Annotated in this window: 210 protein-coding genes, 3 tRNA genes and 1 other RNA gene (1 of these 214 running past the window's edge); 112 read left to right on the top strand and 102 right to left on the bottom strand. The window is 61.3% G+C overall.

Features of this window, described 5'->3' with window-relative positions:
* Positions 1–1,697, bottom strand: partial view of a chloride channel protein gene (locus EZV60_RS06560; protein ID WP_135503525.1) — the 5' portion only. The gene continues 1 nt to the left of window position 1, outside the view; only the first 1,697 of its 1,698 coding nucleotides appear in the window; it begins with the start codon at positions 1,695–1,697; only part of the stop codon is in view: it crosses the left edge, with 2 bases visible at positions 1–2.
* A gap of 87 nt (positions 1,698–1,784) precedes the next feature.
* Between EZV60_RS06560 and EZV60_RS06555 the strand changes: the two genes are divergently transcribed.
* The gene (locus EZV60_RS06555; RefSeq protein WP_135503523.1) at positions 1,785–3,158 is read left to right on the top strand and encodes an FAD-binding oxidoreductase; all 1,374 of its coding nucleotides are present in this window, start codon (positions 1,785–1,787) and stop codon (positions 3,156–3,158) included.
* A 3-nt stretch (positions 3,159–3,161) separates the two neighbouring features.
* Here the strand turns inward: EZV60_RS06555 and EZV60_RS06550 are convergent, their stop codons facing one another.
* The 6 genes from EZV60_RS06550 to cobS form a co-directional block, all read right to left on the bottom strand.
* A complete protein-coding gene (locus EZV60_RS06550) occupies positions 3,162–3,875 on the bottom strand; it encodes a hypothetical protein (protein WP_135503522.1) in 714 nt (237 codons plus the stop codon).
* A 17-nt stretch (positions 3,876–3,892) separates the two neighbouring features.
* Complete coding sequence (locus tag EZV60_RS06545; protein ID WP_135503520.1) at positions 3,893–4,234, bottom strand: DUF427 domain-containing protein; 342 nt, start codon at positions 4,232–4,234, stop codon at positions 3,893–3,895.
* 61 nt (positions 4,235–4,295) lie between these two features.
* Positions 4,296–6,119 carry an aminopeptidase P family protein gene (locus EZV60_RS06540; protein WP_135503518.1) on the bottom strand — a complete coding sequence of 608 codons (1,824 nt, stop codon included), beginning with the start codon at positions 6,117–6,119 and terminating at the stop codon, positions 4,296–4,298.
* A gap of 208 nt (positions 6,120–6,327) precedes the next feature.
* Positions 6,328–8,202: a cobaltochelatase subunit CobT gene (gene cobT / locus EZV60_RS06535; RefSeq protein WP_135503516.1), complete on the bottom strand. Its 1,875-nt coding sequence runs from the start codon at positions 8,200–8,202 to the stop codon at positions 6,328–6,330.
* A 107-nt stretch (positions 8,203–8,309) separates the two neighbouring features.
* Positions 8,310–8,693 (bottom strand): hypothetical protein, encoded by a 384-nt coding sequence (locus tag EZV60_RS06530; RefSeq protein ID WP_135503514.1) that lies wholly within the window; start codon positions 8,691–8,693, stop codon positions 8,310–8,312.
* Between the two features lie 166 nt (positions 8,694–8,859).
* Positions 8,860–9,846, bottom strand: coding sequence for a cobaltochelatase subunit CobS (gene cobS, locus EZV60_RS06525; protein WP_135503512.1), 987 nt, complete (start codon positions 9,844–9,846; stop codon positions 8,860–8,862).
* Positions 9,847–10,004: 158 nt separating this feature from the next.
* On the opposite strand from cobS, the gene EZV60_RS06520 reads away from it, so the two are divergent.
* From EZV60_RS06520 to msrB, 3 genes are all read left to right on the top strand, one after another.
* Positions 10,005–10,544: a sigma-70 family RNA polymerase sigma factor gene (locus EZV60_RS06520; RefSeq protein WP_135503511.1), complete on the top strand. Its 540-nt coding sequence runs from the start codon at positions 10,005–10,007 to the stop codon at positions 10,542–10,544.
* Positions 10,541–11,245 carry an anti-sigma factor gene (locus tag EZV60_RS06515; RefSeq protein ID WP_135503509.1) on the top strand — a complete coding sequence of 235 codons (705 nt, stop codon included), beginning with the start codon at positions 10,541–10,543 and terminating at the stop codon, positions 11,243–11,245. The genes EZV60_RS06520 and EZV60_RS06515 overlap by 4 nt, the downstream gene beginning before the upstream one ends.
* A gap of 131 nt (positions 11,246–11,376) precedes the next feature.
* Positions 11,377–11,856 carry a peptide-methionine (R)-S-oxide reductase MsrB gene (gene msrB / locus EZV60_RS06510; protein ID WP_135503507.1) on the top strand — a complete coding sequence of 160 codons (480 nt, stop codon included), beginning with the start codon at positions 11,377–11,379 and terminating at the stop codon, positions 11,854–11,856.
* A 198-nt stretch (positions 11,857–12,054) separates the two neighbouring features.
* Here the strand turns inward: msrB and EZV60_RS06505 are convergent, their stop codons facing one another.
* From EZV60_RS06505 to moaA, 7 genes are all read right to left on the bottom strand, one after another.
* Entirely contained in the window at positions 12,055–12,552 is a 498-nt protein-coding gene (locus EZV60_RS06505) for a MarR family winged helix-turn-helix transcriptional regulator (protein WP_135503505.1), read from the bottom strand.
* 113 nt (positions 12,553–12,665) lie between these two features.
* A complete protein-coding gene (locus EZV60_RS06500) occupies positions 12,666–13,289 on the bottom strand; it encodes a J domain-containing protein (RefSeq protein ID WP_135503503.1) in 624 nt (207 codons plus the stop codon).
* A gap of 118 nt (positions 13,290–13,407) precedes the next feature.
* Positions 13,408–13,836 (bottom strand): DUF4177 domain-containing protein, encoded by a 429-nt coding sequence (locus EZV60_RS19245; protein ID WP_210115063.1) that lies wholly within the window; start codon positions 13,834–13,836, stop codon positions 13,408–13,410.
* Between the two features lie 75 nt (positions 13,837–13,911).
* On the bottom strand, positions 13,912–14,964 hold the full coding sequence (locus EZV60_RS06490; protein WP_135503501.1) for a YeeE/YedE family protein: 1,053 nt from the start codon (positions 14,962–14,964) through the stop codon (positions 13,912–13,914).
* Between the two features lie 221 nt (positions 14,965–15,185).
* A complete protein-coding gene (locus EZV60_RS06485; RefSeq protein ID WP_135503499.1) occupies positions 15,186–16,229 on the bottom strand; it encodes a glycosyltransferase family 4 protein in 1,044 nt (347 codons plus the stop codon).
* A 32-nt stretch (positions 16,230–16,261) separates the two neighbouring features.
* Entirely contained in the window at positions 16,262–17,548 is a 1,287-nt protein-coding gene (locus tag EZV60_RS06480) for a 3-deoxy-D-manno-octulosonic acid transferase (protein ID WP_135503497.1), read from the bottom strand.
* Positions 17,548–18,555, bottom strand: a complete 1,008-nt coding sequence (gene moaA, locus EZV60_RS06475) for a GTP 3',8-cyclase MoaA (protein ID WP_135503495.1) — start codon at positions 18,553–18,555, stop codon at positions 17,548–17,550. Before moaA ends, EZV60_RS06480 begins: the two co-directional genes overlap by 1 nt.
* Positions 18,556–18,643: 88 nt before the next feature.
* Here moaA and EZV60_RS06470 point away from each other — a divergent pair, with 88 nt between their 5' ends.
* Positions 18,644–19,153 carry a hypothetical protein gene (locus EZV60_RS06470; protein ID WP_245306240.1) on the top strand — a complete coding sequence of 170 codons (510 nt, stop codon included), beginning with the start codon at positions 18,644–18,646 and terminating at the stop codon, positions 19,151–19,153.
* 2 nt (positions 19,154–19,155) lie between these two features.
* Here the strand turns inward: EZV60_RS06470 and EZV60_RS06465 are convergent, their stop codons facing one another.
* The 3 genes from EZV60_RS06465 to glmU are packed head-to-tail and all read right to left on the bottom strand — an operon-like array spanning position 19,156 to position 23,005.
* Positions 19,156–19,830, bottom strand: coding sequence for a DNA alkylation repair protein (locus EZV60_RS06465; RefSeq protein ID WP_135503493.1), 675 nt, complete (start codon positions 19,828–19,830; stop codon positions 19,156–19,158).
* Positions 19,827–21,650 carry a glutamine--fructose-6-phosphate transaminase (isomerizing) gene (glmS, locus tag EZV60_RS06460; RefSeq protein ID WP_135503491.1) on the bottom strand — a complete coding sequence of 608 codons (1,824 nt, stop codon included), beginning with the start codon at positions 21,648–21,650 and terminating at the stop codon, positions 19,827–19,829. The genes EZV60_RS06465 and glmS overlap by 4 nt, the downstream gene beginning before the upstream one ends.
* Positions 21,650–23,005: a bifunctional UDP-N-acetylglucosamine diphosphorylase/glucosamine-1-phosphate N-acetyltransferase GlmU gene (gene glmU, locus EZV60_RS06455; RefSeq protein ID WP_135503489.1), complete on the bottom strand. Its 1,356-nt coding sequence runs from the start codon at positions 23,003–23,005 to the stop codon at positions 21,650–21,652. Before glmU ends, glmS begins: the two co-directional genes overlap by 1 nt.
* A gap of 135 nt (positions 23,006–23,140) precedes the next feature.
* On the opposite strand from glmU, the gene EZV60_RS06450 reads away from it, so the two are divergent.
* The gene (locus EZV60_RS06450; protein ID WP_135503487.1) at positions 23,141–23,806 is read left to right on the top strand and encodes an HAD-IA family hydrolase; all 666 of its coding nucleotides are present in this window, start codon (positions 23,141–23,143) and stop codon (positions 23,804–23,806) included.
* 104 nt (positions 23,807–23,910) lie between these two features.
* Positions 23,911–25,104 (top strand): DegT/DnrJ/EryC1/StrS family aminotransferase, encoded by a 1,194-nt coding sequence (locus tag EZV60_RS06445; protein ID WP_135503485.1) that lies wholly within the window; start codon positions 23,911–23,913, stop codon positions 25,102–25,104.
* Between the two features lie 59 nt (positions 25,105–25,163).
* On the opposite strand, the gene EZV60_RS06440 is transcribed toward EZV60_RS06445, so the two are convergent.
* On the bottom strand, positions 25,164–25,634 hold the full coding sequence (locus EZV60_RS06440) for a pyridoxamine 5'-phosphate oxidase family protein (RefSeq protein WP_167853475.1): 471 nt from the start codon (positions 25,632–25,634) through the stop codon (positions 25,164–25,166).
* A 209-nt stretch (positions 25,635–25,843) separates the two neighbouring features.
* Here EZV60_RS06440 and EZV60_RS06435 point away from each other — a divergent pair, with 209 nt between their 5' ends.
* Together EZV60_RS06435 and EZV60_RS06430 are read left to right on the top strand one after the other, a co-directional pair.
* Positions 25,844–27,007: an isovaleryl-CoA dehydrogenase gene (locus tag EZV60_RS06435; RefSeq protein WP_135503481.1), complete on the top strand. Its 1,164-nt coding sequence runs from the start codon at positions 25,844–25,846 to the stop codon at positions 27,005–27,007.
* Positions 27,007–27,306, top strand: a complete 300-nt coding sequence (locus EZV60_RS06430; protein ID WP_135503479.1) for a hypothetical protein — start codon at positions 27,007–27,009, stop codon at positions 27,304–27,306. The genes EZV60_RS06435 and EZV60_RS06430 overlap by 1 nt, the downstream gene beginning before the upstream one ends.
* 97 nt (positions 27,307–27,403) lie before the next feature.
* Here EZV60_RS06430 and EZV60_RS06425 read toward each other — a convergent pair whose 3' ends face one another.
* Positions 27,404–28,018, bottom strand: a complete 615-nt coding sequence (locus tag EZV60_RS06425; protein WP_135503477.1) for an OmpW/AlkL family protein — start codon at positions 28,016–28,018, stop codon at positions 27,404–27,406.
* Between the two features lie 158 nt (positions 28,019–28,176).
* On the opposite strand from EZV60_RS06425, the gene EZV60_RS06420 reads away from it, so the two are divergent.
* The 36 genes from EZV60_RS06420 (at position 28,177) to EZV60_RS06250 (ending at position 58,619) form a co-directional block, all read left to right on the top strand.
* The gene (locus tag EZV60_RS06420; RefSeq protein WP_135503475.1) at positions 28,177–29,781 is read left to right on the top strand and encodes a carboxyl transferase domain-containing protein; all 1,605 of its coding nucleotides are present in this window, start codon (positions 28,177–28,179) and stop codon (positions 29,779–29,781) included.
* Between the two features lie 34 nt (positions 29,782–29,815).
* Positions 29,816–30,388 carry a thermonuclease family protein gene (locus EZV60_RS06415; protein WP_135503473.1) on the top strand — a complete coding sequence of 191 codons (573 nt, stop codon included), beginning with the start codon at positions 29,816–29,818 and terminating at the stop codon, positions 30,386–30,388.
* Positions 30,389–30,406: 18 nt separating this feature from the next.
* The gene (locus tag EZV60_RS06410; protein WP_135503471.1) at positions 30,407–32,356 is read left to right on the top strand and encodes an acetyl/propionyl/methylcrotonyl-CoA carboxylase subunit alpha; all 1,950 of its coding nucleotides are present in this window, start codon (positions 30,407–30,409) and stop codon (positions 32,354–32,356) included.
* Positions 32,353–33,021 carry a glutathione S-transferase family protein gene (locus EZV60_RS06405; protein ID WP_135503469.1) on the top strand — a complete coding sequence of 223 codons (669 nt, stop codon included), beginning with the start codon at positions 32,353–32,355 and terminating at the stop codon, positions 33,019–33,021. Before EZV60_RS06410 ends, EZV60_RS06405 begins: the two co-directional genes overlap by 4 nt.
* Positions 33,014–33,886: a hydroxymethylglutaryl-CoA lyase gene (locus tag EZV60_RS06400; protein ID WP_135503467.1), complete on the top strand. Its 873-nt coding sequence runs from the start codon at positions 33,014–33,016 to the stop codon at positions 33,884–33,886. Before EZV60_RS06405 ends, EZV60_RS06400 begins: the two co-directional genes overlap by 8 nt.
* Positions 33,879–34,670, top strand: a complete 792-nt coding sequence (locus EZV60_RS06395; RefSeq protein WP_135503466.1) for a crotonase/enoyl-CoA hydratase family protein — start codon at positions 33,879–33,881, stop codon at positions 34,668–34,670. Before EZV60_RS06400 ends, EZV60_RS06395 begins: the two co-directional genes overlap by 8 nt.
* Before the next feature lie 455 nt (positions 34,671–35,125).
* Positions 35,126–35,491: an NADH-quinone oxidoreductase subunit A gene (locus EZV60_RS06390; protein WP_135503464.1), complete on the top strand. Its 366-nt coding sequence runs from the start codon at positions 35,126–35,128 to the stop codon at positions 35,489–35,491.
* Positions 35,482–36,105, top strand: a complete 624-nt coding sequence (locus EZV60_RS06385) for a NuoB/complex I 20 kDa subunit family protein (RefSeq protein ID WP_245306239.1) — start codon at positions 35,482–35,484, stop codon at positions 36,103–36,105. Before EZV60_RS06390 ends, EZV60_RS06385 begins: the two co-directional genes overlap by 10 nt.
* Positions 36,106–36,133: 28 nt before the next feature.
* A complete protein-coding gene (locus EZV60_RS06380; protein ID WP_135503462.1) occupies positions 36,134–36,736 on the top strand; it encodes an NADH-quinone oxidoreductase subunit C in 603 nt (200 codons plus the stop codon).
* 2 nt (positions 36,737–36,738) lie between these two features.
* Positions 36,739–37,125 carry a nuclear transport factor 2 family protein gene (locus tag EZV60_RS06375; RefSeq protein WP_135503460.1) on the top strand — a complete coding sequence of 129 codons (387 nt, stop codon included), beginning with the start codon at positions 36,739–36,741 and terminating at the stop codon, positions 37,123–37,125.
* A gap of 4 nt (positions 37,126–37,129) precedes the next feature.
* Positions 37,130–37,300, top strand: coding sequence for a hypothetical protein (locus EZV60_RS19045; RefSeq protein ID WP_167853474.1), 171 nt, complete (start codon positions 37,130–37,132; stop codon positions 37,298–37,300).
* Positions 37,297–37,497, top strand: a complete 201-nt coding sequence (locus tag EZV60_RS06370; RefSeq protein WP_135503458.1) for a hypothetical protein — start codon at positions 37,297–37,299, stop codon at positions 37,495–37,497. The genes EZV60_RS19045 and EZV60_RS06370 overlap by 4 nt, the downstream gene beginning before the upstream one ends.
* On the top strand, positions 37,494–37,697 hold the full coding sequence (locus tag EZV60_RS06365) for a hypothetical protein (RefSeq protein ID WP_245306238.1): 204 nt from the start codon (positions 37,494–37,496) through the stop codon (positions 37,695–37,697). Before EZV60_RS06370 ends, EZV60_RS06365 begins: the two co-directional genes overlap by 4 nt.
* Entirely contained in the window at positions 37,694–38,917 is a 1,224-nt protein-coding gene (locus tag EZV60_RS06360) for an NADH-quinone oxidoreductase subunit D (protein ID WP_135503456.1), read from the top strand. Before EZV60_RS06365 ends, EZV60_RS06360 begins: the two co-directional genes overlap by 4 nt.
* The gene (locus EZV60_RS06355) at positions 38,917–39,291 is read left to right on the top strand and encodes a hypothetical protein (protein WP_135503454.1); all 375 of its coding nucleotides are present in this window, start codon (positions 38,917–38,919) and stop codon (positions 39,289–39,291) included. Before EZV60_RS06360 ends, EZV60_RS06355 begins: the two co-directional genes overlap by 1 nt.
* Positions 39,288–39,581, top strand: a complete 294-nt coding sequence (locus EZV60_RS06350; RefSeq protein ID WP_135503452.1) for a hypothetical protein — start codon at positions 39,288–39,290, stop codon at positions 39,579–39,581. The genes EZV60_RS06355 and EZV60_RS06350 overlap by 4 nt, the downstream gene beginning before the upstream one ends.
* Complete coding sequence (locus tag EZV60_RS06345; protein WP_135503450.1) at positions 39,582–40,784, top strand: NADH-quinone oxidoreductase subunit E; 1,203 nt, start codon at positions 39,582–39,584, stop codon at positions 40,782–40,784.
* Positions 40,785–40,819: 35 nt separating this feature from the next.
* Complete coding sequence (locus EZV60_RS06340) at positions 40,820–41,638, top strand: NADH-quinone oxidoreductase subunit E (protein WP_135503448.1); 819 nt, start codon at positions 40,820–40,822, stop codon at positions 41,636–41,638.
* 13 nt (positions 41,639–41,651) lie between these two features.
* Positions 41,652–41,870 (top strand): DUF5337 domain-containing protein, encoded by a 219-nt coding sequence (locus EZV60_RS06335; RefSeq protein ID WP_135503446.1) that lies wholly within the window; start codon positions 41,652–41,654, stop codon positions 41,868–41,870.
* A 4-nt stretch (positions 41,871–41,874) separates the two neighbouring features.
* Complete coding sequence (nuoF, locus tag EZV60_RS06330; RefSeq protein ID WP_135503444.1) at positions 41,875–43,170, top strand: NADH-quinone oxidoreductase subunit NuoF; 1,296 nt, start codon at positions 41,875–41,877, stop codon at positions 43,168–43,170.
* A gap of 54 nt (positions 43,171–43,224) precedes the next feature.
* Positions 43,225–43,590 carry a hypothetical protein gene (locus EZV60_RS06325; RefSeq protein ID WP_245306237.1) on the top strand — a complete coding sequence of 122 codons (366 nt, stop codon included), beginning with the start codon at positions 43,225–43,227 and terminating at the stop codon, positions 43,588–43,590.
* 127 nt (positions 43,591–43,717) lie between these two features.
* Positions 43,718–44,125, top strand: coding sequence for a DUF5333 domain-containing protein (locus EZV60_RS06320; RefSeq protein WP_135503442.1), 408 nt, complete (start codon positions 43,718–43,720; stop codon positions 44,123–44,125).
* A gap of 6 nt (positions 44,126–44,131) precedes the next feature.
* Entirely contained in the window at positions 44,132–46,141 is a 2,010-nt protein-coding gene (nuoG, locus tag EZV60_RS06315) for an NADH-quinone oxidoreductase subunit NuoG (RefSeq protein ID WP_135503440.1), read from the top strand.
* Entirely contained in the window at positions 46,141–46,545 is a 405-nt protein-coding gene (locus EZV60_RS06310; protein WP_135503438.1) for a hypothetical protein, read from the top strand. The genes nuoG and EZV60_RS06310 overlap by 1 nt, the downstream gene beginning before the upstream one ends.
* Positions 46,546–46,557: 12 nt before the next feature.
* Positions 46,558–47,595, top strand: coding sequence for an NADH-quinone oxidoreductase subunit NuoH (gene nuoH, locus EZV60_RS06305; protein WP_135503436.1), 1,038 nt, complete (start codon positions 46,558–46,560; stop codon positions 47,593–47,595).
* 4 nt (positions 47,596–47,599) lie between these two features.
* On the top strand, positions 47,600–48,367 hold the full coding sequence (locus tag EZV60_RS06300; RefSeq protein ID WP_135503434.1) for a class I SAM-dependent methyltransferase: 768 nt from the start codon (positions 47,600–47,602) through the stop codon (positions 48,365–48,367).
* Between the two features lie 7 nt (positions 48,368–48,374).
* Positions 48,375–48,869 carry an NADH-quinone oxidoreductase subunit NuoI gene (nuoI, locus tag EZV60_RS06295; protein ID WP_135503432.1) on the top strand — a complete coding sequence of 165 codons (495 nt, stop codon included), beginning with the start codon at positions 48,375–48,377 and terminating at the stop codon, positions 48,867–48,869.
* Complete coding sequence (locus EZV60_RS06290) at positions 48,866–49,279, top strand: carboxymuconolactone decarboxylase family protein (RefSeq protein ID WP_135503430.1); 414 nt, start codon at positions 48,866–48,868, stop codon at positions 49,277–49,279. Before nuoI ends, EZV60_RS06290 begins: the two co-directional genes overlap by 4 nt.
* Entirely contained in the window at positions 49,276–49,884 is a 609-nt protein-coding gene (locus EZV60_RS06285) for an NADH-quinone oxidoreductase subunit J (RefSeq protein WP_135503428.1), read from the top strand. Before EZV60_RS06290 ends, EZV60_RS06285 begins: the two co-directional genes overlap by 4 nt.
* A 57-nt stretch (positions 49,885–49,941) precedes the next feature.
* Positions 49,942–50,247, top strand: a complete 306-nt coding sequence (gene nuoK / locus EZV60_RS06280; protein ID WP_135503426.1) for an NADH-quinone oxidoreductase subunit NuoK — start codon at positions 49,942–49,944, stop codon at positions 50,245–50,247.
* Between the two features lie 4 nt (positions 50,248–50,251).
* The gene (gene nuoL, locus EZV60_RS06275) at positions 50,252–52,324 is read left to right on the top strand and encodes an NADH-quinone oxidoreductase subunit L (RefSeq protein WP_135503424.1); all 2,073 of its coding nucleotides are present in this window, start codon (positions 50,252–50,254) and stop codon (positions 52,322–52,324) included.
* Positions 52,324–53,871 (top strand): NADH-quinone oxidoreductase subunit M, encoded by a 1,548-nt coding sequence (locus tag EZV60_RS06270; protein ID WP_135503422.1) that lies wholly within the window; start codon positions 52,324–52,326, stop codon positions 53,869–53,871. The genes nuoL and EZV60_RS06270 overlap by 1 nt, the downstream gene beginning before the upstream one ends.
* Positions 53,872–53,883: 12 nt before the next feature.
* On the top strand, positions 53,884–55,317 hold the full coding sequence (gene nuoN, locus EZV60_RS06265; protein ID WP_135503420.1) for an NADH-quinone oxidoreductase subunit NuoN: 1,434 nt from the start codon (positions 53,884–53,886) through the stop codon (positions 55,315–55,317).
* A gap of 87 nt (positions 55,318–55,404) precedes the next feature.
* A complete protein-coding gene (locus EZV60_RS06260) occupies positions 55,405–56,157 on the top strand; it encodes a biotin--[acetyl-CoA-carboxylase] ligase (protein WP_135503418.1) in 753 nt (250 codons plus the stop codon).
* Between the two features lie 18 nt (positions 56,158–56,175).
* Positions 56,176–56,955 carry a type III pantothenate kinase gene (locus tag EZV60_RS06255; protein WP_135503416.1) on the top strand — a complete coding sequence of 260 codons (780 nt, stop codon included), beginning with the start codon at positions 56,176–56,178 and terminating at the stop codon, positions 56,953–56,955.
* Complete coding sequence (locus tag EZV60_RS06250; RefSeq protein ID WP_135503414.1) at positions 56,952–58,619, top strand: ribonuclease J; 1,668 nt, start codon at positions 56,952–56,954, stop codon at positions 58,617–58,619. The genes EZV60_RS06255 and EZV60_RS06250 overlap by 4 nt, the downstream gene beginning before the upstream one ends.
* Before the next feature lie 62 nt (positions 58,620–58,681).
* Here the strand turns inward: EZV60_RS06250 and EZV60_RS06245 are convergent, their stop codons facing one another.
* The 5 genes from EZV60_RS06245 to EZV60_RS06225 all read right to left on the bottom strand — a co-directional run bounded on the left by EZV60_RS06245 (position 58,682) and on the right by EZV60_RS06225 (position 64,720).
* The gene (locus EZV60_RS06245; protein WP_135503412.1) at positions 58,682–60,136 is read right to left on the bottom strand and encodes a DEAD/DEAH box helicase; all 1,455 of its coding nucleotides are present in this window, start codon (positions 60,134–60,136) and stop codon (positions 58,682–58,684) included.
* Positions 60,137–60,311: 175 nt separating this feature from the next.
* Complete coding sequence (locus tag EZV60_RS06240; protein WP_135503410.1) at positions 60,312–61,283, bottom strand: glycosyltransferase family 2 protein; 972 nt, start codon at positions 61,281–61,283, stop codon at positions 60,312–60,314.
* Positions 61,284–61,399: 116 nt separating this feature from the next.
* Positions 61,400–61,975, bottom strand: a complete 576-nt coding sequence (locus EZV60_RS06235) for a hypothetical protein (protein ID WP_245306236.1) — start codon at positions 61,973–61,975, stop codon at positions 61,400–61,402.
* A gap of 35 nt (positions 61,976–62,010) precedes the next feature.
* Positions 62,011–63,618 (bottom strand): peptide chain release factor 3, encoded by a 1,608-nt coding sequence (locus EZV60_RS06230; protein WP_135503406.1) that lies wholly within the window; start codon positions 63,616–63,618, stop codon positions 62,011–62,013.
* 88 nt (positions 63,619–63,706) lie between these two features.
* On the bottom strand, positions 63,707–64,720 hold the full coding sequence (locus tag EZV60_RS06225) for a Hint domain-containing protein (protein WP_135503404.1): 1,014 nt from the start codon (positions 64,718–64,720) through the stop codon (positions 63,707–63,709).
* A 171-nt stretch (positions 64,721–64,891) separates the two neighbouring features.
* Here EZV60_RS06225 and EZV60_RS06220 point away from each other — a divergent pair, with 171 nt between their 5' ends.
* The 7 genes from EZV60_RS06220 (at position 64,892) to EZV60_RS06190 (ending at position 70,929) form a co-directional block, all read left to right on the top strand.
* Complete coding sequence (locus EZV60_RS06220; protein WP_135503403.1) at positions 64,892–65,671, top strand: SDR family oxidoreductase; 780 nt, start codon at positions 64,892–64,894, stop codon at positions 65,669–65,671.
* 134 nt (positions 65,672–65,805) lie between these two features.
* Complete coding sequence (locus EZV60_RS06215; RefSeq protein WP_135503401.1) at positions 65,806–67,173, top strand: SLC5/6 family protein; 1,368 nt, start codon at positions 65,806–65,808, stop codon at positions 67,171–67,173.
* A gap of 67 nt (positions 67,174–67,240) precedes the next feature.
* Positions 67,241–68,335, top strand: a complete 1,095-nt coding sequence (locus tag EZV60_RS06210; RefSeq protein ID WP_135503399.1) for a hypothetical protein — start codon at positions 67,241–67,243, stop codon at positions 68,333–68,335.
* A 139-nt stretch (positions 68,336–68,474) separates the two neighbouring features.
* Positions 68,475–68,690 carry a twin-arginine translocase TatA/TatE family subunit gene (locus EZV60_RS06205; protein ID WP_135503397.1) on the top strand — a complete coding sequence of 72 codons (216 nt, stop codon included), beginning with the start codon at positions 68,475–68,477 and terminating at the stop codon, positions 68,688–68,690.
* A gap of 9 nt (positions 68,691–68,699) precedes the next feature.
* Positions 68,700–69,155 carry a Sec-independent protein translocase protein TatB gene (tatB, locus tag EZV60_RS06200; protein WP_135503395.1) on the top strand — a complete coding sequence of 152 codons (456 nt, stop codon included), beginning with the start codon at positions 68,700–68,702 and terminating at the stop codon, positions 69,153–69,155.
* Positions 69,152–70,093, top strand: coding sequence for a twin-arginine translocase subunit TatC (tatC, locus tag EZV60_RS06195; RefSeq protein WP_135503393.1), 942 nt, complete (start codon positions 69,152–69,154; stop codon positions 70,091–70,093). Before tatB ends, tatC begins: the two co-directional genes overlap by 4 nt.
* 41 nt (positions 70,094–70,134) lie before the next feature.
* Positions 70,135–70,929: an ATP-binding protein gene (locus EZV60_RS06190; RefSeq protein WP_425353558.1), complete on the top strand. Its 795-nt coding sequence runs from the start codon at positions 70,135–70,137 to the stop codon at positions 70,927–70,929.
* A gap of 99 nt (positions 70,930–71,028) precedes the next feature.
* On the opposite strand, the gene EZV60_RS06185 is transcribed toward EZV60_RS06190, so the two are convergent.
* From EZV60_RS06185 to EZV60_RS06170, 4 genes are all read right to left on the bottom strand, one after another.
* Positions 71,029–72,216 carry a LysM peptidoglycan-binding domain-containing M23 family metallopeptidase gene (locus EZV60_RS06185; RefSeq protein ID WP_135503389.1) on the bottom strand — a complete coding sequence of 396 codons (1,188 nt, stop codon included), beginning with the start codon at positions 72,214–72,216 and terminating at the stop codon, positions 71,029–71,031.
* Between the two features lie 72 nt (positions 72,217–72,288).
* A complete protein-coding gene (locus tag EZV60_RS06180) occupies positions 72,289–72,951 on the bottom strand; it encodes a protein-L-isoaspartate(D-aspartate) O-methyltransferase (RefSeq protein ID WP_135503888.1) in 663 nt (220 codons plus the stop codon).
* Between the two features lie 11 nt (positions 72,952–72,962).
* Positions 72,963–73,745, bottom strand: a complete 783-nt coding sequence (gene surE / locus EZV60_RS06175; RefSeq protein ID WP_135503387.1) for a 5'/3'-nucleotidase SurE — start codon at positions 73,743–73,745, stop codon at positions 72,963–72,965.
* A gap of 137 nt (positions 73,746–73,882) precedes the next feature.
* The gene (locus EZV60_RS06170; RefSeq protein WP_135503385.1) at positions 73,883–74,533 is read right to left on the bottom strand and encodes an SDR family NAD(P)-dependent oxidoreductase; all 651 of its coding nucleotides are present in this window, start codon (positions 74,531–74,533) and stop codon (positions 73,883–73,885) included.
* Between the two features lie 118 nt (positions 74,534–74,651).
* Here EZV60_RS06170 and EZV60_RS06165 point away from each other — a divergent pair, with 118 nt between their 5' ends.
* The 6 genes from EZV60_RS06165 to EZV60_RS06140 all read left to right on the top strand — a co-directional run bounded on the left by EZV60_RS06165 (position 74,652) and on the right by EZV60_RS06140 (position 81,124).
* Complete coding sequence (locus EZV60_RS06165; RefSeq protein ID WP_135503383.1) at positions 74,652–75,218, top strand: biotin transporter BioY; 567 nt, start codon at positions 74,652–74,654, stop codon at positions 75,216–75,218.
* Positions 75,219–75,364: 146 nt separating this feature from the next.
* Positions 75,365–76,330, top strand: a complete 966-nt coding sequence (locus EZV60_RS06160) for an XdhC family protein (protein ID WP_135503381.1) — start codon at positions 75,365–75,367, stop codon at positions 76,328–76,330.
* On the top strand, positions 76,327–77,322 hold the full coding sequence (locus tag EZV60_RS06155) for a molybdopterin-binding protein (RefSeq protein ID WP_135503379.1): 996 nt from the start codon (positions 76,327–76,329) through the stop codon (positions 77,320–77,322). The genes EZV60_RS06160 and EZV60_RS06155 overlap by 4 nt, the downstream gene beginning before the upstream one ends.
* A gap of 100 nt (positions 77,323–77,422) precedes the next feature.
* Positions 77,423–77,908, top strand: coding sequence for a (2Fe-2S)-binding protein (locus tag EZV60_RS06150; protein WP_135503377.1), 486 nt, complete (start codon positions 77,423–77,425; stop codon positions 77,906–77,908).
* A gap of 46 nt (positions 77,909–77,954) precedes the next feature.
* Positions 77,955–80,318 (top strand): xanthine dehydrogenase family protein molybdopterin-binding subunit, encoded by a 2,364-nt coding sequence (locus tag EZV60_RS06145; protein WP_135503376.1) that lies wholly within the window; start codon positions 77,955–77,957, stop codon positions 80,316–80,318.
* Between the two features lie 14 nt (positions 80,319–80,332).
* Positions 80,333–81,124, top strand: a complete 792-nt coding sequence (locus EZV60_RS06140) for an FAD binding domain-containing protein (protein ID WP_135503374.1) — start codon at positions 80,333–80,335, stop codon at positions 81,122–81,124.
* Between the two features lie 68 nt (positions 81,125–81,192).
* On the opposite strand, the gene EZV60_RS06135 is transcribed toward EZV60_RS06140, so the two are convergent.
* Entirely contained in the window at positions 81,193–81,627 is a 435-nt protein-coding gene (locus EZV60_RS06135) for a VOC family protein (RefSeq protein WP_135503372.1), read from the bottom strand.
* A gap of 221 nt (positions 81,628–81,848) precedes the next feature.
* Between EZV60_RS06135 and EZV60_RS06130 the strand changes: the two genes are divergently transcribed.
* Complete coding sequence (locus tag EZV60_RS06130; protein WP_135503370.1) at positions 81,849–82,433, top strand: HNH endonuclease; 585 nt, start codon at positions 81,849–81,851, stop codon at positions 82,431–82,433.
* A gap of 80 nt (positions 82,434–82,513) precedes the next feature.
* On the opposite strand, the gene EZV60_RS06125 is transcribed toward EZV60_RS06130, so the two are convergent.
* The 4 genes from EZV60_RS06125 to EZV60_RS06110 form a co-directional block, all read right to left on the bottom strand.
* The gene (locus EZV60_RS06125; RefSeq protein WP_135503367.1) at positions 82,514–83,077 is read right to left on the bottom strand and encodes a bactofilin family protein; all 564 of its coding nucleotides are present in this window, start codon (positions 83,075–83,077) and stop codon (positions 82,514–82,516) included.
* Positions 83,067–84,389: a M23 family metallopeptidase gene (locus EZV60_RS06120; RefSeq protein WP_210115062.1), complete on the bottom strand. Its 1,323-nt coding sequence runs from the start codon at positions 84,387–84,389 to the stop codon at positions 83,067–83,069. Before EZV60_RS06120 ends, EZV60_RS06125 begins: the two co-directional genes overlap by 11 nt.
* Positions 84,390–84,633: 244 nt before the next feature.
* A complete protein-coding gene (locus tag EZV60_RS06115) occupies positions 84,634–85,434 on the bottom strand; it encodes a ferritin-like domain-containing protein (RefSeq protein WP_135503886.1) in 801 nt (266 codons plus the stop codon).
* A gap of 20 nt (positions 85,435–85,454) precedes the next feature.
* Positions 85,455–85,916 carry a peroxiredoxin gene (locus EZV60_RS06110; protein ID WP_135503363.1) on the bottom strand — a complete coding sequence of 154 codons (462 nt, stop codon included), beginning with the start codon at positions 85,914–85,916 and terminating at the stop codon, positions 85,455–85,457.
* Between the two features lie 178 nt (positions 85,917–86,094).
* Here EZV60_RS06110 and EZV60_RS06105 point away from each other — a divergent pair, with 178 nt between their 5' ends.
* The 8 genes from EZV60_RS06105 to EZV60_RS06070 all read left to right on the top strand — a co-directional run bounded on the left by EZV60_RS06105 (position 86,095) and on the right by EZV60_RS06070 (position 97,936).
* Positions 86,095–89,400 (top strand): AsmA-like C-terminal region-containing protein, encoded by a 3,306-nt coding sequence (locus tag EZV60_RS06105; RefSeq protein WP_167853473.1) that lies wholly within the window; start codon positions 86,095–86,097, stop codon positions 89,398–89,400.
* Positions 89,397–90,473 (top strand): tRNA preQ1(34) S-adenosylmethionine ribosyltransferase-isomerase QueA, encoded by a 1,077-nt coding sequence (gene queA / locus EZV60_RS06100; RefSeq protein WP_135503358.1) that lies wholly within the window; start codon positions 89,397–89,399, stop codon positions 90,471–90,473. Before EZV60_RS06105 ends, queA begins: the two co-directional genes overlap by 4 nt.
* A complete protein-coding gene (locus EZV60_RS06095) occupies positions 90,470–90,751 on the top strand; it encodes a hypothetical protein (protein ID WP_135503356.1) in 282 nt (93 codons plus the stop codon). The genes queA and EZV60_RS06095 overlap by 4 nt, the downstream gene beginning before the upstream one ends.
* Before the next feature lie 192 nt (positions 90,752–90,943).
* The gene (locus EZV60_RS06090; RefSeq protein WP_135503354.1) at positions 90,944–92,212 is read left to right on the top strand and encodes an MFS transporter; all 1,269 of its coding nucleotides are present in this window, start codon (positions 90,944–90,946) and stop codon (positions 92,210–92,212) included.
* 103 nt (positions 92,213–92,315) lie between these two features.
* The gene (locus EZV60_RS06085; protein WP_135503351.1) at positions 92,316–92,900 is read left to right on the top strand and encodes a DUF924 family protein; all 585 of its coding nucleotides are present in this window, start codon (positions 92,316–92,318) and stop codon (positions 92,898–92,900) included.
* 130 nt (positions 92,901–93,030) lie between these two features.
* Positions 93,031–94,428 (top strand): dihydrolipoyl dehydrogenase, encoded by a 1,398-nt coding sequence (gene lpdA, locus EZV60_RS06080; protein ID WP_135503349.1) that lies wholly within the window; start codon positions 93,031–93,033, stop codon positions 94,426–94,428.
* A 201-nt stretch (positions 94,429–94,629) separates the two neighbouring features.
* Positions 94,630–97,488 carry an excinuclease ABC subunit UvrA gene (gene uvrA / locus EZV60_RS06075; RefSeq protein WP_135503347.1) on the top strand — a complete coding sequence of 953 codons (2,859 nt, stop codon included), beginning with the start codon at positions 94,630–94,632 and terminating at the stop codon, positions 97,486–97,488.
* Positions 97,489–97,555: 67 nt separating this feature from the next.
* Entirely contained in the window at positions 97,556–97,936 is a 381-nt protein-coding gene (locus EZV60_RS06070; protein WP_135503345.1) for a hypothetical protein, read from the top strand.
* Between the two features lie 5 nt (positions 97,937–97,941).
* Here EZV60_RS06070 and EZV60_RS06065 read toward each other — a convergent pair whose 3' ends face one another.
* The 8 genes from EZV60_RS06065 to EZV60_RS06030 all read right to left on the bottom strand — a co-directional run bounded on the left by EZV60_RS06065 (position 97,942) and on the right by EZV60_RS06030 (position 104,834).
* The gene (locus EZV60_RS06065; RefSeq protein ID WP_135503343.1) at positions 97,942–98,808 is read right to left on the bottom strand and encodes an EAL domain-containing protein; all 867 of its coding nucleotides are present in this window, start codon (positions 98,806–98,808) and stop codon (positions 97,942–97,944) included.
* A gap of 3 nt (positions 98,809–98,811) precedes the next feature.
* The gene (locus tag EZV60_RS06060) at positions 98,812–99,192 is read right to left on the bottom strand and encodes a GAF domain-containing protein (protein WP_135503340.1); all 381 of its coding nucleotides are present in this window, start codon (positions 99,190–99,192) and stop codon (positions 98,812–98,814) included.
* 155 nt (positions 99,193–99,347) lie between these two features.
* Positions 99,348–99,701, bottom strand: coding sequence for an excinuclease ABC subunit A (locus EZV60_RS19330; protein ID WP_245306235.1), 354 nt, complete (start codon positions 99,699–99,701; stop codon positions 99,348–99,350).
* A 103-nt stretch (positions 99,702–99,804) separates the two neighbouring features.
* Positions 99,805–100,677 (bottom strand): 3-hydroxyisobutyrate dehydrogenase, encoded by an 873-nt coding sequence (mmsB, locus tag EZV60_RS06050; RefSeq protein ID WP_135503338.1) that lies wholly within the window; start codon positions 100,675–100,677, stop codon positions 99,805–99,807.
* A complete protein-coding gene (locus EZV60_RS06045) occupies positions 100,674–101,726 on the bottom strand; it encodes an enoyl-CoA hydratase/isomerase family protein (RefSeq protein WP_135503336.1) in 1,053 nt (350 codons plus the stop codon). Before EZV60_RS06045 ends, mmsB begins: the two co-directional genes overlap by 4 nt.
* Positions 101,723–102,865 (bottom strand): acyl-CoA dehydrogenase family protein, encoded by a 1,143-nt coding sequence (locus tag EZV60_RS06040; RefSeq protein WP_135503334.1) that lies wholly within the window; start codon positions 102,863–102,865, stop codon positions 101,723–101,725. The genes EZV60_RS06045 and EZV60_RS06040 overlap by 4 nt, the downstream gene beginning before the upstream one ends.
* A gap of 99 nt (positions 102,866–102,964) precedes the next feature.
* Positions 102,965–103,531 carry a L,D-transpeptidase gene (locus EZV60_RS06035; RefSeq protein WP_135503332.1) on the bottom strand — a complete coding sequence of 189 codons (567 nt, stop codon included), beginning with the start codon at positions 103,529–103,531 and terminating at the stop codon, positions 102,965–102,967.
* A 175-nt stretch (positions 103,532–103,706) separates the two neighbouring features.
* On the bottom strand, positions 103,707–104,834 hold the full coding sequence (locus tag EZV60_RS06030) for a carboxylate-amine ligase (protein WP_135503330.1): 1,128 nt from the start codon (positions 104,832–104,834) through the stop codon (positions 103,707–103,709).
* A gap of 710 nt (positions 104,835–105,544) precedes the next feature.
* Here EZV60_RS06030 and EZV60_RS06025 point away from each other — a divergent pair.
* Positions 105,545–105,889, top strand: a complete 345-nt coding sequence (locus EZV60_RS06025; protein WP_135503328.1) for a VPLPA-CTERM sorting domain-containing protein — start codon at positions 105,545–105,547, stop codon at positions 105,887–105,889.
* 72 nt (positions 105,890–105,961) lie between these two features.
* On the opposite strand, the gene EZV60_RS06020 is transcribed toward EZV60_RS06025, so the two are convergent.
* Positions 105,962–107,461, bottom strand: a complete 1,500-nt coding sequence (locus tag EZV60_RS06020; RefSeq protein ID WP_135503326.1) for a CoA-acylating methylmalonate-semialdehyde dehydrogenase — start codon at positions 107,459–107,461, stop codon at positions 105,962–105,964.
* Positions 107,462–107,561: 100 nt separating this feature from the next.
* On the opposite strand from EZV60_RS06020, the gene EZV60_RS06015 reads away from it, so the two are divergent.
* The 3 genes from EZV60_RS06015 to coaD all read left to right on the top strand — a co-directional run bounded on the left by EZV60_RS06015 (position 107,562) and on the right by coaD (position 109,551).
* Entirely contained in the window at positions 107,562–108,458 is an 897-nt protein-coding gene (locus tag EZV60_RS06015; RefSeq protein ID WP_135503324.1) for a LysR family transcriptional regulator, read from the top strand.
* Positions 108,459–108,522: 64 nt separating this feature from the next.
* Complete coding sequence (locus EZV60_RS06010) at positions 108,523–108,957, top strand: CBS domain-containing protein (RefSeq protein WP_135503322.1); 435 nt, start codon at positions 108,523–108,525, stop codon at positions 108,955–108,957.
* A gap of 96 nt (positions 108,958–109,053) precedes the next feature.
* On the top strand, positions 109,054–109,551 hold the full coding sequence (gene coaD, locus EZV60_RS06005) for a pantetheine-phosphate adenylyltransferase (RefSeq protein ID WP_135503319.1): 498 nt from the start codon (positions 109,054–109,056) through the stop codon (positions 109,549–109,551).
* A gap of 3 nt (positions 109,552–109,554) precedes the next feature.
* Here coaD and EZV60_RS19040 read toward each other — a convergent pair whose 3' ends face one another.
* The 5 genes from EZV60_RS19040 to gap form a co-directional block, all read right to left on the bottom strand.
* Positions 109,555–109,698, bottom strand: a complete 144-nt coding sequence (locus EZV60_RS19040) for a hypothetical protein (RefSeq protein ID WP_167853472.1) — start codon at positions 109,696–109,698, stop codon at positions 109,555–109,557.
* A 66-nt stretch (positions 109,699–109,764) separates the two neighbouring features.
* A complete protein-coding gene (locus EZV60_RS06000; protein ID WP_135503316.1) occupies positions 109,765–110,289 on the bottom strand; it encodes a helix-turn-helix transcriptional regulator in 525 nt (174 codons plus the stop codon).
* A complete protein-coding gene (locus tag EZV60_RS05995) occupies positions 110,286–110,825 on the bottom strand; it encodes a cytochrome b/b6 domain-containing protein (RefSeq protein ID WP_135503314.1) in 540 nt (179 codons plus the stop codon). Before EZV60_RS05995 ends, EZV60_RS06000 begins: the two co-directional genes overlap by 4 nt.
* A gap of 56 nt (positions 110,826–110,881) precedes the next feature.
* Positions 110,882–111,133 carry a PepSY domain-containing protein gene (locus tag EZV60_RS05990; RefSeq protein ID WP_135503312.1) on the bottom strand — a complete coding sequence of 84 codons (252 nt, stop codon included), beginning with the start codon at positions 111,131–111,133 and terminating at the stop codon, positions 110,882–110,884.
* A gap of 214 nt (positions 111,134–111,347) precedes the next feature.
* Entirely contained in the window at positions 111,348–112,349 is a 1,002-nt protein-coding gene (gap, locus tag EZV60_RS05985; RefSeq protein WP_135503309.1) for a type I glyceraldehyde-3-phosphate dehydrogenase, read from the bottom strand.
* A gap of 172 nt (positions 112,350–112,521) precedes the next feature.
* Between gap and EZV60_RS05980 the strand changes: the two genes are divergently transcribed.
* Positions 112,522–113,481 (top strand): DUF808 domain-containing protein, encoded by a 960-nt coding sequence (locus tag EZV60_RS05980; RefSeq protein WP_135503307.1) that lies wholly within the window; start codon positions 112,522–112,524, stop codon positions 113,479–113,481.
* A 68-nt stretch (positions 113,482–113,549) separates the two neighbouring features.
* On the opposite strand, the gene EZV60_RS05975 is transcribed toward EZV60_RS05980, so the two are convergent.
* Positions 113,550–114,761 carry a PQQ-dependent sugar dehydrogenase gene (locus tag EZV60_RS05975; protein WP_135503305.1) on the bottom strand — a complete coding sequence of 404 codons (1,212 nt, stop codon included), beginning with the start codon at positions 114,759–114,761 and terminating at the stop codon, positions 113,550–113,552.
* A 79-nt stretch (positions 114,762–114,840) separates the two neighbouring features.
* Positions 114,841–116,859, bottom strand: coding sequence for a transketolase (tkt, locus tag EZV60_RS05970; RefSeq protein ID WP_135503302.1), 2,019 nt, complete (start codon positions 116,857–116,859; stop codon positions 114,841–114,843).
* A 224-nt stretch (positions 116,860–117,083) separates the two neighbouring features.
* Between tkt and EZV60_RS05965 the strand changes: the two genes are divergently transcribed.
* Both EZV60_RS05965 and EZV60_RS05960 read left to right on the top strand, forming a co-directional pair.
* Complete coding sequence (locus EZV60_RS05965) at positions 117,084–117,590, top strand: hypothetical protein (protein ID WP_135503300.1); 507 nt, start codon at positions 117,084–117,086, stop codon at positions 117,588–117,590.
* Complete coding sequence (locus EZV60_RS05960) at positions 117,590–118,006, top strand: cell division protein ZapA (RefSeq protein ID WP_135503297.1); 417 nt, start codon at positions 117,590–117,592, stop codon at positions 118,004–118,006. Before EZV60_RS05965 ends, EZV60_RS05960 begins: the two co-directional genes overlap by 1 nt.
* A gap of 129 nt (positions 118,007–118,135) precedes the next feature.
* Here EZV60_RS05960 and sucD read toward each other — a convergent pair whose 3' ends face one another.
* The 5 genes from sucD to EZV60_RS05935 form a co-directional block, all read right to left on the bottom strand.
* A complete protein-coding gene (sucD, locus tag EZV60_RS05955; RefSeq protein WP_135503294.1) occupies positions 118,136–119,017 on the bottom strand; it encodes a succinate--CoA ligase subunit alpha in 882 nt (293 codons plus the stop codon).
* Positions 119,017–120,207 carry a malate--CoA ligase subunit beta gene (locus EZV60_RS05950; RefSeq protein ID WP_135503291.1) on the bottom strand — a complete coding sequence of 397 codons (1,191 nt, stop codon included), beginning with the start codon at positions 120,205–120,207 and terminating at the stop codon, positions 119,017–119,019. Before EZV60_RS05950 ends, sucD begins: the two co-directional genes overlap by 1 nt.
* 13 nt (positions 120,208–120,220) lie before the next feature.
* Complete coding sequence (locus EZV60_RS05945) at positions 120,221–121,162, bottom strand: HpcH/HpaI aldolase/citrate lyase family protein (RefSeq protein WP_135503288.1); 942 nt, start codon at positions 121,160–121,162, stop codon at positions 120,221–120,223.
* A 327-nt stretch (positions 121,163–121,489) separates the two neighbouring features.
* Positions 121,490–122,476 (bottom strand): 2-hydroxyacid dehydrogenase, encoded by a 987-nt coding sequence (locus EZV60_RS05940; protein WP_135503285.1) that lies wholly within the window; start codon positions 122,474–122,476, stop codon positions 121,490–121,492.
* A gap of 7 nt (positions 122,477–122,483) precedes the next feature.
* On the bottom strand, positions 122,484–123,695 hold the full coding sequence (locus tag EZV60_RS05935) for an aminotransferase class V-fold PLP-dependent enzyme (protein WP_135503282.1): 1,212 nt from the start codon (positions 123,693–123,695) through the stop codon (positions 122,484–122,486).
* Between the two features lie 302 nt (positions 123,696–123,997).
* Between EZV60_RS05935 and EZV60_RS05930 the strand changes: the two genes are divergently transcribed.
* Positions 123,998–124,645: a helix-turn-helix transcriptional regulator gene (locus tag EZV60_RS05930; protein WP_135503882.1), complete on the top strand. Its 648-nt coding sequence runs from the start codon at positions 123,998–124,000 to the stop codon at positions 124,643–124,645.
* Positions 124,646–124,930: 285 nt separating this feature from the next.
* Here the strand turns inward: EZV60_RS05930 and EZV60_RS05925 are convergent, their stop codons facing one another.
* The 4 genes from EZV60_RS05925 to EZV60_RS05910 all read right to left on the bottom strand — a co-directional run bounded on the left by EZV60_RS05925 (position 124,931) and on the right by EZV60_RS05910 (position 128,003).
* Complete coding sequence (locus EZV60_RS05925; protein WP_135503278.1) at positions 124,931–125,512, bottom strand: c-type cytochrome; 582 nt, start codon at positions 125,510–125,512, stop codon at positions 124,931–124,933.
* Positions 125,509–126,762 (bottom strand): PQQ-dependent sugar dehydrogenase, encoded by a 1,254-nt coding sequence (locus tag EZV60_RS05920; RefSeq protein WP_135503275.1) that lies wholly within the window; start codon positions 126,760–126,762, stop codon positions 125,509–125,511. The genes EZV60_RS05925 and EZV60_RS05920 overlap by 4 nt, the downstream gene beginning before the upstream one ends.
* Positions 126,763–126,944: 182 nt before the next feature.
* A tRNA-Asn gene (locus tag EZV60_RS05915) sits at positions 126,945–127,019 on the bottom strand.
* Between the two features lie 81 nt (positions 127,020–127,100).
* Positions 127,101–128,003, bottom strand: coding sequence for an MBL fold metallo-hydrolase (locus tag EZV60_RS05910; protein WP_135503272.1), 903 nt, complete (start codon positions 128,001–128,003; stop codon positions 127,101–127,103).
* A 46-nt stretch (positions 128,004–128,049) separates the two neighbouring features.
* Between EZV60_RS05910 and EZV60_RS05905 the strand changes: the two genes are divergently transcribed.
* A complete protein-coding gene (locus tag EZV60_RS05905) occupies positions 128,050–129,354 on the top strand; it encodes an ATP-binding protein (RefSeq protein ID WP_135503269.1) in 1,305 nt (434 codons plus the stop codon).
* Positions 129,355–129,743: 389 nt separating this feature from the next.
* On the opposite strand, the gene EZV60_RS05900 is transcribed toward EZV60_RS05905, so the two are convergent.
* The 8 genes from EZV60_RS05900 to EZV60_RS05865 form a co-directional block, all read right to left on the bottom strand.
* A complete protein-coding gene (locus tag EZV60_RS05900) occupies positions 129,744–130,190 on the bottom strand; it encodes a universal stress protein (RefSeq protein ID WP_135503265.1) in 447 nt (148 codons plus the stop codon).
* Between the two features lie 12 nt (positions 130,191–130,202).
* Positions 130,203–131,489 (bottom strand): TRAP transporter large permease, encoded by a 1,287-nt coding sequence (locus EZV60_RS05895; protein WP_135503261.1) that lies wholly within the window; start codon positions 131,487–131,489, stop codon positions 130,203–130,205.
* Positions 131,490–131,492: 3 nt separating this feature from the next.
* Positions 131,493–132,143 carry a TRAP transporter small permease gene (locus EZV60_RS05890; protein WP_135503258.1) on the bottom strand — a complete coding sequence of 217 codons (651 nt, stop codon included), beginning with the start codon at positions 132,141–132,143 and terminating at the stop codon, positions 131,493–131,495.
* A 100-nt stretch (positions 132,144–132,243) separates the two neighbouring features.
* The gene (locus tag EZV60_RS05885) at positions 132,244–133,254 is read right to left on the bottom strand and encodes a TRAP transporter substrate-binding protein (RefSeq protein WP_135503255.1); all 1,011 of its coding nucleotides are present in this window, start codon (positions 133,252–133,254) and stop codon (positions 132,244–132,246) included.
* A 367-nt stretch (positions 133,255–133,621) separates the two neighbouring features.
* Positions 133,622–135,637: a CocE/NonD family hydrolase gene (locus EZV60_RS05880; protein ID WP_135503252.1), complete on the bottom strand. Its 2,016-nt coding sequence runs from the start codon at positions 135,635–135,637 to the stop codon at positions 133,622–133,624.
* A gap of 67 nt (positions 135,638–135,704) precedes the next feature.
* Positions 135,705–137,003: an ATP-grasp domain-containing protein gene (locus EZV60_RS05875; RefSeq protein WP_135503249.1), complete on the bottom strand. Its 1,299-nt coding sequence runs from the start codon at positions 137,001–137,003 to the stop codon at positions 135,705–135,707.
* 82 nt (positions 137,004–137,085) lie between these two features.
* Positions 137,086–139,734 carry a cyanophycin synthetase gene (gene cphA / locus EZV60_RS05870; RefSeq protein ID WP_135503246.1) on the bottom strand — a complete coding sequence of 883 codons (2,649 nt, stop codon included), beginning with the start codon at positions 139,732–139,734 and terminating at the stop codon, positions 137,086–137,088.
* Entirely contained in the window at positions 139,721–140,581 is an 861-nt protein-coding gene (locus EZV60_RS05865) for a cyanophycinase (RefSeq protein ID WP_135503243.1), read from the bottom strand. Before EZV60_RS05865 ends, cphA begins: the two co-directional genes overlap by 14 nt.
* Positions 140,582–140,774: 193 nt before the next feature.
* Between EZV60_RS05865 and EZV60_RS05860 the strand changes: the two genes are divergently transcribed.
* Positions 140,775–141,731: an isoaspartyl peptidase/L-asparaginase family protein gene (locus EZV60_RS05860; protein WP_135503240.1), complete on the top strand. Its 957-nt coding sequence runs from the start codon at positions 140,775–140,777 to the stop codon at positions 141,729–141,731.
* A gap of 280 nt (positions 141,732–142,011) precedes the next feature.
* Here EZV60_RS05860 and EZV60_RS19035 read toward each other — a convergent pair whose 3' ends face one another.
* Both EZV60_RS19035 and EZV60_RS05855 read right to left on the bottom strand, forming a co-directional pair.
* A complete protein-coding gene (locus EZV60_RS19035; protein ID WP_167853471.1) occupies positions 142,012–142,158 on the bottom strand; it encodes a hypothetical protein in 147 nt (48 codons plus the stop codon).
* A 386-nt stretch (positions 142,159–142,544) separates the two neighbouring features.
* A tRNA-Ile gene (locus EZV60_RS05855) sits at positions 142,545–142,621 on the bottom strand.
* Positions 142,622–142,730: 109 nt separating this feature from the next.
* On the opposite strand from EZV60_RS05855, the gene purM reads away from it, so the two are divergent.
* The 3 genes from purM to rnd all read left to right on the top strand — a co-directional run bounded on the left by purM (position 142,731) and on the right by rnd (position 145,606).
* Positions 142,731–143,780 (top strand): phosphoribosylformylglycinamidine cyclo-ligase, encoded by a 1,050-nt coding sequence (gene purM / locus EZV60_RS05850; RefSeq protein ID WP_135503237.1) that lies wholly within the window; start codon positions 142,731–142,733, stop codon positions 143,778–143,780.
* Positions 143,777–144,370, top strand: a complete 594-nt coding sequence (purN, locus tag EZV60_RS05845) for a phosphoribosylglycinamide formyltransferase (RefSeq protein ID WP_135503234.1) — start codon at positions 143,777–143,779, stop codon at positions 144,368–144,370. The genes purM and purN overlap by 4 nt, the downstream gene beginning before the upstream one ends.
* 78 nt (positions 144,371–144,448) lie before the next feature.
* Positions 144,449–145,606 (top strand): ribonuclease D, encoded by a 1,158-nt coding sequence (gene rnd / locus EZV60_RS05840; protein ID WP_135503230.1) that lies wholly within the window; start codon positions 144,449–144,451, stop codon positions 145,604–145,606.
* A gap of 9 nt (positions 145,607–145,615) precedes the next feature.
* On the opposite strand, the gene EZV60_RS05835 is transcribed toward rnd, so the two are convergent.
* Positions 145,616–146,200: a hypothetical protein gene (locus EZV60_RS05835; RefSeq protein ID WP_135503227.1), complete on the bottom strand. Its 585-nt coding sequence runs from the start codon at positions 146,198–146,200 to the stop codon at positions 145,616–145,618.
* Positions 146,201–146,334: 134 nt separating this feature from the next.
* On the opposite strand from EZV60_RS05835, the gene EZV60_RS05830 reads away from it, so the two are divergent.
* Positions 146,335–146,745 carry a SufE family protein gene (locus EZV60_RS05830; RefSeq protein WP_135503224.1) on the top strand — a complete coding sequence of 137 codons (411 nt, stop codon included), beginning with the start codon at positions 146,335–146,337 and terminating at the stop codon, positions 146,743–146,745.
* A 98-nt stretch (positions 146,746–146,843) separates the two neighbouring features.
* Here the strand turns inward: EZV60_RS05830 and EZV60_RS05825 are convergent, their stop codons facing one another.
* The 3 genes from EZV60_RS05825 to EZV60_RS05815 form a co-directional block, all read right to left on the bottom strand.
* Positions 146,844–147,497, bottom strand: coding sequence for a DUF1638 domain-containing protein (locus EZV60_RS05825; protein ID WP_135503221.1), 654 nt, complete (start codon positions 147,495–147,497; stop codon positions 146,844–146,846).
* A gap of 135 nt (positions 147,498–147,632) precedes the next feature.
* On the bottom strand, positions 147,633–147,848 hold the full coding sequence (locus tag EZV60_RS05820; protein WP_135503218.1) for a hypothetical protein: 216 nt from the start codon (positions 147,846–147,848) through the stop codon (positions 147,633–147,635).
* Positions 147,849–147,982: 134 nt separating this feature from the next.
* Positions 147,983–148,687 (bottom strand): corrinoid protein, encoded by a 705-nt coding sequence (locus EZV60_RS05815; RefSeq protein WP_135503214.1) that lies wholly within the window; start codon positions 148,685–148,687, stop codon positions 147,983–147,985.
* Positions 148,688–148,896: 209 nt separating this feature from the next.
* Here EZV60_RS05815 and EZV60_RS05810 point away from each other — a divergent pair, with 209 nt between their 5' ends.
* On the top strand, positions 148,897–149,985 hold the full coding sequence (locus EZV60_RS05810) for a PA0069 family radical SAM protein (protein WP_135503211.1): 1,089 nt from the start codon (positions 148,897–148,899) through the stop codon (positions 149,983–149,985).
* Positions 149,986–149,992: 7 nt separating this feature from the next.
* Here the strand turns inward: EZV60_RS05810 and bmt are convergent, their stop codons facing one another.
* Together bmt and EZV60_RS05800 are read right to left on the bottom strand one after the other, a co-directional pair.
* Positions 149,993–151,021: a betaine--homocysteine S-methyltransferase gene (bmt, locus tag EZV60_RS05805; protein WP_135503206.1), complete on the bottom strand. Its 1,029-nt coding sequence runs from the start codon at positions 151,019–151,021 to the stop codon at positions 149,993–149,995.
* 309 nt (positions 151,022–151,330) lie between these two features.
* The gene (locus EZV60_RS05800; RefSeq protein ID WP_135503202.1) at positions 151,331–151,645 is read right to left on the bottom strand and encodes a DUF1476 domain-containing protein; all 315 of its coding nucleotides are present in this window, start codon (positions 151,643–151,645) and stop codon (positions 151,331–151,333) included.
* Between the two features lie 160 nt (positions 151,646–151,805).
* On the opposite strand from EZV60_RS05800, the gene purC reads away from it, so the two are divergent.
* From purC to EZV60_RS05770, 6 genes are all read left to right on the top strand, one after another.
* On the top strand, positions 151,806–152,567 hold the full coding sequence (purC, locus tag EZV60_RS05795) for a phosphoribosylaminoimidazolesuccinocarboxamide synthase (RefSeq protein WP_135503199.1): 762 nt from the start codon (positions 151,806–151,808) through the stop codon (positions 152,565–152,567).
* 32 nt (positions 152,568–152,599) lie between these two features.
* The gene (purS, locus tag EZV60_RS05790) at positions 152,600–152,839 is read left to right on the top strand and encodes a phosphoribosylformylglycinamidine synthase subunit PurS (protein WP_135503196.1); all 240 of its coding nucleotides are present in this window, start codon (positions 152,600–152,602) and stop codon (positions 152,837–152,839) included.
* Complete coding sequence (gene purQ, locus EZV60_RS05785; RefSeq protein ID WP_135503192.1) at positions 152,839–153,507, top strand: phosphoribosylformylglycinamidine synthase subunit PurQ; 669 nt, start codon at positions 152,839–152,841, stop codon at positions 153,505–153,507. Before purS ends, purQ begins: the two co-directional genes overlap by 1 nt.
* 56 nt (positions 153,508–153,563) lie before the next feature.
* A complete protein-coding gene (locus EZV60_RS05780) occupies positions 153,564–155,327 on the top strand; it encodes a sensor histidine kinase (protein WP_135503189.1) in 1,764 nt (587 codons plus the stop codon).
* A gap of 5 nt (positions 155,328–155,332) precedes the next feature.
* The gene (locus EZV60_RS05775; protein WP_135503186.1) at positions 155,333–156,667 is read left to right on the top strand and encodes a sigma-54-dependent transcriptional regulator; all 1,335 of its coding nucleotides are present in this window, start codon (positions 155,333–155,335) and stop codon (positions 156,665–156,667) included.
* Between the two features lie 996 nt (positions 156,668–157,663).
* Positions 157,664–160,327, top strand: a complete 2,664-nt coding sequence (locus EZV60_RS05770) for a ribonuclease E/G (protein ID WP_135503183.1) — start codon at positions 157,664–157,666, stop codon at positions 160,325–160,327.
* A 73-nt stretch (positions 160,328–160,400) separates the two neighbouring features.
* Here the strand turns inward: EZV60_RS05770 and EZV60_RS05765 are convergent, their stop codons facing one another.
* A complete protein-coding gene (locus EZV60_RS05765) occupies positions 160,401–160,634 on the bottom strand; it encodes a sulfurtransferase TusA family protein (protein WP_135503180.1) in 234 nt (77 codons plus the stop codon).
* 94 nt (positions 160,635–160,728) lie between these two features.
* Between EZV60_RS05765 and EZV60_RS05760 the strand changes: the two genes are divergently transcribed.
* From EZV60_RS05760 to EZV60_RS05750, 3 genes are read left to right on the top strand one after another with little or no spacing between them, the layout of a single operon-like run.
* On the top strand, positions 160,729–161,481 hold the full coding sequence (locus EZV60_RS05760) for a cytochrome c biogenesis CcdA family protein (protein WP_135503177.1): 753 nt from the start codon (positions 160,729–160,731) through the stop codon (positions 161,479–161,481).
* 52 nt (positions 161,482–161,533) lie between these two features.
* A complete protein-coding gene (locus EZV60_RS05755; RefSeq protein WP_135503173.1) occupies positions 161,534–162,742 on the top strand; it encodes a hypothetical protein in 1,209 nt (402 codons plus the stop codon).
* Entirely contained in the window at positions 162,739–164,109 is a 1,371-nt protein-coding gene (locus tag EZV60_RS05750) for a cytochrome P450 (protein WP_135503170.1), read from the top strand. Before EZV60_RS05755 ends, EZV60_RS05750 begins: the two co-directional genes overlap by 4 nt.
* Before the next feature lie 130 nt (positions 164,110–164,239).
* Here the strand turns inward: EZV60_RS05750 and EZV60_RS05745 are convergent, their stop codons facing one another.
* The 11 genes from EZV60_RS05745 to EZV60_RS05695 form a co-directional block, all read right to left on the bottom strand.
* Complete coding sequence (locus EZV60_RS05745; RefSeq protein ID WP_135503167.1) at positions 164,240–164,461, bottom strand: ribbon-helix-helix domain-containing protein; 222 nt, start codon at positions 164,459–164,461, stop codon at positions 164,240–164,242.
* The gene (locus tag EZV60_RS05740; RefSeq protein WP_135503164.1) at positions 164,458–164,634 is read right to left on the bottom strand and encodes a DUF4169 family protein; all 177 of its coding nucleotides are present in this window, start codon (positions 164,632–164,634) and stop codon (positions 164,458–164,460) included. Before EZV60_RS05740 ends, EZV60_RS05745 begins: the two co-directional genes overlap by 4 nt.
* The gene (fumC, locus tag EZV60_RS05735) at positions 164,631–166,028 is read right to left on the bottom strand and encodes a class II fumarate hydratase (RefSeq protein WP_135503161.1); all 1,398 of its coding nucleotides are present in this window, start codon (positions 166,026–166,028) and stop codon (positions 164,631–164,633) included. The genes EZV60_RS05740 and fumC overlap by 4 nt, the downstream gene beginning before the upstream one ends.
* A gap of 105 nt (positions 166,029–166,133) precedes the next feature.
* A complete protein-coding gene (locus EZV60_RS05730; RefSeq protein ID WP_135503158.1) occupies positions 166,134–166,610 on the bottom strand; it encodes an SspB family protein in 477 nt (158 codons plus the stop codon).
* Positions 166,611–166,681: 71 nt separating this feature from the next.
* Positions 166,682–167,926, bottom strand: a complete 1,245-nt coding sequence (chrA, locus tag EZV60_RS05725; RefSeq protein WP_135503155.1) for a chromate efflux transporter — start codon at positions 167,924–167,926, stop codon at positions 166,682–166,684.
* A 4-nt stretch (positions 167,927–167,930) separates the two neighbouring features.
* The gene (locus EZV60_RS05720) at positions 167,931–168,743 is read right to left on the bottom strand and encodes a chromate resistance protein ChrB domain-containing protein (RefSeq protein WP_135503152.1); all 813 of its coding nucleotides are present in this window, start codon (positions 168,741–168,743) and stop codon (positions 167,931–167,933) included.
* A 156-nt stretch (positions 168,744–168,899) separates the two neighbouring features.
* Positions 168,900–169,254, bottom strand: a transfer-messenger RNA (tmRNA) gene (gene ssrA / locus EZV60_RS05715).
* A 23-nt stretch (positions 169,255–169,277) separates the two neighbouring features.
* Positions 169,278–171,236, bottom strand: coding sequence for a DNA/RNA non-specific endonuclease (locus EZV60_RS05710; RefSeq protein ID WP_135503148.1), 1,959 nt, complete (start codon positions 171,234–171,236; stop codon positions 169,278–169,280).
* A gap of 23 nt (positions 171,237–171,259) precedes the next feature.
* Positions 171,260–174,493, bottom strand: a complete 3,234-nt coding sequence (locus EZV60_RS05705) for an ATP-binding protein (protein WP_135503145.1) — start codon at positions 174,491–174,493, stop codon at positions 171,260–171,262.
* A complete protein-coding gene (locus EZV60_RS05700; RefSeq protein ID WP_135503142.1) occupies positions 174,490–176,310 on the bottom strand; it encodes a trypsin-like serine peptidase in 1,821 nt (606 codons plus the stop codon). Before EZV60_RS05700 ends, EZV60_RS05705 begins: the two co-directional genes overlap by 4 nt.
* A 13-nt stretch (positions 176,311–176,323) precedes the next feature.
* A complete protein-coding gene (locus EZV60_RS05695) occupies positions 176,324–177,955 on the bottom strand; it encodes a S8 family serine peptidase (RefSeq protein ID WP_167853470.1) in 1,632 nt (543 codons plus the stop codon).
* 435 nt (positions 177,956–178,390) lie between these two features.
* Between EZV60_RS05695 and EZV60_RS05690 the strand changes: the two genes are divergently transcribed.
* The 11 genes from EZV60_RS05690 to EZV60_RS05640 all read left to right on the top strand — a co-directional run bounded on the left by EZV60_RS05690 (position 178,391) and on the right by EZV60_RS05640 (position 191,225).
* The gene (locus tag EZV60_RS05690; RefSeq protein ID WP_135503137.1) at positions 178,391–180,043 is read left to right on the top strand and encodes a BCCT family transporter; all 1,653 of its coding nucleotides are present in this window, start codon (positions 178,391–178,393) and stop codon (positions 180,041–180,043) included.
* A gap of 94 nt (positions 180,044–180,137) precedes the next feature.
* Complete coding sequence (locus tag EZV60_RS05685; protein ID WP_135503133.1) at positions 180,138–181,361, top strand: aminotransferase class V-fold PLP-dependent enzyme; 1,224 nt, start codon at positions 180,138–180,140, stop codon at positions 181,359–181,361.
* Positions 181,362–181,415: 54 nt separating this feature from the next.
* Positions 181,416–182,840 carry a cryptochrome/photolyase family protein gene (locus EZV60_RS05680; RefSeq protein WP_135503130.1) on the top strand — a complete coding sequence of 475 codons (1,425 nt, stop codon included), beginning with the start codon at positions 181,416–181,418 and terminating at the stop codon, positions 182,838–182,840.
* Positions 182,841–182,917: 77 nt separating this feature from the next.
* On the top strand, positions 182,918–184,126 hold the full coding sequence (locus EZV60_RS05675) for an SAM-dependent methyltransferase (RefSeq protein ID WP_135503880.1): 1,209 nt from the start codon (positions 182,918–182,920) through the stop codon (positions 184,124–184,126).
* On the top strand, positions 184,126–184,584 hold the full coding sequence (locus EZV60_RS05670; RefSeq protein ID WP_135503127.1) for a TrgA family protein: 459 nt from the start codon (positions 184,126–184,128) through the stop codon (positions 184,582–184,584). Before EZV60_RS05675 ends, EZV60_RS05670 begins: the two co-directional genes overlap by 1 nt.
* Before the next feature lies 1 nt (position 184,585).
* Positions 184,586–185,515: an NUDIX domain-containing protein gene (locus EZV60_RS05665; RefSeq protein WP_135503124.1), complete on the top strand. Its 930-nt coding sequence runs from the start codon at positions 184,586–184,588 to the stop codon at positions 185,513–185,515.
* Positions 185,516–185,572: 57 nt separating this feature from the next.
* Complete coding sequence (locus EZV60_RS05660; RefSeq protein ID WP_135503121.1) at positions 185,573–186,604, top strand: cysteine synthase A; 1,032 nt, start codon at positions 185,573–185,575, stop codon at positions 186,602–186,604.
* Positions 186,601–189,063, top strand: a complete 2,463-nt coding sequence (locus tag EZV60_RS05655; protein WP_135503118.1) for a DUF3772 domain-containing protein — start codon at positions 186,601–186,603, stop codon at positions 189,061–189,063. Before EZV60_RS05660 ends, EZV60_RS05655 begins: the two co-directional genes overlap by 4 nt.
* Positions 189,060–189,779: an alanyl-tRNA editing protein gene (locus EZV60_RS05650; RefSeq protein ID WP_135503115.1), complete on the top strand. Its 720-nt coding sequence runs from the start codon at positions 189,060–189,062 to the stop codon at positions 189,777–189,779. Before EZV60_RS05655 ends, EZV60_RS05650 begins: the two co-directional genes overlap by 4 nt.
* A 69-nt stretch (positions 189,780–189,848) precedes the next feature.
* Positions 189,849–189,938 (top strand) — tRNA-Ser (locus EZV60_RS05645).
* A 444-nt stretch (positions 189,939–190,382) separates the two neighbouring features.
* Positions 190,383–191,225, top strand: coding sequence for a hypothetical protein (locus tag EZV60_RS05640; protein ID WP_245306234.1), 843 nt, complete (start codon positions 190,383–190,385; stop codon positions 191,223–191,225).
* Here the strand turns inward: EZV60_RS05640 and EZV60_RS05635 are convergent.
* From EZV60_RS05635 to EZV60_RS05590, 10 genes are all read right to left on the bottom strand, one after another.
* Positions 191,175–192,488, bottom strand: coding sequence for a DNA cytosine methyltransferase (locus tag EZV60_RS05635; RefSeq protein WP_167853469.1), 1,314 nt, complete (start codon positions 192,486–192,488; stop codon positions 191,175–191,177). The genes EZV60_RS05640 and EZV60_RS05635 overlap by 51 nt on opposite strands.
* A 61-nt stretch (positions 192,489–192,549) precedes the next feature.
* Complete coding sequence (locus tag EZV60_RS05630) at positions 192,550–192,957, bottom strand: very short patch repair endonuclease (RefSeq protein WP_135503107.1); 408 nt, start codon at positions 192,955–192,957, stop codon at positions 192,550–192,552.
* Between the two features lie 62 nt (positions 192,958–193,019).
* Positions 193,020–193,967: an O-methyltransferase gene (locus EZV60_RS05625; RefSeq protein WP_245306232.1), complete on the bottom strand. Its 948-nt coding sequence runs from the start codon at positions 193,965–193,967 to the stop codon at positions 193,020–193,022.
* Positions 193,967–195,331 carry an ATP-binding protein gene (locus EZV60_RS05620; protein WP_135503100.1) on the bottom strand — a complete coding sequence of 455 codons (1,365 nt, stop codon included), beginning with the start codon at positions 195,329–195,331 and terminating at the stop codon, positions 193,967–193,969. The genes EZV60_RS05625 and EZV60_RS05620 overlap by 1 nt, the downstream gene beginning before the upstream one ends.
* A gap of 160 nt (positions 195,332–195,491) precedes the next feature.
* Positions 195,492–195,794, bottom strand: coding sequence for a hypothetical protein (locus EZV60_RS05615; RefSeq protein ID WP_425353556.1), 303 nt, complete (start codon positions 195,792–195,794; stop codon positions 195,492–195,494).
* A gap of 77 nt (positions 195,795–195,871) precedes the next feature.
* Positions 195,872–197,179 (bottom strand): recombinase family protein, encoded by a 1,308-nt coding sequence (locus EZV60_RS05610; protein ID WP_135503094.1) that lies wholly within the window; start codon positions 197,177–197,179, stop codon positions 195,872–195,874.
* Positions 197,176–197,628 (bottom strand): DUF2924 domain-containing protein, encoded by a 453-nt coding sequence (locus EZV60_RS05605; RefSeq protein WP_135503092.1) that lies wholly within the window; start codon positions 197,626–197,628, stop codon positions 197,176–197,178. Before EZV60_RS05605 ends, EZV60_RS05610 begins: the two co-directional genes overlap by 4 nt.
* Positions 197,629–197,839: 211 nt before the next feature.
* A complete protein-coding gene (locus tag EZV60_RS05600) occupies positions 197,840–200,698 on the bottom strand; it encodes a hypothetical protein (RefSeq protein ID WP_135503088.1) in 2,859 nt (952 codons plus the stop codon).
* Positions 200,695–200,925: a helix-turn-helix transcriptional regulator gene (locus EZV60_RS05595; RefSeq protein ID WP_135503085.1), complete on the bottom strand. Its 231-nt coding sequence runs from the start codon at positions 200,923–200,925 to the stop codon at positions 200,695–200,697. The genes EZV60_RS05600 and EZV60_RS05595 overlap by 4 nt, the downstream gene beginning before the upstream one ends.
* 76 nt (positions 200,926–201,001) lie before the next feature.
* Positions 201,002–201,691, bottom strand: coding sequence for a hypothetical protein (locus EZV60_RS05590; RefSeq protein ID WP_135503083.1), 690 nt, complete (start codon positions 201,689–201,691; stop codon positions 201,002–201,004).
* Between the two features lie 232 nt (positions 201,692–201,923).
* Here EZV60_RS05590 and EZV60_RS05585 point away from each other — a divergent pair, with 232 nt between their 5' ends.
* The 3 genes from EZV60_RS05585 to EZV60_RS05575 all read left to right on the top strand — a co-directional run bounded on the left by EZV60_RS05585 (position 201,924) and on the right by EZV60_RS05575 (position 206,519).
* A complete protein-coding gene (locus EZV60_RS05585; protein WP_135503080.1) occupies positions 201,924–203,207 on the top strand; it encodes a site-specific DNA-methyltransferase in 1,284 nt (427 codons plus the stop codon).
* Positions 203,204–203,680, top strand: a complete 477-nt coding sequence (locus EZV60_RS05580; RefSeq protein WP_135503076.1) for a phage terminase small subunit P27 family — start codon at positions 203,204–203,206, stop codon at positions 203,678–203,680. The genes EZV60_RS05585 and EZV60_RS05580 overlap by 4 nt, the downstream gene beginning before the upstream one ends.
* A 745-nt stretch (positions 203,681–204,425) precedes the next feature.
* Positions 204,426–206,519, top strand: a complete 2,094-nt coding sequence (locus EZV60_RS05575; RefSeq protein WP_245306231.1) for an ATP-dependent helicase — start codon at positions 204,426–204,428, stop codon at positions 206,517–206,519.
* Positions 206,520–206,582: 63 nt separating this feature from the next.
* Here the strand turns inward: EZV60_RS05575 and EZV60_RS05570 are convergent, their stop codons facing one another.
* Positions 206,583–206,846: an HIT family protein gene (locus tag EZV60_RS05570; protein ID WP_280952571.1), complete on the bottom strand. Its 264-nt coding sequence runs from the start codon at positions 206,844–206,846 to the stop codon at positions 206,583–206,585.
* A gap of 438 nt (positions 206,847–207,284) precedes the next feature.
* Here EZV60_RS05570 and EZV60_RS05565 point away from each other — a divergent pair, with 438 nt between their 5' ends.
* Positions 207,285–207,737 (top strand): thermonuclease family protein, encoded by a 453-nt coding sequence (locus EZV60_RS05565; protein ID WP_342588775.1) that lies wholly within the window; start codon positions 207,285–207,287, stop codon positions 207,735–207,737.
* Positions 207,738–207,778: 41 nt separating this feature from the next.
* On the opposite strand, the gene EZV60_RS05560 is transcribed toward EZV60_RS05565, so the two are convergent.
* Positions 207,779–208,018 (bottom strand): hypothetical protein, encoded by a 240-nt coding sequence (locus tag EZV60_RS05560; protein WP_135503070.1) that lies wholly within the window; start codon positions 208,016–208,018, stop codon positions 207,779–207,781.
* Between the two features lie 426 nt (positions 208,019–208,444).
* Here EZV60_RS05560 and EZV60_RS05555 point away from each other — a divergent pair, with 426 nt between their 5' ends.
* Both EZV60_RS05555 and EZV60_RS05550 read left to right on the top strand, forming a co-directional pair.
* Positions 208,445–209,251: a hypothetical protein gene (locus EZV60_RS05555; RefSeq protein WP_167853468.1), complete on the top strand. Its 807-nt coding sequence runs from the start codon at positions 208,445–208,447 to the stop codon at positions 209,249–209,251.
* Positions 209,252–209,270: 19 nt separating this feature from the next.
* Positions 209,271–209,858 (top strand): hypothetical protein, encoded by a 588-nt coding sequence (locus EZV60_RS05550; RefSeq protein ID WP_135503065.1) that lies wholly within the window; start codon positions 209,271–209,273, stop codon positions 209,856–209,858.
* Here the strand turns inward: EZV60_RS05550 and EZV60_RS05545 are convergent.
* From EZV60_RS05545 to EZV60_RS05535, 3 genes are all read right to left on the bottom strand, one after another.
* Positions 209,824–210,528 carry an HhH-GDP family DNA glycosylase gene (locus tag EZV60_RS05545; protein WP_135503063.1) on the bottom strand — a complete coding sequence of 235 codons (705 nt, stop codon included), beginning with the start codon at positions 210,526–210,528 and terminating at the stop codon, positions 209,824–209,826. The two genes, EZV60_RS05550 and EZV60_RS05545, sit on opposite strands and share 35 nt — an antisense overlap.
* Complete coding sequence (locus tag EZV60_RS05540; RefSeq protein ID WP_210115061.1) at positions 210,515–211,645, bottom strand: MvaI/BcnI family restriction endonuclease; 1,131 nt, start codon at positions 211,643–211,645, stop codon at positions 210,515–210,517. The genes EZV60_RS05545 and EZV60_RS05540 overlap by 14 nt, the downstream gene beginning before the upstream one ends.
* Before the next feature lie 92 nt (positions 211,646–211,737).
* Entirely contained in the window at positions 211,738–213,159 is a 1,422-nt protein-coding gene (locus EZV60_RS05535; RefSeq protein WP_135503055.1) for a DNA cytosine methyltransferase, read from the bottom strand.
* A 355-nt stretch (positions 213,160–213,514) separates the two neighbouring features.
* Between EZV60_RS05535 and EZV60_RS05530 the strand changes: the two genes are divergently transcribed.
* The 3 genes from EZV60_RS05530 to EZV60_RS05520 are packed head-to-tail and all read left to right on the top strand — an operon-like array spanning position 213,515 to position 224,003.
* Complete coding sequence (locus EZV60_RS05530; RefSeq protein ID WP_135503052.1) at positions 213,515–216,532, top strand: hypothetical protein; 3,018 nt, start codon at positions 213,515–213,517, stop codon at positions 216,530–216,532.
* Positions 216,529–222,033, top strand: coding sequence for a DEAD/DEAH box helicase (locus EZV60_RS05525; protein ID WP_135503049.1), 5,505 nt, complete (start codon positions 216,529–216,531; stop codon positions 222,031–222,033). Before EZV60_RS05530 ends, EZV60_RS05525 begins: the two co-directional genes overlap by 4 nt.
* Positions 222,030–224,003: a DEAD/DEAH box helicase gene (locus EZV60_RS05520; protein WP_135503046.1), complete on the top strand. Its 1,974-nt coding sequence runs from the start codon at positions 222,030–222,032 to the stop codon at positions 224,001–224,003. The genes EZV60_RS05525 and EZV60_RS05520 overlap by 4 nt, the downstream gene beginning before the upstream one ends.
* A gap of 934 nt (positions 224,004–224,937) precedes the next feature.
* Here the strand turns inward: EZV60_RS05520 and EZV60_RS05515 are convergent.
* Positions 224,938–225,693 carry a hypothetical protein gene (locus EZV60_RS05515; RefSeq protein ID WP_135503043.1) on the bottom strand — a complete coding sequence of 252 codons (756 nt, stop codon included), beginning with the start codon at positions 225,691–225,693 and terminating at the stop codon, positions 224,938–224,940.
* A gap of 350 nt (positions 225,694–226,043) precedes the next feature.
* Here EZV60_RS05515 and EZV60_RS05510 point away from each other — a divergent pair.
* The coding region (locus EZV60_RS05510) for a M10 family metallopeptidase C-terminal domain-containing protein (protein WP_245306229.1) at positions 226,044–227,321 on the top strand (1,278 nt) is incomplete at its 3' end.

Genomic DNA, 227,321 nt, shown 5'->3' with positions numbered 1-227,321 from the left:
CAGCCGTGTTCTTCCGCAGAGACCGCTGCCAGCGCGCGGTTATAGGCCTTGAGCGCGTCGACGTGGAACAGCGCGCCTTGCAGGTCGGGGCCCTCGCCCTCGGCGGCGAGGCGCACGACCGGGATGAAGGGGACGCCGGAGCGCTCGAACACCGGCATGGCGGCCTCTAGCGTGGCGTTCGCGTCGATATAGATGCCGTCCTCGATCAGCTCCCACAGCCGGTCCTTGTTGGGCGCGCGCGTGTCGCTGATGTCGCGCATCACACGGCTGACCCGGTACATGGACAGAAGATAGGCATGCGGCCCCGCGGCGAGGCGCACCCCGCGCCGTTCGAGCTGTGTCAGGAAGAAGGAGCGGCGCACCAGGCGTGAGCCGAGCGCGGTCGACATGGAGACCGCGACCATCACGGCGAGGCCCGTCTGCCAGTCGCCGGTCAGTTCGAACACGATGAGGGTCGTCGAGATGGGGGCGCCAAGCACGGCGGCGGCGACCGCGCCCATGCCCGCAAGCGCATAAAGCGTGGCGGCGCCCGAAATTTCCGGGAAGATGCCGGTGGCGATGAGACCGAAGGCGAGCCCTGTCAGCGCGCCCACCATGAGCGAGGGCGAGAACACCCCGCCGCCCATGCGCCCGCCAAGGGTGATGGCCACCGCGACGACCTTGAGCACGGCAAAGACGATGGCCTCGTGCAGCAAAAGCTGACCAGTAAGCGCCGCCGACGTGGTCTCGTATCCCACGCCGATGATATGCGGAAAGCCCACCGCCAGCCCGCCCAGAAGTGCCCCGGCGAAGGCCGGGCGCAGCCAGCGCGGCAGGCGGAGCAGCGCGCGCATGCGGCTGGCCCAGTCCTCGGCGAAGAGGATGGCGTGCATGAGCACAGTGGCCACCACGCCGCAGACGAGACCGAGGATCAGGAAGGCGGGCAGTTCCACGTAGAATTCCAGCGCCGAGGCAGTGGGCAGGGTGAATTCGGTCACGTCGCCGAATTCCAGCCGGTTGATCACCGTGCCCGCGGCGCTGGCGATGACGATGGGCGCGAAGGCGTGCAGGGCGAAGTGGCGCAGCACCACTTCGAGCGCGAAGAGCGCGCCCGCGATGGGCGCGTTGAACGAGGCCGAGACCGCGGCGGCCACCGCGCAGCCCAGAAGATCGCGCCCGGTGATGCCATCCGCGTTGATCCGTTTGCTGATCCAGGTCGAGATGACCCCCGCCAGATGCACCACCGGCCCCTCGCGGCCCGAGGAGCCGCCGGTGCCCAACGTGATCACCGAGGCGGCCGCCGAGGCGAGACCGGCGCGGATCTCGACCCGGCCCTCGCGCAGGGCGGCGCCCTCGATCACGTCGGCGACCGAGCGGGCGCGGGCGTCGGGCGTGAAGCGGTCGAGGATGACGCCGACCACAAGCCCGCCCAGCACCGGCACCGCGACTAGCCAGTACCACGGCAGCCCGGCGGCGTAGCTGTGGATCGAGGAGATATCGTCGCTGCCATAGACCAGCCCCTGAAGCAGGCTGATTCCCTTGCGGAAAAAGAGCGCCGCGAAGCCTGCGGCGATACCGATGAACAGCGCGATAAGCCAGAACTGGAACTGGCTGGGACCCTTAGCGCGCAGCACGCGCAGCCCGCGCGACCAGGCCTCGCGCAGCCGCGCCAGCCCGTGCCGGACCGAGCCCGCGTCGGGATCGGGTGCCGCGCTCATGCCCGGGCCTTCGGGGCCCATCCCGGCGCTTCCCACGACGCGGCGGGTATCCTAGGGTGTGCGACAGGGGAAGCGGGGGGCGAGACCATGGGGATCCAGGACGCAATCGAAGAGGTGTCTTCTTTACTAGGCCAACGGCTCAGCCGGTCCAAGTCCGATCTGGTGACTCACGGCGCGAGCGAGACCTATTTCGCCAATATGCCGCCCGACGCCGTGGCCTATCCGGAAACCGCCGAGGAGGTGGCCGCGCTTGTGCGCATCTGCGCCGCGCGGGACTGTCCGGTGGTGGGCTGGGGCACGGGCACGTCGCTGGAAGGTCAGGCGCAGGCGATGCGCGGTGGGATCTGCGTGGATTTCAGCCGGATGAACCGGGTCGTTGACGTGGCGCAGGCGGACATGACCGTGCGGGTCCAGCCCGGGGTCACGCGCGAGGCGCTGAACGAGGACCTGCGCGCGACGGGTCTATTCTTTCCAGTCGATCCGGGTGCCAACGCGTCGCTTGGGGGCATGGCCTCGACCCGGGCCAGCGGCACCACGGCGGTCCGCTATGGCACGATGCGCGACAACGTGCTGGGGCTGGAGGTGGTCACGGCCGGCGGCGCAGTGATCCGCACCGGTACGGGCGCGCGCAAATCGGCCTCGGGCTATGACCTGACGGGGCTGTTCGTGGGCTCGGAAGGCACGCTGGGACTGATCACGGAACTGACTCTGCGGCTGCATGGCATTCCCGAGGCGGTCTCGGCGGCGGTCTGCGCCTTCGAGGAGGTCGGCCCGGCGGTGGATCTGGTGATCGCCACGGTGCAGATGGGGCTGCCGGTGGCGCGGATCGAACTGATGGATGCGCTGTGTGTCTCGGCGGTTAACGCCTATGCCGGGGCGGGGCTGCGCGAGACGCCGCATCTGCTTTTGGAATTCCACGGCTCGGAGGCGGGCGTGGCGGAACAGGCGGCCAGCTTTGGCGAACTGGCCACGGAGTTCGGCGGCGCGGATTTTCGGTGGGCCACCCGCGAGGAAGACCGCCGCGCGCTTTGGTTCATGCGCCACAACGCCTTTCACGCGGTCAAGGCGCAGTACCCTGGCAAGCGGTCGCTGGTCACGGATATCTGCGTGCCGATCTCGCGGCTGGCCGAGGCGATCCGGGCCTGCGAGCGGGAACTGGCGGCGGCGCGGATCCCGGGCCCCGTGGTGGGCCATGTGGGCGACGGGAATTTCCACGCCGCGCTGATGTTCGATCCTGAGAACGAAGCCGAGATGGCCCGCGCCAAGGCGGTGTCGGAGCGGCTGGTGGAGCTGGCGCTTGATCTGGGCGGCACCGCCACCGGCGAGCACGGGATCGGCGTCGGCAAGCTTGGCTATATGGCGCGCGAACACGGCGGCGGATGGGAGATGATGGGCGCGATCAAGCACGCTCTTGACCCGGGCAATATCATGAACCCCGGCAAGCTGGTGCCGGAGCGCTAAGGCTTAGCTGCCCGACGTTCCGTCAGGCGTGTCCTCCAGCGGCTCCGCGGCCTGCTCGATCGGCCAGAGGGCGGGATAATGCCCGGCCTGCCAGCCCGCGACATAGCCGCCGATGGCCAGCGCTATTGTCAGCAGATAGAGCCAGATCGTGTGCAGTTCCCGGGCGGTTTTCAGTTTGGGCGTGCGCCCGTCGATGGCGTCGCCGCCCGCATTCCAGCCCTTGAAGTACTGGTCGTAGAGCGGGAAGGTTTCGGTGCGCAAGATGTCGGCCTGTTCTTCGGGGCCGCGCGCGGCGGTGACGCGCCGCAGCAGGGCGGAGATGACCTCGGTGCGGTGGATGAAATTGGCCTGGAAGCACTTAAACATCACATCGATGCCGTAGAAGATAGCCAGCATCGGCACGGCTGAAAGCAGGATCCATCCATTCTGTTCGCGCAGCGAAAAGACGATGCAGCCGCCGAAGATCGTCACCGCCCATGTGCGGATGCGCATGGTGACGGTATCGAGTCCGCGGATACCGGATTGGCAATGATCCCATTCCTGCCGCAGGATATCGAGGCTTTGCGCGACAAAGATGGCTTGCGCCTCGCGGTCGGGTTCAGCAGTGGTGGCAGATGGCGTCGTGGTCTCAGAGCGAGTTTCGGCCGGAGGCGTGGCCCCTTGTTGTTTGGGGCTCCGCCCGTGCGGCGCGGTGCCAAAAAGTCGTCCGAAGGCCATGTCGCAGTCGCTTCGGCTCAGACCCGCTCGACCGTTACGGTGTCGCTGGAATAAAAGGCGATATAGTCTTTGATGCGGGCGACATCCTCATTGGGATCTTCATAGCTCCAGGCGGCGTTTTCCAGCGTCTTGCTTTTGGTCACGATGGAGAAGTAGCGCGCGGTGCCCTTGTGCGGGCAGGTGGTGGTGTGATCGCTGTCGTCCAGAAACGCCATGGCGATGTCCTTGCGCGGGAAATAGATCACGTCGGGCAGATCGCCCTCGCTGAGGACGAGCGCCTTGCGGCTTTCCACCAGAACCGCGCCCCCGGCGCGCACCGTCCATGTGCCTTCGGCCTTGCGGATGTTGATCTTGGTCATGCTGTCCCTTCCCGTTGTGGTCTGTGTCGCGGTTTGGCCCGCGTCGTGTCGGTGTCTTATGTCAGAGCGGCGCGGTGGCCGCGTCAAGCCAAGCCTGCGCCTCGGGGCTGAGGCGCGCGGCGATTTTCGTGCGGCAGGCCGCGTGATAGGCGTCGATCCAGGCGCGCTCGGGGTCGTCCAGGAGATCGGTGTCGATCAGGCGGCGGTCGATGGGCACGAAATTGAGCGTCTCAAAGGCGAGCATATCACGCCCGTCGCCGCCCGCCACCGGGTCGGCGGGCGTCACCACGAGGATATTCTCGATGCGGATGCCGAACGCGCCTTCGCGGTAGTAGCCGGGTTCGTCCGACAGGATCATGCCGGGGTCGAGCGGCACCTCGGAGGCCCGCGAAATGCGCTGCGGGCCCTCGTGGACGCACAGATGCACGCCGATGCCGTGGCCGGTGCCGTGGGCGTAGTCCTGATCGGCCAGCCACAGGTGATAGCGCGCGATGGCGTCGAGATCGCGCCCCGCAAGGCCGCGGGGCCAGCGCAGGCGGGAGATGGCGATCATGCCCTTGAGCACCCGGGTGAAGGCGGCGCGTTCCGCCGGGCCGGTGACATCGCCCACGGGCAGGGTGCGGGTGATGTCGGTGGTGCCGTCCTCGTATTGGCCGCCGCTGTCGAGCACGAGAAGCTCTCCGGGGTGCAGCACCCGATTGCTGTCCTCGCTGACGCGGTAATGCGGCAGGGCGCCGTTGGGGCCGGAGCCGGCGATGGTGTCGAAGCTGATATCCAAGAGCTTGCCCGTGGCGCGGCGGCAGGATTCGAGCTTTTTGACCACGTCGATCTCGGTGAGGGATCCGGGGCTTTGCGCGTCGTACCAGGCGAGAAATTCGCACATCGCCGCGCCGTCGCGCAGATGCGCCTCGCGGGTTGCGGAAATCTCGGCCGGGGTTTTGCGCGCCTTTGGCAACTCGCAGGGATCCTCGCCCCATTGCCGGTCGACGCCTGCCTCGTCCAGACGGTCGGCCACCCATTGCGGTACCGAGCCCCGGTCGAGCCGCACCGGGCCGGTCAGCGCGGCCAGCGCCTCGCCGAAGAGGTCGGGGGCGTGCAGGTGGACGGCGTCGCCCAGATGGGCGCGGACCGTGTCGGACAGCTTTGCCTCGGCCATGAAAAGATCGACCGCGCCGTCGGCGTGCAGGATCGCAAAGCCGTGGGGGACCGGGTTACGGGGAATGTCGCTGCCGCGGATGTTCAGAAGCCAGGCGATGCTGTCGGGCAGGGTGATGACCGCGGCGGTCTGGCCGGCGGCGACGAGCGTTTCGGCGAGACGGGCGCGTTTGTCGTCATGGGATTGCCCGGCCAGGGCGTCGGGATAGACGCGCACTGCGCCTTGCGGCGGATCCGGGCGGTCGGGCCAGATACGGTCGATCAGGTTTTCGACCGGGCGCAGGGTGATGCCGGTGCTCGCAAGGCCGGCTTCGTAGGCGGCCAGCTGATCCGGCGTGTAGAGCCAAGGGTCGTAGCCAAGCTCGCCGCCCTCGGGCAGCGCGGATTGCAGCCAGGCCGCGGGGCGCGTCGCGGGCCAGTCGACGACGGTGAAGCTGTCGCCATCGCATTGCGCGCGGGCCTGGGCCGTGTAGCGGCCATCGACGAACAGCCCCGCCCGGTCGTTCAGCGCGATGCAGAAGCCCGCCGAGCCGGTAAAGCCCGTGAGCCAGGCAAGGCGATCGTCGCAGGGGGCCACATATTCGCCCTGATGCGCATCGGCGCGGGGCACGAGAAAACCATCGAGGCCCGCGCGCGCCAATTCATCGCGCAGGGCGGCCAGACGTGGCGGCCCGGTTTCGGGCCGGGTGGTGGCGGTGAAGGATTGGAACCGGGTGTCTTCGAGCTGCATAGAGGTAGTGCTAGAGAAGGGCGGCAGGGAAGTCCATGCATCCGGTGGTGGGGGTCTGGCGGCAGACGCCGGGGGCTCTGCCCCCGGACCCCCGAGGTATTTCGGGCCAGATGAAGACGGGGAGGGGTGCTGTGCGCTGTGCCCCGTGACGCGGCGCCACGGCGTGACGAGGGCGAGGCGCCTTTCGGGGGCGGGCCAGGTGTTGGCGCTATCCGGCCTTGCGCATGCCCATGACCCGGGCGCGGGCGCGGGGGTCGCTGTCGAAAAGGGCTGCGAGTTGTTCGGTCATGGCCCCGGCCAGCTGATCGGCGTCGGTGATCGTGACCGCGCGGTTGTAGTAGCGGGTGACATCGTGGCCGATGCCGATGGCCAGAAGCTCCACCTGTTTGCGCCGCTCGACCATGGCGATGACGTCGCGCAGGTGCTTTTCGAGGTAGTTGGCGGGGTTCACCGAGAGCGTGGAATCATCCACCGGCGCACCGTCGGAGATGACCATCAGGATCTTGCGCTGTTCGCGGCGGGCCACCGTGCGGCGATGCGCCCATTCCAGCGCTTCGCCGTCGATATTTTCCTTCAGGAGGCCCTCTTTCATCATCAGGCCCAGATTGGTGCGGGTCCGGCGCATCGGCGCGTCGGCGGATTTGTAGATGATGTGGCGCAGGTCGTTGAGACGCCCGGGAAGCTGCGGGCGGCCCTCGTTGAGCCAGGCCTCGCGGCTGAGACCGCCCTTCCACGCGCGGGTGGTGAAGCCAAGGATCTCGACCTTGACCGAGCAGCGTTCCAGGGTGCGGGCGAGCACGTCGGCGCAAATGGCGGCGATAGAGATGGGCCGACCGCGCATCGAGCCGGAATTGTCGAGAAGCAGAGTCACCACGGTGTCGCGAAACTCCGTGTCCTTCTCGATCTTGAAGCTGAGCGGGGTGGTGGGGTTGGCCACCACGCGCGCGAGGCGGCCCGCGTCGAGAATGCCTTCCTCGCGGTCAAACTCCCAGGAGCGGCTTTGCTGCGCCTGAAGCCGGCGCTGCAGCTTGTTGGCCAGCCGGCCCACCGCGCCTTTCAGCGGATCGAGCTGCTGGTCGAGATAGGCCCGCAGGCGTTCCAGCTCCACCGGGTCGGCGAGATCCTCGGCGTGGACCTCTTCGTCATACTCGGTCTTGTAGACGGTGTAGCCCGGATCGGCCTCGGACACCGGCGCGGCCTGGGGGGGCTCAAGCGGGGCCTCGCCTTCGGGGAGTTCGGTCTCGTCGCCCAGCTCCTGGTCGGCAAGATCGTCCATGCTGACCTGGGCCTGTTGTTCGTCCTGCTGCTCGTCCTGGGCCTGTTCGGGGTCGGCGTCGGTTTCGGTCTCGTCGCTGTCGTCCTCGCCGGTGCTGTCGGGCTCTTCCTGCTCTTCGGTGTCGCTGTCGGCCTCGTCCTCGCTCTCGTCCTCCATGGCGTCGGGATCGTCGCCGAGCTGATCGCCGTAGCCGAGGTCGTCGATGATCTGGCGGGCGAAGCGGGCGAAGGCGCTTTGGTCTGAGAGCTTGGTTTGCAGGTCTTCGAGCGTGCCGCCGGCCTGTTCCTCGATAAAGCCCTGCCAGAGCTCCATCACGTTGCGCGCACCCTCGGGCAGCTTGCGGCCCGTGGCGAGGTGGCGGATCAGGTAGCCTGCAGCGACGGGCAGCGGCGCGTCGGCGGTGTCGGAGATCTGGTCGTAGCCCTTGCGCAGGGCCTCGGCGCCGATCTTGGCGTCGATATTGCCCGCAGTTCCGGGCATTTCGCGCGCGCCCATCGCCTCGCACCGGGCGGTTTCCATCGCCTCGTAAAGCTCACGCGCCATCTCTCCGGGCGGGGCATAGCGGCTATGGGTGCCTTCGTCGTGAAACTTGTGGCGCAACGCCAGCGCGTCGGCGGTGCCGCGGGCCTGCAGCACCTCGTCGCGGGTCATGCGGCGGCTGATCTGGGGCAGACGCATGGCGTCGCCCGAAAGCCCGGCGGGATCGACCGAGTAAGTGACCGACAGTTCGGGATTGTCGGCCAAGACCTTGGTCGCCTCGGCCAGCGCCTTCTTGAACGGATCTGCGGGGTTGTCGGACTGGGCCATGGCGCGCGCTTTGTGTCGGGTGTGGGTCTGACCGGCAACCTAATGCGATGTCGGGGGATTGACCAGTGGGGCGGGGCGTTTTCCAAACCCTGACCTGCGCGCCCCGGTCAGCCCAGTACGAGCGTTTCGCAGGCCCGCAGGTGACGGCGCACCAACCGGGCGGCGCGCGCGGCGCGCTGCGGATCGGTGTGAAACTCGGCGATCCGCAAGAGGTCGGCGAAACGCATCTTGGCGTCAATCCGGTGCGCCATGATCGTGGCGGGTGGCAGCGGTGTGGCCGGCACCGCGTCGAGCAGCGCAGCGAAGGTGCGCAGGCGGCGTTCGTCGTCCTGAGCGTCGCGGCGCATCAGATGGTCATGCGCCACCTGCGCCGCATAGCGCCCAAGGCAGCCGGAGAATTGCAGAGCGATGTCCGAATTGTCCCGCTGGCCCGCCTGAAGCGACAGGGGCCAGAGCACGAGACATACGACGATTGTTTTTAAACTGCTCATTTATTGAACAGTAAATCATACAAGTTTCCCAAAAATAAAGCAGATTAAAAACTTTTGGCCGGAGTGTTTTCTGTCCGCCACAGGTGTCACACCCCGGATTTTCGACAAATCCGGGGCGAAACCTGTTGGGATTTCGGGCTGTTATGGGCGACGAAAAGCCGGCGCTTCAGCCGAGGCTGAGGCTGGCCGCGCTTTCAGGCAGTTCCTCGTCAAAGCAGCGCTGGTAGAACTCTGCTACTGTCTGACGCTCAAGCTCGTCGCATTTGTTGAGGAAGGTGAGCCGGAAGGCATAGCCGACATCCTTGAAGATGCGGCTGTTCTGGGCCCAGTTGATCACCGTACGCGGGCTCATGACTGTCGACAGATCGCCGTTCATGAAGGCCGTGCGGGTGAGATCGGCGACGGTGACCATCTGGCTGATCGTCTTGCGCCCGGCCTCGGTGTTCATCTGCGGCGTCTTGGCGATGACGATGGCGGTTTCGGCGTCGTGGCTGAGGTAGTTCAGCGTGGCCACAAGGCTCCAGCGGTCCATCTGCGCCTGGTTGATCTGCTGCACGCCGTGGTAGAGCCCGGTCGTGTCGCCCAGGCCCACGGTGTTGGCCGTGGCGAAAAGGCGGAAGCAGGGGTGCGGCGTGATGATCTCGTTCTGATCGAGCAGCGTCAATTTGCCGTCATGTTCCAGCACGCGCTGGATGACGAACATCACGTCGGCGCGGCCGGCGTCGTATTCGTCGAAGACGATGGCCACCGGGTTGCGCAGCGCCCAGGGCAGGATGCCCTCGTGAAATTCGGTCACCTGCACGCCTTCGCGCAGCTTGATCGCGTCCTTGCCGATCAGGTCGATCCGGCTGATGTGGCTGTCGAGGTTGACGCGCACGGCAGGCCAGTTTAGGCGCGCGGCCACCTGTTCGATATGGGTGGACTTACCGGTGCCGTGATACCCCTGCACCATCACGCGGCGATTGTGGGAAAAGCCCGCAAGGATGGCCAGCGTGGTGTCGGGATCGAACTTGTAGGTGCTGTCGATTTCCGGCGTGCGTTCGGTCGGCTCGGCAAAGCCTTTGACGACCATGTCGGTGTCGATCCCGAAGACATCGCGGACCGAGACTTCCTCGGTCGGTTTCACGTCGCGGTCCATGTTCCCGTCGGCCATCCTGCCTATCCTTCGTTTCCGATCTTTCAGCTTTGCTGTTCCCCTGCAACATATCGCGGTGAAGGGCAAGGGAAAGGGCACAGAAGTTTTGGCTGGTCGCGCCGGGATGCCCACGCTAGCCTGCCCAGTGCGAAGGGGTTGGGGTATGTTCAGGGCCGATGGCGGACCGGGCTGATATCGAGACATTGATTGCGCGGACCGCGTCGGGCGACCGCGTGGCGTTCTCGGCGCTTTACGCCGCGACCTCGGCGAAGCTTTTCGGGGTGATCCTGCGCATCGTGAGCACCCGCAGCGAGGCCGAGGAGACCTTGCAGGAGGTCTATGTCCGGGTCTGGCACACCGCCGGGCGGTATGATGCCGATTGCCTGAGCCCGATGACATGGCTGATCACCAGCGCGCGCAATGCCGCGATCGACAGGCGTCGCCGGACGATCCATGGCATCGAGGCCCCGCTGCCCGATCCGCTGTCCGACACGGCGCCGGGCCCCGAAGCGCAGGCGATTGACGCCTCGGACCGGCCCCGGCTGACCGCGTGTTTCGACGAGTTGGCGCCTGATCGCGCGGGCGCGATGCGGCGCGCCTATCTGGAGGGCAAGACCTATGCCGAGCTGGCCGCGCAATATGGCGTGCCGCTCAACACGATGCGCACGTGGCTGCGGCAAAGCCTGTTGCGGCTGCGGGAGTGTCTTGCGCGATGAGCGGTCGGCCATACTGGGACGAGGACCGCGATGAGGACAAGGTTCTTGCGGGCGAATACGCCCTTGGGCTGCTGCCGCCCGACGAGGCGGCGGGCTTTGCCGCGCGTCTTGGGGAGAATGCCGCGTTGCGGGCGCTTGTCCGGCAGTGGACCGAGGATTTCACCGGCCTGTCGGATCTTGTCGAGCCGCAAGTGCCGCCTGTGCGCGTGCATCAGGCGATCGAGGCGCGGATTTTTTCCGGGCCGGCACGAGGACCGCTGGGCCTGTTCCGACGCGTGGGTGTTCCGATGCTGACGGCGGCGGCGTTGATCCTGGCGCTGTTTCTGGGCATCGATCATGGGCCTTCAGGCGTGCATCCGCCTGTGGCACCCGTCTATCGCGCCGAGATCGAAGCGACGGATGGCGGTCTTTATGTGGCGGCGGCCTACGACGCCGGTGCAGGTGAGTTTTACGTCGAGCGCCGCGCGGGCGCGGCCCGTCCGGGCCGGGTGCTGGAGCTGTGGCTGATCGAAGGCGATGGTCCGCCGGTTTCGCTTGGTGTGCTGCCCGAGGCGGCGCGGGCGCGTCTGCCCGTGGCCGAGCCACTGCGGGCGCGGCTGGAAGGCGGGATCCTGGCACTGTCAGACGAGCCGTCGGGCGGGTCGCCGGACCGGTCGCCGACGGGCGACGTGCTGGCCGTGGGGCCGCTGGGTACGCCATAAGCCGTGACAAAAGCGCATTGCGCGCGCCTTGCGACAGGGCAGAGCCCGAACACGTCTGAGTGATCGAGGTTGTGGACGCGTCCCGCGCCGCCCATCCTTCTTATCAAGACGAACGACACGGAGGACGCATCATGGACCGCCGCCATTTCATCGCAACGGTGCTCGCCGCAGGCTCGGCGCTCGCGTTTGGACGCGCGCGGCTGGCCTCGGCCGCGCAGGGTAATTTCGAGGTCACGCGCAGCGATGCCGAATGGCGCGCCATGCTGAGCGATCTGGAATACCGGGTGATGCGCGAGGAGGGCACCGAGCGGGCTGGCACGTCGCCGCTCGACAAGCTTGACGCACCGGGCATGTACCATTGCAGGGGGTGTGATCTCGCACTTTATTCGTCAAAGCACAAATACGATAGCGGTACCGGCTGGCCGAGCTTCTGGCAGGCGCAGAGTGGGGCCATCGGTACCAAGCCCGACCGCAAGCTCTTTTACACGCGCACCGAATGCCATTGCGCGCGGTGCGGTAGCCATCTTGGTCATATCTTCGACGACGGCCCGCAGCCCACCGGCAAGCGGCACTGCATCAATGGCGTCAGCCTGGTCTTCCGGGCCGCCTGACGTGTCCGGATCGGAGAAAAAGAGAAAGGCCGGGCTCTCCTCCCTGGCCCGGCCTTTCGTTGGGGAATGGTGCCCGCTGCATGAACAGGCTGCGCAAAGCATTCATGCGCTGACCAATTCCCCGTATCCCTATAGCGTTTCACCGCCCTTTGGTGGTCGCCCGTCCGCGATTTGACATGCCGCGACGGGTCTGTGGCTTTATCCTCCGTCAGCCAGATCGGGCGCAGGATGTGCCGGCGCATGGGCGATATCGGCATGGCCCGTTTCGGTCTTCATCCGGTCGACCAGCGCGAAGAGCGTGCTGCGCAAGGCGGCCAGTTCGGCCTCGTCCAGCAGCGTTTCGCATTTTACTTCGTGCTGGGCGCGCGCCGCCCCGTCATGGAGCGACTCGCCGGTTTCGGTGAGGGCGATGGTGATCACGCGCCGGTCCGCGGGATCACGCGTGCGCGTGACAAGGCCGGCCTTTTCCAGCCGGTCGACAAGTGGCGTGATCGCGTTTTGGGCGAGACAAAGCCGCCGCGCGATGGCCCCCAAGGTGCGCGGGCCGTCCTGCCAGAGAACAAGCATGATCAGGTATTGCGGATAGGTCAGGCCGATCTCGGCCAGCCTGGGGCGATATGCGCGCGTGACGGCGTTTGTTGCAGCGTAAAGCGCAAAGCACAGCTGGTCGTCCAGCTTCAGTCTGTCCGCACGCATGTCAGCTCCCGTTGTGATATGGCGCGTTATGAATCCTCACGCATGAAGTAATCACAGGCGGGTTCGAGACGTCAAGGTTCAAAGTGACGCGACGTCCATTCGTTCCCGCGGCGTTACTTGAAGTGGCGGCTTTGCTTGATCTGGTCCCAGGCCCAGACGACCTGTTGCAGCTGTTCTTCCTGGCTGCGGTCGCCGCCGTTGATGTCGGGATGCAGCACCTTGATCAGCGCCTTGTAGGCCTTACGGATCTCGGCCTTGGTCCAGTCATCCTTGGCGTCGAGGATCTCGATCGCGCGGCGCTCGGTCGGGGGCAGCTTGCGCTGTTGCGCGCGGCCCTTGCCGGGGTTCTGCGTGGCGTTCACGCCAAGAACCTGATGCGGGTCTTCGATACCCAGCCGCGCCCAGGCGCGCTGTTCGGGGTCGGTGAAGGGCTTTGTGTGGCGTTCCCAGACCTTGTCGGACGACATCTGGGCGTTCAGTTCGGCCTCGGTCGTGCCGTCGAAGAAGTTCCAGCGCGTGTTGTATTCGCGCACGTGCTCCTTGCAGAACCAGTAGTAGTCGTCCAGCACATCCGGCGCCTTGGGCGCGCGGTATTTGCCCGGCTCTTCGCAGCCGTCGTGTTCGCAGACACGGGTCGACGTTTCGGACGCACCGGACATGCCGCGCCGACCGCGCGGGTTTTTCTTCTTGGCCGATGACACGGACATGTCGAACCCAAAGGGGTCTTGTTTTGGCATCACGTTCACCTCAACGACTCGGAGCGAAGAGTGTATGGCATTACGCGCCGATGAGAAGGGGGCGAGGGCAAAAAAGTGGCCCCGGCCACCGCGCCTTTCGGGCGCAGGCAGGCCCCGGTCAAGACCGGTCGCGTTCGGGCGGTTGCGGCCAGTCGGGATCGGGATCGGAGGGATCCGAACGCGGCTCGCCATCGGGCACTTCAACTGCGGGATCAATGTCTTCCGCGGCGGACTTCGCGTCCTCGATCACCTCTGTCGCGGCGACGGCCTCGGGGCTGTCGCCATCGACCGGACCACGATCCAAGATGCCCGGATCAATGGGACGGCGAAAGACCAGCACCGAGCGGTAGACCGTCTGGGTCGAGGTCAGGCCCTGACGCTCTTCGCTGGGCAGGATGTCGGCGCGCAGGTATTCCCAACCGCTTGCCGCCAGTTCGTTGATCGCTGTTTCCAGAGCGTGGGCGAAGCGCGCATCGGCACCCTTGACGCCGGGTGCCTTGCGCCCCTTGGCGGGGGCCGGAATGACCTTGTACTCATAGTGCTGCATTGCAGGCTCCCTCATGACAAGCGCCGCATCCTATGGGGGACGCGGCGCAGGTTCAAGGGATGATCCGGTGTGGTGTTATTCCGCAGGATGCAGCGCCGCCGGACCGGTCTGGCGGGCCGGAAGGCCGCGCAGCACGCGGTCGGCGATCAGGCCGCCCGCGACAATGGCGGCGATGGCGAGAAGCGCTGCGATCGAAAGCGTCGGCACCCCGGACAGGCCCGCGCCCACGGTGCAGCCGCCGGCCAGCACGCCGCCCACGCCCATCAGAACGGCACCGGCGAAGTAGCGGCCGGTCTCGCGCGGGGTGGAGAAGCTTTGCCACGCAAAGCCGCCGCTCAGAAGGGCCGCGGCCAGCGCGCCCAGAACGACACCTCCAACAAGGCCGGTGCCGAAGCCAGGTGACACCGCCGTCGAGGCCACCGCGTAGAAGATCGTGTCGGCGGCAGGCGAGGTGAAGGACAGCGATTCCATCGCGATGGGATCGAAATCATCATAAAGCAGGAAGCCCGTGCCGACCCAGGCGAGCGGCACCAAGAGGCCGATCAGGGCGGCAAAGACCAGCGTGCTGGCGCGGTTCCCGGACCGCACGGCGAAGAGCAGTGCGAGCCCGGCGATGAGAGCCGCCCAGAGAAGCGGATTACCGGGCAGGGCCGCGCTTTCCAGCGGCAGAGTGACCGATCCGAGCGAGGTGCGCACCGGGGCCAGCACCCCTTTGAGCGTGGCATGGGCCGTGACGGCGAAAACGATCAGCACGGTAAGCGCACGCAGGTTGCCCGCGCCTGTGAGTACGGTCAGGCGCGACACGCAGCCGCGTGTCAGGACCATCCCGATGCCAAACAGAAGCCCGCCTGCAACGATGGCCAAAACGGGCAGGTCGGCGGCCATGAAGCGATGGTCGGCAAAATCGATCAGGCCCGCGTAGACAGCCGCCTGCGTGCCCAGAACCGCCACGGCCAGCGCCGTCAGCCACACGCCGGCGGCCTGTTTGCGATCGTCGCCGACAACCGCGCGGCGCAGGCAGAAGCGCGTGATCTGGGCCAGCGCGCCAAAGGCGACGCCGACGATCAGCGCGAACCAGACGGCGGCCTGCGGTGCGGTCAGTGACTCAAATCCAAACGACTCGAACATGGGATATCCCCCGGTGTGACGGAATTTTGTTCCAAATGGCGCGGAAACGATGCGCAATCAAGCGCCGCTGATCTACATGTTAACCGGATTTGCGGAACTTTGTTCCAATTGATGCGCTGCAGCGAGACGGAATTCCCGGTCCGGCCCGCCCTGCGCAACAGAGGTTCGTCCGCGCCTGTCGCGGCGATGACTCTGGTCTTATTTTACCTTTCGCCGCCCTGTCACCCTTCGGCCCAAAGCGCGGCGTAGACGCCGGCGATGGCGTCGGCCTCGGCACTTGCGCTGAAGCTTGTTTCGGCGAGATGCCGGGCAGCGCGGGCCATGTCGGCGTGGCGTTCCGGCGCGTCCAGCAGGTCGCGCAGGGCCAATGCGGTTTGCGCGGCGTCGTCGCCGGGCACGATCACGCCGCAGCGTCCGCCATCGGCAAAGCGGCGATAATAGCCCTGATCGGTGGCCACGAAAGGCACACCGCTGGCCATGCCTTCGAGCGGGGCCATGCCGTAGCCTTCGTAGCGGGGGAGCTGCACCACCGCCGAAAGCCCGCGCATCAGGCCCGGCAGGTCTTCTGCGGGGATTTCCCCGGGAAAGAAGATGCGGGCGGCGAGACCGGCGCGCGCGATCTGGTCCCTGAGACCTTGCAGGAAGGCCGCGTCGCCCTTGGCGGCGCGCCCAAGAACGAGAGCGGTGGTGTCGGGGTGATCGGGAAGCAGGCGCAGCATCGCCTCGACGAAGCGGTCGGTGCCTTTCTCGGGCCGGATGCGGCCGATGGTGGCGATGCCTCGTTTGCCGGGATAGCCCGTTGCCGCCCAGGCGGCGGCGCGGTCGGGCGCGGGGCTAAAGCGGGCGCAGTCCACGCCGTGCGGGGCGATGGCGCGCACATGCGGAACGAAGGTGGCGGCCTTGTCCGTGGTGGCGATGACCGCGTCCATGCGTGAGATAAGCCAGCGCGGGACGGCCGAATGCCGCCGGATCGCGGCAGAGGTAAAGACAAGCCGGATGGGCAGGCGCAGGACATCCCGCGCCCAAAGCCCGGCCCGCATTTCGGGGTTGCGGCGCACATGCCAGATCGTGAACGGTCGCTCTATCGGCGGCGTGCGCGACAGGCGGCGGGCCTCGGCATAGCTGATCGGCGCGGGGCAGCCGGGCAGGGGATGACCCACGAGGGCCATGTCGTAGCGCGTGGCCTGACAGCGCACGACATTGGCCGCGGTCGCCGACACGCCGGTGAAGTTCCGATTGAAATTCGTGACGAAGAGCTCGGGCACGGGCGGCGTCCTTCTTGGCCTCGGCGCCTTGGTTATCCCAGGTCCAGCGCCTTGGAAAGCGTGCCGGCGAAGGCGTCAAGCACGTCGTCCTGCGCGGTGGCAAACGCGCGGGCCCGCGCGCGCAGCGCGTCGAGCGCGGCGGGATCGTCGAGAAATCGGTGCAGCACCTTTGCCAGTGCGGCGGCGTCCGCCACTTCAAGCGCGGCCTCGTGCGCCGCGAGATCGGCGTAGGTCTGCGCGAAATTGGCGTAGAGCGGGCCGTGCACGATGGCCGATCCGGCATGCGCGGGCTCGTAGGGGTTGTGTCCGCCGACATCGGTGAACGAGCCGCAGAGGCACGTCAGCGGGCTGAGCGCGTACCACAGCCCCATCTCGCCCAGTGTGTCGGCGAGATAGACCCGGGTCTGGCCGGTGACGGCCATGCCCGTGGAGCGGCGCGCGGCCTCGAACCCGGCCTCTGCGATCTGGACCTCGAGCGCATCGGCGCGTTCGGGGTGGCGGGGCACGAGGATCAAAAGCGCGTGCGGGTTGCGGCCCAGCATGGCGCGGTGCGCGTCGAGCATGATGGCGTCCTCGCCCGGGTGGGTCGAGGCGGCAAGCCATATGGGGCGGTCCTGCACCTGGGTTTTCATCCGCTCAAGCTCTGCCGTGTCGAAGGGCAGGGGCCCGGACAGGGATTTGAGGTTCACGCCACGTGCGGCGTGGGGCAGGCCAAGCGCGTGCAGGTGGTCTGCCGTGCGCTGATCCTGACAGTGGAGCAGCCGGAAATGGCCCATGAGGTGCCGGGCGGTGGCCGGTGCGCGCGACCAGTTGCGCGCGGAGCCGTCGGAAATACGCGCGTTGATCAGCGCGAGGGGGATATCGCGCGCAGCGGTGCACGAGAGCATCTGCGGCCAGATCTCGCTTTCGACGAACACGGCCGCTGCGGGGCGCCAGTGGTCCAGAAAACACTCGACCGCGCGGCTGCTGTCGAGCGGGGCGAATTGATGCGTGGTGCGCGGGGGCAGTCGCCGGGCCACGATACTGGCCGAGGTGGCCGTGCCGGAGGTAAGCAGAAAGGACAGATCAGCGTGCCGCTCGCCCAGATGGGCGATGAGGCGCAGGACAGACAGGCTTTCCCCGACCGAGGCGGCGTGAAACCACAGAAGTGGCCCGTCGGGCCGCGCCGCGGTGGCCTGGCCCAAGCGTTCTGGCAGGCGGGCGGGGTCTGTACCCTGTGCCGACAGTTTGCGCGCGACACGAGCGTAGGCCAGAGGCGTAATGAGGTTTGCCGCCTTGCCGTAAAGGCGGACGGGCCAAGGCGCCCTTGGGCCGGGCATCAGCCGCCGGTGTGGCTCATGTGGCGCGACACGCGCCCGTCGACGGTCTGGCGGGAATAGTCGAAATCGTGCCCCTTCGGCTTGAGCGCGATGGCGCGGCGAATGGCATCTTCGAGGGGCGCATCGCTTTGCGGGTTGTTGCGCAGGGGCGCGCGCAGATCCGCCATATCCTCTTGCCCGAGGCACATGTACAGCTCTCCGGTGCAGGTCAGGCGCACGCGGTTGCAGCTTTCGCAGAAATTATGAGACAGCGGCGTGATGAAGCCAATCTTCTGACCGGTTTCTTCCAGACGCACATAGCGCGCGGGGCCGCCGGTGCGCTCGGGCAGGTCGGTCAGCGTGAAGTGCTGCGCCAGTTGGGCGCGCAGGTCGGTCAGTTTCCAGTACTGGTCCAGCCGGTCTTCGTTGCCGATATCACCCATCGGCATGACCTCGATGAAGGTGAGGTCCATGTCGCGGGATTTGCACCAGTCGACGAGCGTAAATAGCTCGTCTTCGTTGAAGCCCTTGAGCGCGACCGTGTTGATCTTAATCCTCAGACCGGCCTTCTGGGCGGCGTCGATCCCCTTGATCACCTGCGGCAGGCGGCCCCAGCGGGTGATATCGGCGAATTTCGCCTCGTCCAGCGTATCGAGCGACACGTTCACCCGGCGTACGCCAGCGGCGTAGAGGTCGTCGGCAAAGCGCGCGAGCTGTGAGCCGTTGGTCGTGAGTGTGAGTTCCTTGAGTGCGCCGCTCTCAAGATGCCGCGTCATGTCGTTGAAAAAGTGCATGATGTTGCGCCGCACGAGCGGCTCGCCGCCGGTGATGCGGAGCTTTTCCACGCCCAGCCTCACGAAGGTCGAGCAGAGGCGATCCAGTTCTTCGAGCGTCAGGAGTTCTTTCTTGGGCAGAAAGGTCATGTTTTCCGACATGCAGTAAACGCAGCGGAAATCGCAGCGGTCCGTGACGGACACGCGCAGATATGAGATGGCGCGATGGAACGGGTCTATCAGTGGTGCAGTCATGGCGGGGAACTTAGGCAATCGGCCGCGCGGCGGCAAGCCTTTGATCTTCTGGATTGATGCGGGGGACAGAGCGGCCTAATGTTCCGGCATGAAACGTGCCGCGTGGGTCTTTTTGTCTGTTTTCGCCGTCACCGGATGCGACGCGATGCCTGATCGGTGGCGCATGGGCCAGGCGGAGACGCCCGCGCCCACGGGCACGGAAGGCCCGCTCGACGCGACCGAGGTGGCACAACCCGCGCTGGCCCTGCCGCCACCGGAAAACGCGCAGACCGCCGAGGAGTTCGACACCACCAGCGCAGCCGAACGCGCCGAGGCTGTGGCCGAGGCGGGACCCGCGGGCGGCGAGCGTGATCTGGGCACCACGCTCGCGTCGCTGGGCGCGGTCGGGGAGCCGGGGATCTGGCTCAAGACGCCTTTGGTGTCCGAGCCCGGACGCGGCCGGGTGGAATATCCCGAGAAGGGCACGAAGGTGGCGGTAGAGCTGATCCCCATCCAGGGCGAGCCGGGGTCGGGCAGCCGCATCTCTCTGGCCGCGATGCGGCTTCTGGAGGCGGACCTGACCTCTTTGCCGGAACTGCGCGTCTTTTCAACCGACTGATACTACAAGAACTTCTCGGCCTCTTTGCGCGCAAACGGCTTCATCTGCGGGGCATTCTCGGCCATAAAGGCGCGGACGCGATCCGGGTCGTGTTTCGACAGGTCGCGCAGCCACCACGCCACCGATTTCTGGATGAACCAATCCGGGTCGCGCACATAGCCTGCGGCCCAGTTGAGGACGCGCTCGCGCGCGGCGGCCTCAGGCGGTTTGGGATGATTCTGCTTGGTGAGCGGCAGCGTGACGACCATGGCGGCGCGGCGGATCCAGTGACTGTCGGACGTGGTCCAAGTCTCGATCTCGTCGAGCCGTGCAAGATCGGCCATGAGCCGTTTCTGACCGGCCATCATGGCGTGATCGGCGATGGCCCAGCTGTCGAGATCGGGCAGCCACGAGGTGATGAGCGCCCAGACGCCGTCATCTGGCCTTATCCGGGCCTGAGTCAGCAGTTTGGCTGCGGCAAGACGTGCCTCGAAAATGTTGGTTTCCCAAAGGCTTCTGGCCAATTCCACGCGGGCCGGCACGTCGAGTGTCTGCCTCCACTCCTTGGTCAGATCGTTGAGCGCCGGGTTCGGCACGCCGAGATAGGGGCGGGGCACCTTGTGATAGCCGGCCATGCCCTCGGCGCGGCCCGGTACGGCGCGGGCGCGCAAGTGGGCCAACGCGTCGTCAGGCGTCACTCGACCGTCACGGACTTGGCGAGGTTGCGGGGCTGGTCGACATCGGTGCCCTTGGCGACGGCGGTGTGATAGGCCAGAAGCTGGGCCGGAATGGCGTAGAGGATGGGAGAAAGCACCGGGTCGATCTGCGGCAGGGTGAGGGTGATCCAGGCGTCGCCGCCGGCCGCCTCGGCGCCCGGGCGGTCGGTGATGAGAAGCACCTTGCCGCCGCGCGCCATGACCTCCTGCATGTTCGACACGGTCTTGTCGAAGAGGGCGTCCTTGGGGGCCATGACGACCACCGGCATTTTCTTGTCGATGAGCGCGATGGGGCCGTGCTTCAATTCACCCGATGCGTAAGCTTCAGCATGTATGTAGCTGATTTCCTTTAGTTTCAACGCACCTTCGAGCGCAAGTGGAAACATCAGGCCGCGCCCCAGGAACAGCGCGTTGTCGGCCTCTGCCAGGCGGCGGGCGGTCTTTTTGAAATCGCCGTCAAGCTCCAGCGCGTTGTTAATCGTCGCCGGCAGGCCGCGCAGGGCCGACAAAAGATCGGCCATCCGTTCGGTCGTGATCATGCCCCGGTCGCCCGCAGCCTTCAAAGCGAGCAGCAGAAGCACGGTGAGTTGGCAGGTGAAGGCCTTGGTCGAGGCGACGCCAATCTCGGCCCCGGCGTGGATCGGCAGCGCGAGGTCGCTTTCCCGCGCGATGGAGCTTTCCGACACGTTGACTACCGACAGGATGCGCGCCGCGCGCCCGTCGCAATAGCGCAGCGCCGCCAGCGTGTCGGCGGTTTCGCCCGACTGGCTGACGAAAAGCGCGGCGGTGTTCTGCGGGATCGGCGGCTCGCGGTAGCGGAATTCCGAGGCGATATCCACGTCGACAGGCAGGCCGGCCAGTTGCTCGAACCAGTATTTCGCGGTCAGGCAGGCGTAATAGGCCGTGCCGCAGGCCACGAGACTCAAACGGTCGTAGGCGGCGAAATTGAGCGCCTCCTGCGGCAGGTCGACCCGCGTGCCGTCGTCGCTCAGGTAATTCTGCAGCGCCTCGCCGATCACGGTGGGCTGTTCGGCGATTTCCTTGGCCATGAAATGCTTGTGCCCGGCCTTGTCGACCATGGCCTTGGCGGTCTGGATCTTGCGCACCTCACGATTGGCGGCGTTGCCGTACCGGTCGGTGATCACGACCGAGGTCCGCGTGACCACGGCGATGTCGCCTTCCTCCAGATAGGTGATCCGGTCGGTCAGGGGCGCCAGCGCGATGGCGTCGGAGCCCACGAACATTTCGCCGTCGCCGTGGCCGATGGCCAGTGGGCTGCCCTTGCGCGCGGCGATCATGAGGTCTTCCTCACCGTCGAACAGAAAGCAAAGCGCGTAGGCGCCGTCGAGCTTGTCAATCACCGAGCGGGCGGCCTCTTCGGCGCTTTCGCCCTTTTCCATATGCATGCGCACCAGCAGCGCAACGGTTTCGGTATCGGTGTCGGTTTCATGCGCGATGCCCGCCTCGGCCAGTTCGGCGCGCAGATCGCGGTAATTCTCGATGATGCCGTTATGCACCACGGCGACGGGGCCGGCCTGATGCGGGTGCGCGTTCGTGACGCTGGGGGCGCCATGGGTGGCCCAGCGGGTGTGGCCGATCCCGGCCTTTCCGGGAAGGGGTTCGTGCACCAGCAGGTCCGACAGGTTCACCAGCTTGCCCACCGCGCGGCGGCGGTCGAGCCGGCCGTCGTTCAGCGTGGCGATGCCGGCGCTGTCATAGCCGCGATATTCCAGCCGCCGCAGCGCTTCGACCAGAGTGGGGGCAACCTCGTGCTTGCCCAGAACGCCAACGATTCCACACATTATGCTGCCCCTTGATCCTTCTTGGTTTTCTTGGCTTTTAGCATCTCGAAGAGCTTGCGGGCCAGTCCCGGTTTGTTGACCTGGATGCCGCGCGCCACGGCCAGCGCGCCGTCGGGCACGTCCTTCGTGATGACCGAGCCCGACGCGGTCATCGCCTCGTCGCCGACCGTGACCGGGGCGACCAGCATCGTGTTCGATCCGATGAAGGCGCGCGCGCCGACGGTCGTATGATGTTTCATCACCCCGTCGTAGTTGCAGGTGATCGTGCCGGCGCCAACATTTGTGCCCTCGCCAAGCGTGGCGTCGCCGATATAGCTGAGATGATTGACCTTGGCGCCCTCGGCGATGGCCGCGTTCTTGACCTCGACAAAGTTGCCGATGCGGGCGTTCTCGGCCAGTTCCGCGCCGGGCCGGAGGCGCGCGTAGGGCCCGACCACCGCGCCGCGAGAGACATGGCAGCCTTCGAGATGGGAAAACGCGCGCACATGCGCGCCGGATTCGAGGGTGACGTCGGGGCCGAAGACCACGTTCTGTTCGATCACCGCATCGCGGCCCACAACCGTGTCGAAGGCGAAATGCACGGTCTCCGGCGCGGGCAAGGTTACCCCGGTCTCAAGCATCTCAAGGCGCTTGCGGTCCTGGAACGCCGCCTCGGCCCGGGCCAGCTCGGGTCGGGAATTGATGCCCATCGTCTCGGCTTCGTCACAGGCGATGGCGGTGGCCGACAGGCCTTTGGCGCGGGCGATCTCGACAATGTCGGTGAGGTAGTATTCGCCCGAAGCGTTGTCGTTGCCCAGTTCGCCGATCAGGTCGAACAAGGTCTCGGACGCGGCAGCCACGACCCCGGAATTGCAAAAGGTGATGGCGCGGGTGGCCGCATCCGCATCTTTGAATTCCACAATTCGTTCAAGGGTTTCACCCGTCATCTTCAGGCGGCCGTACCGACCCGGATCGGTGGCCTCGAAGCCCAGCACGACAAGGTCATGGTGCCGGCGCGCCTCGGCCATGCGGGTGAGCGTCTCTTCGGAGATGAAGGGCGTGTCGCCATAAAGCACGAGGGCGTCGCCGGTGTAGCCTTTGAGCAGTGGCGCGGCCTGAGCCACGGCGTGACCGGTGCCTTTCTGCTCGGCCTGATGGGCGATCTGCACCGTATCGTCATAGGCGCGCGCGGCCGCTTCCACGGCGTCGGCCCCATGGCCGGTCACCACGATGGTGTGATCCGGCGTCAGCGCCGCACCTGCGCGCATCGCATGGATCAGCATCGGCGCCCCGGCGATCGGGTGCAGCACCTTGGGCAGGTCGGACTTCATCCGGGTGCCTTGGCCCGCGGCGAGGATGATCAGGCTGGTGGGCATGCAGTTTCGCTTTCCTTCTGTGCGTGCCCGTTTTATCCGGTTGCCACTGCCGCGCAAGGGCGCGGCGGATCAAAGATGATTGCGGCACGTGACAAGGGCAGGCGAAAACCTGCTGAACGCGGCGAAAGGGCAGGCATGGCAACGGTTGTTTTCGATCTCGACGGGACGCTTGCGGATACGAGTGGTGATCTGATCGCCGCGGCGAATTCGTGTTTCCGGGCGATGGGCGTGGGCGACATGCTGGACCCGGTGACCGATGCCGGTACGGCGCTTCGCGGCGGGCGGGCGATGCTGGGCCTCGGGATGGAGCGGCTGGGCCGCGGCGGGGATCTGGACGAGATCGACCGGCAATATCCCCGGCTGCTCGAAGCCTATGCCGACGCGATCGACACGCACACCCGGTTTTACCCAAGCGCGATGGAAACGGTGGAGGCGTTGCGAGACGACGGATTCAAGGTCGCCATCTGCACCAACAAGCCCGAAGCGCTGGCGCGTCTTCTGATGACACGGCTGGGGGTGCTCGACCGGTTCGGGTCGCTGATCGGGGCCGATACGTTGCCCGTGCGCAAGCCCGATCCCGAACCCCTGCGCGAAGCGGTGCGGCGGGCGGGTGGCGATCCGGCGCAATGCGTTCTGGTGGGCGACACGGTGACGGACCGCGAGACGTCGCGCGCGGCGGGCGTGCCGTCGATCCTTGTCACCTTCGGCCCCGGGGCGCATGCGGTCGACGCGCTTGGCCCCGAAGCGACCATCGGTCATTTCGACGAGTTGCCGGACGTGGTGCGGCGGTTCCTGCGCTAGGGCCTTTTCGATCCGCTGCATGCCTTTTTCGGGTTTGCCGAACTCGCGGCGGCGAAGGCGCACGGCCCATTGACGAGGCCGCCAGCGCACCGCATTACAGGATCATGAGCGAGAATTTCAACGGCAATTTCACCCAGCAGGCGCCGATCCCGGAGGACGGGATCGACGCGGCGCTGGACGTGCTGCGCAGCGGGCGTCTGCATCGCTATAATCTTGGTCCGGACGAGGTGGGCGAGGTGGGGCTGCTGGAGCGCGAATTCGCAGCTTTCACCGGGGCGCGTTACGCGCTGGCCGTCGCGTCTGGCGGGTATGCCATGGCCACGGCGCTGCGCGCGCTGGGGGTCGCGCCGGGCGAACCGGTGCTGACCAATGCCTTCACTCTGGCGCCGGTGCCCGGCGCCATCGCGAGCGTGAACGCGGTGCCGGTCTTCGTCGGCGTGACCGAGGATCTGACCATCGACCTTGACGATCTGGCGGCCAAGGCCGGCGCGGCGCGGGTGCTGATGCTGAGCCACATGCGCGGGCACATGTGCGATATGGATCGGCTGATGGAGATCTGCGACGGGGCCGGGATCACCGTGATCGAGGATTGCGCGCATACGATGGGCGCGGCGTGGAACGGTGTGCCGTCGGGACGCTTTGGCAAGATCGGCTGTTACTCGACGCAGACCTACAAGCATATGAATTCCGGTGAGGGCGGGTTTCTCGTCACCGATGACGACGCGGTGATGGCTCGCGCGATCCTTCTGTCGGGCTCGTATATGCTTTATGGCCGGCATGGCACGGTGCCGCCCGACGCGGCCTTTGCCGAGATCAAGTACACGACGCCGAATGTTTCAGGCCGCATGGACCATTTGCGCGCGGCCATCCTGCGCCCGCAATTGCGCAATCTCGCGCAAAGCTGCGCGGACTGGACCGCGCGCTATCGCGTGATCGAGACCGGGCTGCGCGGCACGCCCGGCCTCAGGATCATCGAGCGGCCCGAAGCAGAGCGGTTCGTCGGATCGTCTTTCCAGTTCCTGCTGCTCGATTGGGCGGCGGAAAAGGTGGAGGAGGTGATCGCGCGCTGCGCCCGGCGCGGTGTCGAGCTGAAATGGTTCGGCGGGGCCGAACCGGAAGGCTTTACCAGCCGGTACGACAGCTGGCGCTATGCGCCGAGCGCGCCTATGCCCGCCTCGGACAGGGTTTTGCGCGGCATTCTCGACATGCGCCTGCCGCTGACGTTCAGCCTGGAGGATTGCGCGATGATCGCCCGGATCATTCGTTCCGAGGTCGGAAGCGTGTTCCAGGCCAGATAAAATGCAGCGCGAGGCGGTCGACTATCCCGCCGCGCTAAGGCGGCGGGATACGGTTTTGCTCAGAATGTCAGCTTGCCGTGGTCACCCACGTCCGGCGTTTTGCCGGTAATCGCGGCCCGTCCGAATTCGAACAGCGATTTGGCATTGCCGTCGGTGACCCAGACCTCGGCCTCGGATGGCGTGAGGCACACGAGACGAATGTCGCTGTCGTCGCGCCCCTCGTCGAACCAGACCGCCGCGAAGGGCGACCAGATCTGATCGAGCTTTTCCGGATCCGAGACGAGGGACAGCGTGCCGTCGATCGCGGCATAGAGCTGGGTTTGAGGGCAGGCTGCGATGAACTGACCCGGCTCCCCCTTGGCGGCGGCCTCGGCGATGTCGGTGCCTTCGGCGGTGATGAACCACAGGTTGGTGTCGTCATCGAGGACGGTTTGCGCCATCGGACGGGGTGGGGCGCTGGGCGCGGACAGCATGCCGGCGTGTAGATCGTCGAGGCGTGTCCAGAGCATTTTTCTCAGCTGGTCGGACATTGGGGGACCTCCTTGGTCAGTATTGGTGTTTGACCAAGGCAACCCGCGTCCCCGGGGGAACGTTCCACACCCGGGCCGCGTGGCCGTGCGGTGCAGGTCGTCTGTCATCGGCCGCCTCTGGGCCCGAGGCCGCCATGCGCGCAATTGACAGCGCCGGCGGGCTGCGGTCAAATGAACAAACGTTCAATAACGCGAAGGAGCCCGCGCCGATGTTCGATGCCGTGATGAAATTCGACCTGGGCGAGGATGTGCATGCGCTGCGGGACATGGTGCATCGCTGGGCGCAGGAGCGGGTCAAGCCCATTGCCGCCGAGGTGGACGCGAAGAACGCATTTCCCAATGAGCTTTGGCGCGAAATGGGGGAGCTGGGCCTTTTGGGCATCACCGTGGCGGAAGAGATGGGCGGCGCGGGCATGGGCTATCTCGCGCATGTGGTGGCGGTCGAGGAGGTCGCGCGGGCGTCGGCCAGCGTGTCGTTGAGCTATGGCGCGCATTCCAATTTATGTGTGAACCAGATCAAGCTGAACGGCACGGACGCGCAGCGTGCGAAGTTCCTGCCCGGTCTGATCAGCGGAGACCATGTTGGGGCGCTGGCCATGTCCGAGGCCGGGGCGGGCAGCGACGTGGTGTCGATGAGCCTGCGCGCCGAGAAGCGCAACGACCACTATCGCCTGAACGGCAACAAGTACTGGATCACCAATGGGCCGGACGCCGACACGCTGGTGGTCTACGCCAAGACGGATCCGGAAGCCGGCGCAAAAGGCATCACCGCTTTTCTGATCGAAAAGGCGATGACCGGCTTTTCCACCAGCCCGCATTTCGACAAGCTTGGGATGCGCGGCAGCAATACCGCCGAGCTGATTTTCGAGGACGTGGAAGTGCCTTTTGAGAACGTGCTGGGCGAAGAAGGTAAGGGCGTGGCCGTGCTGATGTCGGGGCTGGATTACGAGCGCGTCGTGCTGGCGGGGATCGGGTTGGGCATCATGGCCTCCTGCATGGACGAGGTCATGCCCTATCTGGCCGAACGCAAGCAATTCGGACAGCCCATCGGATCTTTCCAGCTGATGCAGGGCAAGATCGCGGATATGTACACGGCGATGAATTCCGCGCGGGCCTATGTCTACGAGGTCGCCAAGGCCTGCGACCGGGGCGAGGTAACGCGCCAGGATGCCGCCGCGTGCTGTCTTTACGCCTCCGAACAGGCGATGGTGCAGGCGCATCAGGCGGTACAGGCCATGGGCGGGGCGGGTTTTCTGAACGATGCCGCCGTCGCGCGGATCTTCCGCGATGCCAAGCTGATGGAGATCGGGGCCGGCACGAGCGAGATCCGGCGCATGCTGATCGGGCGCGAATTGATGGGGGCGATGGGCTGATGCCGCGCCGGATGCTCTTTCTGCCGGTGCTGGCGGTGGGGCTGGGCGCCATGGCGATCGCGCTTTTGCTGGGCGGGCGCGCGGTGACCACGACCGAAACCGAGGTGATCGAACGGGTCGCGGCGCAGTACCTATCGGAGGGCGGCGTCGAGCGGTCGGATTGCGAGGCGCGCCCGGCGCAGTCCGAGGGGCTTTGGCTGGTGATCATCTGCGAGGCACGCAGCGGGGCAGGCGCGGAATACTTCATAGACCGGTTCGGGCGCGTGACGGACAGCCGGACGCTTGGCGAAAGGAGCTAGGGCCATGGCCGCACCAGCCCGCGTCGTGTCGCCCAAAGGCAAAAGAAAAAGGGTCGGCTATCCGGCCGGCCCCGTTTGGTCATGTAAAAGTTCTGACTTAAAACTTCAGAACGTAGGACACGCCGAGAACCCAAGGGTCGATCTTCGCTTTGCCGATATTCACGCCATTGAGCTTCACATCGCTTTCGATGTTGATCCAACGCACATCCGCACGCAGCGCGCGATTTGCGGAGAGTTCGTAGTCGAGTCCGGCATGCAGGGCGAGGCCCCACGAATCGTCGAGATCCAGCGCGTTACCGGCCAACGGGCCGACGGCCTTGTGCTCGGTGAAGGTCGTGTAGTTGATACCCGCACCGACGAACGGCGTGATCTGGGAATTGTTGGTGAAGTGGTATTGCAGCGACAGCGTGGGCGGCAGGTGTTTGACTTCGGCTATCTTGACGCCGCCGGAGTCGATATCATGCGAAAAAGGCCAGGCCGCCAGCAACTCGATGCCGACGTTGTCGGCAATGAAATATTCACCGGTGATCGTGAGGCTATAGCCGTTGTCCACGTCAATCGGTGTCGGACCGGCAAGAACGCCGTTGTTATCTTTGGGAATGACGGCACCCAAGCCGAAACCCACCGTGATGTCGCCCTGAGATTGGGCCAAGGCAGGCGCGGCGGCAGAAGCCAGCGCGGTGGCAAGTGTAAGCGCGGTGATCGTTTTCATGGTCTTTTCCATCGTTGTCAGATGCCGCGTAGTTTGCGCCGCGCCGCAGAACCCCGCTTTGACGCAGGTCAAGAAACGGAGCTTTGGGCGCGCTGTTGCGAAAATGCGACATTGTGCAGGATGGGGCTGACCAGCGGCCTTCTTGAAGGGAGTGGGCGATGAAACTCCGGTCGAACATCATTGTGGGCTCGGCCGAATTCGAGGCCAATCGGTCGGCACATCTGGCGGCGCTTGCGCAGGTCGCTGAAGCGGCCGAAGCGGCGGCACGCGGTGGTGGCGCCTCAGCGCGGGAGCGGCACCTGTCGCGGGGCAAGATGCTGCCGCGCGACCGGGTGGCGGGCCTTCTCGATCCGGGCTCGCCCTTTCTGGAGGTTGGCGCCTTGGCCGCTCATGCGCTTTACGACGGGGCCGCGCCGGCGGCCGGCATGATCGCGGGCGTGGGCCGGGTCGCAAGGCGCGAGGTGATGGTGGTGTGCAACGACGCCACGGTGAAGGGCGGCACCTATTATCCGATGAGCGTGAAAAAGCACTTGCGCGCGCAGGAGATCGCCGAGGAAAACCACCTCCCTTGCGTTTATCTTGTGGATTCGGGCGGGGCGAACCTGCCCAATCAGGACGAGGTTTTTCCCGACCGTGACCATTTCGGACGGATTTTCTACAACCAGGCGCGGATGAGCGCCAAGGGCATCGCCCAGATCGCGGTGGTCATGGGATCCTGCACCGCCGGGGGCGCCTATGTGCCCGCGATGAGCGACGTGACGATCATCGTGAAAGAGCAGGGGACGATCTTTCTTGCGGGTCCGCCGCTGGTCAAGGCCGCAACGGGCGAGGAGGTCACGGCCGAGGATCTGGGCGGCGGTGACGTGCACACGCGGCTGTCGGGTGTGGCGGACTATCTGGCCGAGGATGACGCGCACGCGCTGGCGCTGGCGCGGCGGGCGGTCGGCAATCTGGGGGGTGCGCCGAAGCACGCCCTACGGATGGAGAGCCCGGAGGCGCCGGCCTATGATCCCGAGGAGATCCTGGGCGCGGTGCCCGCCGATCTGCGCACGCCCTACGACATCCGCGAGGTGATCGCCCGGCTGGTCGACGGCAGCCAGTTCGACGAATTCAAGGCGCGGTTCGGCGAGACGCTGGTCACCGGTTTTGCCCATGTGGAGGGCTGCCCGGTGGGGATCGTCGCCAATAATGGCGTGCTCTTCAGCGAAGCCGCGCAGAAAGGCGCGCATTTCATCGAGCTGTGCAGTCAGCGCAAGGTGCCGCTGGTGTTTCTGCAGAATATCACCGGCTTCATGGTCGGGCGCAGATACGAGAACGAGGGGATCGCCCGGCACGGCGCCAAGATGGTGACGGCGGTGGCGACGACCTCTGTGCCGAAGATCACGCTGCTGGTGGGCGGCTCGTTCGGGGCGGGGAATTACGGCATGGCGGGACGGGCCTATCAGCCGCGCTTTTTGTGGACCTGGCCCAATAGCCGGATTTCGGTGATGGGCGGAGAGCAGGCGGCGGGCGTGCTGGCGACCGTCAAGCGCGACGGGATCGAACGGCAGGGCGGTACGTGGAGCGCCGAGGAAGAGGCGGAGTTCAAACGCCCGACCATCGAGATGTTCGAGCGCCAGTCTCATCCGCTTTATGCCACGGCCCGGCTTTGGGACGACGGGATCATCGATCCGAGAAAGAGCCGTCAGGTGCTGTCGCTCAGCTTGCGCGCGGCGCTTAACGCGCCGGTGGAAGAGACGCGGTTCGGCGTTTTCCGGATGTGAGGGGCGGGCATGCATCATAGGAGTCTTTTGAAGCATGGTGAAACGGCCCAAGGTCATTCCCTTTCGTCGCGGGGCGAGACGGCATCGCACGTGGGATCTCGGCACCCCGCCACGGCATACGCGAAAGCCGCAGCGCCCGTCGCTGCGCGATCCGAGGGGCTATCTTCGGCTTGTGATCGTCCTGGCCGGTCTCGCGCTTATCGCGCTGCCATTCGGCTCTGCGGCGCTGACGACGGTTTTTGCGCCGAAGGAGCGGGACGGCTGTCGCGTGCTAAGCGTGACAGATGGCGATACGATCCGAATGTATTGCCCGGGACGCGGTATGGAAAAGGCGCGGCTCATAGGGTTCGATACGCCCGAGATTTTCAGCCCGCGCTGCGCCAGCGAGCTTTACCGTGGTCTGCGCGCCAAATGGGCATTGCGCGCGATGCTCTGGCAGGCGGATCGGATCAGCATCGTGCGCCAGGGCGAGGACCGCTATGGCAGGGCGCTTGTCTTCGTTGCGCTGGACGATGTGCCCGTGGCGCGGCGGATGATCGATGCAGACCATGCGCGCGCCTATGCCGGGGGTCAGCGCGCAGGCTGGTGCGAGGCGAAAGACATGTGACCGCAAAGGAACAGGGCGATGTTTGACACAATCCTGATCGCCAACCGGGGCGAGATCGCCTGTCGCGTGATCGAGACAGCGCGGGCCATGGGCGTGCGTTCGGTGGCGGTCTTTTCCGACGCGGACCGCGCGGCGCGGCATGTGGCTCTGGCCGATGAGGCGGTGCATATCGGCGGAGCGGCGCCCGCCGACAGTTATCTGCGCGGCGAGGCGATCATCGAGGCGGCGAAGGCTACGGGCGCGCAGGCGATCCATCCAGGCTATGGGTTTCTCAGCGAGAATCCGGATTTCGTGGAGGCCGTCGAGGCCGCGGGCCTGATCTTTATCGGCCCATCGGCCAAGGCCATCCGCGCGATGGGGCTGAAGGATGCGGCCAAGGCGCTGATGGAGAAGGCCGGTGTGCCGGTCGTGCCCGGCTATCACGGGGAAAATCAGGAGCCGTCGCATCTTGCAAAGCAGGCCGACGTGATCGGGTATCCGGTTCTGATCAAGGCCGTGGCGGGTGGCGGCGGCAAGGGCATGCGGTTGGTCGAGCGGGCGGATGATTTTGCCGACGCGCTGGACAGCGCCCGGGGCGAAGCGCGCACCGCTTTCGGTAATGACGCCGTGCTGATCGAGAAATACATCCAGCAGCCCCGCCACATCGAGGTTCAGGTATTCGGGGACGGGACGCGTGCGGTGCATCTCTTTGAGCGGGACTGTTCGCTGCAACGCCGTCATCAGAAGGTGATCGAGGAGGCGCCCGCGCCGGGCATGACCGACGAGATGCGTGCGGCCATGGGGGCGGCGGCAGTGCGCGCGTCGGAGGCCATCGGATATGCCGGTGCAGGTACGGTCGAATTCATCGTCGACGGCGCGGGCGGGCTGCGGACGGACGGGTTCTGGTTCATGGAGATGAACACACGCCTGCAGGTGGAACACCCGGTCACCGAGGCCATCACCGGCGTCGATCTGGTGGATTGGCAGCTGCGCGTGGCCTCTGGTGAAGGACTGTCTGCGGTCCAGGAGGATCTGACAATCACCGGGCATGCCTTCGAGGCGCGGCTTTATGCCGAGGATGTGGCCAGCGGATTTCTACCCGCAACGGGACGGCTGGCCCATCTGTCGTTCCCCGGTGGCGTGCGGTGTGACACAGGCGTGCGCGCAGGCGACGAGATCAGCCCGCAATACGACCCGATGATTGCCAAGATCATCACGCATGGTCCGACCCGGGCCGTGGCGCTGCGGCGGCTGTCGGACGCTTTGGCGCGGACAGAGGTGGCGGGCACGGTTACGAACCTGTCCTTTCTGGGCGCGTTGGCGGCGCATGACGGCTTTGCGCGCGGAGAGGTCGATACCGGACTTATCGCGCGAGACCTCACGTCGCTGGTGCACGACGTCGTGCCGCGCGCCGAGGACATGGCGCTTGCTGCGCTTGCGGCGTGCGGACTTCTGCAGCGCGAGGCGCCAGAGACGGGCTTCACGCTCTGGTCGCCGCTGGAATGGCAGATCGTGCTGCGCCGGCAGGACGAGGACCGCATTCTGCGCGTCCGGTCTTTGGGCGCCGGGGCGCATGATGTCCTTTGCGACGGATCCACCGTGGCGGCGCGACGCGTCGGCGGGCGCTGGCAGCTCAATGGCCGGACCGCGCCGCCCGTGTGCGTCACCGACGGCCTTGTGACGGTGTTCACGCAGTATGGGATAAGTTTCGAGATCGTCGATCCGCTGGACCGGCAGGCCGCGGCCGGGCAGGACGCCGGCGTGATCGAGGCGCCGATGCCGGGCACGGTCAAATGGCTTGCCGCGCAACCGGGTCAAAACGTGAAGAAGGGCGACCGGTTGGCGATTCTCGAAGCGATGAAGATGGAACACAGTCTGCTGGCCCCGCGCGACGGGATCGTGGCCGAGGTGCTGGTCGGGCAGGGTGCACAGGTGGAGGCCGGGGCGGCGCTGATCCGGCTCGAAGAGACCGAGGAGGCCGCCGCATGATCGTGTTGCATCACGTGCCGCAAAGCCGGTCCATGCGCGTGCTGTGGCTGCTCAACGAGTTGGGCGTCGCGCATCAGGTCGTCGTGCACCCGTTCGACAAATCCCTGCGCCAGCCGGATTTTCTGGCCCTGTCGCCGGCGGGCCGGGTGCCCGCGCTTGAGATCGAGGGCGAGCGGATGTTCGAGAGCGGCGCGATGATGGAATACCTCTGCGAACAGTTTCCGGAGCGGGGGCTTGGCCGCACGCCGGATGACATGGACCGCATGCCTTTTCTGGTCTGGCTGCATTTCGCCGAGACGATTACGCAGCACGTGGCAATCCTGACGCAACAGCACATCATGCTGCGCGAGGACCATATGCGCAGCCCCACCGTGATGCGGCTGGAGGCCGCCCGGCTGCGCAAATGCTACGCCGCGATCGAGGAACGCCTGAGCCCGCCGGTGGAAAATCGCGACCACCTGCTGACCAGCGGTTTTTCGGCCTGCGATATCGCGGTTGGTCAGGCCGTGTATATGGCGCTTCATTACGCGCGGCTTGACGGTTTCCCCGAAACGCAAAAGTGGTATGCGCGGATCACGGATCGGGCGGGCTTCCGGGCCGCGTTGCCGGCCGATAACGAGGCCCGGCTGTACCAGCAAGAATTCTACGAGCCGCCCGATGGCTGAGCGTGTCGAGATCTTCGAGGTCGGACCGCGCGACGGGCTGCAGAACGAACCGGGCGAGATCGCGGTCGCCGACAAGGTCGCGCTGATCGATCGGTTGAGCGCGGCGGGTTTTGCGCGGATCGAGGTGGCGAGTTTCGTCAGTCCGAAATGGGTGCCGCAGATGGCCGGATCGGCCGAGGTTATGGCGCGGATCCACCGTGTGCCGGGTGTGTCCTATGCCGCGTTGACCCCGAATATGCGCGGTTTTGACGACGCCATGGCTGCAGGCGCGGACGAAGTGGCCATCTTCGGCTCAGCGTCAGAGGGGTTCTCGCGCGCCAATATCAACGCGACGATCGCGGAAAGCCTGGAGCGGTTCGCGCCGGTGGCTGAGGCCGCGCGGGCGCGCGACGTGCCGGTGCGAGGCTATGTCTCTTGCGTGACGGATTGCCCCTATGACGGACCGGTTGCGCCGGCGCAGGTGGCCGATGTGGCGGCGAGACTGCTGGCGCTCGGGTGTTACGAAGTCTCGCTGGGTGACACGCTGGGGCGGGCAACGCCCGAGCGGGTCGAGGCGATGCTGGGCGCCGTGGTGCAGGCGGTGCCTGCCGCACAGCTGGCGGGGCATTTTCACGACACTGCAGGACGCGCGCTGGAGAATATCGAGGTTGCGCTGGATCACGGTCTGCGGGTCTTCGACGCCGCCGTTGGTGGATTGGGCGGTTGTCCATATGCGCCCGGGGCGAAGGGCAACGTGGCGACCGAAGCGGTACATGACAGGCTGATCGCGCTGGGCTACGACACCGGGCTGGACCGGGGCGCGGTCGCAGAGGCTGCCGACATGGCGCGCAGGATGCGGCGAGAGGAGGGCCGGGCCGATGTATGAGACGCTCCATATCGAGCGGGACGACCGGGGCGTGGCAACGCTCTGGCTGGACCGCGAGGAAAAGCACAACGCCCTGTCGGGGCGGATGATCACGGAATTGCACGACGCGGCCCGCGCGCTGGGCGCGGACGACGCGGTGCGCGTCGTGGTGCTGGCCGCGCGGGGCAGAAGCTTTTGCGCAGGCGGTGATCTGGGATGGATGCGAGACCAGTTCGAGGCCGCGCCCGAGGCGCGTGCGCAAGAGGCGGGGAAGCTGGCGTATATGCTTCAGGCGCTCAACACCCTGCCCAAGCCGCTGATCGGTCGGATACAGGGCAACGCTTTCGGCGGTGGTGTCGGGCTTCTGAGCGTGTGTGACGTGGCCATCGGCGCGGACACGGTGCAGATGGCGCTGACCGAAACGCGGCTAGGGCTGATCCCGGCCACCATCGGGCCGTATGTCTGCGCCCGGATGGGCGAGGCGAAGGCGCGGCGTGTGTTCCTGTCGGGGCGGCGGTTCGAGGCCGCCGAGGCTGTCGACCTTGGGCTGCTGGCGCGCGCGGTGTCGATGGATGCGCTTGACGCGGCGGTCGAGGCAGAGGTCACGCCCTATCTGTCCTGCGCGCCAAGTGCGGTGGCGCGGGCCAAGGCGCTGTTGCGAGATCTCGGCCCGCCCATCGACGAGGCGGTGATCGCGAAGACCATCGCGGCGCTGTCGGACTGCTGGGCCGGGGCGGAGGCGCAGGCCGGTATTGCCGCGTTCTTCGACAAGCGAACGCCGGACTGGGTGGCAAAAACGCCCTAGCCGTCGGCTGACGATATTTCCGTCGCAGTGCATGGATTTGTGAGCTGGGGGAAAATTCGAGCGAAGTCGCGACAGACCAATATATTTTTCAGTGCCTTATGCGCAGCCTGTCCGGCGAGTAATTTGCCGATTGAGGTTCGCGCGGAGGAAGGTTTCGCCGTGCGGCAAGCTGCCGGGTAGCAAGCTTTCGTTCGGCGGGCGCGCGGTCAAAGCGCACACGCGGGCCGCCGGGGTCCGACCGATCTTCTGACAGCTGCGGAAGGGGTAAGACTGCGCGACTTTGCCGCCTCGCAAATCCGGGGACGGTATCCCATTGTATATAATGCAACGCGGCGCCTGTCCGGGCTCCGTTTTGTCACCACGCTTGGTTGACCCCATCAAGGGGCAGGGGTAAACCCGAGTGAGTGAACCTGCCAGCAAGCGCGCATGCGGGTGCGCGCGAAAGGAGCCACACCTTGGAAGAGATGTTGAGGGAGTATCTTCCCGTTCTCGTTCTTCTGGGCATTGCCATCGGTCTTGGTCTTGTCCTGATCCTCGCGGCGGTGGTGCTTGCCGTCCGCAACCCGGACCCCGAAAAGGTCAGCGCCTATGAATGCGGCTTCAACGCCTTCGACGATGCGCGGATGAAGTTCGATGTCCGGTTCTACCTCGTCTCGATCCTGTTCATCATTTTCGACCTCGAAATCGCGATGCTGTTCCCCTGGGCCGTGGCCTTTGCCGATCTGAGCATGGCGGCCTTCTGGTCTATGATGGTGTTCCTCGCCGTTCTGACGGCCGGATTTGCGTATGAGTGGCGGAAAGGGGCGATGGAATGGCAGTAGAGAACAAATCCGATGACGCCATGGTCACCGAGGTTCAAAGCGAGGGCCCCCAGACGCCACGCGTGAAGAGCGGCCCGTCGAGCCAGGTGCCCTTGGAGGCCTATGCCGAGGATTATCAGCGCGATGCCGCGACGCAGGCACTGAACCGAGAGCTGCAGGACAAGGGATTTCTTGTCACGTCGACGGAGGACATCATCAACTGGGCCCGCACAGGGTCGCTGCACTGGATGACCTTCGGGCTTGCGTGCTGTGCGGTCGAGATGATGCACAGCTCGATGCCGCGCTACGATCTGGAGCGGTTCGGTACGGCCCCGCGGGCCAGCCCGCGCCAGTCGGATCTGATGATCGTGGCCGGGACGCTGACCAACAAGATGGCCCCGGCGCTGCGCAAGGTCTACGATCAGATGCCAGAGCCGCGCTATGTGATCTCGATGGGCAGCTGCGCCAATGGCGGCGGATACTACCACTACAGCTATTCCGTTGTGCGCGGCTGCGACCGGATCGTGCCTGTCGACATTTACGTGCCGGGCTGCCCGCCGACCGCCGAGGCGCTGGTCTATGGCATCATGCAACTGCAACGCAAGATCCGCCGGACCGGCACGATCGCGCGCTGATCGGGTCGGAAGCTCGGGGAAGGGTGACATGAGCGAAGTATTGAAAGAGCTTGGCGAGCACATCACGATGAAGCGGCCCGATTGCGTCCTTTCGTTCGAGGTGGCGCATGGCGAGCTGACGGTCGAGGTGGCGCTGGCCAATATCGTCGGGTTGGTGGAGTTTCTGAAGACCGACGCGACCTGCCGTTTTTCGACCCTCGTGGACATCACCGCCGTCGACTACCCAGAGCGGGCCAAACGCTTCGACGTGGTCTACCACTTTCTGAGCATGTACCAAAACCAGCGGATCCGTCTGCGGTTGGCGGCGCGGGAGGAAGATCTGGTGCCGTCGATCACCGGGATCCACCCTTCGGCCAATTGGTTCGAGCGCGAGGTCTTCGACATGTTCGGCATCCTCTTCTCGGGGCACCCGGATCTTCGCCGGATCCTGACCGATTACGGGTTTCGCGGGTTCCCGCTGCGCAAGGATTTCCCGACCACGGGCTATACCGAGGTGCGTTACGACGAGGAACAGAAGCGCGTGATCTATGAGCCCGTGAAGCTGGTGCAGGAGTACCGGCAGTTCGACTTCATGAGCCCGTGGGAAGGCGCCGACTACATCCTTCCCGGCGACGAAAAGAAAGAGGCCTGAGCATGAGCGCGTCGCCCGACGACCTGCATGCGGTTGCCGATCTGGCGAAAGCTTATGGCGAGGCGGTATATTACGCGCGGGCGGATGTGTTCGAGGACCTGTGCCATGATCGCTTCCAGATGACCCATGTCGAGGATGGCAAGACAGTCTTCTGGGACAAGAGTGCTTATCTGGAGCGTGTGCGGGGCCGCGAGCCCTTTGCCGGCGCTGCGTCCTTTGGCGTAAGCGGCATTGATGTGGCCGGTGGCGAAATCGCGCGAGTCCATCTTTGGGTCGATGTGCCGCCGCTGCGCTACGAGGATCATCTGGGGTTCGTCAAGGTGGACGGCGCGTGGAAGCTTCTGACCAAGGTTTTCCGGACTGCCGGTCACGCGAGCGGGGGATCGTGACGCAATGTGGTGGCTGATCCTTCTTTCCTTGGCCTTCATTCCGCCGTTCTGGAAGCTGCTGCCGCGCTACGGCATGGCGAGCGCCTGGGCGCTTCTGGCGATCCTTCCGGTGGGGGCGCTGATCCTGCTATACCTGATGGCCTTCATGGCCACCCCGAAGGGAGACCAAGTATGATGTGGTTTGAGTTTTCGGCAGAATTTTGGGCTTTCGTTTCGGGTTTGACTGCGTGTGCAACAACCTGTGCAGTACTTGAGAGCAAGAAGCGCGACAAACAAAGAAAAGCCTTTGCGGTAAGGGTGGCCCGGATTTCGTTGAATTTCAGCGATTTGAGAGGCGGCACACCCACCCCGACGCGTGGAGTTAAACAATGATGGGCGGATATGGCATGGGCGGCGGCGGCTTTCTTTGGCTGCTGATCCTGGCGGCGCTGATGGTGGTTCCGTTCTGGCGGCTTCTGCCCAAGTTCGGCATCCCGAGCTGGGTCTCGCTGGTCGCAATTATTCCGCTCGGTGCGCTCATCCTTCTGTGGGTGATGGCGTTTCGGGACAAGCTCGATGGAGGCAACGTATGATGGACGGCTCCAAAGGTTTCGCTGACGCCCAGACGGGCGAACAGAAGATCCGTAATTTCAACATTAACTTCGGCCCGCAACACCCTGCAGCACATGGGGTTTTGCGCCTGGTGCTTGAGCTTGACGGCGAGATCGTGGAACGCTGCGATCCGCATATCGGCCTATTGCATCGCGGCACCGAAAAGCTGATGGAAAGCCGGACGTATCTGCAGAACCTGCCCTATTTCGACCGGCTGGATTACGTGGCGCCGATGAACCAGGAACATGCCTGGTGCCTCGCGATCGAACGGCTTTGCGAGATCGAGGTGCCGCGCCGCGCCAGCCTGATCCGCGTGCTTTATTCCGAGATCGGGCGGATCCTGAGCCATCTGCTCAACGTGACGACGCAGGCGATGGATGTCGGCGCGCTGACCCCGCCTCTTTGGGGGTTTGAAGAGCGCGAGAAGCTGATGATCTTCTACGAGCGAGCCTGCGGTGCACGGCTTCACGCCGCTTATTTCCGCCCCGGCGGCGTACATCAGGATCTGCCGCCCGAGTTGCTCGACGATATCGAGACCTGGGCGCATGAATTCCCCGATGTGCTCGACGACCTGAACGGCTTGCTGACCGAAAACAGGATCTTCAAGCAGCGCAATGCCGATATCGGCATCATTTCCGAAAAGGAGGCGCTTGATTGGGGCTTTTCGGGGGTAATGGTGCGCGGGTCGGGCATGGCGTGGGATCTGCGCCGCGCGCAGCCCTATGAGTGCTACGACGAGTTCGACTTCCAGATTCCGGTCGGCAAGAACGGTGACTGCTATGACCGGTACCTGTGCCGGATGGAGGAGATGCGCCAGTCGCTCAAGATCATCCTGCAAGCCATCGAGAAGCTGCGCGCGCCAGAAGGACAGGGCGATATTCTGGCGCGGGGCAAGATCACGCCGCCCAAGCGTAGCGAGATGAAGACCTCGATGGAGGCGCTAATCCACCACTTCAAGCTTTACACCGAGGGGTTTCACGTGCCCGAAGGCGAAGTTTACGCCGCCGTGGAGGCGCCCAAGGGCGAGTTTGGCGTCTACCTTGTGGCCGATGGCACTAACAAGCCTTACCGCGCCAAGCTGCGCGCGCCGGGCTACCTGCATCTGCAGGCGATGGATCACGTGGCGAGCGGTCACCAGCTGGCTGACGTCGCGGCGATTATCGGCACGCTGGACGTGGTGTTCGGGGAGATCGACCGGTAATGACGCTGGCGGATGCCACCATAGCCCTGGCCGGGATCGGCGCGCTGAGTTTTGCTGTGCTGGCCGTGCTTTACATGCGCGATGCAGCTGAGGGGCTAAGCTTTTCCGGGCATCGGATGGAAAAGCTGCCGGAGGTGATGACCGATCGTTACGTGGCTTTTGCGCTGCTGACGCTTTTCGCGGCACTTTACGGGGATCTTGCCGTGATTGCCGCGCTTTTCGGCGTTTTCGCTTTCATGGGGCTCGCGGATGCATGGATCTACGCGCGCGGCGGTTTCGGATACGCCAAGCATCTGGCCGCAGGCGCGTCGGCGATCTTCGTGATGGGGCTGGCCGTGCTGGCATTGATTGTTTCTGGAGAAAATTTGACATGAAGACCTCACTTCACCTCGGATTCGGGAGCGCGGCCGCGCTCTGTCTTGTGCTGGCCGGGTGCGATGTGCCCCCGGAGGGCACGACGGTCGAGGATGTTTCGAAATTCGAAAGCGCCGTCGCCAGCGTAGGCTGCGACCTGGTCGGCGAATCCGATTACCTGCCGGTCGAGCTTCAGGCCGGTCTGACCCGCGAACAATCCACCGCCATGGCAGGATACATGGTCTCGACCGGTAAGGCCGTGCGCCTGTCGAACGGCGGTGTCCGACTGACGACAGGAGCCTGCGCCTAAATGCTACGCCGCCTTCACCCCGAGCAGCCCGAGAGCTTTGCCTTCACGCCCGAGAACAAGGCGTGGGCCGAGGCCCAGATCGCCAAGTATCCCGAGGGGCGCCAGGCGAGCGCGATCATTCCGCTTCTGTGGCGTGCGCAGGAACAGGAAGGCTGGTTGACGAAACCCGCGATCGAGGCCGTGGCGGACATGCTTGGCATGGCCTATATGCGCGCGCTGGAGGTGGCGAGCTTCTACTTCATGTTTCAGCTGCAGCCGGTCGGGCAGGTGGCCCATATCCAGATCTGCGGCACCACGTCCTGCATGATTTGCGGGGCCGAGGACCTTATCGGGGTCTGCAAAGAGAAGATCGCGCCCAACCCGTTCGAGCTTTCGTCGGACGGCAAGCTGAGCTGGGAAGAGGTGGAATGTCTTGGCGCCTGCGCGAACGCGCCGATGGCTCAGATCGGCAAGGATTACTATGAGGACCTGACCGCCGCGCGTTTCGCGGAGATTCTCGACGAGCTGGCGGCGGGCAAGGTACCGGTCCCGGGGCCGCAGAACGGGCGCTTTGCGTCGGAACCCGAGGGCGGGCTGACGACGCTCAAAGAGTTCGAGTCCGGCCATACGAAATACAACGCGTCGGTGCAGCTGGCCACCGACCTGGGCGATACGGTCAAGCGCATCGACGGCACCGAGGTGCCCTTGCTGGCGCCGTGGCGCGACAAAGGCGCCAACCACAAACCGACCAAGCCCAACGCGGCGGCGGGCGATGATCCGGTCACCTCGGCCGCCAAGACCGCCCCGAAACCCAAGGCCGAAGACACCCCGGACAAGACCGGTGGATCGAAATCCGAGGCGAAGGCCGAAGAAAAGGCGCGTCCGAAGCGCGAGCCTGCTGCCGAGACAGACGAAACGACGGCGGCGGTGCCCACGGGAACCAAGCCGGAGTCGCTCTCGGCCCCGCGCGATGGCGCGGCGGACGATCTGAAAATGATCAAGGGCGTCGGTCCGAAGCTTGAAGAGCTGCTGCATTCGCTGGGCTTCTTCCACTTCGATCAGATCGCCGGATGGACCGCCGAAGAGGTGGCTTGGGTCGATGAGAACCTCAAGGGTTTCAAGGGCCGGGTCAGCCGCGACAACTGGGTCGATCAGGCACAGACGCTTGCCGAAGGTGGCAGCACGGAATTTTCTGATAAGGTCAAAAAAGGGGACGTCTACTAGGGCGATCCCAAAGCCGCTTCAGGGGGATATGACAAATGTTTGGAAATGATTTCGTGGCGCAGTGCCGGATGGGCTGCTGGGGCTTGTCCGCCGGGGCGGGCCTTCTGGCCGTGATCCTGATGAGCATGCAGGGCAGTTTCATCGTGGCGCTTCTTGTCGGCCTCGCGCTGGCGATCTTCATGGCGCTGGTTCTGATCCAGCTCTTTTGCTGGGACGACGAGGATGAGGACGGCGATGAGGATGCGAGCGTGACCTCCGCCCCGATGCCGACGAGCGGGGCAGTCAGCAACGTGGCCCAAAGCGTTGTGGACATGGCGGCCAGCGCGGCAGCGGTCGTGAAGCCCAGCAAGAAACTGAAAGGTGAGGAAGAGATCGCCAGTTCCAAGGGAAGCTGGAAATACGGCGGTGACAGCGACGCCGGGGAAGGCGCGACCAAAGCGCCCGAGGATCTCGACAGCAAGGCGGACTCCTCCCAACTGTTCGTGTCAGAGAGCGCCGATTCCGAGGCTGGCGCGCAGGTGTCGCACGACTATGACGCGGACGGGGTTCATGAGGGAGAAAACGAGGGCACGCGCCCCGAGTCGCTTGATGAACCGCGCGGCGGAAAGGCCGATAACCTGAAGGAAATCAAGGGCGTGGGGCCGAAACTTGAGACGATGCTGAACGACATGGGCTTTTATCATTTCGACCAGATCGCAGGATGGAGCCCGGAAGAGGTGGCGTGGGTCAATGCCAATCTCAAAGGGTTCAAGGGCCGGGTGACGCGCGATGACTGGATCGCGCAAGCCAAGATCCTTGCCGCGGGAGGGGATACGGAGTTTTCCAAGCGCGTCGACAAGGGTGATGTTTATTGAATGAGTGGGTTGCATGAGCCAGAGCGGGACAGAGGACAAACGGGGGCGCCGGGCTGCGATGGTGATCGCGGGCACGGGCGTGTTCTGGGTGCTCATCACGCTTATCGGAGAAAAGGAGGGGTTCAGCCAATCGCTGCGCCTGACCTTCGATCTGGTGGCGCTCGGCGGGTTCGCCGTGGCGATCTGGCTCATCTACCAAATCTGGCGCGACCGCCGGAAGGATCAGGGATAACGCTATGCTGAAAGACGAAGATCGCATCTTTACCAATCTCTACGGCATGCACGACCGTAGCCTGAAGGGCGCAAAGGCGCGTGGCCATTGGGACGGGACTGCGAAAATCCTGGCCAACGGACGGGACTGGATCGTCGAGCAGGTGAAGGCCAGCGGACTGCGCGGGCGTGGCGGTGCGGGGTTCCCGACGGGCCTCAAGTGGTCTTTCATGCCCAAGGAGAGCGATGGGCGTCCCAGCTATTTGGTGGTCAATGCCGACGAATCCGAGCCGGGCACCTGCAAGGACCGCGAGATTATGCGCCACGATCCGCATACGCTGGTCGAGGGCTGCCTGATCGCAAGCTTCGGCATGGGCGCGCATGCCTGCTATATCTATATTCGCGGGGAATATATCCGCGAGAAAGAAGCGCTGCAGCACGCGATAGACGAGGCATACGAGGACGGGCTGATCGGCAAGAATGCCTGCGGGTCGGGCTGGGATTTCGACCTCTACCTCGTTCACGGGGCCGGGGCCTATATCTGTGGCGAGGAAACCGCGCTTCTGGAAAGCCTTGAAGGCAAGAAAGGCATGCCGCGGATGAAACCGCCGTTCCCGGCGGGTGCGGGGCTTTATGGCTGTCCGACGACCGTGAACAACGTGGAATCCATCGCCGTCGTCCCGACGATCCTGCGGCGCGGGCCCGAATGGTTTGCGGGCTTTGGACGCCCCAACAACGCCGGGACCAAGATCTTTGCGATCTCGGGTCACGTGAACAACCGCTGCGTGGTGGAAGAATCCATGTCGATCTCCTTCGAGGAGTTGATCGAGAAGCATTGCGGCGGCATTCGCGGCGGCTGGAAGAACCTCAAGGCGGTCATTCCGGGTGGCTCATCGGTGCCGTGCGTGCGCGGCGAAAAGATGAAAGACGCCACGATGGATTTCGACGCGCTGCGCGAAGTCGGGTCGAGCCTTGGCACGGCGGCGGTTATCGTGATGGACAACGACACCGACATCATCAAGGCGATCTGGCGGTTGTCGAAGTTCTACAAGCACGAAAGCTGTGGCCAGTGCACGCCCTGCCGCGAAGGCACGGGCTGGATGATGCGGGTCATGGACCGGCTGGTGCGCGGCGAGGCCGAGGTGGAAGAGATCGACATGCTGTTCGATGTCACAAAGCAGGTCGAGGGTCACACGATCTGTGCGCTTGGCGATGCGGCGGCATGGCCCATTCAGGGTCTGATCCGCAATTTCCGGGACGAGATCGAGGATCGGATCAAGGCGCAGAAAACCGGACGCGTCAGCGCGGTTGCGGCGGAATAAAAGACGCGGAGGGGCCAAGGGCCCGCTTTGCACGGATTTGGAAGGTAGATGCACGTGGGTGATCGCAACTTGGCAGCCAAACGGGTCGGGCGCCGGATCGGAGTTCTGGCGCTTTGTGCCGTCGTCGCCGTCGCGGCCTGCACCCGCACAAGCGAGCGGGTCTATTTCAACGGCGTCTATTTCAAGACCAAGGCAAAGTCGGCGTCGGACGACCGACGCAGCTTTGTCGTGCGGGTTCCGAAGGTCGACCGGTCATTAGATGGCGCGCGCGCGGCAGGAGACTACGAGGGCACGCGCTATTGCATCGAGAATTTCGGGACGTCCGAGATTGATTGGGTGCGTGGACCCGACGGGCAGGGCGGAACACTGGCGATCGACGGCAACACGCTGACGCTGACAGGACGGTGCCAGCTTTGGTAGGTAATCTCGGCATATCAATGGTTTGGCGTGCCTGTTATTGCATATCAGGCGGTGCAAGCTTCATCTGCGGGGCAGAGAGGGGCGCAGATGGTCTGCGCGCCGATTTGCCTGCTGCAGGAGTGTTCCCATGCGATTGATACAAGCCCTGATACTCGGCGCGGCCGTGGCCGCCAGTGGTGTCCATGCCCGCGCCAATGACGGTCTGGCCAGCGAAAGAGACATCAACGACGGTCTTCTGGTCATCGCGGCGGCAGACAAAATCCGCCGTGCCTGTGACAGCATCGGAGGGCGGTTGATCACCGCGCGCTCTTATGCGACCCAACTGAAAAACCTGGCCATGGAGCGCGGATACAGTGAGCGCGAGATCGAGGCCTATATCAACGACAAGGCCGAGAAGGCCAAGATGCGCGAGAAGCGCAACGCGTATTTCGCTTCGAAAGGCGCAAGCAACCTGGATCCTGAAAGCCTGTGCGTTCTGGGACGCGACGAGATCGCCCGCGGTACCCGGATCGGACAGCTCTTGAGAGCAAAGTGAGAACGAATGGCTGACCTTCGCAAGATCATCATCGACGATCAGGAAGTGGAAGTGGATGGGGCAATGACCCTGATTCAGGCCTGCGAACAGGCCGGGATCGAAATTCCGCGATTCTGCTATCACGAAAGGCTGTCCATCGCGGGCAACTGCCGGATGTGTCTGGTGGAGGTCGTGGGTGGCCCGCCTAAACCGGCGGCATCGTGCGCGATGCAGGTCCGCGACCTGCGGCCGGGGCCCGAGGGGCAACCGCCCCGCGTGCGCACCAACTCGCCGATGGTCAAGAAAGCCCGCGAGGGCGTCATGGAATTTCTGCTGATCAACCATCCCCTCGATTGCCCGATCTGCGATCAGGGCGGCGAGTGCGACCTGCAGGATCAGGCGATGGCCTATGGCGTGGATTTCTCGCGCTACCGCGAGCCGAAGCGCGCGGTGGAGGATCTCGACCTCGGACCGTTGGTGGAAACCCACATGACGCGCTGCATTTCCTGCACGCGCTGCGTGCGGTTCACCACCGAAGTGGCGGGCATCAGCCAGATGGGCCAGACCGGCCGGGGCGAGGATGCCGAGATCACCAGCTACCTGGGCGAAACGCTCGACAGCAACATGCAGGGCAACATCATCGACCTGTGCCCGGTGGGTGCGCTGGTGTCGAAGCCTTACGCCTTTACCGCACGTCCGTGGGAGTTGACCAAGACGGAAACCATCGACGTGATGGACGCGCTGGGGTCTTCCATTCGCGTGGACACCAAGGGCCGTGAGGTGATGCGTATTCTGCCACGCAACCATGATGGCACGAATGAAGAATGGATTTCCGACAAGACCCGTTTTGTCTGGGACGGCCTGCGGCGCCAAAGACTGGACCGGCCCTATATCCGTGAAAATGGCAAATTGCGGCCCGCCTCTTGGGGCGAAGCGCTGTCCAAGGCCGCGGAGGCGATCAAAGGCAAGAAGGTGGCCGGGCTTGTGGGCGATCTGGCCCCGGTCGAGGCGGCCTTTGCGCTTAAAGAGCTGATCGAAGGTCAAGGCGGCCAGGTGGAGTGCCGCACCGATGGCGCGTATCTGCCCGAGGGCAATCGATCGGGCTATGTCGGGACCGCGCGGGTCGAGGACATCGATACGGCCAAGGCGGTCTATCTCATCGGCACGGACCCGTCCATCGAGGCGCCTGTGCTCAACGCACGGATCCGCAAGGCCTGGCTTAAGGGGGCGCAGGTGACCCATGCGGGTGCGCCGGCCGATTTGACCTATGACGCCAATCAGGTCGGATCGCGGCACAAGTTCCTGCTGCGTTTGGTGACCGATGCCAAGCCGACCGAGAATGCGGTGGTCATCGTGGGGCAGGGTGCGTTGATGGGGGATCAGGGACAGGCCGTGCTGACGCAGGCCATGGCCCTGACCGAGAAGCTCGGCGGCAAGATGCTTGTGCTGCATACCGCCGCGTCGCGCGTCGGCGCGATGGATGCTGGGTGCACGACCGAGGGCGGTGTCTCGGCGGCGCTGGACGGGGCCGAGGTGATCTACAACCTCGGCGCCGATGAGATCACGCTCGCTGACGGGCCCCTTGTCATCTACCAAGGCAGCCATGGCGACCGCGGTGCGCATCGCGCCGACATCATCCTGCCGGCCGCGGCTTATACCGAGGAACAGGGGCTGTTCGTCAACACCGAGGGTCGTCCGCAACTGGCGCTGCGCGCCGGTCATCCCCCGGGCGAGGCCAAGGAAAACTGGGCGATCCTGCGGGCCCTGTCGGGAGAGATGGGCGCCACCTTGTCCTACGACAGCCTGCCGCAGCTGCGCCGCGCGCTGATCGAGGCTGTGCCGCACCTGGCCCAGATCGATCAGGTGCCGGAGAACGAGTGGACGCCGGTCGAAAGCGCGGAACTTGGCGCGGGCGCGCTCTCCGAGGCTTTGGGCGATTTCTACCTGACCAATCCGATTGCGCGGGCCAGCGAACTGATGGCAGAGCTTTCTGCCAACGCCAAGGCGCGCCGGGACCGGCCGGTGGCTGCCGAGTGATGCAAAGCGCCACGCCCATAACGGCGCTGGCGTTTGCCGGTCTGACGGGGCTTGCGGCCTGCGCCGAACCGGTGGCGTCGGACGATATCGCGTTTGCGCCCGAATACCGGGGAATCGAGACGCGCCTTCTGGACGGCGATCTTGTGAATTTCCAGGTCACGATGGTCGGCGCGCGCTCGGCTCAGGACGTCGCGCGCTACGCAGATTGCGCGGCATCGCAGTACACGCTGATCCGCGGCTACGGATTTGCGCGCCATGTGCGGACGAATGTGGCCGAAGAGGGTGGCATCTGGACCGGGGATGCGGTTTATACGATCTCGGCGGCGCTGCCTGACGGGATCAGGACGCTCGACGCGGAAATCATCGCCGCAGACTGTGCGGAAAACGACATACCGATGGTGTGAGGGGCTAAAGCCATGGCAGAATTCTTGACGACACCGCTGGGAACGCTGGTGATCATCGTGGCGCAATGCCTTGCGGTGGTCGGCTTCGTCATGGTGTCGCTGCTGTTCCTCGTTTACGGCGACCGCAAGATCTGGGCGGCGGTTCAGATGCGGCGCGGCCCCAATGTCGTCGGAGTTTACGGTCTTCTGCAGACGGTGGCGGACGCGTTGAAATACGTTGTGAAAGAGGTCGTGGTGCCGGCGGGTGCGGACCGGGCCGTGTTCATGCTTGCCCCTTTGACGTCGTTCGTGCTGGCCGTTCTGGCCTGGGCCGTGATCCCGATGAACGAGGGCTGGGTGCTTTCGGATATCAATGTGGCCGTGCTGTTCGTCTTCGCGGTCTCCTCGCTCGAGGTCTATGGCGTGATCATGGGCGGCTGGGCGTCGAACTCGAAATACCCGTTCCTCGGGTCGCTGCGGTCGGCGGCGCAGATGATTTCCTACGAGGTCTCCATTGGCCTCATCATCATCGGCGTGATCATCTCGACCGGATCGCTGAATTTCGGGTCCATCGTGGCGGCTCAGGACACCGCTTACGGCTTTTTCGGCTGGTACTGGCTGCCGCATCTGCCGATGGTCTTCCTGTTCTTCATCTCGGCGCTCGCGGAAACCAACCGCCCGCCCTTCGACCTGCCCGAAGCGGAATCCGAACTGGTGGCGGGATATCAGGTGGAATATTCCTCGACCCCGTTCCTGCTGTTCATGGCAGGTGAGTATATCGCGATCTTCCTGATGTGCGCGTTGACGTCGCTGCTGTTCTTCGGCGGCTGGCTGTCGCCGATCCCGGGCCTGCCGGACGGCGTGCTTTGGATGATTGCCAAGATGGCCTTCTTCTTCTTCCTCTTCGCGATGGTGAAGGCCGTGACCCCGCGCTACCGCTATGACCAGCTGATGCGGATCGGCTGGAAGGTGTTCCTGCCGCTGTCGCTGGCTTGGGTCGTGATCGTCTCGTTCCTTGCGAAATTCGAAGTTTTCGGCGCCTTCTGGGCTCGTTACGCGATGGGGGGCTGAGCGGATGGCGGTCGACTACGTCGTCTTCGAGAGGCTCGTGGAATTATCCTCGCGCTTCAAGCCGGAGGGGCGAAAGGTGATGCTGGGTCGGCAGGGCTTTCAGTACCAGACCCGCTATCGCAAGCTTTATCGCAAGGCTTTGCGCGCCTATGGCTACGAGGAAAAGCGTCCCGACCTTCTGCAGGATGACGGCTTTTCCGAAACGCTGTTCGAGACGCTGGGCTTTCACGGGATGGAGTCGATGGATTTCTCCGCCTACGAAGGCGCCACGCTGATCCATGACCTCAACAAGCTGCCGGACGCGGATCTGGAAAACCAGTTCGACCTGATTTTCGACGGAGGCACGATCGAGCATGTGTTCAATGTGCCTGTCGCCTTGGAAGGCGTGTTCCGGATGCTCAAGCCCGGCGGGCGGTTCATTTCGGTCAACGGGCTGAACGGGTGGTACGGGCATGGCATGTACCAGTTCAATCCCGAGCTTGTCTGGACCTTCTGGGGCCGGGCGTGCAATTGCAACGTGATCGATTGCCGTGCGATCCCGGTCGAACCGGATGCGGGATTCAAGCACGTCAATTTCGAAGATCCCGCCGAGACAGGTCACAGGCTGCGCCTGAAGAACAAGATCGGGCCGGGCCGGACGTATCTGTATTACGAAGTGGAAAAGACACCCGAGTCTCATCTGCCCGATTTCGCCCTGCAGAGCGATTACGAGGCGACCTGGCAAGGGTACGAAAAGGCGGGTGTGACCCGCTTTGATGACGCAAGGAGCTGACAGTCCGATGGCGAATATAGATTACAATCGCGCCGCGGGGTATTTCCTGCTCAAGGATGTATTCCACGGTCTCAAACTGGGTCTGAAGTACTTCTTTGCGCCCAAGGCCACCTTGAACTACCCGCACGAAAAAGGCCCGCTGAGCCCGCGGTTTCGCGGCGAGCATGCGCTGCGCCGCTATCCAAACGGCGAAGAGCGCTGCATCGCCTGCAAGCTGTGCGAGGCGATTTGCCCCGCTCAGGCGATCACCATCGACGCCGAGCCGCGCGATGACGGCAGCCGCCGCACGACGCGCTATGACATCGACATGACCAAGTGCATTTATTGCGGGTTCTGCCAGGAGGCCTGCCCGGTCGATGCCATCGTCGAAGGCCCCAATTTCGAGTTTGCCACCGAAACCCGCGAAGAACTGTTCTACGACAAGCAGAAACTGCTGGAGAACGGTGAGCGGTGGGAAGCCGAGATCGCCCGTAACCTTGAAATGGATGCGCCCTACAGATGAGCGATATCAGCAACCCCTTCGAGCTTTGGATGAAGCAAGCGCAGGAGATGGCCAAGTCCATGAACCCGGCGTTGGAATCCTTTTCGCCCAAGGGGTTCGAGCAGCTTTGGCCGACCATGCCCAAGGAATTCATGGAAATGTCCTTTGGCAAGGGGTTGAACAAGGACGGGCTGGATGCCAAGACGCGGCTGCTGATCACGCTGGCGGGTCTGACGATGTTGGGGGCGCAGAGCGATACGCAGATGCGCCTGACGGTGCGCCATGCGCTCGAGGCCGGGGCCACAAAGGACGAGATCGCCGAGACCATCGCGATGATGTCGGTCTTTGCGGGCATCCCGTCGATGAACCGGGCGATGGAATTCGCCCGCGAGGTTCTGGACGAAGAACAGGACAAGGATGAAACGTCATGACCGTTGCCGCGATTTCCTTTTACCTTTTCGCGATCTCCTTGCTGACCGGCGGTCTTCTGACGGTGATCAGCCGTAATCCTGTGCACTCGGTGCTGTGGCTCATCCTTTCCTTCATCAGCGCGGCCGGCCTCTTCGTGCTGTTGGGGGCCGAGTTCGTGGCGATGCTATTGATCATCGTCTATGTGGGCGCGGTGGCGGTGCTGTTTCTTTTCGTCGTCATGATGCTGGACGTCGATTTTGCCGAGTTGAAGGCAGAGATGGCGAAATACATGCCGCTGGCGCTGCTGATCGGGATCATTCTGCTGATGCAGTTTGGCCTTGCTTTCGGCAACTGGCACATGGCCGACGGGGCAGAGGGCGCGCGCGCGGCGGTGACACCCGAGGGCGTGGAAAACACCAAGGCGCTCGGGATGCTGCTCTACGACAAGTATTTCATCCTTTTCCAGTTGGCGGGTTTGATCCTGCTGGTGGCGATGATCGGGGCAATCGTCCTGACCCTGCGCCACCGCTCGGACGTGAAACGGCAGGACGTGCTGGCGCAAATGTACCGCGACCCGGCCAAGGCGATGGAACTCAAGGATGTACGCCCGGGACAGGGGCTCTGATCCCGGGACTTTGAAACACCCGGCGATACAAAACGACACGGGGATGTGAGGGACGACATGATTGGATTGGAACATTACCTGACGGTGGCGGCGGTGCTTTTCGTCATTGGTATTTTCGGACTCTTCCTGAACCGAAAGAACGTCATCATCCTGCTGATGTCGATCGAACTGATGCTCTTGTCGGTCAATATCAATCTTGTCGCGTTTTCGGCCCATCTGGGCGACATGGTCGGACAGGTCTTCACGCTTTTCGTGCTGACCGTGGCCGCCGCCGAGGCCGCGATCGGCCTTGCGATCCTCGTCTGCTTCTTCCGGAACCGCGGCACGATCGCCGTGGAAGACGTCAACGTGATGAAAGGCTGAGCCGATGGAGCAGATCATTCTCTTTGCCCCGCTGGTGGGCGCCCTGATCGCGGGCTTCGGGTGGCGCATCATCGGCGATACCGGGGCACAGTGGGTTACAACGGGCCTTCTGTTCCTGTCGGCCCTGCTGAGCTGGATTGTCTTTCTGGGCTTTGACGGCACGACAGAGCAGATCCACGTCCTCGACTGGATCCGGTCCGGCACGCTCGACACTGCGTGGTCGATCCGGCTCGACCGGCTGACCGCGATCATGCTGATCGTGATCACCACCGTCTCCGCATTGGTTCATCTCTATTCCATGGGCTACATGGCCCATGACGAGAATTTCCGTGAGGACGAGAGCTATCGCCCGCGGTTCTTTGCATACCTGTCGTTCTTCACCTTCGCGATGCTGATGCTGGTGACCGCAGACAACCTTGCGCAGATGTTCTTCGGCTGGGAGGGCGTGGGCCTCGCCTCGTACCTGCTGATCGGGTTCTATTTCCGCAAACCGTCGGCCAATGGCGCGGCGATCAAGGCATTCGTCGTCAACCGCGTGGGTGATTTCGGCTTCGCGCTGGGGATTTTTGCGCTCTATTTCCTCGTCGACTCCATCAAGTTCGACGATGTGTTCGCCGCCGCCCCCGAACTGGCTCAGACCCAGCTGACCTTTCTGTGGACGGAGTGGAACGCCGCCAACCTGATCGCCTTCCTTCTTTTCGTCGGCGCGATGGGCAAGTCGGCGCAGCTATTCCTGCACACCTGGTTGCCGGACGCGATGGAAGGTCCGACGCCGGTGTCGGCGCTGATCCACGCCGCGACCATGGTGACGGCAGGCGTGTTCCTTGTCTGCCGGATGTCGCCCATCATGGAATTCGCACCCGAAGCGATGGCCTTCGTGACTTTCCTTGGCGCGGCGACCGCTTTTTTCGCGGCGACCGTGGGCCTTGTGCAGAATGACATCAAGCGCGTTATCGCCTATTCGACCTGCTCGCAGCTCGGCTACATGTTCGTGGCGGCCGGTGTCGGCGTTTACTCGGTCGCGATGTTCCATCTTTTCACGCATGCCTTCTTCAAGGCGATGCTCTTTCTCGGCGCAGGCTCGGTCATTCACGGCATGCACCACGAGCAGGACATGCGTAATTATGGCGGCCTTCGCAAGAAGATGCCCTACACGTTCTATGCCATGCTGATCGGCACGCTGGCCATTACCGGTGTGGGTATCCCGCTTACCGGCTGGATTGGTTTCGCGGGCTTTGCCTCGAAAGACGCCGTGATCGAGAGCGCCTATGCGGCCACGTCGGGCGGCTTTGCCTTCTGGGCGCTGGTCATCGCCGCGCTGTTCACCAGCTTTTACAGCTGGCGATTGATGTTCCTGACATTCTGGGGCGACCCGCGCGGCGACAAGCACACGCATGAACACGCGCATGAAAGCCCCAAGGTGATGTTGATACCCTTGGGCGTTCTGGCCCTGGGTGCGGTCTTTGCCGGGGCGATCTGGTATGGCAGCTTCTTCGGCAAGACCAACGAGGTGGTGAAGTTCTTTGGCGGTAAATACGGTGAGCCGCCGGCCGAGCTGGTCGAGGCGGTGGCCGAGCGTAGCCCCAAGGCGTCGGAACTACATTACGTCATGGAAAGCGCGCCGGGCGATGCGGCGATTTATATCGCGCCCGAGAACACGATCCTGCACGAGGCGCATTACGTGCCGACATGGGTCAAGCTTTCGCCCTTTATCGCCATGGTCATCGGCCTGATCACCGCGATCTGGTTCTATATCCTCGATCCGACCGTCCCGCGGCGCCTGGCAGAGAACCAGCGGCCTCTTTATCTCTTCCTGCTCAACAAGTGGTATTTCGATGAGATCTACGACTTCCTGTTCGTGCGCCCGGCGAAGGCGCTTGGCGGCCTGCTTTGGAAGAAAGGCGACGGCAACGTGATCGACGGGTCGATCAACGGACTGGCGATGGGGATCATTCCCTTCTTCACGCGCCTCGCGGGCCGCGCGCAGTCGGGCTACATCTTTACCTATGCTTTCGCCATGGTGATCGGGATCGCGGTTCTGGTAACATGGATGACGTTTATCGGGGGGGCTGAATAATGGATAACCTGCTTTCCATTACCACGTTCATCCCCGCCATTGCGGCGGCCATTCTGGCCATCTTCCTGCGCGGTGAGGACGAGACGGCGCAGCGCAATGCCAAGTGGGTGGCCCTGATCGCCACGTCACTCACGTTCCTCGTGTCGCTGTTCATCCTTTGGGATTTCAACCCCAAGGACACGGGCTTTCAATTCGTCGAAGAGCGTGATTGGCTTCTGGGGCTGCAGTACAAAGTCGGCGTCGACGGGATCAGCGTTCTCTTTGTCATGCTGACCACCTTTATCATGCCTTTGACCATCGCTGCGTCCTGGAACGTGACGGTGCGCGTCAAGGAATACATGATCGCCTTCCTGATCCTCGAAACATTGATGATCGGGGTCTTCGTGGCGCTCGACCTCGTGCTCTTCTACCTGTTCTTCGAGGCGGGGCTGATCCCGATGTTCCTGATCATCGGGATCTGGGGCGGCAAGGCGCGGATCTATGCGTCGTTCAAGTTTTTCCTCTACACCTTCCTCGGCTCGGTCCTGATGCTGGTCGCGATGGTGGCGATGTTCGCCGAGGCGGGCACCACCGATATTCCCACGCTCATGCGGCACGAGTTCGGGTCCGAGACTTTCTCGCTGCTGGGCATCCAGATCGTGGGCGGCATGCAGACGCTCATGTTCATCGCCTTCTTCGCCAGCTTCGCGGTGAAGATGCCGATGTGGCCGGTGCATACCTGGCTGCCCGACGCCCACGTTCAGGCGCCGACGGCAGGCTCGGTGGTTCTGGCGGCGATCCTCTTGAAAATGGGCGGCTACGGGTTCCTGCGCTTCAGCCTGCCGATGTTCCCGGTGGGCGCGGACGTGCTGACGCCGCTGGTCCTTTGGATGTCGGCCATCGCCATTGTCTACACCTCGCTCGTGGCGCTGGCGCAGGAGGACATGAAGAAGCTTATCGCCTATTCGTCCGTCGCGCATATGGGCTACGTGACGATGGGGATTTTCGCGGCCAATCAGCAGGGGATCGACGGCGCGATCTTCCAGATGCTGAGCCACGGCTTCATCTCGGGTGCGCTCTTCCTCTGTGTAGGCGTGATCTATGACCGCATGCACACGCGCGAGATCGATGCCTATGGTGGATTGGTGAACCGGATGCCGGCCTATGCGCTCATCTTCATGCTCTTCACGATGGCTAATGTGGGCTTGCCGGGCACCTCCGGCTTCGTCGGCGAATTTCTGACGCTGATGGGCGTGTTCCAGGTGAACACCTGGGTTGCGGTCGTGGCCACAACGGGGGTCATCCTGTCGGCGGCTTATGCGCTTTGGCTCTATCGCCGGGTGGTGATGGGCGACCTGATCAAGGAAAGCCTGAAATCGATCACGGACATGACGCAGCGGGAAAAGGCCATCTTTGCCCCTCTCGTGGCGATGACCCTGCTTCTGGGCGTCTATCCCAGCCTTGTGACTGACATAATCGGCCCTTCGGTCGAGGCGCTGATTGCCAATTACGACACGGCCCTGGCCGAAGCGGCGACCGCGTCCAAATTCGCCGCGGCATCGCAATGACGGAGACTTATCATGCAGGCTGATCTGACTGTAATCCTGCCGGAGATCGTGCTGTCGTTCTATGCGCTCGCGGCGCTTCTTGGGGCGGCCTATACCGGGCAGGACCGAATGGCGGGCATGCTGGTGTGGCTGACGGCGGGTCTTATGACCGCGCTCGCCCTTTGGATCGGCACGACGGGCGAGGGCACCCGTACGGCCTTTGACGGCATGTTCAACGATGACGGCTTTGCGCGCTTTGCCAAGGTGACCATCCTTCTATCGGCTGCGGCCGTGCTGGTCATGGGGCAGGAATACATGGCGCGGCGGGACTTGCTGCGGTTCGAATACCCATTGCTGATCGCGCTCTCTGCCGTGGGCATGATGATGATGGTCAGCGCAGGCGATCTCATGGCGCTTTACATGGGCCTCGAGCTTCAGTCGCTGGCGCTTTACGTCGTGGCCTCACTACGGCGGGACAGCGTGAAATCGACCGAGGCGGGCCTGAAGTATTTCGTGCTTGGCGCGCTGAGTTCAGGGCTTTTGCTTTATGGTGCCTCGCTGACCTATGGCTACGCGGGCACGACCCTCTTTTCCGGGATCATCGAGGCTGCGGACGGCCGCGCGCCGCTTGGCCTGCTGATTGGTCTTGTCTTCGTTCTGGCCGGTCTGGCCTTCAAAGTGTCCGCCGTACCATTCCACATGTGGACGCCGGATGTCTACGAGGGCGCCCCGACGCCGATTACCGCCTTTTTCGCCACCGCGCCCAAGGTCGCCGCGATGGGGCTTTTCGCCCGCGTGGTGCATGATGCCTATGGCGGCATCGTCACGGACTGGCAGCAGGTGATTGCCGTGCTGTCGCTTCTGTCGATGTTCCTTGGTGCCATTGCGGCCATCGGACAGACCGATATCAAACGGCTGATGGCGTATTCTTCCATCGCCCATATGGGCTATGCGCTGATGGGCCTTGCGTCCGGTACGGTCTTCGGTGTGCAGGCGATGCTGATCTATATGGCGATTTACGTCACCATGAACGTCGGCACGTTTGCCTTTATTCTCTCAATGGAACGCGACAACCGGCCTGTGACGGACATCATGAGCCTCAACATGTATTCACGTGCGCATCCGGGCCGGGCGCTGGCCATGCTGATCCTGCTGTTCAGCCTGGCGGGCGTGCCGCCGCTTCTGGGCTTTTTCGGCAAGCTTTACGTCTTGCGCGCAGCCTATGAGGGCGGGTTGGCCTGGCTGGCCGTGGCCGGCGTCATCGCCTCGGTCATCGGCGCCTTTTACTATCTGCGCATCGTCTACTACATGTATTTCGGCGAAGAGCGCGAACCGCTGGAAACTGGCCGGTCGCCGGTACAATGGGGCTTTCTGATGGCCTCGGCCGCGATCATGCTTCTTGGCATCATCAACATGTTCGGTGTCGAGGGGATGGCACAGGCCGCGGCGGCAACGCTTGTCAACTGACCTGATATCCCTGGAAACGAGAACGGACGCGCCTTCGGGCGCGTCGCTTTGTTTTGGAATGGCCCGGGCGGGCGCGTTAAAGGTCTCATGAAGGACCCGTGGCCAGAAGGGTACGGGCGGCGCGTGCTGGAAAAGGTGGACAGCACCAATGCCGAAGCCGCGCGTCTTGCACCGACGCTGTCCGGCCCGGAATGGGTTCTTGCGCTGCATCAGACCGCGGCGCGCGGACGGCGCGGACGTGCCTGGGCAAGCCCTGTGGGCAATTTTGCGGCAAGCCTTGTGATGCGTCCCGGCGGGGGACCGCAAGACTGGGCGCTGCGTTCCTTCGTGGCGTCGCTGGCGCTCTTCGACGCGTTTGAGGCGGCCACGGGGCAGGCGGATGCCTTCACGCTCAAATGGCCGAACGACGTGCTGCTGAACGGGGCGAAGGTTGCGGGCATTCTTCTGGAAAGCGGTGCGTCTATCCAGGGTGCCGGCTTTGTTACGATCGGGATCGGTGTCAACCTGCGGGACACCCCGGATCAGACAAGCCTCGAAGACGACGCTGTGCCGCCGGCCTCGCTTCTGTCGGGAACCGGCACTCGGATCGACCCGATGGCCTTTCTCGAGCTGCTGGCGCCCGCTTATGCGCGCCGTGAGCACCGGTTCGTGCACTACGGATTTGGACCCATTCGGGCGGCCTGGCTTGCCCGGGCCACGAAGCTGGGTCAGGAAATCACTGCCCGGACCACGCGGGAGAGTTTGACCGGGGTCTTCGAGACGGTGGACGAAGCCGGTAATCTTGTTCTAAGAACCGCGCAAATGCGGCATGCGATCCCCGCCGCCGATATTTTCTTCTGACTTGAAAGGGCAGGGCTCATGCTGTTGGCGATCGACTGCGGCAATACCAATACGGTCTTCTCGATCTGGGACGGAAAGACCTTCCTGTGCACGCTGCGCACGTCGACCCACCATGCCCGCACGGCAGATGCCTATTTCACGTGGTTTTCCACCCTCATCAAGCACTACGGGATCGACGCGAATATCACCGACGTCATCATCTCCTCGACCGTGCCACGCGTCGTATTCAATCTTCGCGTCTTTGCGGACAGGTTTTTCGGCTGCCGTCCGATGGTGGTTGGCAGGCCGGATTGTGCGCTTCCTGTTGCGCCGCGGGTGGATGCCGGTACGCAGGTGGGGCCGGACCGGCTTGTGAATACGGCCGGGGCGTTTGACCTTTTCGGGGGTAATCTGATCGTTGTGGATTTCGGCACCGCGACCACATTCGACGTTGTGGCCGAGGACGGCGCTTATGTCGGTGGCGTGATCGCGCCCGGCGTGAACCTGTCGCTGGAGGCCTTGCACATGGCGGCAGCGGCCCTGCCGCATGTGGACGTGACAAAGCCGCAAAAGGTGATCGGCACGAATACGGTGGCCTGCATGCAATCGGGCGTGTTCTGGGGCTATGTGGGACTTGTGAACGGGATCTGCCAGAAGATCCGCACGGAATACGAAACCCCGATGAAAATTATCGGAACGGGCGGGCTTGCCCCGCTTTTCGCGCAGGGGGACCTGCTCTTCGATGTGATCGAGGATGACCTGACAATGCATGGGCTGACAGTGATCCATGCGCATAACCAGAAAGTGTTACCACTATGAGCGGTGAACGATTGATCTACATGCCTCTGGGCGGGGCTGGTGAAGTAGGCATGAACGCCTATGTCTACGGCTACGGTCCGAAGGGAAAGGAAAGGCTGATCCTCGTCGACCTGGGTGTGACGTTTCCGGACATGGATACGACACCGGGCGTGGACCTGATTTTTCCGGATATCCAATGGCTTGCGGAGCGATCTTCACAGCTTGAGGCGATCTTTGTCACCCATGCCCACGAAGATCACGTCGGCGCGGTGGCGCATTTCTACGATCAGCTCAAGGCGCCCATCTACGCGCGGGCCTTTACCGCCAATATCGCGCGGCGCAAAATGGAAGAGCACGGGCATCCGGAAAAGGCAGTCACGACCGTGTCCGCCTGGCCCGAGATCACCGAGGCCGGGCCGTTCAAGGTGGGCTTCGTGCCGATTTCGCACTCGATTCCGGAAAGCTCGGGTCTTGTGATCGACACGCCGAAAGGCCGGCTCGTGCATTCCGGCGACTTCAAGCTCGACACCGGCCCGGTGGTGGGCGAGCCCTGGGACGAGGCCCTCTGGCAGTCGATCGGCGATGCGGGCGTGCAGGCGTTGGTGTGCGATTCCACCAATGTGTTCAACACGCATGAAGGGCGTTCTGAAAGCGGGCTTGGTGCCGAGATCGAAAAACTGATCAGCAGCGCCAAGGGCATGGTGGTGGCGACGACATTTGCCAGCAACGTTGCGCGGGTCAAGACGCTGGCCGAGGCCGGACAGAAAACCGGGCGCTCTATCTGCCTTCTCGGACGGGCGATGCGACGGATGATCGAGGCGTCGGTTGAAACCGGCGTCCTGACCGACTTTCCAAGTACGATCAGCCCCGAGGACGCGCGGGAGATCCCACGCGAGAACGTGATGCTTATCGTGACGGGCAGCCAGGGCGAGCGACGAGCGGCCAGTGCGCAGTTGGCACAGGGGAAGTACAACGGGATCGAGCTGAAAGAGGGCGACCTGTTTCTTTTCTCCTCGAAGACGATTCCCGGGAATGAACGCGGCGTGATCCGGATCATGAACCAGTTCAGTGAGATGGGTGTCGATGTCGTGGACGATTCCGACGGACGCTACCATGTGTCCGGACATGCCAACCGGCCCGATCTGGAGCGGCTGCACAAGGTGCTTCGCCCACAGATCATTATCCCCATGCACGGCGAACACCGGCATTTGCGTGAGCACGTGAAACTGTGCAAATCCAATGGCATGCAGGGTGTTCTTGCCACCAATGGCACGATGCTGGATCTGAGCGGCAACCGGCCGGAGATCGTCGAGTATGTCGAAACCGGCCGGACCTATCTGGACGGCAGCCGCAAAATCGGCGCGCTGGACGGGATCGTGCGCGACCGGATCCGCATGGCGCTTAACGGGCATGTGACCGTAAACGTTATTCTGGACGAAGAAGACGAACCGCTTGGCGAACCGTGGTGCGAGATCATGGGCCTGACAGAGGAGGGCGCAAGCCGGGCACCGTTGGTCGATGTTCTGGAAGAGGACCTGAGCCAGTTCCTCGGCCGGGCCAAGGGCAAGACCCTGCGGGAGGATGACGTGCTGGAGGACGGTCTGCGCAAGGTCGTGCGCAACTCTGCCCAGCAGGAAATCGGGAAAAAACCCGAGGTGACGGTGATCATCAGCCGGCTAAGCTGATTCACTCCAACAAAAAAGGGGCCGATTGGCCCCTTTCTTCTTACGATCCGAAACGCGTGTGATCAGGACGCCAGACGCTCGTCGAAACTCAAGGCGATAAAGCTGGGCAGATGATCGCCCATGCCGACCGGAGTCTTTCCATTGTCACTTTGATCGCGGCGAGAGCCACCCCGGCGCGGTCCACCGCTGCTTTGATCACGATCCTGAGACTCTTTCGGGGACGCGTCGGCCGTCTCGGGAGTCGCCTCCTCCGGTATCGATCCGGTTTCGGCGGCTTTCTCCTTGGATTTGCCGCGCGTGCGGGACCGGCTGGCTTTCTTGGGAGTATCTTCGGCTTTTGCCTCGTCCTGCGTATCAGGGCCGGCATTGCCCAGAGGATTTTCTAGGCGGGGGATTTCCTTTTGGATCAGCTTTTCCACGGCATCGAGCTGTTTATCGTCGCGCGGGCCGCAAAGCGTGATCGCCTTGCCGTCACGACCGGCGCGGCCGGTGCGGCCAATGCGGTGCACGTAATCCTCGGCATGGCCGGGTACATCGTAGTTGAAGACATGGCTGACGGCGGGCACGTCAAGGCCGCGCGCGGCCACGTCAGAAGCCACGAGAAAACGCAGTTCGCCCTTGCGGAATCCGTCCAGCGTGCGGGTGCGCTGCGACTGGTCGAGGTCGCCGTGGATCGGCGCGGCATCGTAATTGTATTTCTTGAGGCTTTTCGCGACGATATCCACATCCGTCTTACGGTTGCAGAAGATGATCGCGTTGGTGCATTTCTCGCCTTCGCCGTCGATCATCGCGCGCAGAAGCTTGCGCTTTTCGCTGTCGGCGCGGTCGCGGCGGGACGGTTTGAACATCACCACACCTTGCTCGATCGTCTCGGACGCCGTTGCCTGACGGGCAACCTCGATCCGTTCGGGGCCTTGCAGGAACGTGTTGGTGATGCGCTCGATCTCGGGCGCCATGGTGGCGGAGAAAAAGAGCGTCTGCCGCGTGAATGGCGTCAGAGAGAAGATCCGTTCGATATCCGGGATGAAGCCCATATCGAGCATACGGTCGGCTTCGTCCACCACCATGATCTGCACACCGGTCAGCAAAAGCTTGCCGCGTTCGAAATGGTCGAGCAGACGCCCCGGCGTGGCGATAAGCACATCGACACCCTTGTCGATCAGCTTGTCCTGCTCGCCAAAAGAGACGCCGCCGATAAGCAGAGCCTTGGTCAGCTTCAGATGTTTGGAATAGGTGTCGAAATTCTCGGCCACCTGCGCGGCCAGTTCCCGTGTCGGACAAAGAACGAGACTGCGCGGCATCCGGGCGCGGGCGCGGCCGCGGGCCAGAAGGGACAGCATCGGAAGTGTGAAGGAGGCGGTCTTGCCGGTACCGGTCTGAGCGATACCAAGCACGTCTCTGCCTTCGAGGGCGGGCGGAATGGCGCCAGCCTGGATCGGCGTGGGCGTCTCATAGCCGGCTTCTTCGATGGCTTTTAAGACCTTTGGGTTCAGGTTGAGATCAGCGAATTTCGTCATGTATGTCCACTTTTTGCGGACACTTACCTTGGCCCGCCGTCACGTCTTTAGGCGCGCGGGATCGCGGCCTTGCAGGATTGGGCCTTAGCGTAGTGCAAGGGTTTGGTCAATGCGACAGGCACGAGCCGAGACGATCTGGCGCTTTTGAGCGGATCGTCCCCATTTTGGAAACAATTCAGGCGTGATTTGGGAAGTGCCGGGCGCGTTTCGTGTCGAGATCAAGGGTAACGGCATGCAGACGTCCGAAACGCGCCAGCCGGTCGCGGAGTGCCGGGCTGGCGGTGCAAACCTCGTCATAGAAAGCGCGCAGCGCGGTTTCGCCGCCCTCGGCCTCGAGCATCGAAAACAGATGGTGCATGTTGAGCGCGGCGCCGTCGGGCATCGGCGCGGGCTTCAGTCCGACACGGTAAGAGCCGTGTTGCAAGCGATAGCGATAGAGATTTTGCCAATGCTCCCAGCTATGGGCGTGAAGATGCACCAGCCGCACCGTGGCCAACTCTGGCGGGTCCGCATCGATCTGCTTGTTTCGAAATGCGTTATGAATCCGCAGGCTTATCCCCGTTTCCTCGGTGCGGACGAAAACCTTGCCCGCGACGTGGCTCAGAAAACCACCGTTCAGGTGATCGCCATATGTGGGGTAGATCGCATTCGTTTCCTCGCGCCGCTTGGCCTGCAGTCGGGCAAAGCCCTTGCACCAGATCTGCCCGGCAGGGGGCGGATCGGACGGATCCGGGGCCAACGCTTCGATAGGGCGCACGCGCGCGCTCAGCGTCTCTGCCGGCAACGCATCGAGTTGTTCGGTCAGCGGCGCGGAAGGGAGCAGGAACTCATCCACATCCGCATGCAGTAGCCAGGTGACTTCCGGACGGCGATTATAGCAATGGGTTGCGTTGAGGGTCTGCCGGAACTGGTGCCCGCCGGGCCGGCCCTTGTGTTTGCGACGTCGTCGCCAGTAGCCCTCGTCGGTGTGAATGACGCGGCATTTCGGGTGCCGCTTGAGCGCCGAGCGGGCGGTGGCATCGTCCTCATCAAGATAGATATGCACGCGGTGCGCCCCCAGATCGAGGTGATAGGCGGCGAAGTTCAGGATCTGGGTCGTTGGGGCCTTAATCGTCGCGACAACGCCCCAGGTCGTGTCACTGCTCATGGCCGAAGAATGCGCAGGCGCGGGTCGTGCACGCAAGAGACAAGTGGCGGCGTGAGGCAGAAGATGCGGAAACCTCCGGCGGGAGTATTTTTGCCCAGAAGTCGCCGGGTGACCGCCTAGATGAGACCGGCCGCACTGGGATGCAGGGCCGGTATGTAGCCCTGCGCGAGCGCGGCAACGGCCGGGGCCGGGGTAAGGACGGTCACGGGCCCGGCGGGTCGGGCGCGGGCAGAGGTATAGCCCCTGGTCGTGTATCGCAAAGCGTTGGACCCCCAGAGCACATGGGCCGCTTTTTCGATCAGAATGAAGGTTCCGTCTGGCAAGGCCCCGGCGCTGGCGTTGTGTCGGATTTGCGCGCGCTGGCGCGTGACCCGTGCGCGGTGCAGGCAGCGGTCGAGTTCTTTGAGCGTATCGGTGCCATTGGCCGCGTGAAAGAACCTGGTGAATTGCCGAAATGCATCGCGGCGACATTCGCCACAGGGGCGGTGCCCGGCGGCCAGGGCCGTGACCTCGTCGAGAAAGAAAAGCTCCGTGTACCGGCTCGGGGCCATCAGAGACCGCTTTCGGCCCTTATACTCCAGCAGGCACGTCACCCAATGCGGATGTTTCCAGCGCGACGTACCGAGCCGTTGGCCGTCGTCGTGCAGGATCCCGCGATTGCCCATCAGGGTGCCGCGCGCCGGATCGGCCACGATCTCTCCGGTGGGCAGGACGCGGTTTTGAAGGGTCAGACCATCATTTCCTTGGTGGAGGAGAGGGTGATCTCAGGCCAGTCACGCTCAACCCGGTCAATGTCCCATTGCAGGCGAGTGAGGTAAACCACGTCGCCGTCATTGTCGGTGGCGATATGCTGCTTGTTGGCGGCGGCGAATTTCTCGACCGTCTCCTTCGGGCCATGCACCCAGCGGGCAGATGTGAATTGGGAGCTCTCGAACCGCACCGGAAGCCCATATTCCAGTTCGATCCGGGAACCCAGCACCTCGAACTGAAGCTGGCCCACGACGCCGACGATAAAGCCCGAGCCAAAGGTGGGCTTGAACACTTTTGCCGCGCCTTCCTCGGCGAATTGCATCAGCGCCTTTTCAAGATGCTTGGCCTTCATCGGATCGCCCGCGCGCGCCTGTTGCAGAAGTTCCGGCGCGAAGGACGGGATTCCCGTGACCCGCAGGGACTCGCCCTCGGTCAGCGTGTCGCCGATACGCAGCTGGCCATGATTTGGAATGCCGATGATGTCACCGGCCCAAGCTTCTTCCGCAAGCTCACGGTCAGAGGCGAGAAACAGCACCGGGTTCGAGACCGCCATCGGCTTCTTGGAGCGCACATGCGTGAGCTTCATGCCGCGCTTGAAATGCCCCGAGGCCATGCGCAGGAAGGCCACGCGGTCGCGGTGCTTGGGGTCCATATTGGCCTGCACCTTGAAGACAAAGCCGGTGACCTTGTCCTCTTCCGGGGCGATCTGGCGCGGTTCGGCCGACTGCGGCTGTGGCTCGGGCCCATAGGTGCCGATGCCCTCCATCAGTTCCTTGACGCCGAAGGAGTTGATCGCGGAGCCGAACCAGATCGGGGTCATGTGTCCTTCGAGCACCGATTGAGGATTGAGCGCGGGCAAAAGCTCGCGTGCCATTTCGACGTCCTCGCGCAGCTTGTCGATCAGGTGCGCCGGCACGTGCTCGGCCAGCTTGGGGTCGTCGAGCCCCTTGATTTCGATGGTTTCGGCCACTTTGTTGCGGTCGGCGCGATCCATCAGTTCAAGCCGGTCGTTCAGCATATCGTAACAGCCGATGAAATCGCGCCCGACCCCGATGGGCCAGGACGCTGGCGTGACATCGATGGCCAGCATCTCCTGGATCTCGTCAATGATCTCGAACGTGTCGCGGCTTTCGCGGTCCATCTTGTTGCAGAAGGTCAGGATCGGCAGGTCGCGCAGCCGGCAGACCTCGAAGAGTTTTTGCGTCTGGCTTTCCACGCCCTTGGCGCCGTCGATCACCATCACGGCGGCATCGACGGCGGTCAGTGTGCGATAGGTGTCCTCGGAGAAATCCGAGTGCCCGGGGGTGTCGACAAGATTAAACCGGAAGTCCTTGAAATCAAAGGACATGGCCGAGGCGGAAACGGAAATGCCCCGATCCTTTTCCATCTGCATGAAGTCCGAGCGCGTGCGCCGCGCCTCGCCCTTGGCACGGACCTGCCCGGCCATCTGGATCGCGCCGCCATAAAGCAGAAACTTCTCCGTCAGCGTGGTTTTGCCCGCATCCGGATGGCTGATGATGGCAAAGGTGCGCCGGCGCGCGATTTCGGCGGGAAGATCGGGGCGGTTATGGGGGGTGTCCAGCATGGGCGGGGATATAGAGGCTGGGGCAGGGCCGTGCAATGGCGATCAGAGTGCCGTTGCCCGAGGCTTCCGGCTGCCAAAGGCAGCCGCCCTAGCGGGTCGAGGCGGCCTTGAGCAGTTTCGCGGCGTCGGGATGCTTGAGCAACGCCTCGGAGACCTCGAAGCCCAGATGGGCCCGGTCGGAGTGGCCGGGAAGCGCCTGGGCGAGCTTCTCTCCCAGTTCGCGCGGCAGGGCGGCGCGGGTGCGGGTGTCGAGCAAAAGCGTTTCGGCGGCAATGCCTTCGGCATAGATGATCTGGTGCGTATCGAAGAGCAGCTGAAAGTAATCGACGAAACCGCCATCTTCCTGCACGACGGTATCTCCGTTCACAAGATGACGGGCGCGCACCAGAAGTTCTGGCCGTCCCGCCCCCAGAGCGTCCGAGCGTTGATAGATGAAAAGCCGGTGATCGGGGCTGACCAGCAGGTCGTTGGCGTTGTGAAGCGTACCGGCGCGAATGCGGATCGGGGCGAATTCGCCGACCGCACGGACGGTTGATTGACCGATCCAGCGCACTTTTTGCACGCCATCGTCCCGGGTCAGCACCGCATCGCCCACGTTAAGCTCTTCAATCGGGCGTTGCGCGCCGGACGCCAAGGTGATGTGCGTACCGCGCGTGAACGAGACGCAGGCCACTTCGGCGAATTTCTGACGCGCGGTTTCGGTATCGATACCCACCAGCGAATATCCGGTTCGGGCCGAGATCTGCGCCAGTGGCAGGGCATAGACCTGATCCACATCGCCGGTATCGTCGACTTCGACCAGGATCAGCATTTCGGTGGTCTGCCCCGTGGCCGACATCAGGGTGAGACAGGCATCGAGATGCACCGTGGCGCCCGGCGTGCCAAGCCGCGTGCCGGCTGCGATACGCAGCGTTTCACCGTCGCCGGGACCGACCGAAAGACGGTGTAGCCGTGCGCCTAGTCGCAATTCATAGGTGTCGTCCAGATCCAGTTCCGCCGCAAAGGAAATGGGATCTCCGAGATTTGCGCCATTGACCACGGTCAGGTCCGCCGCCGCATAGACGGGTACGGAATAGGCCGGACCTTCGGTGGGGTGGCGCATGGCGTCGTCCTGTCGTCGTTGATCGGCCGGAGCAAGGCCCGGCCGCAATACAGCCGTGATCAGACGGTCTAAGGTAGGATTATGGCGCCATCTGGTCAACGGCTTGGTGTTTTGCTGGCAATGGGTCATGGCCTTTGGTTAGATGCCGGAAAAGTATGGGAGCAGGGTAGAATGGATCTTGGAATAAAGGGTAAACGCGCTTTGGTCTGCGCGTCGTCCAAGGGATTGGGACTTGGCTGTGCCCGCGCCCTCGCCGAGGCCGGCGTCGATCTTGTGATGAACGCCCGAGGGGAAGATGCGCTTGAGGCGGAGGCGGATCGCATTCGGCAGGATTACGGCGTCGATGTCACAACGGTGGCGGCGGATGTCACCACGCAGGCGGGTCAGGCGAAGGTTATCGCCGCCGCCGCAGGTGTGGATATCCTGGTGACGAATGCAGGCGGCCCGCCGCCTGGCCTGTGGACCGACTGGGATCGGGACGATTTCCTGGCCGCGGTGGACGCCAATATGCTTACGCCCATCGCCTTTATCACGGCACTTGTCCCGGGGATGACGGAACGCGGCTGGGGACGGGTGGTCAACATCACGTCGCAAAGTGTCAAGGCGCCGATCCCGGTACTTGGTCTGTCCAACACGGCGCGCGCCGGCCTCACGGGCTTCGTTGCCGGAACGTCCCGGCAGATCGCGGGCAAGGGCGTCATCATGAACAACCTGTTGCCCGGCATCCACGCGACCGACCGGGCCGTGTCGCTTGATACCGGCGTCGCCGAGAAGGAGGGCATTTCGATGGAAGAGGCCAAGGCGCGGCGGTGCGCCTCGATCCCCGCGGGACGTTACGGTACGCCCGAAGAATTCGGCGCGACATGCGCGTTCCTGTGCAGCCAGCATGCCGGGTTCATGATCGGGCAGAACATCCTTCTCGATGGCGGTGCCATAAACTCGACCATGTAGCCAAGGCTTTGTGACCCAGACCTTGGGCGCGTGTTCCTCACTTTCGCGTGCAGGCCTCTACAGGGTGCTGGTCGGCGTGTGCGTCGAATGCTAGGGCGGGCTGTCCTGGAACGGCACATTGGGGGGTAGGCGGCGTGCAGGCTATCGTCATCATCAGCGCTTTCGGTCTGGTCGTACTGGCCAGCCTTCTGGCGGCCCCGCGCCGCGCAAGTGTCGAGGGGTTTTTCGGTGGCGCCGATGTGCAAGGCCGCGCGCCGGGCCTCTGGATGCTGGTCCTGAGCCAGGTCACCACATGGATCTTCGCGCGTTCCCTGATGAATTCAGCCATCCTTGGATATTTCTACGGAATCTGGGGCGTTCTGGCTTATGCCGCCTACTACGGATCATTCCTGACCGGCGGTCTTGTCGTGGACAGGCTTCGTGCGCAGGATGCAGGTTCGGTCCAGGATTGGCTGCGCGGCCGGTTCGGTGGGGCAGGGGTCACCTGCTATAACCTCGTGGTCGCGCTGCGTCTGTTATCCGAAGTCTTTGCAAATTTGCTGGTGGTCGGGTTGATCTTCGCGGCCGCGTTGCCGGAAGTCAGCGTCGCACGGGAGGCGTCCATCATCATCGTAGCCGCCCTGGGCCTTGGCTACAGCGCCTGGGGCGGGCTGAGCGCGGCGCTACGCACGGATGTCGTGCAAATGATTGTTTTTATAATTGTTTTTGCAGCCGCCCTTGTGGCGCTCTTCACCGCGCCGGGCTTCAGTTTCGGGGCCGTGCTGATGGCGGAAGGCGTCAGCGGGGCGTGGAACGGCAAAGTCCTACTGCTGGTGGCGGCTTTGCAGGTTTTCTCCTACCCGGTGCATGATCCGGTCATGATGGATCGTGGGTTTCTGGCCGATCGGCGCACGACCCGGGCGTCTTTCGTGCATGCTTTCTGGATCTCCACGCTGTGCATCATCGGGTTCGGGTTCTTCGGGATCGAAGCGGCATTGCGCGGCGCGGCTTACGAGGGCGAGTTACTGGGAACATGGTCGCAAATGTTTCCGCCTTGGGTCTACATCGCCTTGCTTTTGTCGCTTCTGGTCAGCGCGCTCAGCACGCTCGATTCCGCGCTGGCCAGCGCGGCGCGCCTGGCCGTCGACGAACTGGGTGTGGTGCCGCGCACCCTGGCAGGTGGTCGTACCGCGATGATCTGTTTCATGGGGCTGGGCGCTGCGCTCACGCTTTGGGGCAATCAAAGCCTTTTTGATGCAGTTGCGGTCAGCGGAACCGCGAGCCTGTTTCTGACGCCGGTGCTGGTTTCGGCGCTTATCCTCGGGCGTAAAGTTGCGCTTTGGGCTTTCGTCGTGGCGTTCGCGGCGGCGATGACCGGTGCGTTCGCCTATTTCGCCCGCGGATGGGGATGGATCGCAGAGATCCTTCCGGAAGGGCACAAGTATGAACAGCTTCTGGTCATCTGCATCGTGGTTCTCGGTGTTGGTTTCGCCGCCGTTCTCGCCGGATCGCGTCGCGCCTGAGGTTATTTGGGCCAGCGGTCTTTCGTGCTAGGATCGCACCCAAGCTGTTGCAGTGGGAGGCCGCGGCGTGACCCATTTTCCCATCGGGCCCCGCGCGGTGCCGCGGGCCTGTTTCGCTATCCTGATCCTGCCGGTGGCGGTCTATCTGCTGCATGAATTCGTTATGATCCCGCAATTCGGCGTGCCTGTTCTGAACGTCACCGCCGATGACCTTCTCCAGCCCGTGAAAGAAGGTGTTTCGCTCGCCTTCACCGAGGCGGCGGGCCGTAGCCGCTTTATCGGTGCGTTTCTGTTTTTCTGCATGGTTGTCGTGATCGCCCTTGTCTGCTTCGCGGCCGAGCTGCTTCGCGATCTCGATGCGGCCACGCGACGCAACGCGCTTCTGGTTTTCGTGGCGGTACAGATTCCCGTTGTCGCCTCGGTCTTTTCCGAGGGGCAGTGGCGGGCGCACGATCAGCTTGGCGAGGGCGTGCTGCGCGCCGTGATGGCGCAAGGGGACATGCCGTTCTGCGACACTTGGGGGCAGCGATATGCGCTGTGTGGGCCGGATGCGGGGGTTGAGGTTTTCGGGATCGCGATGCATGTCGTCACGATCATGTCCGGTCTCGGCGTCTCGGCGCTCATCCTTGGGATGATCCTGTCCCTCGCGCGGCCCAAGGCCGCGGTCGACCTGACGCTGCGCGCCTTCGATCATGGGCGTAACCAGCGGATCGCGCGCCGCTTCCTCTATCTTGCCGGCCTGATGATGAGCGCGGGGCTCTATCTCACCATGAGTTGGATGCACTGGCCCTTCCCCATGCTCGGAGAGGCGGTCGCCGCCTCTTACAAGGACGTCATCAATGCGCAGCTGTTCTACTACGGGATCTTCTACACCTTGCTGATCATCACCGGCTTCGGCCCGGTTATCTTTCTTGCGGCGCGCCGGTCGGATGCCTTGGCGATGGAAAGCGTTCTGTCCGACCTTCGGCATCCACCGCAGGATGACAAGGCCAAGACGGGAGGCGCGGCGAGAATGCCGCGCGACGTGCCGTCTCTGTCCCGGATGGACGCCTGGAAAGAGGCGCACGGCCTACGGATTTCGTTCACCGAGGCAATCCAGGCCCTTGTCGCCACGGGATCGCCGCTTCTGACAGCATTCGCGGGCAGTTTTTCCCCGCTGTGACGCGCCTGCCCGGTTTTTTTTCCGACAAATCGGTCCAAGCGCCGCTTTGGTTCTTCCAACCCGGGGCGCAACCGCATAGATACGGTTGACGAAAATCCAACGGGGCCGCAGAACAGGCCCGGGATACGGGAGAAGAAACATGCTCAACAATATCGGCCTGCCCGGCCTTCTGCTTATCGCGGTCGTGGTGCTCGTGCTTTTCGGGCGCGGCAAGATTTCCTCGCTGATGGGCGAAGTGGGCAAAGGCATCACCAGCTTCAAGAAGGGCGTTGCCGAAGGCAACAAGGAAATCGAGGACGCCAGCAACGAGGCCGAGGCGACCACGAAGACCGAAGACGAAAAAGACAAGGCCTAAGGCCGGTCCATGTTCGATCTTGGCTGGACCGAGCTTCTGCTCATCGGGATCGTCGCGCTGATCGTGGTGGGGCCCAAGGACCTGCCTGGCATGTTCCGGGCGGTGGGCAATTTCGTTGGCAAGGCCAAGAAGATGGGGCGCGAATTCAGCCGTGCGATGAACGACGCCGCGGACGACGCGGGCGTCAAGGATATCTCCGACAGCCTGCGCAAGGCCACCAATCCCGTGGGCAGCGCGATGGACGAGGTCAAGAAGGCTTCAAAGGATTTCACGCAGACCACGATGTCCGGCCCCAAGAAGAAAGAGCTTGATCCAAAGCGCAAGGAACAGGCCGACAAGATCCGCGAACATTCCGCCAAGGTTGCCCAAGAACGGCTGGACCGCGAGAAGGCCGAAGCGGAGGCCGCAAAAGAGGCCGGCTCCGAAAGCGCAAGCCAGACCGAAACGACCGGTGACAAGGCATGAGCAAGACCGACGCCGACGAGATCGAAGACAGCTCCGCCCCGCTGATCGAACATCTGGCCGAGCTGCGCAACCGGCTGATCCATTCGGTGGTGGCGTTTCTCATCGGCATGATCATCTGCTTTACCGTCGCCACGCCGATCTTCAATTTCCTGACAGCCCCCCTCTGCCAGGTACTCGCACAGCGCGGACAGGATTGCGACCTGATCTTCATCAGCCCGCAAGAGGGCTTCTTCGTCGCAATCAAGGTCTCGCTTCTGGGCGGGTTCATCCTGGCGTTCCCCTATATCGCCAACCAGATGTGGCGCTTCGTGGCGCCGGGCCTTTACAAGTCCGAGCGCGGCGCGTTCCTGCCCTTCCTCGTGGCCTCGCCCTTCATGTTCTTTCTCGGGGCCTCGTTCGCCTTCTACGTGGTCACGCCGCTGGCCTATGATTTCTTCCTGGGCTTCCAGCAATTCGGCACCGGCGGCGAGGCGATCCCGGACGGCGATCCGCAGAATGCCGCGCCTCTGTCTGTGGTCTTCCAGGGTTCGGCGCAGGAATATCTCAACCTCACGATCAAGTTCATCGTGGCCTTTGGCCTGTGTTTCCAATTGCCGGTTCTGCTCACATTGATGGGAAAGGCCGGGCTCGTGGGGGCCGTGGGCCTGCGCCAGGTCCGCAAGTACGCCGTCGTGGGCATTCTTGTCCTCGCCGCGCTTGTCACACCGCCCGATGTCATCACGCAGGTCATTCTTTTTGTCGTGGTCTACGGCCTTTACGAAGTGTCCATCTTTCTCGTGGCAAGAGTGGAAAAAAAGCGCGAGGAACAGCTGCGTGCGGAAGGCGTTTGGTTTGAAGACGACGATGACATGGATCTCGAGGATGATCCCATACTTGCAGAGTTCGAAGACGAAGAAGACGATCCCGGCATGGTCGACAGGAGCGGAGACAAACCGTGAGCGATGATCCGCTCGAACGGATCGCGGCCGCGCTGGAGCGTATGGCGCCAACGCCGGTCGCGTCGCCGGATTTCGAAGCTGCGGATGCGTTTGTCTGGCATGTAAATCCCGATCGGCTCGAGCCGGTGGAGACCGTCAATCGTGTCGATATGAAGTTGCTCGTGGGCATCGACCGCGCCCGTGACACGCTTTTGCAGAATACGCTTCAGTTCGCAAAGGGCCTGCCTGCAAACAACGCACTGCTCTGGGGTGCGCGGGGCATGGGCAAGTCGAGCCTTGTCAAAGCGGTGCATGCTGAGGTGCGCGCGCAAGGCGGCGCGGTGAAGATCGTCGAATTGCACCGAGAGGACCTGCCGTCTGTCGGCCGGCTGCTCAACATCCTGCGTGCAAGCGACGCGTGGTTCATCCTCTTCTGCGACGACCTCAGCTTTTCCCACGATGACGAGCACTACAAGTCGCTCAAGGCGGTGCTCGATGGCGGGATCGAGGGGCGTCCGGCCAACGTGATCTTCTACGCCACGTCCAATCGCCGCCACCTGATGCCGCGCGACATGATCGAAAATGAACGCTCCTCGGCCATCAGCCCCTCTGAGGCGACCGAAGAAAAGGTCTCGCTCAGCGACCGGTTCGGCCTCTGGCTGGGCTTCCATCCCTGCGGCCAGGATGAATACCTCGCAATGATCCGTGGCTATTGCGACGCGGTTGGCCTGCAGATCGACAACGCCACCTTACGCGCCGAAGCCATAGAATGGCAGGCCACGCGCGGCGCACGCTCGGGTCGCGTCGCCTGGCAGTTCTTCACCGATCTGGCCGGCCGTCACGGAATCCGGCTCTGATCTTCATCTGGCGAAAAATACCTCGGGGAGTTTGAGGGGTGGAACCCCTCATTCCCCAAAATCTGTGCGGCGCAGCCGCGCCTTTGGTCCCGTGACGGGCTACCGCAGATAGGGCATCGGATCGACGCTGTCGAAACCTTCACGTACCTCGAAATGCACCGCCGCCGTCCCGTCACGGCGGATCTCCGCCAATTTACCACCCCGGTCGATCCGGTCGCCTTTCTCTACCGCCAGGTTGGCCACGTTCGAATAGACCGTCAGCAGGTTGGCCTCGTGCTTGACCACGATGATCGGCACGCCGTTGGTGTCCTCGGTAATCGCGGCAACGGTGCCGGCTGCCGCTGCGCGCACCGGCGTTCCGGGCGACGCTGCAATGTCGATTCCGTCATTCTTGCCCTTGGCGTATTCGCGGATGATGTCGCCTCGTACGGGGAAGTCCATCCGGGCCTGCGTGTTCGTCGCGGGTTTGGTCCCCCCGAGATCCGGCGCGGCCGTAGCCTTGACCGGCTCCGCCGCGGGAACGGTTTCTTCGTTCGGCAATGGTTGCGAGGCAGAGGGCGGGGTAGGTGTCGGTGTGCCGGCGCCCGGAGGCTCGGTTTCAAGGGCGGTAGTCTGGACCGCCGCCGGCGATGCCCGTCGCGCGGGCTCGGCCAGAACCACCGGAATCAGCAGGTACTGCCCCTCACGCACGGCGAAATCCGGGCCGAGACCGTTCCAGTCTGCAAGGCTGCGCACCGATACGTCGTAAAGTCGCGCGATGGTGAATGCTGTTTCGCCACGCTCGACCCTGTGGCGCACAGGCTCTACGCCGGATTGGCCGGGATTCAGACGAGGTGCAGCGCCGCGCCCTGCACGTTCTGCGTCGGCAGCGTCGATCGCCTGTCCTGCAATGCTGCTGATATCGACCGCGCCGGGCCGGATTGGCCCGCCGGCGGGTTCCGCCACGCGGCCCGGCAGGGCAATGACCTCACCCGGGCGCAACGGGTCGCCCGGTTGCATGCCGTTGTAGCGCGCAAGCGCCGTTACATCCGCGCCGATGCGCGCCGCGAGGGTGGACAGGGTGTCACCGCGCCGTGCCACGGCGACCTGATAGTTCGGGTAGGAAATGATGCCCCGGCTGTCCGGGTCGGGCCGCGCGGCGGCGGCATTCCGGGCGGCTTCGGCGGTAGACGGCGCGTTGCCGAATGCGCCGCGCATATCGAAATCCATATCGTCCGAACAGCCCTGCAGGAGCACTGCGCCTGCCACGACCACCAATCCACGCCCCATCCGTCTCGAAAAGCTCATCTCGATCTGGTCCTCATTTGCGCGCTCCTTGTTGACCGGAGCGTCGGATACAATTTGCCTCACGCACTTAGCTCAGCCGTCCCGCCCAAGGCCTTCGAGCAGCGGAACGAACCGCACAGGCCGCAATTCGTCGTAGTCAAACCCCGTTTCGGTCCTCGTGACGCGGATCAGGCTTTGCACTGCGTCGGACTGACCGACCGGCAATACCATGATACCCCCGATCTTGAGCTGCGCCAAGAGCGGCCCCGGCGGGTCTTCGGCGGCGGCGGTCACGAGAATGCGATCGAAGGGCGCCTGCTCCGGCAGGCCGAACGACCCGTCCGCGGTAAAAGCGGTGATGTTGGTCAGGTCAAGCTGCTGAAAGATCGCGTTGGCCTCGACCACAAGCCGCTTGTGACGGTCCACGGTATAGACCCTCCGGGCCAGTTGGCTGAGGATCGCGGCCTGGTACCCCGAGCCGGTTCCGACCTCAAGCACCTTGTCGCGCGGGCTGATCCGCAACGCCTGGGTCATAAGTCCCACCACGGACGGTTGAGAGATCGTCTGCCCACAGGCGATGGGCAGCGGCATATCCTCGTAGGCGCGCGCCGCGAAATGACCTCGGACAAAAGGACCACGGTCGATCTTTTCCATCGCCGTGAGCACCCGCGCATCCGTCACACCGCGCGACCGCAACGCGAATAGAAACTGCATCTTGCGTTGGGCGATATCGTCGTGATCGGGCGCGTCGCTCATGGTGAGGGCTGTCACTCTATGGCCTTCAGGGCGTCCAGCGCGTCATGGGCCGTCAGATCACAACGCATCGGCGTCACCGAGATATATCCTTTAAGGTTCCAGTCCGCATCGGACCCTTCCGAAGTGGGCTGCTGCTGCGGTGCGCCGGTTACCCACAAGAAACGCCGCCCCGAGGGCGAGGTCGTGGGCTGTACCCCGAAGCCCATGTCGCGGCGAAAGCCCTGGCGCGCGGCACGCAGGCCCTCGACCTCATTGGCCGGAACGGGCGGAAAATTGATATTGTAGAAGATACCGTAATCGTCCTTTTCCCACACCCCTTTATCCAGAAGCGTGCGCAAGGTGCTCAGCCCGTGCTGCCGGGCGGCTTCGAACTTGTCGTCAAGATCCTTGTTGCGTGGGCCGTAATACTGGCTAAGCGCCACCGCCGGCACGCCTTGAAGCGCGGCCTCCATCGCGGCGCCCACCGTGCCGGAATAAACCGCGTTTTCCGCCGAATTATTGCCCCGGTTGACACCTGACAACACCAGGTCGGGTGGCGCGTCCTTCATCACGTCGTGGATGGCGGCCAGCACGCAATCCGCGGGGCTGCCCTGCGCGGCGTAGCGGCGGTCTTCCATCTGCGTGATCATCATCGGGGTCGTGAACGAGATGCAATGTCCGACGCCCGACTGCTCAAAGGCCGGGGCCACGACCCAAACTTCGCCGTCCGCGCCGGCCAGCGATGTCGCTATCTCTTCGAGCACGGCCAGCCCGGGCGCGTTGATGCCGTCGTCATTGGTGATGAGAATGCGCAAAATTCCGCTCCTGCCCGGTGCTTTCGCCTTGTGTAGCGGCGCGCCGCGCGCGGGGCAAGCGGGGCGGCGGTCAGTTGCGTGGACGCCTGGTCATGACCGCTTCGCGGGCTGGTACCAAAACGCAAGCCATGACGTGTTCAAAGCTCGGCGAGCAGGCGACGCGCTTCGTCCCTTGCATGGGCCAGCACCTCGCGGTTCTCGCCGGGGTAAAATCGGGCGCGGGTCGCCGTGTTCATCGGCGCGGGCGACAGGATGTGCACTTGGGGGCCAATCTTGGCGTTCTCCGCCTGCCAGCTGCGCGCGAGGGCGATTTGCGCCGCCTTCGTGGCCCCATAGCTGCCGAAGAATTTTTCGCCCGCACGCGGATCGTCGAAAAAGACCGCACGCGCGTCTTCCCGCAAAAGCGGCGCGACGAAAGGGATCAGCCGTGCGACGGCATTTACATTCACGTCGACCGATTTCTGCCAATCCTTGGCATCGATATGTCCGGCCGGCGAGAGAGGCGCCGCATGGATCGCGGCATGCACCCAGATATCGACCGTGCCCCACCGGTCGAAAACCGAGCGGCACAGCTGGGCCATCGCGCCTTCGTTGGTGATGTCCATCGGCGCAAGCGTCGCCTGTCCGCCATCTGCCTGAATGCGATCGTCAAGCTCTTCCAGCGCGCCGGTGGTGCGCGCGACGGCAAGAACATGATGGCTCGCGGCCAGTTCAAGCGCCATGGCGGCGCCCAACCCGCGCGAGGCGCCTGTGATAAGGGCAAGGGGGCGTGCGTGTTCCTCGGTCATGTCAGCGCAAATCCCATCCCGCGCGCGCGAATTCAAGCGCAATCGCTTGACTTTCGCAGTCCGGAGGCGAAAAACACAAAGCGAAACAGAAGGACAAAGCGGCAAAAGGAGCCCCCCGATGCGTGAGATGGTTTTGAGCAAGGCGATGATCGGCCATGAAGGGTTGATCCGGAAACTTGGACTTGTTCTTGGCGGCTCGCTGGCGATTGCGATGGCTGCGCAGGTCAGCATCGGCTGGCCGGTTCCGATGTCGCTGCAGACATTGGCAATCCTGGTCGTCGGACTGAGCTTCGGGTCGCGTCTTGGCCTTGCTACGTTGGTCACGTACCTCGGCTGGGGTGCGATGGGCCTGCCGGTCTTCGCCAATGGCGGGTCAATCGCGTCGCTGACCGGGCCGACCGCCGGGTTTCTTTACGGGTACGTCGCGATGGCATGGCTTGCCGGGCTTGCCGTCGAAAAGGGTCTCGCCCGCAGTTTGGTCTCGACGGTTGCCTGCGGCATTCTGCTTTCTGGTCTGCTCTACCTTCCGGGACTTGCCTGGCCGGCGCTGATGATGGGCAAGACGATGCCCGAGCTTTGGTCGGTATGGATGGCGCCTTTCTTGATCGGCGATACACTTAAGGCCGTGATCGCGGCGATGATCGTCTGGGGGGGGTGGCGCGCGCTTCAACTGCGCCGCGACTGACCGACCTGAAGAGAAAGCCTTGGCGCCGCTCTGGTTTCGGGGCGGCGTTTTCGTGTCGGGCAAACGTCCTGCGCGATTGCCAGCCGCTCGGATTCGATTTGTACTGACCGTGCGCCCATCCCATATTGCGCGACGGGAGGAACTGCATGGATCGCTTCGACAGAATTCCAGAAATCGCGCTGGACTGGTATCGCGCCGGTAAGGGCGCGGCCCTCGCCACCGTGGTCGAAACCTGGGGTAGCGCACCGCGCCGCGTCGGTAGCCAATTGGCTGTTTCCGGCGAGGGCGAGATCGAGGGATCGGTTTCTGGGGGCTGCGTCGAAGGCGCGGTGGTGGCCGAGGCGCTGGACGCCATCGAAGAGGGCAAGCCGGTGATGCTGGAATATGGCGTCAGCGACGGCGATGCCTTTGCCGTCGGGCTTGCCTGTGGTGGCACGATCCGCGTCTTGGTCGAGCCGGTCGGATCCGTTCTGCCCGAGGCGCGGCTGCAGGATCTCGTTCTGGCGCGCGAGGCCCGCGTGCCGGTGGCCTACGTGACCGGCCTGACAGCCGAGCGGCGGCTGGAGCGGGAGGGTCACGACGAGCGCTTTCGCATGGACCGGTCCGGCTTCGAGGCCGATGGCGAAACCTTTGTTGCCATCCACAACCCGCCGCTGCGCCTGATCGTGGTGGGGGCCGTGCATATCGCGCAGGCACTTGTGCCGATGGCGCGCACCGCCGGGTTTGATCCGCTGCTCATCGACCCGCGGGAAAGTTTCGGATCCGAGGCGCGTTTCCCCGGCGAGACGATTCTGCACGACTGGCCCGACGAAGGCGTTCAGGCCTTTGGGCTTGATACGCGGACCGCGCTCGTTCTTCTGACCCACGATCCAAAGCTTGACGATCCGGCGTTGGCGCAGGCCCTGCGGTCCGATTGTTTTTACATCGGTGCGCTCGGGTCGACGCGGACCCATGCCAAACGGGTCGAGCGAATGCTGGCCTTGGGATATTCCGATGATGAGATCGCGCGAATCCACGGGCCCGTCGGCCTTGATATCGGTGCGGCCAGCCCGGCGGAAATCGCGGTGTCGATTCTGGCGGAAATTCTGCAAGTTCTGAGGAAGGGCGGATGAAATTCGGCGCTGTGCCGTTGGCCAAAGCCCGGGATGCGATCCTGGCCCATTCTTTGCGCCTGGGCGGCACGCGCCTGCGCAAGGGGCACAAGATCACCGAGGTCGACATTGCACGCCTTCGAGAGGCGGGGATGAGCGAGGTCACGGTCGCACGGCTCGAACCCGGCGATCTGCATGAAGACGAGGCTGCTCTGGCCTTCGCGACCGCGTTGCAGGGAGGGGCGCCCGGCATCGCGTTCAGCGCGCCTTTTACGGGGCGCGTGAACCTCATCGCCGAAGCGCCCGGCGTCGTCTTGATCGATGCCGCCCGCATCAACGCGGCCAACGAGGTCGATCCGATGGTGACGGTCGCGACGGTGCCGCCCTTTCACCAGATCCAGACCGGCGGCATGATCGCCACGATCAAGATCATTTCCTACGCGGTCGGCCGAAGCCTGGTCATGGCGGCATCCGACGCTGGACACGGGGCGGTACGCCTGGCGCGTCCAGTCTATGAGGATGCAAGCCTGATCGTTACCGACAGTCCGGGCGGGCCGGGTGCAAAAGGCGTGGAGGCCATCGAGGCGCGTCTCAAGGGCCTTGGCATGCGGCTTGTGGAAACTGTGACCGTACCCCATGACGAACGCGCCCTTTCCGAGGCCATCAGCCGGGCACATGGGGCGATCGTTCTTATCCTCACCGGTTCGGCCACTTCGGACCCCGCCGATACAGCGCCCGCCGCGCTGCGACGGGCGGGCGGGCGTGTCGAACGTTTCGGTATGCCGGTCGACCCGGGCAACCTGCTTTTTCTCGGAGATCTTGGAACAAAACCCGTGATCGGACTGCCTGGAAGCGCGCGGTCGCCGGTGCTGCACGGCGCCGACTGGGTTCTGAGCCGCGTGGCGTGCGGCATTCAGGTCACCAGCGCGGATATCGCGGCGATGGGGGTGGGCGGCCTGCTCAAGGAAATCCCAACGCGGCCGCAGCCTCGTGAACGCCGACAAAAGTCGTAGGCGGTGAACGGTCGCGGGGCCGATTTACCGGCTTCTCAAGTCGCCTGTGGCGTGTTTAACTCAATCTAGTGAAAAACAAAAAACGATATGGGAGGAGCCGATGGCACAGGTCAGCATGACCGTGAACGGCAAGCCTGCGTCCGGAGATATCGAAGGTCGTACGCTTCTAGTGGATTTTCTGCGCGATGGCCTGGGATTGACCGGCACGCATGTGGGCTGCGACACCAGCCAGTGCGGGGCGTGCGTGGTTCATGTCGACGGCAAGGCGATCAAGGCCTGCACCGTGTTCGCGGCCGAGTGCGAGGGCTCAAGCGTGACCACCATCGAAGGCATCGCGGCCGAGGACGGCACGATGTCGAAGGTCCAGGACGCGTTCCAGACACATCACGGGCTTCAATGCGGCTTCTGCACGCCCGGTATGGTGATGAGCGCCGAGGCGCTTTTGCAGGAAAACCCGACGCCGAGCGAGGCAGAGATCCGGGAATATCTCGAAGGCAATATCTGCCGCTGCACCGGCTACCACAACATCGTCAAGGCGATCCTGGCGGCCAGCGGTCAGGACGTCAGCAAGATCGCCGCCGAATAACGGCGCAGGGTGGGCCGAGGCCCACCGACCACAGGGAGGAATTCACATGCCCAAGGACGGCATCGGCGCCAGCACAAAGCGGCGCGAAGACGTTAGGTTCCTGACAGGGAACGGCAATTACACCGACGACATCAACATCCGCGGGCAGGCCTATGTGCATTTTCTGCGCTCGGATGTGGCCCACGGTACGCTCAACGGCGTGGACACGTCCGCCGCCGAGGGCATGCCGGGTGTCATCCGAATTTTCACCGGCGAGGATTTCGCCGAGGTGGGCGGCATTCCCTGCGGCTGGCAGGTGACCGACCGGCACGGCGAACCGATGCAGGAGCCGGCACACCCGGTTCTGGCCCGCGGCAAGGTCCGCCATGTGGGCGATCCCATCGCCGCCGTGGTGGCCGAAACCCGCGAGCAGGCGCGCGACGCCGCCGAGGCGATCATGCCCGACATCACCGACCTGCCGCCCGTCATGGACATGAAAGAGGCGCTCAAGGACGGCGCCACCAAGGTGCATGACGATCTGACCTCGAACCTTTGCTACGACTGGGGTTTCGTGGAGGAAAACAAGGGCGCCGTGGATGAAGCGATCAAGAACGCCGCGCATGTGACAACGCTGGAACTGGTCAACAACCGGCTGGTCCCCAACGCGATGGAGCCGCGCGTCGCGGTCGGCGACTACAACCGCTCGACCGGCGATCACACGCTCTACACCACGTCGCAGAACCCGCATGTCATCCGCCTCTTGATGGGCGCCTTCGTGCTGGGCATTCCCGAGCACAAGCTGCGCGTCGTCGCCCCCGATGTGGGCGGCGGATTTGGCTCCAAGATCTATCACTATGCCGAAGAGGCGTTTTGCACCTTCGCGGCCAAGGCGCTCAACCGCCCTGTGAAATGGACCTGCTCACGCTCCGAGGCGTTCATCTCGGACGCGCATGGCCGCGACCACGTGACCAAGATCGAACTGGCGCTGGATGCGGACAACAACTTTACCGCGGTGCGCACGGAAACCTACGCGAACATGGGCGCGTATCTCAGCACTTTCGCGCCGTCGATCCCGACTTGGCTGCACGGCACGCTGATGGCGGGCAATTACAAGACGCCGAATATCTACGTGAACGTAAAGGCCGTCTTCACCAACACCGTGCCGGTCGACGCCTATCGCGGGGCCGGGCGGCCCGAGGCGACCTACCAGCTCGAGCGCGTCATCGACAAGGCCGCGCGAGAACTGGGCGTCGACCCGATCGCGCTGCGCCGGCAGAACTTCATCACCGAGTTCCCATATGCCACGCCCGTCGCCGTTGAATATGACACTGGCGACTACAATGCCACGATGGACAAGCTCTCCGAGATCGCCGATCTCAGCGGGTTCGAAGCGCGGCTGCAGGAATCCAAGGCGCGCGGAAAGCTGCGCGGGCTTGGCGTGAACTGCTATATCGAGGCCTGCGGCATCGCGCCGTCCAACCTTGTTGGTCAGCTTGGCGCGCGGGCAGGTCTTTATGAGAGTGCAACCGTGCGGGTGAACGCCACGGGCGGCATCACAGTCATGACCGGCAGCCACAGCCACGGGCAGGGCCACGAAACCGCCTTCCCGCAGGTGGTGGCGGAGATGCTTGGCATCGACGCCTCTATGGTCGAGATCGAGCATGGCGACACCGCCAACACGCCGATGGGCATGGGCACCTACGGCTCGCGCTCCATCGCCGTGGGCGGATCGGCCATGGTCCGGGCCACCGAAAAGATCATCGCCAAGACCAAGAAGATCGCCGCCCACCTGCTCGAGGCCTCCGAGGCCGATATCGAGCTGAAGGACGGTCAGTTCAGCGTCGCGGGCACGGATAAATCCGTGGCCTGGGGCGACGTGACCCTCGCGGCCTACGTGCCGCACAATTACCCGCTCGAGGATCTGGAGCCGGGGCTGGAGGAAACCGCGTTTTACGATCCGGCGAACTTCACCTATCCCTCGGGCGCCTATGCCTGCGAGGTGGAGGTTGATCCCGACACCGGCAAAGTCACCATCGAACGCTTTGCGGCCGCGGATGACTTCGGCAACATCATCAACCCGATGATCGTGTCGGGGCAGGTCCATGGCGGTCTGGCGCAGGGGATCGGGCAGGCGCTGCTGGAACAGTGTTCCTATGACAGCGACGGTCAACTTCTGTCGGCCAGCTACATGGATTACACCATGCCGCGCGCCGATGATGTGCCATTCTATCAGGTCGACCATTCCTGCCAGACGCCCTGCACGCATAATCCGCTCGGGGTGAAGGGCTGTGGCGAGGCCGGCGCCATCGGCAGCCCGCCTGCCGTGGTCAACGCCGTGGTCGACGCGCTGCAACGCGCTGGGCATTCGAACGTCACCCATATCGACATGCCGCTGACGCCCTCGCGCGTCTGGTCGGCGATGCAGGGCTAAGGGAGGAGATCGCTATGTATGCATTCGACATCGAACGCCCCAGCACCGTTTCTGACGCGGTTAAGCTGCTGAAGGAAAGCGACGAGAACCAGCCGCTGTCGGGGGGGCAAACCTTGATCCCCACGCTGAAACAGCGGCTGGCGGCGCCTGAAAAGCTGATCAGCCTGACGGGTATCGACGAAATGAAGGGCATCTGCGAGGACGACGACGGTCGTCTTTGCATCGGCGCGGCGACCTGCCACGCCGATGTGGCGGCGGGCGCGGGCAAGTATCCCGCGCTGGCCGCACTTGCCAGGCAGATCGGCGATCCGGCGGTGCGCAACCGTGGTACGCTTGGGGGTAGCCTGGCCAATAACGATCCTTCGGCCTGTTATCCGTCAGCCGTGCTCGGCTCCGGCGCGACCGTCGTGACCAACAGCCGCGAGATTGCGGCGGATGACTACTTCCAGGGCATGTTCGCCACCGCGCTGGAGGAAGGCGAGATCATCACCGAAGTCAAATTCCCGGTGCCGGAAAAGGCATGCTACATGAAGTTCGAACAGCCCGCCTCGCGCTTTGCGCTGGTGGGGGTCTTCGTGGCCAAATATGCCGACGGCGTGCGCGTGGCCGTGACCGGTGCTTCGGAAGAGGGCGTGTTCCGCTGGACCGAGGCCGAAGAAAAGCTCAACAGTGACTTCTCTTCCTCGGCGCTCGAAGGGATGAGCCCGCCTGCGGATAACATGATCTCGGATCTGCACGGATCCGGAGCTTACCGCGCGCATCTTGTGGGCGTGATGGCCCGCCGGGCGGTCGACGCCGCGCACTGAAATCTGCCTGAAGGCGTCAAAAGGCCCGGTGGAGCATATCCGCCGGGCCTTTTCCTATGCGCGCGGGATTATGACCAGAGCCGTGGTTCCGCCATCTCCAGCGAATTGCCCGCCGGGTCGCGAAAATAGATCGACCGCGCGCCATTGGGCCATTCGAAATCCGCCTCGATGGGATGGCCCGCGGCGGTCAGCCGGTCGGCCCATGCCGCCATTTGCTCGCGCGTTGCCGCAAAGCACAGATGCCCTTTGCCGGTCGCGCCATGCGCTGGCACCGGCAGGCGCGGGTTATCGGTGGGCACCTTGGTGGCCTCGGGGTTGAAGATCAGAAGGATCGTCGCACCGACCCTGTAAAAGATGTGCCGTCCGTCCACGCGCACCACTTCTTCCAGTTCCAGAACGCCGCCGTAAAACGCCTCTGCGGCGTCCAGATCGGTGGTGTAAAGCGCCGCTTCAAGCACGGCATCGATCGGGGGGGCCGGGGGAAGGCTATCTTTCTTGGTCATGCTGCCCAGACTACGCGCGCGACGACCAGAGGGAAACGGGGGCGTTGCGGAAAAATTCGTCATATCACGGTTACGAACCGACATTACGTCAAAGTCTAAATCTGCTGCTATATGCGGGGCTTGTCAGGGTCGAAACGCGAGATATAGTAGTTTCAATGAAGGGGCGGCGCGTCCCGCCCCGACGCAATGAGAGAGGCGTTCGGGCAGGGGTTCTTATCAGGATGGATGGTGATTTCAGAACAGATTTCGTGAGGGAGCCAGCCGCGCTCAGGCAGCATCCGGCGCTGGTGTTGAATGCGGATTACAGGCCTTTGTCCTACTACCCGCTTTCGCTCTGGCCCTGGCAGGATGCGGTGAAAGCGGTGTTCCTCGACAGGGTGGATATCGTGGCCGAGTACGAAAGCACAGTCCGAAGCCCTTCGACAGAGATACGGATACCTTCGGTGATCGTCCTCAAAGATTACGTAAAACCTCAGAAGCGCGTGGCCTTCACGCGCTTCAATCTCTTTCTGAGGGACGAATTCCGATGCCAGTATTGTGGATCGAAAGGCGATCTGACCTTCGACCATGTGGTGCCGCGCGCCAAGGGCGGGATCACCAGCTGGGAAAACGTGGTGGCAGCCTGCAGTCCGTGCAATCTTCGCAAAGGGGCCAAAAGCCTGCGTCAGTCCGGGCTGAGCCTGCGCAAAGCGCCGCGCGCGCCGGCGGCAGAGCAGCTACGCAACATGGGCCGCAAATTCCCGCCGAACCATCTGCACGAAAGCTGGCTCGATTTCCTCTATTGGGACGCGGAGCTGGAGGCGTAGGCCCGGCGGAATTTTGTACAAAATGTAAAAGCGCCGCTACAGAGTAGGGCGCTTTTGTACAATTTTCAGCTTTTCGCTGCTTAGCTGTTCTGGCCCTGCGCCGCCTGCGGACGCTGCTGCTGGCCACCGCCACCCTGACCGCCGCCACCGGCATTTTGCTGCGGCGGGGCTTTCTTGGCGCCGCCCGGGTTGAGCGGATCATCCTGACGCTGCACCGAGCCTTCGAAATGGGCGCCGGATTCAATGGCGATCGTCTTGTGAATAATGTCGCCCTCGACCCGTGCGGTCGAGGTCAGGCGAACCTTCAGGCCGCGTACACGACCCACGATACGACCATTCACAACGACGTCATCTGCGATGACCTCGCCTTTGATCGTCGCACCTTCACCGATCGTCAGGAGATGCGCGCGGATGTCACCCTCGACGGTGCCTTCAACCTGGATGTCACCTGTGCTTTTCAGATTGCCTGTAACATGCAGATCGGTCGACAGAATCGATGCGGGCGGTTTGGCCTTCGGAGCCGACGCCTTGAATTCGCCGCCCGTGTCTGCGCGCGGAACATCCTTGCGCGTTTCGGGAGCGGGCGTCTTGGCCGCGGAATCTGCCTTCGGAGCGGGGTCGTTGATTTTGCTTTTAGAAAACATTTTTAGCAGCCTTGATGTAGATCATGGGGTTGACGGCCTTACCGCCGACACGGACCTCGTAGTGTAGGTGTGTGCCCGTGGAACGTCCAGTATTTCCCATATCACCGATCTGTTGTCCGCGCGAGACCCTTTGGCCCTTCTTCACGCGGATTTTGGACATGTGCGCGTAGCGCGTTTCGATCCCGAACTCATGCTGGATCTTGACGAGGCGACCGTATCCGGATTGCCAGCCGGCATGGGTCACAACGCCATCGGCGGTCGAATAGATCGGTGTGCCATGCGGGGCGGCGAAGTCGGTGCCGGAATGCATCCGGCCCCACCGCATTCCGAAACCCGAGGTGTAGCGGAACGAATTCTTGACCGGCATGGCGAAGGGCGCGCGGGTTGCGGCGATCCTGTAAAGATTAAGCCGGTCCATCTGTCCGAGAATGCGGTTCGCGCGAAGCGCATCGGGCGAGGGATCTTCGCCGCGGGTCGAGAAACTCAGCGGCATTAGCGGGCCACCTTGGCCCGAATAGCCGCGGCGCACGGTATCGAGCAGATTGTCCGTATTCAAACCGGCCGCGCGGAACATTTTATCGAGCGGTTCGACGGAGATCGTCATGGCCTCTTCCAACTGGCGGAAGATTTGATCGTTCTGGTCTTCGAGAAGCTGAATGCGCGCGGCCATTTCATCGGCATGCAAGAGAGCGTCCTGCGCATTGCGCTCGATCTCGTCGCGCTGCTGTGCCGTCTCTGCCAGCGCCGCGGTAAGGAAATCCAGCGCCCCATCATCATTGCTTGCAGCGTTTTGCCCGGGAACGGGCGCGCCATCGGCACCTTCCATTACAAGAGCCAGAGCTTCAGCTTCATCCCGGGCGCTGTCGCGTTCGCCCATGGTCCGACGCAGCGTTGACTGGATCACGCCGATACCGGTTTCCAGCTCGCGGCGGCGGGTCTCGGACGCAAGGAGCTGGGTCTGCATGACGGAAATCTGCTCCAGCGCGGAATTGAACCTGTTCTGCGCGGCAAGTGCTTCTTCGGCGCGCTTGTCACGTTCGTCTTCCAGTGCATTGAGCCGGGCCTCGTAGGTGCGCTGATCGCGTTTCGCCTGCTCGCGGAAGTTGCCTGACCCGATCGAATCCATCACCAGAATGGCGGTGGCGATGATGGCCCAGGCAACGATCGCGGATGCGCCTAGGAAGGCGATCAGCTGTGACTCGGACTTGAGGCGAATGAAACGTGTGTCGCTGTCGGATCGAAGGAAAACCCTACGTTCCGGAAAGTGCCGCTCTAGCAAGGCGTGTAGTCTGATGGCTAATTGTGTCCGCACAAAAACCGGTTCCTTGTACCGTTCCCCATATCGGTGCTCCGACATTGTCCGCGAGGTCCTGTCCCGATCCATGCGCGGTTGTCCATTAAGCGTCCGGATTGACCGGCGGCACCGTCGCCACGTGGGTACACAGAGCTTTCCGGCTGGGCAAGATTTTTGACCAATGGTTGTCCGGGGCTATGGCGAATTGCCGCCAAACTGGCGAAAAGTTGCCGATTATGAAGGGCTTGACGTCCCGCGCATCCTATCCGTTCGCGTATGTTCCGGCCAACGGCCAATAGAAATCCGGCGGCAATCCGGCCTCGGCGCGTTTTTCTTCATTGAACGGCGGCTTGAGCCCGCCATGGAAATAGCGCCGGACCAGATCGTGAAAGACGTCTTTCGGATCGAGATCGTGCCGGCCACAGAGAAAGTGAAACCATTTCGAGCCATAAGCGACATGGCTGACCTCCTCGGCATAGATTGTCTGGAGTGCGTCTACGGCATCAGTTGCGCCCGCTTTCTCAAAAAGCTCGATCATGCCCGGGGTCACGTCCAGACCGCGCGCTTCGAGCACCATTGGGACGACGGCGAGGCGGCCCATGAAATCTTCGGACGTATCTTCGGCCGCGCGCCACATGCCGGCATGTGCATCAAGTGCGCCATAGTGACTATCCAGTGCTTCAAGACAGTCGCACATCAGATTGAAATGCTTCGATTCCTCGTCTGCCGCCTTCACCCAGTCGTCATAGAACCCAAGCGGCATCGGCGTGTCGGCAAATCGCGGGATAATGTCCCAGTGCAGGTCCACGGCATTGAGTTCTATATGCGCCACTGCATGCAAGAGCGCGACGCGGCCAGCCGCGCTTCCGGTACGGCGACGGGGCACGTCGCGTGGATCAAGCAGACGCGGCTTTTCCGGGCGTGAAGGCCGTTCGGGTGGCGTGGCGCGGCCCAAGGAGATCGGCGTGCCCGCGTTGCGCGCGGCGAACCAAGCTGCGGCATGCGCACGCGACAGGGCTGTTTTCTCGCGGCCATCGGCGGTGGACAGCACCTCCACCGCCATTTCGCACAGGCTGAGCGCCGTCACAGCGCACGCACGGCGTCGAGCACTTCTTCCGCGTGTCCGGGCACCTTTACCTTGGGCCAAAGTTTCGCGATCTTGCCCTCACCATCGATGAGGACCGTGGTGCGTTCGATACCCATGAAGGTCTTGCCGTACATCTTCTTTTCTTTCCAGACCCCATAGGCTTCACAAATCTCCGTCTCGGCATCGGACAAAAGTGGCACCTGCAGCCCGTGTTTGTCCCGGAATTTTTCGTGTTTCGCGACCGTGTCTTTGGAAATGCCGAAGACACGTGCGCCTGCAGCCTCGAAATCGGCGGCACGCGCCGTGAACCCGAGCGCTTCCTTGGTGCAACCGGATGTATCGTCCTTGGGGTAGAAAAAGAGAACAACCGGTGTGGGGCGTTGCTTGGACAGGGTCACGGTATCTCCGCCATCGCGGGGTAGAGTGAAGTCAGGAGCGGTGTCGCCGATTTCGGCCATTTGCTTTCCTTTGTTTTTGAGCGTGTGGATGCCATATTAGGGCACGGCGGGCGAGAATAAAGCCAAGGGTGGTCGCCATCGCACCCGAACGGGATCCATGACGGAACAGACAACCAGAAAGACGAAGGGCCGCCGGCTTTGGAGGGTTGGTGCTTGGTGTGTTGCCAGTCTTGTTCTCATGACCGGCGCCCTTGCCTTGGCGCTTCTTGTCTCGCTCGGAACGCGCATTTCTGCACCCGATTGGCTTCGGGGCGAAATTACGCAGCGCATAAACAATCAGCTGGGCGGCGTGAACCTCGCCTTTGGTGACGTCGCGATGGTCGTCGAGGATGGTTTCGTGCCGCGCCTGATGCTGCGAGACGTGACCATACGCGGAGAAGGTGGCGCCGACTTGGCAAACCTCAGCGATGTGCAGAGCGCGGTCGCGTTACGTCCCCTCCTGCGGGGAGAATTGCGGCCAAACTTCGTTCGCTTGTCTGGTGCGCAAGTCGTGTTGCGGCGCAACAAAGAGGGTGCAATCGGATTGAGCGTGGGTACGGGGATGCAGCCCGTCCGCGAGGCGGCGAATATCGCGGGTCTCATCGAACAGGTGGACACACTGTTGCAACGTCCGGCCTTTGCCGCGCTTGATCGCATCGAGGCGGACAACCTGAATGTCAGATACGAGGACGCCCGCGCCGACCGCGCTTGGACCGTGGATGGCGGGCGCGTTGCGTTGAACCGGGACGGTCGTGATCTGAATGTGCGGGGCGATTTTGCCCTTTTGGGCGAACGCGCCTACGCCACGACCCTGGAAATGAACTACAGCAGCCTAATCGGAGAAACGGAAGCCGAAGTCGGCATCAGTTTTGAAGACATGCCTGCGCGGGACATTGCCGGCCAATCGCCCGCGCTTGCCTGGCTGACCGCGCTCGATGCGCCGATTTCGGGCGCGCTCCGTGCCGGGGTTGATTCCGATGGGCGGCTTGGCCCGCTCAATGCGACCTTGCAGATCGGCGCCGGTGCCATACGCCCGAATGCGGCCACCAAGCCAATCGCCTTCGAAAGCGTCCAAAGCTATTTCACCTATGATCCCGATGACCAGGTGATCGTCTTCAACGAGCTTTCGGTCGACAGCAAATGGGTGAGCACGCGAGCCGAAGCGCGCGCCTATCTTGTCGGCGTCGAAAACGGTGGGCCGCGTGAAATTCTCCTGCAGGCCACGCTTGGTGATATCCGCGCCAATCCCGCCGGACTTTACGCCGCGCCCGTCACGCTCGACTCTGCGCTGATGGATCTCAAGCTGCAGTTGGATCCTTTCATAATAAGCCTCGGTCAACTCAGCCTGCGCGACCAGGGAGAAGTTCTTGTCGCACATGGCGAGGCGCGGGCAGAACCGGGCGGCTGGGAACTTGGCGTCGATGCGCGCATGGGCCGCATAACGCCGGAAAGACTGTTGGCGCTTTGGCCCGAAACGGTAAAGGACAAGACCCGTTCATGGTTGGTCGAAAACGTGCGGACCGCCGACCTGCAGGATATCCAATTTGCCTTGCGCGCGCGCCCAGAAGCGGCGCCGGATTATTTTCTCGGCTTCGATTTCGCTAACTTCTCGACCCGTTTCATTAAAACTTTGCCGGTGATCGAGGCCGCCCATGGCCATGCAACGCTCGATGAAAATCGCTTCGTTGTGTCCGCTCTTGGCGGTCATGTTACGGCACCGCAGGGCGGTCAGATCGACATCTCGGGTACATCCTTCCAGATCCCGGATGTGAGGATCAAGCAAACGCCCGCGCATGTCGAACTGCGCACCGAAAGTACGGTGACGGCGGCATTGTCACTTCTCGATGAACCGCCGTTCCGATTCATGCAAAAGGCCGGACAGGCTGTTGCCCTTGCCCAAGGCCGGGCGCGCTTGAAAGGCACGCTCGATTTTCTCCTGCTGGAAAAGCTCACGACGGATCAGGTGGCGTTCGATGTTGGCGGGACGCTCAGCGATGTTCGCAGCGACGTGCTCGTCCCGGGCCGCGTTCTCAGCGCGCCGGACCTGGCGGTGCGTGCAGATAGCGAGACGCTGACTGTATCCGGTGCGGGCCTTCTTGGGGGTGTTCCCTTCAACGCGACTTTCGAAAGCGGTCTTGCAGAGGTTCCGGGGGGCGGCCAAAGCGTCGTGACAGGTTGGGTGGAGTTGTCGGACCGGTTCGCCGAAGAGTTTCGTCTAGGCTTGCCTGCTGGCAGTCTGAGCGGTCAAGGCCAGGCCGAGATCGAGATCACCTTGGCGAAAGGACAACCTGGCGATTTCGAGTTGAGCTCGGATCTGGCTGGCGTGGGGCTTAGCCTGCCGCAACTCGGCTGGGCCTTGGCGCGCGGTGCGACCGGGCGGCTCGAGGTTCTCGGGCGTTTGGGTGAACCACCGTCAATCGATCGGCTTGTGGTCGAAGGGCCGGGACTCGAGGCGCGAGGCAACGTAAGCTTGCAGGCTGATGGCCAACTCGACCGTGCCTCATTTACGCGGGTGCGTGTCGGCGATTGGATCGACGCACCTGTGGAACTGGTGGGTCGCGGAGACCGCCCGCCGGCGGTAAGAGTCCTCGGCGGCGTGATCGATCTGAGGGAAACGTCGCTGGCCGGCGGCGCGGAGGGCGGCAGCGGCGCAAGGGCGGATCGCGGTCCGGTGTCAATCGTTTTAGACCGATTGCAAGTTTCCGAAGGGATCGCTTTGACCGATTTCCGGGCAGAGCTTGAACTTGCCGGAGGCGCACGGGGAGATTTCTCGGGCCGGATCAACGGCTACACACCGATTGCGGGCCGTGTGACACCGCAGGGCGGGCGCAGTGCCTTTCGCATCCAATCAGACGATGCAGGCGGTGTTCTCGGCTCTGCCGGATTGATGCGGCAGGCGCGAAACGGTCGGCTTGATCTCACTTTGCTGCCCGGTCAAGCTCCGGGCACCTACGAGGGACGCCTGCAGATGCGCGGCGGCATGCGGATCAAGAATGCGCCGTCGATGGCGGCTTTGCTCAACGCGATCAGCGTTGTGGGTCTTCTGGAGCAACTAGGCGGCGAAGGCATCCACTTCGAACAGGTCGATGCCCGATTTCAACTTTCCCCCCAAAGAGTCACGCTTTATTCCGGCAGCGCAACAGGAGCCTCGATGGGAATCTCGATGGACGGATACTATTATCTGGACAGCAAGCGCATGGATATGCAGGGCGTCATTTCGCCTATTTACATGGTCAATGCGGTGGGTGGGCTGTTCACCCGACGCGGCGAAGGGCTTTTCGGATTTAATTACACGCTCAAAGGCCCGGCGAACGATCCTCAGGTGAGCGTCAATCCTTTGTCTGCGCTCACACCAGGCATGTTTCGCGAGATTTTCCGGCGCGCCCCGCCGCGTCAGCAGCCGCCCTTGGGCACCACAGGCGAAGAGACGGGTGTGTCTTCCGAAAACGGTCGTGAGCAGGGTCCACGGGTTCGCAGCTTCGATAACCGACAGACGGGCAGATGAAGCTTTCGGATTTTGATTTCGACTTGCCGGACCATCTGATCGCCACGCGTCCCGCGCGACCGAGGTCGTCGGCGCGCCTGCTGGTGGCCGAAGGCGATCGGATCACGGATGACCGAGTATTTGACCTGCCGCGCTGGCTGCGGCCCGGAGACAGGCTGGTGCTCAACGACACCAAGGTGATACCGGCACGCCTGAGCGGAACACGTCGCCGAGAAGGCGAGACCGGCCAAAGCGAGGCGCGCATCGAGGTGACGCTGCTTGATATCACGGCGGACGGCGCGTGGCGGGCGATGATCAAACCGCTCAAGAAACTGCGCGAGGGAGAGGTCGTTCGCTTCGCGGCAGGGCTCGAAGCCGTGCTTGAAGCGAAAAACGACGGACAGGGTTTATTGCGTTTCAATCTGGAAGGCGCCGCTTTCGACGAGGCGCTTAATCAGGTAGGGGCAATGCCGTTGCCGCCTTATATCGCGAGCCGCCGCAAGGCAGATGCGCAGGATAAGGAAGACTATCAGACCGTCTTTGCCCGCAATGCCGGGGCCGTCGCGGCCCCCACGGCCAGCCTGCATTTCGATCAGGAATTGCTCGACGCGCTGGCCATGCAGGGCGTGTCGTTCACGCATGTGACATTGCACGTAGGCGCCGGTACGTTTCTTCCGGTCAAGGTGGAGGATGTGACCTCTCATAAGATGCACGCCGAATGGGGAGAGGTTGGCGAGACAGCAGCAGCTGAGATCGTCGCGACAAAGGCCGCTGGCGGTCGCGTGATCCCCATTGGCACCACAGCGCTGCGCCTGATTGAAAGCGCCGCCAGAGGCGGCGAGATTGCGCCTTGGCGAGGCGAGACTGATATTTTCATCTATCCCGGCTTTGCTTTTCAAATTACCGACGCCCTGATGACGAATTTTCATCTACCGCAAAGCACGCTTATGATGCTTGTCAGCGCCTTGATGGGGCAGGAACGGATCAAGCAAATCTATGCGCATGCCGTGGCGCAGGAATACCGTTTCTTCAGTTATGGCGATGCATCGCTACTGATTCCCGGCACGACCGGCAATCAAGGAGAGGACAAATGAAGCTGAGCCACGTTCCCGGTTTCGTGCGGCGTGTGATGTGGGTCGGACTGATCACAAGCGCTGCGCTTCTTGTCATGAACTACGTGATCGCCGGTCTGATTTCTGCGTTGATCGTGTTTGCCGCAAACCAGGCCCTCAAGCGGGAAGAGGTCAAGCTTTGGGTGTTCCGAACCCTGACCGGTCTAACAAAAGAAGAACTTGAGCGGGCGAGCTTGGCCGATCTGCAAAAGGAAGAGACAGCGGCATTGCCCTCCGACAGGAAAGCGAACGACGACTAGCCTAGTGTCGATCACCATTACTTGAGCGAGCCGTTGCAGCGTCGGGTTGAAAGCCTGTTGTGCCTGCTGGCTGAACTTGTAAGGGAGGCGCGGCGGGACCACTCTGAGTCGCGTTTCGACGCGACGCAGAGGTTTCGGCCCTTTATCCGGAGGCCACCGCTCAACTAGGAGCAGGATTTTTAAGGACCCAAAATGTTTTCGGTATTGTCGAGCGCATGGGCGCTTTTGCTCGGAATGATGCTGCTGCAGGTCGGTAACGGCATGCAAGGTACGCTTCTTGGTATCCGGGGCGATATCGAAGGTTTCACCACGCTTGAAATGTCACTGGTGATGTCCGGCTATTTTCTGGGATTTCTTTTCGGATCGCGTGCCGCACCGGAAATGATCCGGCGTGTGGGGCACGTGCGGGTCTTCGCGGCCCTCGCTTCGCTGATTTCGGCAGTGATGATCCTTTATCCCGCTTTCACCAATCCCTACGCGTGGGGGGCAGGGCGCATCCTGGTCGGGTTTTGTTTTTCGGGCGTCTATGTGACCGCTGAAAGCTGGCTGAACAACGCCGCCACGAATGAAAACCGGGGCAAGGCCCTTTCGCTGTACATGATCATGCAGATGGTCGGGATCACAGGGGCGCAGGCGCTAATGCTGACCGCCGACCCTGGCGGCTTTATCCTGTTCATCATTCCGTCAGTGCTGATTTCATTGTCTTTCGCTCCGATCCTGCTCTCGATCAGTCCGACACCCGCCTTCGAGACGGCCAAGCCGATGAGCCTGCGCGAGATCTTTGCTGTTTCGCCGTTGGGGTGCGTCGGCATGTTCCTGATGGGAGGCGTATTTTCCGCTCAGTTTGGTATGGCTGCGGTCTATGGCGCGCAGGCAGGACTTTCGGTGGCACAGATCTCAATATTCGTCGCGGCCTTCTACGTCGGGGCGATGCTGCTCCAATATCCGCTAGGCTGGCTTTCGGACCGGATGGATCGCCGATTGCTCATCCTGATTGTCACGGCGACCTGCGCGGCGGGCGCGTTGATAGGCGCGATCTTCGGCAGCGTCTTCACCATGCTGCTGGTGGCGGCCTTCGTGGTTGGCGGTATGTCCAACCCGCTCTATTCTTTGCTGATCGCATATACCAACGACTTCCTGCAATATGAGGACATGGCCGCTGCTGCTGGCGGCATGGTCTTCATCAACGGCCTCGGGGCAGTGGCCGGCCCTTTCCTGACGGGCTGGATCATGGGGCTGATGGGGCCCAGCGGGTACTTTGTTTTCATTGGTGGTTTGAGTGCTGCACTGGTGGTTTATGCGGCGTACCGCATGACGGTCCGTCCTGCGCCTTCCAGAGACGAAACCGAAAGCTATGCCGCGGTATCGCCGGGTGTTTCGCCCGCAGCGATCTACTTTGCACAAGAGGCAGCGCATGATGCCGCGCAGGATCAAAACGAGGACGAGGTTGCGGCAGTTTAACCATGTGTCACGATCTATTGCCGCTGTTGCAAATTTTTACTGTTCAGCGTTGTGCTGAAAAAGTTAACCTGACACCAAGGTTGGCTGAGTTGAGGAGTACGACATGACAGCCCCGGAAGAAGTTCTGAGTTACTGGCTTGACGAGATTGGGCCGAAAGGTTGGTACGAGGGGTCTTCCGAGCTTGACGCCGAGATCCGCAACAAATTCGAAGCTGCTTGGCGCAACGCCGCCGAGGGTACCTTCGGTCTTTGGTTGACTTATCCCAGCGGTACGCTGGCCTATATCATTCTGATGGATCAGTTTCCGCGCAATATGTTTCGCGACGATGGTCTTGCTTTCAGCACCGACAAGCAGGCGTTGGCAGCGGCCAAGGCGGCGATCCACCGTGGCTGGGACATGCGGATCGACGAACCGGCGCGTCAGTTTTTCTACCTGCCTTTGATGCACTCGGAGAACCTGTCGGATCAGGATCGGTGCGTGCGCCTGATCTGCGAGCGTCTGCCCGAAACCGGCGCCAGCAACCTTTTGCATGCCCGCGCCCATCGTGAAGTGATCCGCCGTTTCGGCCGGTTCCCTTACCGTAACGAGGCGCTCTCGCGCCCTTCTTCGGGAAGCGAGGCCGATTATGTCGAGGGCGGCGGCTATGGCAGAACGGTGCGCGAATTGCAAAAAGAAGACGCCGCCTGATCAGAGTACATCCTTGAACACCGACCCGCCGGTGCTGTGACGCGCGCCGACGGGATTGTCGCGTTGTGATTGCGGAGTAGATAGTTTAACACCAAACTAAATTCCTATCTTGCAAAGCCCGGAGACAGACATGGCGGACAAATCCTTTGACATGATCGTGATCGGCGCAGGCCCCGGCGGCTACGTCGCGGCGATCCGAGGCGCGCAGCTTGGTCTGAGCGTTGCGGTGGTCGAACGTGAACACATGGGCGGGATCTGCCTCAATTGGGGATGCATTCCGACGAAGGCGATGCTGCGCTCCTCCGAGGTGTTTCACCTGATGCACCGGGCCAAGGAATTCGGTCTGAAGGCTGAAAGAATCGATTACGATCTTGAAGCGGTGGTGAAACGTTCACGCGCGGTTTCCAAGCAGCTGAATTCTGGCGTCGGTCATTTGCTCAAGAAAAACAAGGTGACCGCCATCATGGGCGAGGCCACCTTGGCCGGGAAGGGCAAGGTCAAGGTCAAGACCGAAGATGGCAAGACCGAAGAGCTGACTGGAAAGAACATCGTTCTGGCCACGGGCGCGCGGGCACGCGAACTGCCGGGTCTCGAGGCCGACGGTGAGCTGGTCTGGACTTACAAGCACGCCCTGATGCCCAAGCGTATGCCAGAGAAACTTTTGGTCATCGGCTCGGGCGCGATCGGGATCGAATTCGCGAGCTTTTATAACACGCTCGGCGCGGATACGACCGTGGTTGAAGTCATGGACCGTATTCTGCCGGTCGAAGACGCCGAGATTTCCGCCTTTGCCAAGAAAGCTTTCGAAAAGCAGAAGATGAAGATCATGGAAAAAGCCATGGTCAAGAAGCTGGATCGCGGCAAGGGCAAGGTTACCGCCCATATCGAGGTTAAGGGCAAGGTCGAGAAGCACGACTTCGACACGGTGATTTCGGCCGTTGGCATCGTCGGAAACACCGAGGGGCTCGGGCTAGAAGATCTGGGTATCAAGGTCGAGAAATCCCACGTGGTTACCGATCCGCACTGCCGCACGGGCGTCGACGGGATTTACGCGATTGGTGACTTGGCGGGCGCGCCGTGGCTTGCGCACAAGGCGAGCCACGAGGGCGTTATGGTGGCAGAGTTGATTGCCGGTGGCGATCCACATCCAGTCGAGCCGAATGCCATTGCGGGCTGCACCTATTGCCATCCTCAGATCGCCAGCGTCGGTATGACCGAGGCACAGGCGAAAGAGGCCGGTCACAAGGTCAAGGTGGGACGCTTCCCCTTTATCGGCAACGGCAAGGCGATTGCCCTTGGCGAGTCCGAAGGCATGATAAAAACGATCTTCGATGAAAAGACCGGTGAGCTTTTGGGCGCGCACATGGTCGGCGCAGAAGTGACCGAGCTGATCCAAGGCTATGTCGTCGGTAAGCAGCTCGAGACCACGGAAGAGGATCTGATGCACGCGGTATTCCCGCACCCGACGCTATCCGAGATGATGCACGAATCCGTGCTTGATGCCTATGGCCGGGTGATCCACGTTTAAGCGGGAAAACCCCGGCGGCGCATTGAGCCGCCCAAGGAATGCTAAACAAGGGGCTTTGCCCCTTGTTTGCGTTTGGTATTCCGGTCGGATGCAACGCGGGGCCCTGCGACGTGTTCGCGCGTTCATGCTTCGTTCGCAATTTTACCTTGGAAGACTGTCCGCTCTCGCCTATTTAAGGCGAAGATCGGACCGGGGGATTACATGGCCGAGTTGAAGCATATCGAAGTGCGCGGTGCGCGCGAGCATAATCTCAAGGGAATTGATGTTGATATTCCCCGCAACGCCCTTGTGGTGATCACCGGGCTTTCGGGGTCCGGGAAGTCGTCCCTTGCCTTCGACACGATCTATGCCGAGGGACAGCGCCGTTATGTCGAAAGTCTTTCGGCCTATGCGCGGCAATTCCTCGACATGATGCAAAAGCCCGATGTGGACCACATCGCGGGGCTGAGTCCGGCGATCTCCATCGAGCAAAAGACCACGAGCAAGAACCCCCGGTCGACGGTTGGTACCGTGACGGAAATCTATGACTACATGCGCCTGCTGTTCGCGCGTGTCGGCACGCCCTACAGCCCGGCCACCGGCAAACCCATCGAAGCACAGCAGGTGCAGGATATGGTCGACCGTATCATGGCGATGGAGGATGGCACACGTGGCTATCTGCTTGCGCCGATCGTGCGCGATCGGAAGGGCGAGTACCGCAAGGAATTTCTGGAGCTGCGCAAACAGGGATTTCAACGTGTCAAGGTCGACGGCAGTTTTCATGACCTGGACGAACCGCCGACCCTCGACAAGAAATTCCGACACGATATCGACGTGGTGGTGGACCGGGTCGTTGTAAAGGAAGGCATTGAAACGCGTCTCGCCGACAGCCTGCGCACGGCGCTCGATCTGGCCGACGGAATTGCGATCTTCGAAACAGCGCCCAAAGAAGGGGAGCCTGAGCGCACTACATTCAGTGAGAAATTCGCCTGCCCTGTCAGCGGCTTCACGATTCCCGAGATCGAGCCGCGACTGTTTTCCTTCAACGCGCCGTTTGGGGCCTGCCCGGACTGCGACGGTCTTGGTATGGAGTTGTTCTTTGATGAGCGGCTCGTGGTGCCGGACGAACAGCTCAAGATCGCGGATGGTGCAATCGCTCCTTGGCGAAAAGGCAAGAGCCCGTATTTTCTACAGACGATCGAGGCGATCGCCAGACATTACGAGTTTGACCGCAACGCACGATGGAAGGATCTTCCGGCGCATGTAAAGCAGGTGTTTCTTTACGGCTCGGGCGAAGAGGAAATCCCGTTTCGCTATGACGAGGGCGGGCGCGTTTACGATGTGACCCGGACTTTCGAGGGCGTTATCCCGAACATGGAACGCCGGTATCGCGAAACCGACTCAAGCTGGGTACGCGAAGAGTTCGAGCGGTTCCAGAACAACCGGCCTTGTGGCACCTGTGACGGTTATCGTCTGCGCGAAGAGGCATTGGCGGTTAAGATTGCAGGTCTGCACGTCGGGCAGGTGGTGCAAATGTCGATCCGCGAGGCATTCGAATGGTGCCAGACCGTACCCGAGCATCTCACTGCGCAGAAAAACGAGATCGCCCGCGCCATCCTGAAGGAAATCCGCGAACGGCTTGGTTTTCTCAACAATGTCGGGCTTGAATACCTGACGCTCAGCCGGTCTGCAGGTACATTGTCCGGTGGGGAAAGTCAGAGGATCCGCTTGGCCAGCCAGATCGGCAGCGGCCTGACCGGCGTGCTCTACGTGCTTGACGAGCCCTCGATCGGTTTGCATCAGCGTGACAATGGCCGATTGCTGCAGACCCTTCAAAACCTGCGCGACCAAGGCAACACCGTGATCGTTGTAGAACATGATGAAGACGCGATCCGGACCGCAGATTACGTTTTCGATATCGGCCCGGGCGCTGGTGTGCACGGTGGCAAGGTTGTCAGCCACGGCACACCGGAGCAGGTGATGGCTGATGCCGGCTCGATCACCGGCCAGTATCTTGCAGGGGTACGAGAGATTTCGGTGCCTGCGAAACGTCGGAAAGGCAACAAGAAGTCGATCAAGATCGTCAAGGCGGAGGGAAATAATCTCAAATCTGTCAACGCGGAATTCCCGCTTGGAAAATTCGTGTGCGTCACCGGTGTATCAGGTGGCGGCAAGTCCACGTTGACGATCGAGACGCTGTTCAAAACCGCCTCGATGCGCCTGAACGGCGCGCGGCAGACACCGGCGCCGTGCGAAACGATCAAGGGGCTAGAGCATCTCGACAAGGTGATCGATATCGACCAGCGGCCAATCGGACGGACCCCGCGGTCGAACCCGGCGACGTATACCGGGGCGTTCACCCCCATCCGCGACTGGTTCGCCGGACTGCCCGAGGCGAAGGCGCGTGGCTATAAACCGGGCCGGTTTTCGTTCAACGTCAAAGGTGGGCGATGTGAGGCGTGCCAGGGCGATGGCGTCATCAAAATCGAAATGCATTTCCTGCCGGACGTATACGTGACCTGCGAAACCTGCAACGGCGCAAGGTACAATCGTGAGACGCTAGAAATTACCTGGAAAGGCAAGAGCATAGCCGATGTTCTTAATATGACAGTTGAAGACGCGCAGGAGTTCTTCAAGGCAGTCCCCTCGATCCGCGAAAAAATGGATGCGCTGATGCGCGTGGGCTTGGGGTACATCAAAGTGGGTCAGCAAGCGACCACTCTGTCCGGTGGCGAGGCACAGCGCGTGAAGCTGAGCAAGGAACTTTCCAAACGCTCGACAGGCCGCACCCTCTATATCCTCGACGAGCCGACCACTGGTCTGCATTTCGAGGATGTGAAAAAGCTTCTGGAGGTGCTGCACGAACTGGTCGATAGCGGCAACACAGTGGTGGTGATCGAACACAACCTCGATGTGGTCAAGACGGCGGACTGGCTCATCGATATTGGCCCGGAGGGGGGTGACGGTGGCGGAGAGATCGTCGCTGTGGGCACGCCCGAGGACGTCGCGCAGGTCGAGCGCAGCCATACCGGCCGGTATCTCAAGGATATGTTGACTGCTCGCAAGGTCGCAGCCGAATAAGCGGCCATATTTTGACCGCATTGCGTGAACATGATCGGCGCTGACTCAGCGTCAGAGCGGTGATGTTATGAAGAAGAGCCTGGTTTCGGGTTTGGCTGTTGCGATTGGACTTGGTTCGCCCGTGAATGCTGGGCAACCGATTAGCGAAAGCCTGATGGATTGTGCGGCGCTCTATACGATGTCGAACCGTCTCGTTCCGGCGCGGCCGTTGACACGCAAGGGCGAAAAGCTGGAACAGGCTGCGGCGGTCCTTCAAGCGGCGGCAGAGCGACAGGCGATCATCGAAGGTCAGGCCAATCCAAGGGACTATGTGGCGCGTCTTTGTCCCCAAAAGCAGGCGCATTGGGATAAACGTGGCGCCATGATCGTATTCTCTGAGGAATTCCGGGAATGGATGACGTACTGTCGGTCTTTGTCGCGTCACTTGGATCTGCGTTTGCAGAACTGAAGGGATCAGGCGCTGGATTTTCGTAACGAGGCCAGACTTGCCATGAGCTCAGCAGCGGGCATGGCTTTCGCAAGCAGATAGCCTTGCAAGAGCGCCACGCCGAGATCCTTTAGAACTGTCATTTCCGGCTTGGTTTCAACACCTTCCGCCACGATCTTTGCGTCAATTTCTTCAGCAAAGCGGACGAGTGCGCCTGCGAGTGACCTGCGCACGACGTCAGTGTCGATATCGCGCGTCAATGACATATCCAGTTTGATCACGTCCGGTTGCAATCGAATGATATGCTGCAGGCCCGAATATCCTGCGCCGGCGTCATCGATTGCAAGGCGGATGCCCATATCACGCAGTTCCTTCAGAGCCGACAACAGCGAATCGTAGTTTTCGACCCGCGCGTGCTCTGTCACTTCGAGCAGAAGGCGCGATCCCGGGACATTTGCAAAGACCTCTCTTAGCCGACCGGATGCGACAGTTTCCGGGCAGGCATTGACCGAAAGATACATGTGGGCCGGCAGGATCCGAAGCATGGGCAGGGCCGCCTTGATCACCGCTGCTTCAAGCTCAATTTGCAGACCTGCCAGAGCGGCCTCTTCAAACCAGAGATTCGGTGGGCGATAGGGCATAGACCGGAACCGACACAGCGCCTCAATCCCGCAGGGCGCGAGATCCCGGCTTGCGAAAATCGGCTGGTAGACGAGATCGAAGTCCCGTTTGCCGATAATCTGGTGAAGACGGTTGCGCAACTCGGCCTCTTCAAGCCGCATGGCGATATGCGTGTTGATCTGATCGGCTGAAAGTCCGGCAAAGGCCCGCATCACCTCAAGATCGCGGTTCGTAAGATCTGCGCGTGTCTCCCGACTGAGACAGCAAAACATTCCTTAGGGGCGTCCGTCCTTACGCCGGATCGGAACAGAGACATGAGAGCGGACAGGAACGTGGTGGGTGATGGCAATTTCTTGGCAAATAGGCTCGGCGCGCGTGTCTGGAATAAGCTCTGGCAAACTACCATCGAGGATATGGCGACAATACACCTGATCGAGCGGCATGATGCCGCCAACATGACACTGGTCCTCGAAACCCGGTGCACTGACGGCGCGAAAGACCAGTGTGTCGTCCACGAACTCGGACAGATAGGCCACTTCCATCCGCAGATGGCCGCGTACGAACTCAAGCGCAGATTGGACAATCTCATCCGGCGCATGTGTGGCGAAGCCTGTGGCCCGGCACAATAAGTTCTCGGCCTGCGGGGGCGAGGTCATGGCGGCTGTCCTTTCGGTGTCCCTTGCGCAAACATCATGCGCAAGGTGGCGTTACCGAAATCTTGCCGCGCGGCGAGCAAATACCCTGCGTTTTATAGACCTCGACGAACGGTATATTGGCCCGCCGAAATACCCGCTCTGCGCTCTGACGCGCACTAGTCCAAGACGCGAGCGACCGCGCCGATCAGGTCAAGCACTTCGCGCGTCTCGCGGTCGACCCGGTAAATGTAATCCCCAACCCTGTAATAGGTTTCGTCGTCGTCCAGACCGTGACGGCCAGGGTTGCGGATGATCCGATAGTCGTCCCGGATGATATCGCCGCGTCCGTATTTCCGCGCCTGCCCCGGCGGAACACAGGGCGGGTTTTTCTTGGCCAGTCCAGGCGGGCAGTCGGCCGCCCGCGCCGCATTCGCGCTATGCCCCTTGCCGGGTTTGTAGTTGTCGGCTTCTGCGGCCAAGCCGAAAAGCGTGGTGGTCGTCGCCAAGATGATTAAGGGCATCCGTATCATGGTTTATCTCCGCGGTCGTTGACCAGTCACTTGTATAAAGCCCCAGATGCGAATTGTTTCCCCAGATTCAATTCTGTCGGCGGAAAGGGGCCGATGATCCGGATCAGCTTCGACCGCGTTTTTCAAATCGCGGCAACATGGCCGAAAAATCGCGACCGGCGCCGTCTTCGTTTTCTACAAATTCTGTATAAAGGTTGGTGGCCGCTTCCCCCAGTGGCGTGTCGGCATCGGCACCTTCCGCGGCTTGCATGGCCAGACGCAAGTCCTTGAGCATGAGCTCTGCTGCAAAGCCGGGGATATAGTCGTTATCTGCGGGGGATTGCGGACCGATTCCCGGCGCAGGGCAGTAGGCATTCATCGACCAGCTGTAACCGGACGAGGTCGAAACCACGTCAAACATCTTTTGCCGGTCGAGGCCCAACTTGTCCGCCAGCGCGAAAGCCTCGCACGTAACGATCATCGTCGCGCCGAGGATCATGTTGTTGCAGATCTTGGCGGCCTGACCGTTGCCCGAGGGGCCGCAATGCACGGCTTTCTGACCCATGATTTCGAAAAGTGGCTTGGCTGTTTCGAAAGCGTCGTCGTCCCCACCGACCATGAATGTCAAAGTGCCGGCCTGCGCGCCGCCAATGCCGCCCGACACAGGAGCGTCAAGCGCACGAAGGCCTGAGCCGGCCGCCTGATCGGCCACGGCGCGGGCGCTGTCCACATCTACCGTCGAACAATCGAGCAGGATCGCGCCGGTTTCCATGGTCGGGATGATCTCTTCGGCGACCTTGCGGAGGATCTGACCGTTGGGGAGCATCGTGATCACCACATCCGCGCCATTTGCGGCCTCCGCCGCGCTTTCCGCACGCTTCACACCATCGACGGTGACATCCGCCGTATCATAACCAGCCACTTCGTGCCCGGCCTTGGCGAGGTTGGCCGCCATCGGGGCGCCCATATTACCCAATCCGATGAATCCGATTTTCATGGCGCTTCTTCCTTTTTGTCGAATGTCAGTTTGTTCTCGCCCAACGGCATCAGCATTCGTGAGGCCGCAAGACTGGGTGGACGGTCCAGATCATGTTGCCAATTCGGCTGTCGGTCCTTGTCGATCACAGCGGCGCGGATGCCTTCAAGGAAATCGCCGTGTTCCATCGCTCGGAAAGTAAAGCGGTATTCCAGGTCGAGCGCGCGGCGAATATCGGCAGCCGGTCCGCGCAGGCGGTGGATCATTTCGACCGCGCAAGCCATCGATAAGGGAGAGTTTCGGTTCATCGCCTTGAGCGCGGATTGGGGCAGGTCTGCGGAGGCCGACTTCAGGGCGTTCACAATTGACAGCAGATCTTCGCCCGCGAAAGAGGCGTCGATTTCGGCCTGATCCGCCACAAGCTGTCCTGCGGGCTCTACTACGGACTTCGCGGTTATATGCTCCAGATCCCCGGTTTCCTCAAGCTGCCTGATCAGGTCGGGCCAGTCAGATCGCGGGATGAACGTATCGGCAAAGCCTGCATAGATTGCGTCTCCCGGGCCCATGCGGGCGGCCGTCAGGCCCAGATACTCGCCCAGCCGCCCCGGTGCCTGCGCCAAAAGCAGAGAACCGCCCACATCCGGCACGAGGCCGATGCCGCATTCGGGCATGGCGATCTGGCTGCTCTCACAGACGATGCGATGCGAGCCGTGGCAAGAGATGCCCACGCCGCCGCCCATCGTAAAGCCCTGCATGAAGGCTATGTACGGCTTGGAATATTCGGCGATCTTCGCATTGAGACGGTATTCATCGCGCCAGAACTTTTGCCCATAGGCGTAGTCGCCCGCGCGTCCGGTGTCGTAGAGTTGCTGGATGTCGCCACCGGCACAAAAAGCCTTGTCGCCCTCGGCGTCGATGATGACGAGCTTGACCTCATCGTCATCGACCCAAGCATCCAACGCGTCCTCGATGGCCAGACACATGTCATAGGACATGGCATTGAGGGCCTTGGGGCGGGTCAAGGTGATGCGGCCAGCGCGGCCCGTGATGCGAATGTCGATGTCGCTCATGCCTCGGCCAGCATTTGCCGCGCGACAATCAGGCGCATAATCTCGTTCGTCCCTTCCAGGATTTCATGAACGCGCAGATCGCGAACCAATTTCTCTATGCCATAGTCGGCGAGATAGCCGTAACCGCCGTGCAGTTGCAGGCACTGGTTGACGATGCGGCTTCCGGCCTCGGTCACGAACTTTTTCGCCATGGCGCAGAACTTGGTGGCATCGGAGGCGTCCGTGTCGAGCTTCCATGCGGCCTGCCGCAGGAAGGTGCGTGCAGCCTGGAGTTCGATCTCCATGTCCGCAAGCCGGAATTGCAGCGCCTGAAATTGATCGATGGATTTTCCAAACGCTTTACGCTCGCTCATGTAACCTTTGGTCATGCTGAGCGCCTGTTGTGCAGCGCCCAATGAGCAGGCAGAGATGTTCAGACGTCCGCCATCGAGGCCATTCATCGCATATGTGAAACCTTTACCCTCTTCCCCGACAAGATTCTCGGCAGAAATGTTGCAATCGTCAAACTGGACCTGAGCGGTTGGCTGGCTCTTCCAACCCATTTTGTCTTCCAGACCACCAAAGCTCAGCCCCGGAGTGCCGTCTTCGACGTAGACGGTCGAGATGCCTTTCGGGCCGTCTTCGCCGGTGCGGACCATGACGATATACGCATCGGAATATCCTCCGCCGGAAATGAAGGCCTTGGTTCCATTCAGCCGATATCCGTCGTTGGTCCGCTCCGCCCGGGTTTTGAGCGCCGCCGCGTCAGAACCCGAACCTGGTTCGGTCAAGCAATAGGACAGAACCGTTTCCATCGGAATCGCTTTGGGCAAGACGCGTGCCTTCATCTCGTCGCTGCCGAAATTGTCGATCATGCGGGCGCACATATTGTGAATCGACAGAAATGCCGCAACGGACGGGCAGGCCATCGACAGCGCCTCGAAGACAAGTGTCGCATCAAGCCGGCTCAGGCCCGCACCGCCTGATGCCTCGCTCACGTAAAGCCCGCCGAAGCCAAGCTCTCCGGCCTCTGGCCAAAGCTCTTTGGGGATTGTGCCTGCCTTTTCCCAATCGCGCGCATGCGACGCGATCCGGTCCTGGCCAAAGGCATATGCCATGTCAAAAATAGCCGTTTGTTCTTCGCTCAGCGCGAAATCCATCGCGGTCTCCCCCGGGGCATGTAGCTGCTAATTGAACGCGCGTTTAATTAGCAGCGGTTGCTGCAGTATGGCAAGTCTGCGGTCCAGGGAAAAGAAAAGTCAGAGAAGGAGAACCTTGGTGCCGATCTCGGTCTTTCCAAAAAGTTCTTCGATATGCCGGTTATAGAGCCCGATGCAGCCCGAGGAAGATCGCCTTCCGATCTTGCGCGTGTCATGCGTCCCGTGAATCAAATATGCCGGCCAATCCAGATACATGGCATGGGTGCCGAGAGGATTTCCCGGCCCGGCGGGCATGAAGTCAGGCAACGACGGATCGCGTTCTTTCATAGAGGCCGTCGGAGTCCAGGTCGGGCCAACTTTCTTGCGCACGATCTCGGTGTAACCGCGTTTGGTAAGATCTTCGGTCTGCGGTACGGAAGATGGGTACAACGTATAGGTCCCGTCACTGTCCCAATGATGCAGCGCGCGGCTGTCGATGTCGCATACGATCCGGCCAACGCCGAGATCGTCGAAATAATCACGCCATTCGCGGGTCACGAAGGAAGACGCGTTGCGGCGATTAAAGGTCGCGGAGCTGGCGTCCTGTGCACGCCCGGGTGTCGGCGTGATCAAAGCGGCTGCGGCGCCCAAAAGCGCGGTTCGGCGGGAGAAGCGGGATTGAGACATCAAACACCTTCCGTTTTTTGAAAACGTTTGGACCATCAGATGGCCGGTAACGCATCGAATTGCGAGGGCGAAGTATGTGCAAATCGTCGCCCTCACAGGAAGGTGAAGGCACGAGAGCCGATCTCAGGGTCGAACCAGCTGAGTTGTCTGGAGAACAGGCCTTCACCCGGTGGATTTAAAGGTCCTCGTGAAACTCTTCGATCAATTGACGCACGACCGCGGCGAGACCGGCGTCATGATCGCCGCCAGCCTTGCGCGCCTCCTGATACGCGGACCGTTGGCGTGTGGCGGAGGTTCCGGTGCGCAGAACGTCGCGCGCCGTTTCGATTTCCCCGAGCGAGGTAAAGAAAAGGGCATCTTCTTGGAGAAGCTCGATCATTTCCTCGAGCAATTCGGCCATGGGAACAATCTCACCCCGACCGAAGTCTATCAGACCTTCGCGTGTCCCGTAACGTTGGGCGCGCCACCGGTTCTCGCTGACCAGGAACCGGTCATAGATGCGCCAGCGCTGGTTCTTCTTGGCCAACCGCCACAACAGGCGCGTGATTGCCTGGGTGATCGCGGCCAGCATTAACGTATGCTCAAGCCGGGGCTGCACGTCGCAGATGCGCGACTCGATTGTTGGAAAATGCGACGACGGGCGCAGGTCCCACCAGATCTTGGAGCTGTCCTCGATCACGCCGACCTGGGTCAGGATACCGACCGCGCGTTCGAATTCCGAAAAGCTTTCCATGCGTGGCGGCAGACCGGTCCGCGGCAGGTTGTCGAATACGGTCAGTCGATAGCTGTCGAGCCCGGTGTCGCGCCCTTGCCAGAAAGGTGAAGACGTCGACAGCGCAAGAAGATGAGGCAGGAAATAGCTAAGCTGGTTCATTAGGTCGACCCGGCGGTCAGGGTCTTCGATCCCCACGTGAACATGCATGCCGCAGATGAGCATACGCTGCACGACGCCGGCGAGATCGGAGGAGAGCGCGTTGTAGCGCTCCTTGTCGGTATGGTGCTGTTCACGCCAGTCGGCAAAAGGATGGCAGGATGCGGCTATCGGCGTAAGGTTGTGCTTGGCTGCCTCGCGGGACACGGTGCTGCGCAGCCGCTGCAGATCTTCGCGCGCTTCCGCCACATTGGCGCAGACCTTGGTGCCGATCTCGATCTGGCATTTGAGGAATTCCGGTGCGACCTGATCCTCCAGTTCCGCCGCGCAGGCGGCCATGAGGTCCTCGGGCGCCTCGGCAAGCGCAAGGCTGTCGCGATCTACCAGAAGATATTCTTCTTCGATCCCAATGGTGAATGCCGGGTCTTCCATGCCGCCTCCTGTACTTTGGCTATCAGAGCGGGTTCAAAGCAGCTTTGGCAAGTGTCTTAAAATGCGCGGGCATCTTGAGTTTGAAGCTAAAACACGTCTTCAGCTTCCAAACGACCCAAGTAATCCAGTCTTGCAAGGTGGCTGGAGCCGCTCTTCGGCCGATCTGCCGGTTTTCTTTGTTATGAGCCCTCGCGCACATGGAAATGACACCGGCTTTGTTGCAAATCGTGAAACAATTTGTTTCTAAGCTTCTGAAATATGGCGTTTTTGTGTTCCTCGAACACAGGCTATTGTATATCGAGGCGTGAGACTCGCATGACGGTTGAGTACCGTTACATGACTTGTCTGTTTCGTTTTTTGTTAAGTGGTCCTATGGGGAAGGTACGACGAAAATGTTGAAAACACTGATTTCTGGAATCGCGCTTAGCTTTTGCGCAACACTTGCAAGCGCATCAACGGTAACATTCCATTTTGGCGGTCCAGGCACGACAACCACTGGTTCGTTGTCTTGGACCGATCCAGCCACGGGTCTTTCAGTAACAGCAACTGCACACGAATAGCTTGCCAACGGTGATTTCGGTACGCAGGTCAGGTTGGGATGGTGGAATACCGGCTTGGGTGTTTACAGTACGGATAGCGGAGATTCCCATCAGGTCGACAGTGACGGAACGGACGAACTGATCAAGTTGTCCTTTTCGAAGGCTGTAAGCATGGCATCGGCGAAGTTCAGCTATTGGTCATCAATCGATGATTTTTCGCTCGGTACTTACAATGATTCCGGTTCTGTTTTGTCCTATACGCAAACGAATACTGCGAACTGCATCGTTTCAAGCTGTTCGGATTCGTCAGGAAGTATCGCAGAAAGCGGATCTCTGGCTGGGTTTGGGACCCATTCCATATTCTCAATTGGCGCATCGGGTTCCGGCGACAGATTCAAGCTAAAAAGCATAACAGTAAACTATGAACCGAGCGTTGTGCCGATTCCGGCCGCTGGTTGGCTGATGCTGGGCGCTTTGGGGGGCTTTGCGGCTCTGCGTCGGCGTAAGAAGACCTGATCGATCCAATCAGACATGAATGAAAGGGCGGCCGCTTGGCCGCCCTTTTCGTATCTACGCTCGTCGCCGGATTTACTCCATAGGCTTGAAGTTGAACTCGCCGCCTTCCTTGATGCCCGAGGGCCAGCGCGCGGTGACTGTTTTTGTTCGCGTGTAGAATTTGAATGCGTCCGGACCGTGCTGGTTGAGATCACCGAACATAGATTTCTTCCAGCCGCCGAAGGTGTGATACGCCAAAGGAACCGGGATAGGCACATTCACACCGACCATGCCGATGTTAATCCGGTTGGAGAAATCACGCGCGGCGTCGCCGTCGCGGGTAAAGATCGCGGTGCCATTGCCCATCTCATGGTCCATCGCCAGGCCGATGGCCTCTTCATAAGATTTGGCACGAACGGTCGACAGGACCGGACCGAAGATTTCCTGGCGGTAGATGTCCATGTCGGGCGTTACCTTGTCGAACAGGTGCGGGCCGACAAAGAAACCGTCTTCATATCCCTGAAGCGAGAAGTCCCGACCGTCGACTACGAGTTCTGCCCCTTGATCTATGCCGGACTGCACAAGCCCGAGGATCTTTTCCTTGGCTTCCTTCGTCACGACGGGGCCATAGTCGACGTCGTCGCCGGCGGTGTAGGGTCCGACCTTCAGCTTTTCGATGCGCGGCACCAGTTTTTCAATCAGGCGGTCGGCGGTTTCCTCGCCCACCGGAACGGCAACCGAAATCGCCATGCACCGTTCGCCCGCCGCGCCGTAACCCGCGCCGATCAACGCGTCCGCAGCCTGGTCCATATCTGCGTCGGGCATCACGATCATGTGGTTTTTCGCGCCGCCGAAGCACTGCACGCGTTTGCCGTTCGAGCAGCCGCGCCCGTAGATATATTCGGCGATCGGTGTCGAGCCGACGAACCCAACAGACTGGATCACGGGATGATCCAGCATCGCGTCGACGGCTTCTTTATCGCCTTGAACCACCTGCAGAATGCCTTTCGGCAGGCCGGCTTCCTCCATCAGTTCGGCCAGCATGATCGGTACCGACGGGTCGCGCTCGGACGGCTTGAGGATGAAGGCGTTGCCACAGGCGATGGCGGGCGCGAACATCCACATCGGGATCATTGCCGGAAAGTTGAACGGCGTAATCCCGCCGCAGACGCCCAAGGGCTGTTTCATCGAGTACATATCGATGCCCGGGCCAGCGCTGTCGGTATATTCGCCTTTCAGTAGTTCCGGCGCGCCGATGCAGTACTCGACCACTTCGAGACCGCGCTGCACGTCACCCTTGGCGTCTGGAAAGGTCTTGCCGTGCTCGGAACTGAGCTTTTCGGCCAATTTGTCCATGTCCCGATTCAGCAAATGTACAAATTGCATCATAACGCGGGCGCGCCGCTGCGGGTTGGTCGAGGCCCAGTCGGGCTGTGCTTCTTCGGCGATGGCCACGGCCTTGGCGAACTCGTCTGCCGTGGCCAGCGGGCATTTCGCCTGAACTTCGCCGGTGGCGGGGTTGAAAACATCCGAAAAGCGGCCCGAGGTCCCTTTGACCCGCTCGCCGCCGATGTAATGTGTCAGTTCTTCCATGATCCATCCTCCTTGAGTTGTGCATAACTTAGCGTTGCAAAATTCATCGGGACAGGGGCAATATCTCAAAAGGGACATGCACTTTTGCAAAGGGGGGCGCATGGAGCCAAGCTGGGACGACATGCGGGTCTTTCTGGCCGTTGCGCGCGCCGAGAGCCTGTCGGGCGCGGGCAGGGGGCTGAAGCTTGATCCCGCAACTGTGGGTCGCCGGATCGCCAGGCTGGAGGAGGATCTTGCCGCGCCGCTCTTTGCGAAGTCGCCGACCGGATACGCTCTTACCGATGCTGGACAGCGCCTTTTGGGGCACGCGGAACGTGCCGAACAGGCCATGCAGGAAGCCGCCGAGGAAATGGCCGGACAGGCCGGGGGCCTGTCTGGGCAAATCCGCATTGGCGCACCGGATGGGGCCGCGAATTTCCTTCTGCCGCAGGTCTGCACCGCGATCGCCAAGGAAAACCCCGATCTTGATATCCAGCTTGTTGCGCTGCCCCGGGTGTTCAACCTGACCCGGCGCGAAGCGGATATGGTCATTGCCGTCAGTCCGCCCACCGCGGGCCGCCTGACAGTGCAGAAGATCACGGATTACAAACTGCATCTCGCGGCCGTCCGTTGGTATTTGCGGCAGAATCCCGAAATCCGGACGTTGGCCGATCTCAAGGCGCACCGGATCGTCGGATACATTCCCGACATGATTTTCGACAAGGAACTCGACTATCTCGGTGAAACCGGGGTCAAGCGCGTGATGCTGGCGTCGAACTCGGTTTCGGTGCAAAGTAATTGGATCCACCGGGGCGGCGGTGTGGGGATCATGCATGATTTCGCATTGCCTTGGTTTCCCCGTATGCAGAAAATCCTGCCCGATGAATTCAGCCTGACGCGCAGTTTCTACCTCGTGCGGCATGCCGACGACCGGCGATTGGAACGCATGAACCGTTTCGCGGAGGCGCTCAACGAGGGAATACGCGCCGAGGTGGCCCGTCTGGAAGCCGAGACTTGACAGAAATTTAATTCTGTCGGACGCTGGTTTCAGGTAACAAAATGTCCAGCGGAGAGGGCCGGTTATGATCGTTCAGCAGATTCTGAGAGCCAAGGAAACGGACCAGCTTATCACCGTGACGCCGGATACCAGCGTTTCGGACGCCACCCAGCTTCTCGCGGAGCATCGCATCGGCGGTCTGATCGTGTCCGAGGACGGCACCAACGCTGTCGGAATTCTGTCGGAGCGCGATATCGTTCGTGCCATGGCCGTGGTCGGCGGCAATTGCCTAAACGACAGGGTCAGCGATCTGATGACGCCCGATCCGGTGTGCTGCTCCAAAACCGACAGTGCGGTGCTGGTGCTGGCCAAGATGACCGAGGGGCGCTTTCGCCACATGCCGGTGGTCGAGGACGGTAAGCTTATGGGTATGGTGACGCTTGGCGACGTGGTCAAGGCGCGCCTGCAGGAACTGTCCATGGAGAAAGAAGCGCTGGAAAGCATGGTGATGGGCTTTTAATCCCAAGCTGATCCGCCGGGCGCGCGCATCGATGCGAGGGTTGCAATCCCGCGCTGCATGGTGTTGTTTTCGCCCAAACTATTGACGGAGAGGCCCATGCGCACCGGTCTTTATCCCGGCACTTTCGATCCGGTTACCTTGGGCCATATCGACATCATCACCCGTGCGTGCCGATTGGTGGACCGGCTTGTGATCGGTGTCGCAATCAATCGCGACAAGGGGCCGTTGTTCAGCCTTGATGAACGGGTGGCCATGGTCGAGGCGGAATGCTCAGAAATCAGTGCCAAGACCGGGGTCGAAATCGTGGCACATCCTTTCGAGAACCTGCTGATCGATTGTGCCCGGGACGTCGGGGCCAGTGTGATTGTGCGCGGTCTGCGCGCGGTGGCGGATTTCGAATACGAGTTCCAGATGGTCGGCATGAACCGCGCGCTCGACGACAAGATCGAGACCGTGTTTCTGATGGCCGATGCCCGTAGCCAGGCGATTGCCAGCAAGCTTGTCAAGGAAATCGCCCGGCTGGGAGGCGATGTGTCCAAGTTCGTGACGCCGTCGGTCAGGGACGCGTTGCGCGTACGGCTTGGGCTTGACTAATCCCTAGCGCCAGAAAGCCAGCCATTCGATCAGGTCGATCGTCTTGCGCGCCAGGAAAAGCGTTGCCTGGTGATCGTTGCTCGACAGATCCCACGCGAGGCTGGCGGCGATCAGGAAGCCGAGAAAAATGGCGATCGAATTGGTCATGGGCCTGCCAGGTCTGGGATCAACTGCACGTGATATGCCTCAAGCTGGGCTAATCGCGCAAGGCCATCAGGAGGCGGCTCGATCCGTCGGGGACGTCAGCGGTGCATCGACGAGATCGCCCACCAGCAACCCAAGAAGGGCGCCCCGCCCGGGCACGTGGGCCTTTCGGTAGACCGCATTGAGTTGTGATTTCACGGTTCCCTCGGCGGCACCACGCAAGCGCGCAGTTTCGGCGATGGAAAATCCCTTGATGGCAAACATGGCGACGTCCCGTTCCGCCGGTGTAAGGCCCCAGTCGTCGAAATACGTCTCGATGATGTCCGCCAAAGCACCCGCGGCGACGGAGACCTGCGTTTCCAGATGTGCCTGCCGCCGCAGAAGCGCCATGAGCACGCGGATTTCGAAAATTACCGCAAGGATGAGCGCCAGCGAGGCGATCACCTCGGTCGAGGCGTAGACGATGTTGGCGCCTGCCATGGCGCCGGTACGCAGGTCTTCGACCACGTCCCACAGAAAGAAGGCGGTGCAGAGGATCTGCACCGCGATGAGGGCCATGAGCGGCCCTGGCCGGTCGAGCGTGAGGCGTGTCATGTCTCAAGCTTTACGTCGTCTGGTATCGTTTTGCACCCAGTTATCATCGAGCGGGGCAAGTTGACACCGGTGCGCAGGCTTTCCAACAGAACCGCCGCGATGTGGGCGAGTACCGAGAATTCGGCCCAAAGGACTAGCGCCTCGTGCGCCTCTTCAACCCATTCGACACCCCAGAAGACGTTTGTGGTCATCAAGTACCCTGTGGCTCCTATGGCGAGGACCGTCAGCAACAGGTTCGCAATCATCAGCGCGCCCAGCGGAGAATGACCCAGATGGGTGCGTCGGCGGCGTAGCGCGATATCGGCCACCTGACCGGTCAACTCGGTCTGGCTGGGGGCGAAGCTTGAGAATCTGGCATGGTGGGGCCCGATGAGCCCCCATATCAGACGCAGTCCCACCAGCACGACCAGCGCGTAGCCCAGCCATTCATGGGCGGGCACGTCTTCGTCGATGAAAAAGGCGTTGGCGACAAAGCTGGACGCCAGCGTCCAGTGAAAGACCCGAAGAAAGGGGTCCCAGACCTTGTAGGTTTTCATGGCTTCACTCCGGTGAAGGGGCCGGCCACCGGGGGAAAGGGCCGGCCCGGTTGGCGTCAGTCGTCACGCTCGGATTTGACGATGTCGAGTTGCTTGTCGAGATAGACCTCGTAGCGTTGCCCGTCCTTCATGGCGTAGGCCTCGTACATGCCGTCTTCGACCTCGATCTTGCGCACCTCATAGCCCTGCTCGGCGAGGATGGCGCGGATCTCGTAGGCCTTGGCGGTGTCGTTCAGTTTTTCGTCGTCCGAGGCAACGGCCATGGAGCCTGCGGCGATGGCAAGGGCGAGGGCGATGATGCGTGTCATGGGAAATGTCCTTTCGGTTTCTTGTCTGGCAGGGGCAGGATGCGCTCTGCCGCGACCGAAATAGACAGGTCGGGAATGTGTCTCTATCGGCGGATCGGGGGACAAGGGCGGGTATACACCCAAGGTTTATGTGCCGACATCAGGAAAGCAGATACGAAAAGGCCCCCGTGCGACGCATCGGGAGCCTTTTAAATCAGATGCTTAGAGTGCGGTCTTACGACAGCTTTGCCATCGCTACGGCCACGTCCGCCATGCGGCACGAAAAGCCCCATTCGTTGTCGTACCAAGCCAGAACGCGCACCAGACGCCCGCCAGTGACACGAGTCTGCTCGGGCGCGAAGATCGAGCTTTCTTCGGTATGGTTAAAGTCGATCGATACTTTTGGCTCGGGGTCGTATCCCAGAATACCTTTCATCGGCCCTGCGGCGGCTGTGGCCACAGCTTCGTTCACATCCGCCTCCGTCACGTCCTTCTTGGCAAGGAAGGTCAGGTCCACAGCGGACACGTTTGGCGTGGGCACGCGGATGGCTGAGCCGTCGAGCTTGCCTTTCAGGTCGGGCAGAACTTCGCCCAGAGCCTTTGCGGCGCCGGTGGAGGTGGGGATCATCGACATGGCTGCGGCGCGCGCGCGGTAGAGGTCCTTGTGCCGGCGGTCGAGCGTGGGCTGGTCGCCGGTATAGGCGTGGATCGTGGTCATGATTCCGCTCTCGATGCCAATCGCCTCGTGCAGGACCTTGGCGACTGGCGCGAGACAGTTCGTGGTGCAGGACCCGTTGGAGATCATCCGCTCGCCCGGTTGCAGGTCGCCGTCATTGACGCCGAAGACCACTGTGCGGTCCACGTTCTTGCCCGGCGCCGACAGCAGGACCTTGCCCGCGCCGCGTTCCAGGTGTTTCTTGGCCTTCTCGCCGTCGTTGAACTTGCCGGTGCATTCCAGCACCACATCGACGCCGGACCAGTCGAGCTCATCCATGTCGTAAGTGGAATACATCTGCATCGGGCCACGGCCCAAGTCCATTGTTCCGTCGCCCAGCGTGATCTCGCCCGGGAAGCGACCGTGCACGCTGTCGTGCTTGATGAGGTGCGCCGCGGTTTCCAGCGGGCCGGTGGCGTTGACCTTGGTGACCTCGATATCTTTGCGCCCGCTGGCGGCGATATGGGCAAGGGTGCAGCGTCCGATCCGGCCGAAGCCGTTGATCCCGACTTTGATGGTCATAAGACAGGTCTCCTTGGTGTGGCTTGCCCGCGATATAGACGGGGCAGAGGGGGGCTAAAAGGTTAAAATGCCGGGAGGACAGGGTGTTAGCGATAACCGTTTGCGCAAATCGGATGCCTGTGACCATGATTGCGCTAACTCGGTATGAGGCAGAAGCGAGAGGGGCGAGGGTATGAGTGGTCTATTGGCGTTGCTGGACGATGTGGCGGGTCTTGTGAAGGTGGCCGCGGCGTCGATCGACGACGTTGCAGGGCAGGCGGCCAAGGCCGGCGCCAAGGCGGCAGGCGCCGCCATCGACGATGCCGCCGTGACGCCGAAATACATGCAGGGATTTGCACCTGCGCGGGAATTGCCGATCGTCTGGCGCATCGCGCGGGGATCTTTGTTCAACAAACTGGTGTTTCTGTTGCCTGCCGGGCTTGCCATGTCGAATTTTGCGCCATGGCTTATTCCGCCGCTTCTCATGCTTGGCGGTTCCTATCTGTGTTTCGAAGGCGCCGAGAAGGTGGCCCACGCGCTTGGGTTCGGCAAGCACCATGGCGGACCGGACGGAAGCCATGAAAACAAGGACCCTACTCATCTGGAAGAGCAAAAGGTCAAGGGCGCGATCAAGACGGATTTCATCCTGTCGGCGGAGATCATGACCATTGCACTGTCGGCCATCCCCGAAAGCAATTTCTGGATGGAAGCGGCAACGCTGGCGCTGGTCGCAGTTGGCATCACGGCGGCGGTTTATGGCGCGGTGGCGCTGATCGTGAAGGCCGACGATGCGGGGCTCTTCATGGCCAAGTCAGGTCGGCTCAGCGTGACGCGGGCGGTGGGGCGGGGCATCGTGCGGGGCATGCCTTATTTCCTGAAGGCTTTGATGGTGGTCGGAACGGCGGCGATGCTTTGGGTCGGGGGATCGATCATCGTGCATACTGCGCATCAGATGGGCTGGCACTGGCCCGAGGAGACCATCGAACATGCCGCCCACGCCGTCGGAGGCGGGCAAGCGGCGCTTGACTGGTCCGCGAAGGCGGCGCTTGACGGTGTGCTTGGTCTTGTGCTCGGCATCGTGCTCATTCCGATCGGCACCAAGCTGGTCGCACCGGTGTGGGGCAAGGTCTTCGGCGAGAAAGCCGCGCATTGAAAAAGGCCGCCCCGGAGGACGGCCCTGAGCGCGCGAGGCCGCGCTAAAGCTCGGCCTGATGGCGATGGTTAGCTGCCTTCGTCGGTTTCCGGCGTCAGGCGCACCAGCCTGCCATCCTCGAAATCGGTGATTGCCAAGATCGCGCCGTCGGTATCGACCTCGACATCCCGCACGCGGCCCAGATCCATGCTGAGACGTTCCTCTGCGCTTGCACGGTCATCTTCCAGTTCAAGCCGAACGATACCGCCCGGTGCGAGCGACCCGATGAAAACGTCATTCTGCCAGTCGCTGAACATGTCGCCGTCATAAGTGATCATTCCGCCCGGCGCGATGACCGGATCCCAATAGTAGACCGGCTGTTCCATGCCATCCATCCGAGCCTTGCCCGAGCCGATCGGATCACCGCCATAGGTCAGCCCGTAAGAGATGACCGGCCAGCCGTAGTTCTTGCCCGCCTCTGGCTTGTTGAGCTCATCGCCGCCCTTGGGCCCATGTTCGATGGTCCAAAGCGCGCCGTCGCGTATCATGGCCCCTTGGATGTTGCGGTGCCCAAATGACCAGATCGTGTCGAGCGCGTCGTCGTCGCCGACGAAGGGATTGTCCTGTGGCACCTCACCGTCGAGCGTCAGTCGCGCCACGACGCCAAAGGTGTTCGACGGGTCCTGCGCATATTCGCGGTACTTGAAAGTTGAATGCTCGCCAGTGGTGACAAAGACGTGGCCCTGAGCGTCGAAGATGACCCGTGAGCCGAAATGCATCGGGGCGGTGGCGCCGGGCTCTTGCACGAAAATGTCCGTGAGACCGGTGAGCGCGGTCATGTCCTCGCTCAGCACCGCATAGGCCGCCGCGGTCGCGGAGAGACTGTCGCCCACAGGCTTGGCGTAGGTCAGATAAACCCGACGGCTATCGGCAAAGTCGGGCGCAAGCGCCACGTCGAGCAGGCCGCCCTGCTTTTCGGCGACGACCTCGGGCGTGCCGCTGATAGGATCGGAAAGCGTGCCGTCGCGGGTAATGTGACGCATACGTCCGGGACGCTCGGTGACGAGATAGCCGGCATTATCCGGCAGAACCTCGATCCCCCATGGATGAACGAGGCCGGTCGCCACTTCCTCAACCTCCAAGGTCACGCCGCTGTCAATTAGTGGCGCGCGTGTTTGTGCCTCGAAGGCCGGCGCGAAATCTGTCGCAGGGGCGCTGCGTTCGTAGGTTTGCGCCACAAGAGGAAGCGCGGGGAATGCCGCTGCGAGGGCGGTGGTCGTCAGAATCGTACGGACGGTCATCTGGGGGTCTCCTTCAACTACCTGAAAGACAAACCCCCAATTGTTTCGGCCTGTTCCGCAGCGCGGCGAGGTGCCGCGGTCAGAGCAGCGCCTTGACCTTGGCCACGACGTTCTCGGCCGTGATGCCGAATTTCTCGTAAAGCTCCTCGGCGGGGGCCGAGGCCCCGAAGCCGGTCATGCCGACGAAATCCGATTTGCCGGGTTTTGCGCGCTCGCCGCAAAGCCAGCGGTCCCAGCCTTGCCGCACCGCCGCCTCAACGCCCACGCGCACGGCCTGACCGCCGGGCAGAATGCGCTTGCGGTAAGCCTCGTCCTGCATCTCGAAAAGCTCCCAACACGGCATGGACACAACGCGGGTCCCGATCCCCTCTGCCTCGAGCATGTCGCGCGCCGCCATGGCGATGGCCACTTCCGATCCGGTGGCAAGCAGGATGGCCTGTCGGGTGCCTGTGGCGTCGGCGAGAACATATGCGCCCTGCGCGCTGAGGTTCTTTTGCTTATGGTCCATACGCAGCGTAGGCACGCCCTGACGCGTGAGCGACAGAACGGAAGGCGTGGTTTTGGACTGCATTGCGATTTCCCAAGCCTCGGCGGTTTCCACCGTGTCGCAGGGACGAAAGACCATGGTGTTGGGGGTTGCGCGGCTGATTGCGAGATGCTCGACCGGTTGGTGGGTCGGGCCGTCCTCGCCCAAGCCGATGCTGTCATGCGTCATGACAAACACGGTCGGGATTTTCATCAGAGCCGCCAAGCGCATCGCGGGCCGGGCGTAGTCCGTGAAGCACATGAAAGTGCCGCCATACGGGCGGATGCCGCCATGTAGCGCCATGCCGTTCATCGCCGCCGCCATACCATGTTCACGGATGCCGTAATGGATGTAGCGGCCCTTGCGATTGCCCTCATCGAAAACGGTCATGTCCCCAGATCGGGTGTTGTTGGAGCCTGAAAGATCCGCCGAGCCGCCGATGGTTTCCTGCATTACCGGGTTCACGACCTCGAGTACCATCTCGCTTGATTTGCGGGTGGCGACCTTGGGCTTTTCTTCCGAAATCTGCTTTTTAAGCGCCCGGATCCGCGCGGTCAGCTTCTTTGAGGGCTCACCGGCCATAACCCGGTCGAATTCGGCGCGGCGGCGTTCACTCATGTCGCCAAGCCGCGAGAGCCACTCGGCGCGGTCCACCGCCCCGCGCGCGCCGATTTTTTCCCACGCGGATTTCACGTCGGCGGGTACTTCGAAGGGGCCTGTCGACCAGCCATAGGCCGCTTTCGCCGCCGCAAGCTGATCTGGATCTGTCAGAGCGCCGTGGCCTTTCGACGTGTCCTGTGCCGCGTGGCCAAGCGCAATATGCGTCTTGCAGGCGATCATGGTGGGGCGACGGCCCGTCTTGGCCTTGGTCAGCGCCGCGTCGATCTCTTCGGGATTGTGGCCGTCGCATTCCACCACTTGCCATCCGCTGGCGCGGAAACGTTTGATCTGGTCGGTGCGGTCGGCAAGATCAACGGTGCCGTCGATGGTGATGTTGTTGTTGTCCCACATCACGATAAGCTTTGACAGACCCAGGCGCCCGGCAAGACCGATAGCTTCCTGGCTGACACCTTCCATCAGGCAACCGTCGCCGGCGATCACATAGGTATGGTGGTCGACGATCTTGCGCGAAAACCGCGCGCGCAGGGCTTCCTCGGCGATGGCGAAGCCAACGGCGTTGGCGATGCCTTGTCCCAGAGGACCGGTCGTGGTTTCGATCCCGTCGTGCAGGAAGTTTTCCGGATGTCCGGCGGTCTTGGCGCCCCACTGGCGGAAGTTCTTGATTTCCTCAAGGCTCATGCCTTCGTACCCGGTCAGGTATAACAGTGAATAGAGCAGCATCGAGCCGTGACCCGCGGACAGGATGAACCGGTCGCGATCCGCCCATCCGGGCGCTGCGGCGTCGAACTTCAGGTGCTTTTCGAAAAGCACCGTGGCGACATCGGCCATGCCCATCGGCATGCCTGAATGGCCGGAATTGGCGGCGTGCACGGCATCGAGCGTCAGCGCGCGGATGGCGGCGGCTTTGGTCCAGTGTTCGGGGTGTGCAGAGCGCAGGGCGGCGATATCCAAGGGGCAGCTTCCTTTGCCAGAAAGAAGGATAAGGTTAGGTCTTGGCCCGTTGCATATCAGCCCCGGTCCAAAGATCAAGGCGGCCCGCAACCGCATTTCCGAAGGGGGCGCATTTTCCCGTGTCATTAGGTAGACTTGACCCGTATCGCGGGCGATGCGATTCGTGGCTTGCCGTTTGGCGGGCGCGGTCGCAAACATAAAAAATGATCAGACGGGATGAGGAAATGAGCGAGATCGAGGAATTCCAGAGGCGCATCAACGCCGCGCTCGACCGGATCGGTACCCAGATCGAGGCCGGATCGGGCGGTGCAGCGGACCCGGCGGAACTCAATGAGCTTCGCCAGGCGCTCGATGACGAGAAATTAGCCAACGAACAGCTGCAGGAGCGCATCAAGGCGCTTCGGACCAAGCGCAACGCGCTGGAGGAGAAGCTTGAAGCCGCCCGCGAGGCGAAATCGGCTGAAATGACTAAGCTTGACACAGAGCTGCAGGCCTTGCGCCGAGCAAATCAGCAGCTGCGCGACAACAACAAGGCGCTGCGCGAAGCCAACGAGGCGGGCGTGGCCGAGCCGCACCTGATCAACAAGTCAATGCTGGCCGAGTTGGAAAGCCTTCGCGCCACGCGTGCCACTGACCGCGCCGAAACCGAGGCGATCCTCGCCATGCTGAGCGCGGCGATCGAGGGCGCGACAGATGCGGATGCCGGCGCAAGCGACAGGGAGGAGGCCTGATGCCAGAGGTACAGATCGAGATCGGTGGCCGGAAGTTCGACGTCGCCTGCCAGGAAGGCGAAGAGCATTATCTGCATGCCGCCGCCAAGATGCTGGACGAAGAGGCGTCTGTGCTGTCGGCGCAGATCGGGCGCATTCCCGAGGCGCGCATGCTGCTGATGGCAGGGCTGATGCTGGCCGACAAGACGGCCGGTTTCCAGGACAAGCTGCGCGAGGCAGATGATAAAATGGCCGAGAAGGAGGCGGAGCTTGAACAACTGCGTAACGCGCCGGCGCCCGAAGCGCAGAAGATCGAAGTGCCCGTCATACCGAGCACGGTAACGGAGGCGATGGCCGAAATCGCGGCGCGGGCCGAAGCGCTCGCTGAACAGGTGGAAGCGCAGGGCGCTCAATCCGGTCCGACCAACGAGGCCTGATGGCGACTGTTTACGCTTCACTTGGCCGACGAAACAGCCGGTAAAAAAAGCCCCGGCGCGGGATGGGGCGCCGGGGCTTTGTCATGGTCGCCGTCCGACCGTCATGTCTCTGACGATTGGCGGAAGAGGTCAGGCGACCATTTTGGCAACGACTTCTCCGAACGACGAGGGTGTTGGCACGATGGTCACGCCGGCCTCTTGCAGGATATCGACCTTTTCCTGCGCGGATTCGCCGAAGGCCGACACGATCGCCCCAGCATGTCCCATGCGCCGTCCCTTGGGCGCAGACAGACCCGCGATATACGCCGCGACCGGCTTGGTCATGTGATCGCGGATATATTCCGCGGCTTCTGCTTCCTGCGGGCCGCCGATTTCGCCCACGAGAACAACGGCGTCGGTCTCTGGATCGGCCTCGAAGAGTTCAAGAATATCCTTGAAGCTGGATCCGTTGATCGGATCACCGCCGATCCCGATGGAGGAACTGACACCGATGCCCCGATCGCTCATCTGGCTTGCCGCCTCGTAACCCAGTGTGCCGGAACGTCCGACGATGCCGACGCGGCCCGGCTTGTAGATATGTGGCGGCATTAGTCCGGCAAAGGCCTGGCCCGGGGTGATGATACCCGCGCAGTTCGGCCCGATGAGGCGCATGCGCTTTTCTTCCTTGTAGCGGCGCATGTAGCGTTTCACGTCGATCATGTCCTGCGCGGGGATGCCGTCTGCGATGCAGACGCAGGTTTTGATGCCAGCATCGGCTGCTTCCATGATGCTGTCGGCCGCAAACGGGGGCGGAACAAACGAAATGACGAGTTCAGCGCCGGTTTCGGCGACCGCCCCTTTGACGGTGTTGAAGACCGGCAGGCCCAGATGCTTCGTACCGCCTTTGCCCGGCGTCACGCCCCCAACCACGTTTGTGCCGTGGTTGATCATGTCCTGGGCGTGGAATGAGCCGATCCGCCCGGTGATGCCTGTGACAAGCACCTTCGTTTCGCTGTTGATTATGATGGCCATCAGCTTGCCTCCGCCAGAGTTTCGTCAGATGCTTTCCAGAGGCCAACCACCTTTTCGGCGGCTTCGGCCAGGGTGTTCGCAGTCTCGATTTCGAGCCCGCTTTCCTTAAGCAATTTCATACCTTCCTCGACATTCGTTCCGGATAGGCGCACCACGAGCGGTATCTTGAGGTCGAGTTCCTTCACAGCAAGAACCACGCCTTCGGCAATCCAGTCGCAGCGGTTGATGCCCGCGAAGATGTTCACGAGGATCGCCTCGACATTCTTGTCGTTGAGCACCGCCTTGAAGGATTTCAGAACGCGCTCGGGGCTGGCGCCACCGCCTACGTCGAGAAAGTTGGCGGGCTCGCCGCCGGCCATCTTGATCATGTCGAGCGTGGCCATGGCGAGGCCCGCGCCGTTCACGATGCAGCCGATCTTGCCGTCGAGACCGATATAGCTCAGGCCGCGGTCGCCGGCGTAGGTCTCTCGCGGGTCTTCCTGGCTCTTGTCGCGCAGCTCGGAAATGTCGGGATGCCGGAAGAGCGCGTTCTCGTCAAAGCTTACCTTGGCGTCCAGCGCCACGATTTCTCCGGCGCCGGTCACGACGAGCGGATTGATCTCGACCATGTTGGCGTCGTGCTCCCACATCATCTGATAGCAGCCGATGATGGTCTTGACGGCCTGCGGGATGAGTGCTGGTTCCAGCCCAAGGGAAAACGCGATCTCGCGCGCCTGGAAGTTCTGCATGCCGACAGCGGGGTCCACGACCGACCGGATAATCGAGTCGGGTTCTTCCGCCGAGATTTCCTCGATTTCCATTCCGCCCTGGGCCGATGCCACGACGACCACACGCTCCAGCTTGCGGTCCATCACGAAGCCCAGATAGATTTCCTGCGCAATATTAGTGGCTTCTTCGATATAAAGCCGGCTGACCAGCTTGCCTTGCGGGCCGGTTTGATGGGTCACAAGCTTTCGTCCCAGCATCCATTGCGCCGCGTCGGAGATCTCCTCCTCGGACGAGCAGATGCGCACACCGCCCGCCTTGCCGCGCGCGCCGGAATGGATCTGGGCCTTCACGACCCATTTGTCGCCGGACAACTCCGAGGCGCGATAGACCGCTTGTTCGGGGCTGTAGGCGATCCCGCCACGGGGCACGTTCACGCCGAATTTCTTCAGCAGTTCCTTGGCCTGGTATTCATGAATGTCCATTCGGTTCTCCTCCTCAGGACTTGGCGGCGATGGCGTCTGCCACCGCGATAACGTTGTTGGCCATGCGCTCACTCGCGGCATCGATCATCTTGCCGTCGAGACTGGCCGCGCCCTTGCCCTGCGACTCGGCCTTGCGCAGCTCTTCGACGATTCGGCGCGCCTTGTTGATCTCATCCTCGGTCGGTGAGAAGACTTCGTTGGCGAGCTTGATCTGGCTGGGATGGATTGCCCATTTGCCTTCGATCCCAAGAGCCGCGGCGCGCTTGGCGCTATCAACGAAGGCGTCGGGATCAGAGAAATCACCGAAGGGCCCGTCAATGGCGCGCAAGCCATAAGAGCGACAGGCGACGTTCATGCGGCTGAGGGCGAAATGCCACTGGTCACCGGGATAATCAGGGTTGAGGCCTCCGATCACAACCGTCCGGGCGCGGGTGTACGCGGCATAATCGGCTACACCGAAATGCATGGCCTCAAGCCGTCCTGGGGTTGCGGCGATGGCCTCGACATTGGCCATGCCGAGGGCAGTTTCGATCAATGCCTCAAGGCCGATCTGATGCGTGAAGCCTTGTGCGACCTCAATCTGGCTGAGCATGGTTTCGACGGTGTATAGGTCGGCGGGTACGCCGACCTTGGGTACCAGGATCGTGTCGATATGCTGGCCAGCCTGTTCAACGACCTCGACCACGTCTCGGTACATGTAATGCGTGTCGAGCCCGTTGATGCGGATCGACATCGTCTTACCCTTCGCTTTCCAGTCGATGTCGTTGAGCGCCTGGATGATGTTCGAGCGCGCCTTGATCTTGTCGGGCGGGGCGACCGCGTCTTCGAGATCGAGAAAAACATAATCGACATCTGTGTCGGCGGCTTTTTCGATCATCGAGGGGTTCGAGCCCGGAACGGCGAGTTCCGAGCGTTGTAGGCGCTGCTTCTTCAAGGGGTAAAGCGTGTAACTCATGTTGGTCCTTCCTCCCGAACCGGCCATCAGGGCACGGCTCTCCTTGGTTTCACGTTCATCCGAAAGCGCTGCGAAAGATACTTTCGCACAGGTAGAAAAGCCTGCCCGGGGTGGCGATAAAAAACGGAACGGGTAGGGTGGTCCTACCCGTGTTAGCGCTGCACGAATGCCGTGGGATGCACTCGCTGCAACGCAGAATTTCTGCGACAAAACAAAAGTTTACGATGGGAAACTTATGTGCCGATCTGCGCTGGAAACGCACAGAAAACGGGCCGTGACTTTCATCACGGCCCGCATCCGTTTCTTACCTCTTGTGCGCTGTCTGGCTTACTTGGGCGTCACCAGATCGCCGGGTGTTTCGCCCTTGAGATAGGCCTCGAGATTGTCGATGGCGCGATGACCCATCGCCGCGCGCGTGCCATCCGTCGCGCTGCCCAGATGGGGTGCCAGCACGATATTGTCATACTTCAGGAACCGCTGATCGAGCGCGGGCTCGTTGTGATAAACGTCCAGACCCGCCGCCGCGAGATGACCAGAGTCAAGCGCATCAAAGAGCGCATCCTCGTCCACCACGTCGCCGCGGGCCGAGTTCACGAGAATCGAGCCGGGTTTCATCGCGTTGAAGATGTCGGCGTTGATCATCTTGTACGTGTCGGCGCCGCCGGGGCAGTGGAGCGACAGAAAATCGGCCTGCGCGGCCACATCGTTCATCGAGGCAAGCTGTTCGGCATTGCCATTGTCGGCCTTTATGTCGTCGGGCACGTTCCAGGCATCCTGAAACACAACGCGCATGCCAAAGCCGCCATGCGCCTTGCGTGCCATGGCCTGACCAATTCGACCGAACCCGATGATGCCAAGCGTCGCGCCGGTCACCTTCTTGCCGATCATGTGGGTGGGCCGCCAGCCCTCCCACTTGCCCGCGCGGGTCTCGCGCTCGCCTTCGCCGATACGGCGCGCGGCGCAGAGCAGCAGACCCATGGCAAGATCGGCGGTACAGTCGGTCAGCACATCGGGCGTGTTGGTCACGACGATGTCGTTGGCCGCCGCCGCGTCGATGTCGATGTGATTGAAGCCCACACCGTAGTTCGCGAAGATCTTAACCTTGCCCTTGGCGGCTGGATAGAACTCCGCCGGGACCTTGTCGGACACGGTCGGCATAATCACGTCATAGGTTTCCGCAGCCTTCATCCACTCATCGTGGCTCAGCGGGCTGTCGGGATGGCGCAGGGTCACGTCGCCGAGGCCCGCCTGCGTCAGGCGGTCCTCGGTTTCCTTGGGCCACGCGCGCGTGACCAGTATTTTCACGTCAGCCATGATGCGCTCATGCCGCCTTGGACTGTGCGGTCTGGCCGTCCGGTGTGGTCGCTCGATAATGTGCCTGTGCCGCCGCAACACCCGAGCCCGGCTCAATCTTGGCACCCGCGTCGACCAGGGCCATTTCCGCAGCCGAGATCGCCCCGCAGAGCATCACCGGGTTCAGCGACCCGAGATGTCCGATGCGGAAGGCTTTGCCAGCCAGTTTGTTCAGGCCGGTGCCGAGCGAGGTCTGATATTTGTAATAGGCGGTCGAAATCACATCGCGCGCATCGACGCCTTCGGGCGCGTAAATTGCGGAAACGGTGTCGGATTCCCACTCGGGGCCCATCGCCACGAGTTTGCAGCCGTCCCATGCCTCGACCGCGGCGCGGACGCCTGCGGCCATGCGGTTATGACGCTCCCAGATGCTTTCCATGCCGGCTTCGAGCATCATGTCGAGTGAGCAGCGCGGGCCGCGCAGAAGCTGCGTGGCGGGCGTGTATGGGAAATATCCAGTATCGTTCAGCTTGATCATGTCCTCGAAGCTGAAATAGCAGCGGCTCATGCCGGAGTTGCTGAGCGCCTTGTTGGCCTCGAGCGCTTTGGCGCTGACCCCGAGAAAACCAAGACCCGCGGGCAGCATGAAGCCTTTCTGCGAGCCCGAGACAGCAAGGTCGACGCCCCATTTTTCCATCTCGAACTCGATCGAGGCGATAGAGCTTACGCCGTCGACGAAAAGCATCGCCGGGTGGCCGGCGGCATCGAGTACCTTGCGAACGCCCGCGATATCCGAGGTCACGCCGGTCGCGGTTTCGTTCTGCGTGGCGAAGACCGCTTTGATCTCGTGATTTTTGTCTGCTTCGAGATGCTTGGCGTAGTCCTCGAGCGGCACGCCTTTGCCCCACTCGACTTCGCAGAGTTGCACGTCGAGGCCCAGACGCTCGGCCATATCCACCCAAAGAAGCGAGAATTGGCCGAAGCGCGACATCAGAACCTTGTCGCCAGGGTTCAGCGTGTTCTGAATTGCCGATTCCCAAGCGCCAGTGCCGGACGACGGAAAGATGAAGACGCGACCGTTTTCGAGGCGATAGGCCTTCTTCATGTCATCGAGGATGCCGGTCACGAACTCTCCGAAATCGGGGGCACGCATGTCTTCCATGGGCACGTTCATTGCGCGGCGGACAGGCTCCGGAACGTTCGTCGGGCCGGGAATGTAAAGATGCTTGTAACCGTTCATGGTGGTCTCTCTCCCAAAAAAGCGCTGTATCGCCGGGGGACGTAGCATGGCCTTACGCCACGTGAACAGCCCCGTGATGGATCAAATGGGGGAAATCCGCCCGATGGGTAGGAAAATCCCACCCACTCGGGTGAGATTTTTGGCGAAAAACGCCCGGCATACCGCCGCATACGTTTTTTTCGTTTGATTCCATTATCTTCGCACTTGCGGCATTCGGCTCATTTCACCGCCGAATGTACGTGTGGCGCAACCGCTGCGGGTCGCGTAAGGTTGTGTGTGGGAGAGAGACGCAAGTGACATCCATGCGAGCCGCATCCGAGATCAATCAGTCGGCGCGTGACGCAACGCCCGAGGTCATCGTGGCCGATCGCCAGTTGATCGTGTGTCAGGGGATTGGATCCCTCGTGGCGCAAATCCCCGAGGTCCGGCTTGGACAGTATGCAACCAACAAGGCGTCCCTGAAAAAGCTGCTGTCGCAGGCGAGGGGCCGGACCATCCTGATCCTGGGCGTGCGCCTTGCGGATGGTGATCTGACCCAGATCCTCGATCAGGTACGAAAGGACCATCCCGATGTGATGGTCGTCGTGGTCGCCGAAGATACAGAATTCGCGTTCATCCGAACGGCGATCAAGGCCGGGGCCAACTCGGTCTGCATGATGAGTCAGATCCTGACATCGCTTCCGCGTATCCTCGGCAAACTGATAGAGGGACACTCGATTGTGCCAACGGAAATCCTGCGGCGGTTGACGTCGGAGAACGCCGACAGCCTGTCACGCCGCGAACATGAGATCCTCGCCCTTTTGGGTGATGGCCTGACCAACTTCCAGATTTCCGCGCGGCTCGGTCTGAGCGAGAACACCGTGAAATACTATCTGAAAGCGATTTACCAGAAGCTCGACGTCAACTCGCGCGGCGCGGCCATCGCGAAATACGTCGCCGGTCATTATTAGGACGCCTTTTCCTTCTCTTCTCCGGAAACGGCTGTGCAACACTTGGCCACACTCAGGGAGACGTCGTTGCTGACGCACGTTTTACCGCAAAGCTGGCAACCTGGAATTCCAGATATCGAAGGCCGCATACCGTCCGGGGCGGTTGACGTCTTCGGCATAACAGGGATGGCCGGAACGCTGGCGGCGTTAAACTCCGACTGATTGCTCGTGATCCCACCGGTGCTTGTCACCGCGTCTTTCAAGATTTTACCCGTCGCGCCGCCTTAGCCACTCGGTCCGGGCACGTCACTCCGCCATATCGATTGAGATTTTGACGTTGCCATACCAATCGGCAACCGCGCGCATCTCATCCTCGCTGAGGGCGAGCGCCATCGGCGTCATCACCTCGTGCTTGCGCTTGCCTGTCCGAAAGGCCTTGAGCTGTGTCTCGATGTAGATATTCGTCTCGCCGGCTAGATTGGGCACGTCATCCGCCAGCGACAGACCATCGGCACCGTGGCAGGCCGTGCATTGTTCGGGCGCGCCGTCAACGTCGGCTCGCAGGGTCGCGGTCACATCGTGCGACGCGTACCAGGCTGCGAGATCGGCGATCTGCTGATCGCTGAGCGTCGAGGCCACGACACTCATCATCTCGTGCCGTCGCGTGCCGTTGCGAAAGGCGGTGAGCTGCGAAGTGATATACGGGGCGGGTTCGCCGCCGATATGCGGCGCGACCGGAATTTTTGCGTAGCCGTCCAGCCCGTGACACGTGCGGCATTGGTTGGCAAGCTTGCGGCCCTCGGCCGGATCGCCCGCGACGGGCGTCTCGGCCAAGGCGATCCCGGCGAGACAAATCCCGCCGAGACCGAAAAGTGCGATCCGTCTCATTCGCCGTAGCTGATCCGGTAGATGGCACCAGCCAGGTCGTCGGAGACGAGGATGGAGCCGTCGCGCAGCTCGGCCACATCCACCGGGCGTCCGAGATACTCCCCGTTTTCGTTGAGCCAACCTTCGGCAAATGGCTCTGTCGTGGCATTGCCCTCTTCATCGATGAAGGTGACCATCACGCGCGCCCCGACCGGCTCTGTCCTATTCCAAGATCCGTGCTGAGCCGAGAAGATGGCGTTCTTGTATTTAGAGGGGAACATGTCGCCCTCGTAGAACTCCATTCCGAGATCGGCGGCATGCGCCACTGTCTCGACCGCGGGCATCACGACTTCGACGGGCACCTCCTCGCCCTTGTACTCGTTCGTTCGCACGTCACCGCCGCCGTACCATGGATGGCCGAAGTGCTGGCCTGCTGCGGTCTGGCGGTTGATCTCGCCCGGCGGGATGTCATCGCCCATGCCGTCGACCTGGTTGTCGGTCCACCAAAGCTCACCTGTTACAGGGTGGAAGTCGTGCCCGACTGAGTTGCGTACGCCATAGGTATAGACCTCGCGACCCGTACCGTCGGTGTTCATGCGGATGATGCCGCCGATACCAACCTCGTTGTAGAGGTCGAGCTTTTCGGGCGGCGCGACATTGAAGGGCTGGCCGAGCGAGATGTAGATCATGCCGTCGGGACCGATTTTGCAGACCCGCGCGGTGTGGTTGTAGCTCTCTTCCTCGGGCGGGATCAGGTCGCCTTTGGCCACAAGATTGAATGCGGCCACATCGGGGCTTTCATAGAAAAACTCGGCGGCCGGGAAGAGCAGCACTCGGTTCTGTTCAGCGATATAAAGAAACCCGTCATCCGAAAAGCAGGGGCCATTTGGAATGGAGAAGGTCAGCGACGGCGCGAAATCCTTCACTTCGTCGGCGACCCGATCCTTGTTGCGGTCGGTCACGCTCCAGACTTTGTCCTTTCGGGTGCCCACGAAGGTCACGATCCCTTGCGGACCCACGGCCATGTGCCGGGCGTCGGGCACCACCGCATAAAGCTCGATCTTAAAGCCGTCGGGCAGCGTGATGTTTTCCAGCGTTGCCTTAATGCCGTCGGCATAGTCGCCAGTCTGCTCGATGAACGTGAATTCGGTCACGCCCGTGGACTGGAAATTCGAGAGCTTGTCGAGATTGTCGGGCACATTGGCACCCTGCGCCAGCGCGCTCCCAGTGAACAGCGCAAGTACCGCCACGGATCCCAAGAATTTTTTCATGATGTCCTCCCATGGATTCTTTAGAACCCCATCATTGACACAAGCTTACGTTGCGTCAAACTGATGCTTTCGGAGCGGTAGTTCGAAAGGCTTCATAGGATGGAATGATAGCCTTGCGCGTTAGACGCTGCAGGGCTTGTGTCCGTTCGCGACACAAGGCGGATTTCACTTTGTGGGAGATTTGGCTCCGGCGGTAGGGATCGAACCTACGACCAATTGATTAACAGTCAACTGCTCTACCGCTGAGCTACGCCGGAACACGAAGGCGGATATAACAACCTCGCCATAGCGCGTCCAGAGGGATTGTGACAAAAAGTTTCTTCGGCATCGGTCGGTTTTCATCGAAGGGCAAACTGCGTTTCAGCCGACAAGGCGCCTAACGGGACGGCACGGTTTTTCCCGTAAAGATCAATGAGATGGGCGAGCACGTTGCGCACAGCGGCGGGCAAGAGGTTCTCCGGTGTGTCGGAGTAGATCCGGCGGGCCAGTTCTGCTGCAGTGGCCGGCCCGTCGCCGAGCGCCTCGACGATAGCGGCGCCACGCGTTTCGCGATGGGCAATGAGCGCGTCGAGCCTTTCGGGAGGATTATTGATCGGGGCGCCATGGCCGGCATGGAAGGTTTTCGCGCCAACGTCGCGTAGCCGCCGGCAAGACGCCATGAAATCACTCAGATCTCCGTCGGGCGGCGAAACGAGCGAACTGGCCCACCCCATGACCAGATCGCCGGTGAAAACGACATCGCCCGAACAGAAGCACAGGTGGTTTCCGAGGTGCCCCGGGGTCCAGAGGGCCTCGATCTCCCAATCGCTACCGGCCAGACATGCGCCATCCTTCAACTGCCTGTCGGGCGCGAAATCCGGGTCGATGCCTTCGCCGCCGTCGCGCAACCCAGAACGTGCGAGTTGTTCCATCAGCGGGCTGCGTCCCGACCGGGAAGGTCCGAAGGCGAAAACCTCGGCACCGGTTTCTCGTGCCAGCTTCCGGGCTAGCGGCGAATGGTCGAGGTGCGAGTGCGTGACCAGGATATGGCTGATCCGCGCCTTTGGCCCGACGGCCCTGAGAATCGCGGCAAGATGCGCGTCATCGTCGGGTCCAGGATCGATAACAGCGACGTCTCTTTCTCCCAGAAGATACGTGTTGGTGCCGCGAAAAGTCATCGGCGAAGGGTTGGGCGCGAGGATCCTCGTTATACCGTCGCCAAGATCCTCGGGCTGGCCCGGGGCCGGATTGAACTTCTCCATCACGCATGCCCTTTCTAACCGATCGTGCCGCAGCTAGGCTTATGGCATGTCGTTTCGCTGGCTCAAACCTTATCTGCCGCGCTCGCTTTACGGGCGAGCCTTTCTCATCCTGCTCTTGCCGGTGATCACGGTGATGCTGGTGGTTTCGGTGGTCTTCATTCAGCGTCATTTCGAAGGTGTCACAAAACAGATGACGCGGTCGACCAGTCGTGAGGTCAAGGTTCTGCTCGATGCGGGCGAGACAGCGGCGGAGATGCGCGCGACAGGTCTGCCTGCCGCCTTGCAGATCACGATGGAGGACGTTTCATTGGGCGCTTTGCCGGAAGCTGACGCGCGACGTTGGTACGATTTCACCGGGGTGGTGGTCATCCGGGAGTTCGAGCGGCTTTTGCCCGAACTGCATGCGGTCGTTCTTCCCGATGACCGCGTCGTGACATTGTTTTTCCGCTCGGGCGATGGCGGCATACGAATGCTTTTCGACAGGCGGCGCGTCTCGGCATCGAATCCCCACCAGCTTTTGGTGAACATGGTGTTTTTCGCCATCGTGATGACCGTGATCGCGTATTTCTATCTTCGCAACCAGTTGCGTCCGATCACGCGTCTGGCTCGCGCGGCTGAGGCGTTCGGGCGCGGGCGCCATGTCGACTATCGGCCGGCCGGATCTGTCGAGGTGCGTGCGGCGGGTAACGCTTTTGTCGATATGCGAGCCCGGATCGAGCGCCAAATCGAACAGCGCACGCTGATGCTGTCCGGTGTGAGCCACGACCTGCGCACGCCGATCACTCGGCTCAAACTGGCGCTGTCGATGCTGGACGAGGCGGAACGCGCACCGCTGGAACAAGACGTCAACGACATGGAGCGCCTTATCAACGAGTTTCTCGCCTTCGCGCGCGGCGCGCAGGAGGGTGAGCCGGAACCGGTGGATCCCATTGCGCTGGTGCGGGACATTGTCGAGGGGTTTGGGCGCGAAGGAAAGCGTGTCGATCTTGGTCTGATGGAAGGCGAGGGGACCGTGCTCTTGCGACCGGGCGGGATCCGCCGGGCGGTGGAAAATCTTATCGGTAACGCGGTGCGCTACGGTAGCCGGGCCGAGGTGTCGGTTTTGATGACGGCGAAATCGTTGCGGATCCGGGTCGAAGACGACGGGCCGGGCATCGCCGAAAAGGATCGCGAAGAGGCGCTTAAGCCCTTTGCGCGCCTTGATCCTGCTCGCAACCAGAACAAAGGCACCGGTGTCGGATTAGGGCTTGCGATCGCGATGGATATCGCACGCGCCCACGGGGGTACGCTTCGGCTCGGCCAAAGTGAGCGGCTTGGCGGGCTACAGGCTGATATCGTGATCGGACGCTAGGGGAGGCTTTAGACCCTTTCTGAGCCTGCACGAGACAGTGCGATTGTTTGGTCCCGTAAGAATCGAATTGCTACTTAGCAAATAGAATCAAAAATTTAACAGGCGTTTTTGACTATCCGACCAACTGAAAACTGAACCGATTTTTATCCTTTGAATTGCGCAAAGAGAGCGGAAATGTAACGGATACCATATACGCCAGAACGATGATCTTGCGGCGTGTTCGGAAGGAGCGGAACGGATTTTACTTGTTCCTTCAGAAAGGGCACGCTCAGCTTCAAAGGTCTCGACCTAATCGCTTTGGTATCGGTGCGGCATTGCCTCTTGGTCTCTCGAAGGAGCTATTCGGCAGTGTCGCGTATACCGACGCTCAGCAATCATGAGACAATCTCTTAGACAACAAGCACGGGGACGTCCGACAGGCTTGTCACTTTGTGACTGACCGAGCCCAGCATGTAACCTTCGGAAGATCCGGCGCCGCGCGAGCCGACAACGACCAGATCGCAGTGCTTGTCCTCCGCAAACGCCACGATGGTGCGGGAGGTCGGGCCTCGCTTTATAAACGCTGTCACATTCTCGACGCCATGATCCTTTGCGGCAACCTTCGCCTTTTCCGCCGCTTCTTTCGATATGGTGCGCATGATGTCGTCAAGGTTGCTTTCGCCCGTTGTGCTTTCGCCGCGCATCATGGACAGAGACGCTTCCAGCATGGAGTGGTGCTGATAAACGGTGAGAATAATAAGCTCCGCCCCTGTAAGCTTGGCAAGGCCGGCGGCCTTTTCGAGGGCGGCGTCGGCACCGCTTGATCCGTCGTAGGCCGCGAGGATGGTGTTGAACATGGGCCGGTCTCCTTACTTGTCGAAGGCGAGATCCCGCAGGAAGAGTGCGATGTCTGGGAAGAAGATCAACAGGACGGCGACGGATAACAGCATCAAGATGAAGGGTGGTGTGCCTTTCACAACCTCGGCATATGGCCGCTTGAACACGGCGATGGCGGTGAAGATGTCACAGCCGAAGGGCGGTGTAGCGCTGCCGATGGCGACCTGAAGGGTGATGACGATGCCGACAAGCACCGGATCAAGGCCGACCGCGTCCACCACCGGGGCGAAGATCGGCACGAAGATCAGGATCACCACGATGGGATCCACGAACATGCAGCCGACGAAGAAGGCGATCGAGATTGTAAAGAGAACGCCGTACTGCCCCATCTCGTCGATGCCGATGGCGCCCAGCACCTGCTGCGGGATCTGCGCGAAGCTTATCACGTAGGAAAAAGCGGCCCCGGCGCCCACGAGAATGAAGACCACCGCCGTGATGAGACCCGTCGATTTCGCAGTTGCGTAAAGCTGCTTTAGGTTCATTTCCCGAAACACGATCATTTCGAGGATAAGTGCGTAAAGTACGCAGGCTGCGGCGGCCTCGGTGGGGGAGAAGATCCCGCCATAGATGCCGCCGACAATGATCACCGGAAAGCCCAGCGGCCAGATCGCGCGCCTTATGGCTGAACCGCGCTCGGCCCAGCTTGACTTGGGTTCGGTCGGCACATCGTGGCGCACTGCGTAGATGTAGGAATAGACCGAAAACATGAAGAGAATCAGCAGGCCGGGACCGATCCCGGCGATGAAAAGCTCGGAGATCGAGGTGCCCGAGACCACGCCGTAGATGATCATGCCGATTGAGGGCGGAATGAGAAAGGCGATGTCTGAGGCGTTGACCACGAGCGCCAGAACGAAATTGTCCTTGTAGCCTGCTTTGAGCATGCGCGGGCGTAGCGGCCCGCCTACGGCAACGACGGTGGCCTGGGTCGAGCCGGACACGGCGCCGAAGAGGGTGCAAGCGGTAGCTGTCGAGACCGCAAGCCCGCCTTTCAGGTGACCCACGAAGGCCATGACCAGGTCAATCAGCCGGTTGGCTGATTGTCCGCGCGTCATGATGTCGGCGGCGAAAATGAACATCGGCACGGCGATCAGGCTGGCTGGGCGGATGCCCGCAAGGACCTGCTGCACCATCGTATCAAGCTGGCCCAGCCCGCCGAAAATCCCGACAAAGCCGATCAGGGCCCCGGCCAGAAGTGGGATCATCATCGGGAAGCCGAGAAGAAGAAGCACGATCATAGTGCCGAAAATCGCCCAGGTCATGGCTTAGACCTCCTCTTCTTCGTTAGATGAGTAGCCTTCGAGCGTGCTGGTCGAGAGCCAGATATCCTTGTCGATTAGGTTCTTGATGGCCGTCAGCGTGTACTGCACGCCGGTCAGAAAAAACCCCAGCGGAGCCCATAAGATGATCCACCAGACCGGGATCTGGAGCGCCGGCAGAACACGCCCGCGGGAGGCCTGTTTTTGCACATACTCGATGGCGTACCACGTGAGCAGGAACATCCCCGCCGCTGTGACTGCGGCGATCAGCACCATCAGCACTTTGCGGATGCCGGGCGAAGAGGCGTCAAAAATGGCCGACATGCGGATATGTCGGCCGTGCCGCGCAGCATAGGAAATGCCGGCAAAGGTAATGAGGATGATCAGCGCCTGATTGAGTTCTTCGGAAAAAAAGATGCTTTGACCTAGCACGTAGCGGCCAACCACATTGGCCATCGTGTTGAGCGCCATGAGAAGCACGCCCATGGCCAGCAAGACGGCCTCTAACCGGGCCACGGCCACATCGATAACGCCCAGAAAGCCGGGCAGACCGGAGACATATTTGGAATCGTCGATGTCTTCGTCATTTACGGGAACATCGGCGTCGGCCACCGCTGCCGGATCGTTCTTGGCCCAACGGTCATTCTCATCTGTCATCGCCGCCGTCCTTGCTTGCGCTGGTTCTGTGCCGTGGATTGCCGGGCCGCACGGATGGCGGCCCGACGAAAGGATATCGCGCAAGCGCGATGACCGTGGGTCAGTTGCCCTGAACCGCCTCCAGGTCGGCTTTCATCTGGTTCAGGATTTCTTCGGCCTGATCGCCACCGATCTCTAGGAACGTTTTCTCAACCGACTCTGCGGTTTCGCGGAAGGGTTCACGCTCTTCTTCGCTGAGCGTAGTGATCGTCATCGACGGTTTGGCTTCCTTGATCTTCTCAAGGGACTCTTCGGTCAGGCCTTCCTGGTAGTCGATGATATATTCGAAGGCCACATCGACGGCATTCTGCACAAGCGTTTTCTCGTCTTCGGACAGCCCTTCATAGAAGTCCAGATTGGCCATAAGAGCGGTGGTGAAGTTGTTGTGGCCCGCGCGAGTGATGTGGTCGGTCACCTCGTACATCTTGGTCGACTCGATGAAGAAGGCAGGGTTTTCCTGACCCTGAATGATCCCGGTTTGCAGGGCACCATAGACCTCGCCCCAGGGCAGGGGGGTTGGTGTTGCGCCGAACGCCTTGTAGCTTTCCACTAGGAGCGGATTTGTCATCACGCGAAACTTGACCTCGTTGAGGTCGGCAGGCCCGGTGACCGGCTCGGTGGTGGTCATCATCACCTCGCCCTCGGGATACATCGTCAGCAGCTCGAGACCCTGCTCTTCGTAGAGCGGCGGGAAAAGCTCGTTGATGGTTTTCGAGGTGCGGAAAAATTCGGCCAGTGTCTCTTCGTCCTGCGGCAGCAGGTACGGCACAAAGAAAACCTGAGCCTCGGGGATCAGTGCGCCGGTAAAACCAGGGGACTGGTTGACGAATTGTAAAATACCCGACTGCGCCTGCTCCATGATGTCTGCGGATTCACCTAGCGTACCGAAGGGAAAGAGCTGCACTTCGTGGTCCGAGTTGGCCTCGATCTCCTCCTTGAATTTCTGAGCAAACTTGCCCTGCACCTCGTCAAGCGCCTCCTCAAAGGCATAACGCCAGGTATCGGCACTCGCTGTGGAAATCCCGGCAACCAGTGCCAGGGCGCTTGATGCGATAAGTGTCTTGAAGGTCATTCCTGTCTCCTTGATTTCGTGCCCTGACCCAACGCAAGTCCAGCCAGATCACCGATTTCTGTTGCCGGGATTGCCCCAACAAAGACATTGATCCACGGTCTTCAAGCGACTTGGGAATGTCAATGGTCGGGCCGGAAATCATGCACAACTATTACGCAGTAAGCGGCTGATGCCGGTTATTTCCCCAGTTTGACAGATGGGTAAGCGGCAGAAATTACGAGGCTTTTTCTATTCGCGCCCAAGAAAATAGGCTTCGCTTGCAGTCCTGATACGGACCAAGGTTGGCCGCATCAATCGTGCAAAAACGATCCGGGAGAGCCCAGATTGGTGAAGGATACGCGAGAAATTTCACTAGATGCCGGTAAATTCAGACCAAATGGCGTGGGATCGATACGTTCCAGTCGTGGTCGCGGAACAAAGTCTCTCCTTCCCACGCGCGCAGCCGGGCAGAAATGTGAAAGCTTTCAGTATCGCAGGTCAGGTGTGTCTGAGTGATGGTCTTTATCGACCATCCCTCGCGCTCCATTTCGTGCGTCCATGTCACCTCGCCTTCCGCCGAGGTTGGATCGCCGGGCAGGATCGAGTAGCGCTCTTCGCCCTTCGCCAGATGATAAAATCCGTGATTTACGATTTGCGCGCCGCCCTCGTGATCGAGAATCTCGATTGTCACGCGACCGGTGTCGCGATCCTCAGATACGCTCCACTTCGCCTGTGGCGGTTCTTTGAAGTCGACCTCCAAAGGGTCCGCTGTGCGAGGTGTTCCCAGATCGGGAACGGCGGGATCGTTCGCTCCGCGTATCGGCAGGTCCAGTTTGGACTGGTCGGTGTGTATGGTCAGGGTGACAGGCTCCGGCGCAGGCCAGGCGATCGGAAAATAGCTGGTCGAGACCGACAGGCGCAGCTTGTGGCCCGCGCGAAAGGTTTGCGCCACGTGCTTTAGTGGTACCTCGACATGGTACGTCTCGCCCGGCGTCAGGGCGGTGGGGTGTTCGTGGCTGTGACGGTGGGTGAGGTTCAGGAGGCCATAGCTGACGCGGGTGGCAGCGCCATCGGGCGCTACGTCCACCAGCCGCGCGCAGACCTGTGCAACAGGCCGGTCGACCTGTACCGCAAGCCTGAGAAGTGCATCGCCGACTAAATTTAGGTCCTGCTCCAGCGGCGCGGTCTCGAAAACGAGACTGCCAGCATCCTCCCGACGCTGATCGCCCGGCTGATCGCCGACATGCGCGTAAGAGCACCATTTCCCGCCGTGAACACCGACCCAAAGCGGAGAAGAGACTGAACAAAGCGCGCCTGGTGCGTCTGCTTGGCCGCCAAGGCTACCATCGCTGCAAAGCGGCATAAGCCGGCGCTCCACATTGGGCGACGGCCAAGTCGGTTCACCGATCCAGCGCCCCTCGCGGTGAGTGTAAAAGCTTTGCGGTTTGGCGTGGTCCTGCAGGTATACGCGCAGGTTCGGCTCATCCATTATGCCGGTCTCGGTCCCCTTGAGCCACTGATCCCACCAGCGGGTTTCTTCGGTCAACCAGTCTATGGCCGGTCCCGGTTCGCCCTGATGGGGGTATTTGTGCGACCACGGCCCGACAATGCCTTTGGCGGGAGATTGCAGGGTTTCAATTAGCCGGAAGACCGCGCGGCAATACCCATCGGCCCAGCCGCTGACGGCATATACTGGTACCTGAATGTCCGAGATATCCTCGCAAACCGACCCGTGTTTCCAGAACTCGTCCCGTGTCTGATGCTGCAGCCATTTCTCCAGCCAGAGGCCTGAGCCATCGAGCCGCTCTTCCCACATCGCCTTCCATCGGTCACCGACATGCGCAGGGTCCGGCGGCAGCGTGTTGATTCCGAACATCACCGATGCCCAAGACAGGTGATCGCCCAGAAGCGTACCGCCCATGTAGTGGATATCGTCCGCATAGCGGTCATCGGTCGAACAGATCGACACGACGGCCTTAAGGGCAGGGGGGCGAAGGGCGGCAAGCTGCAACCCGTTGAAGCCGCCCCAAGAAATCCCAACGATCCCGACACCCCCATCGCACCACGGCTGATCCGCGATCCAAGCGATGACATCGCAGCCGTCCTGCAGCTCCAGAGGGGTGTACTCGTCCTCCATTAGCCCCTCGGACTCGCCAGTGCCGCGCAGATCGACACGCACGTATGCATAGCCCTGTGCCGCCATCCACGGTGCGCGTGCATGGTCGCGGGGCAGCGTTTTGTCGTTCTTGCGATAGGGGATATACTCAAAAATGGCCGGAACCGGCGCGGTCTCGGCGCCCTCAGGCAGCCATATGCGGGCGGCAAGCCGCGTTCCGTCGGGCAATCCGATTTCTGTATGCTCGATCTCATGGATCGTGCACGGCAGGTCTGTGTCGATTTTCATTAAGGCACTCGCTGGGGCTGGTCGAAGAGGCATCGCGCGGGGTCACCGGACCGGTGGCCGAGGCACGCTATTCCTCGATATCGGTGAATTCGTAATTCAGCTTCTTGATTACCTGCTCATAGTTCCACAAGAGCTTTGACTGCGTGTTGGCTCCCATCCAGATTGAGGCCACGGCAAAGCTGTAGGCGTCCTGTTCCGGCAGGTCCGAGAGGCGGGTGTTTTTGCCCGCGTAAGACACGATTCGTGTGCCGGCGACCTGTTCGGCGGCCACCTCGATCTCTGCGCGCGATGGCGCGCGGGCCACGGTCGCATCGCTGAAAAAGACGCGATAAAAGAACTCCGCCGCCACCTTCTCGGGGCCTTCGCGATAGGGCAGGTCAGGCTTGCGGCCAAGACCCAGATCCACGGTCACCTGTTGGTGGCTGACGCCATCCACCATCTCGAAAAGATCGCAATGGGATTGTGCGATGCGGGTGTTGATCTCCAGCAGCCAGATCTTGTTCGACACCTCGTCCCAGTAATACTCGATGTTGAAGCCCGCATTATCGTAGCCGATATGCGACATAATCGTGCGGGTGATCTCGTTCATTGTGTCCTGCACGCGCTTGGGCAGGGTGGACGGGTAAAGGTAGTAGAAGAAGCTCAGCACCTGCGGATAGCGGATCGAGTCCACAGTGCCGTAGGGAACAACCTCGCCGTTATAGACATAACCCTCAACGGTACACTGGCGCCCGCCGATCACCTGTTCGGCCATGCAGTAATGGCCTTCGACCGCCTTGATCTCCTCAGGTATATCGGCCTTACTCAGTACGTAGTCGAAAGGTTCGCCGATCGACCGGATCTCAGCGCGCAGCTTTTCGATGGCGTAGTCGAAATCTTCGGGAGAATCGATCCGGAAGCCGAGGCGCGATCCAGACGACTTGATCGGCTTCACGAAGAAGGGAAAGCGCAGATCGGCCTCGCCGATCCGCGACAGGGCGTTGTCGTCAAACGGATCGAAGGCGGTAAATTTCGGGATGTGGTCGGGAATGACTTCGGCCATCACGGCACGCGACCAGTACTTGTGCTCGCACTTTAGCAGGCTTTCCAGCGAGGCGTTCCGCGTGCCGTATTTGGCGCACAGAAGCGGCAGCATGGTGGAAACCGGAAAGTCGATATAGCCGACGATGGCATCGATCGAGCCCTCGAACGCGTCGAGCTTGCCTTCGGCATCTGCCAGCATCGCGGGAATGTCGAATTCCTGTGTTTCTGAGACCTGGGCAGGTGTCAGAAGCTGATGGAAGGTCACGTCCTCGACGCCGCGCAGTCGCTTGAGGCGCTCGGCGTTCAGGTCATTCAGACCGATGACGAAAATATTCTTGGTCATGGCGTATTCGCTTTTCCTGACTTTTCAGCGACGAATGAAACGCCCCGACGCAAAGGCCGGGACGCTCTGGCATGCTCTATTATCAGACTTTGGCCAGTTCGGCCTGAGTCGGATATGTGCGCCCCTTGAGCCGCTCTGTGGTGCCTTCGATGTCATCGACCAGCAGCAAGAGGAAATCGCCCGGCTCCGCCTCTCCGATGGCGGAGGCAACGGCCTCCTGCTCGTCCATGATGGTCTGGATCTGCGCCGACGTTCGCGCCGAGACCGCGCCATCGTGGATGAGCTTGGCGGTCTCGCCCGTCTCGCGGCCCCTCGAGTCTGTCTCGTAGACGTAGAGAATGTCGCACATCCGCGCGAGTTGCGCACCGAGTGCTGCCAGATCCTCGTCGCGACGGTTGCCGGGCGCGGTTGCGACACCGATCTTGCGCTTCGTGGCCAGACCACTAACCAAGGGCTGTAGCGCTTCGAGCGCTGGCACATTGTGGCCGTAGTCGATCAGGCATTTCACGCCTTCCGCCTCGAAATAGTTCGTGCGGCCCGGCATCTGGGCCGGGGTCGGGTGGAAGGTCAGAAGCCCGGCGCGGATATCGTCGATCTCGATCCCGTGGGCAAGAGCGGCGGCGGCGGCGGCCATCGCGTTCTGAACGTTGAAGGGCGCGTGGCCCTCAAAAGCGATTGGCACGTCGTTGACCTCCACGATCTCGACGGTGAGCTTGCCGCGCATCATGACGATCTTGCCCTGCTTCACCGTCAGGACCATTCCGAGGTTGGAAAGGTGTTCGGTCAGGTCGGGATTGTCGGGATTCATCGTGAAATAAATTATCTCGCCGCGCGCCCAATAGGTTCCCTGGTCCATGACCAGCGGATCGTCGGCGTTGAGGACGCAGTATCCGCCATCTTCCTGGCGCTTGGTCGCGTCGACGACAACGGTTTTGCATCGCGCGAGATCTTCCAGCGTGTGGATGTCGCGCTCGCCCAAATGATCAGAGGCAATGTTTAGCAGTACGCCCACATCTGCCTCGTCGAAACCCAGACCGCGCCGCATGATGCCGCCGCGCGCCACTTCGAGCACGGCGTGCTCGACCGTGGGTTCGCGCAGAACGGCCTGAGCGGCGGCGGGGCCGGAATAATCGCCGCGTAGGATCACGTGGTTGTCGATCTCGACCGTGCCGGTGCACCCCATGCCCACGGACCGGCCCGCTTGTCGCAGGATATGCGTGGTTAGGCGCGTAGTCGTGGTCTTGCCGTTGGTGCCGGTGATGGCGGTAATCGGAATTCGCCCGTCATCCGTCGGATCCGGGAAAAGCATGCTGACCACATGTTCGCCTACGGGTCGCGGAGAGCCATGGGTCGGCGCCATGTGCATTCGGAAGCCCGGGCCGGCGTTCACCTCCACCACACCCGCCGATTGCTGGTCGAGCGGCACGGACAGGTTCTCGGCCAGAAGGTCGATACCGATGATATCGAGCCCGATCAGCCGTCCGACACGCTCCATCATGAAGCGCACCTCGGGATGCACCTCGTCGGTGATGTCGGCGGCTGTGCCGCCGGTCGAGATATTCGCGGTGGATTTCAGGAAAGCGATCTCGCCCTCGGGAAGCACGGTATCGAGTGTGTAGCCCGCCTGCTCGAGCAGGCGTTCGCTTTGCACGTCGATTGCGATCTGCGTGAGCACATTCTCGTGGCCCACGCCCCGGCGCGGATCCTGGTTCTCGATATCGACGAGCTGCTGAATTGTGTGCTTGCCGTCGCCCACAACATGCGCGGGACGGCGGCGTGCCGCCGCGACCAATTTGCCGTCGATCACGAGGATGCGGTGATCCTCGCCCTTGATGTAATTCTCGACAATTACGGCGCCGGAGTCGTCGCGGACCCGTGCCAAGGCCGCCTCAAACCCTGATTTAAGATCTTCGGGTGTGTTGATGTCGGTCGTCACGCCACGGCCGTGGTTGCCCGAGAGCGGCTTTGTCACTACGGGCCAGCCGAGCCAGTCGGCGGCCTCTTGCGCCTCTTCGACGGAATAGCAGATCTGCCCGCGCGGCACGGGAACGCCCGCATCGTCCAGCACCTGCTTGGTCCATTCCTTGTCGTCGGCGATGGAGTGCCCAATGATGCCGGACGCGTCCGTAACCGTGGCTTGGAAGCGGCGCTGTTTGATGCCATGGCCCAGTTGGGTGTAGCTCGTGCCCTCGGTCAGGTTGTACCAAGGGATGTTTCGGGCTTTAGCAGCGTTCACGATCGAGCCGGTCGACGGCCCGAGCGCATTGGCATCCCGGACCTCTTTCAGGCTGTCGATATAAGGCGTCAGATCGACGTCTTCGCCGTCGTAGAGCTTCTTCACGATCTCGACTGCCGCTTCACCTGCGGCAAGGCCGGTTGCCTCGTCGCGATAGCGGAAGACGACGTGGTAGATGCCTTTCTCGTAGCTGTCGACGGTCTTGCCATAGCCGACGGAAAAGCCGATGAGGTTTTGCAATTCGATCGCCACGTGTTCAACCATGTGGCCAGCATAGGTGCCATTGCGGACGCGTTGCAGAAAACCGCCGGCCTCACCGACCGAACATCTGTGTTCGTATATGGTTGGGATCAGCGTTTCCAGTTTTTCGGCAATGCCCGGTACCTTGTCACTGGGTCTGTCTTCAAGCTCCTCGATGTCCAGCCGCATGTAGATGGCCTGATAGCGGCTGTAATAGTTAGGTCCACGCAGTGCGCGGCATTCAAGTATATTCAAGAAAATGCTCCAATTGTTCTGCTCTCAGCTCTTCAGGGCCAAGGACGCGTCGGTCAGCCATGCTGAAAACATCACCATCGACCAGCGCATGCATTTTGACGTTGTGGACGCTTATCGCCTCACCGTCTGCGAGATCGAACACATTGGACCCGCTTATCTCAGAACTGTCAATGATGATGACATGACCGTGTCCAAATGCGCGAATAAGATGCCTGTCGAACAGGACGGCGGCGTCCTCGCCAAGGCCTACGCCGACCAGTTCGGGGTTGGTCGAACCAACTTCCATTAGTCGCGAAAACCGGCCACGCTCTAGGAAATGGGTATCCATGATTACGTCTTCCACAAGGCCGAAGCCCGCCGTCATCTTGACTGCGCCCTTGCGCAGGCAATCGTCTGCAGGCCCACCATAAACCATCGTGTGTGACTGGCAGGCTGCGCCGGCGCTCGTGCCGGCCACAACAGCTCCTTCCGAGCGGCGGGCGCGGATCTTTGCAAGGGCCGTCGACGCACCAAGAATATTTGTCAGCCGCATCTGATCGCCGCCCGAGATGAAGATCACATCCGACTGTTCGATCATTTTGATGAACGTCGCGGATTCGGCGTCGGCGCGCGTCCGGATGCGAACATCCAGAACTTCCGCTGCATCGAGATTCTGGAATACGCTCTTGTATCCCTGAAACACCTCGTCTGGGATGCTGCTGGCAGTCGTTATGACCCCGACGACCGGAGCATCGCTTCGCGACAGCTTCAGCACGCGACGCAGGATAGTTGCGTCGGACGTCTTGTCTTCCGCGCCTCCGATTGCAACAAGTGCACCTTGTACGGGCACCGTGACGGGCATGTTCATTCTGGCTCTCCGCCCTGAAAAGAAACTACACGGATGATCTATCACAGCCTGCGAAGAGTTGACAGCGACGCCAAAGCGGAAACGCAAATTTGATGCGCGCGGATGACCAAAGCGCCACTGTTGCGCTGCACGAAGAGGCACGTTTGATGATTGGCCCCTCGCTTCGGGCCAGAAGCTCTGAGGGAGACGCTATATGACCGGCCGTTTCAGTCTGGTGATTCATGGAGGCGCGGGCGTTATTCAGCCCGAGCAAATGACGAAAGAGCGTGAAACCGCATACCACGCCGCGCTCGACCGCGTTCTGGGCGTCGGAGAAAAGGTTTTGTCGAAAGATGGCAGCGCGATTGACGCGGTTACCGCGGCGGTTTGTGCGCTGGAAGACGAGCCGCTTTTCAACGCCGGACGCGGGGCGGTCTTCACCCGCGAGGGTACGCATGAGATGGACGCCGCGATCATGGACGGGCGCGACCGCCGCACTGGTGCGGTCGCCGGGATTTGCGGGCCGCGAAACCCGATCCGGACCGCCCGTGCGGTGATGGAACAGACCGACCATGTCTTCATGATCGGCGAGGGCGCTCTCGATGTTGCACGCAGGGCGGAGCTGTCCTTTGAGGATGAGCGTTACTTTTTCACGCAAGAGCGGTGGGACAGCCTGCAAGAGACCCTTCGCATGGAGCGTGAAGGCACGCTTGATGACGATCCGTCGCGCCGGCATGGCACGGTCGGGGCGGTGGCGCTCGACCGGCACGGCAACCTCGCCGCGGCAACGTCGACAGGCGGTATGACGGCCAAGCGGCAAGGGCGGGTCGGTGACAGCCCGGTTATCGGTGCAGGCACCTTTGCCGACAATGCCACCTGCGCGATTTCGGCAACCGGCGATGGCGAAGCCTATATCCGGCTTTGTGTCGCCCATGAGATCAGCGCGCGTATGCGCTTTCTCGGGGAAAGCTTGTCGCAAGCGGCTGAAGCAATCACACTATCCGAGCTGCCAATGATTGGAGGCTCGGGCGGGCTAATAGCTGTGGACAGTAAGGGGAGAATTTCAGCTCCCTACAATTGCGACGGAATGTATCGCGGCTGGAGCATCGAGAACCAGAACCGCGCGACCGCGATCTATGAGAGCGAAAACCGAAGCAGAACTGAGTCTTGATGGGGATAAAGGCAACCGAGTTCTTGCACGAAGCGGTTGACGGTATCGCGGATATCCGGGCTAGAATAACGGTGTTTGTTGCGACGCCATTTGAGGCAAAAATCTTCTGCAGATCAGCCTTTACGTATTCTGGTGCGTCGCTTGCTGCGCGGCACTGGCGTAACCCTCAATAAGCGATCCACGAATTGCGATTGAATGTCCCAGTCATTCAAGAACAAGCGATTGCTGTACGGCTTTGGTTCAAACGCCGGACCGCATCTTTCAACATGCCGGTCATCATTCAATAGCCATCGCGCCAGTATGTAATAGCCACCGCACTTATGTCGTTGGACATACGCTCTTCGTCGGCATGGCGTTGTTTGGCCTCGCGCGGCGTAAATTTGGTGCTGACCAAGCGTGCGGCAGAATCGGCGCGCAGAAACGCCAATTGTCGGTCCTACGTGGCCGATGCACCGGTCACGGCGCAAAGGGCTTGAGCCTTGCACTTTTAATGGTCTTGGACCCAGCATTAATAAAACCGGTGCGACCCGTAGTGTCCCAGGCAATGCTCGGCACACGGGATAAATTGGGCTATCTTCCCTGACCTGGCTGAGGCCGCCGTGACGGCGCGGGTTATAATGCCGATGAGCGGACCTAGAACTTTTGCCGAAGTTCAGCGCTAAATCGAAGCTTTTGATCGCCGTAGCGCTGCCGAAAGGGCTTTTGGAAGATTCCCAGAACGTCCAAACCTGGAACAGGTTTAGGCAAACCAAATTTGAAGATCCGGCGGCGCTTCGGGCAAGGCCTTGGGTGAAAAATAGCCACAGGCAGGTCTGGTAGGCCCGGAGGGACTCGAACCCCCAACCAAAGCGTTATGAGCGCTCTGCTCTAACCAATTGAGCTACAGGCCCGACCGTGCCCTTCGGATTAGGGGGCGTACGCGGGGGCGTCAAGGCTTTGCGATTGCGCGGCTGAGCGTGATGGGCTAGGGCAAGCCGCAACATCACAGGGGCCCTTGCCATGAGCAATCCAAAGAATGGGATCACCTATGCCGACGCCGGCGTGGATATCGACGCCGGCAATGCGCTGGTCGACCGGATTAAGCCCGCCGCCAAGCGTACAACGCGTGCCGGCACGATGTCAGGCTTAGGCGGGTTCGGTGCGCTTTTCGACCTCAAGGCGGCCGGCTATTCCGACCCGATCCTTGTTGCGGCAACGGATGGGGTGGGCACCAAGCTGCGGATCGCCATCGATACCGGGCATGTGGGCGGCGTGGGCATCGATCTTGTCGCGATGTGCGTAAATGACCTGGTCTGCCAAGGGGCCGAGCCGCTGTTCTTTCTCGATTACTTCGCGACCGGCAAGCTCGATACCGCGCAAGCCGCGGCGGTGATCGAAGGCATCGCAGAGGGCTGTACGCAATCGGGTTGCGCGCTTATCGGTGGAGAGACAGCCGAGATGCCGGGCATGTACCAGCGTGGGGATTTCGACCTCGCGGGCTTTGCAGTGGGCGCGATGGAGCGCGGCGCAGACCTTCCCGCAGGAGTGGAGGAAGGGGATGTGTTGCTTGGGCTCGCGTCTAACGGCGTGCACTCCAACGGATACAGTCTTGTGCGCAAACTTGTCGATATGTCGGGGCTCGGCTGGAACGAAAAGTGCCCATGGGAAGACAGCACAACCCTTGGCGCCGCCCTTCTGACGCCGACGCGTCTTTACGTCCGTCCCGTGCTGGAGGCCATGAAAGCCGGCGGTGTCCATGCCTTGGCGCATATCACCGGCGGGGGTCTGACCGAGAACCTGCCGCGCGTTTTGCCCGGGGATCTCGGTGCCGAGATTGACCTCAACGCGTGGGATTTGCCGCACGTGTTCGGCTGGCTGCAGGCGCAAGGTGACATGGCAGAGGCCGAAATGCTGAAGACCTTCAATTGCGGCGTCGGCATGGTTCTTTGCGTAGACGCGGATGCCGCCGATACGCTAGCCGAACGCCTTCAGAGCGCTGGCGAGACGGTTTATCGGCTCGGCAATGTGCGGCACGGGCAGGGCGTCAGCTATTCCGGGACACTTGTGTGACGCGACGGGTCGCCATCTTCATCTCCGGCGGAGGCTCCAACATGGTGAGCCTCGTTGACAGTATGACCGGGGATCATCCGGCGCGCCCCTGCCTTGTGCTTTCGAATGCCGCTGATGCGGGTGGTTTGACCAAAGCGCGGGCGCGTGGCGTGGCGACGGCGGTGGTGGATCACCGCCCCTTCAAAGGCGACAGGCCCGCTTTCGAGGCTGCTTTGAATGCCGTGCTGCGCGACCACGCCCCGGATCTTATATGTCTTGCGGGTTTCATGCGGGTTCTGACCGAGGGTTTTGTCGGCGGATGGCAGGGGCGCATTCTGAATATACATCCCTCGCTTCTGCCGAAGTACAGGGGCCTCAATACCCATGCACGAGCACTGGAAGCCGGCGAGCGCGAGGCTGGCTGCACCGTGCACGAAGTCACGCCAGAACTGGACGAAGGGCCGATTCTGGGCCAATCGCGCGTGCCGGTTCTTGATGGTGATACTCCGGAGACCCTGGCTAAACGTGTTCTGAAACAAGAGCATATTCTCTATCCCGCCGTCTTGCGTCGGTTCGCAGAGGGCGACCGCAGACCGATCTACCTGCCCTGAATTCCACCGTTTCCCTTTTTCGCGGCGGACTGTAGGGGAGGAGGGACAAATCGCATCAGACCGGATACACCCGTTTCCATGATCACCATAACCACTACCGATGCCCTAGCCACGTTTTGCGCCCGTGCAGCCGCGGAGCCCTATGTCACTGTCGATACGGAATTCCTGCGCGAGCGGAGCTATTACTCCAAGCTGTGCCTGATCCAACTGGCGCTGCCATCACGCGGCGAGGAGGATGCCGTGCTGGTAGATCCGCTTGAGGATGACATTTCGCTCGAGCCGCTCTACGAACTTTTTCGGAACCCCGATGTTGTCAAGGTCTTCCATGCCGCGCGGCAGGATCTGGAAATCTTCTATATCGACGCAGGCCTCATTCCAGCGCCGCTTTTCGACACGCAGGTTGCCGCGATGGTCTGCGGCTTTGGAGAGCAGGTTGGATACGAGACGCTGGTGCGCAAGATCGCGCGGGAAGCGCTCGATAAGACCTCTCGGTTCACGGACTGGTCGCGCCGTCCTCTGAGCCACGCGCAGAAGACCTACGCGCTCGCGGATGTGACACATCTAAGAGACATTTACGAGTATCTCGCGGACAAACTGGCCGAAAGCGGACGCGACAAGTGGGTCGCCGAAGAGATGCAGGTCTTGACCGATCCCGAGACCTATATCACTCGGCCCGAGTACGCGTGGAAGCGGGTCAAGACTCGCAATAGCTCGGCGCGATTTTTAGCCATTGTGCGTGAACTGGCGCGTTTCCGGGAGGCCCATGCGCAGGCGCGAGACATCCCGCGCAACCGGGTTTACAAGGACGACGCCCTTGTCGAGCTGGCATCGACCAAACCCACCTCGGAAAAGGACCTGTCGAGGTCGCGGCTTTTGCTGCGCGAAGCGCGGCGCGGCGAAATCGCGGAGGGTATCCTGAAAGCCGTCGCCGACGGACTTGCCTGTTCGAACGAGGATCTGCCGAAGCCTGATCGGTCGCGTGAAAAGCTGCAGGTCAATCCGGCACTGGCAGACCTTTTGCGCGTTCTTCTGAAGGCCAAGACCGAAGAGTTCGCTGTTGCCTCCAAGCTTATCGCCTCGGCGGCGGATCTCGATGCGATCTCTGCAGGGCAGCGCGATGTGCCCGCATTGCGCGGTTGGCGGCACGACGTTTTCGGCCAGGATGCCTTGCGCCTGTGCGAGGGCAAGGTCGCACTTGCCGCGAAAGGCGGTTCGGTCAAGACAGTCGAGCTGTGACGGAGCAGGTCAGCGGCGATTGCTGCTGCGGCGATTGCGTTCGGCGGTCACGCGGATCTCGCGAACCTGTTCCAAGTCGCCATTGGGAATGAAAACTGCGGTTTCGACACGGCGAGTGGTCGGAGTGCCCTGCCGTGTTGTGACAGGTTGATAGGCGTTCAGGGTGTATTCCATGACGCCGTTTACCGGCCCATCCGGGTTGACCTCCACGAGCCGTACGTCAAAGGCGCCTTCGCGTTGGGGCAGGCCCGTCACATGCACGATTGCTCCGGTGGGAATACGCTCGATACGCAGAGCCGTGACCTCGTCAATCAGCGTGCCTTCGTAGACTTCCTGGCGGTTGCGGCGCCGCAGGACACCGGATTGATCTAGCGTGCTGCGATTGCGGGCGCGGAATCCATCGCGCTTGGGTTCGGTGATCAGCGGGTTGCCGGTTTGCCGGTCGCCCGGTTCCCTTGGGGTCGCGCGTTCCACGACGGCGGTCGACTGGCTTTTGCCGAACCAATTGCGGGGATTGGCGCGTGAGTCGCTCCATCCGCTGCAGCCGGAAAGGGCCACGGTCGAGATGACCAGAACCGAAACGACATTCCGCATGATTTGCGCCCCTCTTTGCCTTGCCTTTCGCACTACCGCATCCGCTGCGGCTTGAAAAGGCACAAGCTTGGGCTGGACTGCACCGCTTGCCGCGCTTACCTCTCCCGGGCACACACATTGCAGGGGAGATGACAGTGGCCAGCGAGGCATTCGAAGAAATCGTCGCCGATTTCGAGTTCCTGGAGGATTGGGAAGACCGCTATCGATACGTGATCGATAGGGGACGGGCGATGGCGCCTCTGGACGATGCGCTGAAGGTCCCGGCTACCAAGGTTGATGGCTGCGCGAGCCAAGTCTGGCTGCACCCGCAGATCGAGAACGGGCGGTTTTCCTTCGAAGGCGATTCCGATGCGATGATTGTCCGCGGCCTGATCGCAGTGCTGCGCGCGCTTTACAACGGTCGTCCCGTGGCGGAGGTGCCCAAGGTGGATGCGGGTAGCGAACTCGGGCGGCTCGGACTGAACGATCATCTCTCCGCGCAAAGGTCCAATGGGCTGCGCGCAATGATCGAGAGGATCCGCAGCGTCGCAGCGGACGCCGCGTGATCCAAAGGCGCGAATGCGCCGCAGATGCGAGTGAGGAATTAGGGGCGCTGCTCCTCTAATTCCCAGACGTTTGTATCGGCAGATGAAGGTGCCGAGGCTCAGGCTTTGGTCGCCTGACGGGTGAGCGATGTTTCAAGATCGCCGTAGCCGGTGAAGCGGTACTCATAATCCAGACCGAGACGGCGCGCGCAGTCTTCGGCCTTGGCGCGCAGGGCCGGATCGTCTGTCTGAGCCTGATAGACCAGCTTGGTATAGTTGCCAAACATCATGTCGCGCAGCTCTGGGTGACGGTCGAGGCCCATCGGCTTCCAGATGAAGGCATCGAATTGCCGCACAAGAAAATCCGTGAGATAAAAAGCGGTGATCTCGTCTCGGGCGGCGAAAATCTCATTGCCTTCGAAAAAGGCATAGCAATGCGGGCCGGCCACCATCTCAACGCCAAGTTCGGCGCATTTCGCCTGCAGCGCTCCGCCAGTTCCGCAATCGGCGTAAACGACGAAGATCCGCGCGTAATCGGCGCGGCGCTCGTTCACCATGGCAGCCACAGCTGGCGTGATCTTGTCGGGATAGAGGTGCAGTTTCGCGGGCAGACAGTGAAGGTCCATGTGATCCCAGCCATTGGCGTCGCGCAAAGCCAGGATTTCACGGGCAAGCGCACCGCAGGCTATCAGCAGAATGCGTCCGGTGGCCGGCTCTGCATAACCATCCTCGGTCAGTCGCGCATCGGAAGGGTAGGGGTCAACCGGTTGCATGGGACATCTCGGTGGAGCCTAAGTCCGCAGGGCCAAAACCTCGGTCTTCATTAAACACATGGGCGCTCTGTGCCTTTCCGGAGTTTGGGGTGTCGTTTTGGCGGGAAGGAACCGAGCATGCGGGAAGGTACCTGATCATCGATTTAACCTGTCGTCGTGACGATTCCGGACGTTGGTGTCGCGTCTGGCTAACAAGCAGAAGAGCAGATGCACGCAGAGAAGCGCAGGTAAAAGGATGAACCATCCAAATTCCTGGTTGGCTGCCGACGCAATAAGCGCGCCCGCCCAGACGGTTAGCCCCGCGGCGGTGACGGCGCATACGATAATGACGATGACATTGAACAAAGGCATGACAGGCTCCTTTCGGATGTGCCTTTGTAATGTATGACCATGCACAGGGCATTCAAACATGGCTATATTTCGAAGACGAACGGCCCGCCTGGACGCGGGCCGCCCTCACGAAACTCTTCCGAAGAAGAGGGACCCTATCCGGTCGCGCCCTGATTGTGACGGCGTCCAACCAGTTCCTTAGCGGTTTCCACGGCGACGGCCGCATCGCGGCAATAGGCATCGGCGCCGATGGCCTTACCGAATTCCTCGTTGAGCGGAGCACCACCGACAAGTACGATATAATCGTCGCGCTTGCCCTGCTCGACCAGCGTGTCGATCACCACCTTCATGTAAGGCATGGTCGTGGTCAGCAGCGCGCTCATGCCAAGGATATCGGGCTTTTCGGTTTCGAGCGCCTCAAGATAGCTTTCGACCGGGTTGTTGATCCCGAGATCGACCACCTCGAATCCAGCGCCTTCCATCATCATGCCGACGAGGTTTTTGCCAATATCGTGGATGTCGCCCTTGACCGTGCCGATGACCATCTTTCCGACCCGGGGCGCGCCGGTCTCGGCCAACAGTGGCTTGAGAATTCCCATGCCGGCCTTCATCGCGTTGGCCGCCAGCAGAACCTCTGGCACAAAGAGGATGCCGTCGCGGAAATCCTTGCCTACGATGGTCATACCACCCACCAGTGCTTCGGTCAGGACGCGGTAGGGCGCCCATCCGCGTTCGAGCAGAATGTTGACGCCCTCGACGATCTCGTCCTTGAGACCATCGTAAAGGTCGTCCCACATCTGTTCGACAAGTTCCTCGTCGTCGAGTTCGGAGAGGATGATGTCATCGCCATCGTCGGACATGGAGTATATCCCTTTTGTCGGGGCATTTTTGCCGCCTCGTCATTCCAACCTGCTATTGACAGATTGTCGCTTTTTGACTTTGCGAATTGCGACATCGGTCGCATCGCGACCGACCTTATACGCCTTTATCGTGCCATGCGCGCCTGAATTATTTGGAACACATGCATGAATTGCTTGCAAGGGTTCTTCATTTGTTCCAATTTTAATGCATGAGCTGCTACGAAATCACCCGTGACCCTACGTTATTGCCTAAAGGTCGCGGCGCCTTGGGTAATGCGACGGGGCGCTTCGAACGACATGAGCGGGTTTTCGAAGCCGATGGCTGGGACCGCGAAGACGACAACCGCGCACTGCGCACGGAAGTTCGCGATGAAAGCGCGCGGCGCATTATCAGCTATAACCGGTCGCCCGATCTGCCATTCGACCGGTCGATCAATCCTTATCGTGGCTGCGAACATGGCTGTATCTACTGTTTTGCGCGCCCGTCGCATGCGTGGCTCGGCCTATCGGCCGGACTGGATTTCGAGACCCGGCTGACGGCGCGGCCTGGCGCAGCGGCGCTGCTGGAGCAGGAATTGCGCAAGCCGGGCTATCGCGTTGCGCCGATCGCGATTGGCACCAATACCGATCCTTATCAGCCTGTCGAGCGCGCCTACGGTATCACGCGCGCCTGCCTAAAGGTTCTCTCGGACTTCAATCACCCTGTGGCCGTCGTTACGAAAGGCAGCGGGATTGAACATGATATCGACATTCTGTCTGACATGGCGGATCGTCGGTTGGCGCGCGTTGGCGTGTCGGTCACTACGCTCGACCGAGAGCTTTCCCGCCGGATGGAACCGCGGGCGCCTGACCCGGCGCGGCGGCTTCGAACCGTAGAGCGCCTGGCCGATGCCGGCATTCCGGTTCGTATCATGGTGTCTCCGGTAGTGCCGGGGCTGACCTGTCACGAGATCGAGCCGATTCTGAGCGCGGCGCGCGCTGCCGGCGCAGAATCCGCAAGCTGGATCATGCTTCGCCTGCCACTGGAGGTGTCGCCACTTTTTCGTGCGTGGCTGGCCGAGCATTATCCGGATCGTGACAAACGGGTGATGGGCCTTGTGCGCGACATGCATGGGGGACGGGACTATTCCTCAGACTGGGGGCGTCGCATGCGCGGCGAGGGACCGTATGCAGAGCTGATTGCACGTCGCTTTGAGGTGGCCGCAAAACGGATGGGTTTCTTAACCAATCAGCCCGCATTACGAACGGATCTGTTCGATCCGCCGCCGCGGGCGGGCGATCAACTGTCGCTGTTTTAACGGCCTGTCAGCCGCGGCGACGGCTGCGACGCCCCCGGCGCGATGGGGCCGAGTCGTCACCGTCCGTATCCTCGGTGCCATCAACCGCGGACGAAAACGCGCCGAGCTTGGCGGTGATCTGATCGAGCGTCGGGCGCGGCCCACGCTCGCGCGTTTCCAGCGCCTCACGCATCTTTGACAGATGTTCAGGCATAGTGCCGCAACACCCGCCGATTATCGTCGCGCCCGCGTCCCGAGCCAGCACAGCATATTCTGCCATGAGATCGGGAGTGCCGTCATAGTGGATATGCCCGTCGACATATTTTGGGATACCCGCGTTGCCTTTGGCGATGATCGGCCGCTCTGTGCCTTGCGCAACGAAGCCCAGAACCGTGCGCATGAGGTCAGACGCCCCGACGCCGCAATTGGCGCCGAAGGCAAGAGGACCGGGGTCGAGCTTATCTACCATCGTGGCCATATCCGCAGAGGTCATGCCCATCATCGTGCGCCCGGCGGTGTCAAAGCTCATCGTACCGCACCACGGCATACCGACGCGCGCAAAGGCCTCGGCGGCCGCCTTATATTCCTCGGGCGCGCTGATCGTTTCCAGCCAGAGGACATCAGCGCCGCCCTCTTTCAATCCGTCGGCCTGTTCGTGGAAAATCTCGACCGCCAACTCATGCGTGAGCGCGCCCATCGGCGCCATTATCTCGCCCGTCGGCCCAACAGAACCTGCTACTATGATTTCGCGATCACGCTTGTCGGCGACGTTGCGACCGATTTCAGCCGAGATACGGCTAAGCTCCCGGGCGCGCTTCTGCGCGTTGTGAAGCTTGAGCCGCGCCGCGTTGCCGCCGAAGGAGTTCGTCAGGAAAAGATCGCTGCCCGCGTCGACCGCCATGATGTAGAGCTGTTCGATCCGATCGGGGTGCTCCACGTTCCAAAGTTCGGGCGCGTCGCCGGAGCTAAGCCCCATGTTGAAAAGATTTGTGCCAGTGGCCCCGTCGGCCAGGATCCAGTCACGGTCGGCCAGCATCTTGCTCAGCGCGTCGGTCATGATCGTCCTTCCCATTGCTTGGCGGGCATGTCTCATATTTCCCGCGCACGCGCAAAGTCAAAATCCTCATGATCGTCGTGAGCGGCGGTATTCTTCGATTGAGGCCAGCAGTTGGTTTGTCAGAGGAAAGAGCGCTGGCGGTCGATCGAAGCGCGTGACGGCGTATGCCAATGGCGAAAGACGAACTATTCTTTGGGGTGGAAGTCGCCTTATGCGACCTGCCGACCGTTCTGGGCGCATGAAAAAAAGCCCGCGAATTTCGCGGGCTCGTCTTTGGCCTTTTCAGGGGTGCATGCCCTGTCACCAGTATCAGTATTCTTTCAAAAGCTGGTCTTTGGCGATCTTCAAGAGCTCGTCCATCTTGGCCCGGATCGTATCGGCGTCCGCAAGCTCTCCAAGGTCTCCCGCGACCTTGCGAACCACGTCCTCGTGGCCGGCTTCCTCGAAATCCGATAGTACGACCTCTTTGGCGTAAGCGTCTGCGTCCGGCCCGCTCTTGCCCAGAAGTTCCGCGGCCCAGAGACCCAGAAGCTTGTTGCGACGCGCCTCGGCCTTAAATTTCATCTCTTCGTCGTGTGCGAACTTGTTTTCAAACGCGTTTTCGCGATCGTCGAACGTGCTCATATATATCCCCCGCGGGTTCGGTCCTCGTTGACTTAGGTATGGCCCCGTCCGCGCGGCGGTGCAAGGGCATATGCCCGTCTTGCGGCATGCCCGCCCTTAGACTATGACGACGCCAGATCCACCCGCGAGTCTTCTTAGCGGCACATTTGAAAGAGAGCCCATGGCGCGGCGTAAGAAAATCTACGAAGGCAAGGCGAAAACACTGTTCGAAGGGCCTGAGCCAGGCACGATCGTTCAGTATTTCAAGGATGATGCCACGGCCTTCAATGCACAGAAAAAGGACGTGATCGAGGGTAAAGGCGTGCTCAACAACATGTTGAGTGAGTATTTCATGCTTGGCCTGTCGAATGTCGGTATCCCGAACCATTTCCTCAAGCGGCTGAACATGCGGGAACAGCTGGTGCGCGCCTGCGAAATCATTCCGCTGGAAATCATTGTGCGAAACTACGCCGCCGGCACGATGGCGCAGCGTCTTGGCATGGATGAAGGAACACAATTGCCGCGTCCGGTGGTGGAATATTGCCTGAAAGACGACAAGCTGGGCGATCCGCTTGTGACCGAGGAACACATCGCTGCGTTCGGATGGGCCAGCCAGCAGGACATGGATGACATCCTGAGCCTTGCACTGCGCGTCAACGACTTTCTGTCGGGTGTGATGTACGGGGTCGGTATCAAGCTGGTGGATTTCAAGATCGAGATCGGTCGCATCTACGAGGGCGATTTCCAGCGCTTGATCGTTGCGGATGAGATTTCCCCAGACAGCTGCCGGCTGTGGGATATCGAGACGGGTCAGAAGCTGGACAAGGACGTGTTCCGTCGCGATTTGGGAAGCCTGACGGATGCCTATACCGAAGTGGCCAAGCGGCTTGGCGTGATGCCGAAAGGGGCCGCCACGATGACAAAGCCGCACCTGATCAACTGAGGCGGCCAGCAGCGCAAGGGGAAATGTCCGCGATGAAAGCACGCGTCCACGTCATGCTGAAAACCGGTGTTCTGGATCCGCAAGGCGAGGCAGTTCGCCACGCACTTGGCCAGCTTGGCTTCGACGGGGTCGAAGGCGTACGCCAAGGTAAGGTGATCGAACTCGACCTGACCGAAACGGATCGCGCCAAGGCGGAAAAGTCGGTGACCGAAATGTGTGAGAAGCTTCTCGCAAATACGGTTATCGAAAGCTATTCGGTGGAGATCGCCTGATGCATGCCGCCATCGTCGTTTTCCCCGGTTCCAACTGTGATCGTGATCTCAAGGTCGCTTTTGAAAACGCAGGCGCCAAGGTCAGCATGGTCTGGCACAAAGACACAGAGATGCCTGCGGGGGTCGACGTGATCGGTGTGCCAGGCGGATTTTCCTTCGGGGATTACCTGCGCTGCGGGGCGATTGCGGCGAACTCACCCATTTGCCGGTCGGTGGTGAAACATGCCGAGGCGGGCGGCTATGTGCTCGGTGTCTGCAACGGTTTTCAGGTGCTAACGGAAACCGGGCTTTTGCCGGGGATTCTATTGCGCAATGCGGGCTTGAAGTATGTCTGCAAAGCTCTTGATCTAAAAGTGGAAACGTCTGAGAGCGTTTATACGTCTGGCTACGAGGCCGGAAGCACGATTACAGTGCCAATCGCACACCATGACGGCAATTATTTCGCTGATGCCGAGACGCTGGAGCGGCTCAACGCCCAAGATCGCGTGGCCTTTCGGTATGTCGAAAACCCCAACGGCTCTCAGCAGGATATCGCTGGTATCTTGTCGGAAAACCGTCGCGTGCTTGGCATGATGCCGCATCCCGAGCGCATGGCCGAAACCACACATGGCGGGACGGACGGGGCGGCGCTTTTCCGCACGTTAGTCGACCAACTCGCACACGCTTGAACGTGACCACGCGGTCGGGGCTTGAGCCGTCGGTCGCCCGGGCGTAGCGTTGCTGCATGAAATGGCCAAGTTTCACCCAGACAAGCCGCCGCACGCGCACCCTTGGCTGGCGCGCGCGGTTTTCGCTTGCGATCATGGTCGTAATGGCAGTGGCGATTGTGGTTGTCACCAACCGTCTTCTCACGGACCGGTTCACGGAAAATACCCGCAATCGTGCTGAGCTACGCCTCGCGCTTTATTCCGGTAACCTGCTCTCCGAATTGCGCCAGAATGCCATTGTGCCTCAGCTGCTGGCGCGCGACCCGGCGCTGATCTCGGCCCTGGACAGTGGGGATTTCGCGCAGTCGTCGCAACGTCTGATCGTCTTTAACGAAGAGCTTTCGGCGGCGTCGCTATCCCTTTTGGACCGGGATGGGCGCGTCGTCGCATCGACTGACCGCAGCACAATAGGCCAAACGCTCAAGACCGAGTCGTTTTTCGTGGATGCTTTGCGGTCGCGAGACAATGTGTTCACTGTTAAACGGACCGAAGCAGGGGCTTTTCGGTTTTTCTACTCGCGCCGCGTTACCAGCCAACAGAGCCTTGTGGGGATCATTCTGGTCGAAGTGGACCTGCAAAAGTACGAACGAGCGTGGGCCGGCATTTCTGACGCCGTTCTTGTTACCGACAGTGAAGGGCGGATCATTCTTGCGACGGAGCCGCGGTGGCGTGGCCTGACCGAGGCTGCGGCGCTGGCTCGCGAGCCTGCTAACTCCGCCATCCTCCGCGCGCTCCAAGCGACCGCTGACTGGTCTGCGGCCTTGCCGCCCGACGCCTATCTCGAAGGCGAAGCAGTGATGCGCGTGCAGGGCAGGGTGGCCTTTCGCGGCTGGCGCATTGCGTCCTTCACCACCTACGCCTCGGTACGTGACAAGGTGAATGGGGTTCTGGCCCTCGAAATCATGGTCTTCGCGATTCTGCTCGCGCTCGCCTTCTATGTGCTGAACCGCAAGACGGCGGTCCGCATGATGCTGTTCCAGCGAGAGTCGGCAGAGCTTCGCGCATTGAACGCCCGTCTGCAGCGGGAAATCGCCGAGCGTCAGCGGGTTCAAGAGAACCTTGCAGTGGCTGAACAGACGCTGCAGCAAAGTTCCAAACTTGCGGTTCTGGGAGAGATGTCAGCAGCGGTCAGCCATGAGCTCAACCAGCCTCTCGCGGCGATGAAAACCTATCTTGCGGGAGCCCGGCTTTTGCTGTCTCGGAACCGTCCCGACGAGGCCGTTACATCATTTCAGCGGATCGACGACCTGATCGAGCGGATGGGGGCGATCACCAAGCAGCTCAAGTCCTACGCACGTCAGGACGGCCACGATTTTCAGCCAGTAAACATGGGGGATGCGATCAATTCCGCGCTCGCCATGATGGAACCGCAGTTGCGCCAGCGAAAGGTCGATATTACCCGCACCATGCCCGCTCAAGCGGTCTGGGTCATGGGTGATCGGGTGCGGATCGAACAGGTGATCATCAACCTGCTTCGAAACGCCATGGACGCAACGCAGGCCGCCGAAGATCCGCAGATCGAGATCCTGCTAGCGGCGGGCGAAACGGCGGTCCTGACGGTCCGCGACAACGGTCACGGAATCGAGAATATCGAGAACCTCTTCGAGCCTTTCTACACCACCAAGCAGCCCGGCGACGGCGTCGGCTTGGGGCTTGCCATTTCCTCTGGTATTGTCAACGACCTTGGCGGCCGGCTTACGGCGCGCAACGCTGCCGCCGGGGGGGCTGTATTCGAGATGCAGCTACCCATATTGCCTGACAAGACCCGTGCAGCGGAGTAGGACAAATGCCCAGTGCAATGAAAATCGCCATCGTCGATGATGAAAAAGACATGCGTCAGTCGATCAGCCAGTGGCTGGCGCTATCGGGATACGACACCGAAGCCTTTCCTTCTGCAGAAGAAGCGCTGAAGGTTCTGGGGCCGGACTACCCCGGTATCGTGGTCACGGACATCAAGATGCCTGGCATGGACGGGATGCAGTTCCTCAAGAAGCTGATGGGCACCGACAGTTCTCTACCCGTCATCATGATTACAGGGCACGGCGATGTGCCCATGGCGGTTGAAGCAATGCGTATCGGTGCCTACGATTTTCTTGAAAAGCCGTTCAATCCCGACCGAATGAACGAGCTGGCAAAGAAAGCCACCAATGCCCGGCGAATGATCCTCGACAGCCGTGCGCTGCGCCGGGAGCTTAGCGATGGTGGCCAGCTGATGAAGAAGCTCATTGGTGCGTCACCGGTGATGGAACGCCTCAAGGAAGACATACTGGATCTTGGTCAGGCAGACGGCCATGTTCTCATCGAGGGGGAGACCGGCACGGGCAAGACGTTGGTTGCGCATGCGCTTCACGCGGTCGGCGCCCGCGCGGGAAAGAAGTTTGTCCTGATTTCCTGTTCCGCCTTCGAGGAGGACGCGCTAATCAAGCGGCTTTTCGGCCCGGTGCAGCCTGAGGATGCTCAGCTTCCGGCGGTCGAAGAGGCCCGAGGCGGTACCTTGGTTCTTGAAGATGTCGAGCAGTTGCCAGATGCAGTGCAGGCGCGTCTTCTGACCTTCATCAACGACGAGGGGGCGCCGCCGGAGACGCGGATCGTGGCGATTTCGAACATGCAGGAGCAAGACCGCACCTGCGAGGATGCGCTGCGCGCGGATCTTTTTTACCGACTAGCCTCCTTGCGGATCACCGTGCCGCCGTTGCGCCAACGCGGCGAGGATATCCTGACGCTCTTCACGCGTTTCTCAGATGCTTTCGCCGACGATTACGGCTGTGAGGCGCCACAGGTCAGCGCACAGGAGGCCGCTCAACTGTTGCAGGCTCCATGGCCCGGAAACGTCCGCCAGCTTATCAACATCGCCGAGCGTGCAGTGCTGCAATCGCGCCGCGGCTCCGGCACGATCGCCTCTTTGCTGATGTCGGATCACCAAGACATGCAGCCGGTCATGACGACGGAGGGCAAGCCGCTTAAAGAGTATGTCGAGGCGTTCGAACGTATGCTGATCGACAATACGATGCGCCGGCATAAAGGTTCTATCGCCAGTGTCATGGAAGAACTATGCCTGCCGCGCCGCACGCTGAATGAGAAGATGGCCAAATACGGGTTGCAGAGATCAGACTATCTGTAGCGCAGCCACCAAGCATTGCGGATTGGTTACATCCGCCTGTCGTTAATGAGGGCGTGGGACATTGTTCAGGCTAGAGCCGAAATTTTCACCGGTTCAGATTCTTGCATCCTTCCCGGGTAAAGGGTCAGCGTTCTCCTTTGTGACTGGCCCGACACAAGCTTAATACGGTCGCAAGCAGGCTGCCGGAAGGCTACGTGTTCGATGCGCGGACGACGTTTCGGTCGACACAGGTGTTTTGCGACTTGTAACCGAAGTGGTGACTGTCTTCGAAGGCCTTATGTGCTTGGTTAATACGCGCGGAATGCCCGGGACGAAGCGCCGGATAATCTTGGATTGAGGTCTCGAAAGACTCTGCCAGCAGCAAGACCCGGTACATGGCGCAAGATTTGGCGTAGATCAATGCCTTGACATTATCGCTGTCAGAAATCGCTGTGGCCAGCCTAGGTGGGCAATTGAAGATTTATTGATGCGCCTCAATTGTCGGTCGCGCGCGGCCAAGCACGAGAAAGTGGTGAACGTTTTAGCTTTTCCCGCCTCAAGTGACGCAGGCTTTCCACCACTTACGGTAAGCCCAAATTTTTGGCCGGAAACGCCAGATTGCGGCTCCTCCAGGTTCGTTAACACATTTGCCATTGTCTTTGACCGGTCTCTCACCGTATCAAGGACCCGAGGGCGTATATGCGCCTTGGTACAGTTTCGCTGTTCCGAGCCGGACATTTCCGGCTGTCGGAACAACCGATTGGGCCCGAAAAGGCCAAGAGTCGCCGGCACATAGCCCAAGGGCCATGATGCGGCATTTTAATGGGGACGGGGCGTTGCGCCCACGTTCCGGAGAAGAACCGCGATGACGCGCGAGAGGCGACAGACATATGTTCACCCCGCAGAGACACACTCTGCGCGAAGCCCCGTGCCGTCTTCCATCGCCCAGACAAGACAGGACAGCAAGACATTGGCCCCACCAGGGAGCCGGGCCTTGCATCCCTGCAGTGGAACTACATGGCTAAGAAAATGCTTATCGACGCCACCCACGCGGAAGAAACCCGCGTTGTGGTGGTCGACGGGAACAAGGTCGAGGAATTCGATTTTGAGTCGGAAAACAAGCGCCAGCTTGCTGGCAACATCTATCTCGCAAAAGTAACTCGGGTCGAGCCGTCGCTGCAGGCGGCCTTTGTCGATTATGGCGGCAACCGTCACGGTTTCCTCGCCTTTTCGGAAATCCATCCCGATTATTATCAGATCCCCGTCGCGGACCGTGAGGCGTTGCTCGAGGAAGAGCGCGCCTATGCCGAGGCTCAGCGCGCCCGCGACGAGGAAGAAGAAAAACCGAAACGCCGCTCAAGGTCGCGTTCCCGGTCCAAGGCGGCAAAGGCCGAGTCCGAGGACGCGGTTACGACCGCCGACATTACCGGCATGGAAACCATCGATCTCGACGGCGACGCCGAGATTGACAGCGACAGCGACGAAGGCCTGTCGCCGATGGAAACCGTTGCCGAAACGCCGGTGGAAGAGCCCGAGGACAATGCGGATGGGGAGGCAAACGGCGATGCGCCCGAGGATAACGGCCAGGAAGCCGAGTCCGAAGAGAAGGATCGCTCTGACGCAGCGTCGAAGGACGAGACCATAGAATCCGTCGCCGATGATGACGATGCAGAAGATATCCGGCCAGCGCGAAAGCCGCGCCCGCGCCGCTATAAGATCCAGGAAGTCATCAAGGTTCGCCAGATTCTGCTGGTTCAGGTCGTAAAGGAGGAGCGCGGCAACAAGGGTGCGGCCCTGACCACCTATCTGTCGCTTGCCGGGCGCTATTGCGTTCTCATGCCCAACACCGCTCGCGGTGGAGGCATCAGCCGCAAGATCACGCTTGCCGCAGATCGCAAGAAGCTCAAGGAAATCGCCGGAGAACTGAACGTACCGAAGGGCGCGGGCCTGATCATTCGCACGGCCGGTGCCAAACGCACCAAATCCGAGATCAAACGCGACTATGAGTACCTGCAGCGCATGTGGGAGCAGATCCGCGAATTGACGCTGAAATCCATCGCTCCGGCGAAGATTTACGAAGAAGGTGATCTCATAAAAAGGTCAATCCGCGACCTTTACAACCGTGAGATCGACGAGGTTTTCGTGGAGGGCGAGCGCGGCTATCGCACGGCCAAGGACTTCATGAAGATGATCATGCCGTCCCACGCCAAAAACGTGAAACACTACGCCGATCAGCTCCCGCTCTTCGCGCGCTACCAGGTCGAGAGCTACCTCAGCTCTATGTTCAATCCGACGGTGCAGCTTAAATCTGGCGGGTACATCGTGATCGGCGTGACCGAAGCTCTGGTGGCAATCGACGTGAACTCGGGTCGTGCCACAAAGGAAGGCTCGATCGAGGAGACTGCGCTGAAGACAAATCTCGAGGCCGCGGAAGAGGTGGCGCGCCAGTTGCGACTGCGTGACCTCGCTGGCCTGATCGTCATCGACTTCATCGACATGGACGAGCGTAAGAACAACGCCGCTGTTGAAAAACGAATGAAGGACAAGCTCAAGACCGACCGCGCGCGCATCCAGGTGGGCCGCATCTCGGGCTTCGGTCTGATGGAAATGAGCCGCCAGCGTTTGCGTCCCGGCATGATTGAGGCGACGACCCAGCCCTGCCCGGCATGTCACGGCACTGGTCTGATCCGTTCGGACGATAACCTGTCGCTTTCGATCCTGCGTCAGATCGAGGAAGAAGGCGTGCGCCGTCGGTCGCGCGAAGTGCTCGTGCGTTGCCCCGTGAGCATTGCGAATTTCCTCATGAACCAAAAGCGCGAGCATGTCGCGCATATCGAGGCCCGGTATGGTCTGTCGGTTCGCATCGAAGGTGACCCATCGCTGATTTCGCCCGATTTCACCATCGAGAAATTCAAGACCGCGACCCGCGCAGTACCGCAGGCGACAGAGCCGGTGGTTTCGGTCGACAGCTCGATCATGGATCAGATCGACGAAAATACGGACGAGGCCGAAGAAGAGGCGGTCGCGGCCATCCAGCCGTCGAATAATGGCAACGGGAATGGCGACGCCGACGAAGATGGCAAGCCCAAGAAAAAGCGTCGGCGTCGGCGTCGGCGCTCCAAGTCTAAGTCCGGGAACGGCGATGACGGACAGGTGACCGACGGTCAGTCGCAAGAGTCCCGCTTCGATGACGCAAAGGGCAGGGACGAGGCGGATTCCGGGGAAGAAAAGTCTGACGATACGGACAAGACTTCTGCGGACGAGGAAGAACCAAAATCCAAGCCAAAGCGCGTTTCCCGCTCGCGCAAGAAGAAAGATGACGCCGAACCGGATAATGGTCAGACCGCGCCGGTTGAGGTCGCGGCAGAGGCCGACGAGACAACCGAGGCGAACACACCCAAGCCAAAGAAGAAATCGTCGTCTTCCCGCGGATCGCGCTCCAAGAAAAAAGCGCCTGCGTCCGAAGAGGGTGTGGAGGCCGCCAAGCCCGAACCTGTAGCTACGGAAAAGTCGGAGAAGACCTCTGAGCTCGACAACTCCAAACCTGAGCCGACATCAGAGCCGGTCCATACTGCCGAGCGGAGACCCGAACCGGCCATAGCGGAGGCCGATAGCGGTGCAAACGACGACGCGGACGACGGTAAGCCCAAACGCCGCGGCTGGTGGTCTCTGGGGCGCTAAAAATCAAGATCCCGCCTCTGGCTTGCTGGTGGCGGGACAACCTGCAGGTATTACTGACAACTTCAGGACGATGTCAGGCGTTGCCCTTGCGGATGTGGTAAAGCGTCGCGCCATCACTCTCGACCATCTCGACAAGATCGTGACCTGCTTCGGCACAAAAGTGCGGCACGTCCACAATGGCGGCCGGATCATCCGCTTCTAAAACGATGACATCGCCGGAATTCAAAGGCTTGATCCGCTTGCGCAGCTTAAGGACTGGCAGCGGGCAAAGTAGCCCTCGGGCGTCTATCGTGTCTTTAACATCCATGCGCGACGACTTAGTCCGGCTGTTACAGCCTGTCCACAGAGATGTGAGACCGTTGCCCCGTGACGTTCCCACGGAATTCCACTAGGTCAGACTTATGTTCGGAGTAGAAATCATCGACGCGACGCTTGTGCCGGCCATGTTCGTGGCGCTTCTTGGCGGCGTTTTTTCTTTTCTGTCGCCGTGCGTGCTGCCCATCGTGCCGCCGTACCTCGCCTATATGGGCGGTGTAACGGTCACAGAGCTAAATTCCGCCGGGACAGCGCGCAACAAGGCCATTCTGCCCGCGGTGTTCTTTGTTCTGGGATTGTCGACCGTGTTCATCCTGTTAGGCTTCGCGGCCTCCAGCGCAGGCCGGGCCTTTCTGCAATATCAGGATTATTTCAATACTCTGGCCGGTATCATCGTGATGGTCTTCGGTGCGCATTTCGTGGGTGTCTACCGGATCTCTATTTTAGACCGCGAGGCGCGCATAGACGTGGGCGATCGCGGCGGCTCGTCTTTCGGAGCCTATGTACTCGGGCTGGCCTTCGCCTTCGGCTGGACGCCCTGCATCGGGCCTCAACTGGGCGCGATCCTCTCTCTGGCCGCCTCCGAAGCTTCGGTTGCGCGAGGTACGCTATTGCTAGCTGTGTACGCGGCGGGCTTGGGCATCCCCTTTCTTCTCTTCGCGATCTTCCTGCCGCGTCTCTCGGGCCTCATGGCCTGGATGAAGCGTCATATGGAGCGTATTGAGCGTATCATGGGACTGCTTCTCTGGACGATCGGGCTCTTGATGCTGACGGGGGGATTTTCCGCATTCTCCTATTGGCTGTTGGAGAACTTCCCGGCTCTTGCCACATTCGGTTAGGTCTTACTCTTGCCAAAATGCTTGGCTATTCTGACCGGAGACGAGGTCCGGTATGAGCAGCCAGCCCAACGAAATCGTTCGCCGCAGGCGGGTGTTTTATGTGCCCGGGTATGATCCGATTCATCCCCGCCGGTATCGTGAGCTCTACCGGAAGGAAGGCCGCGAACAGGCGAAGGTCTCCGGCTACAGCCTTGACCTGAAGCCGAAAACCGGCGACGGGCGCTACGGCTGGCAGGTAGAGGCAATGATTGACGGTCAATCGACCGAGACCGTTGTCAATGTTCTTGTGTGGTCCGATATCGTGCGCAACAGCATGGAAACGGGTATTCTAGGTACTTATCTGCAACTTCTGCGCACGGCTTGGGCCTATATCGGTTCGGGCGCCTTGTTTCGGTTGATGCGTCTGCGCAAGGGGCCCGTCATCGCGGCGCTTTATCCTGTGGGCTTTCTTTTGGTGCAACTCGGGATCGCGCTCTTGATCGCATGGGGACTGGGGCGGGTACTGTCGCTTTTCCATCCTTTGGCGGCTTGGGTTGGTGTTCTCAGCATTCCCTTCGTGCTGGAGTGGTTCCGCCGCAAGGACAACAAGTTTTTTGCCTATTACCTGATGCACGATTATGCCTTTTCGGCGCGCTATCGTGGGGCTAATCCGCCGGATCTCGAGGCAAGGATGGCCGAATTCGGTGACGAGATCGTTGCGGCCCTGTGTTCTGACGCTGACGAAGTTCTGGTCGTCGGGCATTCGTCCGGCGCGCACCTGGCGGTGTCTGTTCTGGCAGACGTCATCAGGGCGGGCAGGGTGCCTACGAAGGGGCCAGTGCTGTCGTTCCTTTCGCTTGGGCAGGTGGTTCCCATGGTGTCGTTTCTGCCCGATGCCCATCGCCTGCGCGCCGACCTTGCCTTTCTCAGCGCCCGCGAAGAGCTGACCTGGATCGATGTGACAGCCCCTGGCGACGGTTGCGCCTTCGCCCTTTGTGATCCTGTAGCGGTTTCAGGCGTCGCACCGAAGGACAAGCGCTGGCCGCTCGTCCTCTCGGCGGCCTTCACGCAAACCCTAAGTCCCGAACGCTTGCGCGCCCTGCGCTGGCGGTTTTTCCGACTGCATTTTCAGTATCTCTGCGCGTTCGATCGACCCGGCTTTTACGATTATTTCCAGATCACCGCCGGGCCGCAGACGCTCGGCGCTCGATACCGCGACCGCGCTCCGTCACCCAGTCGTATCGAGGCAGCGGTATCGAAGTACACCGGGCAAGCCGCATGACCGGCCTTCCGCCGAAACCGCCAGCCCGTTCCGGGCGCGTTTCTCTTTGGCGCTACATGCGGCTCTTTCGTCAGGATATCCTGTCGGCACAACCCGCGCGCCTTTACCGCGCGTGGATGGCCGAGTTCCGTACGCCGTTCTTTCGGTCTTATCTTTGTAACCAGCCTGAACTGGTCAATCTGGTGCTTCGCGACCGGCCTGAAGATTTCCCGAAGTCCGAACGTGTCCGCGAAGGGCTGACGCCTCTCTTGGGCAACTCGGTCTTCGTGACGAACGGAGAGACATGGAAGCGGCAACGGCGCATTATCGATCCGGCCTTTGAGGGCGGGCGTTTGCGCGACGCTTTCCCTGCGATGCTGCGCGCAGGGCAGAGCGCCGTTGCCCGGCTTAAGGTTCAAGCAGAGGGAGAGCCGGTCGAAATTGAGGCGCAAACAAGTCACGTGGCCGCCGACGTCATCTTCCAAACGCTTTTTTCGTTGCCCATTGAGGACGAGATCGCGGCCCGGGTCTTTGCCGAGTTCCGTGCCCATCAGCGGACGCAACCCGTCGTCAATATCGCGGCTTTTCTACCGCTGCCTCGCTGGGTTCCGCGCCTGCACAGCCGTGCAACGAAGGCCACGGCGAAACGCATCCGCACGCTCATCACGCATCTGACCGCCCGCCGTATGGCGGAGATCGAAGCTGGAACTGCCCCCGATGATCTGGCGACCAAAATCATGACCGCTACCGACCCGGAATCCGGTGACCGCTTCGACACAGAAGAAATGGTCGATCAGGTGGCGATCTTCTTTCTTGCTGGGCACGAGACAAGCGCTTCCGCGCTGGCTTGGTCGCTCTACCTTCTCGCGATGTATCCGGACTGGCAGGAAAAGGTCGCTAGAGAGGCCTTGGAAGTCATCCCAAATGGCGATGCGGAATTCCGTGATATGAACCGCCTTCGCGTCGTGCGAGATGTCTTCCGCGAGGCGCTACGCTTATACCCGCCGGTACCGATGATGGTGCGTGAGACTGCGAAAGGAGAAAGGTTGCGTGACCGCGACGTGCAGCCAGGCAGCCAAGTCGTGCTGAGTCCATGGCATCTGCACCGTCATGAGCGGCTCTGGGTGCGGCCTGATGCATTTGACCCGGATCGGTTCAGCTCAGAGAACGGCAAGACTTGTTTGCGGGAGGCATATATACCTTTTTCGGCAGGGCCGCGGGTTTGCTCCGGAGCCGGCTTTGCCATGATCGAAGGTACTCTGCTGCTGTCTATGCTGGTTGGTGCCTACAGGTTTGACCTGGTACCCGATCGTCCAGCCATACCGGTGGCTCATCTGACAGTGCGAGGAAAGGATGGGATATGGTTGAAGATCACGCCACGGCACTGACGATTTCGACCAGGCCCAGGTTCTCGAGAGAGTGACAGGCACGGTGCTCGATTTCGCGCAGTTTGCATCGTACACTTCTGCGCGCATCTGTTCCAAAAGCTCAAACTCCGACAACCGAGTAGAGAGCGGATCAATTGCGCTCGCGAAAATGCCTTAGAACATAGAGCCTGATCGCCGACGCCAGGCCAAGATCAACCCCGCGCTCTGCATCAATTTCTGCGGCGAGGGCATTGATGGGTTTGGATTTTTTTCTCGCTATTTCTCGAAAGGCATCCCAGAATTCATCTTCGAGCGACACGCTGGTCCGATGCCCTCGCAGGGTCAAAGAGTGTTTGACAGGACGCCCGCTCATTCCTTTCGATGTGTCTGATCCAAGTGATCTTGCGCTTTTTGCGCATGTGCCTTGTCCAGCTCTTTTTCCGACTTGCTGCGCCCGAACCGAACCACGTTTTCCGCCGCGCGCGCCTTTTTTTGGGCGCGCGCCTTCGCTTTGCGGATCTTGTTCAGGTTGACGGGCGTGCTCATGCGTTCTTGGGGCCAATCATGTCTTCGGGACGCACCACTCGGTCGAAGGTCTCTTCGTCCACAAAGCCAAGGTTGATCGCCTCTTCTTTGAGGGTCGTGCCGTTCTTATGCGCCGTCTTGGCGACTTTGGTGGCATTGTCATACCCGATCGTGGGCGCCAGCGCGGTGACCAGCATCAGCGATTCTTTCATCAGCTTTTCGATGCGCGGACCATTGGCTTCGATCCCGTTGAGCATCCGCTCGGTAAAGCTGTCGGCGGCATCCCCCAAAAGCTGAATCGACTGAAGCAGGTTGTAGGACATCATCGGGTTGTAAACGTTCAACTCGAAATGGCCCTGGCTGCCGGCGAACTTGATCGCGGCGTCGTTGCCCATCACGTGGGCGGCCACTTGGGTCAATGCCTCGGCCTGGGTTGGATTAACCTTGCCGGGCATGATCGAGCTGCCCGGTTCGTTTTCAGGCAGGATGAGTTCGCCCAGACCGGACCGTGGGCCAGAGCCGAGGAAACGAATGTCATTGGCGATCTTGTAGCAGCTGCCCGCGACCGTCGTGACAGCCCCCGACAGAAACACCATGGCGTCATGCGCGGCCAACGCCTCGAACTTGTTCGGCGCGGTGACGAAAGGCAATCCGGTGATTTCCGCCATATTCGCGGCCACGGCCTCGCCCCAACCCTTGCGGGTATTGAGACCTGTGCCCACGGCCGTGCCGCCCTGTGCTAGTTCGTAGATCCCGGGTAGACCCGCCTGAATTCGCGCGATCCCTTGGCGGACCTGGTGCGCATAGCCGGAAAACTCTTGTCCCAGTGTCAGCGGCGTAGCGTCTTGGGTGTGGGTGCGCCCGATCTTGATGATGTTTTTGAACTCTTCGGACTTGGCCTCGAGGCCTGCCAGAAGCTTTTCCAGCCCCGGCAGCAGCACGTCGCGCGCACTCATTGCCGTGGCGATATGCATGGCCGTCGGGAACGTGTCGTTCGACGACTGACCCATGTTGCAATGATCGTTGGGGTGCACCGGATCCTTTGTGCCGATCGTGCCGCCAAGGATCTCGATCGCGCGGTTCGCGATCACCTCGTTGGCGTTCATGTTCGACTGTGTGCCCGAGCCGGTTTGCCACACGACCAACGGGAAATGGTCATCGAGCTTGCCCTTGATGACCTCGCCCGCCGCCTGGATAATGGCGTCGGCCAGTTTCGCGTCCAGAACGCCCGCCTCCTTGTTGGCTATCGCACAGGCCTTCTTGATGACACCCAGCGCACGCACGATGGAGACGGGCTGTCTCTCCCAGCCGATGGGAAAGTTCATCAGCGACCGTTGCGTTTGTGCCCCCCAATATTTGTCGGCTGGAACTTCAAGCGGGCCGAAACTGTCGGATTCGGTGCGGGTGGCTGTCATGTCATGCATCTCCCAGGAAATCAGGCTGCATCTGTCATAGCGAAGGGGCGGGAAAGATCAACAGGGTATGCCAGTGTATACTGCGCGCACCCTTTAGGTTCGTCGCTATTTTCGGAAACTGTCGAGACTGACGATATCCGCGTCTTTCACGCTGCTTTCGTTCTCGTCGCCGGATCGCTTCAGCGGGGCGGCAGCACGCGGTGCGTCTTCCTCATCTCCGTCGTCGCTCTCCTGCGACTCAAAACGCAGGCCGAATTCGACGGATGGATCAACGAAGGTTTGGATCGCGTCATAGGGTATATAAAGATGCTCCGGCGTATCCCCGAAGTTAAGCGTTACCGAGAAACCGTCGTCGGTCACCTCCAGGTTGTCGAACCAGTGCTGCATGACAACGGTCATTTCGTTCGGGTATCGCTCTTTCAACCAATCGGCGACGCGGGCATCCGGATGGGTGGTTTCGAAGGTGATAAAGAAATGATGCGCGCCGGGCAGGCCCCGTTCGCGCACGTCGCGAAGTACCTCCTGGATAAGGCCGCGCATGGCGCGGTGCATCAGTTTTCCGTAATCGATCGAGCGCGTCATGTCGGACCCTGCTTCTACCTAACGTCAGCATAGGGGATTCGGGGCGAAACGAAAGACCTGTCCGAGGCCGTTTACACCAAGAGATGTGCCAAACCTGACAAAGCGGCCATCGCCGCGAGGCCGACCGGCATCGAAAGGCGCAGCCCGAGGAAAACAATGGCTGCGGCCAAAACGAGGCCGGCGTCGAAGATCGAAAAATCTTCGGCACTGATCAACGGGCCGAACGCGGTTTCGGTAACCTGACGGAACAGCACGTGCAGGGTGAACCACACCGCCAGATTCAGGATGACGCCGGCCACGCTGGCCGAGATCGCGTTGAACGCGCCCTGCAAGCGGGGTCGTGACAAAAGCGTTTCGAGGTAGGGTGCGGCGGCAAAAATCCAAAGGAAACAAGGCGTGAACGTCACCCAGAGACAGATCAGGGCAGCCAAGATACCGAGGGCCGGGCCCTGTGCGTAATATCCTGCAAGGAAGGCCGTGAACTCGGTGACGAGAATAAGCGGCCCGGGCGTGGTTTCGGCAAGACCGAGCGCGTCTATCATCTGATCGGTACTGAGCCAGCCATAGCCCTGCACGATTTCCTGAGTCATGTAAGCAAGAACCGCGTAGGCACCGCCGAATGTAACAACGGCGAGCTTTGAGAAGAACAGGGCGACATCAAGCAGGAGCGGCGCCTCCACCGCCCACAAAAGACAGATTGGCAAAGCCCAGATGGCGCCCCACAGCAGTACGGTTCTGAGTGTCGATAATGGAGAGGTTTTCTTTAATATCTGTTGGTTGTGAGGCTCTTTTGAAGTTCCAAGTGCACCGATCAGGGCAGCCATGGCGATGATCGCCGGAAACGGTACGGAGAAAAAGAAGATCGCCGCAAATGCCAGAATCGCCAGCGCCCGAGCTTGCCAGTCTTGCAAGGCGCGGCGGCTTAGCTTTGTTAGCGCCTGAAAGACGATGATCACCACCGCGGCCTTCACACCGGAAAAAAGCGCTTGGACTACGGGCACTTGACCATAAAAGGCATAGCCGAAGGCCAGTGCGAGGATGATCGCCGCTCCCGGTAGTACGAACAACAGCCCGGCCAAAAGCCCACCCTGTACGCCGCGCAGCCGCCATCCTGAATAGGTCGCCAGCTGCATTGCCTCTGGACCGGGCAGCAGCATGCAAAAGGACAACGCCTGCAGAAACTGCTTTTCGCTCAGCCAGCCGTGGCGATCAACAAGCTCGGTCTGCATCAGGGAGATTTGCGCCGCGGGACCGCCAAAGGATAATAGGCCAATGCGCCCGAACACGCGGAACAGGTCAGTCACAGATGGTGTCATGCCGTCACCCGCGTGCCGTCGGCCAGTCATGGCCTTCGTCATACCCGTCGCGTGCCCAACGGTACAGCGCGTCGTAAAGCCCCATAACGGCCGCCAGCTGATCATGATCGTCGCGATACTGGCGCGAAAGCCCCACGGAAAGCGCCAGAAGACCGGCGCAAGCGGGATGCAGATCGTGCCGGTTCGTGTCGGCGCCGCGAACAACCATCGCAAGACGTTTCAGCGCATCCGAGGTCAGGTGAAATTTGGTCAGCATTTTGTCGAAGCTGCACCGGTCCGCGTCGTGCAACCAGAATACGCCCTCGATATCAAAAGGCGTCGCGCCGAAGCGCTCGCCGACGTTCAACACCTCGGACGGAGATACGAACAGGAAGCGTGCAGCGGGGTCCACGAACCGGCGGATCAACCAAGGACAGGCGATTCGGTCGATCTTTGGTCGATGGCGGGTGACCCAGAGCGTGGCGCCATTCACCGTTTCAGGTCGTGCGGCGGCGTTCAGGCGCATCGTGCCCCGCGCGTCGCGCCAGCCGAACATTCCTCCCTGCAAATATTCTGTGTCGATGCCTTCGGAGCGCAGTAGACTCGTCAGACCTTGGCTGAGTTTGAGACCTTTCTGGCAAACAATTACAGCGCGCTTACCTGACAGCTGTGTGATCAGCCCGCCGGCATCGGTGTGGGGGTGTCGGCGCGATCCGGGGATAAGAAAAGGGTCTGCCGCAAAGTCGTCTTCGAGGCAGACATCTATGATTTCGGGTGCTTCTGGAGTTCCGATAAGCCGGTCGAGCTGAGAGACGGAGATTTCGTTGGGCGCAGGCATGGCATCCTCTGGCAATACAGTGGATGCGACTTTGGGCCTTGGCCTCACGGGGCAGTCGCAGAACGCCCCTTGATTAAGTCATGACTTAGCTTGCCTAAGCTGTCAAATTCCAACTGCAAGCCATTGGCGATATTTAAGTCTGTGTCGAGACGAGAAAGTGCAGGCTTCTGTTGCCAGGCGCCTGCGAACCCCGCCTGCCCTTGCTAGAGGACAGGGCTTAAAGTTTCGGTCTTATTACCGCTTACGCGGCAACGGCGACCGGAGCACGATTGTCGTTGGCAATTATGCTTTTGCGAACCGATAACGGTGGTATCTCACCGGGACAAAGCTAACCCCTTTAGACGTTCGTCGATCCTATTTCGGCCCCATGTCCCGCCAACGCAGGGTTTTTTGGTGGAGCCGCCGGGTACCGCCCCCGGGTCCGATCCGCTTATTACGAGCGCGTTTATGTCCATAGTCCCCATGCGGGAACGGTTCTAACATAGGGATGCGTGGGCGTTTTGCAAAGGGCCAGATCTGCGGGAGACAGTTTTTTCAAAGCACAATCTGCTCGAGCTGGTCCAGTTCCACCATCGGTCGGGGCGAAATCGCGGCCTCAGATTGCGCAAGTCGCTCCAGCGGATCGAAGTCTCGCAATGAACCGAAGTCATAGCCGGTCATCGTCTCGAGGTCGCTGATGCGGATCTGAAAGGTCTTGAACTCGCCGAACTCGAAGCCTTCGGTCGATTCCACGTTTCCGCCCTGAAGCAACATTTGTTGAATTAGTTCGCCCTGGCTGAGCATATAGGCCGTGGCGTGAAGGCGAATGACCTCGTCCGGACCCTCAGCCAACATGGTGAGAACCTTCCAGAAATGCGCAGGAAGAGGCGCGCCGGTCTCGCCCATTTCTATGTCTTCGGGCGTGAAGACCGGCCCGGTGAAGACATTGGCGCGAAACCCGTGCGTGCGGATGTTTGACAGAACGTAATCCTCCAACCCGAGCCATTGCGCCCTTGACCGGTTTAGGCTGCGATGCTGAGGGCTGGCGTTGGTGTAATGGTAGCTGTCGAGATTGGATCGGGCCGCTTCATCCGGGGTGCCCCAATTTGTGGCCAAGCGGCGCACCATGTGGCCGCGGTCGATATCCGCGTGGCCGTATCCCTCGCGGTCAAGCTGGATCTCGCGGGGAATGCGCAGGTCGTGAAACCACGTCGAATTGTGCCGTTTGATGTGGCGGAACTGCGCACCGTCGATATTGAACGCAGTAAGTGCCGGACCCTTGTTGCGCGCCGAGTAGAGCACAGAAAAATGCTGATAGCGCAGTTCGAAAGGCCGATCCTGCGTTGCATCCGAGGGGGCGGCTAGTTGCAACTCGGCGGGCAGGGTGGGCAAGGGCACCTTTGTGGCGCGTAGAAATCCCGCATCGTATCCGTCGCGCCCCTCGAAAAAAGCGGCATCATGGCTGCGGTCGGCGGCTTCGGTTGCCCTGCTGGCATGGGCCGCAATGGCTTGCGCGGGGGCTGTGCCGGCCAACAGAGCGCGCAAGGTCGAGGCGCGAACCGCCGAGTTGGCCTCGCGATAGGCTCCGGCGAAATGCAGGCCCACCACTTCCGCGCGGTCAAGTGAGATCAAGGGAGAGCCCGAATTGCCGCCTAGCGTCGTGCAATCATGGCTCAGGATATCGCCAAGGGCTTTTATAAAGCCGGGCGCGAAGCGCTTCACATCGTAAAGCCCTTTGAAATAACGCTCCATGTGAACATGTGCGTTGCGTGTGTCGTAGGCGGGATAGCCCACGGTGGCCACGCGCTCGGCGTCTTCGGCATCGGTCGCCGCCAGTGGCAGCGCCGTTAAGCCATGGTCGGCATCGGGCTTTTCGATCTCGCCAAGGGCCACATCGGCGGAGATATCGTCGGCGAGATACGTAAAGCGGCGGATGGCAAAAACCTTCGCCGGGTCGGGTACGGCGTTGGTTTCCTCGCCAAAATCGATGTCGGCACGGTACTTCACATTGCCCGGGCCGAACGCATAGACCGCATCGCCCCGAAACGTACGCCGCGCCACAAGCTTAGCTACATGCCTGTTGGTCGCGACGATGAAGCTGTTGGCGCGCTCCTCGATGATCCAGCCGGTGCCGCCCCAAGCGCGGGAATGGTTGTGGAACTCGATACGGCCAATCGAAGGGATGTATTTGTGCAACTGCGCGATCTTGCCGGAGATATCGGGGCCGAATACGTCGGGCAGGGTGTGGCGCCCCGAGACCTCTCCGTTTTCCACTAGAAGTGGCGGCCGCAAAACAAGCTCGATGATAGCTTCCAGCCGGACCGGCGATTCACCCGCAGTCTCAAGCTGTTGTGGCGGTGTCTGAAGCTGCGCCTCAAGCATGTCAGCGTCGAGTCCAAGTTCTGCCAACAGCGGATTGCCCCGCCTCGCGCTTGTGAGGACCTGATCGAACGTGCCGTTCTGTGCGAGGCGCGAGAGGCGCGAGATGCTTTCCTGTGTGCCGGGTTCGGTCATGGGTCTGGTCCTTTCAGGCAGGGTCAGTCTGGAGGGGTGAAGGCGCTGTCGGCGGGCACGCCGCGCGCGGCAAGCACCGCCAATGGCGCGGCGGCGATGCCGGTTACTTCGGCGCTATGAAAATTGCCCAAGGCTTGTGAAAGGGCCGCAAGTGGATCGATATCTGAGCTGATATTGAACAGGCATTTCTCGTATCGGTCACGGAAACGACGTTGCAGGTGCCGTGCTGCCTCGGCTGGCGTGTGTGTCGGCTGCGACCAGAAGTAGAGTTCCGCTCGCGCCGCGTCTGCGGAGCTGTCGTCTTCAAAGAGCTTTTTGGCCCGCGCAATCGTTACTCTGTCCGGCCCGGTCGTGCCGGTCCATTCTGCGGGTTTCTGCCGCCCGTAAGCCCAGTCACCGGCAACCGCGCGCCGCCAGCGCTCCGAACATTCTGCCAAAAGCGGTAGATCGGCCACTGGATTGAAGAGTGTGAACCCTTCCGACCATTCCGCCGCCAAACCCATTGCGTGAAACGCCCGCAACAGATCGCGGGGCAACGGGTAATTCCGAGACAGCGCGTCGTCTGCGTTTTCAACATGCGGCGCGTAATGCGCGGCGGCGGCACGAGGTAAACCGTGCGCATCTGCAAAAAACGTCTCCAAAGCCCCGCGTGGCGCGCGCAGCAGCATCGCCATCTGGCGTCGTGCATAGGGATTGAGTACGGCCAATTCGCGCGTGGCCGAGGCTTTCGCGTCCGGGTCGTTGCCCATGATCGGTCCCACATAAAGTCCATGCCGGGTCATCTCGGCGCGCGCCAGATAGTGCAGTCGCTCTTCGGCTTGCCTTGCCTCTCCGCCGTTATGCGCCAAAAGCCCGAATGCCGTATCCAGTTCCTGATGCGGCAGAGCGTCGGTGGGCAGAGCCGTCAGCAGGGCCATGTCCAGGGCGCCGCCCGACAGACCGGCACGACCTGCGTCACGGCGTACGGCGATGGCGCGCATGGCAAGGTTGCTGTCGCCGCGCAAACGCCTCACCAACGCGTCGAAGCGGAACTCGGCCTCGATATCCAGTAGGATCCTTCCCTGAAGCGCCGGTGCCTCTTCAAGCGCCTGATCCAGTGCATCTTCAGGCAGCGCGCGAAACAGTCGCCGTGCCGAGGACCAGCGGCCGGTCAGCCATAGATGGCACAACACCAGACGCCCCGCGGGTGATCCCGCTGGGATCTCGCCCTGAAGTCCATTCTGGACGATGAATTCTGCTTCTCGCAGGTCATGGCCGGCCAGCGAGCGCGCCAGATCGCGCAATGCGCGGGCGTCCGGCGCGATGGTATCCGGCGTGTCGAGCAGCAAAAGCCGGTCTCGTGCGGTGTCGAACCGGCAGACAGGCCCGGGACCCGTAAAAAACGCCTCGGAATGATCGGGCACCGCGGAGGTCTTAGCGACACCACGCGGTTTGACTTTGGTTGCTCCGGCGCGCGCGAAATCCGATCGCAGGCCTTGGGCCTGTCGCAGGACGTCGCGTGCGGCCGGGGGCAGGTCCTCGGCCGCTGAGGGCGGCAATTGCCTTGCAACGGCCGCGTCGATGCCCGGTGCCGCGCGCCCATCGCGCATCAGTTGCAAACGATGGTAAAGCGCAAGTTCCGGCCGCCCGGTTTCTTCAAAGAACCGCTCTGCACGGGCGTCGATCTCGGCGCAACGTTCAGGGGCATCGGCGTAGAGAAGCGACAGAAAGGCACGCCGCACGTCTTCGTGGTGGCGCAGGATGCCCGCTTCGACATCCTCGGAGACGAGCCAGGTATGTTTGGCCAGGGCTGCGAAACTGCGATCCAGTTGCGCCCTAGTGGCGTCTGGTGCGACCGACGGCGCCAGAACCCGCGCAACGCTTTCGCGGCTGAGTTCGCGCAAAAGCAGGCCCATAGCGGCCATCTGGCGCAGCGGCTCGGGTACGCGCGACAGGATCGCGCGGTAAAGCACACCGGCCACGGCTTCGGGCGGGGCGCCCTTGGGCAAGTCACCGGTTTCAATAGCCCCGCCCGGTACAGCGCGCGCGGCCAGTCGCAAGAATAGCGGATTGCCCTGTGCAAGCCGCAGGATATCGGACCACAGCATCTCCGGCACGCCCTCACCGGCCAGAACCGCACGCGCCGCGTTGTCTTCCAGCCCGTCGAGGAAAAGCGTGGCGCCCCTAATCCGCTTGGGCGCGGGATCCATGAAACGTCCGCGACCGGCGGCGAGCACGACCATGCGTTCCAGCCCGGCGTGAAACAGCCGGTCGAGCCGTTCGAAGAGTAGCGCAATCCGACTCTCACCCTCGGCGCGCAGAACCTCCATCGTATCTAGTGCGACGAGGAGCAGACGGCCTTCGGCATTGATGGCGCGCATCATTTCCGTGACCAACTCGATCAAAGGCGTCTCCGGTACGCTCTTCGTTGTCTCCTTCAACCGTGTCAGCGCGATCTGGCGCGGCGCGGCAGCCAGACGACGCGCGCGCAGGTCGGCTGCCAGTCCCGGCAAGGCGTCGCCGACCTGCCGCGAAATCTCGTCGTAAAAGCTACGCGCATCGCGCAGGTCGAGCCCTGCACGATCGAAATCGAGCCGCACGACGACGGGCGCCACGACAAGCCGGGCGCGCTCAATGGCGTAGTCGAGCAAAGACGATTTCCCGATCCCGGCCAGACCTGAGATTGTGACGGCGGTGACTGGTGGACGTTCGAGCGGTGCGGCAAGCGCTTCGGCGATGGCGTCCAACTCCGTCTCGCGTCCCTTGAGGCCCTGGGTCAACAAAGCGTCGGTGCGGGCTTGCGCTTCGGCTCGGTTCATCAGCGCGCGCAGGGCGGTGACGCGGTCGGCGCCGGGGGCATGCGGGCCGGCGCGGTCGAGCGTGCCTGCGATGTGCGCGATATCCGGTGCCGGATCACCGGCGGCGATGCGGGCGTCCAGCGCCGCCGGTGCGAAGGGTCCACGCCCCAGTCTTGCGTCCGCCAGGTCGGTATCGAAATCTGTGACCACGTCTGTTTCGATCCGGGTTTCGTCGAGCGCATAGTGCCGTGCGGCAGGGCGCATGATCCATGTCGGCTGATCGGGGCGCGCGGCCGGGTCCGGCATGCAGTGCGGGCGCAGAAGCGATAAAATCTCCGAGGTCAGGTGCAGATCATCGGGTAGACGCCCTCCCGCCGCCCAGCTCAATGCCTCCATCGGTGCGAAACTTTCATGCAACGCGGCGTAAAGATACACGCGCTTGTAAAGCGCATCGCGCTCGGGGGTGGGCGCGGCGGTCATGATTGCCCCACGCCTAGGACCCGCACCTGCGCCTTGAGTGCTTTGGCCACCAATTGAGCCGCGCGCGCAGGATAACGGCCCGCGATTTCGTCGATGCCGGTCAGAGCGACGGTGACGGCCGTCTGGATTACGCCCTCGTTCCAGGGCAGGCCAAGGCTCTTGACCATGGAGGCGACTGTGTCCCGCACGTCTTCTTCAGTGAATTCGCCGATTTCCTCGATCAGAAGGCCCGGGGCATCCTGCAGCCGTGCCTTGGCCACGCTTTCGTAGATCCGGTCGCGGATCGAGAAGGTCTCGAACCCGGCCAGCAAGAGGCGCAGATCGGGCTTGGTCAGGCATTGCGCGATCAGATGTTCCAGCTGCAGGCGAGTCGATTGTGTCAGACCGTTCGGGGGATTGTCGAAGCAAAGCCAGATCGGTGCGCCTTGCGATAAAGCTTTGGACTGCAGTCGCGCGGCCAGGATTTCCGCCCGCTCAGCTGCGGTGGCCGCGCGCGTCGTGTCGTCTGGGCCGACGCCCGGGCTTGCCAGAAGCGGCGTGCCTGTGCCGATCAACGCGGCGTTAATTTCACCCAGAAGGTCGCCGCTTACGAGATCGGTGGAGACGCGGTGCGCGGCGTCGTTCCGGTCATGCGCGGCCAAGTAGGCGGTAAGCATGTCGAAGCTGAACGAAAGACCGGCGGTCGACAGGGCGGGATCCATCCGCTTGACCCAGATCCCGCGCAGCGCGGGCGCCGTGCCCTCGAAGATCGCGCTTAGCCCGTCGAAGAACCGGCTGCGACCGATGATGAAATGGCCATCGGGGGACTCGTCTGTCGACCAAAGGTAATCGGGCTGTGTGTCGGCCGCGAGGGCGGCGCGGAAATCCGCGTTGTGATCGTAGCGTTCGAACGGCACGATGCGGCCTGCGTGGCGACCCGGCACGCCCGCCTGGTGATGTCCGACAAAGCCGAAGTTGCTGCAAAAGCCCGCGCCGCCGGACGACCCGCCGGCACTGCCTGCGCTGTGCGGCAGGTACATGTCCGTGCCTGTCTGACGGCTATAGGCACTAAGTTCTGCGCCGATATCCTGTCCGGCTGGATAATGCAGAAGGATGAGATTCCAGGTGCCGGGTCCCGAGGGATGTGCGTGGTTCAGTGAAAAGTGGCCGTATTTGTGATCCCGCCCGATCGGTTTGATCAACCGCAGAAGGGCCACATCGGCATGGGTTTCATAGGCTTCGGGCGGGGCCATGCGCCCGTTGCGGTCTTCATCATGTACCGGTGAGACGAAGACCGGCCAGGCGTCGTAATCCTGATGGTTCACATCGGTCACCACGATCAGCGGTTTACCAAGGTCGGGTCCGGGATTGAGCGCTTCGTCGATCACGTGGGCGGCGGTCAGCACAAGACGGCGGCCGACCAAAAGACCGCTGCCGCGCACCTTGGCCCGCTGGCCGGGGCGGGGACTGATCGCGATGCGACAGCGCCGCGCATGCGCTTGTGTGGTGAAAATTCCCATTTTCTGCAGGTTCACCGTATCGTCCAGCGCGGCGTTTTCATCGACACTCGGCAGGTCGGGCGTGCTGTCGAGCGGTAGAAGTTCGGGGGCACGGTTGCGCAGGATGGCGGCAAAACGGTTGGATAGCTGGTCGCGTTCAAGCGTGTGGGACAAAAGCTCGGCCAGGGTCAATTGGTTGGCCTGCGCAAGCATCTCAAGAATGTCGAGCCGCTGCTGTACCGCGTTCTCGGAATACGTCGCTTCGAGAACCTGTTCCATCAAGGTCCGGTGCGTCCGCAATAGCGGCGCGAGCACGGTGGGAAGCAGGAGCGTCGGCATTGCGTTGCGGGCTCTAGGGTCGGCGCAGCGCGGCGCGCAACGCGGGCTTTTCGGTCAGTCGTGCGGCCAGCGCGTCCGAGGCCGCGTCGGGCGCGGCGACGGCCTCGGTCGTCAGGCTCTCGGCAGCCCTCACGCGCGCCTGAGCGCGATGGCTGAGCCAGATCAACTCGGCGGCATAATCGGCTAGATCGGAATCGAGCTCTGCGGCGGCGGCGGGGTCGTGTCCGGCCAGATGATCCTGCAACACGGCAAGGCTGGGCGTGGCGCCGGTGGGGCCGGGCTCTGCTGGGGCGGGGGCCTCGGCCCCGCTCGGCAGGGGGGCGTCCAGAAGGCGATCGACATCGACCACGCCCGCCCCGAGCGCGCCTGATCCGCCCCAGGCCGGTGGACGGGTCAGGCCGCGGGTGAGGCAATGCACGAACATCGCCTGCACGGTCGTGCCCGCCGCATCCGCCTTGTTTTTCAAGGCTGCGCGTCCGCCGTGCCGCGCCACCCAAAGGGCTGCGGCGCCCGCCGTTAGCGAGGTTGCGAGGGTCGTGCCTTGAGCCGGTCGGATGCCGTGATCGGGATCAGACGCCTTGTTCTTGGCCGCGCCCCAGACATGTACGCCGTAGTTCGACACCGTCACCTCGGGGCCCGATCCGGTCTTTGCCCATGGGGTCAGGTCGGGATTGAGAGCGGCCACCGCGGTGCAGAGCCCGCGAGAGGCATAGGCCGCCGGGAAGACCACGCGAGGCCAGCAATTGCCGGCTGCGCACACTACGATGCGGCCGTGGGCGACCGCCTGACGCATTGCCGCTTCGGTGGCGGCGACGCGGGTCGGACCACCAAGAGCCATGGCGATCACGTCGGCCCCCTGATTGATCGCATGCGCGATGGCGGGTGCGATGCGGTTCTGCGTGGCGTCGATCACCGATTTGATGGCGCGGATGGGTAGAATCGTGGCCTCTGGCGCGGAGCCGGTGATGCCACCGCCGGAGGTCACGTTGCCCTGCGCATCCACGGTGCCGCGCGATGCGATCACCGAGCAGACCAGCGTGCCGTGACCGGGGTGTTTCAGGATTCCCGTAGAAAAACGGTCTCTTGCATCACTGCCGCCCTCCACGAAATTGCGTTGTCCCTGGCTTCGGATCGCCCCGGTCAGTTCCTGGTGGTTGGAATAGCCTGTGTCGATCACCGCAACCGTACTGCCGGAGCCGCGCGTGTGCTTTGACCAGGCGGCGCGCGTGCCGATGCGGGTATGCACCCAGCCCCAGGGCAGGCTGTCGTCGCGCGGGGTGGAGCACGAGAGCCCGAGGCTTTCGGTGTCTGTCGCTCCCACCGCATAGGCGCCGTAGAGGCTGTCGGTGAGAACGGGATTGGCTTCGACCGCGCCCATTTCGGGGCGCAGCGCGCGGGCGAACGCGAAGGCCAGCGCCTCGTCCCCCTGACCGGTGGTGCCAAAAAAACGAATGAAATGAAAGAGATCCTCGGGCTGTTCGAAGGCGCTGGTGACTTCGGCGCTGGCGTCCGGCAGGATCCCGGCGAGCTGTGCTGCGACGTTTTCGGGGCTGCGCGGCGTGTCGAAGACGAGTTCGATCACGAGCGCGTCTTCGTCGGGGATGGGCAAACCCTGGTTGAGGCGGGCGTAAAGATCGCGGGGCATGGCACCTCCTGACATCAATGACTGTGACAACGTACAATTGCAAAACGCTACGGCTGCGCGGGGTCAAAAAAAACGCGCAGGCGGAGCACCGGGGCCAAGAAATGCGGCTTGGATCCTGATCGGGTTCCGCAGGGTCAGCTTAGTCCCAAAAAGAGGATCTTGCCTAGGTCAGGAAAACCAGCCCATGAAAAAACCTGTCGAAGCGGAGTTTTGTACAATTTGTAGCAAGTTTGCAGGACGAATTTTACCGTTTGTACATTCTATGCCAGTGCCTTTAGGCTAGACAGCGTCATCGCTTGACGGATGGCTTGCAGCCGCGCCGGGCGTTTCGTCTCGTTTTGCGGGACGCCGAGAGTCGGAACGAACGAGTTTCGCAATGCTTTGGTCACGGGTGACCAATGCACGAAAGAAAGAAAATCAGGAGGGAGGCCCAACATGGCCGATGAAACAGTGGGTCAGGGCATACCGAAGCCGGAAGGCGAGGTAGATCTGATCGAGACCGATTATGAAATCGGTCAGGACAATATCGAAACGAAAGTCGGACCGTTCGCGATCGACATTCACAATCCGGTGTTCGTGATATCCGGTCTGAGTGTCGTGATCTTTGTCGCTTACGCGCTGATCGCGCCAACGCAGGCAGGTGAGTTCTTTGGATGGCTGCGGCCGTTCCTGACCAGTACGTTCGACTGGTTTTTCCTGTCCGCGGCCAACATTTTCGTCATTTTCTGCCTTTTGCTGATCGTGACGCCGCTGGGCTCGGTCCGGCTTGGCGGGAACGAGGCGACGCCGGACTACGGGTATCCCGGCTGGTTCGCCATGCTTTTTGCCGCCGGTATGGGCATTGGCCTGATGTTCTTCGGCGTGCTGGAGCCGGCCTATTACTTCGGCACTCCCTGGGGTGACGAGCCGCTTGGCGTGGTGCGGCCCTTTACCGAGGACGGCGCGCTGATCGAGGACAACATCGCCGAGGCCCGCCGCATGGCGCTTGCAGCGACGTCCTATCACTGGGCGCTGCATCCGTGGGCGATCTACGCGGTGGTCGCGCTGTCTCTGGCGCTCTTTTCCTACAACAAGGGTCTGCCGCTTTCGATCCGCTCGGCGTTCCACCCGATCCTGGGTGACCGCGTCTGGGGTTGGTGGGGTCACGCGATCGACACGATCGCCGTGTTTGCCACGCTCTTTGGTCTGGCCACGTCGCTTGGTCTGGGCGCGCAGCAGGCCAATGCGGGTCTCGAGTTCGTCTATGACGTACCAAATAACATCACCATGCAGGTCATCCTGATCTGCGGCATCACGGCCATCGCACTGGTCTCGGTGCTGCGCGGTCTTGATGGGGGCGTGAAGGTGCTGTCCGAGATCAACATGGTCATCGCTTTCGTGCTGCTGGTCTTCGTGCTTTTTGCTGCGGGCGCCGCCACGATCTTTGGCGAGTTCATTCGGGGTCTGGGCGCCTATTTCCAGGAGGTCGTACCGCTTTCGATGCCGTTTGGCCGCGAGGATGACGGGTACCGCGAAGGCTGGACCGCCTTCTACTGGGCCTGGTGGATCAGCTGGTCACCCTTCGTTGGCATGTTTATCGCCCGCGTGAGCCGGGGCCGGACGGTGCGCGAGTTCATCACCTGCGTGCTGATCATCCCCAGCCTTGTCTGCGTCTTCTGGATGGCCGTCTTCGGCGGTGCCGCGATCAACGACATGGTTGCCAACGGCGCGGATTCGGCGGTGAAGGCCAACGTGATCGACAATTACGCACCTGAACTTTCGCTCTTTGCGATGCTTGACGGTCTGCCGTTGACGGCGGTCACGTCCACCGTCGGTATTATCCTGGTGATCGTGTTCTTCGTAACCTCGTCGGATTCCGGGTCGCTTGTGATCGACACGATCACGGCGGGTGGCAAAGTCGATGCGCCGGTCCCGCAGCGCGTGTTCTGGTGCACCTTCGAGGGCCTTGTGGCAATCGCGCTTCTGATCGGAGGCGGTCTTACGTCGCTACAGGCGATGGTGATCTCGACCGGTCTGCCGTTCACAATCGTGCTCTTGCTGATGTGCTTTGCGATCTGGAAGGGCCTGCGGTCCGAGCCACGTAGCTAAGCCTGCCGTTATACACGGTTTTGAGCCCCCCGGGTGTTGCAGCCCGGGGGGCTTTGTTGTTTCTAGGAGGCAGGGCCATGGGGAGGTGCAGGGTATGTCAGGACTGGACAGCGAGTTCGCGCGGGCGCAGTTTCCGGCCTTCGCCGAGCCCAGCCTGAGGGGACAGGCGTTTTTCGAGAATGCGGGCGGATCCTATACCTGTCAGCCGGTGATCGACCGGCTGGAGCGGTATTACCGACAGCGCAAGGTTCAGCCCTATGGCCCCTACGAGGCCAGCCGGCTGGCCGGGGAGGAGATGGACGAGGCGCGCACGCGGCTGTCGGCGATGCTGGGTGTTGCGCCCGATGAGCTGTCTTTCGGGCCCTCCACGACGCAGAACACCTATGTTCTGGCGCAGGCCTTTCGGCAGTGGATGGAGCCCGGCGACGCCGTCGTCGTGACGGATCAGGACCACGAGGCCAATTCCGGGCCTTGGCGAAGGCTGGCCGAGGACGGATTCGAGATCCGCGAGTGGAAGATCGACCCGGAGACGGGGATGCTGCGGCTGGAGCAATTGGAGGACCTGCTGGACGAACGGGTGCGGCTGGTCTGTTTTCCGCATTGCTCGAACATCGTGGGGGCGATCAACCCTGTGGTGGAGATCACCGCCGCCGCCCATGCCGCGGGCGCTTTTGTCTGTGTCGACGGGGTGTCCTATGCGCCGCACGGGTTCGTCAACGTGGGCGAGATCGGGGCGGATATCTATCTTTTCTCCGCCTACAAGACCTATGGGCCGCATCAGGGGATCATGACGATCCGGCGCGAGCTGGGGGAGATGCTGCCCAATCAGGGGCATTGGTTCAACGGTGACGCGCTTTACAAGCGGTTCACCCCGGCGGGGCCGGATCATGCGCAGGTGGCGGCCAGCGCGGGCATGGCGGATTACTATGACGGTGTGGCGGCGCATCACGGCATCGGGGGCGACGCGGCGGCGCGGACGGCGGGCGTGCACGATCTGATGAGGGCGCATGAAACCGCGCTTTTGCAGCCGATGCTGGATTATCTGGCCGATAAGAACTCCGTCCGGCTCATCGGGCCGCGGGAGGCCGCGCAAAAGGCGCCCACCGTGGCGGTGGAGCTCAAGGAACCGGGCATCGAGGCGGCGCGCAGGCTAGCCGAGCATGGCATCATGGCGGGGGGCGGTGATTTCTACGGCGCGCGGCCCTTGCGCGCGATGGGTGTCGATCTGGACAAGGGCGTGCTGCGGCTTAGCTTCGTGCACTACACCGAAAAAGACGAGATCGAGAAGCTTCTGAAAGCGCTGGACGCTTGTCTTTGATCTGAACGACAAGACGGGCCGTAACGCCCTGACACGACATGGGGCGATAACGATATGGCAGAGACGACACCCACGATCCTGTGGCTGCGCCGGGATTTGCGGCTGAGCGACCATCCGGCCCTTTGCGCCGCCGTGGCGCGGGGCGAGCCGGTGATCCCGGTCTATATCCGCGACGATCTGTTGCATGGCCTTGGGGCAGCGCCGAAATGGCGGCTGGGGCTGTCGATCGCCGATGTCAAGGCGCGGCTGGAGGAGCGGGGCAGCGGCATGGTGCTGCGCTCTGGTGACGCGCTTAAGGTGCTGCGCCAGCTTGTTGAGGAGACCGGGGCAGGGGCCGTCTACTGGAGCCGGGCCTATGATCCCGACAGCATCGCGCGCGACAAGGACGTGAAGGCCGGGCTGAGCGAGGATGGCGTGGAGGCGGAAAGCCATCTGGGCCACCTGATGTTCGAGCCGTGGACGGTGGAGACAAAGACCGGCGGGTTCTACAAGGTCTACACGCCGATGTGGAAGGCGGTGCGCGACCGGGATGTGCCTGAGCCGCTGGCGACGCCCAAGGATATCCCCACGCCGGGGACATGGCCCGAAAGCGAAACCCTAGACGACTGGGCGCTGGGCGCAGCGATGAACCGGGGGGCGGAGGTATGCCTGCCCTTTCAGCGCGTGGGCGAGGAGGCCGCACAGGGGCGTCTTGGCTGGTTCGTGGGCCACGCGATTGGCGCGTACGACGATATGCGCGACCTGCCGGCGGAGGATGGGACCTCGGGTCTCTCTGAGAATCTGGCTCTGGGCGAGATTTCTCCGCGCCAGTGCTGGCATGCGAGCCAGCGCGCGATGCGGGACGGCGGCGGCAAGGGCGCAGAGGCGTGGCTGCAGGAGCTTGTCTGGCGCGAGTTCGCCTATCACCTGGCCTATCACACACCGCGCATCACCACCGACAACTGGCGCGAGGAATGGGATGCCTTTCCGTGGAACGAGGACGAGACGCGCGACGACGTGGTGGCGTGGAAGCGGGGCCGCACCGGCGAGCCCTTCGTCGATGCGGCGATGCGCGAGATGTATGTGACGGGCCGGATGCATAACCGGTCGCGGATGATCGTGGCAAGTTATCTGACCAAGCATCTTCTGAGCCACTGGAAGATCGGCCAGCGCTGGTTTGAGGAGCATCTGACCGACTGGGATCCGGCGAGCAACGCGATGGGCTGGCAGTGGTCGGCAGGATCGGGCCCCGACGCCACGCCCTATTTCCGGGTGTTCAACCCCGAGACGCAGATCGAGAAATTTGACAAGAGCGGTGGCTATCGGAAACGGTGGATCGCCGAAGACTACAGCCAACCGACGAAGACGGCGCTCAGCTATTTCGACGCGATCCCGCGGTCCTGGGGATTGTCGCCGGACGATCCGTATCCCGACCGGATCGTGGGATTGAAGGAGGGGCGCCAGCGCGCGCTCAATGCATATGAGGACAGACCGTTTTGACTAGCGTTTCGAAAGATCTTGATGCCGGGGACATGACCGCCCAAACTTCGTCCCGGACCGAGGAGCGGACCGACAGCATGATCCTGACCGACACGCAGGGGCAGCACGATCTGCCGCGCTATTTCGCCACCGTGTTCGGCGTCGCCAAGACCATCGACAACGGGCGGCTGGATATCGGACTGGACGACGGGCGCGTCTTTCGCGCCGAAGGCAAGGGGCGGGGGCCGGTCGCGCGCATCGACATCCACGACCCCGAACTTTTCGCCCGGATGATCCGTGAAGGCTATCTGGGTTTTTGCGAGGCTTATCTGGATGGCGGCTGGAGCACGCCGGACCTGCAGGCGTTCATGGATCTGGTCAACACCGGCAACGACCGGATGTATAACGGGTATCCGGGGCAGAAGCTGGTGGAAATCTTCGAGAAGATCCGGTTCTGGTTCCAGCGGAATTCCAAGACGCAGGCGCGCAAGAACATCAGCTATCACTACGATCTGGGCAACGCGTTCTACGAGCTTTGGCTGGACGAGACGATGACATATTCCTCGGCCATTTTCGCCACCGGGCAGGAGAGCCTTGAGGCGGCGCAGACCGCAAAATACGCCAGCATGGTTGACGAGATGGGCGCCAAGCCCGGCGATCACGTGCTGGAAATCGGCTGTGGCTGGGGGGGCTTTGCGGAATATGCCGCGAAGGAACGCGGTCTGAAGGTGACGGGCCTGACGATCAGCGAGGCGCAGTTCGCGTACGCGCAGAAGCGGATCGCCGATGCCGGGCTGCAGGACCGGGTCGAACTCAAGCTGCAGGACTACCGCGACGAACGCGGCCAATATGACGGCATCGCCAGCATCGAGATGTTCGAGGCCGTAGGCGAGCAATACTGGCCGGTCTATTTCCGCACCGTGAAAGAGCGGCTCAAGCCCGGGGCCAAAGCCACGCTACAGATCATCACCGTGGACGACGCGCGGTTCGAGGCCTACCGCAACGATGTGGATTTCATTCAGAAATACATCTTCCCGGGTGGCATGCTGCCGTCGCCATCTGTGTTGCGCGAGCAGGTGCGCCGCGCGGGCCTGACGGTAATGCGCTCGATCGAATTCGGCGAAAGTTACAGTCTCACGCTGCGCCGATGGCATGAGACGTTCAACGACAAATGGGCCGAAATTGCCAAGCTCGGGTTTGACACACGGTTCCGCCGGATGTGGAATTTCTACCTGACCTCTTGTGCCGGGGCCTTTCATACGGGTAATTGCGATGTGACCCAGATCACAATCACAAGGCCCGAGTAATGCCCGTATCAGACCGTATGCCGACCACCGGCAAAGGCGTGGCCGCGCTCTTGATGGCGGTGTTGGCGTGGTACGCAAGCGAGATGTTCCGCCCGCTGATGCCGGAGGGGACCAATTTCGGCTGGTTCAATGAGGTTAACGTGGCGCTTGGGCTGCTGAGCGGCTGGATCGTGATCGGCTCGCGGCTGGGCCGGGGGCTGTCTGACGGGATCAGCGCCGGTCTGACCGGTGTGGCGGCGATGGTTTTCTGGGCCGTTTTCCTGCAGAGCAGCAACGAAATGTTGCGGCTCGCGCTGGAACGGCGCTATGACGGGCCGGTCGAGGGGCTTGTGGCGGTGTTCGAGATCGCCTTCGATTTCGTGATGAAGATGGCGCATGTGCCGCTGATCGCGCTACTGGTTGGCGGCGGGATTGTGATCGGCATCATATCGGAGTTCGTCGCGCGCAGGTGGAGCTGAGATGGCGCGGGACCTTGTCCCTGCCGGGCCGCTGGCCCATCCCGATGTTCTGTGCGCACTTTTGGGCGCGGCATGTGTGCCGCCGCTAACGGGAGAGGCGGCGGACAAGCTTTGGTTTTTCGCGAAAGGTCTTGGCGTGTCACCCGAGGCGCCGGGCGGGGACCTGCCGGAGCCCAGGGTGTTGGCCCATGCTGCCCGGGAGGTTGCGGGCTATTTCGGCAAACTTGGTGAGCGCACGCTGGCCGTGCGGATGCCGATGATTCTGGCGCGGGCGGCCGCGCGGGTCGCTGCCGCCGACGCGCCCGATCCGGTGACGACGCGCAGCGCGACGTGCGCCGACCGGGTCGAGGTGCTGTCGCGGCGCGCCACGCATCAGGGCTATTTCCTGACCGAAACCTACGAGCTGCGGCACCCGGGCTTTGAGGGCGGCATGAGCGAGGCGCTGCGCCGGGAGGTGTTTGTCGCCACCGATGCCGCAATCGTGCTGCCCTATGACCCGGTGCGGGACCGCGTTCTGCTGGTCGAGCAGTTCCGCATGAGACCTTTCGGGCGCGGCGATCCGTACCCTTGGGTGCTGGAACCCGTGGCGGGGCGCATCGACGCGGGCGAGAGCGCCGAGACCTGCGCGCGGCGCGAATGCGTCGAGGAGGCGGGTCTGGACCTGCACGCGCTGGAGCATGTGAGCAGCCATTACTGTTCGCCGGGGTGTTCGACGGAGAGGTTTCATTGCTTTGTCGGTCTGTGCGACCTTCCGGAGATGACACGCGGGCTGGGCGGGCTTGAGACCGAGCACGAGGACATCCGCACGCATGTTCTGAGTTTCGCGGCGGGCATGGATCTGGTGCGCAGCGGCGAGGCTAATATCGGGCCGATGATCCTGCTGTTTTTGTGGCTGGAGCGGGAGCGCGCCCGGTTGCGCGCGGCTGCTTGAGTTAGCCGGACTGACACTCTAAGTCTGGCCCCTGACATGACATAGGAGCGCCACGCCATGCGCATTGCCAAGGACCTTGCCGACGCGGTCGGCCAAACGCCCCTGATCCGCCTGCGCCGCGCGAGCGAGGCGACGGGTTGTGAGATTTACGGCAAGGCGGAGTTCCTCAATCCCGGCCAGTCGGTCAAGGACCGCGCCGCGCTTTATATCATCAAGGACGCCATCGCGCGCGGCGAGCTGCAGCCCGGCGGCACGATCGTCGAGGGCACCGCCGGGAATACCGGCATCGGCCTTGCCGTGGTGGGGGCCTCGATGGGGTTCAAGACGGTGATCGTGATCCCCGAGACGCAGAGCCAGGAAAAGAAGGATATGCTGCGGCTGGCCGGCGCCGAACTGGTGCAGGTGCCCGCCGCGCCGTATTCCAACCCCAACAATTTCGTGCATTATTCGCAGCGCCTGGCCGAGAGGCTGTCCAAGGACGCGCCCAACGGCGTGGTCTGGGCCAACCAGTTCGACAACGTGGCCAACCGGCAGGCCCATATCGAGACCACCGGCCCCGAGATCTGGGAGCAGACCGGCGGCAAGGTCGACGGGTTTATCTGCGCCTGCGGGTCGGGGGGTACACTGGCGGGCGTGGCCATGGCGCTTCAGGACAAGGGCGTGAAGATCGGGCTGGCCGATCCGATGGGGGCGAAGCTTTATTCGTGGTACACCGAGGGCAAGCTGGAGGCCGAGGGCGGCTCGATCGCGGAAGGCATCGGACAGGTGCGCATCACCGCCAACCTCGAAGGGCTGAGCCCCGATTTCTGCTATCAGGTGCCGGATGAAGAGGCGCTGCCCATCGTCTTTGACCTTCTGGAGCATGAGGGGCTGATCATGGGCGCCTCGACCGGCGTCAACGTGGCCGGTGCGATGCGCATGGCGCGCGAGATGGGGCCGGGGCACACTATCGTCACCATCCTGTGCGATTACGGCACGCGCTATCAGTCCAAGCTCTTCAATCCCGAGTTTCTGCGCGAGAAGGAACTGCCGGTCGCCAGCTGGATGACCGAAGCACCGCGCAGCATTCCCGGCGTTTTCGTGGAATGAGCCGTCTGGCGCGCATATTCGCGCTGCTTCTGGCGCTTCTGCTGGGCGGCTGGGCCGCCGTGACACCGCATCCGGTGGTGGCGCAGGCCACCGACGAGCGCGGCAGCATCGATTATGAAACATGGGAGCGCACGGCGACGCGCGCCGACGAAGCGATCGAGGCCGGGCGGGCCTCGACCCCGGTTCTGGAGGACCTGCGCGAAGAGATCGCGAGCTGGCGCCAGCGTTTTCAAGAAGGCCAGCAGGTCAACAGCAACGCGATCTCGACGGTGCGCCGCCAGCTGGAAGCGCTTGGCCCCGCGCCGGAGGAGGGCACGGAATCCGAAGAAGTGGCCTCGCAGCGCCGGCAGCTGAACGAGCGTCTTGCGACCCTGCAGATCCCGGTGCGCAATGCCGAGCTTGCCTATAACCGCGCGGATGGCCTGATCGAGGGGATCGACAAGATCATCCACGAGCGCCAAGCCGAAGAGGTGCTTGAATTCGGCCCGTCGCCCATCAACCCGGCGCATTGGCCGGGCGGTGTCGTGGCGCTTTTCGAGGCGTTCGGTGCATTCCGCGATGAGGTGCACACTGCGTGGAACAACGAGGTTCAACGCACGGAAACCAAACAGGATTTGCCGGCCGTTCTGATGCTGTTGCTGGTTGGCGTAGTCCTTGTGGTGCGCGGCCGCCGCTGGAGCAAGAAGCTCAGCATGCGGATCCTCGACAACGATCCCGGGGCAGCGCGCTGGCTTTTGGGATTCCTGGTGTCGCTGGGATCGCTGTTGCTGCCGTTCCTCGGGGTTTTCGCCATGGTCGAGGCAGCCGAGGCCAGTGGCCTTGTCGGGTTGCGCGGCGAGCAGTTGCTTGTCGCCCTGCTATCGTCGGTTTTCGCCTTCCTGCTGGCGCGGTGGCTGGCCACGCGCGTGTTCCCGGCGGAGGAGGCGCGCACGCTGCCGCTCAAGCTTAATCGTGAGCAGCGCCAGTTCGGGCGCTGGTACGGCGCGCTTCTGGGTCTGACCGCGTCGCTGAGTTTCTTCCTGCAGCAGATCGGCGAAATTTCGAACTGGACACCCGAGCAGACGGTCGTCATCCAGTTCCCTTTCATGGTGATCTGCGGGATTTTCCTGTGGCGGATCTCGGGCCTGCTGCGGGCCCATGTGCAGGCCGACCAGGACGATGACGGGGTCGAAACCTATCGGTCGCGCACGATCCGGGTTCTGGCGCTAGCGCTTCTGACGCTGGCCATCCTGACGCCGGTTTTGGGCGCGATCGGCTATTTCAAGCTGGCGCAGTGGCTGCTTTACCCGTCGCTGGCCTCGCTTGAGCTGCTGGCGGTTCTGCTGGTGCTGCAGCGGTTGGTCGTCGAGGTCTATGTCCTGATCACGGGCAATCGCGAAGGCGCCGTCGAAAGCCTGATCCCGGTGCTTTTCGGGTTCCTGATCGTCCTGGCATTCCTGCCGCTTTTCGCCCTGGTCTGGGGCGCGCGAGTGGCGGATCTGACCGAGCTCTGGTCGCATTTCGTCGCGGGTGTCAGCGTTGGCGGTGTGCGGATTTCGCCGACGGTGTTCTTCACCTTCGCGCTGGTTTTCAGCATCGGGTACGTGGCGACGCGGCTGGTGCAGGGGACGCTCAAGAACACGATCCTGCCCAAGACGCGTCTGGATGCGGGCGGGCGCAACGCGATGGTGTCCGGCGTGGGCTATGTGGGGATCTTCCTTGCTGCCGTGATCGCGATCACCAGTGCGGGCATCGACCTCAGCTCGGTGGCGATTGTCGCCGGTGCATTGTCCGTCGGTATCGGTTTCGGCCTGCAGACGATTGTGCAGAACTTCGTGTCGGGCATCATCCTTTTGATCGAGCGTCCGATTTCCGAAGGCGACTGGATCGAGGTCGGCGGCACGCATGGCACCGTCCGGAGCATTTCCGTGCGCTCGACCATCATCGAGACTTTTGATCGTGCCGACGTGATCGTACCCAATGCCGATCTGGTGAGCGGACGGGTGACGAACTATACCCGCGGCAACACGGTGGGCCGGGTGATCGTGCCGGTGGGCGTCGCCTATGGCTCGGACACCAAGCGGATCGAGCAGATCCTGCAGGAGGTCGCAGAAAGTCATCCGATGGTGATGGCCAATCCTGCGCCCTTCGTTCTTTTCCGCGGTTTCGGGGCGTCCTCGCTCGATTTCGAGATCCGCGCGATCCTGCGCGACGTGAACTGGGTGATGAACGTGCATTCCGAGATGAACCACGAGATTGCCAAACGGTTCGTGGAAGAGGGAATCGAGATTCCTTTCGCGCAGACCGATATCTGGCTGCGCAATCCAGAAACGCTGCGCGCAGGCGCACCTGCCGAATCGCCCGCGACGGCGCCGGAAGGTCCGCGCCCTTCGACGTCCGCGGGCTCCGGCAGCCAGCCGGCCGCGGCGCGGCGCGCCGATGACGGCGAGGGCGGCGACGCCGGGGGTGACGGACGATGACCCGGCCGCTTTATCTAGAGGACGCGTACCGGACCGAGGCGGACGCGGTGGTGACCGGTCTGACGTCTGAGGGGGCGTTGATCGTCGATGCATCGGTGTTCTATCCGACCGGCGGCGGACAGCCGGGCGATAGCGGCGAGATCGCCTGGGACAGCGGCCGCCTTGCCATCGCGACGGCGGTCAAGACCGAGGACGGTCAAATCGCGCTGGTCCCGTCGGAACCCGCGACCGCGCCTGTGCCGGGCACGGCGATCACGCAGCGGATCGACCCGGCGCGCCGGCTGGGGCATATGCGCATGCACACGGCCTTGCACCTTTTGTCGGTGGTGATCCCGCTGCCGGTTAGCGGCGGGGCGGTCGGCGCCGGGAAAAGCCGGCTGGATTTCAACATGGCCGAGCCGCCCGAGGACAAGGCCGCGCTTGAGGCGGCTCTGAACGCGCTGGTGGCGCGGGATCTGCCGGTGACCGAAAGCTGGATCACCGATGCGGAGCTTCGGGCCAATCCCGGTCTTGTCAAGACCATGTCCGTGGCGCCGCCCGCCGGGCAGGGCCGGGTGCGCCTTGTGCGGATCGGCGCGGGCGACGATCAGGTCGACCTGCAGCCCTGCGGCGGCACGCATGTAGCGCGCACCGGCGAGATCGGACGGCTGCGCCTTGGCAAGATCGAGAAGAAGGGTCGGCAGAACCGCCGGGTCTATGTCCATCTGGAGACCTGACCGGGGCTGGGGCGAAGTGCAAGAAACCGCTTGAACTGCGCCCGCGCCCGAAGATAAAGAGAGCGCGCCGGAGAGGTGGCCGAGTGGTCGAAGGCGCACGCCTGGAAAGTGTGTAGGCGGGAAACCGTCTCCAGGGTTCGAATCCCTGTCTCTCCGCCACTTGCCCCCGCGAAAGCGTTCTCCCGATCCGGCTCTGGCCGGATTTTTTCGTTGTTTTCGAGGGTTATGCGGGACGGCCTGAGCACTGGCGTCGACGCCGAGAGGCCCAGAAGCGGTCTATTAGGGCCGATATTCTCCGGACCTCTCGACTGTGCGGATCTGGTGTAGAGCTTGTAAGCACCTAAAATTAGGGGAAAAATAGCGGCCCCGCCTGAACACTTCGAAGTCAGTCGCATCCGCGAAACGGAACAGAAATTGAGCCAAACCGCGGACGTTGGTCTGCTGGCCGAGCTACGGGCTCTGTGCTCCGGCTCCCGTATGCTGTTCGAGCGTCTGAAGTTCTCCTGTCTTATGGCTGCTTGTTCGATGACCTGACGCACTCTTGTGAATTGGCATCCGTTCGAAATACTATCGAATTATCATTGGTGTACCGGATCGGAGAAAGTGGCGAAATCGCAGAAGACGCAGGTGATCGAGCACTTGTTCGAAAAGCACTGGGACGCGGCGAACGGCGCGCTCGAGAAGACGCTCATGAGTCTCGACGACGTGGCTCAAGCGATCCGCGAATGCAACAAGCTGCACGGATCGACTCTGAGCGACCGGAACCCCGCCAATTTCATGAAGGATCTGCTCCGAGGAGCGAACGCATCGAAGAACTGGCCTGCCTCGGTTGCGGCACGACGATTCACAGGTATCCAGCGCACGGGTGACGGGGAGTGCTTCGAGTTCATCCCCTACCGACCCGGTCAGACGGAGCCTTTTCCGGACGCTTTCAAGGTTCGCGAGGACGCACCGCGTTTCCTCGTGCAATCGATCAGTCTGCCGCTGGCCACAAAGTCGCTCGGTCGATCCGATGAAACCTGGCTTATCCAGACGGCCATCAATCTCCGGGTAGTGGAGACGCACTTCGCAGTCGCCCCAGCGTTTCCTCTCCTCGAGCTTACGCACCTGCAGATGGGCATTAAGCTCCGCTCTACAGAGATCGATGCGCTGTTTCTTGGGAAGGCCGGCAACCCGAAAAATCCTGACTCTGTACTGGTCACCTGTGAGGCGAAGCAGGCCAAGGATCCATTGATCCCCAGCCAGATCATCAATCAGGTTAAGGCTGCGTTCGCGGAAGCGGAAGTCGACACGGTAGTACCGATCGGCCTCCGAACCGTCAGAGGCGTCGGGTTCTATTTTACGGAATTTGAGGCCGTCAGGAGAACCGACGCACACGCGCTCGATGAGCTTACGCTAGCCAGCGACGCCATCTACGAACTCAGGCCGCACGTTAAGGGCATATGAGGCCTCGATTTCTTCCTGCTTTCGCTTCTTGGCGCCGCTCTTCTTGTCCCGTCGACCTATTGGATTTTCGACCTGGAAGTGCGCTGCGGCCTCGGTATTTCCCATGGTCAAGAGCCGCTCGTCGCCGAGGGCGATTGCTTCTGTCGGGCGAGTGGGTTCGACGCCTAGGGCTCGAATGACGACCGCCGCGACGGCGCGAGCAAGTGGCGGTGGCACGGCGTTACCGATCTGGCGGGCCCCATGCCATTTGGTGGCATTGAAACGGAACCAGTCGGGGAAGCCGTGGAGGCGCGCCATCTCGCGCACGGTCACGCAGCGTGCGTAAGCATAGTGGATCGGCCTCGGGCTCGTGAACGCACCTCGTGCCGAGTCGGTCCCCGCGCGAAGAGTATTGGATACGCCGTCCGCCGCGAGCTTGAAGAACCGCGAAATTGGCTCGACCCGTCCCTGATCGGTTTCTCGGAAACGTCGCCTCGAAATCTCGGTGTGCTCGGTGCGGGCGCTCGAAGTGAGCAGGCTCGGATCCCATTTTCTCGGATACCCGTAGGCCCAAGCGTCGTTCCCAAGCCCTCGCAGCGGCTCGGCGTATTTGCTCGGCTTCCCAAATGCAGGCATCTCTACAGAATCCGACGATCTGAGCTCTTCGAAGAGTTCTGCGTCGGGCAAGTCGGCGAGCGCGGCCTGGCACGTTGGCCTCTCGGCAATCGTTGTCGGGTAGGCCGGCACCTGCTCGCCTCTCTTGGCGCCCATGAGGATCAATCTTTGGCGATCCTGCGGCACGCCATAGTCGGCCGCATTCAGCACACGCCAATCCTTCTGCACCTCGTAACCTGCAGCCTCGAACTCTTCGAAAAGTTCGAACAGGAATTTCCGGTGCTTTCCGACCGTGAGCCCTTTTACGTTCTCGAAGACGAAATACGCGGCATCGAGTTCTCTGACGATGCGCACGAAGTCCTTGACGAGTCCATTCCTGGGATCATCCAAGGCTCGCTGGCCAATCAGCGAGAAGCCTTGGCAAGGAGCGCCACCGAACACAATATCCACACGACGGTTGTCGATCCCGGCTGCCGCCCTGATGTCGTCGCCTGAGACGTCCGTGACAGATCGTGGGAGAACGGCACACCGCGGGAAGTTGTACTTGTGCACCGCAGCGTGGACAGGGTCGAGTTCGACGGCCGCGACCACATCGAAGCCGGCTTGCTCAAAGCCGAGGCTCATGCCCCCTGCCCCTGCGAAGAGGTCGACTCCTATCGGTCTTGCCATGCCTTGCTCCCTGCCGTTTTCACTCAACATATCGGTGTGGCGCCGGATTGACCAGCGAAACCTAGCTTCTCAGGAAGGCTTCGACACGACCGACGGCTCCTTTGAGGTCCCTCAGTTCGCACTGCCAGACAACGAGCGGCTCCCATCCAGCTTCCCGCAACTCGGTTAAGGCTCTCTTATCGCGTTCTCTGTTTGTTTCAATCTTCGGCTTCCAGTACTCCGGCCTTGACTTCGGCAGTTGGCCCCACCTGCATCCATGGCCATGCCAGAAGCAGCCGTGGACGAACACGACCTTCTTCCGCGACGGGAACACGATGTCGGGGCTGCCCGGCAGATCGCGACGATGGAGCCTGAAGCGATATCCGAGCTGGTGAAGGGCGCGGCGCAGGGCGAGTTCAGGCTTCGTGTCCTTCTGGCCGACCTTCGACATTATGTACGAGCGACGGTCCGCAGTTACGTGGTCAGCCATACGGGTGATCGCTTTGGACTCAGGTGAAACAGAATTCGGCTCCCCTTTGGCGGCCGAGTTTCCTAGGCAATGATTTCGGCGAAGCTCGGCAGATACTTGTAGTACTTCTGAAAGGATCGAACTTGTCGCTCGTGTAGATCGAATCCAAGTTCTTGAATGCGCTCGCGGGTCAAGTTTGCAACTGCCGGCAATTCAGCTTGTAGTGTAGTGATTTCTCGTAGGGTCATTGGAGGAGCTTCGATGGTTTCACCGACGATACCAGTCCAGCCTTCGTCCGCAACCAACGCACGGGCAGCCGCAGCAGCACCCTTGGCCGGGAGTATTCCGCCCAAAGTCACCATCGCTACGCTGTCGAGATACGGAAGTTTGAAAGCCTCAATGAAGCCACCAGGACGTGCTGTATCAGCGACCTCGGACTTCAAGAAATCCATCATGAGGTCTGCCAACGTTTTCGGCAGAGTTTCTTTCATGCAGTCATCCTTGGACAAATCGTCCTGGACTACGTCGCCTAATAATGCACGAATTCGTTTTGGCCTCTGTATAGGCTTTTTGCCGTAGGCGTTTTGCGTTGCGCTCACCGTAAACAAGACGATGCTGTTGGGTGGGGCGTTGGACAGAACCCACTGCATATCGTCGACCACCTCTTCGTCGAGCGCACTATCGTAATCCAACCAAACGACCCAAGGGCGAGCGCTATAACCTTCGAGTTCTAGAATATCAGGAAGGCGCACGCTGGCGCGGCCTTCCATCACAGAGATCGTTCGGTAGGTCTTGTTAAAGGTGGCTCGCCGGAACCCAATTTCGTTTGCCTCGATCGAAACCATATCATCGATGTCCAAGAGCTTATGCGCCTGTACAAAGTCCGTGAACCAAATCGATCCGAAGCCCACATAAATAGCATTACCAAGGTCCATAACTTCAAAAATTCTACGCAAGCCTTGAAAGACAATAGCTCGCTGCACACTCTTGCTCGGGCGAATGCTATAGTTGACTGAATCAAACGAAGCCATCAATCGTCTCCAACGAGGTCTTCGAAGGCATACTCAAATGATCTCAGGCCAACATCCTTGTATGACATATTGATATTGCCGAAAGCAGACGCCAGACTTTTGGCTCGCGCCCTCGGGACCGTGTAAAGAATGTTCGCCTGAGGTATTTTTGTTTTTGGTGCGATTTTTGGAAGCTCGACATCCTGTCTAATTGTAACTTCGAATATTGGAACAGATTTCGCAGCGTCTTCTCGTTCGGCTGCCTCCTCCCTGATCTGCTTTCGCGTGTTGGTGTAGGATATCCATTCCCTGCTTGCCTCACGCATTTTTGGCCGAAACTGTCGGTATATTGCCGATGTCTCGTCGACACTCCGCTTTGTCGTCGTCAAAGGAAGAAGGTCGGCACGCCGAGAGTAAAAAATTATGATGCCCAAGAAGCCCGTATACTGGGGGTGCCATTGCGGCCAGCCCTCGGTTCCCCAGCCGGTGAGTGTCGTCTTATCGGCGGCCAGAACAATCCTTCCGTTGCAGACTACGTACCAACCAGATGTATTCTGTCCTTCATCGAAATCGTCACTTGGCTCACTGTCGTCGGGTGGAGGAGCCGCCATGCCCGCCAACACCTCAACGAATACCTTTTCATCCTCTATGTCTTCTTCAAACTGCGCACGCATCGGGCTGAACTCGCCGCCCTGCCGAAGCTCGATCGTCCATCCCGAGATCGGCTCACCTTGAACTTCAATTACGAGACCACGGTGCAAATGAAGCGCATAGTCGCGAGCGATCGAGCGTCGTAGATTCCTAATAAATCTTGGGCTCTCGAAAGACCGCTTCGCCGCTTCCGTCAGATCGGTGACAGTAATCTGGACACCTTTTTGCTCCAGGTCTTCTGCTTCCTCGATATCGAAGTCCCAGTTGTCGTCTCCCGAAGCCAACCAGTCTTCGACGTTAATTGGCACCCGAAAGGACGAGGGGCTACCGTCAGCCTCATAGGTGCTTCGGATGTCGATCTGCGAGCCGAGCTTGAATACCGCCCGTTTCATGCCAATGCCATAGACGCCGATACTAAAGTTTTCGGTTTCGGCTTCGTCTTTTCGACCGAAAGTAAATGCGTAGTCGACTGCATCATCTAGAGTGATACCGCCGCAGTTATCGGAGATTTCGAAGCAATCCTCCTCTATCCTGATGCTGATCTTGTAGGCAGAGAGATCTGTCTTATCATCGAGACTAAGAGGATGGCCGCCCGCCAATTCCCATGCGCCGTCAATACTGTTATCCACCAGATCGAAAATGCAATCCTCGAGAGTGATGTCTCTGGTGATCATTCGTACGAAGAATGCTTTTGTAGGATTCGCGTCCGCCCGCTTCTTTTCGGCTGGAATCATTGGAGCCTCTCCGTAAATTACTGGTTCAAGCACAGGATATTTGAGCTAGCTTCATCCTGATTTTGCCTCGATGAGTGACGGTGCTAGCCCCTCTGCCGCCGCTACTTTGGGTTCGACTGTACGGGAGCGAGCCGTGCTGACACAAGCCGAATCCCAGCGATTACAATAGGTAAGCGCGGTGATCGGACCAGACGAGCGAGAATGGCTCAAGCATCATCGCCAATGTCACCTGCGGCCCCTGCTCCCCTTCGAGGATTGCCTCTACGATGTCGGGCGCAAGTAACGTCAGGCGCAGGACGCGGGCCATGTACGTATAGGCTATGCCCTCGCGCTCGGCCAGTTCGCCGATGGTGGCGAACTCTCCCGACTCAAGCATGCGCTTCCAACGGAACGCGCGGGCCAGCGCCTTGACCAGCGCGCTATCCGCCCGGCGCGACGGCTTGGCGCCGTCCGGCAATTGCATCTCCTTCCGCCCGCCGCGCTTCAAGATGCGGAACGGCACGTGGAGCGTCACGGTGTCGGGGACTGGCGCGCCGCGTGTCACGCAGCTTCTCCGATTCCACCGGCCAGCATCTTGCGGGTTAGACCGCCAAGTCCGTCGACGCGCACGCGGACGTTCAGCCCGTCCACGCCAAGGTCGACCCGCTCCACCAACAACGCCACGATGCGTGCATGCTCGGCGGGGAACAGTTCGTCCCACAGCGGATCGAGCTGCTGCAGGGCTGTGCGGACGTCGGCCTCGGTGATGTCGTCGGCGTGGGCGCGAGCCGCCTTCCATGTACCCGCCACGATCTCGGGCTGACGGAACACGGCGCGGAGCTGGTCGATGACGGCCGCCTCGATCTCGCCTGCGGGCACTCGACCGACCGGGCATGATCCGGCACCATGCTTCAGCACGGTCTGGCTGACATAGTACCGGTATAACCGGTCACCCTTGCGCGTGTGCGTTGGCGAGAAGGCGGCCCCGTCCGGTCCGAACAGTAGGCCCTTCAGCAACGCGGGCGTCTCGGCCCGGGTCCTCGCTGCCCGCTTGCGCGGGCTCTCCTGCAGGATGGCATGGACCCGATCCCACGTATCGCGGTCGATGATGGCATCGTGCTCGCCGGGGTAGCTCGCACCCTTGTGGACCGCCTCGCCGATATAGGCGCGGTTGTTCAGCAGCCGGTAGAGGTATTTCTTGTCGATCCGGTTGCCGCGCGGCGTGCGGATGCCGCGTTGCGCGGCCTCCCGCGCCAGTTCCGTCCCCGAGCCAATTTCGAGGAAGCGGGCAAAGATCCAACGGACGTGTTCGGCATGCTCGTTGTTGATGACCAGTTTGCGGTTCTCAACGCGATAGCCGTAGGGCGGCACCCCGCCCATCCACATGCCCTTCTTTCGACTGGCGGCGACCTTGTCGCGTATGCGCTCGGCGGTCACCTCGCGTTCGAACTGGGCGAAGCTGAGCAGAATGTTCAGCGTCAGACGTCCCATGGACGTGGTCGTGTTGAACGACTGCGTCACCGAGACGAAGGTCACGCCGTTGCGGTCGAAGACCTCGACCAGCTTGGCGAAGTCGGCCAGCGAGCGGCTGAGGCGGTCGATCTTGTAGACCACCACTACATCAACCAGCCCGTCCTCTATGTCTTGCAGTAGCCGCTTCAGACCGGGTCGCTCCAGCGTACCACCGGAGATACCACCATCGTCATACTGATCGCGGACCAGCACCCAGCCCTCCGATCTTTGGCTGGCAATGTACGCCTCGCAGGACTCGCGTTGGGCATGGAGCGAGTTGAAATCCTGTTTGAGCCCTTCGTCGGAGGACTTGCGGGTGTAAATCGCGCAGCGGCGCTTGATCTTCGCGTCGGTCACGTCCGCGCCCTCCGGTTCTTGAGCCCGAAGAACACCCAGCCGTTCCAACGCGTACCGGTAATGGCGCGGGCTATGGCCGAGAGCGACTTGTATGGTCGGCCCTGCCACTCGAACCCGTCCATGGTGACTGTGACAACATGCTCGACGCCCTGCCACTCACGAATCAGGCGCGTGCCGGCGATAGGCATTTGGTCTGCCCGCCTCTTGCTCTTCTTGCGATCTCCACCGTCGAGATTCTCGCCCAGCCTTTCGAGGCGGCGCACAGTCTCGGGCTTTAACCCGCCATAGGCCAGTTCTTGGATGCGGTAGGCAAGTCGGCTCTCCAGGTAGCGGCGGTTGAACGGTGGCGGCTCGCTGTCGAACAGGTCGCGCCACTGTGCCTTCAGCTCTAGCGTCGTCGCGGTCTTGAGCGCAGCCAGGCGCGCGGGGATCGGATCGTGGGTGGTCATGCCGTCTCCTTCTCAGTCGGAGTTGCATGGCCGCTCTGATCGCCCGGGATGTGTAGCGAACTTTCTCCTTGGCATGCCTCATCCAACCCGACTGTGCGCATCCGGAGACGGATCAGGCCGACGGCAAGAAGGCGACACAACTCGTCTCGACGTTCGAGTGGTTTCATCAGGTGCGCCGGCAAAGCGTTCGAGCCGCTATAAGATGTGCTTCTCATTGTGTCGGTTCCCGACCGTTATCGTGAGAGGATTGCGGGTTTCGCGGCTTTGGAGGGTTTGTTTCGGCCTGATCGGGTTCAATACGGGCATCAGACTGTGATGCATCTGAGGCGTCGGATTCAAACCCTCCAAACGCGCCAAAGCCACCCGCGCCGTTTTTTTCGACGGTCTCCACCCGATAATCACGGCCGTTGCGCCCCTGTTTTGACTGGAGACGGAGACCGAGAACGATGCGGCCCTTCCGGAACTCTAAAATCCGGCCGACACTTTTTGTACTGCGGAGCGCGCGATCGCCCCCAAGCTCGACAATGGCCGTTGCGATTGCGGTTGCGTTGTCGGTGCCAAACGCACCGACATTTGCTAGGCCGGCGCGGTTACACACGTCTCGTGCTGTAAACCACTTGCTTCCAAACCCGTCATGAAGGGCAGTCAGCAAGGCAAAAAGACTCTCTTGCTCAGGGTCGCCGGCTTGCGCCTTCGAAACCAGCTCAAGAGGATCACCAAACCTCCCAGGAGCAATTTCGGTGCCCACCCAGACGACAGTCTGTCGGACAAGGTCATCCCAGTCCTCGAAACTCGCCATTCTACCGGCCGCGCGTTCTGCATTAGCGCTCAGCCAACCGCGGATCAGGCAAAGGGCGGCACAAACTAAGTCGATCCGCCGATCCAAAACGAACTTCAGTGGATCAAGATCGAACTCACGCGCAAACGGCGCATCTGTCTTGGGATCGATCCGGACCGGGATAATGCGTCGAGGCAAATCTCCGGCCGGACAGAGATTGTTGCCGGTCAAGAGAAACAAGGCTCGGTTTGGAACATTGAGGGTTTCGGAGCGGCCGAGAATTCGATCTCGCAGAGCAGGCGCGGTGATTGCTGCTGCAAGAGCTGCAGAGTCGAAGACGCCCGTGATGTTGTCCCAGACCAGCGCCGTCGTACCGTCCCTCAGCGCCGCGAAAAGGCGCTTGCGGATCTCCTCATCATCGCGCCCAGCGGTATGCGGCCAGACTTGTGGCGGGTGTCCGGTCGCCAAGGCCGCAATGCAAGACGCGAGCAATGTCTTGCCAGCTCCCTGGACAGGGGCATCCAGGGCAAATGCCGGTGAGGTAGATAGTGTCGGCCGGATCGCTGCGGTCAACAACGCAGAGAGGAGCGCACCACGGGCAAATTTATCTACGAGCGGGAAATCCTCAAAAGGCCGCATCAGAATACCAAGAGCGTCGGTCACCTCGTCGCGTGATGGGTTCAGTTTGATGTCTGTGTTTTCCGAGAGAGCAAGAAACAGCGATGTGTCCTCGTCATATCCTGGTTGCGTGATGACAGTGCCGTCGGGGCGGATGGTGGGCACATCCGCGATTGCCAGCAGTGGTTTAAGTTGACGCCGGTCGCCAAGGCTGAGGATTTGCCGAACGAGCCTCTGTGGAGGGTCGATATCGACCTCGGTCAACACCCCGTCCACTTTCCGAAGCACCCAAAACTGAATCACGTTGGCGAGAAAGTGTCCCAGGGCGTGCTCGTCTAGCGAGACCACTTTGGCACCAAATACTAGCGATACCTGGCCTCCGAAATCATACGAGGTCGGCTCCTTACGCAGCACGTCTACTGCTGCATCGGTAGCCGCTGAGAGACGGCCCTTTGGCACCTCAATGCGATCCTTTGCCTTTATGAGGCGAAAGTTGTGGCCATGGCGCGCAAACGAGAAGAGCGTCGGGCGTGCATCGAGCAGGAAGAGTTTTCCAACCGCGCGGCCGCCGTCGTAGCCCGGTTCAATCGGATCACGAGTCTTATGCCCATGGAACTTGGGACGGTCCTCGAGGATCTGCGCGACAGGCACCGTCTCGAACCGGCCGGCAGATGTTTCCACCTCGACGAGGAAGTCGCCACTGAGAACTCGGCTATCGACGGCCCGCTCAACCGCGCCACGAGCCGCAGCCATTTTATCTTCATCGGCGCGGTCTTCGGCCGGCAGCATTGCCTTTGCCTTCATCACAATGAATGCGTCCCTTGCGGCTTTCATGCGCGATGAGGCTGCCGCCTTTGCTTTCCTGCGATTTGCCTCAGCGACCTTTGCAATTGCCTTATCGTCTTGAAGGACCAAGCGGCTATCGAGGGTCTCCGTCATCCCATTGATGATCTTTGGCTCGCCTCGCCGTTGGACGAGGCCCGGGCCGCAGATCGCGCCGGCTGCGAAATCAAGCCGCTCGGGTTGCCAGACCGACGCATCGATTGGGGATCGCTCAAGTGCTGCGCCGGCGGTGCTCACCTTGATGTATCCGTAGCCGGCCGCCCAAAGCCGATCGACGAGAGCAGCGCCCGCACGCGGAATGTCGGTCGCGTCAGTCACCATCAGATAGACACGCTGACCGCGTAGACCGGTCAGATCTTCATCCGTGGCTTCGTCGAAGATGTGTGAGGATGCGGACGGCCACCAAAGCATCCGCATGTCTTTCAACCCCGGAACAGCCTGGCGTATCGCAGCTACTAGATCGTCGCGAAAGAAAGGCTGTTCTCCCGGATCATGATCAAGCATCAGGATGCCCGGTCCGGAGGGCCAGCAGAACTCATCGCGTGTCCGTGTGATGAAATCCGTGGGCGCTCCACGCTTGGCAAGTTCTTTGCGGCTCAAAAGCTTCTTGTCGCCGTCGCGCGGGATGCCAAAGGTCAGCGCCTGATTGGGTTCAAGACGCTCGAGAACCTTTTTCAAATCATGAAGCGAGGCGATTTTAAGAATCTCGGTATCGCCCTCAACGAGAACTCCACCTCCAGTTATGGAAACTCTGCCATTGTCGATTCGATTGGCGGCTTTCGACAGTTTGGCGGGACGTATGGATGTCACCAGTGTGAGACGCGCCGTCATGAGCGCACCTCATCGTCGCTGTTCGTAAGGAGCCGATCGCCTTGTTCGAATGCTTCGGCCTCGAATGCGATGATGTCAGATGCCGCATAGCGAACCCGGCCCTCTAGTCGTCGAAAGCGAGGACCTTTGCCGGAGTAGCGCCACCGCTGCAGCGTGCGCCGGTGCAACTTCCAGCGGCATGCAAGTTCTTGGGTTGTGTAGAAATCGCGATCTTCATTGTTGCCCATGTCGTCACCTCTTGTCTCTGGGTGACTAGGGCTAGTTCGGGGCGGCTTGTTGCATCACTGGTTCTGCAACAGTTTTCTAAAGAGTTTCGCCCTTTTTCTTTGCTCGGTTCCATCTGGACAGCATCGTAGAGTGCTTTAGGCCCAAATCTCTTGCGGCTAGTTGAGCCGATCGATTTTCAGAGTGCCGCTTTCGGTACTTCGACATTACCGCAAGGCTTGTCTTTATTTCATCGGTCTTCTCGGAGTTTTTTCCGCCTCTGCTTGTGCTCTCGCGGTTCGACTTCCCGCGCTCAACCATTTTGAGATGACCTAGGCTGCTTAAAAGTTGCGAGAGCCGACCGATATGAAAGGCGGCTTCAGGCTTCTGTTCGGCCGAAAGCCGCGGATAACCGAAAATGCGAAGACAGATGTCGGCCGCAATCGCTTCTTGATCGGTGAGCTTAAAATTCTGTTTGATGTATGCCGAGCCTCGACCAACTGTCGCACTCTTCATAGCTAAACGCATCTCAGCATCGCTCATCTTGTCAAAGCCAGTTGGCAGCGCGCACCAGTGAGCGCCCAGAAACATGCAGAACTCAATTGGATGCGGGCAACCTTTTTCATTCAAGAATGAAGCAAATATCGCTTCAATGTAATCAAACCTCTCCTCGAGCGATTGCTTCTTTGGCGCAAACGCCTCGCGAAGCGCGGCATCCAACTCCTCGGGATCAGACCAATGCCGAGCCTCAGTTTTGATCATCGCGTTTCGGTGTGTTGTTTTTCGCATCCGAGCACGCCTTAGCCCTTAAGTTCTGGCCCGCCTCTACGGCAGTACCCTTGTGTCCTTTTATGACATCGGATGCCACTCTAACGCGACAAACGACCCGTTGATAAACTGATCTGCATAGGGGGAGGGGCGGGTCAAATCACGGCACCTTTCCAATGGGACCGGCGGCGGGCAGTCGAATTTTTTCGTCCGCGAATTTCCAACTGGGGTCGAAAGAGAGGGCATTTAAGCAATGAAGACAACACGGACTGATTGGCCGGGTGCCGCAGTGAAGCTGATGCCAGTGGCAAGCCTCGTGCCTTATGCCCGGAACGCGAAGATGCACCCCGAGGCCCAAGTCGGCCAGATCGCGGCGTCTATCCAGGAGTGGGGGTTCACTATCCCAGTTCTGGTCGACGAACACGGGATGATCATCGCCGGCCATGGTCGCGTGCTTGCCGCCCAGAAACTTGGGCTGACAGAAATCCCCTGCATCACGGCGCGTGGCTGGAGCGAAGCCAAGAAGCGCGCCTATGTCATCGCCGACAACAAGCTCACCGAGAATGGCGGTTGGGACAGCGGGGCCCTCGCACTCGAACTGACCGAGCTGCTCGAAGAAGGCTATGATGTCGACCTGACCGGGTTCGCCCAAACGGAAATCGACACGCTCCTAGACGATCTTATCCGGGATGACGGAGCGGCGGACGGCGAGGATGACATTCCGGATGTGCCAGAGGTGCCGGTCACCCAACCGGGCGATCTCTGGATGCTGGGCAATCATCGCTTGCTCTGCGGAGACAGCACGCGCCGCAATGATGTTGATAGGGTTCTGGAGGGTGTGATCCCGCTCTTGATGGTGACCGATCCGCCCTATGGCGTGAACTATGATCCATCCTGGCGGAACCAGGCCAGTAACTCGAAGACGAAGCGCACCGGCAACGTGCTCAACGATGATCGCGCCGATTGGCGAGAGGCATGGGCGCTGTTTCCCGGAGACGTCGCCTATGTTTGGCACGGCGCGCTTCACGCCGGCACCGTTGCGGAGAGCCTCGAGGCGGCAGGTTTCAATATTAGGTCGCAAATAGTTTGGGCGAAGGATCGTCTCGTTCTGAGCCGCGGGGACTATCACTGGCAACATGAACCCTGCTGGTATTCCGTGCGAAGCGACGGGAAGGGGCACTGGTCTGGTGACCGGAAGCAGACCACCCTTTGGCATATCGCGAACTCCGGCCAGGATACTCAGACCACCCACGGCACGCAGAAACCCGTCGAATGCATGCGGCGGCCAATCCTGAACAACTCCAGCCCGGGTCAGACCGTCTACGACCCGTTCATGGGGTCCGGGACGACCCTGATTGCGACCGAGACTACGGGGCGGGTCTGCCATGGGCTGGAACTCAATCCCGTCTACATCGATGTCGCCATCCTGCGGTGGCAGGCTTTGACGGGGGAAACCGCAGTCCTTGCGGACAATGGTCAGACTTTCGCCGAACGGAAGGCGGCGCAGCGCGCAGCCGAGAGGGAAGACGAGGAATGACGCGGGGACCCAAACCGAAACCCTCGACCCTCAAGCTCATCCAGGGCAACCCGGGCAAGCGGCCGATCAACAAGAGCGAGCCGAAACCGAAGCCGGTGCGCCGACCGCGGCCGCCAATGGATCTGGAGGATCATGCCCAGAAGGAGTGGCGCCGCGTTGTGCGCGAACTGGAGGCGCTTGGGCTTCTCAGTAAGCTCGATCTGACGGTACTGTCTGCCTATTGCGTTGCGTACTCCCGATTCAAATCGGCCAACGAGGCTCTCAATGCGGTCGCCGATAAGGACAAGACGTTTCGTGGCCTGCTTATCAAGACAAAGCAGGGAAACTGGATCCAGAACCCGCTCGTAGGCGTGGCGCGCCGCGCCGCAGACGACATGACCCGTCTGGCTGCCGAGTTCGGTATGACGCCGTCTTCGCGGACCCGGCTGCAGGTGAACGTGCCGAAAGAGGTCGATGAGTGGGCGGATTTCTAGCGCATCACGGGACTAACCCAATCCAATGAGCGAAAAGCCATAAGCAAGCGATCGAGTTTCAACCGCATCGACAAGGATGCCTAAGACACGCCGGGACGTGCCGTGATCCCGCTTCTGAGGCATCTTGATCCAAGCGCCACATATGTCGAGCCATGCGCTGGCCGAGTTGCGCTTATTGAGGCTGTCCCAAATCCCTGTGTCTACGCGTCGGACATCGCTCCACGCAGTCCGGATATCGCGGCAGTCGATGCCATGGTTGCTGAGTTTCCGCCGAGCGATTTCATAATCACGAACCCGCCGTTCACGCGACCTTTCATGCACGAAATGATCGCTCGCTTCCGTTCCATGCGTCCAACTTGGCTTCTACTGGAGCTGGATTGGACTGTTACCCAACAGGCAATCCCATACCTTCAGAAGTGCACGGAGATTGTCCCAATTGGTCGGTTGAAGTGGTTTCCGGACAGCGCATTCACCGGCACGGACAATTACTGCTGGGCGCTCTTCGACGGAAAATCGAGCGATGGCTGGACAGTCTTTCACCCACCCTTGGTGAGGGAGCAGATGGTTCGGTGATCCGCTGCGAAGATTGCCGGTTGAGTAACTACAGTAGGCGCTATTCCAGCGCATTTGATGTGACTTGGCCCTCCGACAGACGCGGTCTCAATCGCGAGATTAATTGGCTCCAGGGCGCGTATCGACGACGGCTCCTCTGAGAATCTTTGCAGACGGAGCAAGAAAAACGTTCTTGAAACGTTCTTCATTCAGTATCCTCAACGAAAATCGAAGAGGAAAGAGCATGCTAGATGGATCGGGATACCTCACGGGCTTGAACGACCAACAGCGCGCAGCTGTAATCTTTGGCGCACAGGATGCCCGGGCAGCACCGCTTCTCGTCATTTCTGGCGCGGGGTCCGGTAAGACCCGCATGCTGGCCCATCGAGTGGCGCACCTATTGGCGGAGGGCGCTGACCCGGGACGCATTCTTCTGATGACGTTTTCGCGCCGAGCGGCAAGGGAACTAATACGCCGGGTCGAAGGCATCTTATCAAAGAGTGGTAAGGCCTGGCCCCCGGAAGCCCTGAACTGGTCAGGAACGTTTCACGCTGTCGGTGCGCGCATTCTGCGGGACAACTCGCAACGTCTCGGCCTCGATCCAGATTTCTCGATTCATGACAGGGAAGACAGTGCCGACCTGATGAACCTGGCGCGCCACGAACTGGGCCTAGACACGGCGGAGAGCCGGTTTCCATCGAAGTCAACATGCCTTTCGATCTACTCCCGATGTGTGAACAGCGGCGAAGCTTTGTCCGATGTTCTACAGGACCGCTTTCGCTGGTGCGCGCATTGGGAAGCGGACCTCAAGCGTCTCTTTGGCTTCTACGTTTCCACTAAACAGGCACAGAACGTTCTGGACTACGACGATCTTCTGCTCGCTTGGGCGCAAGCCCTCGATGATGAGGCATTTGCGGATTGGCTTGGCGATCAGTGGGACCACGTTCTCATCGACGAATACCAAGATACCAACCGCCTTCAGGCAAAGATCCTCCTTGGGCTAAAACCGGACGGGCGTGGTCTGACGGTTGTCGGGGATGACGCGCAGTCGATCTACGGATTCCGGGCTGCCACGGTTCGCAACATCCTCGACTTCCCAAGGTCATTTGACCCGCCGGCCAAAATCATCACGCTTGATCAGAACTATCGCTCGACAGTTCCGATCCTCGACGCCGCGAATGCCGTGATCGGTATGGCGGCAGAACGGTTCACGAAGGATCTGTGGACAGAGCGCGCGTCAAATGAAAAGCCACGCCTTGTCACCGTCAACGACGGGCAGGACGAAGCGCGCTACATCGTAGATCGAATCCTCGAAGCGCGCGAATCGGGCATGCGGCTCAACGATCAGGCCGTGCTGTTTCGAACCTCTAGCCTCTCGGCACAAGTCGAGGTCGAACTGACCAGACGAGACGTCCCATTTGTCAAATTCGGGGGCTTGAAGTTCCTGTCCGCGGCTCATGTGAAGGATGTACTTGCGGTCCTGCGGTTCGGGCTGAACCCGCGAGACCGGGTTGCTGGTTTTCGCGCGCTTCAATTGATCCCGGGGATCGGGCCCAAAACGGCATCAGGCATCCTGGACGCTCTGGCAGCGGCCCCGGCACCGTTCGAAGCACTGCGCTGTCACCACGTCCCCGCATCGGCCGCAGCGGATTGGTCTGGGTTGGTAGGCGTTGTGACGACCCATGCTGACTGGCCTGATATGATGGGGCGTGTGCGGACATGGTTCGATCCGCACCTCGAAAGGCTCTACGAGGATTTTGAGAGCCGGCGGTCCGATTTGGAGCAACTTGAGCAGATCGCGACAGGATACCCCAACTGCGAGAAATTCCTGACAGAACTCACCCTCGATCCTCCTGAGGCATGGAGCGGCGAAGCTGGAACTCCGAATCTGGACGATGAATATCTGGTTCTGTCCACGATCCACTCGGCAAAGGGGCAGGAGTGGAAGTCGGTGTATGTTCTCGATGTCGTGGATGGGTGCATCCCATCTGACCTAGCGACGGGGTCGCTGGATGAGATCGAGGAGGAGCGTCGACTTCTGTACGTGGCCATGACGCGAGCGAAGGACAGCCTGACCTTAACGGTGCCGCATCGCTTCTTCGTGACGCAGCAAAAGCGCCTAGGTGATCGGCACGTTCATGCGACGAGGAGCCGCTTCATTCCGGGTGCGCTGCTGGATCGTTTCGAACAGCTGCACTGGTCAGATAGGTCGCGTACTCAAGCTGCAATCACGGCAGTGTCGCCTAAAATTGACTTGAAAGAGCGCATGCGGTCGATGTGGGACTGACGTCGGCGATCGCACTGGTGCGAAAGCACTTGCACCATCATCGGATTTTCCTCACAGCAGCGGTCAGTAGCTTTGTTTTCTGGGGATCACTCCACGCACACCGCCGCGCGGCTCCTTCACATCGCCGTTCCGTCGCGGGATTAGATGCACATTTACGTGAAAGATGATCTGGCCCGCATCGGCGCCTGCATTTATTCCGACATTGAAGCCAGCCACGGTCGGATCGCGCCGAAGAATATCCTCGCGCTGCCTGCTCAGCATAGCGGTCATGGCATTCAGTTCTGGCTGATATAGATCGGAGTAGTCAGACACGTGACGTTTCGGGATCCCTTGCGCGATCGGGCGCCTCCAGATTTGCGTCTCATGAACTTTGACGATAGCGGAAGATATGGGATCGACGACGGATGTTCATTGTGCCGATTGTGGCCATGACGCCTTTCTGCAGATCGGTTGTGGGAGGCGTCCAGACGGTCCTTACTTCGAGCCAAAACGCTGTGAGGCGTGCAGATCAGAAGTTGCAATCAACACGCGCGCACGCGTCGCCAGATGTTCAGGTTGCCGTTCGCGGCGCATCCGAGGCCTAAAGCTGACACCAACGGCAGTCCGTGAGCGCGCAAAGATGGTCGGGTCCTCGGAAGAGGGTCTCGACAAGGGCGTATATGTCTGCCCGAGATGCGGAGGTCACAGCCTGAGGTTCGGGACCAATCGTGGCGGACACCTTCATTTTCTGTAGGACTGAAACATCACGATGTCTAAAGAAGACAAATGGTCCTCGACATGATCCAAGCGCGGCTCCTTCTCGGCGCAATTTCGATCACCTGCATGTTGGCAGTTACTGGAAGCGCGGCGAATGCACGGACCGTGTCGGGCACTGCTTACGTGCGTGATGCAGATACAATCGTCGTCTCAGGTACGCCTGTGCGTTTGAGCGGGATAGATGCCCCTGAGACCTCGAACCGCTATGGCCGTGAAGCGCATGCATTCGTCGAGCGCCTATTGCGAGGCCAGACCGTAACCTGTGAGCTGAGTGGGGATCGCTCCTACGATCGTTGGATTGGTATTTGCTACATCGACACCACGAATGGTGTTGCAGATGTCGGCGCAATTGTCGTGGCTAACGGACATGCGCTCGATTGCAGGCGGTATTCTGGCGGAAGGTATCGAGACCTTGAGCCGCATGGCGCCCGATCACGCCTCAGGCAGGCGTCATATTGTTGAATGGTTGAGGGCCGATGCCAAAAAGATTTTTCCGATATCGCTCAGTAAATGGATGGGGACTGATCGAGGATACGCGAGACCACGAACTCCGATCCTATGTCGACGGTCATTTGCGGAGCTTTCGGTATCAGCACCGGATCGAACAACGCCCGGAACGTCAGCTTGAGTGGGAAGTCCGCCCTTGCGAGCGTGCTTGGGATGTTTTCTTCAAGAGGCTGAACCAACTTGGTGTCTGGGATTGGCGCAACTTGGACATTGAGCCCGTGGTCGACCAGGGCCATTTCCGGTTGCAACTCCGCGACGGGGCGAACGAACTTGATATTTCTGGATGCGGATTTCTACCAAGCACCGACGCGTTCGAAGCGGCCATCGCAGAGCTATACAGTGGAGTAGTCGCAAGGACTTATCGTGTCTCGCGAATTGATCGGTCAAATTTGCACGACGCTTTGCACCGTCCAATTGCGTCGATCGAGGTCGATCATCCGAAAAATCCCGGGAATTGTTGCGTTGCAAAGATTGTCTCGACGTCGGGGTGCGGGTTGACAGCCATAATATGGGAAAGGAGGTTGCCGTGAGGATATGGAGTATTTCCAAATCAGGGGGATATTTACTTGGAATGCCTTCACCCTTTCTGTCCCGTGGGAAATGGCGCACCGGACTGGAACGCGGTTGCGGAGCAAGCGGTGCCGCAGGGAGCGCGTAATAGGGTGCAGGTGGTCCGCGACCTTGTTAACAACTTGAACCGTGATTTTGGACAAGGTCCGGCCGCTGCTGCAAGGAATATGCCAAATCCTGCGCGCGTGCAGGCGCACATGAAGACGCTACTGCGACTTTGCCCATGTCTCGTCACACAAATGGACGTTGCCGTTGATGCCAGGGCAGTTGTTCATCTTTGCGAGCTGACGCTTGGTTTCCCGATCTCACCTGCCAACGTGGCGCAGGCATTTGATATTCAACACCCGAGAGGACGAGCATGGCGTTTCCCTCCCTTTCGCGTGCCCACGGCAGGGGTTGGGGATATCTCTGAGTTTTTGTGCAGCGATCTTCTTCACAACGCTGGAATTCTTAGGATGGAACTCGGTGCCGACGGGTGGCCTGATTGGCAGATTCCCGGCCACGCGCTCATGAATTCGGGCAAGCTGCGCGATCTACGGGCGTTGGGCGACATCCTCGTTCCTTGTGCGCCTACAAATCTGGTGATCTCGGTGAAGACCGAGAGCGCACGGGAGCGACTTCTTTACTCGGCCAACTCGATTGAGGGTATTGGCTTCGGGTTCTTCACCCAACCCGATGAGTTCGTGACGAGACGGCGTATCCAGCTCTTCAAGCGGATGGGTTTCTCCGCAATCTACATGCCCGATGCCACGCTTGACCAAGTTCGCGATACGCTTCTCAGGCGACGCGAAGACCTCGCGAACGTCCAAAACATCTACGGAACGCAGCTTTATCGGCCTCATTCGATATTCACCGATGATATTCTTCGCGTAGTTGGGCGATCGGCATTCGATCTCTAAGCCGGGAGGGAAAGAACAAATGGCAGATCACTACGCCAGCTTGGTCCTGAGCAAGCAAATGCTTGATGATGCCTTTGCCCTAGCGAATGCTCTCCCCGAGTACGACTACTCGCATAGGAAACTCCAAGCGAACTTCGTCGGCTGCCTAGGCGAGCTTGCTTTCGGGGAATACTTGAAACGGAAAAAGATCGACTTCGTGGATGATCGACACAAGACGACGCATGACTTCTTGATATCGGGGCGGATTACGCTTGACGTCAAGACCAAGGACCGGACCGTTCGGCCGCGAAGACACTTTGATAACTCGGTGCCGCTGTACAACCATGAGCATCAAAGACCGAAGTACTATTACTTCATCTCGCTTCTGAGGGACAAAAGCGCCGAGGAAGACGACATTTTCCGGTTCACGCACGCATTCATCTTAGGCGGCATCGATATCGTAACCTTGGAGGCAAGGGGGAAGAAATGGAACGCTGGAGAAACCGACCCTGAAAACGGCACGACCTTTTGGACAGCATGCATCAACGTGCCAATGACTGACCTTGTATCAAACAAGGAAATGATGGCCCTTTTCAGGTCAGAAGCGCGCTCGGGAACTGACCCCTAGAAACACATCTCGACCTCACGAGGCACGAATTGCATATAGGCGTCTGCGCTTTACAAATAGCCGAGGCAAAATCTAACGTCGCCCAGTTCGTCTCGATCGGGTGTCTGCGCACCAACCAATGCGAGGCGGCCTGCAGCCATGGATCATAGCGGATGTCAGCCAAGGCTCTCGGCCTCACGTATCGCTCCAGAACGCGTGCCATGTTTACGTCGATGAGCGGCATCTCTTGACCGTGTTGGAATAGCAGGACAGCGTTCATCACGTACTGGCCAACGCCCGGTGCTTGTCCCAGTATTCGCGGATCTCGAGGAAATTTCCCGTTCCGCTCGGCGGCGTAAGTTGCAAGGCCACTCAGCGACATCGCGCGTCTACGCCAGAGACCAATAGGTTTCAGATGGTCTTCTAAGACGGTGAGCGGGGTCCCGGCGATGTCGGACCAACACCCGAAGGTGCCGAAGAAAGAAGGGTAAATGGCAGCGACGGTCTCGGCCCTCGTACGCTGCAACAAGACCTCGACGCAGATCCTCTCGAACTCGGAAGCTGCAGGACGACGCCATGGAAGATCACGGCCGTTAACCGCGAACCAGTCCAGAAGGTCGGACCTGAGCAATGAGATCTTGCGCTTTTCTCCGGTCGATAGGCGCTCGAAATCTGGCTCAACGAAGCGCATAGGACTTGCTTGGAGGGAAGAGAAGGCCCAGTGATCCAGCGTTGATCTTGAAAAGTGGCCCTTTCTCGGACACGCGGCCTTTCGGAGTCCTCTTGATCAGGTGGTCCATCGTGATCTCGCCTTGTTCGAGGAGTAGGTCAAACTGTGAGAGGATTGGCCTGCGAGTGTGCAGGACGTCTCGAAATTCGAAATGGTCGCGACCATCTTGCTCGTGGACCCGAGCTCCGACCCAAAAGGTCTCTTGGTGCTTTGCCGCGAGCGCCGCGCGCAGGTCTTGCATTGCCCAGGTGGCGAATGCGCCGATGTCCTTCCGCGTCGATCGCTCTTTCAGAAGCGCGGCCTTGTCGTCGATCTCGAAATACAGCCCCTGAGAATTCGTAACTTGCGTGCTCACCGTGCAATAGAGCTTGAAGTCGTCACCCCGCGGATACCCGAAATTATCTAGTATCTCGCGGCTACTCTTGAATTTGCTCAATTCCCAGTTTGCAACACGCGCGAACAGCGTCTTCCTGTTCTCGCGCGAGGCTCGCGATGCCCTGCGATAGGATTTCAACTCGATACCCTTGTAGTCAGGTTCGCGTCGAGAGTTGATCGCAATGCCCAGCGCGTGCTCAAGGGTTCGCCCGACAGCGGTATCTGCACGCTCGCCCATTACCGATGGGACCAAGCCCTTCGCCGCGATAGCGCGAAGCATCGCTAGAAGCTCGTCCGCGATGCTCGCGGCATCGCGGGAGCGGGTTCTAAGCACGTCGAGAAGCGGTCCGGCTAATTCGTAGTCTACCACCTCCGACACGTCCGTACGCGTGAGGTTGATAACCGCCAGGCCTCGGTCGTGTTGGAGCAGGACCAACATGTCATCTGGCTCGGCAAAACCGGGCAGGCCGGAGAACCATATCCGCGGATCGCCTTGCTTTGTCTTGGGCCGGTAGAGCGAGGCCTTCGAAGCTGTCGCGCGGTCAACTTCTAGGAGTACTGCCTCCAATTGCTGTCCGTGCTCCTTCGCGCCTTGTCCCTGTTCCTCGTAGTCGTGGAGCTCGTTTTCGCGGAGGAAGTTTCGAACGGGAATAGTCGCGTCCAAGATCGACTTCTTGAGGCCGGTCGCGGTCGGCTGGATCAAGGTTACATCGATGGACAATGCCGTAAGGCGCTCGAGATGTTTTCTCTCGAGTTGGTTCAACGGGCGGAGGGGCAACTTTTTCGGCGGCTTTCCTAGTTTAGTGCATCGTCAAGGATCGCTCGAAAGTGCCGACCGACCGCCTCGGCAAGGCCAACCGGGACAGCGTTCCCGATCTGGGTGTACTTTGGAACCTCGCGATCGAACAACCCCTCGAGCGGGTTGCCGGCGCGCCGCAAGCCACCGGTCGTGCGCTTTCCTTTGAAAACGTACCAGTCTGGGAACAGCTGCAGCCTTGCCCATTCCCGCACGGTGAGGATGCGGGGTTGGCTGAAGTGCACGTAGTCATCGGGGAGCGATGTCGCCGTGATATTTGGCTCGTGGTTGCCCCAACGAGCCCGCAGAACGCGCTGCGAGAACTTCTTTGTCTGGAAGTGCTCCGGGATTTCGCCGTCATTCGCGAGCATGTGAGCGAACTTCTCGACGACGGCAGCCTTGTGCTTGCTGTATTCTTGGTCGGTTAATCGCACCTTCATGTTCGGCGCCCACTCCGGGGGACGGCGAAGCCGCTCGGCGGCGCCGGGCTTGGGCTTGCGAGGGTAGCGGGTCGTTTCGAACGTTCCCTTGGGAAACTCCTGTGATCGGAGGGCGTCTTCCACGGAATGGTCGACGAGGTCCCCGAGCAGGTCGACGAGGTCCGGGAACTGCCGGGATCCTGGCTTGGGCAGGAACCCGCAGGCGACGGCGTCCTCCCCGTGAGCAGCTGGATCCAGCAGGTCGCTGGCAGCCACGATGTCTTTCCGAATGCCCACCAAGAGGACCCGGGGACGATTTTGCGGGACACCGTAATCTTTCGCGAAGACGAGCTTCCAGCGGACTTCATAGCCTGGAATGTCATTGAATTCCTTGAAGACGTCCGGCCAGATCGGCTCGCCGCCTTCCCGCGTCCACTTCGCGTTCAAGAGCCCCCTGACGTTCTCGAAAAGGAAGATACGCGGGCGCAACCGCGAGATTATCTTCGCCATGCGCACGTACAGCTGGTTCGATGGGATATGCTTGCGGTCCACCGCGTATGAGCGCCGGATCCCGATGCCCGAGTAGCCTTGGCAGGGTGGACCGCCAGCCAAGACGTCCAGTGTGCTGCCACCACCGGACTTGCTGCTCGCGGTATCAAAGTTGAAATCGATATCGCCGAGGTTGGCAAGGTCGACTACTAGTTGCTCAAGGCGCTTGCCTTTGAGCTCGTGTGCATCGTTGCAGCGAAGGGAAACATTGTCGCGGAACTTTACCCCACCAAGATCGTGGGATCGATTCTCGAGGTAGGTTGCCATCGCATCGTTGTTCAGCTCGTTCACGAAAGCCGGCGTGAACCCGGCGTTCTCGAAGCCGAGCGACAGCCCCCCGCACCCCGCGAAAAGGTCGACCATGCCGTAAACCCTTGAGCTGATTGGCGACGAATCTGTCGAGATGCTTTCGACTTCTTCCCTTGCTTCCCGCGCAATCGTCTTCTCAAGCATTTCGATGGCCCCTTTGCTCGTGCTTGCTAGGGGATTTGGCTAGCATATGTTGGTGCCCGTGTCGATGTGGAACCCAGATGTTGTGGAAAACTTTATGGGTAAGCTGTGAAGTCGCTTCTTTGGTAGTTCTCGACCATCCGTTTCAATTGCGGCTGTGTGACGACTTGGACGCTATCCCCCCCGCTGGTAGAGATGCCATGCCATTTCCAAGTGTCCGGACGATTGAAAGCGGACCGTGGGCAATTCTCAAGAGGTGCGCGGCGGCGACTTACTGTCGTCAGATTAGTGAGCTACTCTCCTGTCGGAGGGTTGAAACAGGCTTTGCATTTTATTTAAGTTACGGACTGTGAATTCGGTGATTACTCCATTTGAGCACGCCATTGATTACCCTCGCGTTAACGAGGCACTTTCGACGGCATTCTTTTCCGGCCGGTACCGCGGCAGACCCGTCTACTTAACGCTAAACGATACGTTGCGGAGAAGGGTAGCCTCGGAACTGGCGGTCGATGTCGGCCTCGTCGAGGAGGTCTGCTGTGAGGCTGTCGGCCGATACCTTCACGTCGGCTATAACCCGTACATCTCTGTGCTAAGGCAAGCCCGCGACTGGGAAAGGGGCGGCAGTGAGGGTGTGCCGCCGTTCACTGCAGTTCTCTTCGCATTGGCGCACGCCGCCGAATTGATGGGCGACGATGACACGATTGCGACCAACAACTACTACCTCCGGCTGTCGCAGGTTACCAAGTTTCCGCGGGACCCATTGGCGGAAAATGGCAAATCAACCGAGGTCTTGTGGAGGATGCTCGCGACTTGGTTGGAAGAGCACGACTACGAGCTCGGCAGGCCGTCGGCCATGCCAATCGGCAAGTGGAAATACGCCGGATTGGCCATATCGCAAGCCATCGTGCGGGCCAGCGACCGCGACCACTTCCACGATCTATTTCAAAGGTACGGTTTTGCGTCGGGCGACAGGCCCACGGCGGATCAACTCCAGCCCTACCTTGCGGATTGGATGACTACGAGTAATCCGAACTCGCGCCTAAAGAAGGCTTGGGCTCAGGTCGATCTACGAAACAGAATCGCCGAGGTTGCGTCCGCGGAGTTCGAGGAGTGGACCGGGTCCACCGTGGTCGCCAGCCAAGAATCCAACAAGGCGCCGGTTCGCGAGCTAACCTTGATGGCCGCGATCATTCCGGGGTTTCCCTCCGCCCAACTGTCGTTGGGTCTCGGTATCTCCGGCGAATTTTCGAGCGCGATCGAAGGTCTCAAAGGGGGAAGCTCCATAGGCTTTAGCCTTGCTAATACCCAGTACGGGGCCTTTGCCACGGTGTCTCCCAATCCACTGGGATGCGGCGCAACGGCGGCGCTAGGCAACGTGTCGCTCGAGGGCGAAGGCGCATCGTTCCGATGGCGCTCAAGGTTGGTTATACCCCTTTCGAAATCACCGGACGGCCCGTTTTGGGCCGAGAACAGGCGCATTACGCTTGGCTCTAACCACATGCTCCTCGTGAAGGAGAAGAAGTCGTTAGTTGCCGAGCTGGACGACATCCTCGAGTCCGCATCGTCCGGTCAAGCAAGCGTGGCGTCGCGAGATGATCTCCCAGGGATCCCCGAAGGTTGGCTCCTCTACAAGGATGTCCGCATGACCCGCGCGGCCTTCGAAGCGTCGGAAGATTTGTCGGTCCTTATCCCAGATGTCGATGACGACGGTTTGACCGCGGACGGTGGGTACCGTTTGGCCCGGGATATTTGGCATTCTTGGAGGCCACCATCAGTTCATTTCAGGGCGAGCTCGGGCCCGGTCCGCATTGAGGCAACCCGACCCGGCCAAGGAGGACCGATAGAGGTCGCTATCGAGGAATCCGCGTCGGAGAATTGCAGATTGCTGCTCGATGACGCAGGGGACGGAACGTTTACGCTCGTTGGATTCCGCGGTAAGAAGCGTCTCGCCGAAATGACACTGCTTCTCAGGTCGGCGGACCGGGCCAGGCAGTCGAGCCTCGTGAACGAAGGGCAGTTGGCCCACAGGACAATTTCTTCCGCACAGCCAATAGCTGAACTTGATGGGGCAAGGCATCTTAGCGGCCTGGAAGTCGAACGGGGCCGGGCACTGACTGGGATGCATGCCGACGTCGCGGCTGCATTTCCACCGGGTTTGTTCGAGCAGCACGACGAGGATACAGCTTACAACGAGCTTGAAGATGCGGTTGAAGACGCAACTTGTTCTGAGTCCTGTGCCGTTCGCAATTATCATTACTGGCTCTGTGAGTACACGCCCAAAAAAGTCTCAAAGGATAAGCGCCGGAGAATGGTGTGCAAGGACTGCGGTCGAATAATGCTGCTGAGTAGCCCGGCAAAGAGTTCTGGTCCTGCCAAGAAGACCAAGAAGCCGAAAGAGAAGCCGGCTGGGTTCCAAGCCCGAAAAACCATAGCGCGCTTCAAGTTGGACGCATTCGATACGGAAGAAGAAATCGATCACGATTTGCTCTTAGATGGGCTTGCTTTCCTCGGCCACGGTAGCGTGGGAAAGCTGGATGCCCTACTCTCGGGATATTCCCTGCCGCCGTGGAGACTCGGCGAAGTCGCAAGGAACTATTCCGCGTTGTCGCTCATGGACGTGCAGCTGCGGCCCGGTTCCAACCGGGTTGGTGCTTGGTCGGTGCCCGGGCCAAGCATTGGCTTCGTTTCGGATAACTTAGCGGTGCTAGCCGGGTTTCGCAGTGCAGAAATGCTCTCCCAGCTCCAAGAAGCTATCGAGAGCGCAGGGGGTAAGTACTCCGTCAGGAAAAGAGGAGACGGTCCAGCTCGTATCGCGGTGACGGGGCTCGAACCAGATACTCTGAACACGGTGGTCGCCAAGCTTAGTGACCCGCTTAGAAGGAAGTTCGGCGTTTACGAGGACGTGGCCGGCGGACTGGCGGAGGCCTGCTTGGAACTCGATGGCCTAGCATCGAGCCTAATTCCAGTCTCGCTTGGCTCGAACCTACGCAACCTCCAATTATTCGACCTCGAGAAGATGTCGTGGCGAACTGTCGACACGATCGTCGAGGAAGGCGCATACCGGTTCGATCATGCCGGGAGGACCTACGCCTACCGCCGGCCCGATGGCCGCGAGTTCCAAGGGCCACACCAGGTCGTCAAGCTATTGGCGGCGCGGCGAGCAGGGAAACGGTTGCATGGCTACAACCCGTGGGAGAGGTGTTTTCTTTCGATGCGGGGATCGGAGCCGATTGGTTTGCTCGAGCGCGCCTTGGTTGCCTGCTCCGGCAACCTCCCGCAGACGTCGGACCAAGGCCTAACGCTTTACGCTAACGTTCCTCCCAATATTGCCGGGACCGTACTCGAAATTCTCTACAACAAGGAAATTTCCAAATGAGGTATTCCACCCCGAGCAGCGTGATCGACTACGTCCGCGAGGCCTATCAACGTTACTACGACAGTGCTTTCTGGATGCGCGACGAGGGGATCATGCTGGAGCGCAGGGAAATGCTCCAAGCACCTGGTGTCATGGCGCAAGAACCCTTGCTCGAAGCTGCCCCACAGTACCCCTCTCTGGAAAAGATTGAGGACGCCTGCAAGCGGGCGGGCCTTTCTGATGCGACGGCGGCGGCACTGGGGCCGATCGTTTTCGGGTCTGATGGCTCGATCAAGTTGCGAGATCACCAAGCGGCCTCGCTCGTGACGACCATCGCCGGGGACAAGGATAGACGTCGCAACGTTGTGGTGACCTCCGGCACTGGATCGGGCAAAACCGAGAGTTTTTTGCTCCCTTTGCTGGCCAGCATCCTGGAAGAGCGCGCCGCGGATGAAGCGAGAGCGACCTTGTTCCCGTGGTGGGAGCGAGAGCTGGATGCAGCCGACAAGCAATGGAAGCATGTTCGTAGCAGTGCCCATGACGCATCTTCGGCGGCCATGCGCGCGCTAGTGCTATACCCCACGAACGCGCTCGTCGAGGACCAGGTTTCACGGCTCCGACGATCGGCCATCATTGCGCAGGAAGAAAGCGGACGCCCGCTTTTCTATTTCGGTCGCTACACCGGGGCTACGCTCGGCGGCACGTTCGTCCCGCCAGCCACCCTAAGGGCCAGTGATCGCGGCAAGATCAACGAGGCTGGGCGCGAAATAAGGAAGATCGCGCAGGAAGCCGATGCTTTGCGCCAGTCGCTCTTGGCAGCTGGCAAGGAGCCGGCCGAGGTCCTCGATGCGTGTAGCCAATTCCAAGACCCCTATTGTGGCGAGATGCTGAGCCGCTGGGACATGGTGGCCGCTCCACCGGACATCCTGATCACCAACACGAGCATGCTGAACATCATGCTGCTACGAGATGTCGAGTCTCCGATCTTCGAGAAGACCCGCGATTGGTTAGCCGCGGATCCGTCTCGCAAGTTCTCCCTCGTCGTGGACGAACTACACAGCTATCGCGGTACGCAGGGTACGGAAGTGGCGCTTGTTGTCAGGAACTTGCTCGATAGGCTTGGACTGGACCCTGCGTCGGAACAGCTGCGTTGCATTGCGACGAGCGCATCGCTCGATCCTGACACCGGTGCGAAATATCTCGAGGAATTCTTTGGGGTCGATCGGTCAACCTTTGCCATCTATCCCGGCAAAGCACGGGATTTCGATGTCCAACTGCCGATCGAGACGGATTTGCTTGCCTCCGAGATGCCAGGCCTTCTCGGTAGTGACGCCTCGGTCGTGAAGGAAGCGGCAAAGCGCGTTTCCGCTGCGCTCTCGCCTCGCGAGGCGTTGGCCAGTGCGTGTGCCAAGGCCGGTGCTGCGTTCGTCCAAGTCGATGGCCACGACGACCCGCAGGAAATCGTTAGGCCGGCTAAGCTTTCGAAAATCGCGGATACCGTGTTCGGCGAAGGGGCATCGACGCAGCTCCTAGATGCGCTTTTCGTGGCGGCTATACACGAGGGCCGGGGAAGCTGGGAAGAACCGAAGCCGACTTTCCGGTCACACATGTTCTTGCGACAAGTCCAAGGCGTCTGGGCATGCTCGAACCCCGCCTGTAGCGAAATTAACGAGCGCTACCGGTTCCCCGGAAGGACGATCGGGCGCCTTTTCAAGGCCCCGGCGCTCAAGTGCGATTGTGGCGGCCAGGTCCTCGAACTGCTTTACTGCTACGATTGCGGCGAGGCGTTCCTCGGCGGCTTCGTAGTCCAGTCGAACGAGCCCGATCTCGAAGGGTTCATATTCCTCGAGGCTACGAAGCCAGTCGATGGCGGTGGCGATCCAAGAATGGTCTACGAACGCTCTTTCGACGAGTTTCGTTGGTATTGGCCGGGTGGGAAGATACCGCAAGGTGCAGCTTCTTGGAGCCATTCATATCCAGGGAACAATGGAAGCGGAACGTTCCAGTTCCAAGCTGCCCGCTTCGACCCGGTGCTCGGCCAACTCATCGCAGGGCATGGCGAACCGACCGGGATCACGTATTCAATTCCTTCCAACATGCCCGGTGGGCTCTCGGTCGCGGGCCTTCCGGAGACTTGCCCGCACTGCTTGAGCTCACAAAGCTACTTCAATGCGAGGGACCTAAATGCCTTCTACCGCGGCATAGTTCAAACGCCGATCCGTGGTCTCCGTACTGGTCTGAACGCTACCACGCAGTTGATCGCTGACCGCTCCATGGTGGCAGCAGGTGATGGCGTCAAAGCCGAAAAGATGATCGCGTTTACAGATAGCCGTGACGACGCCGCAGACTTGGCCGCGGGGCTGGAATTGCACCATTACCGGGACCTCGTCCGGCAGCTGGTCAACAAGGCGCTTTCGCCCGGAGACGTCCCGACCAGCACCGAGCTAATGGACTCGATAGATGCGATTCTGGCAGGCGAGGCGACCGCGGTCGCGAAGCGGGACGCTGCCGAGAAAGCGACACGTGGGATTTGGTCCGCCGTACGGCAAGTCAAGATGGGAATGGCGGAACAGGCAGAAAAGGACCTCTTGGCGGAGCACGATCAGAAGATCGAAATCGGTTCGATCTCTTGGGCATCCTTGGTTGTCGGTCTTCGCGACGAACTGGTTTCGATGGGGCAGAACCCGGCCGGTACCGAGGCCAGCATGGCAACTGATCGGCGTGATGGAACCGGTACACCTTGGTGGCGCTTTTTTGATCCGCCGCCTGGTGCAAATTGGCCAGCACTCGAAGGAGATGCGGCGACGGATGGTCGACGCGATTTCGTTCAGCGGCTTTCCGGCTTCATGGCAAACTCGCTTTTCGACAGGGCCGGGCGTGATCTGGAATCCATGGGCTTGGCAACTATCGAACTTCCCGGCACAAACGGTGCTGAGCTAGGAGTGGCAGACGATATTGCGACGGGCATCTTGGCAAACGTCGTCAGGATCCTGGGACAAGCCCGGATGTTCTCCGGTCACAAGACGCGTTCTCAAACCACGCCGCCTCAACAAGTGCAGGCCTACCTGTCCAAGGCTGGCCCGCTTTTGAACAGGGATGCTGCAGAACTCGCCGACGCCATAAAGCAGTTCTTGATGAAGAAAGGTGCACTGAGCGAGCAGTGGCTCCTTACGACACAGAACCATTCCTCGTTTCCTATGCATCTCGTCCCGGCTGGAGAGAGGCAAAGGTATCGCTGCAAGACCTGTGCAAAGGTCACGATGTCCTTGCCAGTAAAGGTATGCACGACGCAGCACTGCGATTCCCGTGAATTCGAGGAGATAGGAACTGGTGGGGAAGACTATTATTCATGGGTCGCCGGTGAACCCACGCATCGCCTAGCCGTGTCGGAGTTAACTGGTCAAACGAAACCGATGTCCGAGCAGCGGCGGCGCCAAAGGCTATTCAAGGGCGAGGCCTTTGTAGAGGGCGAGCACGAGATCACGCATGGGCTTGATGCGCTTTCCGTGACCACGACGATGGAAGTCGGTGTCGACATCGGATCGCTGAAGCTCGTGATGATGGCCAACATGCCGCCGCAACGATTTAATTACCAACAACGTGTCGGACGCGCCGGTCGTGCCGGCCAGGCCTTTTCCTACGCAGTCACCATCTCGAGGGGAGCAGCGCACGACGATTACTATTTCAACAATCCGGAAAGGATGACGGGTGACGTTCCACCTCAGCCGGAGCTAGACCTTTCTCGGCCCGAAATCATAAAGAGGGTTGCCGCCGCAGAATGCTTGCGCCGAGCCTTCCTTTCCTTGGCCACCCCCCCGGCCCGCAACAACGACAGCGCGCACGGTGCCTTTGGAAGATCTTCGGAGTGGTTTACCTCATACCATCAACCGGTTTCCGAGTGGTTAGAGCAGTCGGCCGAGGTCAAGCACGTCGTTGGCAGATTGACCTCGTTTGCCCCGCTGGATGGTGCCGAGGTCATCGAGGCCGTAGAAAGCTACGTAAGATCAGACCTAGTCAAGCAAATCGGCGAGTGTGTTCTGAGTTCACAGTTTATCCAAGAAGAGCTCAGTCATAGGCTTGCCGTCGCCGGGATCTTGCCAATGTTCGGGTTTCCAACACAGGTCAGGAGCATTTTCTGGGACGTAAAGCGAAATCGCGCTGAAGACACAGTGATCAGTGACCGGCCTCTTGACCACGCGGTCTGGGCATTTGCGCCGGGCGCGGAAATACCCAAGGACAAGCGGCTTTTCACTGCTTGTGGGTTCGTGAGCCGAAGGGATGGACATACAGGTATCATCAACGAAGAAAACCCACTTGGTGCTTCGCTGACCTACACGAGGTGCACCGCGAAGTCTTGCGGGGTTATTGCTCACGGGGATCACGACACATGCAAGGTCTGCGGTAACCCATCGCAGCCGTTCCCGCTATTTCAACCAAGGGGTTTCATGGCCCATTGGAAGGCCCGGGACTACGATGGTCAAAGACAAAGGGGACCAGCTTTGCCGCCTCCCGTCAGGGCGTTTGAACAAGAATTTGATGGTTCGAACGCTTGCGGTCCCATGCAGCTCGCAATTGGACAGGGCCAAGTCGCGCTCGTTAATGACAACGAGGGCGAGCTCTACGAGTTCACGCACGAAGAATTCAACAAGGTCACGGTTCGCCACGAGGGTCTTTACCGGGACGGCTTCAAATTTGGAAACGAGGCGGGCGAAGAAGTCGAGAGAGGTGCGATCGGAGCGGTCTTCACGACCGATGTCCTCAGTTACTACTTCGAGGGTGCCAAGGGCGTGGGAAACTGGGGCGTCCTCGACGTTACTGGCCAGGTTTCCGCGGCGTCCGCGATCGCTTCCTTTTCGGAACTCACGAAGTTGGCGTTGGCGACGGAGTTAGACATCGATCCAGAGGAGTTCCGTACAGGTCGGCAACGATGGCGAATTCGCGTTGGCGAGGTCGAAATTGATACGGAGCAGGTGTTCATTGCCGACAAGCTCGAGAACGGTGCCGGTTATTCGCGCTGGGCGTCGAAGCCAAAGAACATGGAACGGGCGCTCTCGAACTTCGTGGCGACCGTCGCTCCCAAGTGGGAAGACGAAACGCACAGCCACGACTGCGATCGATCATGCCCAGATTGTCTCAGGAGCTATTCTAATAGGTTCATTCACGGCATGCTAGATTGGCGATTGGCATTGGACCTTTCCGATCTGGCCCTAGGAAAGGAACTACAGCTTGGACGCTGGTTGGAGGGGCCGGAAGACGATATCGCAATTGCCTTCAAGGCATTTGCCGATACCGCGGGAATGCCTGTTGAAATCGACTACGGCGCTGGGCTGACCGCGATCGTGAACGGCAAGAAGGCACTCTTGCTCGGGCACCCTCTCTGGCACACACGCGAGGGCCTTTGGCAGCCGCGTCAACGAGAGGCGAGGGATGAGCTCAGGGCGAAGGGTATCGAGGCGAAGTTCGTCGATGTTCGGGACTTCGCGTACCGAACCGCGAAGTACTTCTTGGAGCTGCGCCGATGATCGAGGTCACCGGCGCGGAAGGAACTGCCGAGTTCAGGACCGCACAAAAGATCGCGAGGGCGTTCGAGGCCTATTGGCCGGGTATAGCGTCGACTCCCGCCAGCGAGGATCACGTCAAGATCGCCGCGAATCGAAAACTTTCGAACTACAAGGTCAGCGACATAGACATCGTCATCGCGGCGCGGCTTGGTGGTAGCCGGTACATCGTGCCAAAGGCAGCCTTGCGCGATCACGACGGGAAAAGAGTGTCTGGGACTAAGATACGTGTTCGCTCTTTCGTCGCTGCGGTAGAGGTAAAGGACCAGGACGCAGCGGGGCTCGACATCGGCGCCGCAAACGTGGACGCCAAGTACCGGGAGGGCTGGAAAAGCGCGACGGCCCAGAACGACGCGCAGAAATACGCCCTGCTAAATTACTTCAGAGACGTAACTGGTAAGGAACCTTGGATTTACAGGTGTCTCGCTCTTGAAGGGATCTACGAGCTTCCCAAGGATCGCGGCCGTGTGATGCCTGAAGCGGCAACCGTGGCCTCGAACTTCGATGCGTCTTCGTTGCTAGTTGCCATGATTGCCGAGAACACGGTTGGCAAAATCGGGAAAGAGTACGCAATTTCGTCCGGGGAGCCCGACCTAATCGAACAGGTTCTGGCATGCGGGATCTTCAAGTCGGTGACGCCTTCTGCTCTCGATCGAAGGAAAATGGATAGGATCGCGGCGCGGCCCGAGGAAGCAAGGCAATTGGCTGTGTTGCTCGGTGAAGAGCGTGTCCATCTTCGGGGCGAGGGGGGAACCGGAAAGACTGTCTTGCTCGCGCAGGCTGCGCACGAGGCTTTCAAGGCACAAGGGAAGCGTAGCCTTATCCTGACTTACAATCATGCGCTTGCCGCGGACATTCAGCGCTTGCTCGCCCTGATGAACGTCCCGAGTAGTAGTGACAATGGTGGCGTGGACGTTCGCACCGTTATGTCGTTCTCTTATGCCTGGCTTTCGCGCCTTGGCTGTATCAAGGGCGACGAGGATCTCGAATTCCAACAATACGAGACCAGATGCCAAGAAGCCCTGAAGTTTTTCGACGAAGGCGCTCTCAGTGATGAGGACATCCAGTCCGCGAAGCGCGCGGACCCGGAGCAGCTCGACTACGACGCCATCTTGGTAGACGAGGCGCAGGATTGGCCCCAGTCGGAGGCTGACCTTGTGTCAAGGCTCTATGGTGGCGAACGCATCGCCATTGCCGATGGCATGTCCCAATTGGTGCGTGGTCGGGCGACGAACTGGAAAGCCTCCGTGCAAGGGCGAAGCCTCGAAGGTCATCGCTCTCTCGACGAGTGCCTTCGGATGAAGGCCAACCTTGGAACGTTTGCGAACGCGGTTGCTGAGCGTGCAGGTCTAAATTGGCATGTCATTCCGAGCACGATGGCCGCGGGAGGACGGGTCATTATCCGGACTAGCCCTCTTGAGGAACTATTGGATGTCCACGATACGCTCAGTGAGCGCGCTCGGAGCGCCGGTAACGAGCCAGTCGATTTCCTCTACTGCGTACCCCCATCTAGTGTTCGCAAATCTGGGAACAGGATGGTGAGCGCGCTCGGTGACAGCTTTCGGTCACGAGGGCTCGGCGTCTGGGATGGGACCGACAACTTGATAAGGCGCGACTTTCCACGGGCCACCAGAGATCATCGGATTATCCAATACGAGTCCTGTCGCGGACTTGAGGGGTGGTTCGTCGTACTCGACCGGCTCGACGAGTTCTGGGAGCTGAAACACCAAGAATTCATGGCGCTCGGACCGCCGGAAGGCCAGTTGGATGACCCGGCAAGGTGGGGAAGGTCGCGAGCGTGGAACTGGACGATGATCCCTCTGACTAGGCCTATCGACACACTTTTTATAACGTTGCGAGATATGGAAAGCACTGCGTCGAAACTGTTGCTTTCCGTGGCGGAAACTATGCCAGACTTTGTCGACGTTGGTTGAATTCGTCTTCTTCCGACTGACTACGCTCCTCGGGACGCCGCCTAATTTGGAATGAGCTAAGGATGCGTGGCTAGGAACGCCTCTGCATCGATGACGCCGGTGGATTTGGCTGGAGGAAACCAGCAGCTCCAAGCGCACTTTGCAACGCTGCTCGGAACGCCTCCTTTCCGTCCGGGGTCCGGCTAAGACCTCGAACGCTTGGATGCGGTGCTGACGCAGTCGCGGTTTCGGCAGGTCAGTCCATGAAGTGTAACGCGCGCTGTGCAACGGCCCTGGCTAGGACTACACTCCTGATACTCGCAAGAGAAATTATCTTCGAGTTGAGTTTAGCACCGGCGCGAAGGCTCTTCAGATTATTCCGCATGCCAAACCCGGGTAGCGCGTTCAGTATTAGAACCTCATGGTCATTTAGCCCTAGCGCCTTTAGTTCGCTTCGAAGAAACTGCGCAGTATTGTCCGGGTTGTGAATGCCGATCTGCCGTGTCGTCTGGGCGCCGCTGCCTGCGGTATGCGGGCTTTCTGGGTCCTGTAGGATGATGGCAAGCCGGTATGGACCATGATGGTATGACGCAATGGTCGGCATATCCCAACCCTGCCGCTGACCTAGAGCAAAGTATTTATCCAATAGGTCCATGTCTTTTCATACTGCCGTCGTCGACATTGATCGACAAGAGGCGCGCACTCCCTGATCCGCTGGCAGCGAGACACGCGCGTTGAAGGGGGCATGAAGTAACCGCCCGCCTATTGTGAGGGCTCGAATGCCAGATCGGGGATGACGGCGGCATGTGGCAGAGACCATGCCGGCTATTTTCGAGGTTGGTTAAGTTTGTGCTTCACCGCGGTCCAACTCTTGCCAGATCGCAGTTTAAATCTTTTAAGAAAGATCAGAACTCGCGGCCACTGGTCTATTGAAAGCTTACTCCATCTTTCTGGTTCAGGCACCGACGTGGTTTCTCGTCTGTCCAGTGAAGCCTTTACTCGTTAAGTATTGCGTGTACTCCGCCCGCATATGATCAGTGCAACGATTCACAAGAAAAGAAACGTCCTCGAGTGCCTTTTGCGCCGCGTCCGCTGAAATGGGCTGAACTGCAGATTTTGGACGATCACAATTGTGGATACAGTCGTGTCGTCTTTGAAAAACGGACTGCATTCGCCGTCCAAATTTCTCTAGGGCATTCTTTTTTAACTTCGCTTTTCCTCCCGCTGGCGTCTGTTGATATGCTTGCTTGCTGATCCCAAAGTGCCTTTGCTTCGTGTCGGCATGCAGTATCCAGCTTTCGACGCTCTCTTGAGTGAGCAGTTTATGGTGTTCACGGCAGAATATGTTGAGCAGATCTTTTATCTGCTGGATTGATAGAACGCTCTCCTTCTCGATCATCTCTCGCGCTGCCATCCTCCAGCGCCAACCGCTGCTGGAATTGAGTACTGCAACCACCGGTACTTTTAGATTGTTCAGTTTGTCCTGAAGGTTTCCAGATGGCTGACGTTCCTTTGCCCTGAGCGTGCGCGTGATCAGGTCTGCGTAAGCATCGCAAAAGAAAGCGTCGCTAGCTCCGACTCCAACCATCCATGCAGACCTGAGGAGGTCATCCTTCAGACGGCCACCCTGCAGGCCAGAGGCATGGGCTTGAATGTCTCTTGCGCGCTGAATGTCTTCGTCGAAATGTTGCTTCGCCGTTCCCAAGATCACCGGAATAGGCCTCCGAATTGGTCGCCCCCAGAATTACGACTACTCCAAGTGGCCGCAACCTATTCGTGTCTGATAAACATTGACACGGCCTGTCTGTGGAGAACGTTGGATCCTAGTCCCGTCCCCTCCGCCATACCCCTTCTTTCATGTCTTATTCATTTAACGCTTCGGTCTTCCGGGCCGTCGGGCTTTCGTGGCGCGTTCCCGCAACGGCTGTCGTGACACCTTGATCCGGATCAAGGTGAAGCCGTGGCCGCCCTGCAAACGTTGGGCATGTTTTCCTGCCTGGTGGCGATATGCGGGGAGAGACGCGCGACGGGGCCGGGCGATCCGGGAATAAGGGTGTCGTGATGACCAGCAGCGTGTTTGCCCTGACTGATTACATTCGTGACCGGGCGAGCTTGCCGGTTTTGCCGCCACGCGTGCCCGGACTGCGGGCCGTGGACGGGCAGCCGGGTTTCGCGTCGGTGCAGGCGTCGCTGGGCACAGTGAGCGCGTTGGCACCCGACTCGCCGCTTTTCGCGATCGATTGGGGCGCCGCGCTGACCTCCACCACGGTTTCGGTCTATCTTGCGCCCTACGGAACCTATCTGGAAGGGGTGACGGAGCTAGGGCCGTCGCTGGGGTTCACCCCGTTCGAGACGGCACAGATCGCCTCCGCGCTCGACAGTTTCGCGGCGGTCACCCAATTGTCCTTCACGCTGACGGCCAGTCCCAACGCAGATTTCCGGCTGGGTGTTTTCGACCTCAGCGCTTACAACGCCATCGCCTTCATGATCCCGCCCGGGGAACCCTATGCCGGCCTCATGGGGTTTGACGTGAATTACCTGACCTGGGCCGATCCCGACACCGGCAACGCGCTCTTGAACACGGGCGGCTTCATGTATGCCGTGCTTCTGGAAGAGTTCGGTCACGGTCTCGGGCTGGCCCATCCGCATGACAATGGGGGCACATCCACGATCCTGGAGGGCGTGACGGCCCCGGTCTTTTCCTATGGCGCGGGCGATCTCAACCAGGGCGTTTTCACGATCATGGGCTACAACGAAGGCTGGCCGGCCGGGCCCTTTTCGGACGACTACGTGTTTGTCGACCCGGCAACCGGCGAACAGTACCTGTGGATCGACGAGTTCGGGTACGAGACCACCCCGATGGCGCTGGACATCGCCGTGCTACAGGCGAAATACGGGGCGAACATGGCGACGGGCGCGGGCAACGATGTCTACAGGCTGCCGGATCTCAACGGGCCGGGCACCGGATTTGCCGCGATCTGGGACGCGGGCGGGCATGACAGGCTGGTGCATGAGGGGTCTACAGGCGCGACGTTGGATCTGCGGGCCGCGACTCTGGCGCCGGAGGTCGGCGGCGGCGGCTTCGTGTCTTACGTGGAGGGTGTTCGCGGCGGCTTTACCATCGCGCATGGTGTCCTGATCGAGGATGCGATTGGGGGCGACGGCGCCGACCTCATCACCGGGAATGCCGGGGCGAACCGCCTGCAGGGCAAGGGCGGAAACGACGCCCTTGCGGGCCAGGCCGGCAACGACACGCTTGTGGGCGGAGGCGGGGATGACCGGCTTGATGGCGGGGCTGGGCTTGATCTTTACAGCGGCGGGCCCGGCTCGGACGAGTAC

The organism is Roseovarius aestuariivivens (assembly GCF_004761875.1).
GTDB lineage: Bacteria > Pseudomonadota > Alphaproteobacteria > Rhodobacterales > Rhodobacteraceae > Roseovarius > Roseovarius aestuariivivens.
The sequence above is the reverse complement of the archived record's forward strand: the minus strand, read 5'-3'. Positions and strand labels throughout refer to the sequence as shown.

Excerpts from the sequence above, each read along its gene's own strand:
- EZV60_RS06555 (WP_135503523.1), top strand. The coding sequence starts at position 1,785 with ATGGGGATCCAGGACGCAATCGAAGAGGTGTCTTCTTTACTAGGCCAA.
- EZV60_RS06550 (WP_135503522.1), bottom strand. The coding sequence starts at position 3,875 with ATGGCCTTCGGACGACTTTTTGGCACCGCGCCGCACGGGCGGAGCCCC.
- EZV60_RS06545 (WP_135503520.1), bottom strand. The coding sequence starts at position 4,234 with ATGACCAAGATCAACATCCGCAAGGCCGAAGGCACATGGACGGTGCGC.
- EZV60_RS06540 (WP_135503518.1), bottom strand. The coding sequence starts at position 6,119 with ATGCAGCTCGAAGACACCCGGTTCCAATCCTTCACCGCCACCACCCGG.
- cobT (WP_135503516.1), bottom strand. The coding sequence starts at position 8,202 with ATGGCCCAGTCCGACAACCCCGCAGATCCGTTCAAGAAGGCGCTGGCC.
- EZV60_RS06530 (WP_135503514.1), bottom strand. The coding sequence starts at position 8,693 with ATGAGCAGTTTAAAAACAATCGTCGTATGTCTCGTGCTCTGGCCCCTG.
- cobS (WP_135503512.1), bottom strand. The coding sequence starts at position 9,846 with ATGGCCGACGGGAACATGGACCGCGACGTGAAACCGACCGAGGAAGTC.
- EZV60_RS06520 (WP_135503511.1), top strand. The coding sequence starts at position 10,005 with ATGGCGGACCGGGCTGATATCGAGACATTGATTGCGCGGACCGCGTCG.
- EZV60_RS06515 (WP_135503509.1), top strand. The coding sequence starts at position 10,541 with ATGAGCGGTCGGCCATACTGGGACGAGGACCGCGATGAGGACAAGGTT.
- msrB (WP_135503507.1), top strand. The coding sequence starts at position 11,377 with ATGGACCGCCGCCATTTCATCGCAACGGTGCTCGCCGCAGGCTCGGCG.
- EZV60_RS06505 (WP_135503505.1), bottom strand. The coding sequence starts at position 12,552 with ATGCGTGCGGACAGACTGAAGCTGGACGACCAGCTGTGCTTTGCGCTT.
- EZV60_RS06500 (WP_135503503.1), bottom strand. The coding sequence starts at position 13,289 with ATGCCAAAACAAGACCCCTTTGGGTTCGACATGTCCGTGTCATCGGCC.
- EZV60_RS19245 (WP_210115063.1), bottom strand. The coding sequence starts at position 13,836 with ATGCAGCACTATGAGTACAAGGTCATTCCGGCCCCCGCCAAGGGGCGC.
- EZV60_RS06490 (WP_135503501.1), bottom strand. The coding sequence starts at position 14,964 with ATGTTCGAGTCGTTTGGATTTGAGTCACTGACCGCACCGCAGGCCGCC.
- EZV60_RS06480 (WP_135503497.1), bottom strand. The coding sequence starts at position 17,548 with ATGCCCGGCCCAAGGGCGCCTTGGCCCGTCCGCCTTTACGGCAAGGCG.
- moaA (WP_135503495.1), bottom strand. The coding sequence starts at position 18,555 with ATGACTGCACCACTGATAGACCCGTTCCATCGCGCCATCTCATATCTG.
- EZV60_RS06470 (WP_245306240.1), top strand. The coding sequence starts at position 18,644 with ATGAAACGTGCCGCGTGGGTCTTTTTGTCTGTTTTCGCCGTCACCGGA.
- glmS (WP_135503491.1), bottom strand. The coding sequence starts at position 21,650 with ATGTGTGGAATCGTTGGCGTTCTGGGCAAGCACGAGGTTGCCCCCACT.
- glmU (WP_135503489.1), bottom strand. The coding sequence starts at position 23,005 with ATGCCCACCAGCCTGATCATCCTCGCCGCGGGCCAAGGCACCCGGATG.
- EZV60_RS06450 (WP_135503487.1), top strand. The coding sequence starts at position 23,141 with ATGGCAACGGTTGTTTTCGATCTCGACGGGACGCTTGCGGATACGAGT.
- EZV60_RS06445 (WP_135503485.1), top strand. The coding sequence starts at position 23,911 with ATGAGCGAGAATTTCAACGGCAATTTCACCCAGCAGGCGCCGATCCCG.
- EZV60_RS06440 (WP_167853475.1), bottom strand. The coding sequence starts at position 25,634 with ATGTCCGACCAGCTGAGAAAAATGCTCTGGACACGCCTCGACGATCTA.
- EZV60_RS06435 (WP_135503481.1), top strand. The coding sequence starts at position 25,844 with ATGTTCGATGCCGTGATGAAATTCGACCTGGGCGAGGATGTGCATGCG.
- EZV60_RS06430 (WP_135503479.1), top strand. The coding sequence starts at position 27,007 with ATGCCGCGCCGGATGCTCTTTCTGCCGGTGCTGGCGGTGGGGCTGGGC.
- EZV60_RS06425 (WP_135503477.1), bottom strand. The coding sequence starts at position 28,018 with ATGAAAACGATCACCGCGCTTACACTTGCCACCGCGCTGGCTTCTGCC.
- EZV60_RS06420 (WP_135503475.1), top strand. The coding sequence starts at position 28,177 with ATGAAACTCCGGTCGAACATCATTGTGGGCTCGGCCGAATTCGAGGCC.
- EZV60_RS06415 (WP_135503473.1), top strand. The coding sequence starts at position 29,816 with ATGGTGAAACGGCCCAAGGTCATTCCCTTTCGTCGCGGGGCGAGACGG.
- EZV60_RS06410 (WP_135503471.1), top strand. The coding sequence starts at position 30,407 with ATGTTTGACACAATCCTGATCGCCAACCGGGGCGAGATCGCCTGTCGC.
- EZV60_RS06405 (WP_135503469.1), top strand. The coding sequence starts at position 32,353 with ATGATCGTGTTGCATCACGTGCCGCAAAGCCGGTCCATGCGCGTGCTG.
- EZV60_RS06400 (WP_135503467.1), top strand. The coding sequence starts at position 33,014 with ATGGCTGAGCGTGTCGAGATCTTCGAGGTCGGACCGCGCGACGGGCTG.
- EZV60_RS06395 (WP_135503466.1), top strand. The coding sequence starts at position 33,879 with ATGTATGAGACGCTCCATATCGAGCGGGACGACCGGGGCGTGGCAACG.
- EZV60_RS06385 (WP_245306239.1), top strand. The coding sequence starts at position 35,482 with ATGGCAGTAGAGAACAAATCCGATGACGCCATGGTCACCGAGGTTCAA.
- EZV60_RS06380 (WP_135503462.1), top strand. The coding sequence starts at position 36,134 with ATGAGCGAAGTATTGAAAGAGCTTGGCGAGCACATCACGATGAAGCGG.
- EZV60_RS06375 (WP_135503460.1), top strand. The coding sequence starts at position 36,739 with ATGAGCGCGTCGCCCGACGACCTGCATGCGGTTGCCGATCTGGCGAAA.
- EZV60_RS19045 (WP_167853474.1), top strand. The coding sequence starts at position 37,130 with ATGTGGTGGCTGATCCTTCTTTCCTTGGCCTTCATTCCGCCGTTCTGG.
- EZV60_RS06370 (WP_135503458.1), top strand. The coding sequence starts at position 37,297 with ATGATGTGGTTTGAGTTTTCGGCAGAATTTTGGGCTTTCGTTTCGGGT.
- EZV60_RS06365 (WP_245306238.1), top strand. The coding sequence starts at position 37,494 with ATGATGGGCGGATATGGCATGGGCGGCGGCGGCTTTCTTTGGCTGCTG.
- EZV60_RS06360 (WP_135503456.1), top strand. The coding sequence starts at position 37,694 with ATGATGGACGGCTCCAAAGGTTTCGCTGACGCCCAGACGGGCGAACAG.
- EZV60_RS06355 (WP_135503454.1), top strand. The coding sequence starts at position 38,917 with ATGACGCTGGCGGATGCCACCATAGCCCTGGCCGGGATCGGCGCGCTG.
- EZV60_RS06350 (WP_135503452.1), top strand. The coding sequence starts at position 39,288 with ATGAAGACCTCACTTCACCTCGGATTCGGGAGCGCGGCCGCGCTCTGT.
- EZV60_RS06345 (WP_135503450.1), top strand. The coding sequence starts at position 39,582 with ATGCTACGCCGCCTTCACCCCGAGCAGCCCGAGAGCTTTGCCTTCACG.
- EZV60_RS06340 (WP_135503448.1), top strand. The coding sequence starts at position 40,820 with ATGTTTGGAAATGATTTCGTGGCGCAGTGCCGGATGGGCTGCTGGGGC.
- EZV60_RS06335 (WP_135503446.1), top strand. The coding sequence starts at position 41,652 with ATGAGCCAGAGCGGGACAGAGGACAAACGGGGGCGCCGGGCTGCGATG.
- nuoF (WP_135503444.1), top strand. The coding sequence starts at position 41,875 with ATGCTGAAAGACGAAGATCGCATCTTTACCAATCTCTACGGCATGCAC.
- EZV60_RS06320 (WP_135503442.1), top strand. The coding sequence starts at position 43,718 with ATGCGATTGATACAAGCCCTGATACTCGGCGCGGCCGTGGCCGCCAGT.
- nuoG (WP_135503440.1), top strand. The coding sequence starts at position 44,132 with ATGGCTGACCTTCGCAAGATCATCATCGACGATCAGGAAGTGGAAGTG.
- EZV60_RS06310 (WP_135503438.1), top strand. The coding sequence starts at position 46,141 with ATGCAAAGCGCCACGCCCATAACGGCGCTGGCGTTTGCCGGTCTGACG.
- nuoH (WP_135503436.1), top strand. The coding sequence starts at position 46,558 with ATGGCAGAATTCTTGACGACACCGCTGGGAACGCTGGTGATCATCGTG.
- EZV60_RS06300 (WP_135503434.1), top strand. The coding sequence starts at position 47,600 with ATGGCGGTCGACTACGTCGTCTTCGAGAGGCTCGTGGAATTATCCTCG.
- nuoI (WP_135503432.1), top strand. The coding sequence starts at position 48,375 with ATGGCGAATATAGATTACAATCGCGCCGCGGGGTATTTCCTGCTCAAG.
- EZV60_RS06290 (WP_135503430.1), top strand. The coding sequence starts at position 48,866 with ATGAGCGATATCAGCAACCCCTTCGAGCTTTGGATGAAGCAAGCGCAG.
- EZV60_RS06285 (WP_135503428.1), top strand. The coding sequence starts at position 49,276 with ATGACCGTTGCCGCGATTTCCTTTTACCTTTTCGCGATCTCCTTGCTG.
- nuoK (WP_135503426.1), top strand. The coding sequence starts at position 49,942 with ATGATTGGATTGGAACATTACCTGACGGTGGCGGCGGTGCTTTTCGTC.
- nuoL (WP_135503424.1), top strand. The coding sequence starts at position 50,252 with ATGGAGCAGATCATTCTCTTTGCCCCGCTGGTGGGCGCCCTGATCGCG.
- EZV60_RS06270 (WP_135503422.1), top strand. The coding sequence starts at position 52,324 with ATGGATAACCTGCTTTCCATTACCACGTTCATCCCCGCCATTGCGGCG.
- nuoN (WP_135503420.1), top strand. The coding sequence starts at position 53,884 with ATGCAGGCTGATCTGACTGTAATCCTGCCGGAGATCGTGCTGTCGTTC.
- EZV60_RS06260 (WP_135503418.1), top strand. The coding sequence starts at position 55,405 with ATGAAGGACCCGTGGCCAGAAGGGTACGGGCGGCGCGTGCTGGAAAAG.
- EZV60_RS06255 (WP_135503416.1), top strand. The coding sequence starts at position 56,176 with ATGCTGTTGGCGATCGACTGCGGCAATACCAATACGGTCTTCTCGATC.
- EZV60_RS06250 (WP_135503414.1), top strand. The coding sequence starts at position 56,952 with ATGAGCGGTGAACGATTGATCTACATGCCTCTGGGCGGGGCTGGTGAA.
- EZV60_RS06245 (WP_135503412.1), bottom strand. The coding sequence starts at position 60,136 with ATGACGAAATTCGCTGATCTCAACCTGAACCCAAAGGTCTTAAAAGCC.
- EZV60_RS06240 (WP_135503410.1), bottom strand. The coding sequence starts at position 61,283 with ATGAGCAGTGACACGACCTGGGGCGTTGTCGCGACGATTAAGGCCCCA.
- EZV60_RS06230 (WP_135503406.1), bottom strand. The coding sequence starts at position 63,618 with ATGCTGGACACCCCCCATAACCGCCCCGATCTTCCCGCCGAAATCGCG.
- EZV60_RS06225 (WP_135503404.1), bottom strand. The coding sequence starts at position 64,720 with ATGCGCCACCCCACCGAAGGTCCGGCCTATTCCGTACCCGTCTATGCG.
- EZV60_RS06220 (WP_135503403.1), top strand. The coding sequence starts at position 64,892 with ATGGATCTTGGAATAAAGGGTAAACGCGCTTTGGTCTGCGCGTCGTCC.
- EZV60_RS06205 (WP_135503397.1), top strand. The coding sequence starts at position 68,475 with ATGCTCAACAATATCGGCCTGCCCGGCCTTCTGCTTATCGCGGTCGTG.
- tatB (WP_135503395.1), top strand. The coding sequence starts at position 68,700 with ATGTTCGATCTTGGCTGGACCGAGCTTCTGCTCATCGGGATCGTCGCG.
- tatC (WP_135503393.1), top strand. The coding sequence starts at position 69,152 with ATGAGCAAGACCGACGCCGACGAGATCGAAGACAGCTCCGCCCCGCTG.
- EZV60_RS06190 (WP_425353558.1), top strand. The coding sequence starts at position 70,135 with ATGGCGCCAACGCCGGTCGCGTCGCCGGATTTCGAAGCTGCGGATGCG.
- EZV60_RS06185 (WP_135503389.1), bottom strand. The coding sequence starts at position 72,216 with ATGAGCTTTTCGAGACGGATGGGGCGTGGATTGGTGGTCGTGGCAGGC.
- EZV60_RS06180 (WP_135503888.1), bottom strand. The coding sequence starts at position 72,951 with ATGAGCGACGCGCCCGATCACGACGATATCGCCCAACGCAAGATGCAG.
- EZV60_RS06170 (WP_135503385.1), bottom strand. The coding sequence starts at position 74,533 with ATGACCGAGGAACACGCACGCCCCCTTGCCCTTATCACAGGCGCCTCG.
- EZV60_RS06165 (WP_135503383.1), top strand. The coding sequence starts at position 74,652 with ATGCGTGAGATGGTTTTGAGCAAGGCGATGATCGGCCATGAAGGGTTG.
- EZV60_RS06160 (WP_135503381.1), top strand. The coding sequence starts at position 75,365 with ATGGATCGCTTCGACAGAATTCCAGAAATCGCGCTGGACTGGTATCGC.
- EZV60_RS06155 (WP_135503379.1), top strand. The coding sequence starts at position 76,327 with ATGAAATTCGGCGCTGTGCCGTTGGCCAAAGCCCGGGATGCGATCCTG.
- EZV60_RS06150 (WP_135503377.1), top strand. The coding sequence starts at position 77,423 with ATGGCACAGGTCAGCATGACCGTGAACGGCAAGCCTGCGTCCGGAGAT.
- EZV60_RS06145 (WP_135503376.1), top strand. The coding sequence starts at position 77,955 with ATGCCCAAGGACGGCATCGGCGCCAGCACAAAGCGGCGCGAAGACGTT.
- EZV60_RS06140 (WP_135503374.1), top strand. The coding sequence starts at position 80,333 with ATGTATGCATTCGACATCGAACGCCCCAGCACCGTTTCTGACGCGGTT.
- EZV60_RS06135 (WP_135503372.1), bottom strand. The coding sequence starts at position 81,627 with ATGACCAAGAAAGATAGCCTTCCCCCGGCCCCCCCGATCGATGCCGTG.
- EZV60_RS06130 (WP_135503370.1), top strand. The coding sequence starts at position 81,849 with ATGGATGGTGATTTCAGAACAGATTTCGTGAGGGAGCCAGCCGCGCTC.
- EZV60_RS06125 (WP_135503367.1), bottom strand. The coding sequence starts at position 83,077 with ATGTTTTCTAAAAGCAAAATCAACGACCCCGCTCCGAAGGCAGATTCC.
- EZV60_RS06115 (WP_135503886.1), bottom strand. The coding sequence starts at position 85,434 with ATGGCGGTGGAGGTGCTGTCCACCGCCGATGGCCGCGAGAAAACAGCC.
- EZV60_RS06110 (WP_135503363.1), bottom strand. The coding sequence starts at position 85,916 with ATGGCCGAAATCGGCGACACCGCTCCTGACTTCACTCTACCCCGCGAT.
- EZV60_RS06105 (WP_167853473.1), top strand. The coding sequence starts at position 86,095 with ATGACCGGCGCCCTTGCCTTGGCGCTTCTTGTCTCGCTCGGAACGCGC.
- queA (WP_135503358.1), top strand. The coding sequence starts at position 89,397 with ATGAAGCTTTCGGATTTTGATTTCGACTTGCCGGACCATCTGATCGCC.
- EZV60_RS06095 (WP_135503356.1), top strand. The coding sequence starts at position 90,470 with ATGAAGCTGAGCCACGTTCCCGGTTTCGTGCGGCGTGTGATGTGGGTC.
- EZV60_RS06090 (WP_135503354.1), top strand. The coding sequence starts at position 90,944 with ATGTTTTCGGTATTGTCGAGCGCATGGGCGCTTTTGCTCGGAATGATG.
- EZV60_RS06085 (WP_135503351.1), top strand. The coding sequence starts at position 92,316 with ATGACAGCCCCGGAAGAAGTTCTGAGTTACTGGCTTGACGAGATTGGG.
- lpdA (WP_135503349.1), top strand. The coding sequence starts at position 93,031 with ATGGCGGACAAATCCTTTGACATGATCGTGATCGGCGCAGGCCCCGGC.
- uvrA (WP_135503347.1), top strand. The coding sequence starts at position 94,630 with ATGGCCGAGTTGAAGCATATCGAAGTGCGCGGTGCGCGCGAGCATAAT.
- EZV60_RS06070 (WP_135503345.1), top strand. The coding sequence starts at position 97,556 with ATGAAGAAGAGCCTGGTTTCGGGTTTGGCTGTTGCGATTGGACTTGGT.
- EZV60_RS06065 (WP_135503343.1), bottom strand. The coding sequence starts at position 98,808 with ATGTTTTGCTGTCTCAGTCGGGAGACACGCGCAGATCTTACGAACCGC.
- EZV60_RS06060 (WP_135503340.1), bottom strand. The coding sequence starts at position 99,192 with ATGACCTCGCCCCCGCAGGCCGAGAACTTATTGTGCCGGGCCACAGGC.
- EZV60_RS19330 (WP_245306235.1), bottom strand. The coding sequence starts at position 99,701 with ATGATACGGATGCCCTTAATCATCTTGGCGACGACCACCACGCTTTTC.
- mmsB (WP_135503338.1), bottom strand. The coding sequence starts at position 100,677 with ATGAAAATCGGATTCATCGGATTGGGTAATATGGGCGCCCCGATGGCG.
- EZV60_RS06045 (WP_135503336.1), bottom strand. The coding sequence starts at position 101,726 with ATGAGCGACATCGACATTCGCATCACGGGCCGCGCTGGCCGCATCACC.
- EZV60_RS06040 (WP_135503334.1), bottom strand. The coding sequence starts at position 102,865 with ATGGATTTCGCGCTGAGCGAAGAACAAACGGCTATTTTTGACATGGCA.
- EZV60_RS06035 (WP_135503332.1), bottom strand. The coding sequence starts at position 103,531 with ATGTCTCAATCCCGCTTCTCCCGCCGAACCGCGCTTTTGGGCGCCGCA.
- EZV60_RS06030 (WP_135503330.1), bottom strand. The coding sequence starts at position 104,834 with ATGGAAGACCCGGCATTCACCATTGGGATCGAAGAAGAATATCTTCTG.
- EZV60_RS06025 (WP_135503328.1), top strand. The coding sequence starts at position 105,545 with ATGGCATCGGCGAAGTTCAGCTATTGGTCATCAATCGATGATTTTTCG.
- EZV60_RS06020 (WP_135503326.1), bottom strand. The coding sequence starts at position 107,461 with ATGGAAGAACTGACACATTACATCGGCGGCGAGCGGGTCAAAGGGACC.
- EZV60_RS06015 (WP_135503324.1), top strand. The coding sequence starts at position 107,562 with ATGGAGCCAAGCTGGGACGACATGCGGGTCTTTCTGGCCGTTGCGCGC.
- EZV60_RS06010 (WP_135503322.1), top strand. The coding sequence starts at position 108,523 with ATGATCGTTCAGCAGATTCTGAGAGCCAAGGAAACGGACCAGCTTATC.
- coaD (WP_135503319.1), top strand. The coding sequence starts at position 109,054 with ATGCGCACCGGTCTTTATCCCGGCACTTTCGATCCGGTTACCTTGGGC.
- EZV60_RS19040 (WP_167853472.1), bottom strand. The coding sequence starts at position 109,698 with ATGACCAATTCGATCGCCATTTTTCTCGGCTTCCTGATCGCCGCCAGC.
- EZV60_RS06000 (WP_135503316.1), bottom strand. The coding sequence starts at position 110,289 with ATGACACGCCTCACGCTCGACCGGCCAGGGCCGCTCATGGCCCTCATC.
- EZV60_RS05995 (WP_135503314.1), bottom strand. The coding sequence starts at position 110,825 with ATGAAAACCTACAAGGTCTGGGACCCCTTTCTTCGGGTCTTTCACTGG.
- EZV60_RS05990 (WP_135503312.1), bottom strand. The coding sequence starts at position 111,133 with ATGACACGCATCATCGCCCTCGCCCTTGCCATCGCCGCAGGCTCCATG.
- gap (WP_135503309.1), bottom strand. The coding sequence starts at position 112,349 with ATGACCATCAAAGTCGGGATCAACGGCTTCGGCCGGATCGGACGCTGC.
- EZV60_RS05980 (WP_135503307.1), top strand. The coding sequence starts at position 112,522 with ATGAGTGGTCTATTGGCGTTGCTGGACGATGTGGCGGGTCTTGTGAAG.
- EZV60_RS05975 (WP_135503305.1), bottom strand. The coding sequence starts at position 114,761 with ATGACCGTCCGTACGATTCTGACGACCACCGCCCTCGCAGCGGCATTC.
- EZV60_RS05965 (WP_135503300.1), top strand. The coding sequence starts at position 117,084 with ATGAGCGAGATCGAGGAATTCCAGAGGCGCATCAACGCCGCGCTCGAC.
- EZV60_RS05960 (WP_135503297.1), top strand. The coding sequence starts at position 117,590 with ATGCCAGAGGTACAGATCGAGATCGGTGGCCGGAAGTTCGACGTCGCC.
- sucD (WP_135503294.1), bottom strand. The coding sequence starts at position 119,017 with ATGGCCATCATAATCAACAGCGAAACGAAGGTGCTTGTCACAGGCATC.
- EZV60_RS05950 (WP_135503291.1), bottom strand. The coding sequence starts at position 120,207 with ATGGACATTCATGAATACCAGGCCAAGGAACTGCTGAAGAAATTCGGC.
- EZV60_RS05945 (WP_135503288.1), bottom strand. The coding sequence starts at position 121,162 with ATGAGTTACACGCTTTACCCCTTGAAGAAGCAGCGCCTACAACGCTCG.
- EZV60_RS05940 (WP_135503285.1), bottom strand. The coding sequence starts at position 122,476 with ATGGCTGACGTGAAAATACTGGTCACGCGCGCGTGGCCCAAGGAAACC.
- EZV60_RS05935 (WP_135503282.1), bottom strand. The coding sequence starts at position 123,695 with ATGAACGGTTACAAGCATCTTTACATTCCCGGCCCGACGAACGTTCCG.
- EZV60_RS05930 (WP_135503882.1), top strand. The coding sequence starts at position 123,998 with ATGCGAGCCGCATCCGAGATCAATCAGTCGGCGCGTGACGCAACGCCC.
- EZV60_RS05925 (WP_135503278.1), bottom strand. The coding sequence starts at position 125,512 with ATGAGACGGATCGCACTTTTCGGTCTCGGCGGGATTTGTCTCGCCGGG.
- EZV60_RS05920 (WP_135503275.1), bottom strand. The coding sequence starts at position 126,762 with ATGAAAAAATTCTTGGGATCCGTGGCGGTACTTGCGCTGTTCACTGGG.
- EZV60_RS05910 (WP_135503272.1), bottom strand. The coding sequence starts at position 128,003 with ATGGAGAAGTTCAATCCGGCCCCGGGCCAGCCCGAGGATCTTGGCGAC.
- EZV60_RS05905 (WP_135503269.1), top strand. The coding sequence starts at position 128,050 with ATGTCGTTTCGCTGGCTCAAACCTTATCTGCCGCGCTCGCTTTACGGG.
- EZV60_RS05900 (WP_135503265.1), bottom strand. The coding sequence starts at position 130,190 with ATGTTCAACACCATCCTCGCGGCCTACGACGGATCAAGCGGTGCCGAC.
- EZV60_RS05895 (WP_135503261.1), bottom strand. The coding sequence starts at position 131,489 with ATGACCTGGGCGATTTTCGGCACTATGATCGTGCTTCTTCTTCTCGGC.
- EZV60_RS05890 (WP_135503258.1), bottom strand. The coding sequence starts at position 132,143 with ATGACAGATGAGAATGACCGTTGGGCCAAGAACGATCCGGCAGCGGTG.
- EZV60_RS05885 (WP_135503255.1), bottom strand. The coding sequence starts at position 133,254 with ATGACCTTCAAGACACTTATCGCATCAAGCGCCCTGGCACTGGTTGCC.
- EZV60_RS05880 (WP_135503252.1), bottom strand. The coding sequence starts at position 135,637 with ATGAAAATCGACACAGACCTGCCGTGCACGATCCATGAGATCGAGCAT.
- EZV60_RS05875 (WP_135503249.1), bottom strand. The coding sequence starts at position 137,003 with ATGACCAAGAATATTTTCGTCATCGGTCTGAATGACCTGAACGCCGAG.
- EZV60_RS05865 (WP_135503243.1), bottom strand. The coding sequence starts at position 140,581 with ATGAACATGCCCGTCACGGTGCCCGTACAAGGTGCACTTGTTGCAATC.
- EZV60_RS05860 (WP_135503240.1), top strand. The coding sequence starts at position 140,775 with ATGACCGGCCGTTTCAGTCTGGTGATTCATGGAGGCGCGGGCGTTATT.
- purM (WP_135503237.1), top strand. The coding sequence starts at position 142,731 with ATGAGCAATCCAAAGAATGGGATCACCTATGCCGACGCCGGCGTGGAT.
- rnd (WP_135503230.1), top strand. The coding sequence starts at position 144,449 with ATGATCACCATAACCACTACCGATGCCCTAGCCACGTTTTGCGCCCGT.
- EZV60_RS05835 (WP_135503227.1), bottom strand. The coding sequence starts at position 146,200 with ATGCGGAATGTCGTTTCGGTTCTGGTCATCTCGACCGTGGCCCTTTCC.
- EZV60_RS05825 (WP_135503221.1), bottom strand. The coding sequence starts at position 147,497 with ATGCAACCGGTTGACCCCTACCCTTCCGATGCGCGACTGACCGAGGAT.
- EZV60_RS05820 (WP_135503218.1), bottom strand. The coding sequence starts at position 147,848 with ATGCCTTTGTTCAATGTCATCGTCATTATCGTATGCGCCGTCACCGCC.
- EZV60_RS05815 (WP_135503214.1), bottom strand. The coding sequence starts at position 148,687 with ATGTCCGACGATGGCGATGACATCATCCTCTCCGAACTCGACGACGAG.
- EZV60_RS05810 (WP_135503211.1), top strand. The coding sequence starts at position 148,897 with ATGAGCTGCTACGAAATCACCCGTGACCCTACGTTATTGCCTAAAGGT.
- bmt (WP_135503206.1), bottom strand. The coding sequence starts at position 151,021 with ATGACCGACGCGCTGAGCAAGATGCTGGCCGACCGTGACTGGATCCTG.
- EZV60_RS05800 (WP_135503202.1), bottom strand. The coding sequence starts at position 151,645 with ATGAGCACGTTCGACGATCGCGAAAACGCGTTTGAAAACAAGTTCGCA.
- purC (WP_135503199.1), top strand. The coding sequence starts at position 151,806 with ATGGCGCGGCGTAAGAAAATCTACGAAGGCAAGGCGAAAACACTGTTC.
- purS (WP_135503196.1), top strand. The coding sequence starts at position 152,600 with ATGAAAGCACGCGTCCACGTCATGCTGAAAACCGGTGTTCTGGATCCG.
- purQ (WP_135503192.1), top strand. The coding sequence starts at position 152,839 with ATGCATGCCGCCATCGTCGTTTTCCCCGGTTCCAACTGTGATCGTGAT.
- EZV60_RS05780 (WP_135503189.1), top strand. The coding sequence starts at position 153,564 with ATGAAATGGCCAAGTTTCACCCAGACAAGCCGCCGCACGCGCACCCTT.
- EZV60_RS05775 (WP_135503186.1), top strand. The coding sequence starts at position 155,333 with ATGCCCAGTGCAATGAAAATCGCCATCGTCGATGATGAAAAAGACATG.
- EZV60_RS05770 (WP_135503183.1), top strand. The coding sequence starts at position 157,664 with ATGGCTAAGAAAATGCTTATCGACGCCACCCACGCGGAAGAAACCCGC.
- EZV60_RS05765 (WP_135503180.1), bottom strand. The coding sequence starts at position 160,634 with ATGGATGTTAAAGACACGATAGACGCCCGAGGGCTACTTTGCCCGCTG.
- EZV60_RS05760 (WP_135503177.1), top strand. The coding sequence starts at position 160,729 with ATGTTCGGAGTAGAAATCATCGACGCGACGCTTGTGCCGGCCATGTTC.
- EZV60_RS05755 (WP_135503173.1), top strand. The coding sequence starts at position 161,534 with ATGAGCAGCCAGCCCAACGAAATCGTTCGCCGCAGGCGGGTGTTTTAT.
- EZV60_RS05750 (WP_135503170.1), top strand. The coding sequence starts at position 162,739 with ATGACCGGCCTTCCGCCGAAACCGCCAGCCCGTTCCGGGCGCGTTTCT.
- EZV60_RS05745 (WP_135503167.1), bottom strand. The coding sequence starts at position 164,461 with ATGAGCGGGCGTCCTGTCAAACACTCTTTGACCCTGCGAGGGCATCGG.
- EZV60_RS05740 (WP_135503164.1), bottom strand. The coding sequence starts at position 164,634 with ATGAGCACGCCCGTCAACCTGAACAAGATCCGCAAAGCGAAGGCGCGC.
- fumC (WP_135503161.1), bottom strand. The coding sequence starts at position 166,028 with ATGACAGCCACCCGCACCGAATCCGACAGTTTCGGCCCGCTTGAAGTT.
- EZV60_RS05730 (WP_135503158.1), bottom strand. The coding sequence starts at position 166,610 with ATGACGCGCTCGATCGATTACGGAAAACTGATGCACCGCGCCATGCGC.
- chrA (WP_135503155.1), bottom strand. The coding sequence starts at position 167,926 with ATGACACCATCTGTGACTGACCTGTTCCGCGTGTTCGGGCGCATTGGC.
- EZV60_RS05720 (WP_135503152.1), bottom strand. The coding sequence starts at position 168,743 with ATGCCTGCGCCCAACGAAATCTCCGTCTCTCAGCTCGACCGGCTTATC.
- EZV60_RS05710 (WP_135503148.1), bottom strand. The coding sequence starts at position 171,236 with ATGACCGAACCCGGCACACAGGAAAGCATCTCGCGCCTCTCGCGCCTC.
- EZV60_RS05705 (WP_135503145.1), bottom strand. The coding sequence starts at position 174,493 with ATGACCGCCGCGCCCACCCCCGAGCGCGATGCGCTTTACAAGCGCGTG.
- EZV60_RS05700 (WP_135503142.1), bottom strand. The coding sequence starts at position 176,310 with ATGCCGACGCTCCTGCTTCCCACCGTGCTCGCGCCGCTATTGCGGACG.
- EZV60_RS05695 (WP_167853470.1), bottom strand. The coding sequence starts at position 177,955 with ATGCCCCGCGATCTTTACGCCCGCCTCAACCAGGGTTTGCCCATCCCC.
- EZV60_RS05690 (WP_135503137.1), top strand. The coding sequence starts at position 178,391 with ATGGCCGATGAAACAGTGGGTCAGGGCATACCGAAGCCGGAAGGCGAG.
- EZV60_RS05685 (WP_135503133.1), top strand. The coding sequence starts at position 180,138 with ATGTCAGGACTGGACAGCGAGTTCGCGCGGGCGCAGTTTCCGGCCTTC.
- EZV60_RS05680 (WP_135503130.1), top strand. The coding sequence starts at position 181,416 with ATGGCAGAGACGACACCCACGATCCTGTGGCTGCGCCGGGATTTGCGG.
- EZV60_RS05675 (WP_135503880.1), top strand. The coding sequence starts at position 182,918 with ATGATCCTGACCGACACGCAGGGGCAGCACGATCTGCCGCGCTATTTC.
- EZV60_RS05670 (WP_135503127.1), top strand. The coding sequence starts at position 184,126 with ATGCCCGTATCAGACCGTATGCCGACCACCGGCAAAGGCGTGGCCGCG.
- EZV60_RS05665 (WP_135503124.1), top strand. The coding sequence starts at position 184,586 with ATGGCGCGGGACCTTGTCCCTGCCGGGCCGCTGGCCCATCCCGATGTT.
- EZV60_RS05660 (WP_135503121.1), top strand. The coding sequence starts at position 185,573 with ATGCGCATTGCCAAGGACCTTGCCGACGCGGTCGGCCAAACGCCCCTG.
- EZV60_RS05655 (WP_135503118.1), top strand. The coding sequence starts at position 186,601 with ATGAGCCGTCTGGCGCGCATATTCGCGCTGCTTCTGGCGCTTCTGCTG.
- EZV60_RS05650 (WP_135503115.1), top strand. The coding sequence starts at position 189,060 with ATGACCCGGCCGCTTTATCTAGAGGACGCGTACCGGACCGAGGCGGAC.
- EZV60_RS05635 (WP_167853469.1), bottom strand. The coding sequence starts at position 192,488 with ATGGCAAGACCGATAGGAGTCGACCTCTTCGCAGGGGCAGGGGGCATG.
- EZV60_RS05630 (WP_135503107.1), bottom strand. The coding sequence starts at position 192,957 with ATGGCTGACCACGTAACTGCGGACCGTCGCTCGTACATAATGTCGAAG.
- EZV60_RS05625 (WP_245306232.1), bottom strand. The coding sequence starts at position 193,967 with ATGGCTTCGTTTGATTCAGTCAACTATAGCATTCGCCCGAGCAAGAGT.
- EZV60_RS05620 (WP_135503100.1), bottom strand. The coding sequence starts at position 195,331 with ATGATTCCAGCCGAAAAGAAGCGGGCGGACGCGAATCCTACAAAAGCA.
- EZV60_RS05615 (WP_425353556.1), bottom strand. The coding sequence starts at position 195,794 with ATGCAATTGCCGGACGGCGCCAAGCCGTCGCGCCGGGCGGATAGCGCG.
- EZV60_RS05605 (WP_135503092.1), bottom strand. The coding sequence starts at position 197,628 with ATGACCACCCACGATCCGATCCCCGCGCGCCTGGCTGCGCTCAAGACC.
- EZV60_RS05600 (WP_135503088.1), bottom strand. The coding sequence starts at position 200,698 with ATGACGGCGCGTCTCACACTGGTGACATCCATACGTCCCGCCAAACTG.
- EZV60_RS05595 (WP_135503085.1), bottom strand. The coding sequence starts at position 200,925 with ATGGGCAACAATGAAGATCGCGATTTCTACACAACCCAAGAACTTGCA.
- EZV60_RS05590 (WP_135503083.1), bottom strand. The coding sequence starts at position 201,691 with ATGCGAAAAACAACACACCGAAACGCGATGATCAAAACTGAGGCTCGG.
- EZV60_RS05585 (WP_135503080.1), top strand. The coding sequence starts at position 201,924 with ATGAAGACAACACGGACTGATTGGCCGGGTGCCGCAGTGAAGCTGATG.
- EZV60_RS05580 (WP_135503076.1), top strand. The coding sequence starts at position 203,204 with ATGACGCGGGGACCCAAACCGAAACCCTCGACCCTCAAGCTCATCCAG.
- EZV60_RS05565 (WP_342588775.1), top strand. The coding sequence starts at position 207,285 with ATGGTCCTCGACATGATCCAAGCGCGGCTCCTTCTCGGCGCAATTTCG.
- EZV60_RS05560 (WP_135503070.1), bottom strand. The coding sequence starts at position 208,018 with ATGGCCCTGGTCGACCACGGGCTCAATGTCCAAGTTGCGCCAATCCCA.
- EZV60_RS05550 (WP_135503065.1), top strand. The coding sequence starts at position 209,271 with ATGGCAGATCACTACGCCAGCTTGGTCCTGAGCAAGCAAATGCTTGAT.
- EZV60_RS05545 (WP_135503063.1), bottom strand. The coding sequence starts at position 210,528 with ATGCGCTTCGTTGAGCCAGATTTCGAGCGCCTATCGACCGGAGAAAAG.
- EZV60_RS05535 (WP_135503055.1), bottom strand. The coding sequence starts at position 213,159 with ATGCTTGAGAAGACGATTGCGCGGGAAGCAAGGGAAGAAGTCGAAAGC.
- EZV60_RS05525 (WP_135503049.1), top strand. The coding sequence starts at position 216,529 with ATGAGGTATTCCACCCCGAGCAGCGTGATCGACTACGTCCGCGAGGCC.
- EZV60_RS05520 (WP_135503046.1), top strand. The coding sequence starts at position 222,030 with ATGATCGAGGTCACCGGCGCGGAAGGAACTGCCGAGTTCAGGACCGCA.